We start from the raw sequence: 209,417 nt of genomic DNA, 5'->3' as shown, positions 1-209,417 counted from the left end.
GCCCCGGACCCGTACGTCTCCGTACGGGTCCGGGGCCGCCCCTTCAGCCGCTCAGCGCGGCGTCACGCGTCCTTCGAGAGGTTCGGGCCGGCTCCGCCGGTCGCCTGCTCGATCGGCGGGACGTCGGGCAGCGCCGACTTCTCCTCGCCGCGGAAGGTGAACTTCTTCTCCTCACCCTCGCCCTCGGTGTCCACGACCACGATGTGACCGGGGCGCAGCTCGCCGAAGAGGATCTTCTCGGAGAGCGAGTCCTCGATCTCGCGCTGGATCGTCCGGCGCAGCGGCCGGGCGCCCAGAACGGGGTCGTAACCCTTCTTGGCGAGCAGCTCCTTCGCGGACTGGGAGAGCTCGATGCCCATGTCCCGGTCGCGCAGGCGCTCGTCCACGCGGCCGATCATCAGGTCGACGATCTTGAGAATGTCCGCCTGGGTGAGCTGCGGGAAGACGATGACGTCATCCACACGGTTCAGGAACTCCGGGCGGAAGTGCTGCTTCAGCTCGTCGCTGACCTTCGCCTTCATCCGCTCGTAGTTGGACTTCGTGTCGCCCTGGGCGGCGAAGCCCAGGTTGAAGCCCTTCGAGATGTCCCGGGTCCCGAGGTTGGTCGTCATGATGATGACCGTGTTCTTGAAGTCCACGACCCGGCCCTGGGAGTCGGTCAGCCGACCGTCCTCCAGGATCTGGAGAAGGGAATTGAAGATATCGGGGTGAGCCTTCTCGACCTCGTCGAAGAGGACGACGGAGAACGGCTTGCGGCGCACCTTCTCGGTGAGCTGGCCGCCCTCTTCGTAGCCCACGTATCCGGGGGGAGAACCGAAGAGACGGGAAACCGTGTGCTTCTCGCTGAACTCCGACATGTCGAGGGAGATCATCGCGTCCTCGTCGCCGAAGAGGAATTCGGCGAGCGCCTTGGACAGCTCGGTCTTACCGACACCGGACGGGCCGGCGAAGATGAACGAGCCACCGGGTCGCTTCGGGTCCTTCAGACCGGCACGCGTACGGCGGATCGCCCGCGAGAGGCCGATGACCGCGTCGCGCTGGCCGATGACGCGCTTGTGGAGCTCGTCCTCCATGCGGAGCAGACGCGAGGACTCCTCCTCGGTCAGCTTGAAGACCGGGATGCCGGTGGCGGTCGCAAGGACCTCGGCGATCAGATCGCCGTCGACCTCGGCGACGACGTCCATGTCGCCGGCCTTCCACTCCTTCTCCCGCTTGGCCTTCGCCGCCAGCAGCTGCTTCTCCTTGTCGCGGAGAGAGGCCGCCTTCTCGAAGTCCTGGGAGTCGATCGCGGACTCCTTGTCACGGCGGACGCCGGCGATCTTCTCGTCGAACTCGCGGAGGTCCGGCGGCGCGGTCATCCGGCGGATGCGCATCCGGGAGCCGGCCTCGTCGATCAGGTCGATCGCCTTGTCCGGGAGGAAGCGGTCCGAGATGTACCGGTCGGCCAGGGTCGCGGCCTGGACGAGGGCCTCGTCCGTGATCGAGACACGGTGATGGGCCTCGTAACGGTCGCGCAGACCCTTGAGGATCTCGATCGTGTGCGGTAGCGACGGCTCGGCGACCTGGATGGGCTGGAAGCGGCGCTCGAGGGCGGCGTCCTTCTCCAGGTACTTGCGGTACTCGTCGAGCGTGGTGGCACCGATGGTCTGGAGCTCACCGCGGGCCAGCATCGGCTTGAGGATGCTGGCGGCGTCGATCGCGCCCTCGGCGGCACCCGCACCCACCAGGGTGTGGAGCTCGTCGATGAACAGGATGATGTCGCCGCGGGTGCGGATCTCCTTGAGGACCTTCTTCAGGCGCTCCTCGAAGTCACCGCGGTAGCGGGAGCCGGCGACCAGCGCGCCGAGGTCGAGGGTGTAGAGGTGCTTGTCCTTGAGGGTCTCGGGCACCTCGCCCTTGACGATGGCCTGCGCCAGGCCTTCGACGACGGCGGTCTTGCCGACGCCGGGCTCGCCGATGAGGACCGGGTTGTTCTTCGTGCGGCGGGACAGCACCTGCATGACCCGCTCGATCTCCTTCTCGCGCCCGATGACCGGGTCGAGCTTGGACTCACGAGCGGCCTGGGTGAGGTTCCGGCCGAACTGGTCGAGGACCAGGGACGTCGAGGGGGTGCCCTCGGCAGGACCGCCGGCGGCGGCGGCTTCCTTGCCCTGGTAGCCGGAGAGCAGCTGGATGACCTGCTGCCGCACCCGGTTGAGATCGGCGCCCAGCTTCACGAGGACCTGGGCGGCGACGCCCTCGCCCTCGCGGATCAGGCCGAGCAGGATGTGCTCGGTGCCGATGTAGTTGTGGCCGAGCTGGAGGGCCTCACGGAGCGACAGCTCCAGGACCTTCTTGGCACGCGGGGTGAAGGGGATGTGCCCGGACGGGGCCTGCTGCCCCTGCCCGATGATCTCCTCAACCTGCTGGCGGACCGCCTCGAGCGAAATCCCGAGGCTCTCCAGGGCCTTAGCGGCGACACCCTCACCCTCGTGGATAAGGCCCAGGAGGATGTGCTCGGTGCCGATGTAGTTGTGGTTGAGCATCCGGGCTTCTTCCTGAGCCAGGACGACAACCCGCCGCGCGCGGTCGGTGAACCTCTCGAACATCGTTAATCGCTCCTCAGAGCGGTCAGTCAGTTAGGGGTCGATCCCCTCCCTGTCCTTCCGCAGCTTAGTCCCGCAAGCGGGGACCGCTCATTCCAACTGCCGACATCCGTCCGGATCACCCCCTTGTCTGCGGGGAGACCTGCTGCAGAACAGCCGACAAATGCTCCAACCCGATGGTGCGAGACGATGTTCCCGCAGGCCAAGCAGTTACCCGCGCCTTGAGTACGCCGATGGCGAACGTGAGACGCGGAAGCCCGCGAGTCGCCCCTCCTCACTAGGAATGTCTTACCCGTAAGCACTGACACTCCATGCGGCACACCCCGGTTCCCTCAGCTACGGGCGAACACCCTTGCGCTCCCGAATGCACCCGTAGGCCCGCACAGACGTCCATCACGGACACGCTCCGCACCACCGGCGGGACTCCGGGTCACCACCGGGCGTAACCGACGGGACCTTCCGGGAGTTCCCCGGGCATGGCCTTCACCGTCCCGCTCCCCCGCTCGCCGCTCGACGACGACCTGGCGCGGTGGTACGAGAACACACTCGGCTGGGCGGCCGTGGACGGCCCGCCGGTCCAGTTGGTCACCGGGCTGCGCTTCGACGTCCTGGAGCTGCCCGCGGCGGCCGGCCGCGCGGTGCTGCGCCGACGGGGCGCCGCCACGGGGCCGGTGGCCCTCATGGGGCGGAGGATGCGGCTGCTCGTGGCAGCGGGGAGCGCCGAGGAGCTGCCGGGGCTGCTCGACTGGCTGGAGTGGGGCGGGATCTCACTGGATCTCGCCGTGCTGGGCGCGGGCGGCCGGATGACCGCCCCCATTCCCCCAGGACGGAGCGGTTCCGGCACGCCGGGCGCCGCGGTGTGGCTGCGCGCCCCCGAGCCGGGCCACGAAGTGGAGTCCTCGCTGCCGGCCCTGCGGGCCGCGGGGCGGGGCGATGCGGGCGCCCCCTGTCTCGTACGGCTCGTGGCCGCCGCCGCCGCGGAGTGCCACCGGGTGCGACTGCTGAGCACTCGCCCCTGTGCCGTCCCTACGGGGCGGCGTCCCAGCAGCTGACGCCTCAGCGGTTCGCGTCCTCGTAGGCCGCCTTGATCTCCGCAGGGACCCGGCCGCGGTCGTTCACGTTGTAGCCGTTCTCCTTGGCCCACGCGCGGATCTTCGCGGTGTCCGGGCTGCCACCGGTGGCGACCCGGCCCTTGCCTCGCGTACCGGTGGTGCGGCCACCGGTGCGCCGGCCACTCTTCGTGTACGGCTCGAGCAGGGCGCGGAGCTTGTCCGCGTTGGCGGTGGTGAGGTCGATCTCGTAGGTCTTGCCGTCCAGCGCGAACGTCACGGTCTCGTCCGCCTCGACACCGTCGAGGTCATCGACAAGAAGGACCTGAACCTTCTGTGCCACCGGATTTCCTTTCATCGAAAATGCAGTACGCGGAAAGGAAACCGCTTTTCCCGGAAAAACACAAACCCCTGGCAGAGGTTCAGAAGCCCGGGAACGCGGGAAACGTGCGCGATTCGGACATAGGGTTCCGTAAGCTCGTTACGATCACAGGTGCAGAAGCATCCGACTGTTACCCAAGGTGTTCGGCTTCACTCGTTCGAGACCGAGGAACTCGGCGACACCCTCGTCATAGGAACGCAGGAGCTCGCTGTACACATCTCCGTCGACGGGAGTCTCACCGATCTCGACGAAGCCGTGCTTCGCGAAGAAGTCGACTTCGAAGGTCAGGCAGAATACCCGGCGCACCCCGAGCCATCTGGCGGTGTGCAGCAACTTGTCGAGCACCTGATGCCCGACGCCCGCGCCCTTGAACTCCGGATCGACGGCGAGAGTACGCACTTCGGCGAGGTCTTCCCACATCACGTGGAGCGCCCCGCACCCGACGACCACCGCGTCCTCGTCGCGTTCGGCGACCCAGAACTCCTGGATGTCCTCGTAAAGGGTGACGGTCGCTTTGTCGAGCAGGATGCCGCGGCGGGCGAACGGATCGACGAGTCGGCGGACCGCGGGGACATCGCTGGTACGGGCCCGGCGTACGGTGACGCCTTTCTGGGGGGACGCGGATGCGGAGGACGACGACATGGGGGGACGTTATCGCCCCTGGCCCTCGCCCTCGTCGGCACCCTCGGCCGGGGCGGGCGGCGCGTCGGGGGTGTTGTGGCCGACGATGCGGATGGCGTCGGTGAGCGCCTCGCGCTGCTCGGACGACATCATGCCGAAGAAGGCGACAAGGGCGGCGGCGGGGTTGTCGCTCTGCGACCAGGCCTCGTTCATCAGCGCGGCAGAGTAGGCGGCGCGGGTGGAGACCGCGGTATATCGATAGGCGCGGCCGTCGACTTCCCTGCGCACCCAGCCCTTCTGATGGAGATTGTCCATTACGGTCATGACGGTGGTGTAGGCGATGGACCGTTCCTGCTGGAGATCCTCCAGGACTTCCCGGACGGTCACCGGCCGGTTCCATTGCCAGACGCGTGTCATGACGGCGTCTTCGAGCTCTCCCAATTGACGGGGCACATGGCCACCATAGTGCGCGAGAACGGGAGCGGCCGGTTATTGGCGGAGGAAACACACAAAAAGGACGTACGCCGCGAAAGCGGGCGTACGTCCTCGGTGGCGCGAGGGACCGGAGCGGGGGCTACGCGGCGTCGCCGCCCGACTGGCGGGGGGCGTCTGCGCGCGCGAGGGCGGCGTCCACGGCCGCGTCCTCCTTGGCCTTGTTCGGGCCGCCCTGGCTCTTGACGATCGTGACGACGAGAGCGATGAAGAACGCGGCCATCACGACGGGGGGCAGGAGCGCGGATACGTAGTCCATGGCGTCCAGAGTAGCTATCCGGCGACGCGCTCCTCGGGCGGGGGCGGGGGTACGGGACGTCGGCGCGGCGGGAACACCTCGGAGGGCTTGGGCACCGGGCGCTCGTCCGGGACCGGCGGCTTGGGCGTGGACGGTTTCTTCGGCTCGTCGGCGGCGCGGCCACCGGGCAGGGCGAGCAGCCGGGCGCGGGGCCGGGGCGGCGCCGGGGCGGGCGTGGGCGCGCCCGGGACGGTCGCCTGGATGACACGGGCGAGGCGGGCGCGCACGGAGCGCTCGGCGAGCATCTGGCAGCGCTCCAGGAGGCCGGCGGCCCGGGGATCGGCGCGCAGCGCGCGCAGGGCGGCGAGGTCGTCGGCCTCGGGGTCGTAACCGGCGGAGAGGGCCTCCTGGAGGAGCTCCAGATAGCCGGGGAGCGAACCGGGCAGGGCCTCGCGGTAGCGGGCCAGGTCGGCGAGGAGGAAGGCGCGCAGCCGGCCGGCCTCGCGGACGGCTTCGTCCACGGATTCGGCGAGGCGCAGGCAGTCCTGGACGTCCTCGTCCTGAAGGGGGGCAGGGTGGAGGGCGGTGGCGAGAGCACGTCGGAGCACACGCAGCTCGTCCGCGCTGAACGCCATGCCGCCGCGGGATCCGTATGGCGTGGGCATAGGGTGACGATACGCGCTAATCGGACAAATTTCGTTTACCGATCATCCCGGCGCGTTGCCCCGCGCCGAGTGGCGAAGGCGAGGCCAGGGGCGTGGCAGACCGGGGTTCCTCACGGCAGGAGCGGGGGCCCACGGAGGCCGGGATTCCTCACGGCAGGAGCGGGGGCCGCGCGGCAGGGGCGGGGCCGGGGGCCCCGCCGGTCACATCCGCGACACGTTGCGCTCGTACACCAGGCGCAGCCCGATCAGGGTCAGCCAGGGCTCGTGCTCGTCGATCTCCTTGGCGTCGCTGAGCACCATCGGCGCCAGGCCGCCGGTCGCGATCACCGTCACGTCCGACGGGTCGCCCTGCGGGCCGACGAGTTCGCGCTTCATCCGCGCCACGACGCCGTCGACCTGACCCGCGTACCCGTAGACGATGCCCGACTGCATCGCCTCGACCGTGTTCTTGCCGATCACGCTGCGCGGGCGGGCCAGCTCGATCTTGCGGAGCATCGCGCCCTTGACGCCCAGCGCCTCGACCGAGATCTCGATGCCCGGCGCGATGGCTCCGCCCGCGTACTCGCCGCGCGCGGTGATCGCGTCGTAGGTCGTCGCCGTGCCGAAGTCGACCACGATCGCCGGGCCGCCGTAGAGCTCGACCGCCGCGACCGCGTTGACGATGCGGTCCGCGCCGACCTCCTTGGGGTTGTCCGTGAGGATCGGGACGCCCGTCTTGACGCCCGGTTCGACCAGGACGGCGGGCACGTCGCCGTAGTACCGCCGGGTCACCTCGCGCAGCTCGTGCAGGACCGAGGGGACGGTCGCGCAGATCGCGATGCCCTCGATGCCGTCGCTCAGCTCGACGCCGAGGAGCGGGTGCATGCCCATCAGGCCCTGGAGCAGGACCGCCATCTCGTCGGCCGTGCGCCGCGGGTCCGTGGAGATGCGCCAGTGCTCGACGATCTCGTCACCGTCGAAGAGGCCGAGGACGGTGTGCGTGTTGCCGACGTCGATGGTGAGCAGCATCAGACGGCCGCCTCGGGGGCGTCGCGGAGGTCGAGGCCGATGTCCAGGATCGGGGACGAGTGCGTGAGCCCGCCCACCGCGAGGTAGTCCACGCCGGTCGCCGCGTAGGCCGCCGCGTTCGCCAGGGTGAGGCGCCCGGACGACTCCAGGACCGCGCGGCCCGCGACCAGGGCGACGGCCTCCTCGGTCTCCGCGGGGGTGAAGTTGTCGAGCAGGATCAGGTCGGCGCCCGCGTCCAGGACCTCGCGGACCTGGTGCAGGGTGTCGACCTCGACCTCGATCGGCACGTCGGGGAACATCTCGCGCACGGCCTTGAAGGCCTGCGCCACGCCACCGGCCGCGACCACGTGGTTGTCCTTGACGAGCGCGGCGTCCGACAGCGACATGCGGTGGTTGACGCCGCCGCCGCAGCGCACCGCGTACTTCTCCAGGGCGCGCAGGCCGGGTGTGGTCTTGCGGGTGTCCCGCACGCGGGCCTTGGTGCCCTCCAGGGCGTCCGCCCACGCGCGCGTTGCGGTGGCGATGCCGGAGAGGCGGCACAGGATGTTGAGCGCGCTGCGCTCGCCGGTGAGCAGGTCGCGGGTGCGGGTGGTGACCGAGAGCAGCTTCTGGCCGGCCTCGACGCGCTCGCCGTCCTCGACGTGCCGCTCGACCTCGAAGGTCTCGGTGCAGACGATGGACAGGACCGCCTCGGCGACCCGCAGGCCGGCCACGACGCCGGCCTCGCGCGCGGTGAAGTCGGCGGTGGCGATCGCGTCCTCGGGGACGGTCGCCACGGTCGTCACGTCCACGCCGCCGTCGAGGTCCTCCTCGATGGCCAGGTGGGCGATGTCCTCGACCTGGACGGGGTCGAGCCCGGCGTCGGCGAGCAGCTGGGCGAGGGCGGGGTCGAGGCCGCACTCGTACACCTCGTCGCCCTCGGCGCAGCCGCAGCCTTCACCGCAGCCGCCGGCGTTCTCGGCGGCCGTACCGGGCGCGCTGATCTGGATCAGGGGTACGTCCACGGGCTGCGGGCGTTCTTCTTCGGGCGTGCTCGGCGTGCTCACGGTTACGGCTCCCTGGGGGCGTCGGCGGCGGTGGGGGGAAAGTTTTGGCTGTCGGTGAGCCGGACGTCGAGGGTCCGCTCCGGGGTGAGGCGCACGACGAGATGGCGGCGCCAGGCCGTGTCGTCGCGCTCGGGGCGGTCCTCGCGCCAGTGGCAGCCGCGGGTCTCCTCACGGCGGGAGGCGGCGGCGACCAGGAAGCGCGCGACGGCGAGGAGGTTGGTGGTCTCCCAGGCCTCCGTGCCGGGCTCGGCGGACTTCTGGTCGGCGGTGCCGTCGGGGACGGCCCCGATGTGCAGGGCGTCGAGCGCCGCGCTCGCCTCGCGCAGGCTGGCCTCGGACCTGAGCACGCCGGCGCCGGTGGTCATGACCCGCTGGATACGGGTGCGGGCGGCGGGGTCGAGCAGCGGGACGACCACGGGGGCCGGGTGGGGAACGGGGACCGGCTGCGAGACACGGGTCGCGGGGCCGCCCGCCCCGGGGGCCACGTGCGGCGCGTGAGCCGCGTGCGCGGCGTGGGCCGCGATGTCGTCGGCGATGCGCTCGGCGAAGACCAGGCCCTCCAGCAGGGAGTTCGAGGCGAGCCGGTTGGCACCGTGGACGCCCGTGCAGGCCACCTCGCCGCAGGCGTAGAGGCCCGGGACGGTGGTCCGGCCGCGCAGGTCGGTGCGGACGCCGCCGGAGGCGTAGTGGGCCGCGGGGGCGACCGGGATCGGCTCCGTGACCGGGTCGATGCCGTGGGCCCGGCAGGCGGCCAGGATGGTGGGGAACCGGTGCTCCCACATCTCGGCGCCGAAGTGCCGGGCGTCGAGGTACACGTGCTCGGTGCCCCGCTCGCGCATCCGGCGCATGATCCCCTTGGCGACGATGTCGCGGGGGGCCAGCTCGGCCAGCTCGTGCTGCCCGAGCATGAAGCGGACCCCGTCTGCGTCGACGAGGTGGGCGCCCTCGCCCCGTACCGCTTCGGAGACCAGCGGCTGCTGGCCCTCGGAGTCGGCGCCGAGGAAGAGCACGGTGGGGTGGAACTGGACGAATTCGAGGTCGGAGACCTCGGCTCCGGCGCGCAGGGCGAGCGCGACGCCGTCTCCGGTGGAGACGGCCGGGTTGGTGGTGGCGGAGAAGACCTGGCCCATGCCGCCGGTGGCCAGGACCACGGCGGGGGCGTGGACGGCGCCGACGCCGTCGTGCTGGCCCTCTCCCATGACGTGCAGGGTGACGCCGGCGGTGCGGCCCTCGGCGTCCGTGAGCAGGTCGAGGACGAGCGCGTGCTCGATGGTGGCGACCGCCCGGTCCCGTATCGCCTCGACGAGCGCGCGGGAGATCTCGGCGCCGGTGGCGTCGCCGCCGGCGTGGGCGATCCGGCGGCGGTGGTGGCCGCCCTCGCGGGTCAGGGCGATCTCGCCCGCGTCCGTCTTGTCGAAGTCGGCGCCGGTGGCGATCAGCCGGCGGACGGCGTCGGGCCCCTCGGTCACCAGGAGGCGGACGGCCTCCTCGTCGCACAGGCCGGCGCCGGCCACGAGCGTGTCGTCCAGATGCTGCTCGGGGGTGTCGCCCTCGCCGAGCGCTGCGGCGATGCCGCCCTGGGCCCAGCGGGTGGAACCGTCGTCCAGGCGGGCCTTGGTGACGACGACCGTGCGCAGTCCCGCGGCCGTGCAGCGCAGGGCCGCGGTCAGGCCGGCGACGCCGGAGCCGACCACGACGACGTCGGCGTCGATGGCCCAGCCCGGCGCGGGCGCGTGCAGCCGTATTCCGGTCACTTGGTGGCTCCGAAGGTCAGCGGGATGTTGTCGATCAGCCGGGTGGTGCCGACGCGCGCGGCGACGGCGAGGATCGCCTCGCCGTCGTGGTCGTCGGCGACCTCGGTGAAGTCGGCCGGGTCGACCAGGGCCAGGTAGTCGAGGGCGAGCGGCGGCTCGGTCTTCGCCGCCTCGTCGAGCACGGCGCGGGCCGCGGCCCGTACGGCGTCGGCGCCGCCGCCCTCGCTCGCCTGGGCGACGGCGTGCGCGTCGGCCGCGGCCCGCGCCTCGCCGAGCCGGGAGAGCGCCTCGGCCCGGGACTCGGAGCCGGGCAGCGAGGCGGCACGCGCGCTCAGCGCCTGCTGGGCGGCAAGCCGGTCGGCCGCGGCGAACAGGGCGCCGGAGAGGGCCAGGGCGGTGCGGCGCTCGCCGCCGGAGAGGTAGCGGTTGCGGCTGGAGAGGGCCAGGCCGTCGGGCTCGCGGACGGTGGGGACGCCGACGATCTCGACCGGGAAGTTCAGGTCGCGGGCCATCCGGCGGATCAGTGCCAGCTGCTGCGCGTCCTTCTGACCGAAGAGGGCCAGGTCGGGGCGGGTGAGGTGGAGCAGCTTGGCGACGACGGTGAGCATGCCGTCGAAGTGCCCCGGCCGGGAGGCGCCTTCCAGGCGCTCACCCATGGGTCCGGCGGTGATCCGGACCTGCGGCTCTCCGCCGGGGTAGACCTCGTCGACGGCGGGGGCGAAGACGGTGTCTGCCCCGGCCGCCTCGGCGGTCTCCAGGTCGGCGTCGAGGGTGCGGGGGTAGCGGTCGAGGTCCTCGCCGGCGCCGAACTGGAGCGGGTTGACGAAGACGGTGACGACGACGAGGCCGTCGGGACCGACATGCTCGCGGGCCGTACGGACCAGCGTGGCGTGCCCCTCGTGGAGAGCGCCCATGGTCATGACGACGGCGGTACGGGAAGCGCGGGCGGGGAGGCCGGCGGGGCGGTTCTCGCTCGCCGGGCGGTTCTCGCCGCTCGTGGGGCGGTTCCCGGTCACAGCGTGGCGGGACGCCAGGGCGTGGAGTTCGTCCGCCGTTCGGACCAGGGTGAACGCCCGGGACGACGCGGGTGCCGGGGACGACACGGACGGCGTGGAGCTCATCGGGACTCCCCCTCGGCGAGCACGCCCAGCAGGTCCTGGGCCAGCTCGGGCTTGAGCAGGCCGTGCGCGAGCGCCCGGTCGGCGGTCGTGCGGGCCATCGCCAGATAGCCGGCGACGGTGCCGGGCGCGTGCTTGCGCAGCTCGGCGACGTGCGCGGCGACCGTACCGGCGTCACCACGTGCGACAGGGCCCGTGAGGGCAGCGTCCCCGGAGCGCAGGGCGTTGTCCAGGGCGGCGCCCAGGAGCGGGCCGAGCATCCGGTCGGGGGCGGCGACCCCGGCCGTACGGAGCAGTTCCATGGACTGGGCGACCAGAGTGACCAGGTGGTTCGCGCCGAGGGCGAGGGCCGCGTGGTACAACGGGCGGTTCTCCTCCTCGATCCACTCCGGTTCGCCGCCCATCTCGATGACCAGGGCCTCCGCGGCGAGCCGCAGCTCCACGGGCGCGGTGACCCCGAAGGAGCAGCCGGCCAGGCGCTGGACGTCGACGGAGGTGCCGGTGAAGGTCATGGCCGGGTGCAGGGCGAGCGGCAGCGCGCCGGCGCGGCGGGCGGGGTCCAGGACGTTCACGCCGTACCGCCCGGAGGTGTGCACGAGCAGCTGGCCCGGCCGCACGGCCCCGGTCTCGGCGAGCCCCTCCACCAGGCCCGGCAGGGCGTCGTCGGGGACCGTGAGCAGCACGAGGTCGGCCGCGGCGACGACCTGCCCGGGCGGCACGATCGGCACGTCGGGGAGGAGGGTCGCCGCCCGGCGTACGGAGGCGTCGGAGACCGCGGAGACGGCGATGGGGCGATGCCCCGCGAGCTGCAGTGCGGCGGCGAGCGCGGGGCCCACCCGGCCCGCTCCGACGACTCCGACGGTGAGCCGCGCGGGTCGGTCTTCCGCTCGGGGTTCTGCTGATGCGTTCACGCGGCAACGGCCTTCCGTTCCAGTCCGCGGGGGGTACCGGACGATTTCTGGTCATGCTACGCCAGCGTTTCGCGCGTCTCCGTGGCTGTCCACAGGGTGTGGGCGCCGGTGTGATGATCGGGCCATGGATGACGAGGCGGCCCGGCGGCACCGGGCGAGGGTGTGGGGCGGGGCGGAGCGGAAGCTGTGGCACGCGTCGATCGACGGGACGGTCGGGCAGCGCCTGCGGGAACTGGTTGCCTGGGCCGAGCGGGTGGGGGACGACGGAGGCCCGCTCGACGCGTACGGCGACGGCCCGGTGGAGGAGGTGGAGCGGCGGGTCGCCGACGCGCTCGGCCTGCCGGCCGCGGTGTTCTTCCCGACCGGGACGATGGCCCAGCAGGTGGCGCTGCGCTGCTGGGCGGGGCGGACCGGCAGCCCGGTGGTGGCGCTGCATCCGCTCGCCCACCCGGAGGTCCACGAGGGGGGCGCTCTGTCGGTGGTGAGCGGGTTGCGGACGGTCCGTCCGACGGACGAGCCGCGGCTGCCGACTGCCGAGGAGGTACGAGACCACCCCGAGCCGTTCGGGACGCTGATGCTGGAGTTGCCGCTGCGGGACGCGGGTTTCGTGCTGCCTTCCTGGGAGGCGCTCGTGGAGGTGGTGGAGGCGGCGCGCGAACGTGACGCGGTGGTGCACGTCGACGGCGCGCGACTGTGGGAGTGCGCCCCCCACTTCGGGCGCGACCTGCGGGAGATCGCGGCGCTCGCGGACAGTGTGTACGTGTCCTTCTACAAGTCCCTGGGCGGGCTCTCGGGGGCTGCGCTGGCCGGCCCGGCGGACGTGATGGAGGAGGCGCGGGTGTGGCGGCACCGGTACGGGGGGCTGGTCTTCCAGCAGTATCCGGCGGCGGTCTCGGCGCTCCGGGGCCTCACGCGCGAACTGCCCCGGCTGCCCTCGTACGTGGCGCACGCGCGCGTGGTCGCCGAAGGGCTCCGGGCGGGGTTCGAGGAGGCGGGCACGGCCTGGTTCCGGATCCACCCGGAGCCGCCGCACACGCACCAGTTCCAGGTCTGGCTCCCGTACGCCCCGGACGTCCTGACCGCGGCGTCGCTGGCCCTGACGGAGGAGACGGGCACGGTCCTCTTCCGCCGCTGGTCCGGCCCGGGCGCGGGCGGGCCGCCCGGCGTGGCGGTGACGGAGGTGACGGTGACCGAACCGGGGCTCTCCTGGACGGCGGACGACGTCCGGGCCGCGGTGAGGGCCTTCCTGGCCCGGCTGGACTGACACCGCCGGGACGCAGGTCAGCTGGGCCCCTGGCCGAGCCGGCGCGTGAGGGCCGCGAGGAGGCCGCCCCGCGCGGGGCGGCCCGCGAGAACGCGGCGGAAGCGCCGGTGGTCGCGGACCGCGCGGAGGGTCGCGACGTCGTGGGTGCCGGGCGGCGGCGGCGTCGGCTCACCGTGCTGCGCGGCACGGTAGGCGTCGAAGAGGTGCTGGTGCATCGCGTTCATGCCCTCACGATGCGCCGGAGGATGAGGCCGGTCGCGTCGTTTGACGCACCCCGTCAAACGGCGCGGCAGCACGGCCGACGCCCTCCTCGCGGGATCATCGCGGCTGATCGAGGGGCCTCGATCGACGGGGCGATCGACGGCTCGGCCGAGGAATCGGTTGACGGGCCGCGTCAAACGACGCGACACCACCCCCGCTCCCACCCGCACCATAGGGGGCGTGAGCGTGACCATCGACATCACCGGACTCCCGCACGAGCGGATCGTCTTCTGCCCCTCGCCGCTGGCCGAGCTCGGCGCCGCGCTCCACGCGCTCTCCGAGCCCGCCCATCACCCCGGCCTCCACGCGTGGGCCACGACGACCGCCGCCGCCCTCGAGCCCGAGCTCGCCGACCGGCTCCACGAGGCCGACTTCATGTGGCGGTCCACCCGCTCCGACATCCTGCTGCCCGCCCGGCCCCGCGAGACCCTCGCCGAGGAGCTGGACGACCTCGACCGGATGGACGACGAGCGGTACGTGGGCTCGGCCTTGGAGATCTCCTGCGCCAGCCACTACACCTACGGCGCGCCGTCCCCCCTCGTCGACGCCCGGATGCGGCGACGCGCCCTCGACCTGGCCGCCGCCCGAGGCCCCCGCCAGGCCGCCTTCGTGGAGCGGATGCTCGCCGATCCGACCGGCACGCGCGCGTGGGTCCGCCGCCTCCTGGAGGACTGCGACGAGGCGTTCTTCTCCGACACCTGGCGCCGCGTGCGGATCCAGCTCGCCGCCGACGCCCGCCACAAGACGGAGCTGCTGCGCCGCAAGGGTCTGGCCGATGCCGTCGTCGCCGCCTCGCCCGCCATGAGCCTGGAGGAGGACGAGCACGGGTCCCGGATCGTGGTCGACAAGCTGGTCCAGGGCCGCACCACCACCGCCCAGGGATCCGGGCTGACGTTCCTGCCGACCGCGTTCGGCCGGCCGCACCTGATCGCCCTGTACGCGCCCGGCTGGCAACCGGTGGTCCAGTACCCCGTCTCGGGGCGCGAGCTCGCCGGCACCGCCCCCGTGGAGACCGTCAAGCTCCGCCTGGAGGCCGTCGCCCACCCGATGCGGATGCGGATGTGCCGTAATCTCGCCCGCGCCTCCTACACCACGAGCGAGCTGGCCGACGCGTACGGCATCACGGCGCCCGAGGTCTCGCGGCACCTCGCCGTCCTGCGGAGGGCGGGGCTGCTCACCACCCGGCGCCGCGGCCGGTACGTCCTGCACCAGCTCGACGTCGCCGTCGTGGCCCGCCTCGGCAGCGACTTCCTGGAGAGCGTGCTCCGCTAGGTCGTGTCCGGAACGTAGCGCCGTCTGCCCGCAGGGCAGGGCCCGCGGCGTCCGGTGCGTGCGATCGCGAGGCGGAGGGCCGCCCTCGTACGGGGCGTACTCGGGTGATCCCGACAACGCGGCGAACGTGCGTGCCAGGCGCCGCGGGCCAGGCGGGACTTCACGGACCCGGCCCAGGCGGTCTCCGCACGGTCACCTCATGTCCGCACGGTTCCGCCGCTCAGAACGCGCCGCCGCCCGCCCGCACCAGGCCCGTCTCGTACGCCAGCACCACCACCTGCACCCGGTCGCGCAGCTCCAGCTTGGTCAGGATGCGGCCGACATGCGTCTTCACGGTGGCCTCGGACAGCACCAGCCGCGCCGCGATCTCGCCGTTCGACAGGCCCTGCGCGACGAGGAGCATCACCTCGCGCTCCCGGTCGGTGAGCCGGTCGAGCCCGCTGTGGGCGGCCCTGGGGTCCTTCCCCGAGGACGGCAGCATCGGCGAGAAGCGGTCGAGCAGCCGGCGCGTCGTGGACGGCGCCACGACCGCGTCCCCGCTGTGCACGGACCGGATCGCGCCGAGCAGCTCGCCCGGCGGGACGTCCTTCAGCATGAAGCCGCTCGCTCCCGCCTTCAGCCCCGAGAAGGCGTACTCGTCGAGGTCGAAGGTGGTCAGGATCAGCACCTTGGGGGCGTCGGGCTGCGAGCAGATCCGCCGGGTCGCCTCGACCCCGTCGAGCTTGGGCATCCGTACGTCCATCAGCACCACGTCCACGGCCGTGGACCGCAGCACTTCCAGCGCCTCCACGCCGTCGCCCGCCTCCGCCACGACCTCCATGTCCGGCTGGGCGGCGAGCACCATGCGGAAGCCGGTGCGCAGCAGCACCTGGTCGTCGACGAGCATCACGCGGATGGACATGTGGTTCCTTCGGATCGTCAGTGAGCGGGCTTCAGGGGGAGCAGGGCGCTGATGCGGAAGCCGCCCCCGGGACGCGGCCCCGCGTCCAGGGTGCCGCCGACCATGCCGACCCGCTCGCGCATGCCGATCAGGCCGTGTCCCCGGCCGTCGGCGCCCCCGTCCTCGTACATCTCCTGGGTGGCGCCCCGGCCGTCGTCCTCGACGAGCAGGCCGAGTCCGTCGTCGAAGTAGACCAGGCGGACGCTGGCGCCGACCTCGGGACCGCCGTGCTTGCGGGAGTTGGTGAGGGCTTCCTGGACGATCCGGTACGCGGTGAGCTCGACGCCGCTCGGCAGCGGCCTCGGCGTCCCCTCGACCCGGAAGTCGACGGTCAGACCGGCGTTCCTGACCTGCTCGACGAGGTCCTCGATCTGCTGGACGTCTGGCTGCGGGACGTACTCCCCCGCCTCCTGGTGCTCGCCGGTGCGCAGGATGCCGAGCAGTCGGCGCATCTCGGCGAGCGCCTGGCGGCCGGTGGTCGAGATGGTCTCCAGGGCCTGCTTGGCCGTCTCCGGCGAGGAGTCCAGGACGTAGGCGGCGCCGTCGGCCTGGACCACCATCACGGAGACGTTGTGGGCGACGACGTCGTGCAGTTCGCGGGCGATCCGGGCCCGCTCGGCGGCGACGGCGACCTTGGCCTGCGCCTCGCGTTCCTGCTCCAGGCGGGCGGCGCGCTCCTCCAGCTGGGCGAAGTAGGCGCGGCGGGTCCGCAGGGAGTCGCCGAGCACCCACGCGAGGGCGAACGGCACGGTCATGATCACCGTGAAGAAGACGTGCGCGAGCGCGGAGCCAGGCTCTTCGGCGGGCCATCGGAGCATGGAGAGGGTGGCGGCGCTCAGCCCGCCGACGAGCGCGAGCCGCGAGGCCCAGCGCGGCCCGTCGTGCACGGCGACGGTGTAGATGATCACCAGGATCGCGAAGTCCGCGAAGAACGGCATCAGTCCGAAGGCGAGCTGGGCCAGGCCCAGCGCGACCGCGAGCAGCAGCATCCGCTGGGGCGCGCGGCGGCGCAACGCGACGACGAGGGAGAACAGCGCGGCGACCACGCCGTACGCGACGGGGGGGGCGACCGGCGGGTAGGTCGTACCCACCCACAGCAGCGAGAACCCGAGGAGGACGACGGCCCAGAAGGTGTCGACGCCCGTCGGGTGTCTGCGGAGGAAGTCGTAGAGGCGCTGCACGTCACCAAGCGTAGGGAAGCCGGATAGGTGCAGGGGTCAACCGTGCGGCCGATCCTTCGCGGGAAGCCCGTACTCCGCAAGGTGGAGACTGGGGTCCGTGACGGATGAGACGTGTCAGTGGCGGGACTACGGCGGGTGGCAGCGGTGGCGCGAGGCCGCCGAGAGGGCGCTGTACGGACCGGGTGGTTTCTACCTGAGCCCCGAGGGCCCCGCCGGACACTTCCGGACCTCGGTGCACGCCTCTCCCCTGTTCGCGGCGGCCGTCGCGAAGCTGTTGACGGAGGTGGCGGACGGCCTCGGCACGGACGAGGTCGCGCTGGTCGACGTGGGTGCGGGGCGCGGCGAGCTGTTGACGGGCGTCCTGGCCGCCGTACCCGACGGGCTTTCCGTACGGCCGTACGGTGTGGAGCGCGCGGCCCGGCCGGAAGGGCTCGATCCGCGCGTGGTGTGGACGGACCGGGTGCCGCGCGGGGTGCGCGGGCTGCTCTTCGCGAACGAATGGCTGGACAACGTGCCGGTGGACGTCGCGCAGGTGGACGAGGCGGGGGCCGTCCGGTACGTCGAGGTCCAAACGGAGCACGGCTCGGAGGCGGGGTCGGAGTCCGGGACCCGGGCCGGGGTGGGCGCGGAGCGGCTCGGCGAGGTGGTCAGGGGCCCGGACGCGGAGTGGCTGGAGCGGTGGTGGCCGCTGGGGGAGCCCGGCGAGCGGGCGGAGATCGGCCGGGCCCGGGACGAGGCCTGGTCGGACGCGGTGGCGGCTCTGGAGGCCGGTCTCGCGGTGGCGGTGGACTACGGGCATGTACGGGGGTCCAGGCCGCCCTTCGGGACGTTGACCGGGTTCCGGTCGGGGCGCGAGGTGGAACCGGTGCCCGACGGTTCCTGCGACCTGACCGCGCATGTGGCGATGGACGCGGTCGCCTCGGTGGGAGGCCCCGGGAGCGAGCTGGTCACCCAGCGGGAGGCGCTGAGGCGGCTGGGGGTCAGCGGGGAGCGGCCGCCGCTGTCGCTGGCGTCGAGCGACCCGGCCGCCTATGTGCGGGCGCTCGCCTCGGCCGGTGAGGCGGCGGAGCTGACGGCCCGGGGCGGGCTCGGCGACTTCCTGTGGCTGACACGGCCGGTGGGCTAGGTGGTGTCCGGAACGTAGCGCCGTCTGCCCGCAGGGCAGGGCCCGCGGCGTCCGGTGCGTGCGATCGAGAAGGCGGAGGGTCGCCCTCGTACCGGGCGTACTCGGGTGATCCCGACAACGCGGCGAGCGTGCGTGCCAGGCGTCGCTGGCCAGGCGGGACGTTACGGACACGGCCCAGGGGTGTGTTCGCCGGTCCGCCGGGCAACGGACGGGCGGTCCGGCGGGCGAGGGATACTGTGCCCCATGACGGAGACGACGGTCGGAATCGGCGGGGCGGCGGAGAGCACCGACATGGTGCTGAACATCGGGCCGCAGCACCCCTCGACCCACGGTGTGCTCCGCCTCCGGCTGGTGCTGGACGGCGAGGTGATCCAGCACGCCGAGCCGGTCATCGGCTACATGCACCGCGGCGCCGAGAAGCTCTTCGAGGCACGCGACTACCGGCAGATCATCATGCTCGCCAACCGCCACGACTGGTTGTCGGCCTTCTCCAACGAGCTCGGTGTCGTCATGGCCGTCGAGCGGATGCTCGGCATGGAGGTCCCCGAGCGCGCCGTCTGGACCCGGACCCTGCTCGCCGAGCTGAACCGGGTGCTCAACCACCTCATGTTCCTCGGGTCGTACCCGCTCGAACTGGGCGGTATCACCCCGGTCTTCCACGCCTTCCGGGAACGCGAGGAGCTCCAGGCCGTGATGGAGGAGGTCTCCGGCGGCCGGATGCACTACATGTTCAACCGCGTCGGCGGCCTCAAGGAGGACCTGCCGGCGGGGTGGGTGGGCCGGGCGCGGGAGGCCGTCGCCGACGTGCGGTCGCGGATGGACGTGTACGACAAGCTCGTCCTCGGCAACGAGATCTTCCGGGGCCGTACCCGGGGCGTCGGCGTCCTGAGCCCCCGGGCGGTGCACGCGTACGGGGTGAGCGGGCCCATCGCCCGGGCCTCGGGCGTCGACTTCGACCTGCGCCGTGACGAGCCGTACCTGGCCTACGGGGAGCTGCGGGACACGCTGAGGGTCGTCACCCGCGAGGAGGGCGACTGCCTCGCCCGCTTCGAGTGCCTCCTGGAGCAGACTCACAACTCGCTGGAGCTGGCCGACGCCTGCCTCGACCGGCTGGGGGAGCTGCCGCCGGGGCCCATCAACCAGCGACTGCCGAAGGTGCTCAAGGCCCCGGAGGGGCACACCTACGCCTGGACCGAGAACCCGCTCGGCATCAACGGCTACTACCTGGTGTCCAAGGGCGAGAAGACGCCGTACCGCCTCAAGCTCCGCTCGGCGTCGTTCAACAACATCCAGGCCCTGACCGAGCTGCTGCCCGGCACGCTCGTCGCCGACATGGTGGCGATCCTGGGCTCGCTCTTCTTCGTCGTCGGCGACATCGACAAGTAGGCGCGGGGCGAGGGCTTCTCACCGGCGACGCTTCCGCGCCCGGTCTGCCTCGCCTCACGCGTGGCGCATCACGACGAAGTCCCTGGGGTCCTTCTCCGGACGCCGCCGCTCCACGACGTCCCAGCCCCAGCGCTCGTAGCGGTCGCGCAGCTCGGAGGTGTCGAGCGTCATCAGCAGCCGTGGCACGGGCGCCGTGGCCAGCAGAGCGTCGTGCAGGGTGCGACCGAGGCCGCGGCCCTGGTGGGCGGGGGCGACGACGAGTTCGGCGAGTTCGAAGGTCTCGTCCCCGCCGGAGAGGGCGCTGTCGAGCCAGCCGGCCGCCAGGCCGGCGAGCGCGCCGTCCGGGTCGAACGCGGCGACGCAGCTGAAGCCCGGCTGCCCGGCCGCCCGGACCAGCAGCCGCTCCACGGTCCGCAGCGCCCCGCGCGGCGGTTCGTGCCAGGGCGCACCGCAGAAGGCCTGCGCGCACAGGGCGATCAGCTCGTCCCTCAGCGCGGCCGTCTCACCGGCGGAGAGGACGACGCTTCTCGGCGTCACGAGCTGACCGCTCCGCGCAGCTCGGCCACGTCGAGCTGCTCCGTCTCGTCGTGCGCGGTCAGGTCGATGACCTGGCCGATCGCCCGCTGCTCGGGGGCGCGACCGGTGCCGACCGTCGCCAGGACCTCCTCGCCCACCACGTCCGCGAGGTCCACGCCCTGCACCGCCTCGATCGCGGCCGCCGCCTTCTGCGTACCGAAGAAGTCGAAGCCTCCCTCCGGGCGGGGCGCCGGGCGGCGAGCGGCGTACGGGACGATCGCCGACGCGGCCGGGACGGCCCTGATCGCGGGCACGACGGGCGCCTTGGAGAGGGCGGGTACCGCGGCGGTCGACGGACGAGCGTGCTGCTCGGCACCGGCGGCCGCCGCGTGCTTCCCCTGCGGCTCCTCCGTCTCCCGGGCGCGCTCGGCGAGATCGCGGCTGCGGGCGGCCTCGGCGGTGCGGCGCGCCTCCTGGGCCGCGGCGTTGCGCGCGAGGTCGCGCAGGGCGTCGGCCGCCCGGCGGTAGGCGTCGGGGGTGGGCGACGATCCGGCGGCGGGCAGTGCCCTGGTCGGCGAGGTCGTCTCCAGGGCGAGCTGTCGGCGGCCCTCCAGGGCGCTGGCCCGCTCGGTCTCGGCGGTGGCGTACCGGCGCAGCAGCTCGGCGTGCTCGCCGCGCAGCCCGGCGAGTTCGACCCGCTTGGCGCGCAGCTTCGCGTCGAGCTTGGCCCGCAGCTCCCGGGACTCCTCGAGGTCGGCCTCGAGCTCGGCTGTCCGCTCCTCGGTCTTCCACTGGTCCGCGGTCCGCGCGCGGGTCAGCTCGGCGACCTGCCGCCCGGCGCTCCGGTCCCAACTGCGCATGATGACGCCACCGGTGACGGCGGCCGCCGCGGCCGCGGCCACGAGCAGCCGCAGCACCACGGGATCGGCGAGCAGCCAGGCGCCCGCGGCACAGACGAGCGAAGCTCCGGCGACCGCCGAGGGCGGCAGAAGCTTGTGCAGGGGTGGGGAATGGCGGTGGCGTCCACGTGGCATGGCCTGAAATTTACCGTGCGTAGGCGCCCTATGGGGTGTCGGCCCGGCAATCTCTTGGCCACTTCTCGCCGACGGGGCCGAGACGCCGCCGGACCGAACCGACTCCCCTTACCCGGAGGCTACTTCTTGACCAGCCCCTTCGACTCCAGATAGGCCTTCGCGACGTCCGCCGGCTTCGCCCGCTCGGCGTCCACCTTGCGGTTCAGTTCGGCGAGATCGGCCGTCGTCAGCACCTTTGTGATCTTGTCGAGAGCGGCGGCGATCTCCGGTGCTCCGGCGTCCTTCGCATTGACGACCGGCAGCACATTGTCGGCGTTCTGCAGCTTCTTGTCGTCGTCGAGGAAGACGAGTCCGAAGCTCTCGACGGTCGCGTCCGTCGTGGTGGTCAGCACCAGCTGGTCCACGCCGTCCTTGACCGCCTGCTTGGACTGCGGCGTCCCGACGCCCTTGGGGTCGATCCCGGTCACGTCGATGCCGTAGGTCTCCTTCAGGCCCGGGGCGCAGAACGGCCGTATCTCGCATTCGTCCCCGGCCGCGATCTTCACCTTCAGCTTGGCGCGACCGAGATCGGAAAGCGTCTTCAGCTTGTTCTTCTCGGCGAATTCCTTCGACACCGCGAAGGCGTTCTGGTCGACGGCCTCGCCGACCGCGAGCACCTTCAGTCCGCGTGGCTCGGCGAGCTTCTTCAACGCCTCCACCGTGGCGGCGGCGTCACCGGAGGCGACCGGCTTCTCCTCGGGCGCCTTCGGACCGTTCACCTTGGCATTGAGGAATTCCGCGATGGTCGCCGCGTATTCCGGTACGACGTCGATCTCGCCCTTCTCCAGCGAGGGTTCGTACAACTCGCGGTTCTTCACCGTGGTGACGGTCGCGGAGTATCCGGCGTCGTTCAGCACCTGTGCGTAGAGCTCCGCGAGCACCTTGGACTCCGTGAACGCCGCCGCGCCCACGACCAACGAACCCTTCCCGGGACCCGACGTGCCGCCCGCCCTGCCCTCCTCCAGGCTGTCGCCGCCGCACGCGGCGAGGGACACGGTCAGCGCCGCCATGCCCAGTACCGCACCCGCGATACGCGAGATCCTGCTCACGAGATCACCCATCCCAGTCGTTCGGTCGATCGGTCGTTCCGTCGGTCGTTCAGCCGGTCGTTCAGCCGTTTCCCGCGCGCCGGCCGAGCAACCGGTCGGCCCCCACCAGCACGGCCTCCACCGTGAGGGCCAGCAGCGCGACGAGCAGCGCTCCCGCGACCACCTGCGGGGTGTTGTACGTGTTGAACCCGGCGGTGATGATCCGGCCGAGGCCGCCCTGCCCGACCATCGCGGCGATCGTCGCGGTGGCGACCACCTGGACGGCGGCCGAGCGCAGTCCGGTCATGACGAGCGGGCGGGCGAGCGGCAGCTCGACCCTCCGGAAGACCTGGCCGCCCGACATTCCCATCCCCCGCGCGGCCTCCACCACCGCCCGGTCCACCTCGCGCATCCCCACGTACGCGTTGGTGAGCAGCGGCGGCACCGCGAAGAGCACCAGCGCGATCACCGTCGGGACGTAGCCGGCGTTGCGCAGCGGCGACACCATGAACAGCGCCAGGACCGCGAAGACGGGGACCGCCCGTCCCGCGTTGGAGAGGTTGACGGCGGTCGCGCCGCCCTTGCCGAGATGTCCGAGCCACAGCCCCAGCGGCAGCGCGACGGCGCAGGCGAGGAGAAGCGCGGCCCCGCTCACGTAGACGTGCTCGGCGAGCCGGCTCCCGATCCCGCCGTCACCCTCCCAGTTGGCGCCGGTGGTCAGCCAGCTCCAGGCGTCCGTCACGATCCCCATGTCACCCGCCTCCCGGCCCGGTCCGTATGCGGGTCCACGGCGTGAGCAGCCGCTGCACACCGAGGAGAAGCAAGTCCGCGACGACCGCCAGGAGCACGCACAGCACCGAGGCGGCAAGCACCTGCGCCTTGAAGAAGGTCGGCAGCGCGTCCTCGATCAGGTTCCCGAGGCCGCCGCGTCCGATGATCGATCCGACCGTCGTCAGGGCGACGGTGGAGACCGTCGCCATCCGTATCCCGGCCATCAGGGCGGGCAGGGCCAAGGGGAGTTCGACCTCCCACAGCAGCCGGGCCGGGCCGTATCCCATCCCGCGCGCGGCCTCCCGCGCCTCGGCCGGCACCGCGTCCAGGCCGGCCAGGATGTTCCGCACCAGAATCGTGAGCGAGTACAGCACGAGGCCGGTGACCACCAGCGCCGCCGAGAGGCCGAAGAACGGCAGCAGCAGCGAGAACATGGCCAGCGACGGGATCGTGTAGAGCAGGGTCGTCAGCCCGAGCACCGGTCCTGCGAGCCTCGGCCGGGCCCGTACCAGCAGCGCCAGCGGGAAGGCGACGGCGAGCCCGATCAGCACCGAGACGACGGTGATCCCGACGTGCTGGACCGTCGCGTCGGTCAACTCCTCGCTACGGGTACGCAGATACTCACCACAGATCCAGTCGTTCGTCACCAGGCAGTTCGCCGCGCTCATGTGCCCTCCTCCCGGGGCGCCCGTACTTCCGAACGTATGTGTGGCGACCCTAACCCCCGCCACCGACAATCACCGAGGACCGCCACGATGCGGCAACACGCCTTTCACACGCGCCCCGTCGCCAGGAGCCAGAATGGGACCCATGATCCGGTTCGAGCATGTGACCAAGCGGTACGCGGACGGCACCACCGCCGTCGACGACCTCTCCTTCGAGGTCGCCGAGGGTGAACTGGTCACGCTCGTCGGCCCGTCCGGCTGCGGCAAGACGACCACGATGAAGATGGTGAACCGGCTCGTCGAACCGACCGAGGGCCGCGTGTTCCTCGACGGGGAGGACGTATCCACCGTCGACCCGGTCCGGTTGCGCCGCCGGATCGGCTACGTCATCCAGCAGGTCGGCCTCTTCCCGCACAGGACGGTCCTCGACAACACCGCGACCGTCCCCCACCTGCTCGGCGCCTCCCGCGCCGAGTCCCGCGCCCGCGCCGCCGAACTGCTCGACCTGGTGGGCCTCGACCCGAAGACGTACGGCGGCCGCTACCCCGAGCAGCTCTCCGGCGGACAGCGCCAGCGCGTCGGCGTGGCCCGCGCCCTGGCCGCGGACCCGCCCGTCCTGCTGATGGACGAGCCCTTCGGCGCCGTCGACCCGGTCGTCCGCGAGCATCTGCAGAACGAGTTCCTGCGCCTGCAGTCGCAGGTCCGCAAGACCGTCCTGCTCGTCACCCACGACCTGGAGGAGGCCGTCCGCCTCGGCGACCGCATCGCCGTCTACGGACAGGGCAGGATCGAGCAGTTCGACACGCCGGCCACCGTGCTCGGCGCCCCCGCCACCGCGTACGTCGCCGACTTCGTCGGCGCGGACCGCAGCCTCAAGCGGCTCTCCGTCACCCCGGTGGACCCCACCGCCCTGGAGGAGGTCCCCGTCCACCGTCCCGGTGCCCCCGCCGAGAGGTCCTGGTCGGTCGTCCTGGACGCCGACGGCCGCGTCGAGGGCTGGTTCTCGGCGGACGAACCCGGCCGCACCCGGCCCGCCCCGGAACCCGTCGCGCTCGGCGCCTCCCTCCGGGAGGCGCTGGCCGCGCTCATGCGGGGCGACGCCGGCTGGCTCCCCGTCATCGACCCCGCCGCAGGCGGCCGCTGCGTCGGCGTCCTCACCCCGGACGGCGTCCACCGGGCACTGCGCCGGGCGACCCCGGCCGGCGGGCCGGATGCCGGTTCCGGAGAGTCGCGCGCCATCTCCGGGAAGTCGGACGACGCCCCCGCCGAAACCCTCAGCCGGCGCTGAGCCGCCCGCTCATCCACACCAGGCCCGGCGGGATCTCCCGGTTCCAGGTGTTGAAGTTGTGACCGCCGCTGTCGAGGGTGATCGAGGAGACCCGCGCCGGGGCCTTCACCTTCTTGATGAAGTCGAGGGTCCCCTTGAGGTTCCCCTCGCCCTTCTTCGACGTCGTCACCAGGAAGGACGACGCGCCCTGCGGCGCGTGGTCCAGGCTCCACAGCAGGTCCGCCCGCTTGCGCGCGGCGCCGTCCCCGTGGAAGAGGTCACCGGTGGTCACGTCCTCCGCCGCCTTGTAGTACGCCGAGAAGCCCGCCCCCGCCGCGAACCGGTCCGGGTGGTGCAGGGCGATCTTCAGCGCGCAGTAACCCCCGGTCGAGTTCCCCATGAACCCCCAGTTCCGCGCCTTCGTCCCCACCCGGTACGTCTCCGAGACCGCCTTCGGCAGGTCCTCCGCGAAGAAGGTCTCCGTCTGCGGGCCGCCGGGGACGTTCACGCACTCGGTGTCCCGGGGCGGCGCCACCGTCGGGCGCAGCATCACCAGGATCATCGGCCGCATCTTCCCCGCCTTGGCCTGCAGGAAGGCCGTCTTGGGGTACTTCAGCCCCTTGAGCAGGTTCTCCGCCGTCCCCGGGTAGCCGGTCAGGACCACCGAGGCCGGGAAGGTGCTCTTCGCGTACTTCTCCTGGAAGTACTCCGGCGGCAGATAGACGTACGCCGGGGAGTCGATCTTCGACTTCTCGCCGGCGACGACGATCTTCTGGATCTGTCCGCCGACCGAGGGACGGCCGCCGCCGGGCACGTCCAGCGCCTGCGTACCGACGACCTTGATGTCCTTCGAACCCGCCGAGTGGTCCACGACCACCCCGAGGTCCTGCTCCTGGCCGAAGAGGTCGGCCCAGGAACCGTAGAAGAGGAACGAGTTGTTCGCCGCGAGCCCCACCGAGGCGAACAGCGCGAGCTGCGTCGCGAGCAGCAGCCCGATCCGGCCCACAATCGCCCGCCAGCCACCGCGGGCGAGCCGCGGCCAGAGCCAGATCGTGGCGGCGAACAGCACCACGGCCAGCGTGACGGCAAGGCCCAGGACATTGTTGCTGGTGAGACCCATGAGTCGTCCGAGCTTTCTTCCTTGAGAATTTCGTGTGAGCGAGTGAACCCGCTTCCCCGCGGAGCCGTCCTAGAGGGAGCAAAACCTCCGGCCCGGCCCGCCCCTGACCACCGCGTGGCCGCCGGACCACCAATCTCTCGCGGATCACGGGAAGTACGGGAAGCGATGTCTGTCACGGTAGATGGGGACAAATCACGATCGGTTCCGGATCGGGTACGCCGGATTCTGCGCGGTCCTCGCCCCGAGAAGGTCCCCTCCCTCGTCGGCACGGCCTGCACGCTCATCGGCCTGATCGACATCGCGGCGGGCGTCTTCCCCCGCTTCCGCGCCAGCCGCATGCACGCGGTCGCCGAAGTCCTGCCCGGAACGCTGGGCCCCCTCTCCGCCGCCCTCTCCCTCAGCGCCGGAGTCCTGCTGCTGCTCCTCGCCCACGGCCTCAAGCGCCACAAGCGCCGCGCCTGGCGTGCCGCCGTCATCCTGCTGCCGCTCGGCGCCGCCGCCCAGTTCGTCTGGCGCCACTCCGTCCTCGGCGCCCTGCTCTCCCTGGCCCTCCTCGCCCTGCTGCTGCGCCACCGCGGCGAGTTCGCCGCCCTGCCCGACCCCCGCAGCCGCTGGAAGGCGCTCGCCAACTTCGTCGTCATGGGCGCCGGATCCATCGCCCTCGGCCTCGTCGTCGTCAGCGCCCACCCCCGACGCGTCATCGGCAACCCCAGCCTCACCGACCGACTCGAGCACGTCCTCTACGGCCTCTTCGGCTTCGAAGGCCCCGTCGGCTACACCGGCAACGTCGACTGGACCGTGGGCTACTCCCTCGGCGCCCTCGGCATGCTCACCGCCCTCACCACCATCTACCTGGCCTTCCGCCCCGAACACCCGGCCGCCCGGCTCACCGAGGACGACGAGACCCGACTGCGCGCCCTGCTCGACAAGCACGGTGGCCGCGACTCCCTCGGCCACTTCGCACTCCGCCGCGACAAGGGCGTCGTCTTCTCCCCCAGCGGCAAGGCCGCCGTCTGCTACCGCGTCGTCTCCGGCGTCATGCTCGCCAGCGGCGACCCCATCGGCGACGTCGAGGCGTGGCCCGGCGCCATCGAACGCTTCATGGACGAGGCCAAGGCCCACTCCTGGACCCCCGCCGTCATGGGCTGCTCCGAGACCGGCGGCGAGGTCTGGACCCGCGAGACCGGCCTCGACGCCCTCGAACTCGGCGACGAGGCGGTGGTGGACGTCGCGGATTTCTCCCTCTCCGGGCGCGCGATGCGCAACGTGCGCCAGATGGTGAAGCGGATCGAACGCAACGGTTACACCACCAAGGTCCGGCGCGTCCGCGACCTCTCCGACGGTGAGCTCGAACGCGTCCGGCGGGCCGCCGCCGACTGGCGCGGCACCGACACCGAACGCGGCTTCTCGATGGCCCTGGGCCGGATCGGCGACCCCGGCGACGGGGAAGCGGTCATAGCGACCGCCCACAAGGACGATCCCGACTCGCCGTACGGCGACCTGAAGGCGATCATCCACTTCGTGCCCTGGGGCATGGACGGCATGTCCCTGGAACTGATGCGCCGCGACCGCTCCGCCGACCCCGGCATGAACGAGCTGCTCATCGTCGCCGCCCTCCAGGAGTCCCCCCGGCTCGGCATCGAGCGCGTCTCCCTCAACTTCGCCATGTTCCGCGCGGCCCTCGCCCGCGGCGAGAAGATCGGCGCCGGCCCCGTCCTGCGACTCTGGCGCGGACTGCTCGTCTTCCTCTCCCGCTGGTTCCAGATCGAGTCGCTCTACAAGTTCAACGCCAAGTTCCGGCCCCGCTGGGAACCCCGCTTCGTCGTCTACCGCAAGAGCCGCGACCTGCCCCGCATCGGCTTCGCCGCCATGCAGGCCGAGGGCTTCGTGAACCTCGAGCTGCCTCGCCCCTTCGCCCGCCGCCGCAGCACGGCTGCCGCCCGCGACTGCGCCCACATCGGCCGCACCGGTGACAACCACGAGGTCCGCGCCGCCTGACCGCGCAGCCTGACGCCCTCCGGGCCCGGCAGGATCGGCAAGCCACCCCCTAGGCTGGGCATATGAGTACGTTGAGCGGACGGGGCACGGCCTGGGGCCTGCCGGAGTGGGACCGCTGTGCGGTCATGGGCGTCGTCAACGTGACGCCGGACTCCTTCTCCGACGGCGGCCGCTGGTTCGACACCACGGCCGCGGTCAAGCACGGACTCGACCTGGTCGCCGAGGGCGCCGACCTCGTCGACGTCGGCGGCGAGTCGACCCGGCCCGGCGCCAGCCGCGTCGACGAGGCCGAGGAGCTGCGCCGGGTCGTCCCCGTCGTCCGCGGCCTCGCCGCCGAGGGCGTCACCGTCTCCGTCGACACCATGCGCGCCTCCGTCGCCCACGCGGCCGTGGCCGCGGGCGCCAGCCTGGTGAACGACGTCAGCGGCGGCCTCGCCGACCCCGAGATGGTCCCCGCCGTCGCCGCCGCCGAGGTCCCCTTCGTCGTCATGCACTGGCGTGGCTTCAGCCAGGACATGAACAGCCTCGCCGTCTACGACGACGTCGTCGGCGAGGTCGTCACCGAACTGCGCCGCCGTATGGAGGCCGTCGTCGAGGGCGGCGTCGCACCCGAGCGCATCGTCATCGACCCCGGCCTCGGCTTCGCCAAGCACGCCCCGCACGACCTGGCCCTCGTCGCCCACCTCGCCGACCTGCGCGAGCTCGGCAGGCCGCTGCTCGTGGCCGCCTCCCGCAAACGCTTCCTCGGCCACGTCCTGGCCCGCGAGGGCGCCGCCCCGCCGCCCGCCCGCGAACGCGACGCGGCCACCGCCGCCGTCTCCGCCATCGCCGCCCACGAAGGCGCCTGGGCCGTCCGCGTCCACGAGGTCAGAGCCACCGCCGACGCCGTACGGGTCGCCCGAGCCGTCGAGGGAGCCGCGTGACCCCCCAGACCGACACCGAGGCGGTCGAGGCCGCCAACACCGCCTTCTACGAGGCGATGGAGCGCGGCGACTTCGAGGAGGTCTCCGACCTCTGGCTCGACGACGGCGCGACCCCGATCTCCTGCGTCCACCCCGGCTGGCCGGTGCTCTCCGGCCGCGGCGAGGTCCTCCGGTCGTACGCCCTGATCATGGCGAACACCGAGTACATCCAGTTCTTCCTCACCGACGTGAAGGTCTCCCTCGCCGGCGACGTGGCCGTCGTCACCTGCACCGAGAACATCCTCAGCGGCGGGCCGGCCGAGGACGGGGCCGAGCTCGGCCCGCTCGTGGGCCAGCTGGTCGTCGCCACGAATGTGTTCCGGCGCACATCGGAGGGATGGCGGATCTGGTCCCACCACGGCTCCCCCGTCCTCACCGAATCGGAAGAGGAGGAGGACGAGGAGCCCGGCGCCTGACGGGATCCCTGGCCCTTTCGGGTGGCCCGGGGGGTTGGATCACGCGACCCGGGGTAGGGGCCACGCCCAGTGCCTGTGGCCTCGCCTCCCGCCCTCGTGGGCACGTGTTGTCGGTGCCCGCAGGTAGATTCGATGTGGGCAACGACGCCGACCGCACCCGGCTGCGTGCTCACAAGAACTACGACAGCAGGAGTGATTCGCGTGGATCGTGTCGCGCTGCGCGGCCTCAAGGCCCGAGGACACCACGGCGTCTTCCCCAAGGAGCGCGAGGAAGGCCAGACCTTCATCGTGGACCTCGTCCTCGGCCTGGACACCCGCCCCGCGGCCGCCGACGACGACCTGACGAAGACCGTGCACTACGGAGTCGTCGCCGAGGAAGTCGTCGACGTGGTCCAGGGCGAGCCCGTGGACCTGATCGAGACGCTCGCCGAGCGGATCGCCCAGCAGTGCCTCAAGCACGCCGGCGTCCAGGAGGTCGAGGTCGTCGTCCACAAGCCGGACGCGCCCATCACGGTCCCCTTCGACGACGTGACCATCACCATCACCCGGAGCCGAGTGTGAAAGCCACGCACAGCGACCCGACCGTGCAGCCCGTACCGGCCGCCGTCGTCGAGGCCGTCGACGCCGCCGACGTGACGCTCTCCAACCCCAGGTGGGCCGTCATCGCCCTCGGGGCCAACCTCGGCAACCGCCTGGAGACCCTCCAGGGCGCCGTCGACGCCCTGGAGGACACCCCCGGCCTCCGGGTCAAGGCCGTCTCCGGCGTGTACGAGACCGAGCCCTGGGGCGTCGAGGCCGGCTCGCAGCCCGCGTACCTCAACGCCGTCGCCCTCGTGAAGACCACCCTGCCGCCCTCCTCCCTGCTGGAGCGGGCGCACGCGGTCGAGGAGGCCTTCCACCGGGTCCGCGAGGAGCGCTGGGGGGCCAGGACCATCGACGTCGACATCGTGGCCTACGCCGATGTGGTCTCCGACGACCCCGTCCTCACGCTCCCCCACCCGCGCGCCCACCAGCGCGCCTTCGTGCTGGCGCCCTGGCACGACGTGGACCCCGAGGCCCAGCTGCCGGGCCGCGGCACGGTCGCGGACCTGCTCGCGGCGGTCGGCCGCGAGGGAGTCGTGCCACGCGCCGACCTGGAACTCCGTCTGCCCGAGTAGTCGTTAGTCTCGGAGACCCGACACGTACGACGAAGGACAGGACACCCGGTGAAACAACTGCGGCTCAAGGTGCTCGCCGGACTGTTCGTCGTCGCCGGGATCCTGTCCTGGGGCGCGGCCCGGCTGTGGGACGCGGTGGGCACCCTGCCGAGCGTCCCGCTGGCCGCGCCGGTCGTGCTGGCGGCGATCGCGGTCGTCCTGACGGCGACCGCCCTCTCGCTGCGATCCCGCCTCAAGGCCCAGCGCGAGCGCCGGCCGGGCGCGAAGGGCGTGGAGCCGCTGATGGCGGCCCGCGCGGTGGTCTTCGGTCAGGCCAGTGCCCTGGTCGCCGCCATGGTCGCCGGCATGTACGGCGGCGTCGGCGTCTTCCTGCTCGGCTCCCTGGACGTTCCGTCCCGCCGCGACCAGGCGATCTACGCCGGCTTCTCGGTCCTGGCCGGCATCGGCGTGATCGCGGCGGCCCTCTTCCTGGAGCGCGTCTGCAAACTCCCCGAGGACGAGGAGAACGGCAAGGGCACGGCCCCGGCGGCCTGAGGCTCAGCGGCAGAGCGCGTCGATGTCGTCGGAGAACGACGCGAACTCGGCCTGAGCCTCGGCGACGATCGCCTGTGCGGTCCGGCGCGGAGTGGTGGCGTACCGCGCCGCGAGCGTGCCCAGGGCAGGGTCGGGACGTGTCTCCCGCTCCACGTGCAGCGCGGCCTCCATGGGCCCGAAGCCGTCGGCCAGCACCCAGAGGAAGTCGGACAGGTTCCCAGCGACGACTCCGCGCTCCCCCTCGGACCCGAGGAACACCACGGGCTGCTCGACAAGCGCCCGCCCCGGCCTCACACACCAGACCGCGGCAAGCCCTCCGGTCCCGTCCTGCCCGAAGATCCGGTACGCCCCTCCATCGAGCTCGTGGTTCCCCGTCCAGTGCCGCAGCCAGTCGGAAGTCTCCCCGGCGGACTCGAAGGCGTCGTACGGCTCGAAATCGACGCCCTCACCCTCCGCGTACGCGAACTCCACACGGGCCACCTCGGCGAGCGCGGGCGGGAAGCGGCGGTCGTCTTCGGTCGTCTCGATCATGACCGCAGGCTAACCGGCCGCACTGACACCGGGGCCGGCGGTCCGAGACGCACAGCTGTGAGACCAGCCTCTGCCTAGCCGGTGTGAGCCGCGCCCTGCAATTTGCGGCAGCGCTTTCCGCGGGAGGCGACCCGGACCGCTCCTAACGCGCCAATATCAGGGACATGGCCTCGGCTCGTGTAGTCGCGTCACGAAGTTGACCACGCACCGCCGAGGTCGTCGTCTTCGCGCCGGGCTTACGGATGCCACGCAGCGACATGCACATGTGCTCGGCTTCGATCACGACGATCGCGCCCCGCGCCTCGAGGATCTCCATCAGGGAATCGGCGATCTGCGTCGTCAGCCGCTCCTGCACCTGCGGACGACGAGCGAAGACGTCGACAAGGCGGGCCAGCTTCGACAACCCCGTGATCTTGCCCGTTTCAGCCGGAATGTAACCAATGTGAGCTACGCCATGAAATGGCAACAAATGATGTTCACAGGTCGCAGTCAGTTCGATGTCCTTCACGAGGACCAGCTCGTCGTGGCCCAGGTCGAACGTCGTCGTCAGCACGTCCTCCGGCTTCTGCCGGAGGCCGGCGAACAGCTCCTTGTACGCCCGCGCCACCCGCGCCGGCGTCTCGCGCAGCCCCTCGCGGTCAGGGTCCTCTCCGACCGCGATGAGGAGCTCCCGTACGGCGTTCTCGGCGCGCTTCTCGTCGAATTCGCCGATCTCACCCTCGCCGTCCAGCGTCACCGGGTCGGTCATCTGTGCCTCGTTCCGTCTGACTGATGTGCGCGAAAAACGCCGCGCCCCCACAGGCTAGAACCTGTGGGGGCGCGGCATCCATTCCGGGTCAGACCTCCGGGGTCTCCTCCGGGGCCACCTCGATGCCGGTGGTCGGCGTCTTGGCGGTGTCCACCGTCGGGGTGGCCGTGCTGCCGTTCGCTCCGTTCGTCAGTGCCAGCTCCTTGGGGGAGAGCACCGGCGGGCGGGTCGAGGGCGTACGGCGCGAGGAGCCGGTCCAGGCCGGGCGGGCCGGGCGCTTGACGATCGGGGCGAAGATCTCGGCGATCTCCTCCTTGCCCAGCGTCTCCTTCTCCAGGAGCTGCAGGACGAGGTTGTCGAGGACGTCACGGTTCTCGACGAGGATCTCCCACGCCTCGTTGTGCGCGGTCTCGATGAGCTTCTTGACCTCTTCGTCGACCAGCGCGGCGACCTCTTCCGAGTAGTCGCGCTGGTGCGCCATCTCGCGGCCGAGGAACGGCTCGGTGTTGTCGCCACCGAACTTGATCGCCCCGAGCCGCTCGGTCATGCCGTACTGCGTGACCATCGCGCGAGCGGTGGCCGTGGCCTTCTCGATGTCGTTCGCCGCGCCCGTGGTCGGGTCGTGGAAGACGAGCTCCTCGGCCGCGCGCCCGCCCAGCATGTAAGCGAGCTGGTCGAGCATCTCGTTGCGCGTGGTCGAGTACTTGTCCTCGTCCGGGAGCACCATCGTGTAACCCAGGGCCCGGCCGCGGGACAGGATGGTGATCTTGTGGACCGGGTCGGAGTTCGGCGAGGCCGCCGCGACCAGGGCGTGTCCGCCCTCGTGGTACGCGGTGATCTTCTTCTCCTTGTCCGACATGATCCGGGTCCGCTTCTGCGGGCCCGCGACCACACGGTCGATCGCCTCGTCCAGCGAGTGGTTGTCGATCAGCTTCTTGTCGCTGCGGGCGGTCAGGAGCGCCGCCTCGTTCAGGACGTTGGAGAGATCGGCACCGGTGAAGCCGGGGGTGCGGCGAGCGACCGCGCCCAGGTCGACGTCCGGGGCGACCGGCTTGCCCTTCTGGTGGACCTTGAGGATCTCCAGACGGCCCTGCATGTCCGGGCGGTCGACGGCGATCTGCCGGTCGAACCGTCCCGGGCGCAGGAGCGCCGGGTCGAGGATGTCGGGCCGGTTCGTGGCGGCGATCAGGATGACGCCGCCCTTCACGTCGAAGCCGTCCATCTCGACGAGGAGCTGGTTGAGGGTCTGCTCGCGCTCGTCGTGGCCACCGCCGAGGCCGGCACCGCGGTGACGACCGACTGCGTCGATCTCGTCGACGAAGACGATCGCCGGGGCGTTCGCCTTGGCCTGCTCGAAGAGGTCGCGGACTCGGGAGGCACCGACACCGACGAACATCTCGACGAAGTCGGAACCGGAGATCGAGTAGAACGGCACGCCGGCTTCGCCCGCGACGGCACGCGCGAGGAGGGTCTTGCCGGTTCCGGGCGGGCCGTAGAGCAGCACGCCCTTGGGGATCTTGGCGCCGACGGCCTGGAACTTCGCCGGCTCCTGGAGGAACTCCTTGATCTCGTGGAGCTCCTCGACCGCCTCGTCGGACCCCGCCACGTCGGCGAAGGTCGTCTTCGGGGTGTCCTTGGTGATCAGCTTGGCCTTGGACTTCCCGAAGTTCATGACTCGGGAGCCGCCGCCCTGCATCTGGTTCATCAAGAACAGGAAGACGACGACGATGAGGACGAAGGGCAGCAGCGAGAGCAGCACCGACAGGAACGGGCTCTGCCGCTCCGGCGAGACGGTGTAGCCCTTGTCCAGGGCGCCGGAGGCGGCCTGGTCCTGGAGCGTGGTGGTCAGGTTGGCACCCTGGTCACCGATGTAGCTGGCCTGGATCTTGGTGCTGCCGCCGTACTTGTCCTTGTCGGCGCCCTTCTTGAGCTCGACCTTGATGACCTGCTCGTCGCCGGTCGTCAGCTTGACCTGGTCGGCCTGCTTGTCATTGATCGCCTGGACGACCCTGCTGGTGTCCACCGTCTTGTAGCCCTCGGACGAGCCGACGACCTGCATCAGCACGACCACGGCGAGGACGGCCAGCACGATCCACATGACCGGCCCACGGAAGTATCGCTTCACGTCCATCCATACGGAGCGAGAACGCTCCGTCCCTCCTGCCCGTAGGTAAATGCTGCTGTGAGAGCTGCTATGAGAAAAAGCTGTTCTTCGGACGGTACCCCAGCATTGTCACCCGCGGCCGCCTTCCCTTCCTCCAACGGCGGGAGGGCGGCGTGGGTTCCCCTGCCTCAGCCTCCGTACACGTGCGGCGCGAGCGTGCCGACGAACGGAAGGTTGCGGTACTTCTCGGCGTAGTCCAGGCCGTATCCGACGACGAACTCGTTCGGGATGTCGAAGCCGATCCACTTCACGTCGATCGCGACCTTGGCGGCGTCCGGCTTGCGGAGGAGGGTGCAGACCTCCAGGGAGGCCGGTTCGCGGGAGCCGAGGTTCGACAGCAGCCAGGACAGCGTGAGGCCGGAGTCGATGATGTCCTCGACGATCAGGACGTGCTTGCCCTTGATGTCGGTGTCCAGGTCCTTGAGGATCCGGACGACGCCGGAGGACTGGGTGCCGGCCCCGTAGGAGGAGACGGCCATCCAGTCCATGGTGACGGGGGTGGACAGCGCGCGCGCCAGGTCCGCCATCACCATCACGGCGCCCTTGAGGACTCCGACGATGAGCAGGTCCTTGCCCGCGTACTCCGCGTCGATCTTCGCGGCCAGCTCGGCCAGCTTCGCGTCGATCTCTTCCTTGGTGATGAGCACCGACTTGAGGTCGGTGCCCATGTCCTTCTCGTTCACCCGGGTCACTTTCGTTGCAGCGTGCTTCAGCCTTGCCGAATGACCAGTCTGCCACCCTGCCGTCGTGCCTCGACGCGGCCGGGCAGATTGATGGCTCCCTGGCCGCGCCAGCCGGTGATCAGCCGGTCGACCTCCTCGATGTGCCGGGCGAAGAGGGAGCCGGCGGGTGCGCCCTCGGCGATGACGGCGCGGCGCAGGACGCGGCGGCGGACGGCGGGGGGCAGTCCGAAGAGCTTGGCGCATTCAAGGCGGCCGGCCTCGTCCCGTACCAGCGCTTCCACATCGGCGGCCCAGGAGTCGAGGGCGTCGGCGTCGTCGCGGGACAGCTGGGCCGTCCGGGCGAGGGCTTCGACGACACCTTTGCCGAGCGCCTTCTCCAGGGCGGGGAGGCCTTCGTGGCGGAGGCGGGAGCGGGTGTAGGCGGGGTCCGCGTTGTGGGGGTCGTCCCAGACGGCCAGTTCCTGGGCGACGCAGGCCTTGCGGACGGTCTGCCGGTCGAGCTCCAGGAAGGGGCGGCGGTAGCGCCCGGAGGCGCCGGAGACGGCGGCCATGCCGGAGAGGGAGCGGATGCCGGAGCCGCGGGCGAGGCCGAGGAGGACGGTTTCCGCTTGGTCGTCGCGGGTGTGGCCGAGCAGGACGGCGGCGGCGCCGTGGCGTTCGGCGGCGGCGTCGAGGGCGGCGTAGCGGGCGTCGCGCGCGGCGGCCTCGGGCCCGCCCTCACGGCCGACGGTGACGGCGACGGCTTCGACGGGGTCGAGGCCGAGCGCGGCCATGCGGCCGGCGACCTCGGTGGCGCGCTGGTCGGAGCCGTCCTGGAGGCCGTGGTCGACGGTGACGCCGCCGGCGCGGACGGCGAGTTTGCGGGCTTCGAAGGCGAGCGCGGAGGCGAGCGCCATGGAGTCGGCGCCCCCGGAGCAGGCGACGAGCACGAGGGGGTGCGTGCGCTCGTCGTCGCGGGCCGGGTGGGTGGCCTTGTCGTCGGTCGTGTCGGTGGTGCGGATGGTGTGGTGCTCGGTGAGAACGTCGTGGAGTACGCGGCGGACCGCCAGGCGTATCGCCGCGACCGCAGGATGGGGACCCATGTCCGGTGCCCTTCGTGAAGGAGTGGGGTGCCTCGGTCGGAGTCTTAACGGTCGGAAGAGGGGGTTCGGTCACTCAGAGTGCGTCGATGGTGACAGAACCTGGCCGTTACCCGAGCATTGCACGCCCCACCCCTTGCCTAGGGTCCCTCGGATGGGTGATTGGAGGGGTGTTCTTCCGTCGTACGTCGCACCCGTCTCACGAGTCTGCCCTACGGTGCACCCTCGCCACCCAGTCCGCCGGTTCGGCGATCTCGGACTTGGTGGGGAGCGTGTTGGGCGACGTCCACACGCGGTTGAAACCGTCCATGCCGACCTGGTCGACGACGGCCCGTACGAAGCGCTCTCCGTCGCGGTACTGACGCAGCTTGGCGTCGAGGCCGAGGAGCTTGCGCAGGGCGAGGTCGAGGCGTGAGGCACCGCGCGCGCGGCGCTGCTGGAACTTCTCGCGGATCTCGGCGACCGAGGGCACGACCTGCGGTCCGACCCCGTCCATGACGTAGTCGGCGTGGCCTTCGAGGAGGGACATGACGGCGGTGAGGCGGCCGAGGATCTCGCGCTGCTCGGGGGTCTGCACGAGTTCGACGAAGGAGGGTGCGGGCTCGCCCTCCTCGCCCTCGGGGCGGCCGCCGGCCAGGGCCTGGGCGGCCTCGCGCAGCCGCTCGACGACGGTGGAGGGGTCGACGTCGGTGGCGCCGAGAAATGACTGGATCTCGCCCTGCAGATGGTCGCGGAGCCAGGGCACGGCGGTGAACTGGGTGCGGTGGGTCTCCTCGTGGAGGCAGACCCAGAGCCGGAAGTCGTGCGGGTCGACGGCGAGTTCGCGTTCGACGTGGACGATGTTGGGGGCGACGAGCAGGAGGCGTCCGCCGCCGGAGCCCGGGGCGGCGGGGTCACCGGCGGGGAATTCGCGGGTCGCGGGGGCGAAGGTCTCGTACTGGCCGAGGATGCGGGAGGCGAGGAAGGAGAGGAGCATGCCGAGCTCGACGCCGGTGACCTTGCCGCCGACCGCGCCCAGGACGGCGCCGCCGGGGGTGCCCGAGCGGCGCTCCTGCATCTTGTCGAGGAGCGGGGAGAGCAGTTCGCGGAAGCCGGCGACGTTGGCCCTGATCCAGCCCGCCCGGTCCACGACGAGGACGGGGGTGTCCGCCGGTTCGTGGCCTTCGGGGATCATCCGGGTGAAGGCCCTGACGTGCTCCTCGGACGCCTTGGCGTGCCGGCGCAGCTCCGCGACGACGTCGCGGGCCTCCTCGCGGCTCACCTCTGGGCCCGGCTTCACCAGTCGGGTCGCGGTCGCGACCGCGAGATTCCAGTCGACCATCTCGGCACCACCGATGCTCGTCATGCGTCAACCGTACGTTCTCGACGTCTGTTCGGTGAGGGTTCGGAGCTGTTCAGCGCCCGGCGCCCCCTAGGGGACGAGAGCGGCGGAGAGTCGGTCGAGGGCGGGCTGGGCGGTGTACGGGGAGGGGGTCCGACCGGCCAGGAAGGCGAAGGCGAGCAGTCGCCCCTCGGCGGTCACGACGGTTCCGGCGAGGGTGTTGACGCCTGTCAGGGTGCCGGTCTTCGCGCGGATCAGGCCTGCTCCGGGCGCGGTGGGTGCGGTGTCGAAGCGGCTCTTGAGGGTGCCGCTGAAGCCGCCGACGGGCAGGCCCGTCAGGACGGGCCGCAGGGTGGGGCGGGCGGGGTCGGCCGCTCGGGTGAGGAGGGCGGTGAGCAGGGCGGCGGAGACCCGGTCGGCGCGGGAGAGGCCGCTGCCGTCGGCGAACCGCGCCCCGGCGGTCGGCACTCCGAGGGCGTCCAGCTCCGCCCGGACGGCCCTGCCTGCGCCGTCGAAGCTCGCGGGCTGCTTGCGGGCGAGGGCGGTCTGCCGTGCGAGGGCCTCGGCGAGGTCGTTGTCGCTGTGGGTGAGGGTGCGCTCGACGAGGGCGGAGAGCGGCTCCGAGTACGAACGGGCCAGGGGGGCGGCCGTGGGCGTGGCCCGGGGGGCGCGGCCCGGGGCGGGGGCGCCCTGGACGGTGACGCCGGCCGCGCCGAGGAGGTCGGCGAAGGCGGTGGCGGTGGCGCGGGCCGGGTCGGCGGAGCGGGGGGCGGGCCCGCTGTCCGAATCGTCCAGCCGGCCTCCGTCGGTCATCAGGGCGACCACGGGCGCCAGGTTCTCGTTGGGGCCGATGGGGTGGTGCTGCGGGCCCTGGTAGAGGCTCGCGTCGTAGGCCAGGCGTACGGCCGTGACGCCCCTGCCCTTCAGGGCGCGGGCGGTGTCGCCGGCGAGCTTCTTCAGGCGGGCGGTGTCGAGAGTGGGGTCGCCGCCGCCGACCAGGGTGAGGGCGCGGCCGTCCGGGGAGGCCGCGACGGTGGTGGGGATGCGGTGGTCGGGGCCGAGGGCGGCGAGCGCGGCGACCGTGGTGGCGATCTTGACGGTGGAGGCCGGGGTCATGGGGGTCGTGGCGCCCTCGCCGTACAGCTGCTCGCCGGTGGTCGCGTCGACCACGGACGCGGTGCGCAGCGTGCCGAGGCCGGGGTCGGCGAGGAGCGGTACGAGGGTGGCGGCGAGGTCGCCCGGGCGGCTGGAGTCCGGGGCGGCGAGGGCGCGCAGGACGCCGGGGGCGCTCGGAGCCGGGGCGGGGCGCGGGGGGCCTGCGGCGGCCGGGCCGGGCGCGTGATGTGCGCCACCTGTGGGGGCCGCTGCGGCGGCCCGGGCCCGCTCGGCCTTACGCTGACCGTTGTCCCACGGGCCGGCGGCGGTCACCGCTCCGGCGGCCAGGGCCAGACCGAGTACGGCAGAGCACGTCGTGAGCTGCCAGGTCCGCGGCTCCGGCATTGCTGACCAGCCCCTTTCGCGATCACACACAGGCGTGAGGGACACTTAATCACTGCGCGTCGTCGCAGGCATTCACATGTGTTTGATTCAGGAGGAGCCACCCGTGGAGTTCGACGTCACCATCGAGATCCCGAAGGGGTCGCGGAACAAGTACGAGGTCGACCACGAGACCGGTCGCATCCGCCTGGACCGCCGCCTCTTCACCTCGACCAGCTACCCGGCCGACTACGGCTTCGTCGAGAACACCCTCGGCGAGGACGGCGACCCGCTGGACGCGCTGGTCATCCTGGACGAGCCGACGTTCCCCGGCTGCCTGATCAAGTGCCGGGCCATCGGCATGTTCCGCATGACGGACGAGGCCGGCGGCGACGACAAGCTCCTGTGCGTCCCCGCCTCGGACCCGCGTGTCGAGCACCTGCGCGACATCCACCACGTGTCGGAGTTCGACCGCCTGGAGATCCAGCACTTCTTCGAGGTCTACAAGGACCTGGAGCCGGGCAAGTCGGTCGAGGGCGCCAACTGGGTCGGCCGCGCCGAGGCCGAGGCCGAGATCGAGGCCTCCTACAAGCGCCTCGAGGCGCAGGGTGGCGCCCACTGAGCGGGGCGTTTCTGACGTACGTGACGGGCGGTGCACCCCTTGTGGGTGTGCCGCCCGTCTCGCTTGCCGTATGCGCATGTCCATACTGGGCAGGCGGGGCGAATGGGAGTGAGGACGAACACAGTGGTCGCGGAGCCGGAGGGCCCGGAGGACCGGAAGCCACAGTCGGACGAGGCACGCAGCGCCTTCACTCCGCCGCCTGGGGTGGAGCAGCCGGGGGTGCCGGAGGAGGAGCATCCGACCTCGGAGTTCGCCGTTCCCGAGGGGCTGGCGCCGGAGCTGCCGTCCGAGCCGGAGGGCTCGGCGTTCGCGCCGCCCTCCACGTACTCCGCGAAGCACGCGCCACCGGCCTTCACGCCCGCGCACGGCATTCCGCTGGTGCGGCTGTCGAAGGACGCCCCGTGGCAGGACCGGATGCGGACCATGCTGCGGCTGCCGGTCGGCGACCGGCCGGTGCCGGAGGCGCCGCGCAAGGAGGACGAGCCGGGCCCCGCCGTGGGGCGTGTGCTCGACCTGACGCTGCGTATCGGTGAGCTGCTGCTCGCGGGCGGCGAGGGCGCGGAGGACGTCGAGGCGGCGATGTTCGCGATCTGCCGTTCGTACGGTCTGGACCGGTGCGAGCCGACCGTGACCTTCACCCTGCTGTCGATCACTTATCAGCCGTCGCTCGTGGACGATCCGGTCACCGCGAACCGGACGGTACGGCGGCGGGGCACCGACTACACGCGGCTGGAGGCGGTCTACCAGCTGCTCGCCGACATCAACGACGAGGCGCACGAGGTCACGCCGGAGGAGGCGTACCGGCGGCTCGCGGAGATCCGGCGCAACCGGCACCCGTACCCCGGCTGGGTGCTGACGACGGCGGCGGGCGTGCTCGCGGGCGCGGCCTCCGTGCTGCTGGGCGGCGGGGCGACGGTCTTCTTCGTCGCGGCGCTCGGCGCGGTGCTCGGGGACCGGCTGGCGTGGCTGTGCGCGGGGCGCGGACTGCCGGAGTTCTACCAGTTCCTGGTGGCGGCGATGCCGCCGGCCGCGATGGGGGTGCTGCTGACCCTGCTGCACGCGGATCTACGGCCTTCGGCGGTGATCACGGGTGGCCTGTTCGCGCTGATCCCGGGGCGGGCGCTGGTGGCGGCCGTCCAGGACGGGCTGACCGGCTTCTACATCACGGCCTCGGCCCGGCTCCTGGAGGTCGGGTACTTCTTCGTGGCGATCGTGGTGGGCGTGCTGTCGGTGCTGTACGTGGCCGTGCAGTTCGACGCGCAGCTCAACCCGGACGGTGTGCTCAATCCGGTCGAGCGGCCGGTGGTGCAGATCCTGGCGTCCATGGTGCTGTGCGCGACCTTCGCGATCCTGCTGCAGCAGTCACGGGGCACGGTGCTGTTCGCGACGCTGAACGGCGGGGTGGCGTGGGTGATCTACGCGTCGATCGCGGTGACGGCCGACGGGTCGGCGGTCATGGCGACGGCTGTGGCGGCGGGACTCGTCGGCCTGTTCGGGCAGCTGATCGCCCGCTACCACCACACGTCGTCGCTGCCTTACGTGACCGCGGCGATCGGGCCGCTGCTGCCTGGTTCGGCGACCTACTTCGGCGTGCTCGCGATCGCCCAGAACAACCTGGACCAGGGCTTCGCCTCTCTGGCGAAGGCGGCGGCCCTGTCCTTGGCGATCGCGATCGGCGTGAACCTCGGGGGCGAGCTGGCCCGCCTCTTCATGCAGTCCCCCGGCGCGGCGGCGGCCCGCCGCGCGGCCAAGCGGACGCGTGGGTTCTAGGTCGGGTCCGGAAAGTGGCGCCGTCTGCCCGCAGGGCAGGCGGGACTTCACGGACACGGCCCAGCTCTGTGGCGAGCCCTTATCGCCGCGCGTGGCGGCCGCGCTCGGACGGCGGGGTGTCGGGGGTGTCCTCGTCGCGGGTGGCGGCCTTCTTGGACTGGGAGCGGGCGCGGAGGTACTCGATCACGATCGGGACCACGGAGATCAGCACGATCAGGATCAGGATCGCCTCGATGTGCTTGTGCACGAAGTCGATCTTGCCGAGCGAGGCGCCGAGCAGCGTCACGCCCGCGCCCCACAGGACGCCGCCGATGACGTTGAAGGTGATGAACGAGCGGTAGTTCATCCGGCTCACACCGGCGATGATCGGCGTGAACGTCCGCACGATCGGCACGAAACGGGCCAGGATCAGGGACTTCGGGCCGTGCTTCTCGAAGAACTCGTGCGCCTTCTCCACGTTCTCCTGCTTGAAGAGCTTGGAGTCGGGGCGCTTGAAGAGGGCCGGGCCGACCTTGCGGCCGAAAAGATAGCCGACCTGGTCGCCGATGATCGCCGCGAGCACGATCAGGGTGCAGACGAGCCAGAGCGGGGTGTCCAGCTTGCCGGTGGTGACCAGCAGACCGGTGGTGAAGAGAAGCGAGTCGCCGGGCAGGAAGAACCCGATGAGCAGGCCGGACTCGGCGAAGACGATGACGAGGACACCGATCAGACCGAAGGTCTGGATCAGATAGTCCGGGTCGAGCCAGCTCGGTCCGAGGGCAAGCGTATTCACGGGTTCCGGGCTCCTGCGGTCGGTGGGGGCGGGGGGACGGCTGCCTCAAAGTATCAACGCATTCCGGTGGTGCCGGGTTCCACGGGGTCCCCGCTGGGCCACCGGCGGCCCCTTCCGGGATGCGGCGGCGGGCCGCCGGTCCGAGGCTGGGGGCCAGGAGGTGGATGCGGATGGGCATCGAGGAGTACGGAGGCGGTCAGGGACCGCAGTCCGATGTGCTGGTCGTCACGACGAACGACATCCCCGGCTACGAGGTACGGCAGGTGATCGGCGAGGTCTTCGGGCTGACCGTCCGCTCCCGGCATCTGGGGAGCCAGATCGGCGCGGGCCTGAAGTCGATGATCGGCGGGGAGCTGAAGGGTCTGACGAAGACCCTGGTGGAGACCCGTAACCAGGCGATGGAACGGCTGGTGGAGCAGGCCCGGGCACGGGGAGCGAACGCGGTCCTGATGTTCCGCTTCGACGTGACGGAGGCGGCGGACGTGGGCACGGAGGTGTGCGCGTACGGCACGGCGGCCGTGATCGCGCCGAGGACCTGAGCCGCGGTGGCGGTCACCGACAGCCTCTCCGCCGAGATCCCCGGGACGCCCTTCAGGGTCCTGCTGCCCCAGGTCCTGCCCGCCCTCGTGGTCGGCGTGGCGGCGAGTCTGCTGTTCCTCGGGATCTCCGCGGCCGCGGAGAAGCTGCGGGACGTGGTGTGGGGAACCCTTCCGGACGCGCTCGGGATCGGCGGTTTCTCCGCCCTCTGGACGATCGTCATGCTGACCGCGAGCGGCGTCGCGGTCGGTCTCGTCGTCTGGAAGGTGCCCGGGCATGCCGGGCCCGACTCGGCCTCCACCGGGCTCGGTGGCGCCCCGATGGCCCCCGGGGTCGTCCCCGGCCTGCTGGTCGCGACCGCCCTGGCGCTGGCCGGCGGGGTGAGCCTCGGACCGGAGAACCCGATCATCGCGGCCAACATCGCGCTCGCGTACTGGCTCGGCCGCAGGGCCCAGCCGGCCGTGCCCGGCGCGATGTGGGTCTCGCTCGCCTCCGCCGCGACCATCGGCGCCCTCTTCGGCACCCCCGTGGCCGCGGCGCTGGTGATCTCCGAGGCCCTCGTGGGCCGGCCGGGCCACGGCTCGCTGTGGGACCGGCTCTTCGCCCCGCTGGTCGCCGCCGGGGCGGGGGCGATGACCACCACGCTCCTGGCCCACCCCAGCTTCGACATGTCGCTGCCCGCCCTGACCGACCCCGGGTGGGGCGACCTGTCGGCCGCGATGGTCGTCGCCACCGCCGCCGCTCTCTTCGGCCTCCTCTCCTGCTACGCCTTCCCGCATGCCCACCGCGCCTTCCGGCGGCTGCGGCACCCGATGCTGATGCTTCCCGTCGGCGGCCTGGTCCTCGGCCTGCTGGGCGCGCTCGGCGGGCATCTGACCCTCTTCAAGGGCCTGGAGGAGGTCAGGGAACTCACCTCGAACATCGGCGGCTGGTCCTCCGGCGAGCTGGCGAGGATGACCGTGGTCAAGCTCGCGGCCCTGCTGATCGCCGCCTCCTGCGGCTTCCGGGGCGGCCGGATCTTCCCCGCCGTGTTCGTCGGCGCCGCCTTCGGACTGCTCGTCCAGGCGCTCGTCCCGGAGATCCACCCGGCCGTCGCCGTCTCCGCCGGCGTGCTCGGTGTGCTGCTCGCGACCACCCGGCAGGGCTGGGTGAGTCTCTTCACGGCCGCCGTGATCGCCGCCACTCCCGCGATGCTCGCCCTCCTCTGCCTGGCCTCCCTGCCCGCCTGGCTGGTCGTCACCGGCCGCCCCCAGCTCGAACTGGACGACTCCGGCGCACCCCTGCGCTGACCACGCCGCCCCCATGCCCCCCAAGGAGCCTCCTCATGCCGCTGCACAAGGGTCCCGCCGAGCCCCAGCCCGACCGGCGCCTGGCCCTCAACCCCTTCTACGGCGAGGCCAACCCGGTCGGCGGCATGACGGACGCGCCGCCGCGCCACCGCCTCCCCGACGGGCCGCTGCCGCCCATGAGCGCTTATCAGCTCGTCCATGACGAGCTGATGCTCGACGGGAACTCCCGGCTCAACCTCGCCACCTTCGTCACCACGTGGATGGAACCCCAGGCCGGCGTCCTCATGGCCGAGTGCCGCGACAAGAACATGATCGACAAGGACGAGTACCCGCGCACCGCCGAACTGGAACGGCGTTGCGTGGCCATGCTGGCCCACCTCTGGAACGCCCCGGACCCTTCGGTCGCCGTCGGCTGCTCCACCACCGGCTCCAGCGAGGCCTGCATGCTCGCCGGCATGGCCCTCAAGCGCCGATGGGCCAAGAGGAACGCCGACCGCTATCCGGGCGGCGCCCGGCCCAATCTGGTGATGGGCGTCAACGTCCAGGTCTGCTGGGAGAAGTTCTGCAATTTCTGGGAGGTCGAACCCCGGCTCGTCCCCATGGAGGGCGACCGCTTCCACCTGGACCCGCGGGCGGCCGCCGAACTCTGCGACGAGAACACCATCGGCGTCGTCGCCGTACTCGGCTCGACCTTCGACGGCTCCTACGAACCCGTCGCCGAGATCTGTGCCGCCCTGGACGCCCTCCAGGAACGGACCGGCCTCGACGTCCCCGTCCACGTGGACGGCGCCTCCGGCGCGATGGTCGCCCCCTTCCTGGACGAGGAGCTGGTCTGGGACTTCCGGCTCCCCCGGGTCTCCTCGATCAACACCTCCGGTCACAAGTACGGTCTGGTCTACCCGGGAGTCGGCTGGGCGCTGTGGCGCTCGCCCGCCGAACTCCCCGAGGAGCTGGTCTTCCGGGTCAACTACCTGGGCGGCGACATGCCGACCTTCGCCCTCAACTTCTCCCGGCCCGGCGCTCAGGTCGTCGCGCAGTACTACACGTTCCTGCGGCTCGGCCGGGAGGGCTACCGGGCGGTCCAGCAGACCACCCGGGACGTCGCCCGGGCGCTGGCCGAACGGATCGAGGCCACGGGCGACTTCCGCCTCCTCACCCGGGGCGACCAACTGCCCGTCTTCGCCTTCACCACCGCCCCCGAGGTCACCGCCTTCGACGTCTTCGACGTCTCCCGGCGGCTGCGCGAGCACGGCTGGCTCGTGCCGGCCTACACCTTCCCGGCCAACCGGGAGGATCTCTCCGTGCTGCGCGTGGTCTGCCGCAACGGCTTCTCGGCCGACCTCGCCCAGCTGTTCGTGGAGGACCTGCACCGGCTGCTTCCCGAACTCCGCGGGCAGTCCCATCCTGTGAGCCACGACAAGCAGGCCGCGACCTCCTTCCACCACTGACCCGGCCGGGCGGCCGCATCCCCGCTCAGGAGTCGTCGTCCTCGCACGCCGGCCGGAACTCCGCCCAGCGCACCCGGTCGGCCGATCTCCGGTACGAGCAGCCCTCGGCGCGCCGGAGCAGGCCGAGCGGGGTGCGGCCCCGCCTCTGTCACACCGCTCGACGCCGACGGGTTCCCGCCTACACGCTCAGCCGCCTGAACTTCCGTACCGCGAGCGGGAAGAAGACCGCCAGCAGCACCAGCGGCCACACCACGGCCGCCACCACGTGCCCCGGCTCCCCGCCCGGATTGCCGAAGAGGTCCCGTACCGCCGTCGCGGTCGCCGACATCGGGTTCCACGCCACGACCGTGCCCAGCCACCCCGGCATGGACTCGGGAACGGCGAAGGCGTTGGAGAGGAAGCCGATGGGCCAGACCAGGATCTGCACGGCCTGCACCAGTTCCGCCCGGCCCGCGATCATCGCGAGGTGGATCCCGATCCACAGCATCGCGAAGCGCAGCAGGAGCAGCAGCCCCATGGCCCCGAGGAAGGCGACGAAGCCGCCGTGGGCCCGCCAGCCGATCACGTACCCGACGCCGGTCATCAGGAGCAGTCCGGTCGCGGACTGGATCATGTCGGCGACCGAGCGGCCCACGAGGACCGCGCCGTCGGCCATCGGCATCGAACGGAAGCGGTCGATCACGCCCTTGTCGAGGTCCTGGGTGACGGCCGTCATCGTCCCTTCGAGGCCGAAGACCATCGTCAGCGTGAGCATGCCGGGCACGAGGAAGTCGACGTACTCGCCCTCGATCCCCCGCCCGCCGCCGACGAGGTACCCGAACATCAGCAGCATCATGATCGGGAAGATCAGTCCGACGACCACCTGGACGGGTTGCCGTGCCCAGTGCGCCAGTTCGCGCCGGGTCATCGTCCAGCAGTCGCTCATCACGTACGCCGCGCTCATGCCGCCACCTCCGTCGCCTGCTCGCGTCCGCCCGTCAGGTGGAGGAAGACCTCGTCCAGTGTGGGCCGCCGCAGTGCGATGTCCTCCGCCTCGATCCCGGCCGCCTCCAGGGCCCGAACGGTCTCCGCGAGCGCGGCCATCCGGTCGGTCACCGGCGCGCTGACCCGCCGCCGGTCGCGGTCGACGCTCACCTCGCTCCCGGGCAGCAGCTTCGTCGCCTCGTCCAGGCGTCGCGCGTCGCGCAGCACGACGTCGATGCGGTCGCCGCCCACCCTCGCCTTCAGCTCGTCGGCGGTGCCGTCCGCGACGACCCGCCCGCGGTCGACGACCGAGATCCGGTCGGCGAGCTGGTCGGCCTCCTCCAGGTACTGCGTCGTCAGCAGCACGGTCGTCCCGCCGCCGACCAGGGAGCGCACCGACTCCCACACCTCGCCCCGGCCGCGCGGGTCGAGTCCGGTCGTGGGCTCGTCGAGGAAGAGCACGGCCGGCTCGGTGATCAGTGAGGCCGCCAGGTCGAGGCGGCGGCGCATTCCCCCGCTGTACCGCTTGACCGGCTTGCGTCCGGTGTCGGCGAGGCCGAACCGCTCCAGGAGCTCGTCCGCCCGCGCGCCGGCCCGCCGGGCGCCGAGGTGGTGGAGCCGCCCGAACATCTCCAGGTTCTGCCGGCCGCCGAGCTCCTCGTCGACGGCGGCGTGCTGCCCGAGCAGCCCGATCCTCCGCCGCACGTCCGCCGCGTGCGTACGGACGTCGAAGCCCGCGACCCGGACCAGACCCTCGTCATGCCGCAGCAGCGTCGCGAGGATCCGTACCGTCGTGGTCTTTCCGGCTCCGTTGGGCCCGAGCAGGCCGTGCACCGTACCGCCGCCCACGACGAGGCCGAGGCCGTCGAGGGCCTGCTTGTCTCCGTACCGTTTCCGCGCGCCTTCGACGACGATCGCGTCAGTCATCCGTCTCCTCCAGCCGAACGCCCCGGAGCCCCGAAGCCCGAGAGCCTAAGTAGTCAAACTTGACCACTCGATCGAAGGTATGCCCGCCGGATCGATTAGTCAAACTTGATTAGCCTCTATCCCCCTCGTGCGGCACGCCCGTCGCGAACGGGTTCTCCTCCCCCTCCGTCAGCACGCCCGCGAAGGGCTCCCCGCCCTCGCCCGCGAAGGAGTACGCCCCTGCCTCGATCCGTTCGATCAGTCCGAGCGTCCACTCCTTGCCGGCGTCCGCCGAGTGGACCCAGAGGTGCATGATCTCGCCGATGTGCCCGAGCTGCTGGGGACCGCCCTCGGGGGTGTAGTACTCCGTGACGGACGCCCGCCACTCGTCGAGCGCCCGCACCCGCCGCCGCAGCAGCTCCACGACCTCCGCCCGCGGGAGGTCGACGACGAAGCCGATCCCCGCCGACAGGACGTCCATCTTCTGGTCGTAGGTGGTCAGCGCCTCACGCAGCAGGGCGAAGTACTCCTCCCGCCCCAGGTCGGTGATCTCGTACTCGACGCGGGGCGGGCCGCCGGCCGTGCTCGGCGCGATCTCGTACGCGTGCAGCAGGCCCTGCTTCGCCATCTGCTTCAGCGCGTGGTAGATCGAGCCGGGCTTGGCGTTGGACCACTCGTGCGCGCCCCAGAACTCCAGGTCGTTGCGCACCTGATAGCCGTGGGCGCGGCCGTGCTGCTTGACCGCGCCCAGGACGAGGAGCCGGATCGCCGACATCCCCACCACCTCCCTAATCAATTTTGACTAGGGTACGGGGCGCCACGAGGATCAGCCCTGCTGCTCCTGGGCGATCAGCGCGAAGGAGGTCTGTCCGTCCAGGGACTCCCGGACGATGTCCGCGTGCCCGGCGTGCCGCCCCATCTCCTGGACGAGGTGGAGCAGCATCCACCGCACCGAGACCCGGCCGTCCTTCGGGAACCAGGGCGCGGGCGGCAGCGGGAAGGTGTCGTCCAGGCTCGGCACCTCGCGGACGAACTCCTCGGTCTCCTTCTGGACGCCCTCCCAGAAGGCCAGTACCTCCGGGATCGACTCGTCCCCCACCAGCCGGAAGGCCTCCTCCCAGGTCTCGCGCGTACGCCGCCGCTCGTTCGGCCGCTGCTGCGCCAGGCGCAGCCAGTTCAGCTCGACCTCCGCGACGTGCTTGACCAGACCGGACAGGCTGAGCTCACTCGCGCTGGGACGGCTCGCCGCCTGCTCCTCGGTCAGGCCGAGGAGCGCGCGCCGCAGCGCCGCGCGCTGGGCCTCGACGAAGTTGAGGAACGCGCCTCGCTCGTCGCCGGGGGCCTCCGCGGGAACGAGAGCAACCATGATGTCCGCCTTCCTGGGCTTCCGTGGAACGACTCGTGGACGCCGGGAGGGCTTGCGCTCCTCCCGACACCGACCAAGCTACGGACCCTTGCGGACAGTTGCTGTCCTCAACGCGAAACGGGGCGACCTAGAACGGGAAGCGGCTGCGGCCGTGCTGGATCGAGATCCACTTCTGGGTGGTGAAAGCGTCGATCATCGCGTCGCCGTTCAGTCGGCCGATGCCCGAGTGCTTCTCGCCGCCGAACGGCACGATCGGCTCGTCGTGCACCGTGCCGTCGTTGATGTGGATCATGCCGGTGTGGATGCGCTGGGCGATCCGTACACCGCGCTCGATGTCCCCGGTGTGCACGGCGCCGCTCAGTCCGTACGGCGTGTCATTGGCGATCCGGACCGCCTCCTCCTCGCCGTCGAAGGGCACGATCAGCGCCACCGGGCCGAAGATCTCCTGGCCCAGCACGGGCGCGTCGGGCGCGAGGCCGCTCAGCACCGATGGGGAGACGACGTTGCCGTCGGCCGAGCCGTGCAGCAGCGCCGTGGCGCCGGCCGCGACCGTCTGCTCGACCAGCGCCGAGACGGTCTCCGCCTGCTGCGAGTTGATGAGCGGACCGATGTGGGTGGCGGGGTCGGCCGGGTCGCCGACGCGCAGGGTCTTCACCTTCGCCACGAACTTCTCGGTGAACTCCGCCTCCAGCGTCCGGTCCACCAGGATGCGGTTGGCGGCCATGCAGACCTGGCCCTGGTGGACGAAGCGGCTGAAGACGGCCGCGTCCACCGCGTAGTCGACGTCGGCGTCGTCGAGGACGATCAGCGCGCTGTTGCCGCCGAGCTCGAGGACGGCGTGCTTGAAGTTCTGCGCGCAGACGGTGGCGACATGGCGGCCGACCTTGTCCGAGCCGGTGAAGGAGATCACCTTCGGGACCGGGTGGGTCAGCAGCGCGTCGCCGATCTCGGCGATGTCGGTGACGACGACGTTCAGCAGACCGGCCGGCAGACCGGCCTCCTCCAGGACCTTCGCGACCAGCGTGCCGCCGCAGATCGGGGTGTTCTGGTGCGGCTTGAGGACGACGGCGTTGCCCAGCGCGAGCGCGGGTGCGACCGACTTGATCGACAGGAGGAAGGGGAAGTTGAAGGGGGAGATGACTCCGACGACGCCGACCGGGAGGCGGTAGACGCGGTTCTCCTTGCCGTCGACCGGGGAGGGCAGGATCCGGCCCTCGGGGCGCAGCGCCAGCTGGATCGCCTCGCGGAGGAACTCCTTGGCGAGGTGCAGCTCGAAGGCCGCCTTCAGGCGCGTACCGCCCAGCTCGGCGACGATCGTGTCGGCGATCTCCTGCTCGCGGTCCTCGACGATCCGCAGCGCGCGCTCGAAGACGAGCCGGCGGGTGTACGGATTGGTCGCGGCCCACTCCGCCTGGGCGCGCTCGGCGGCGCGGTAGGCGCGGTCGACCTCGTCCGCGGTGGCGACGGTGATCGACGCGAGCTTCTCCCCGGTGTACGGGTTGAAGTCGATGATGTCCCACGAGCCGCTGCCGGGCTTCCACTCACCGTCTATGTACTGGTGGGCCAGGTCGGTGAAGTAGGACATGGACATGTGACGAGACCCCTAACCCGCCGTGGCGGACGTCGGTACCGGCGCGATCCGGCGCATCCGGCGCGAAGCGATGTCGAACTGATGTCACGTCATCGTACTGACGGGTCAGGTGAGTTGGAGGAGGCCCCGGAGAAGATCGCGACTTTCGGCCGGATCAGGGCTGTCCTTGCCCAGCCGCTCCATCACGCGCGCGTACTGGCCGACCTCCTCGCGCTTGTCGAGGTAGAGGGCGCTGGTCAGCTGCTCCAGGTAGACGACGTCGGAGAGGTCCGACTCCGGGAAGCTCAGCATGGTGAACGCGCCGCTCTCGCCCGCGTGTCCGCCGAAGGTGAAGGGCATGACCTGGAGCGTGACGTTCGGGTGCTCGGAGACCTCGATGAGGTGCCTCAACTGGCCTCGCATCACCGACCGGTCGCCGTAGGGCCGGCGCAGCGCGGCCTCGTCGAGCACGGCGTGGAACAGCGGCGCGTTCTCGGAGACGAGAACCTTCTGGCGCTCCAGGCGCAGCGCGACCCGGCGCTCGATCTCGGCGCGCGAGGCGTCGGGCATGCCCCGGCTGACGACGGCGTGTGCGTACGCCTCGGTCTGCAACAGGCCGTGCACGAACTGGACTTCGTACACGCGGATGAGGGAGGCGGCGCCCTCCAGACCGATGTACGTCTGGAACCAGCCGGGCAGCACGTCGCCGAAGCTGTGCCACCACCCGGCCACGTTGGCCTCGCGGGCGAGCCCGAGGAGGGAGCCGCGTTCCCGCTCGTCGCTGACGCCGTAGAGCGTGAGCAGGTCCTCGATGTCCCTGGCCTTGAAGCTCACCCTGCCCAACTCCATACGGCTGATCTTGGATTCGGACGCGCGGATCGAGTAGCCGGCCGCCTCGCGGGTGATGCCGCGCGATTCGCGCAACCGCCTCAGCTGCGAACCCAGCAGGATGCGTCGCACCACGCTCCCGCTCGCTCCGCTCGATTCGACTGCGGTCACGGCTCCAGCCTCTCCTTCGCGGGTCTCGGGCCCCCGGATTCTGCCACTAAACGCTTCAGCGCGTACACATCCGATTACGCAAAGAGGACAAGTTCCGGGCGACTTCGCGCGTACGGCGAAAGTGATCCGCAGAAGATATGCACAGAATCGGCGCGGGGAAGGACAGGTCCGGCGCGTGCACGTGCATCTGCCCTTGCATCCAGTGGGCGCATTCGGAACCATGGGCCCCGCGCAGCTGCGTACTCGTTCGTGTTGTCGCACCACAGTCGCGATTCCCGGGAGTGCCTCGCATGGGGACGAATGGATCGACCGTGCTCGAGCCGTTAAGGCAGGGGCTTCCACCGATCGATCCCGCGGCCGTCTCCACCTCCGCCTCCTGCGCCCTGCCGCCCCGTTACGAAGCGGTGCGCGGCGCACGGAAGTTCACGCAGTCGACGCTCGCGCAGTGGGATCTCACCGAGCGCTTCGACGACGTCGCCCTCGTCGTCACCGAGCTCGTCACCAACGCCCTGCGCCACGCGCTGCCGGCGGACGCGCCCCAGGCGCCCCGCGAGGAAGGCCAGAATCCTCCGGTCCGCCTGCACCTGATGCGCTGGACCGGCCGTCTGGTGTGCGCGGTGCGCGACCCGAGCCACAAGAGCCCGGAGACGCGCGAGGGGGAAGAGGACGGCGCCGCGGAAGGGGGCAGGGGACTCTTCCTCGTCGACTCCTTCAGCGACGGCTGGGGCTGGCACCCGCTGGCCGGGACGCTCCAGGGCAAGGTGGTGTGGGCGCTGTTCCGGCTGGGAGCCGAGTAGCGCCCGTGCGCACACGAAGCGGGAACGAAGAGGGCCCCGGCATCCGGGGTCCTCTTCACGTCCGTGCCACGTTCACGTCCCCGCCGGCCTCAGACCAGGTGGTCGAACTCCCCGTCCTTCACACCGAGCAGCAGCGCCTCTATCTCGGCGGGGGTGTAGACGAGGGCGGGCCCTTCCGGATGGCGGGAGTTGCGCACCGCCACGTCCCCGCCCGGCAGTTTGGCGAACTCCACGCAGGAGCCCTGGGAGTTGCTGTGCCTGCTCTTCTGCCAGACGACACCCCGAAGCTCCGTGGCCGCCATGCCGTTGTACGCGCGATGCGCATGATGCACTGGTAGCTCCCCGAGATGCTTGATGCAGGTGTCAACTTCCTCGGATCATAGCTGTGTTCACTGTACCCATGCATGAGCAGATGCACGTGCACCCGCGGTGGCGTAGCGACTACACGACTCAGCGTGCTGGCGGGTGGGTGGTGGTTCCGGCCGCGAGCCCGGCAAGATCCACAAGGCGCCCCCTAGCGGGCTACCGACGAGTACGGCAAGAGTGCCATCTCCCGGGCGTTCTTGACCGCCCGGGAGATCTGCCGCTGCTGCTGGGCACTGACCCTGGTCACCCTGCGACTGCGGATCTTGCCCCTGTCGGAGATGAACTTCCGCAGCAGATCGGTGTCCTTGTAGTCGATGTACGTGATGTCGTCCCGGTCCAGCGGGTTCGGACGGGGCTTGGCGGGCTTGCGGGGGGACGGGGACTTCTGGGACACGGGTCAGACCTCCAGGAGGGAGTCGAAGGCGGGCGGGAGCTGCTTCCAGGCGTCACGCCCGGCCGCGTACTCCGCGTCGGTGAGCAGGCAGGAGCCGAGGACCTCGGCCAGGCCCTCGCGGTCCAGACCGGGTGAGGTGAAGACGAGGTGCTGGCAGCGGTCGCCGTGCTCCGGGTCCCAGTCGAGAGCGGCGGCGGCCCGCCGGACCGGCGGGACCATCTCCCAGGCGGCGTCGGGCAGCGAGGCCAGCCACGGCCCGGCGCTCTCGACGCAGAGGGCGCCGCCCGCCGCGTCCCAGGCGAGCAGCGTGTCGGGCCTGTCCGCGAGCCAGAACCGCCCCCGGCTGCGGGCCGCGGCGCAGGTCAGGTCCTCCAGGGCCGCGTAGAGCCGCTCGGGGTGGAAGGGGCGGCGGTGGTGCCAGACGTAGGTGGCGACCCCGCTCGCGTCCGCCTCCTGGGGCAGCAGCGCGCAGGCCGGGTGCTGGGCGGCCGCGGCGGCCTCGACGTCGAAGCCGGCGAGCGCGGCGGCGGCCAGCTCCGTACCGCCCTCGACGGGGACCTGCCGCGCCGTGGGGTGGAGCTGGGCGAGGAGCGCGCGGTCCTCGTCGTCGGCGTCAGGGTTGTCGAGAACGGCCAGCACGGGCGCGTACTCCAGCTGGCGCGCCCAGGTGTCGGCCACGGTCCGCTGGTCGGTGGCGGCCGCCGCGAGCCCGCCGTCGGCGAGGTCGTCGCCGTTGCCGAGGTACGGCAGCACGAGGGCCGGGTCGACGGCGGTGATCACGGCGGTGAGCCGGAGCCCGGCCGCGGCGACGACCTCGGCCATCGCCTTGGGCTCCACCGAGTCCCAGAGCTCGACGACCGCGAGCCGGGTCAGTCCGGCATCGGCGAGCCGCTCCAGCTCGGGGACGAGGTCCTCGCGCAGGGCGCAGCAGGCGCAGTCGTTGACGAGCGGGGTCTCGTCGGTGGACAGCACGCCGGTCGCGTCGCGGACGGTCCGGGCGACCGTGCCGGTCGCCGGGGCCGTCGCGAGGTCGTGGTGGAGCGCGACGCTGCCGGGGACGGTGGCCAGGAGCCGGTCCACGGTGGCGCGGCGGGCGTCGGAGTGGAGTCCCCCGACGAGGGCGACGCAGAGACCGGTCGACATCAGCGTTCCTCGCGCCGTTCGGCCTGGCCGTCGCGGCGGCCGTAACGCCGCTCGAAGCGCTCCACCCGGCCGGCGGTGTCGAGCACGCGCGCGGTGCCGGTGTAGAACGGGTGACTCGCCGAGGAGATCTCGACATCGACGACGGGGTAGGTGTTGCCGTCCTCCCACTCCACCGTGCGGTCGCTGGTGAGCGTGGAGCGCGTGAGGAAGGCGAAGTCGGCGGCCTTGTCGCGGAAGACGACGGGGGCGTAGGGCGGATGGATGCCGCGCTGCATGACGGTCAGCGCTCCTCTCGGAAGTCGACGTGGCGGCCGGCGACCGGGTCGTACTTGCGCAGGGCGAGGCGGTCGGGGTCGTTCCGGCGGTTCTTGCGGGTGACGTAGGTGTAGCCGGTGCCGGCGGTGGACCTGAGTTTGATGATCGGGCGGAGTTCGTTGCGGGCCATGGTGTGTAGAGTAAATGAACATGGTTCTCATTACCAATAGTCGCCCGGAGAGGTAGGTCACCCTTGTCCGCCCACTGCCAGCTGACCGGCGCCCAGCCCGGATTCGGCAACCGCATCTCGCACTCCCACCGCCGTACATCACGGCGTTTCGACCCCAACATCCAGCGCAAGCGCTACTGGCTGCCGAGCGAGGGCCGGCACGTCCGGCTGACGCTGAGCGCCCGGGCGGTCAAGACCGTCGACACCATCGGGATCGAGGCCGCGGTGGCCCGGATCCGCGCGCGGGGGATCAGGGTCTGATGGCGAAGAAGAGCAAGATCGCGCGCAACGAGCGCCGGCGGACCGTCGTGGAGCGGTACGCCGAGCGACGGTCCGAGCTGAAGGAGATCATCCGTCGGCCGTCCACGCCGGAGGACGAACGCGAGGCGGCGGTCCGGGAGTTGCGCCGCCAGCCCCGGGACGCGAGCGCGACGCGGGTACGGAACCGGGACGCGGTGGACGGCAGGCCGCGCGGCCACCTGCGCAAGTTCGGCGTCTCCCGGGTCCGGCTGCGGGAACAGGCGCACGCGGGCTTCCTGCCGGGGGTGCGGAAGGCTTCCTGGTAACGGGGGCGGCGCCCCCGTCGGCCCCCGTCGGCCCCCGTCGGCGGCTGGCGGGGCCGTGGCCTGGGCCGGCCGGCGACGGCCGCCACCGGCTCGGCGCGCCGGACGAGCGGCGATGCGGCCGCGGCCGAGCCTGTCGCACGGCGACGCGTGGCCTCCCGTGCCACCCCTGGCGGGGGGCTGCCCGCCTGGGGCGGTCGGCATTCGTTCCGCCGGGGCGGAACGGGTGGACACAACGGGACGGTGCCCATGCCCGGCCCAGGCTCCCGGTCCGTACGGCCACCACGGGTGCGGCGCCGTCGTGGGTTGTGCCCGCCCTCCGCCGGACTCCGTCCGGGGGTACCCCCATCGCCCCGCGCAACGCCTGCCCACAACCGCCGGAGAGGGCTGGGACCGGCAAGGCCCCGCGTCAGGGGCGGTGCCGTACCGCCCGGTGGGGGGCGGACAGGCCCGCTCGGTCGGCGGCCGTCGTGCCGTGGGTCCAGCCCGCCTCGTCCCACATCGCCCGCACCCGTGCCGTGCTGGTCTGCGGGAACATCGCGTCCGCGTGCGATGTCACCGCCACCTCCCGCGACGCCAGCGCCGGCAGGAGCGTCGGCGTCTCCGAGGCCACCCGCCGGGAGGCCGTCGCCAGCCGGGCACCCAGGCGGTTCGCGTAGGCGAGCAGGAAGGACTGCCGGAAGGACTTCGTGCGCTTGCGGCCCCCCGCCCGCTGCTCCGCCTCGGCCCGGGTCATCGCCGCCGTGCCCTGCACCAGGAGCGAGGCGTGGAGCAGCTCCACCGCCTCCAGGTCCGCCTCGAAGCCGACGACCGTCGAGAAGCCGTACGCCTCGTTCCACACCGCCCGGCAGTGGTTCGCCGTCGCCACCGCGTCCAGCAGGATCGCCTTGGCCTGCTCGTACGGAGCGTCCACCCCGATCCGTACCGCTCCCGGCGTCGCCCCCGTCGGCGCTCCCGCCGCCAGCGCCGCCTCGTCGAGGCTGTGGCGGGCCATGAGCTCCTGTGCCTTGGCGGTCAGCGCCTCCGCCTCCTCCGGGTAGCCCGTCGCCTCCGCCTTGGCGAGCAGCGCGCGGATCCGGGTCAGCATCCGGGACTCGCCCACCGCCGGCGGGGGGATCAACGAGTCGCCCGGCACCGGACCGACCGGCTCCAGGGAGGGCAGCCTGACCAGCAGGCGGTACAGCTCCAGGACCGCCGTCGCGTACGAGAAGCGGTCCGCCTTCCAGGGGCGCGTGTCCAGCTCCGCGATCTGGGCCGCCCACCGCGCCGGCAGCCGCTCGTAGCGCGCCGTCTCCGAGGCGATCAGCGCGCCGAGGAGCCGCAGGTGCTCCTCCGCCAGGTCGCGGCGGGCCAGCCGTACGACGTCCGCCGGCTGCCATCCCCGCTCCCACGCCCGCCGGACGAACTCCGCGCCGCGCCGCGCCAGTTCCTCGTCCGTCGCCGGGTCGGCCGCGAGCAGGGACGCCGCCGTGTCCAGAGCTGTGTCGTCGTCCGTGTAGAGCGCCGTGAACGCCGTCTCGATCTTCTCGCCCGTCGTGCGCGTGCTCACGTCTGCTTCGCGTCCCATTCCTCGCGCGCCCGCCCGATCACCGCACGGTGGTCGAGCGACCAGTCGATCAGCTGCTTGATCAGGTGGGTCATGCTGTGTCCCGTCCCCGTCAGCTCGTACTCCACCTGCGGCGGCGTCGTCGGGTACACCGTCCGTGTCACCAGACCGTCCCGCTCCAGACGGCGCAGGGTGAAGGTCAGCATCCGCTGCGAGACGCCGGTGACCAGCCGCTGCAGCTCCCTGAAGCGGCGTGGCCCCGAGGCCAGTTCGACCACCACATGGACCGTCCACTTGTCGCCGAGCCGGTCCTGCACGTCCCGTACGCCGCACTCTTCCGCGCAGCTCACCACCGGGCCGGTGGTTACATCCGTGTGCCCCGCTGACATGAATGTGCCTCCTTACGCGACGACGACCGCCCTCACAGAATGATCCTCACCGAACACCAACGCGAAATCAGGGGGAAGCATGCTGCTCGTCACCGGTGTCTCCGGCGGTCTCGGCCGGCTCGTCGCGGAGCGCCTCGCCGGCCGGGACGACGTCGTCCTCGGCACCCGCGCCGGACTGCCCGGCACCCGCCTCGTCGACTTCGACGAGCCCGGCACCCTGCCGGAGGCCTTCGCCGGTGTCGACACGCTGCTGATGATCTCCGCCGGGTACGGCGAGGACGACACGGTCGTGGCCCGCCACGAGGCCGCCGTCTCCGCCGCCGAGGCGGCCGGGGTCGGCCACATCGTCTACACCAGCCTCTCCGGCGACGGCGACCACCTCACGTACTCCCTCCCCCACCGCTGGACCGAGCGGCGTCTCCAGCGCTCGACGGTCGACTGGACCGTGCTGCGCAACGGGCTCTACGCCGAGCTCCTCGTCTGGCTCGCCACACCCGACGCCGGGAACCGCATCACCGGCCCCCTCGGCGAGGGCCGGCTCGCCGCCGTGGCCCGCGAGGACCTCGCCGAGATCGCCGTCAACGTCGCCACCGACCCGGCGCCGCACGCCGGGCGCGTCTACGAGCTGGTGGGCGAACGCCCGCTCGGCGGCGCCGACCTGGCGCGCGCCCTCGACGCGGAGTACGTCCCCGGCACGCTGGCCGCGGCGCGGGCCACCCTCGCCGCCTCGGGGGCCGAGGCCTTCCAAGTCCCGATGCTGACCGGCACGTACTCGGCGATAGCGCACGGCTTCATGGACGGGACGGGCGTGAAGAACGACCTGCGGGAGCTGCTGGGCCGTGAACCGCTGGACGCGCTCGAGGTGTTCGCGGCGGCGGTACGTCAGGGGTAGGCGTACCGAAGGAGTAGGCCTGGCCCTACCTCCGGGACGCCTGCCAGGGGTCGTGATCGGCGGAGCCGGAAACGGTTCGCTTGAGCCATGACAAAGACGACGGCCAAGACGGCGGCGGTGGGGGTGGCGACAACGGCGTTCTCCGACACCGCCGTTCGGCTCACCGGCCTCCACCGCCACCACCGCGACGTCCGCGCCCTCGACGGCGTCGACCTGGACTTCCGCACCGGCACCTTCACCGCCGTGATGGGCCCCTCGGGCTCCGGCAAGTCCACGCTGCTGCAGTGCGCGGCGGGCCTCGACCGGCCCACCGCCGGGACGGTGGAGGTCGGCGGCGTCGCCCTGGAGAAGCTGAGCGAGCGGCGGCTCACGCTGCTGCGGCGGGACCGGATCGGCTTCGTCTTCCAGTCGTTCAATCTGCTGCCCTCCCTCACGGCGGCGCAGAACGTGGCGCTGCCGCTGCGGCTCGCCGGGCGCCGTCCGTCCCGTACCGAGGTGCGGGAGGCGCTGGGCCGGGTCGGACTCGCCGGACGGGAGAGGCACCGGCCCGGCGAGCTGTCCGGCGGCCAGCAGCAACGCGTCGCCATCGCCCGGGCCTTGATCACCCGGCCGGGCGTGCTCTTCGGGGACGAGCCGACCGGGGCCCTGGACTCCACCACCAGCCGTGAGGTGCTCACGATGCTGCGGGAGCTGGTGGACCGGGACGGCCAGACGATCGTCATGGTCACCCACGACCCGGTGGCCGCGGCGCGCGCCGACCGGGTGGTGTTCCTGGTCGACGGGCGGGTGGCCGGGGAGCTCGTCGCCCCGACCGTGGAGCGGGTGGCGGCCCGGACGGCGGCCCTGGAGACGATCGCGGCCGGCAGCCCGGACACCGAGTGCGAGCGGCACGCCGGGACGACGAGCGGTGCCGCGTGCTGACGGTCGTTCTCTCCGGGCTGCGGGCCCGCTGGGCCGCCTTCCTGGGCAGCTTTGTCGCCCTCGGTCTCGGGGTCGGGCTCCTCACCACCATGGGCCTCGGCCTCTCCGCCACCTTCGACGCCCCCGAGCGGACCCCTCAGCGGTTCGCCTCCGCGCCGGTGGTCGTGAAGGGGCGGGACGCGGTCACCGTCGACGTGCGGCGAGGGCCGCACACGGCCTCCGTCTCGCGGAAGCTCGACCGTCCACAGCCTGTGGACACCGAACTGCTGCGCGAGCTGAAAGCCCGCTGGGCCGTCACCGTCGCGGGGGGACCCGACGCCGTCGGAGTCCACGGCCCCGCCTCCGAGGTCCGTACCCTCGTCGGCGACCGCGCCCAGGTGCTCACCGGCGGTGAACGGCGGCTCGCCGACCCCGAGCCGGAGCGGGACGCCGAGGCGCTCGTCGCCCTGAACGCCCTCCTCGGCACCGCGGGAGGCGTCACGACCTTCGTCTCCGTCTTCGTCGTCGCCTCCACCTTCGCCTTCGCGGTCGCCCTGCGGCGACGCGAGTTCGGACTGCTGCGGACCGCCGGCGCCACCCCCGGCCAGGTGCGACGGATGCTGCTGGCCGAGGCCGCGGGGGTCGGCGTCCTCGCCTCGGCCGCCGGATGCGCGCTCGGCGCGTGGGGCGCGCCCTGGCTGGCCCAGGTGCTGGTCGACGGGGATCTCGCCCCCGGCTGGTTCAGGATCGGGGACGCGGTCTGGCCCTTTCACGCCGCCTTCTGGACGGGTGTGACCGTCGCCGTCGCCGGGGCGCTCGCCGCCTCCCGCCGGGCCGGGAAGGTCGGCCCGACGGCCGTGCTGCGCGAGGCGGACGTGGACACCGGCGCACTGCCGCTCGGTCGCGCGCTGCTGGGCGCGGGACTGCTGCTCGCGGGCGCCGGGCTGCTCCTCCGGACTTGTGCGACGGAGCCGTCGGAGCTGCTCAAGCGCAAGACGTACACCACCGTTCCGATGCTCCTGATCACCGGAGTCGCGCTGCTCGCCCCGCTCCTCGTCCGGCCCGTGGCCCGGGCCCTGCGGCTGCCGGGGACGACGGGCATGCTCGTACGGGAGAACAGCGCGGCCGCCGTGCGCCGTACCGCGGCCGTCGCCGCGCCCGTCCTCGTGACGGTCGCGCTGGCGGGCTCCCTGCTCGGTTCCGCGACGACGGTGACCAGCACGAAGGCGGCGGAGGCCCGCGGGCAGACGGCGGCCCGGTGGGTGGTGGACGGGGACGAGCTGACGCCGGTCCGGGTGCCGGGGGCGACCGTCTCGGCGACCGGGGCCACCTCCGTGTTCGTACGGGACGGGGCCGAGGCGCTCGTGAAGTACGGGGCCCGGGCCGTGTCCGACCCGGCGGCCTTCGCTGACCTCGCCCGGCTCCCGGTGGTGGCCGGGGACGTACGGGATCTCGACGACCGGTCGATCGTCGTCAACGAGGAGTGGCAGCGAGGGCGTGTCGGCGAGCGGGTCGAGGTGTGGCTCGCGGACGGCAGCGGGCCGGTCACACTGCGGGTCGTGGCGGTCCTGGCGCTCGGTACGGGCGACAACGGGCCGTACGTGACCCGGGCGAACGCGCCGGGATCGGTGGTGGACCGGATCGAGGCGTCCGGGGCGGAGGGGGTGAACGGAGCGTCCGGGGCCGCCCTGAGCACGGCCTTGGGCGGGGCCGGCGGAACCGTCCGTACGGTCGAGGAGTGGGCCGCCGCCACGCACCCCGCCACCAGCCCGCAGACCCGGCTCGGGCTGCTCCTGGTCCTCGGCATCGCCCTCGTCTACACCGTGATCGCGCTGGCCAACACCTTGCTGATGGCGACCTCGGTGCGGGGCGGAGAGCTGGCCTCGCTACGGCTGGCCGGCGCGACCCGGACGCAAGTCCTGCGGGTGGTGACCGGTGAGGCTGCCCTGGCCGTGACGATCGGTGCGCTGCTCGGACTCGCGGTGACCGCGGTGGTCCTGGCGAGCCTGGGAACGGGCCTCGCCGCCCTGTCGGCGCCGGTCGCCCTGTCCGTCCCCTGGGGCACGGTGGGGGCCGCGGCGGGGGCCTGCGCGGTGGTGGCGACGGCCGCGGCGGCGCTCCCCGCGTGGCGCCTGACGCGCTGAGCGGGGAAGGTGGATGAACGGGGCGGTGACCGGGGTCGGAGCCGGGTCACCGCCCCGGCCTTCCACCCGCACCGGCCCGGGCCTTCCAGCCGCACCTGCTCGGCACCAGCCCAGCCACCGGCTCCCGCCCCGCACCTGTACCCGGCCGGCACCAGCCCAGCCACCGGCTCCTGCCCCGCACCTGGACCTGGCCGGCACCAGCCCAGCAATCAGCACCTGCACAGGCACCAGCACCGCGTACGCCGGGACACCCCCGTCACTCCCGGCGCCGCCGTCCGCTCCGCCCGCGCCGCGCACCATCCCTACGGCAGCAGGACCAACTTGCCGCGCACGTGCCCCGATTCGCTGAGCTCCTGCGCGTGGGCCGCCTCCTTCAGAGGCAGCGCCTGCGCGAGCCGGACCGTCAGCCGGCCCTCCACCGCCAGGCGGGCCTGGTCCGTCAGCCAGGCGCGCACCTCGGCCGGTGCGGCGACGACGCCCGAGAAGACGATCCCGTGCTCCTCCGCGTCCGGCGCCGCGATCGTGACGATCCGCTCTTTCTCGCCGCCCATCAGCTCGATCGAGAGCGGCAGGGTGTCGTGCCCCGCCGCGTCGAGGACCGCGTCGACGCCGTCCGGGGCCGCCGCCCTGATCCGGTCCGCCAGGCCCTCCCCGTAGGCCACCGGGATCGCGCCCAGCTCCCGAAGGAACGCGTGGTTGCCCTCCGAGGCCGTGCCGATGACCGTGGCGCCCGCCGCGACCGCGAGCTGGACCGCCACCGAGCCGACGACGCCGGCCGCTCCGTGCAGGAGCAGGGTCTCGCCCTCCTTCAGGCCGAGCAGCTCCAGGACGCGCGCCGCCGTCTCGCCGGCCACCGGCAGGCTCGCGGCCTGCTCCCACGTCAGCCCGGGCGGCTTGGGGATGAACAGCTCCGCAAGGGCGTACTCGGCGTAGGCACCGGTCGTCGTCCAGCCGAACACCTCGTCACCGACGGCGACTCCGGTCACGCCCTCGCCCAGCGCGTCCACCGTCCCGGCGAACTCCAGGCCGGGCACGGCCGGGAACGTGGTCGGGTAGAAGGCCTCGACCCAGCCGTAACGGCGCTTGTGGTCCACGGGGTTGACGCCCACCGCCGCCACCTTCACCCGTACCGCGCCGGCGCCGGGCTCCGGTACCGCCACACCGGTCTCGTGGCGCAGCACGTCCGGGCCGCCGAACTCCTCGTACACGATCGCTTCCATCGCAACCTCCTCAGGTCGCCTTCAGCTTGCGATCTCCCGCGCCTCCGCCCCGCCCTCCCAACGGCCAGTCGCACCTGTCCGAAAGACCAGCCGCTCCCCGGGTCGCGCTCACTAGGCTGAGCGTCATGGACGCGACCACGCTGAACACCGCGTACGAGATCATCCGGCAGCCGCTCGGCGAGATCCTGCCCCGGGTCTCGGCCGCCCTCGCGCCCCTGATCCCGCACCGCGGCGCCGCCGAACTCTCCACGCACTGCGCCCACTCCCCCTTCAAGGCGGTCGGCGAGACGGACCTCCTCACCGCCGCCGAACTCACTCCGCTGCTCATGTCCGGTAGGGCGGGGGCACCTTGGCAGGGCACCGCCACGGCCGGTGGTGCCGCCCGCGAGGTCCTCGCCGTGACCAGCGACGCGACCGCGCGCCGGTCGGTCCTCGTGCTCCTGCGGGACGAAGGGGCCGCGCCCGTCGCCGAGCCCGGACTGGCCGTGGCGCAGGCCCTGTGGGACCTGGTGACCAGCCACTTCGACCGGTTCGCCGTGGAGGCGCTGCCCGGGGCGCTGGCCCGTTCGCGGGCGGCGGCCGACACCCGGGCGCGGGTGATCGCCGAGCTGACGACGGCGCACGCGGCGGCGCTCTCCGGCGTCCTCGGGGTGCTCCGCAGCCGGGCGTTGGACGACAGTTCGGCCCGGGTGACCGCAACCGACCTCGCCGTCAACGCGCTGATCGAGATGCGCGCGGAGGCGAAGCGGGACCGCTCGGTCGCCGAGGAACCGGCCCGTGAGGCCTTCGACCGGCTCGCGGACGGGCTGCGGACGATGCTGCGGCACAGTCCCGTACGGCTGGAGCTCGGCCCGCCGGACAGCGCGCGCTCGCTCGCGGCGGACGTGGCGCACGGCGCGCGGGCGATCGTCCGGGCGTTGCTGCTCGTGGTCCTGGAGCAGGACACGGTCAGCCGCGTCCACGTCGGCTGGCAGCTGACGGAGCACGAGCTGCGGGCGACGGTCCGGGACGACGGCGCGGGCGGCCTGGACGCCTGCCCGCTGGGCGCCGGCAGCATCACGGACCGGCTGGAGGTGCTGGGGGGCCGGCTGGAGATGGACGCGGTCCCCGGCTGGGGCACGACGCTCACGGCGGCGATCCCGCTGGCCACGGCGGACGCTCCGATCGCGGCGGCGGACCCGCTCACCGGGCTCGGCGGACGTGAGCTGGAGGTCCTGACCCACCTGGCGCTCGGCCACCGCAACCGGCAGATCGCCCAGGAGCTGCACATCAGCGAGTCGACGGTGAAGTTCCACGTCGCGAACATCCTGACGAAGCTGGGAGTGGCCTCCCGCGGTGAGGCGGCGGCCCTCTTCCACGCGGTGGCATGAAACGGCCGACCCGTCGCGACGGCGTGGACAGGCGGCCCGCCCCGGCGGGATGAACGGAGGACCCGCCGGGGTGGGAGGCCCCGCCGGGGTGGTGTGAAGGGGCGGCTGGGGGGTGTGAAGGGGCGGCGCACCTCGGTGCGTGCACGACAACCCGCCTCGATGTGGACGGACAGCCCACCTCGGTGCTTGAACGGACAACCCTCCTCGGTGGGGACGGACAGCCCACCTCGGTGCTTGAACGGACAACCCTCCTCGGTGGGGACGGACAGCCCACCTCGGTGGCGCGAAGGACGACTCGCCGCAGTGGCGTGAACGAGCCACCCGCTCGGTGGCGTGAACGGCGCCCCCGCCTGGGTCGCGTGCCGGGACGAGCCACCCGCTCGGTGGCGTGAACGGTCGTCCGCCTGGCCGGAGCCCGGACGACCGCCTCGGTGGCGGCGGGCGATCCGCTCGGTGGCGTCGCCGGGTGTTGTCGGTGGCGGGTGACAGACTCGCACCTGTGAGCGAGAGGTGGGCGCTGGCCGGTGAGGCGGAGGGGGACGGAGCGCTGCTCGTCCCGCTCGGCCGGGACGGGCTGCCCGCCGGGCCCGTCGTGCGCGAGCCGGATCTGGTCCAGTCCGTGCGCTCCCGGCCCGACGTCGCCCGCTGGGTGTGGCGGTCGACCGCCGAGGTCTACCCCCGCCTGCTCGCCGCCGGGGTGCGCGTCGATCGGTGCTACGACATCGAGGACGCCGAGCAACTCCTCCTCGGCCACGAGGGACGCCTCGGCGAGCCCCGGTCGGCGGCCGCCGCCCTCGCCCGGCTGCGGAACGCCCCCGTACCGCCCGATCCTCCGCAGCGGGCCGCCGAGCCCGGATCCCAGGACTCGCTCTTCGAGCCCGCGCCCGTCGCAGGCATCCCCTTCGAGGGGCTCCTGGAGGTGTACGCCGAGCAGCAGCGCCGCCACGACCGGGCGGAGCATCCGGGCAGGATGCGGCTGCTCACCGCCGCCGAGTCCGCGGGCATGCTCGTCGCCGCCGAGATGCACCGGGCCGGGCTCCCCTGGCGCGCCGACGTGCACCGCGCGATGCTGCACGAACTGCTCGGCGAGCGGTACGCGGGCGGTGGCGAGCCCCGCCGCCTCGCCGAGCTCGCCGACCAGGTCTCCGACGCCTTCGGCCGCCGCGTCCGCCCCGACCTGCCCGCCGATGTCGTCAAGGCCTTCGCCCAGGCAGGGATTCGCGTGAGGTCCACCCGCCGCTGGGAGTTGGCGGAACTCGACCACCCCGCCGTCGAGCCCCTGATCGCGTACAAGAAGCTGTACCGCATCTGGACCGCCCACGGCTGGTCCTGGCTCCAGGACTGGGTGCGGGACGGGCGGTTCCGCCCCGAGTACCTCCCCGGAGGCACCGTCAGTGGCCGCTGGACGACCAACGGCGGTGGTGCCCTGCAGATCCCCAAGATCATCCGCCAGGCGGTCGTCGCCGACGAGGGCTGGCGGCTCGTCGTCGCCGACGCCGACCAGATGGAGCCCCGGGTCCTGGCCGCGATCTCCCGCGACCCCGGCCTGATGGAGGTCGCCGGACACCCCGACGACCTCTACACCCGGCTGTCGGACCGCGCGTTCTCCGGTGACCGCGACCACGCCAAACTCGCCCTGCTCGGGGCGATCTACGGCCAGACCAGTGGCGACGGCCTGAAGAACCTCGCCGCGCTGCGCCGCCGCTTCCCCCTGGCCGTGGCGTACGTCGACGACGCGGCGAAGGCCGGCGAGGAGGGCCGGCTCGTACGGACCTGGCTCGGGCGCACCAGCCCGCGTGCGGCCGGCGCCGGGGACGACGAGGAGGCCGGCATCCCTCAGGAGGCCGCGGAGGCACCGTCCCAGGAGGGCGAGTTCACGCCGGGATACGCCTCCAGCAACGCCCGGGCGCGCGGCCGGTTCACCCGTAACTTCGTCGTCCAGGGCAGCGCCGCCGACTGGGCGCTGCTGATGCTCGCCGCACTGCGCCGCGCGACGGCGGGGATGCGGGCCGAGCTGGTCTTCTTCCAGCACGACGAGGTGATCGTGCACTGCCCGGCCGAGGAGTCGGAGGCGGTCACGGAGGCGATCCGCGCGGCCGGGGACGAGGCGGGGCGGATCACGTTCGGGCCGACACCGGTGCGTTTCCCGTTCACGACGGCGACGGTGGAGCGGTACTCGGACGCGAAGTAGCGCGTACCGACAGGGCGGTGGGCCGGTGCCCCCGCCGGGGTCCGGCCCACCGCCCGCCTGTGTGGTGCGACGCGGAACGCTACTTCGCCGCGAACTTCTCCCACTTGTCGCTGAGGGCGATCTCCTTGAGCTGCGCCGTCGTCAGCGCGGGCTCGGCGCGGGTCGCGTCCTCGTGCTGCGCGCCCGTGTTGAACGCGGAGACCACGACCCGGAAGCCGTCCTTGGTGAGAGTGTCGGCCGTCCACCAGACGACGCCCCCACCGCCCTTCTCGCCGGCGTGCTGCCTCACCTTGACGAGCCGTCCGTCCGACAGCGTGGTGGCGCCGCTGACGAACAGCTCCCCGGCCACATCGCCCATGCCGTTCTGCACGTTGATCTGGACGAGGCTCCTGCCCTCGCCGTCGTCGACGACCACGTAGGCGAACTGGCCGTCACCACCCTTGGAGACCACCGTCAGTCCCTTGGGGAGCAGCGAGCGCAGAGTCGCCTGGACGGCGGCGCCGTCCGGCTCGGCGGGCGGCGCCGTGTCACTGCCCGGCTTTGCCTGCACGGGCTTGTCGACGGCCAGCTGCTTGAACAGCGGACGCCAGCCCCCGGCCGTGACCAGCGTCTTCAACTGGGCCGGCGAGAAGGGCGGGTCGGTCCGGCTGACCGGGGCGCCCTTCTGGGCGGCCGCGTTGTACTCGCTCGCGTCGACCAGGAACCCGTCCCTGGTGAGCAGGACCGCCCGCCAGTTCTTGGTGTCCACGCGCCGGTCCGGGTACTCGTACCCCTGGAAGACCATCAGCCGGTCGCCGTTGGGCAGCTTCTCGCTGGTGCAGGCGTCGTGAGGGACGAAGGTCTTGTCCGGGCAGGTCACCTGCCCCTCGCCGGCCTCGCTGCTCTCGCCGGCCCGGTAAAGACCGACGGACACGGCCGCCGGGCCCTTGCCGTCGTCGTAGACGGCCGAGACGTGGTGCCCCTTGCCGTTCTCGTCGGTGATCGACCAGTTTCCGGCCGGGGTGTTGGTCTTGAGGACGGTCGCCATCTTCTTGACCGGGATCTGTGCCTCCCTCGGCCCCTCGACGCCCGGGGCGGCCTTGTCCGTGGCGGACTCGCCCGTGCCCTCGGTCGGTGCGGGGCCCGCCACCGAGGAGCCCTTCGTCCCCCCGCCCGAGCCGGATCCCAGCAGGTCACCGCCGTACACCCCGCCGACGCCGATCACCGCGAGGGCCAGCACGCTGCCGGTCACGGCGGCCGCGCGGCGGCGCGCCAGGCGGCGTCGGCCCCGGCTCATCCCGCCGGCCACCAGCTCGCGGCGGTCGTCCGCGGCGAAGCCCTCGCCGGTGCGGCGCAGGGCCTCGCCGAGCTCTCCTTCGAATCCTTCGTGTCCTTCGTGTCCCTCGTTCAGAGGCATGCCGAATCACCGTCTCCGGTCCATGGGTGAAAGTGCAGAGGTTCAGAAATGCCGAGGTCAGCGGGCGGCGAACTCGACGATGCTGCCGCCGAGCCGCTCCCGGAGCTTGCGCAGCGCGCGCGTGGAGCGGGTGCGTACCGCCGCGGAGCTCACGTGCAGCGCGTCGGCGGTCTCCTCGACGCTGCGGTCCTCCCAGTACCGCAGCACCACGACCGCCCGGTCCTTGGGTGCCAGCGCGGCCAGCGCGTCGAGCAGCGCGATCCGCAGCGCCGGGTCGTCCCCCCTCTCGGGGGCCCGGTCGGGCAGCTCAGTGAGCGGGCGCTCGGTCGCGGAGCGGCGCCGCTTGTGGCTGAGGAACGTGCGGACCAGCACGGTCTGGGCGTAGCCGGCCGGGTTGTCGACGCGCGACATGCGCCCCCACAGCGCGTACATCCGGCCCAGCGTCTCCTGTGTCAGGTCCTCGGCGAGGTGCGTGTCGCCGCTGGTCAGCAGGCAGGCCGAACGGAACAGGTGTCCCGTTCTTGCGGAGGCGAACTCCAGGAACTCGTCCGCGCGGGACTTTCTCATGCCCCTCCCTCCGTCGCGGTCACGTGGTGTCACGTGGTGTCGTCGCCATACACCTCCATGACGCGACGGGCACGGGGAAATGTTTCACACGAGGTTTGGCACGAGTTCGGTCCTCCGGAAATGCCTCTCCCCGGTGAGACGGGGTATTGCTGAGATATGAACGCATTTGTGATGAGTTCCGTAGAGGTCGTCACGGCGGCCAAGGTCTGGCAGTCCGGGCTGGCCCAGGTGCTGGGTGGCCTGGTCGTCGTCGCCGTGCTGATCGGCGCGTTCGTGCTCGGGATGAGGCTCATGGACAAGGAGAGCCCGACGCCCAAGCCCGAGGAGCAGCCGCACCGGCCGGAGACGGACCGTCCCCCCGGCGAGGCCTCCGAGTACCGCAGGCCCGCCGAGATGCCACAGACCGACGGCGAGCACCGGCTCATGCCGTACCAGCTCAAGGACTCGGGGACGTCCGGGACCGAGACCTCACCCGAACCGCCGAGCGAGGAGAAGCGCAAGTGGGGCGGCATCTCCAGCGGCGGCTTCGGCAGCGGCGGCCCGGGCCACGGCGACTGACCCGCCCAGCCCCTTCCCGGCGCTGGGACCGGCCCCCGCCGCGCGGGCCGGTCCTCGGCACGCCCCTCCTCCGTCTCCTCCGTCGCCCCTCGCCCGCCCCCTCGCCTTTGGTCCGCCTCGCCGTTTCCGGCCGGCGGTCAGGCCTCCCGTACGGGGGCGGCCGGCTCCGGCACGGGGATGCCGCTCCCCGGCGCTCGCGGCGCCTCCGCCGGCAGGTCGCGACGAGTGCGGACCGGGGAGAGGAACACCGGCAGGAAGGCGGTGGCGAGAAGGACCCCGCCCACCCACAGGGTGAGATGGAGGCCGGCGAGTTCACCGAGGAGGCCCGCGACCGCGGCGCCGATCGCGAGGGCCCCGGTGAGCAGGAACCGGAAGGTGGCGTTCATGCGGCCGAGCAGGGCGTCCGGGGTCATCCGCTGGCGCAGACTCACGCCGAGAACGTTGTCCATCCCGGTCTTGAACATGGCGAGCAGCCATCCGGCGCCCGCGATCCACAGCCAGGGGCCGTGGCCCACGAGCGGGACGAGCAGTCCGGCGGGGGCGAGCAGGAGACCGGCGAGGCCGAGGGTGCGGCCGTAACCGAGGCGGGAGGCGACCGCCCGGGCGCACCGGGAGCCCAGCAGCAGGCCGACGCCTCCGGCCGCCCAGTAGACGCCGAGGACGCCCGCCGAGAGTCCCAGCTCGCGGACGAAGAGCACCGGCATCAGGGTGTTGAGGATCTGCGAACCGAGGTTGGTGAGGGAGGCGGAGAGCGCGAGCGCCCGCAGCTCCTTGTTCCCGGACACGTGCCGTACACCCGCGGCGATCTGGGCCCGAAGCGGCTCGCGCCGCGGTGTGGCCGGGGCGGCGGGGACGGCGGCGGGCTCCTTCAGCCACAGGAGCCGTACGGCGGAGGCGAGATGGCTCACTGCCGTCCCCGCCACCGCCAACGGGGCGGTGAGCAGCTGGACCAGGCCACCGCCCGCGCCGCGCCCCGCGACGTTGGTGACGGCCATCAGGCTGACCACGGCCGCGTTGGCCTGCACGAGTCCGGCCCGGCCGACGAAGCGCGGCAGGATGCTCTGCCCCGTGACGTCGTAGAAGACCGTGGCGCATCCGCTGATGAGCACGACCGCGTAGAGCTGGCCGAGGGTGAGGGCGTCGCACCACCAGGCGACGGGCACGGAGGCGAAGAGCAGTCCGCGCGCCGCGTCCGCCGCGATCAGGACCCGGCGCTGGCGCATCCGGTCCACCCAGGCGCCGGCCGGAAGTCCGATGAGCAGGAAGGCGAGGGTCGAGAGGGTGGCGAGCGCGCCGACCTCGCCGGGGCTCGCGTCCAGTGCCTCGACCGCGATCAGCGGGACGGCGACGTAACCGACGTTGGTTCCGAGGTGGCTGAGAACGGCGGCGGAGAACAGCGTACGGAAGTCGGCAACGCGCCAGGGTGAGTCGAGTCGCATACCGGCGAACCTGCCGCACCCCGACGCGTCAGCACAAGCGAATAGATCTTCAAGGACGCTTTAGCAACACTACACAGAGGCGTCGTCGGCGGCCGGGGGCCGGACCGCCTCGCCGAGCACCAGGCCCTCCCGGTCCCGCACATGGGCAGGCGGCTCGATGCCCGGCGGAAGCACCGGGTCGGCGAGGGGCGCCCCGAAGGTGGTGACCACCGGCAGGACACCGGCCCACAGGCCCAGTTCCGCGTCCGGGCTGTCGCCGTCGTCCGGCGGTCCCCCGGCGATCTTCACCGAGGCCTCGGTGAGGTCGAGCGCGATCAGGGCGGTCGCCGCGAGTTCCTTGCGGCTGGGCTGCCGGGCGTACTCCCACTGGCCCGGCGCGCACTGCTCGGTGAGCGCCCGCAGACCCCGCAGCTTCTCCTCCGGGTCGGTGACCAGGCGCGGAACGCCGTAGATCATCGCGCAGCGGTAGTTGACGCCGTGCTCGAAGACCGACCGGGCGAGGACCAGCCCGTCGACGTGCGTCACCGTGACGCACACCGTCGTGTCGGGGGCCTGGACCAGGCTGCGGCTGGCCACCGAGCCGTGCAGGTAGATCCGGTCGCCCTCGGTCCCGTACGCGGTCGGCACCACCATGGGCGTCCCGTCGACGGTCACACCGAGGTGACACAGGAACCCGGCGGCCAGCACCGCTTCCAGGTCGGCGCGCCGGTGGCTTCCCTTGTGGCGCATCCGGCGCAACCGCGTCCGCTCGGTGGCCACCAGTTCCCGGTCCGGCGCGGATGTCCGGGGGGCTTCACCCTCGCCCGACGCGGTCGCCTGCTCGGCGGTGGTGCTCATCGTTACCTCTCCTCCGGTGCGGTGTTCGACGCCTCGTGTCCGAACCATCCTCCGCTGCCCCGCTGTTGAGGGTCACCCTGCCGACGCACGGGAGAAAAGCAAAAGCCCCAGGTCACGGCGAGTGAGTCCTGAGGCTTCTACAGAGCCGCCTTCGGGATTCGAACCCGAGACCTACGCATTACGAGTGCGTTGCTCTGGCCAACTGAGCTAAGGCGGCATGCCGTGCGGTCCCATGGTGGGTGCAGCAGCGACGCCAAGTCTACACAGTTTCCGGGGGTGCTCCTGACCACCCTCCAAGTGGCCCGCGCCACCCCTCAGGTGCAGCGCTTGCCGTCCTGAGGGACGGTGCCCTCGAGCAAATAGGTGTTGATCGCGGTGTCGACGCAGTCGCTGCCGCGGCCGTACGCCGTGTGCCCGTCGCCCTCGTAGGTGAGCAGGCTTCCGGAGGCCAGCTGCTCGGCCAGGGACTGCGCCCACTTGTAGGGGGTGGCCGGGTCGCGGGTGGTGCCGACGACGACGATCGGGGCGGCGCCCTCGGCGGTGATGCGGTGGGGGCGGCCGGTCGCGGGGGTCGGCCAGTAGGTGCAGTTCAGGGCCGCCCAGGCCAGGCCCGCGCCGAAGACCGGGGACGCCTCCTCGAACGAGGGCACCGCCCTCTCTGCGTCGACGGGGCCGGCGAATGAGGGCGGGGAGTCCAGGCAGTTCACCGCCGCGTTGGCGAACATCAGGTTCGCGTACGTGCCGTCCGGCTCCCGCTCGTAGTAGCTGTCGGCCAGGGCGAGCAGGCCCGATCCCTCGCCGCCCATCGCCCGCGTCAGCGCCTCCCGCAGCTGGGGCCAGGCTCCCTCGTCGTACATCGCGGCGATCACCCCGGTCGTGGCCAGGGACTCCCCCAGGTCGCGGCTGTCGCCGGTCGGCACCGGCTTGGCGTCGACGTCACGGAAGAAGGTCTTCATGTTGGCCGTGGCCGCGGCGACCGACTCCGTGCCGAGCGGGCAGTCGGTCTTCTTCACGCAGTCCGCCGCGAAGGCCCGGAAGGCGGTCTCGAAACCGGCCGTCTGGTCGCGGTTGAGGTCGGCCGCCTTCAGCGACGGGTCCATCGCCCCGTCCAGGACGAGCCGGCCGACCCGGCCGGGGAACAGCTCGGCATAGGTCGCACCGAGGAAGGTGCCGTACGACGCCCCCACGTAGTTCAGCTTCTCGTCGCCGAGCACCGCCCGCAGGATGTCCATGTCCCGGGCGGTCTCCACGGTGGACACGTGCGGCAGGATCTTCGCGGAGCGCTTCTCGCAGCCCGCCGCGAACTCCTTGAAGGAGGTGCTGAGCAGCTCCTTCTCGCGCGCGTCGTCCGGCGTCTGGTCGACCTGGGTGAACGCGTCCATCTGCGGGCCGGTCAGACACTCGACGGGCTCGCTGCGGGCCACTCCGCGGGGGTCGACGGCCACCATGTCGTAGCGGGCGCGGACGGGGGCCGGGTAACCGATGCCGGCGTACCCCTGGAGGTAGCCGACGGCGGAGCCGCCGGGACCGCCCGGGTTGACCAGGAGCGAGCCGACCCGCTTGCCCGGGCCCGTCGCCTTGATCCGGGAGACGGCGAGCCGGATCTCCTCGGCGTCCGGCCTGGCGTAGTCGAGCGGCGCGCGCAGGGTGGCGCACTCGAACTTGGGGACACCGCAGTCGCGCCAGGTGAGCTTCTGCCCGTAGAAACCGCGCAGGGCGGGGTCGGGCGTCGCGGCCGTCGCGACAGCGGACGTCGTCGCCGTCCTCGATCCGGAGGGTCCGGCGGCGCCGCTCCCGCCCGCGCAGCCGGAGAGGATCAGCCCGGCCACCGCGAGGGCCGTGGCAGACATACGGAGCAAGCGCCTGGAGTCCATTCCCGGAGCGTATCCGTACGAGTACGTTCGGTGTCCAGTCGGTACCCCTGCCTGTGGACATCCGCCTGGATCACGATCTGCGCACTGATCCACAAGCCCCCCTAGTCGCGGAGGGCCATCGTCATCGCCTCCACCGCCAGCAGCGGGGCGACGTTGCGGTCCAGTGCCTCGCGGCAGGCGAGCACCGCCTCGATCCGGCGCAGGGTCCGCTCCGGGGTGGTGTCCCGGGCGATCCGCTCCACCGCGTCCCGTACGTCCTCGTTGGCGAGCGCCGTCCGCGCCCGCAGCTGGAGGGTCAGCACATCGCGGTAGAAGCCGGTCAGGTCGGTGAGGGCGAGGTCCAGGCTGTCGCGCTGGGTACGCGTCTTGCGCCGCTTCTGCCGCTCCTCCAGGTCCTTCATCACCCCGGCCGTGCCGCGCGGCATCCGCCCGCCCTGGCCCCCGCCGAGGGCCGCCCGCATGTCCTCGGTCTCCTTGACGTCGACCTCGTCGGCGACCTGCTTGGCGTCCTCGCCCGCGGCGTCGATCAGCTCCTGGGCCGCCTTGAGGCAGCCGCCGACGTCGTCGACCCGCAGCGGCAGTTTGAGCACCACCGCCCGCCGGGCACGGGCCCGCTCGTCGGTGGCGAGCCGCCGGGCGCGGTCGATGTGACCCTGGGTGGCGCGGGCGGCCGCCGCGGCGACCTGGGGGTCGATGCCGTCCCGCCGTACGAGCACGTCGGCGACCGCCTCCACCGGGGGCGTACGCAGGGTCAGGTGGCGGCAGCGGGAGCGGATGGTCGGCAGCACGTCCTCCAGGGAGGGCGCGCAGAGCAGCCAGACCGTGCGCGGAGCGGGCTCCTCCACCGCCTTCAGCAGGACGTTCCCCGCGCCCTCGGTGAGCCGGTCGGCGTCCTCCATGACGATCACCTGCCAGCGACCGCCGGCGGGCGAGAGCTGGGCGCGCCGGACGAGCTCGCGGGTCTCCTTCACGCCGATGGAGAGCAGATCCGTCCGGATGACCTCGACATCGGCGTGCGTCCCGACGAGGGAGGTGTGGCAGCCGTCGCAGAACCCGCAGCCCGGCACTCCGCCCAGCGCCCGGTCCGGGCTGAGGCACTGCAGCGCGGCGGCGAAGGCGCGCGCGGCGGTCGCCCGGCCGGAGCCGGGGGGGCCGGTGAAGAGCCAGGCGTGGGTCATGCTGGACGCGTCGGGCTCGGGCCCTCCGGCCGCATGGGCGGTCACGAGCGCGTCGGCGTCCCGCGCGGCGGCGCCGAGCTGCTCCGCGACCCGCTCCTGTCCGACCAGGTCGTCCCATACGGCCATGTGCCCTCCTCAGGTACGCCCTCCATTGTGGAGCACCTGACCGACACCCCCGCCTGGCACCACCGCCGACCCGTCGAATACCGACCCGTCGACCGGGCCGACCGCCGCCACGGCCTAGCGGCGGCGCCGGCCGTCCTCGTCGTCATGCGGGCCGAGCAGTTCGTCCGCCAGGGTCGGGAGGTCGTCGAGCGGGGTCTCCTCCGCCCAGTCGGAGCGGCGTCGCGGGCGGCCCTGCTCGTCGAGCTGGGGCAGCTCCCGCGTCCGGTCGGCCGACCCGTCGGACTTTTCGTCGCGGAAGAAGCCCGGCGGCACCCGGTCGACCGGATCGGCGTTCCGTACGGGCGGCAGCACAGCCGTCTCGTCGGCGTCCCGCACCGGCGGCAGCACGGCGGTCTCGTCCGCGTCCCGCACCGGCCGCAGAACCGCCGTCTCCTCCTCGGGCCGGACGTCCTCCGGCTTCACGATCGGCGTGGGGACGGTGATCTCGCCCGGCGAGAACCGCGGGACCGTCTGCGTCACGTCGTCGGGCCGGAGCACCCGCTCCGCATCCTCCGCACCCGCATCCCTCGCGTCCCTCGCACCCGAATCGCCCGCGCCGCCCTTCGCCGTCCCGGGGCGGATGTCCTCCGGCTTCACGATCGGCGTCGAAACGGTGATCTCGTTCGCCGACACCGTCGCCGCCCGCGACACCTCCGCGGCACGCTCGGCCTCCGCCGCACGCGCGGCTTCCGCGGCCCTGGCCACCTCGGCGGCCCGCTCGGCCTCGGCCGCTCGCGCCTCTGCGGCGGCCTTCGCGGCGGCGGACTCCCGGGCGGCCTTCTCCGCCGCCTCGGCTGCGGCCTTCCGTGCCGCCTCCTCCGCGGCCTTCGCCGCAGCGGCCTCGGCCAGCCGGCGCGCCTCCTCGGCCCGCAGCAGCGCCTCCTCGGCCTTGCGCTGCTTCTCGCGGCGGCGCTCCTCCGCCTCCGCGCGCAGCCGGGCCTCTTCCTCGGCCTGCTTGCGCAGCCTTTCCTGCTCCTCGCGGCGGGCCTTCTCCTCGGCCTCGCGCCGCTTGCGCTCCTCCTCGGCGGCCAGCCGGGCCTCCTCGGCCCGCCGACGCGCCTCCTCCGCCTGCCGTTCGGCCTCGCGCTGCCGCGCCTCTTCCTCCTCGCGGCGCCTGCGCTCCTCCTCCTCGGCACGGAGCTTGGCGAGCTGCGCCTGGCGCTCACGCTCCAGGCGCTCCTCCTCCGCCTTGCGCGCGGCCTCCTCCTCGGCCCGTCGCCGCGCCTCCTCCTCGGCCTTCCGCCGCGCCTCCTCCTGGGCCTTCACCTCGGCCTCCGAGAGCGGAAGCATCCGGTCGAGCCGGTGGCGTACGACGGTGGTGACGGCCTCCGGCTCCTGGCCGGCGTCGACGACGAGGTAGCGGCCCGGGTCGCCGGCGGCCAGGGCGAGGAAGCCGGCCCGCACGCGCGCGTGGAACTCCGGCGGCTCCGACTCCAGCCGGTCCGGGGCCTCGGTGAACCGCTCCCGCGCGGTCTCCGGCGCGACGTCGAGCAGCACGGTCAGGTGCGGCACGAGCCCGCCCGTGGCCCAGCGGTTGATCCGGGCGATCTCGGTCGGGGAGAGGTCACGTCCGGCGCCCTGGTAGGCGACGGACGAGTCGATGTACCGGTCGGAGATGACCACCGCGCCCCGCTCCAGGGCGGGCTTGACCAGGCAGTCGACGTGCTCGGCGCGGTCGGCGGCGTACAGCAGCGCCTCGGCGCGGTTCGAGAGTCCGGCCGAGGAGACGTCCAGCAGGATCGAACGCAGCCGCTTGCCGATCGGTGTCGCGCCCGGCTCGCGGGTGACGACGACCTCGTGGCCCTTGGCGCGGATCCACTCCGCGAGCGCCTCCGCCTGCGTGGACTTGCCGGCGCCGTCACCGCCCTCCAGGGCGATGAAGAAGCCGGTCGCGGCCGGCGCCTGGACGGGATCGGCGCCACGCAGCGCGTCGCGCAGATCGCGGCGCAGCGGTACGCCGGCCCGGTCGTCGGTCTTGGCGAGGACGAGGGCGGCGACCGGCAGCAACAGCGCGCCGACGAGCATCAGAGTGAAGGCGGCGCCGCCGTGGGCGAAGACGAAGCTGCCGGAGGCGAGGCGGTGCGGCCCGATGGCGGCGGCGAGCAGCGGGGCGCCGAGCGCGCCGAGCGCCATGGCGACCCGGGCGACGGCCTGGAGGTGCTCGGTCACCCGGGGGCGCCGGGCCTCCTCGGTCTCCTGGTCGATGAGGATGTGGCCGGTGTTGGCGGCGACACCGCTCGCGTATCCGGCGAGCACGGCGAGGAACAGGACGGTCGCCGTGTCGGGCACCAGGCCCATCGCGAGCAGCGCGATGCCGGTGAGGGCGATCGCGAGGGCGAGGAGCCGGCGGCGGGAGAGCGCGGGGAGCACCGATCCGGCTGTACGGATGCCGACGCCGGTGGCGCCGCTGAGCAGGAGGATCAGCAGCGCGAAGGTGACGGGCCCGCCGCCGAGGTCGTGGGCGTGCAGGACGGCGACCGCCGCGGCGGCGGCGACGGCGGCGGCGACGGTGGCGCAGGCGAGGACGAGCAGCGGGACGACACCCGTACGGCCCTTCTCCGCCGACGGGCGGCGCAGGCCCTCCAGGGGCGAGCGCGGCCTCGGCGTCTGCCCGCCGGGCAGCTCGACGGCGTACAGGACGGCGAGGGACGCGGCGAACAGACCGGCGGCGACGTAGGCGCCGAGGGCGGCCTGGTGCAGCGAGAACCAGTCGACGCCGGTGCCGAGGAGGTTGCCGATCAGCGTGGCGACGAGCAGCACGGCGGCGGCGGCCGGGACCGCGAGGAATCCCGTCCGCAGGGACAGCCGGCGCAGGGCGTCCAGGTGGTCGGGCAGGGGCCGTACGGTGGCGCCCTCCAGCGGCGGGGCGGGCAGCAGCGCGGGGGCCGCGCCCTCCCGGGCGACGGTCCACAGCCGCTCGGCCGCGCCCGTGACGAAGACGGTGCCGAGCAGGAACCACAGGGCCTTGTCCGGGGTCCAGTCGATCCACAGCGGCGCGGCCACGAGGAGCGCGAGCCGCAGCCCGTCGGCTCCGATCATGGTCCAGCGCCGGTCGAGCGGTCCGCCGGGCGCGGTCAGCGCGGTGAGCGGACCGAGGAGGACTGCGCCGAAGAGCACGGAGGCCAGCAGGCGTGTGCCGACCACGGCGGCGACGGCGAGCGCCGCGCCCCGGTACCCGCCTCCGAGGGCTCCCTCGGACACGGCGGTCTGATACCCCAGCAGCACCAGGACGAGGAGGGCGAGAGCGTCCCCCGTCCCTCCGACGAACTGCGCGCTCCAGAGCCGTCGAAGAGGCTGGTGGCGCAGAAGCGCGCGGACGGCGCGCTCGCGGGAGTCTGCGACAAGGGCGGCATCGGACTCTGGCTGCTCTGCTCGCGTCATCCGTCCACCCTATCCGGACCCCTTCACTCCCTGTGGCCTCCACCCGAACAAACGTCGGGGGCGGAGGCAACCGCCTCCGCCCCGTCTGCCCCGGCTTCCAGGTGCTACGCCTCCGGCTTCGCCGCCACCGTCTTCTTCGCGGCCGTCGTCTTCTTGGCCGCGGTCGACTTGGCCGTCGTCTTCTTGGCGGCGGTCTTCTTCGCGGCGGTGGTCTTGGCCGCCGTCGTCTTCTTCGCGGCGGTCTTCTTCGCCGTGGCCTTCTTCGCGGGCGCCTTCTTGGCGGTCTTCTTCGCCGGCGTCTTCGCCCGCTTCTCCGCCAGCAGCTCGAACCCGCGCTCCGGCGTGATCGTCTCCACGCTGTCCCCGGTCCGCAGGGTCGCGTTGGTCTCGCCGTCGGTCACGTACGGGCCGAAGCGGCCGTCCTTCACGACCACCGGCTTCTCGCTGACCGGGTCGACGCCCAGCTCCTTCAGCGGCGGCTTGGCCGCCGCCCGCCCACGCTGCTTGGGCTGCGCGTAGATCGCGAGCGCCTCCTCCAGCGTGATCGTGAAGAGCTGCTCCTCGTCCGTCAGCGACCGCGAGTCCGTGCCCTTCTTCAGGTACGGGCCGTAGCGGCCGTTCTGCGCGGTGATCTCGACACCCTCCGCGTCGGTGCCCACCACGCGCGGCAGGGACATCAGCTTGAGCGCGTCCTCCAGGGTCACCGTGTCGAGCGACATCGACTTGAAGAGCGACGCCGTCCGCGGCTTCACCGCGTTCTTGCCGGTCTTCGGGGTGTCCTCGGGCAGGATCTCGGTGACGTACGGGCCGTACCGGCCGTCCTTGGCCACGATCTGGTTGCCGCTGACCGGGTCGACGCCCAGCTCGAAGTCGCCGCTGGGCTTGGCCAGCAGTTCCTCGGCGTACGCGACGGTCAGCTCGTCCGGGGCCAGGTCCTCGGGGACGTCGGCGCGCTGGTGCCCCTCCGCGTCCTTCTCACCGCGCTCGACGTACGGGCCGTAGCGGCCGACGCGCAGCATGATGCCGTCGCCGACCGGGAAGGAGGAGACCTCCCGGGCGTCGATCGCACCGAGGTCGGTCACCAGCTCCTTGAGCCCGCCGAGGTGGTCGCCGTCGCCGTTCCCGGCGTCGGCGGCCCCGCCGGACGCGCCCTCCTGGCCGCGCTCGCCGAAGTAGAAGCGCTTCAGCCACGGCACGGCCTGCGCCTCGCCGCGCGCGATGCGGTCGAGGTCGTCCTCCATCCTGGCGGTGAAGTCGTAGTCGACGAGCCGGCCGAAGTGCTTCTCCAGCAGGTTGACGACGGCGAAGGAGAGGAACGACGGCACGAGCGCCGTCCCCTTCTTGAAGACGTAGCCGCGGTCCAGGATCGTGCCGATGATCGACGCGTACGTCGACGGGCGGCCGATCTCGCGCTCTTCCAGCTCCTTGACGAGCGAGGCCTCGGTGTAGCGGGCCGGCGGCTTGGTCGCGTGGCCGTCGACGCTGATCTCCTCGGCGGAGAGCGCGTCGCCCTCGGCGACCTGCGGCAGCCGGCGCTCACGGTCGTCGAGCTCGGCGTTGGGGTCGTCGGCCCCCTCCACGTACGCCTTCATGAAGCCGTGGAAGGTGATCGTCTTGCCGGAGGCGCTGAACTCCACGTCCCGGCCGTCCGCCGCCGTGCCGGCGATCTTCACGGTGACCGAGTTGCCGGTCGCGTCCTTCATCTGGGAGGCGACGGTCCGCTTCCAGATCAGCTCGTAGAGCCGGAACTGGTCGCCGGTGAGGCCGGTCTCCGCCGGGGTGCGGAAACGATCACCCGAAGGGCGAATCGCCTCGTGCGCCTCCTGCGCGTTCTTGACCTTGCCGGCGTACACCCGCGGCTTCTCGGGCAGGTAGTCGGCGCCGTACAGCTGCGTCACCTGCGCCCGGGCCGCCGCGACGGCGGTGTCGGACAGGATCGTCGAGTCCGTACGCATGTACGTGATGAAGCCGTTCTCGTACAGCTTCTGGGCGACCTGCATGGTCGCCTTCGCGCCGAAGCCCAGCTTCCGGCTCGCCTCCTGCTGGAGGGTCGTGGTCCGGAAGGGGGCGTACGGGGAGCGGCGGTACGGCTTGGACTCGACGGAGCGGACGCCGTACGAGGTGTCGGCGAGCGAGGCGGCGAGCGCCCGCGCCTGCTCCTCGTCGAGGTGGAGCACGTTCTGGGTCTTCAGCTGTCCGTCGGATCCGAAGTCGCGGCCTTGCGCGACCCGGCTGCCGTCGACCGTCGCCAGGCGCGCGACCAGCGAGGACGGGTCGGAGGGGTCACCGGCCCGGCCGGTGGAGAAGGTGCCGGTCAGGTCCCAGTACTCGGCGGAGCGGAAGGCGATGCGCTCGCGCTCACGCTCGACGACGAGCCGGGTGGCGACGGACTGGACGCGGCCGGCGGAGAGGCCGCGCATGACCTTCTTCCACAGGACCGGCGAGACCTCGTAGCCGTAGAGACGGTCGAGGATGCGGCGGGTCTCCTGCGCGTCGACCATCCGCTGGTTCAGCTCGCGCGGGTTGGCGACGGCGGCCTGGATCGCGTCCTTGGTGATCTCGTGGAAGACCATCCGGTGGACCGGGACCTTGGGCTTCAGGACCTCGAGGAGGTGCCACGCGATGGCCTCGCCCTCGCGGTCCTCATCGGTGGCGAGGAAGAGCTCGTCCGACTCGGCCAGCTGCTCCTTGAGCTTCCTGACCTGCGCCTTCTTGTCGGCGTTGACGACATAGATGGGCTGGAAGTCGTGCTCGACGTCGACACCGAGACGGCGCACTTCGCCGGTGTACTTCTCGGGCACCTCGGCGGCGCCGCTGGGGAGGTCGCGGATGTGCCCGACGCTCGCCTCGACGACATAGCCGGGGCCGAGGTAGCCCTTGATCGTCTTCGCCTTGGCAGGCGACTCGACGATGACGAGTCGGCGGCCGCCCTGTGCGGTCTCGCTGGTCGGGGACAACTTCGCTCTTCTCTCCGGTCGACGCTCGGTGGCACGTACGGTGCTGGCACGTGCGGCAGCGGCACCTGCGGTGACGCTGCCGTCGCTGCGGAGTGTGACGGTACAACCCGCCCCCGTGTCAAACGGCGAAAGCCCGCAACGGCCACTCGAACGGTAACCCGAGTCCTGCCATTCCTGCCGCCCGGACCTCCGGCCGGGCGGGGCGAGGGGGTGCGCCGTGCTCCCGTCGGGGCGGCGCGGCGCTCTCGTCAGAGCCGTCCGAAGCACCAGACGCCGAGAAGAAGGAAGGCGGCACCGAAGGCCGTCGTCAGCGTGATCGCCGCCGCCGTGGCGACTCCGTGCGCGACGGGCTCACGATGCGCCACCCGCACCCCGGTCCACAGCAGCAGCGCGGCCCCGAACAGCGCGAACGCCGTCCCGGCGAAGATCGCGGGCCCGCTCTCCATGTCCGTACCCCGTTCATCCGTCGTGCGCAGGTCGCCCCTCCCGCAGAGGCTGGCACCTCCCGGCGTCGTGGGCGCGAATTCCGGGTGAACGGCGCGGGGGCTCCCGCCCGGGTTCACGAAGATGGCCGGTACTCACCTGCCACCCGCCCGGGTCGCATCCGTCACATCCGCCACACCGCATGTGTCTCATCACATCGAGGGGGGCCGCCCGGCGTCTGCCGCCCCGCTCGAAGAGGGCGAGCAACGCCACGGCGTGGGCCCCGTGCCCGGCGCCCACGGGCAGCTCGGCGCCGAGCAGTGCCCCGTCGAGGCCCCGGCCGGTCAGCCCGGGCGCCGCCTCGGGCGCGTGGGTCAGCGGCAGCGGCTCGCCGGCCGTCCGCATCCACTCCGGCAGCGTCTCGCGGGGCACGACGGGCCCGGTCATCAGCAGCAGCACCGGGCTCGCCACGTTCGACACCAGGAACACGTCACGGAAACGCAGCCCGAGCGCCGCCAGGGCAAGCCCGAAGGCCGGGCAGGCCCCGGTCGCCGCGAGCAGCCCGAGGGCGAGCCCGGGCAGCGAGCGCCCGCGGACACGGCCAGGTCGAACACCAGCGCGGCGGCGGTGAGGACGGAAGGCGAACACCCCGTTCAGGACGTACGGAAGGGCACGACCGGCCCCCAACGGAACCCGGCGGCGCGGCGGGAGGAGGACGGCGCCCAGCGTGCCGAACCGGCGCTCGGCGGCGATCGCCGTCGTGCCGCCGTACACGCAGGAGGCGGAGGTCGCGGGCACGGCATCGCCGACGAAATGGAACCGGTCGTCGACGACGCCGAGTTCCCGCCCGAGGGAGAAGAGGAAGAAGACCTGCCGCAACGGCCCGACCAGCGGTGTCCCGATGAGCATGGGCGGAGTCGTCCAGTTGGACAGGGCCCGGTGGGAGAGGGCTCCGCCGACCACGACGAGCCGGGCGACGCGCGGAAACGGAACCTCTGCGGTGACACCTCTGGTGACCTCTCCGATGACATCCCTGACGGCCTTTCAGGCGAGGGCGAGGGTGGGGCCGCTGCGCGCGCCCGCCGCTCGACGCGCCCCAGGACGTGAACGGCGCCGGCGCATACGCGCAGCCCAGCGCGGCGGCGCCGAGCAGCGGGCCGGCCACGGCACCGCCGGTGGCCGCCGCGCGAACCGCCCGCGCGCCCCCAGGTCCTTGGGCGGCGCCCAGGGGATCGGATGTGTCCATGCGGGCAGCCCACCGATCGGCACGAGCGGCCCGGACAGCAGCCGGACGGGCGTGTCGGCGGGGCGGCCGGCGCGTCGGCGTTACGCAGCAGGACGAAGGTGGCGGCGAGCAGCAGCCCCGTCGTGCCGAGCACGAGCCCGAGCCGGTCGGCGAGGCCGGTGGTGGTCAGCGGGCCGCCCAGCTCCGCAGGACGGTCGTGCAGCCGCGGCCGGGCATCGGTCCGAGCCGGTCCTCGGCGACGGGCTCGGCCGGCTCGCGCAGGGCAGTGGCGCCCGGCCTGGAAGGTGACCGCGAGGACTTCGGGGCCGTCCGTCGAGTCCAGCGGACAGCGCTCCGCGAAGACCAGCGGCACGAGCACCAGGCGCCGCTCCCCCGCCGCGTGCTCCGCCTCGTGGTGCTTGGTCCGTTCGCGTACCGGCCGCTGCCGGCGGCCCCGCGGCTCGAGTCCGCCGAACAGCGCTTCGATCCCCTCGGCGGCGACGGCCCTCGCCCGCGCCTGGGCTCCGTCCTCGACGAGGCGGCGCACGGCCGGCCAGTACGGCTCGATCCGCCCCTTCTCAGTAGGCCGCGTACGCGTCGGCGAGCGCCGCGCAGGTCGCCTGCGGGTCCTTCAGATACGGCTGGACGAAGGGCTGGTCGGCCATCCCCGGGTAGCAGACCGTCACCTGCTCGCGGACGCACTCCGCATCGATGGAGCGCGGCAGGTCGAGCTCCTCGTGGACGTCGGCCGTGCCGACGCGACGGGGCAGCAGGAAGGCGGGACCTCGTACGGCCCCTCGGCGACCAGCGCGCGCAGCGGTACGGTCCGGTCCGCTCGTCCTCCCGGAACACCTCGCGCGCCTGCCCGGCCCACTCCTGGTACGGCGGGGAGGGCGCCGGTGCGGCAGAGCGAGGTGGATCGAGCAGAAGGCGTCCCGCAGGGGGCTGAGCGCGATTCTGGTCCCGCCGGGCGAGGTCTCGTCCCGCTCGATCCGGATCAGCCCTCCCGGCCCTCGCCGGCCGGGAGCAGGAAGCCCTCCTCGACGAGGAGCCGGATCGCCTGCGGGGTGCGGTCCCGGAGCAGCACCGGGTCCTCCCCCGTCAACTGCCCGATCGCGTCGAGGATGCGCCCCGCGCTGAGCGACCCGTCGCACACGCCCGCGAACCCGGCGCCGACGTGGTCCACCTTGGTGGCGCGCCGCATGCCCCGGTTCTGCCGCAGCACCACGTGCTCGGGGTCCTCGGCGCCGGGCAGGCCGACCTGCTCCTGCACCACCTCGGGGGCGAGGATGAAGTGCTCGGCGAGCAGGGACGCGTCGTCGTGCGCCCGCAGATAGTCCTGGCGCTCGAAGTGCGCCCGCACGGTGTCGCCCAGCGGCTGCTCGACCGGGTGGGGCCACTCCTCGATCACGATCGACGGCTCGACCGCGCCGGAGACGACGGCCGGGTTCCTGCGCAGGGTGATCCAGCCGAAGCCGACGGCCTTGGTCCCGCGCGCCTCGAACTCGTCGAGCCACGCGCCGTACCGCTCGACGTACCGCTGCGGATCCTCCCGGTGGTCGCCGCTGTCGCGGAGCCACAACTCGGCGTACTGGGTGATGTCCTGGACCTCGCGCTGCACGATCCAGGCGTCGCAGCCGCGCGGCACCCAGGAGCGGAGCCGGTCCTGCCACTCCTCACCCTCGACGTGCTGCCAGTTGGCGAGGAACTGCGCGTACCCGCCGTCGTTGAGCCGCTCCCCGGCCTCCTGCACGAGCGTGCGGCACAGGTCGTCGCCGCCCATCCCGCCGTCGCGGTAGGTGAGCCGGGCTCCGGGGGAGATGACGAACGGCGGGTTGGAGACGATCAGGTCGTACGTGTCGCCGTCGACCGGCTCGAAGAGGGAACCCTGGAGCAGCTCGGCCTCGCGGGCCCCGGAGAGGGCGAGCGTGAGCCGGGTGAAGCCGAGCGCGCGGGGGTTCAGGTCCGTCGCGGTCACCAGTGTGGCGTGCTGGGCGGCGTGCAGCGCCTGGATCCCGGAGCCGGTGCCGAGGTCGAGCGCGGAGGACACCGGCGTACGGACGGTGATGCCGGCGAGGGTCGTGGACGCCCCGCCGACGCCGAGGACGACCCCTTCGTCCTTCTTGCCGATACCGCCGGCTCCGCCGACGGCGCAGCCGAGGTCGGAGACGATGAACCAGTCCTGGCCCTCGGGCCCGCCGTACGGCCGTACGTCGACGGTCGCCCGGATCTCGCCGTCCGACTCCTCGATCCAGCCGTCGGCCAGCGCCTCCTTCAGCGGCAGCGCGGCGCCGGCGCGCTCGGCGGGGACTGCCCCCTGGAGCAGAAAGAGCCGTACGAGCGTCTCCAGCGGGGAGTGGCCGCGGGTGGCGCGCAGGGCGGGCACGGTCTCGCTGCGGGCGAGGGCGGCGTAGGCGGGGGCGCCGAGGAGCTCGAGCAGGCCGTCGGCGGTGAAGTCGGCGGCGAGCAGGGCTTCGCGGAGGCGGGCGGCGTGTGCGGGCGCCGGAAGGGCGGCGGTCAGGCTGGTCGTACTCACCACTCCATTGTGACCGCCGCCACCGACATCGCCCCGAGCGCCCCGCCCGCACGGGTCTCCGCGTCCACTCGGCGAGACCCCGCGAAGGCCGCTCCTCGGCGCGGCCTCCGGCGGTACCTGGCGCTACTCGGCCTTCTTCTTGCTCGCGGAGGCCGAGGGCTTGCTGTCCGCGGGCTTCTCCGAGGGCTTGGACGACGGCGTCGAACCGCCCTTCGGCGAGGCCGGGCTCGGCGCGACCGAAGGCGTCGCCTTCTGGCAGCCCGGCTGCTTCGCCATCGCCTGGCCCAGCTCGCCGGACTGCAGCTTGGCCAGCGCGTCCTGGTCCATCTTCTCGATCTTCTTCAGGCCGTCGGCGACCCCCTGCAGACCGTCCGCGAACTTCTGCTGGTTGCCCGGGTCGAGCGCGTCGACCTGCTTCTTCAGCCCCTCGTACGCCACGGCCGTGGAGTTGAGCTCCCTGACCGCGTCCTGCTGGATCTTCTCGCCGTTGTCGACGGGCGGCGCTCCGGCTCCCTGGATGGCCTTCGCGAGCGCCCGGTCCGCGTCGGCGATGTCCTGGAACGCCTTCGAGTCGGCGGCCTGGATGTCGGCCGGCTTCCCGTCGGCAGCCGTCGAGATGATGAGCTGCTGGGCGTTGGCACGCTTCTGGATCTGTGGCTTCGCCTGGTCGCAGACCGTCTTGGCCCAGTCGTTCACCTTGTCGCCGTCGTCGCCGCACCCGGACAGCGCGAGCACGAGTACCGCGCCGCCGGACAGTGCGGCCGCAAGCTTCTTGTTCACCGGATCGGTCCCTTCCAAGGCTCTCGGCCCCGGAACATACACGCCGAGCGGGCGACATCCACCTTTCGTGCGACCGGTTCATCCCTGATTGCAGCCATTCGCACCAGGGAAAGACACCTCACGCTCCCCAGAACGCGCCCCGAGCGACGGGCGGGCGGCACGTCAACACGCGCCGCCCGCCCGCACTCTGAGCGGGGGTTACGAAGCCACCGGCGCGCCCGACGAGGTGCCGGACCGTTCGGCGGAGTCGTCTTCGTCACCCACGGCCACCGAACGGCGCTTGGAGACGTAGACCGCGCCGATGACGACCACGATCGCGAGGGCCGCGATCGCCGCCCGCAGCCCCGGGCTGGCGTCGTCGCCGAAGCTGAACTGCACCACGGCGGGCGCGATCAGCAGGGCGACCAGGTTCATCACCTTCAGCAGCGGGTTGATGGCCGGTCCGGCGGTGTCCTTGAACGGGTCGCCGACGGTGTCGCCGATGACCGTCGCGGCATGGGCGTCGCTGCCCTTGCCGCCGTAATGGCCGTCCTCGACGAGTTTCTTGGCGTTGTCCCACGCCCCACCGGAGTTGGCGAGGAAGACGGCCATCAACGCGCCCGTGCCGATGGCTCCGGCGAGGTACGCGCCGAGCGCCCCCACCCCGAGCGAGAAACCGACCGCGATCGGCGCCATCACGGCGAGCAGCCCGGGCGTGGCGAGTTCGCGCAGCGCGTCCTTGGTGCAGATGTCGACCACGCGCCCGTACTCGGGTTGCTCGGTGTAGTCCATGATCCCGGGGTGCTCGCGGAACTGCCGTCGCACCTCGTAGACCACCGCTCCCGCCGAGCGCGACACCGCGTTGATCGCGAGCCCCGAGAAGAGGAAGACGACCGCGGCGCCCAGGATCAGCCCGAAGAGGTTGTTGGGCTGGGAGATGTCCATCGAGAGGTTGGTCTCGGCGGCCCTGGCCCCCACCTCCGCGACCGCCGTGGCGATCGCGTCACGGTACGAGCCGAAGAGCGCCGCCGCGGCCAGGACGGCGGTGGCGATGGCGATGCCCTTGGTGATGGCCTTGGTGGTGTTGCCGACGGCGTCGAGGTCGGTGAGCACCTGGGCGCCCGCGCCCTGGACGTCACCGGACATCTCGGCGATCCCCTGGGCGTTGTCGGAGACGGGGCCGAAGGTGTCCATGGCGACGATCACGCCGACCGTGGTGAGCAGGCCGGTACCGGCCAGGGCGACCGCGAAGAGCGCCAGCATGATGGACGTGCCGCCGAGCAGGAACGCCCCGTAGACGCCGAGGCCGATCAGCAGGGCGGTGTAGACGGCGGACTCCAGGCCGATGGAGATGCCCGCGAGGACGACGGTGGCCGGGCCGGTGAGCGAGGACTTGCCGATGTCCCTGACCGGCCGCCGGGTGGTCTCGGTGAAGTAGCCGGTGAGCTGCTGGATCAGCGCGGCCAGGACGATGCCGATGGCCACGGCCACCAGGGCGAAGACACGCGGGTCGCCTCCGTGAGCCTGGATGCCGGGCTCGGTGACGCCCTTGAGGTCGGCGAAGGAGGACGGCAGGTAGGCGTAGACGGCGACGGCGACCAGGGCGAGCGAGATCACCGCGGAGATGAAGAAGCCACGGTTGATGGCGGTCATTCCGCTGCGGTCGGCGCGCCGCGGGGCGACCGCGAAGATACCGATCATCGCGGTGACCACGCCGATCGCCGGCACGATCAGGGGAAAGGCGAGGCCGACGTCGCCGAAGGCCGCCTTGCCCAGGATGAGCGCGGCGACGAGCGTGACGGCGTACGACTCGAAGAGGTCGGCGGCCATACCCGCGCAGTCGCCGACGTTGTCGCCCACGTTGTCGGCGATGGTGGCGGCGTTGCGCGGGTCGTCCTCGGGGATGCCCTGCTCGACCTTGCCGACGAGGTCGGCGCCGACGTCGGCGGCCTTGGTGAAGATGCCGCCGCCGACGCGCATGAACATGGCGATGAGCGCGGCGCCCAGGCCGAAGCCTTCGAGGACCTTGGGCGCGTCGGCGGCGTAGACGAGGACGACGCACGAGGCACCGAGCAGGCCGAGGCCCACGGTGAACATGCCGACCACGCCACCGGTACGGAAAGCGATCTTCATGGCCTTGTGCGAGACGGCCGTCAGATCCTTTTCCGGTTCACCCGGCCCCGGTGTCGCCTCCCGGGCCGCGGCGGCCACGCGCACATTCGCCCGAACGGCGAGTCGCATGCCGATGTATCCGGTGGCCGCCGAGAAAAGCGCACCCACCAGGAAGAACAGCGAACGCCCTGCGCGCTGCGACCAGTTGTCGGCCGGCAACAACATCAACAGGACGAACACGACGACGGCGAAGATCCCGAGAGTCCGCAACTGACGTGCCAGGTAGGCGTTCGCGCCCTCCTGCACGGCGGCGGCGATCTTCCTCATGGAATCCGTGCCCTGACCGGCGGCCAGTACCTGGCGCACCAGGAGCTGGGCGACGACCAGTGCCGCGAGCGCGATGGCTGCGACGACGATCACGATCACGCGGTTCTCTTCAGTGAGCACCGCGGCTGCAAGACCCGCCATTCGTCCTCCTTGACGTTGCGAGGTCAAGATGTGGACGGATTGTAAGGAGCGGATCCTGATCAAAACAGGGCGCCGCCATCGGAATTCTCTAATACCTCACATGTACCGCCGAAAGCAGTAATGAGGCAAAAGCATTGCCGCATGAATGCATGATCGGAAGAAATGAAAAAAGGCCCTGCTCGGCAGGGCCTCTCTCATGATCCGGTCGGTGGTGCGACGCGTGTCGGGTGCGTGCGTGTCGCGGGCGTGCGGGTCAGGGGAGTGCGACGGCCGGCGTCGTCGGCCAGGTCATGCGGATCACTCCGCCCTCCTCGCCCGCTCTCACCTCGACGTCGTCGACGAGCCCGCGGATCACCGCGAGGCCCATCTCGTCCTCTCCGTCGGCGTCGTCGAACTCCTCGGCCGGCGCCTCGTCGCGCGCCCCGGGGACACCGACGGCATCGGCCGCCGCCACCCCCGCGCCCGGCACCTCGTCGCCGACCTCGATGGAGAAGGACTTCTCCTCCTCGGTCAGCACGACCCGGACGGGGGTGAGGACCCCGTTGCTGCGATGCAGGCCGACCGCGCGGGAACACGCCTCGCCCACGGCGAGTCTGACCTCGTCGAGGACCGCCTCGTCGACCCCGGCCCGGCGCGCCACCGCGGCCGCCACCAGGCGGGCCGTGCGGACGTGCTCGGGCTGGGCGCTGAAACGGAGTTCAACGGTGGCCATGCGGTCCCCCTAGGAACGTATGGGTGGGCAGCTCGGAGAACCGGGCGTCACAGCCCGGCCCTCCTGACCCTTCTTCCGACGTCGGCGGTTTCCCGCGCGGCGGGCCGTCAGTCGGTGGCGTTGACGGCCTCGTCGACCGAGGTGTGGATGGGGAACACCTTGGTCAGACCGGTGATCCGGAAAATCTTGAGAATGCGCTCCTGGTTGCAGACCAGGCGCAACGAGCCCTCGTGCGCGCGCACGCGCTTCAGGCCACCCACCAGCACACCGAGGCCGGTCGAGTCGAGGAAGTCCACGCCCTCCATGTCGACAACCAGGTGGTAGCTGCCGTCGTTCACCAACTCGACCAACTGCTCGCGCAGCTTGGGCGCGGTATACACATCAATCTCGCCACCGACCTCGACGACCGTACGGTCGCCACTCGGGCCGGACACATTGCGAGTCGACAGGGACAGGTCCACGGATCCTCCAGCACCTTGCTATCGAGCGGTCGCCCCTCGGGTCTCCCCGGCGGAGTCGGGGGGACGGAACGCCAGCCGCGATGGCATTCAATCACTTACCAGCAGCCATGCACGACGCCTTGGGAGCATTGTCCGTCACGCCAGTGACACACTCGGTGCCGATGGCCAAGAATCACCGCCCCAGTCGAACAGCGGGAGACATGGGCAGCCGCCCCTCCCCCGCCATGGTTCTCGACCGGCTCTCGTCGGGCGAGAGCCGGGCCGCGCGCATCACTCATACGGAGCACTTGCCCGCCCGGGCGGGTCGGCATGCCGTCTGGCCGCATCGCATCCGGCCGGAAGTGATCGGCGCGATTCAGGCGGCCGGAATCGAGCACCCCTGGGCCCACCAGGCAGAGGCCGCCGAGCGCGCCCTGGACGGCGAATCCGTGGTGATCGCCACCGGCACCGCCTCGGGCAAGTCGCTGGCCTACCTCACACCGGTCCTCAGCACCCTCCTGGACGGCTCGGAGGCCGCGAACGGTCGGGGCGCCACCGCCCTGTATCTCGCGCCCACCAAGGCCCTGGCCGCCGACCAGCGCCGCGCCGTGCGCGAGCTGGCCGCCCCGCTCGGCAACCGGATCCGGCCCGCCGTCTACGACGGCGACACCCCGGTCGAGGAACGCGAATGGGTGCGCCAGTACGCCAACTACGTGCTGACCAACCCCGACATGCTGCACCGGGGCATACTCCCCTCCCACCCCAGGTGGTCCTCCTTCCTGCGCTCCCTGCGCTACGTCGTGATCGACGAGTGCCACACCTACCGGGGCGTCTTCGGCTCTCACGTCGCCCAGGTGCTGCGCCGCCTGCGCCGCGTCTGCGCCCGCTACGGCGCGGATCCGGTCTTCCTCCTCGCCTCCGCCACCTCGGCCGAGCCGGCCCTCGCCGCGGGCCGCCTGACCGGCCTGCCGGTCTCGGAGGTCTCCGACGACGCCTCCCCGCGCGGGGAGCTGGTCTTCGCCCTCTGGGAGCCGCCGCTGACCGAGCTCCAGGGCGAGCAGGGCGCCCCGGTGCGCCGCACGGCCACCGCGGAGACCGCCGACCTGCTGACCGACCTGACCGTCCAGGGCGTCCGCTCGGTCGCCTTCGTCCGCTCCCGACGCGGCGCCGAGCTGATCGCGGTCATCGCCCAGGAACGTCTTGCCCAGGTCGACCGCTCCCTGGCCCGCCGGGTCGCCGCCTACCGCGGGGGCTACCTCCCCGAGGAACGCCGGGCCCTGGAGCGCGCCCTGCACTCGGGCGAACTGCTCGGCCTGGCCGCCACGACCGCCCTGGAGCTGGGCGTGGACGTCTCGGGCCTCGACGCCGTCGTGATCGCCGGCTATCCCGGCACCCGGGCCTCCCTGTGGCAGCAGGCGGGCCGGGCCGGCCGCTCCGGCGAGGGCGCCCTCGCGATCCTGGTCGCCCGCGACGACCCGCTGGACACCTTCCTGGTCCATCACCCCGAGGCCCTTTTCCAGCAGCCGGTGGAATCGACCGTCCTGGACCCCGACAACCCCTACGTCCTCGCCCCCCATCTGTGCGCCGCCGCCGCGGAGCTCCCGCTGACCGAGAGCGACCTGGCCCTCTTCGGCCCGGCCGTCCCCGAGCTGCTGCCTCAGCTGGAGGCCGCCGGGCTGCTGCGCCGGCGCTCCTCCGGCTGGTACTGGACCCGGCGTGAGCGGGCCGCCGACCTGACCGACATCCGGGGCGGGGGCGGCAACCCGGTCCAGATCGTCGAGGCCGGTACGGGCCGCCTCCTCGGCACGGTCGACGAGGCCGCCTCCCACGCCGCCGTCCACGACGGCGCCGTCCACCTCCACCAGGGCCGCACCTACCTGGTGCGGAACCTGGACCTGAAGGACTCCGTGGCCCTGGTCGAGGAGGCCAGTCCTCCGTACTCCACCACCGCCCGTGACACCACCTCCATCTCCGTCCTCGAGACCGACACCGAGATCCCCTGGGGAGCCGGCCGCCTCTGCTACGGCTCCGTCGAGGTCACCAACCAGGTCGTCTCCTTCCTGCGCCGCCGTCTGATGACCGGCGAGGTGCTCGGCGAGACCAAGCTCGACCTGCCGCCCCGCACCCTGCGCACCCGGGCCGTGTGGTGGACGGTCACCGAGGACCAGCTGGACGCCGCCCGGATCAACCCGGAGATCCTCGGGGGTGCCCTGCACGCCGCCGAGCACGCCTCGATCGGCATGCTGCCGCTCTTCGCCACCTGCGACCGCTGGGACATCGGCGGCGTCTCCGTCCCGCTCCACCCCGACACCCTGCTGCCGACCGTCTTCGTCTACGACGGCCATCCGGGTGGCGCGGGCTTCGCCGAGCGGGCCTTCCACACGGCACGGGAGTGGCTTACCGCCACCCGCGAGGCCATCGCCGCCTGCGAGTGCGAGGCGGGCTGCCCGTCGTGCATCCAGTCCCCCAAGTGCGGCAACGGCAACGACCCGCTCCACAAGCGCGGTGCCGTACGCCTCCTCACGGAACTGCTGCGGGAGGCCCCCACAGGCCCTCAGGAGGCCCCGCAGGCCCCGCCCGGGCCCTGACGGCCGGTCTGTACGGCCCGAGGGCCACGGCCGCCGTCACGTCCGCCACATCGCCCCGCACGGAGCACCGCACCAGGGCGGCCCCCTGGGCGCCGGCCACCCGTGCCGCCGCCTCGCAGGCGCTGCGCTCATCCCCCAGGGCCCGGTCGGCGGCGGCCAGCGCGGCCAGGTCCGCGGCCCCACCCGCTCGGTGCCGGGCGGCCACGGCCTGCCCGAGGGCGAGCACCGCGCCGAAAACCACGCACAGCGCACAGGCCACGAACGCCGTCCACACCGTCGCCATCCCCTCGTCCCCGGCCCCCGGCCGTGGGACGCGCCACTTCCGCACGGACGGCCGCGGCGCGGGGCGGGTGCGGCCGGCCTTACGGCTGCTCCGGCCGGGGTTCCGTCCCGCCGGCGGGAGACACCCGCTCCCGCTCATGGTGGGTTCACCCCCACCGCGTCCTCGGCCAGAGCCGCCGCTCCGGCGCGGAGGGTGAGCCCCAGGCCCCCCGGCCCGGGGGCCGGAGCCTCCACCGTCACCCGCCACAGCTCCCCCGACCGGGTCACCGAGACCCTGGCCCCACCAGGGGCGGCCGCCCGTGCGGCGGCCTCAGCGGCGGTGACCGGCTCGGAGCGGGCCACCGCCCGTGCCCCGGCCCGGGCCGCGTCCACGCACTGGATCTGCGCCGCCGCGGCCGCGAGTGCCCAGACCAGGGCCATGGTGAACACCACCAGGGCCGGGAGGGCCATGGCCGCCTCCACGGTCACGGCGCCCCGGTCCTCAGAACGGCGCATCGAGCGCCTTTCCGATCACGGACTCCAGCGCGCCGGAGACCGACCCGCTCGTCACGATCTTGTAGAGCACGGCCGCGAAGGCCGCCGCCGCGATCGTTCCCATCGCGTACTCGGACGTGGTCATCCCCGCGTCCGACCTGGCCGCCCATCGGGCCCGCCACCACGTGCTCACGTACTTCATGCCAACCCCCTGAGGTGTTCTTCGTCTTGACGTCTTGATGTGCACTTCTGTCAGGCCCGCAGCAGTCCGGTGGCGAGCCCGATCACCACCGGGGCCACTCCGACCGCCAGGAAGGCGGGCAGGAAACACAGCCCCACGGGCGCGGTGATCAGCACCTGCGCCCGTTGCGCCCGGGCCGCCGCCCTCCGCGCCCGGTCCGCCCGCAGATCGGCCGCGTGTCTCGACACGGCCTCCGCGGCGGGCGCCCCGGAGGAGCCAGCCCTTTCCAGGCAGCGGGCCAGGCCCTCGGCGCCGGGTATCGCGCCGAACCTCCGCCACACCTCGGCCGGTTCGCCGCCGAGGCGCAGCTCCGCCGCCGTCCGCGAAAGGCGCTCACCGACCGGGCCTCCCAGCGAGCCGCCCACCGCTTCCGCGGCCTCTCCGGGCCCCGCTCCGGCCGACACGCAGGCCGCCAGCAGATCGGCGGCGAGAGGCAGTTGGCGAGCGGCCTCCCCGTCGTCCGGCACCGCAGAGCAGCGGCGCGCGCTCCACCGCCACACCCCCCAGGCCGCCGCGACCGCGACCAGGAGGCCGGCCGTTCCGCCCACCAGCACCCATCCAGTGAGCGCCGCGACGAACGGCAGGGCCCACCCGCGCGCCCACGGCAGCACCCTCACCGGACCTCGCCGCTCCCGCCCGAGGTCGGTTTCCAGCAATGCCGCGAGCCGCTTCCGTGTCCGTCGCTCGCGTCGCCGGTCGGCAACCGCCCAGGCCGCCCAGACGGCCCCGCCGGCCGGCCCGGCCACCATCCCCGCCCTGGGCCCGAACTCCTCCACCAGCGCCACAACAGCCCTCACACCCGCTCCCCTCCTCGGACGATCCGCGCCGCCCACCACAGACCGGCCGCCTCCAGAGCCGCGCCGACGGCCAGACAGCCCAGCCCGACCGGCGTGTGCAGCAGGACGTGCAGCGGTCGGGCTCCGAGCGCCGTACCGAGGGCGAGCCCCACCACCGGCAGGACGGCGAGGACCGTCACCGTCGCCCAGGCGCCGGCCAGTTGCGCTCTCATCCGCTCCCGCTGGTCCCGGTGCTCCCGAAGCGCGGCCTCCAGCCGGTCGAGCCCTGCGGCCAGCCCCGCGCCGCCGTCCACGGCGACCTGCCAGCAGGCCGCCAGACCGGCCAGTCCGTCGGCGCCGTCCCGCCGGGCGGCCCGCCGCAGTGCCTCCGCCACGTCTCCGCCGAAGCGCGCCGCCGCGAGCACCGCTGTCTCCTCGTGCGGGCTCAGCGCCCCGGTCGTGCCGACCGCGAAGACCAGCGCCTGCGCCGGTTGACGGCCGGCTCTCAGCTCCCCCGCGATCGCACCGCACAGGGCCATCGCCGCGTCGGCCCGCGCCTCCCGCTCCTTCCGGGCCGTCACCGCCCGCAGCTTCCGCCCCACCAGCGGCACCGCGACCAGCCCCGCCGCCAGCGGCAGCGGCGACTCCCCGAGAAGCGAGAGCACCACCGCCAAAGGCAGGCACAGCCATGCGCGCCGTCCCCGCGCCACGGCCCACCACCGCTCGCCGAGGCCCCGCCACGACGGCCCGGTACGCGCCGGAGTCCCCACGCCGGCGGGAAAGCCCACGCCCGCCAGCACCGCCCTCGCCCTGCGCAGCCCGCGTTCCCGCTCGGCCACCCGCCACAGCGCGGCCCCGGCACACAGAACCGCCGCGCCCTGCGCGAGCACCCACTGCTCCCTCACCACAACTCGCCCCCGATCAGCGCTTGCAGCCGCTCCCAGCCCCGCTCCCGCTCGAACCCGGCCGCTCCCCAGCGCAGCGCGGGCACGGTGACCACCAGCCCCTCCCGGTTCCTTTCGAGGACATGGATCTCGGCGATTCGCCGCCGCCCTGCCCGGTCCCGTACGAGATGCAGCACCGCCGACAGCCCGGCGCCCAACTGGCTGTGCAGCGCCGCCCGGTCGAGGCCCGCCGCCGTCCCGAGGGCTTCCAGGCGGGCCGGGACGTCCGCAGCGGTGTTGGCGTGGACGGTCCCGCAACCGCCTTCGTGTCCGGTGTTCAAGGCGGCCAGCAGATCGACGGCCTCCGCGCCCCGTACCTCACCGACCACCAGCCGGTCGGGGCGCATCCGCAGGGCCTGGCGGACCAGTCCCGGAGGGTCACCAGACCCGCGCCCTCCTGATTCGCGGGTCGCGCCTCCAGGCGCACCACATGGGCATGATCGGGCCGCAGCTCGGCCGAGTCCTCGGCCAGCACGATCCGCTCGCGCTCACCCACCAGACCGAGCAGGGTCGAGAGGAGCGTCGTCTTCCCCGACCCCGTGCCGCCGCTGATCAGGTACGAGACCCTGGCCTCGATCAGGGCGCGCAGGATTCGCTCCCCACCGGGCGGAACGGTGCCCGCATCGGTCAGCTCCGCCACGGAGAAGGCCCTCGGCCGCACCACCCGCAGCGACAGGCAGGTCGATCCGACCGCGACGGGCGGCAGCACGGCGTGCATCCGGGTCCCGTCCGGCAGTCGTGCGTCCACCCAGGGCCTGGCGTCGTCCAGGCGCCGTCCGGCGACCGCAGCGAGCCGCTGGGCGAGCCGTCGCACCGCGGGCGCGTCGGCGAAGGAGACGTCGGTGAGTTCGAGGCCGGAGCCGCGGTCGACCCAGACCCGGTCGGGGGCCGAGACGAGGACGTCGGTGACGGCCGGGTCGGCGAGCAGTGGCTCCAGCGGTCCCGTGCCGACCAGCTCGCACCGGAGGGCCTCGGCCGCACCGAGAACCTCCGCGTCACCGAGCAGCCTTCCTTGGGCCCTGAGCGCTGCCGCCACCCTCGCCGGCGTCGGTTCCGCGCCGCTCTCCGCGAGCCGCCGCCGCACGGCCTCCAGAAGGCCCTGACCACCGCTCGGCCCGCCCAGGGCCGGCACGGGGCTCATGAGGCCCCCTCGGGGGTCAGCGCCCGCTCCCAGAACTCCGTGCAGAACCGGCCCAGCGGCCCGCGTGCGTCGAAGCCCGGCGGGTCGCCGGCGTCCAGGGTGGCCAGGAGGCCGGGGTCGTGCGGCAGTTCACCGGCGAGGGGCAGGCGCAGGGCGTCCGCGACCCACTGTTCGTCCAGTCCTGGGGCGTACGGCCCGCGCACGACCACGCGCAGGTCGCGCAGCACCGTGCCGGCGAGCGCGGCGACGCGGTGGGCCGCCGCGACGGCCCTCAGCTCACCGGGAACGACGAGCAGTCCGAGGTCGAGCTGGACCAGGGCCTCGCTCACCGCCTCGTCGACCCGGCGCGGCAGGTCGACGACGACCAGTCCTCCCCGTCTGCGGGCCGCGGCGAGCACCGAGCGCATGGCGTCGGGCGCCACGAGGACGGAGTCGCCCCGGTCCCAGCTGAGCACCCGGAGGCCGCGCACGGACGGCAGGGACTCCTCCAGGGCGCCGCCGGCGACCCTCCCTTTGGAGGCGGCGAAGTCCGGCCACCTTCTGCCCTCGGCCCGCTCGCCGCCGAGCAGGACGTCGAGCCCGCCACCGAGCGGGTCGCCGTCCACCAGCAGCGCCCGCCGGCCGGTCCTGGCAGCGGCGAGCGCGAGAGCGCAGGCGAGGGTCGAGGCCCCCGCGCCGCCCCGGCCGCCGATGACGCCGACGGTCAGCGCCTGGCAGCCCACGCCCTCGGCGGCGTCGGCGATCCGGTCGACGAGCCAGCTCTCGGCGTCCGGGAGCCGCAGTACGCAGTCGGCGCCGATCTCGACGGCCCGCCGCCATACGTCCGGGTCGTCCTCGTCGCGGCCCACGAGCATCACCCCGTGCCGTCGGGCGGCCCCACGGCAGCGGCCCGCCGCGTCGTCGCCGACCAGGACGAGCGGGGCGTCGGCCCAGCTCGCGCGGTCGTCCGGCACCGTGTGGTGCACCTCGGGCTCGGCTCCCGCGGCGGCGCACAGCCGCAGCAGGTCGTCGAGGAGAGCGAGGTCCTCGGTCACGATCAGCGGCCCGGTCCGGCGCGTCTCGGCCGCCGACTGCCCGTCCGAGCCCACCGAGCCTCCGGGCAAGCGCCCGGACGAGCCGGCGGATCGCGAAGCCCTGGAAGGCCTCGGCATTCTGAAAGTCATGGTTCCGGCCACGGCACACGCCCCCTGTCCCCTTGTGATCCCGCACGTGCCCGTCGCACGGCCGAGATCGGTGATTCCTGCTGCCCGCGGAGTTCGCGGCGGGAATCACCGTGCCCCCGCCCCGGAAATCGCGTGGATCTTGCTCAAAAACTGTGGATAACTCACCGGTTGTGAATAACTTCGTGACCCATACCGGGGATGGCCGGAGAGCAGCGCTGCGATTACCGTGAGTGACGAATCGAGGGCATTGCGCCGTCGCGGCCGCAGGGCCGACAGAAGGGGGAGCAATGGGGATCCGGCAGACGAAAACGCGTCCGGACATGCGACGACCCCCGCCGGGGGGGAGAGCGGGGGTCGTCTCTCCGGCCGACTCGGGGGGGGAGGAGCCGGACCGGGTTAGCACGGTCGCGAACGATCCGTGACTTCCATGGTGTACCCGAGAGCCCTCTCAGGCAAACCCACACGCCCGAGCGTACGCCGAATGGCGGGCACCTATGCTCGGGCTCGTGGAAAACCACTCGTTGCCGCGCACAGCCGCCTTCTTTGACCTGGACAAGACGGTCATTGCGAAGTCCTCGACGCTGACCTTCAGCAAGTCCTTCTACCAAGGCGGGCTGATCAACCGCCGCGCCGTCCTGCGGACTGCCTACATCCAGTTCGTCTTCCTCGTGGGCGGCGCCGACCACGATCAGATGGAGCGGATGCGCGAATACCTTTCCGCGCTCTGCAAAGGCTGGAACGTCTCGCAGGTCAAGGAGCTCGTCGCCGAGACCCTGCACGAGTTGATCGACCCGATCATCTACGACGAGGCGGCCTCGCTCATCGAGGAGCACCACGCCGCGGGCCGCGATGTCGTGATCGTCTCGACCTCGGGCGCCGAGGTCGTGGAGCCGATCGGCGAGATGCTCGGCGCCGACCGGGTCGTCGCCACCCGGATGGTGGTCGGGGACGACGGCTGCTTCACCGGCGAGGTGGAGTACTACGCCTACGGGCCCACCAAGGCCGAGGCGATCCGGGAGCTCGCGGAGTCGGAGGGGTACGACCTCTCTCGCTGTTACGCCTACAGCGACTCGGCGACCGACGTACCGATGCTCGAGGCCGTCGGCCACCCCTACGCCGTCAACCCCGACCGGACCCTGCGCCGTGAGGCGACCGCCCGGGACTGGCCGATTCTGGCCTTCGAGAAGCCGGTCCGACTCAAGCAGCGACTGCCCGCCTTCAGGATGCCGCCGCGCCCCGCGCTCGTGGCGGCGGCCGCTGTGAGCGCGGCCGCGGCGACCGCCGGACTGGTCTGGTACGCCAACCGCCGGCGACACGCCGCTCTTGCCAATCGCTTTGCCCGGATTTGAGAAGAAAGTAAAGAAGTGGAGCCAGGGCTTTCCCTTCCGATCCGACAGGAGTAGAAAGGAATCAGGCCCGCGAGACCTAGGACATCCGAGAGGATCACCTGTTGAGCAAGAAGGCCCCACGGACCTCGCACTGAAGCCGAGCACCCACGCGACGTCGACCCGTCGATTACGGGCCAGCCGCACCAGGCGTAGGGCCAAGTTCCCCGCCTGATGGGCACATATCGAGGACGCTTGGTAACTCGGCAGACGTGCCAGCGGCGGTACCAGGACTGGTACCGCCGCAACCCTTTGTGCCGAACCTTCGCGCCGCCCGCCTACGCGGCGCCCCTCTGCAGCGCCTCGCAGACCGCCGTGGACTCCCGGACTCCCAGCTCCACAGCCCGGCCGCAGTGGGCGATCCAGGTGGCCATGCCCTCCGGGGTGCCCGACAGGTATCCCTCGAACGCCGCGACGTACGCCGCGCGCCCCTGCTCCGCGTGGCCGACCTCGGCCGGGCAGATCGACTTGGGGTCGAGCCCGCTGCCGACGAGCACGATCCGCTCGGCGGCCCGCGCGATCAGCCCGTTGTACGAGGTGAACGGGCGCAGCGCGAGCAGTTCGCCGTGCACCACGGCCGCCGTCACCAGCGCCGGGGCCGTGCCGCCCGCGATGATCAGGTCCGAGAGCCCGTCGAGCCGCCCAGAGACCTCCGCCGGGTCCGGCAGCGGCGCCCCGATCAGCGGCTCGTCGACGGTCTCGCCGGCCTGTCGCGGCCTGCCCACCGAGTCACCGAAGCCGGGGGCGTCGCCCACCGCGACGAGGTGCAGCCGGGCCAGAACACGCAGCGGCGACTGGCGCCAGATGGAGAGCAGCTGCCCGGCCTCGGCGCCGAGCCGTAGAGCGGCGCCGACCGTGCGCGCCTCGGGGTCGCCGCCGAAGTCGGTGCGCCGGCGGACCTCTTCGAGGGCCCAGTCGGCGCCGGACAGCGCGGCCGAGCCGCGCGCCCCGCGCAGGGCGGCCTCGGAGGTGATCTCGTTGCTGCGGCGCCGCATCACGCGGTGCCCGTAGACCCGGTCGACGGCCTTGCGTACGGAGTCCACCGATTCGGCGACGCCCGGCAGGGAGCCGAGGGCGGCCAGGGGGTCAGAGGCGTGCGTACTCATAAGTAGCGAGGCTACGCGCCCCGGGGCGCGGCCCCACGATGGAGTGGTCTTCTTCACGCACATTGACCACACACCGCGGTCGTGCCGCTACGCTAGGTGAACATGAAGATCGCTTTCGTAGGGAAGGGCGGCAGCGGGAAGACCACGCTGTCCTCGCTCTTCATCCGCCACCTCGCCGCCAATGAAGCCCATGTCGTCGCGGTGGACGCCGACATCAACCAGCACCTCGGCGCCGCGCTCGGCCTCGACGAGGCGGAGGCGGCGGCGCTGCCGGCGATGGGCGCGCATCTGCCGCTGATCAAGGATTACCTCCGCGGGAGCAATCCGAGGATCGCCTCCGCCGACGCCATGATCAAGACCACCCCTCCTGGGGAGGGATCACGCCTGTTGCGGGTGCGCGAGGACAACCCGGTGTACGAGGCCTGCGCGCGGACCGTGCGGCTCGACGACGGCGAGATCCGGCTGATGGCGACGGGGCCGTTCACCGAGTCGGATCTGGGGGTCGCCTGCTACCACTCCAAGGTCGGCGCGGTGGAGCTGTGCCTGAACCACCTGGTCGACGGCGAGGACGAGTACGTCGTCGTCGACATGACGGCGGGCTCGGACTCCTTCGCCTCCGGGATGTTCACCCGCTTCGACATGACCTTCCTGGTGGCCGAGCCGACCCGCAAGGGCGTCTCGGTCTACCGCCAGTACAAGGAGTACGCCCGGGACTTCGGAGTCGCGCTCAAGGTCGTCGGCAACAAGGTGCAGGGCCCGGAGGACGTGGACTTCCTGCGCGCCGAGGTGGGTGACGACCTGCTGGTGACGGTGGGCCATTCGGACTGGGTCCGGGCGATGGAGAAGGGCCGGCCGCCGCGCTTCGAGCTCCTGGAGGCGGACAACCGGATGAGCTTGCAGGCCCTGCAGAACGCGGCGGACGACTCGTACGCGCACCGGGACTGGGAGCGCTACACCCGCCAGATGGTCCATTTCCACCTGAAGAACGCCGAGAGCTGGGGCAACGCGAAGACGGGGGCCGACCTGGCGGCGCAGGTCGACCCCGGGTTCGTACTCGCCGAGGCGGTGGCCGTGCCCCAGCCCGGCTGAGAACGCCCGTACGGCCCGGGGCCGGCCCTGATGGTGGCGGTCGGCCCCGGGTGAGCGTCAGCTCTGCTCGGGCTGCTTGACGGCCGGCTTCGACGGGGTGGCCGGCTGGGGGGCCAGGAAGGTCGCCCAGCCGCCCTTCGGTGCCTCGCCGACCTTGAGGGTGCGCAACTTGGCCAGGACCGCGGGGTCCTGGGCGTCCAGCCAGTCCGCCAGCTGGCGGAAGGACACGCACTTCACGTCCTTCTGGACGCAGACCGTGGCGATGGTCTGCTCGATGGCGCGCATGTAGGTGCCGCCGTTCCAGGACTCGAAGTGGTTGCCGATGATGAGTGGCGCCCGGTTGCCGTGGTACGAGCGGTTGAAGGCCTGCACCAGGCCGTCGCGCATCTGGTTGCCCCAGAACTCGTGCATGGACGGGTCGCCCTGCGTCGTGCCGGACTGGTTGACCAGGAAGTTGTAGTCCATCGCGAGCGTCTGGAAGGCGCGCCCCGGGACCGGGACGAGCTGCATCGAGAGGTCCCACAGGCCCTGGTCCTTCTTGGGCCAGATGTGGTCGTTGACGCCGCTGGTGTCGTAGCGGAAGCCCATCTGGGCCGCCGCCCGGACGAAGTTCTTCCGGCCCTCGAGGCAGGGAGTGCGGGCCCCGATCAGCTCCTTGTCGTAGTCGAACGGGAGCGGCTGCTCGGCGGTCAGGCCGGCGTTCGTCTTCCAGTTCTTCACGAAGGACTTGGCCTGCAGGACCTCGCTCTTCCAGTCCTCGACCGACCAGTTGCCGACGCCGCTCTCCTTGCCGCAGAAGTGGCCGTTGAAGTGCGTGCCGACCTCGTTGCCCTCCTGCCAGGCTCCGCGCAGTTCGCGCACGGTGGCCCGGATGCCCTCGGTGTCGTTGAAGCCGATGTCCGAGCGGCCCGCCGCGTGCTGGGGAGGGTTGTAGAGCTTCCGCTTCTCCTCGGGCAGCAGATAGACCCCGCTGAGGAAGTACGTCATCTTCGCGTCGTACTTCTTGCCCACCTTGCGGAAGTGGGAGAAGAGCTTCTGGCTGTCCTCGCCCGCGCCGTCCCAGGAGAACACCACGAACTGCGGCGGCTTCTGACCGGGCTTCAGTCTCTCCCAGGTGGGCTGGTGGGGCTGGGCGCCGGTGAAGGCGGTCGAGCCGTCGCCGATCAGCCGCACCGCGTTCTGCGGAGCCGCGGCCTGCCCCTTCTTCGCCCCCGAGGCGCCCTTCGCCGGGGCGTCCTCGTCCGAGCCCGAGCAGCCGGCGAGGCCGGTGATCAGGGCGACGGCAAGAGCGCCGACGGCGAGTGTCCTCGTGCGGGCAGTGGTCCTTCTCCCGGCGGCTGTCATCCGCCCACCTCTCCTCGGTTCCGTGCGAGCGGCGCCAACGTCGCACTCGGCCGCCCGGGGAGATGAAACGACAAGCGGCACTACCCCCACTTATCACCCGAACCGGTGAAGCATTGCCCTGTTTGCCCCGAAAATAATGCCGCAGACTTTACTCTGCATTACGATCCATTTACCGAGCGTTGATACTCGTCTCAGTGACCTGCGAGGTCCACGCCGGTATCCCGCCGCTGCACGCCGTGACCCACGGCCGCGACCCCCACGTTCGTCCCGCACGAGCCGCGACCGCGCTGCCCCGGAGGAGACGGGAACCATGACCCTCTGCCCCACCGACCGCACGACCACCAGGCCCCGCTTCCAGCGCCCGCACAGCCCGCCCGGCGGCAGGGGACGCTTCGGTGTCGCGGGCGCCGACCTCTCCGCGTCCATCTCCGTCTTCCTGATCGCCCTGCCGCTCTCCCTCGGCATCGCACTCGCCACCGGAGCGCCACTCCAGGCCGGCCTGGTGGCCGCCGCCGTCGGCGGTATCGTCGCCGGCCGGATCGGCGGGGCTCCGCTCCAGGTCAGCGGGCCCGCCGCAGGCCTCACGGTGGTCACCGCCGAGCTGATCCAGCGGTACGGCTGGCGCACCACCTGCGCCATCACCGTCCTCGCCGGCCTCGCCCAACTGGGCCTGGCCGCCCTGCGGGTGGCCCGCTCCGCCCTCGCGGTCTCGCCCGCGATCGTGCACGGCATGGTCGCCGGCATCGGCGTCACCATCGCCCTCGCCCAACTCCACATCGTGCTCGGTGGCACACCGCAGAGCTCCGCCGTGGACAACGCCCTCGGGCTGCCCGCCCAACTGGCCGATCCGCATCGGACCGGCCTGGCCATCAGCGCGCTCACCGTCGCCGTCCTGCTGCTGTGGCCGAGACTCCCCGGCCGCGCGGGCCGTCTCCTGCGGAAAATTCCGGGCGCGCTCACCTCGGTGGCGGCGGCGACGGCCCTGGCGACGATCGCCGGACTCGCCGTCCCCCGGGTCGACCTGCCCTCCTGGAGCAGCCACGCCCTGCCCGGGCTGCCCGAGGGCCCGGTCCTCGGCATCGCGGCCGGGGTGCTCACGATCACGCTGGTGACCAGCGTGCAGTCGCTGCTCTCCGCCGTCGCCGTCGACAAGCTGGTGGCCGCCCGCCCCGACCGGGGCCACGGCGTCCCCCGCTCCCGGCTCGACCGCGAACTCGCGGGCCAGGGCGCGGCGAACGTCGTCTCCGGCGCACTGGGCGGGCTGCCGGTGGCCGGGGTGGCGGTCCGCAGTGTCGCCAACGTCTCGGCGGGCGCCATGACACGGAACTCCACGATGCTGCACGGCCTGTGGATCGTGCTCGCCGCGCTCTTCCTGGTCCCCGTCATCGACCTCATCCCGCTGCCCGCGCTCGCCGCGCTGGTCATGGTCGTCGGCATCCAGATGGTGAGCATCACCCACATCCGCAGCGTGACCCGGCACCGCGAAGTCCTGGTGTACGCGGCGACGCTGACCGGTGTGGTCCTCATCGGCATCCTGCAGGGCGTCGCCCTCGGCATCGTCGCGGCGACGGCCGTCGCCCTGCACCGCCTCGCCAAGACCCGGATCAGCCGCGAGGACGAGGACGGACGCCATCGGGTGAGCGTACGAGGACAGTTGACCTTCCTCGCCGTGCCCCGGCTGAGCCGGGCCCTCCACCAGCTGCCGCACGGCTCCCACGTCGTGGTCGAGCTGGACGGGTCCTTCATGGACCACGCCGCGTACGAGACGCTGCACGACTGGCACGCGGCTCACCTCCGGCACGGCGGGACGGTCGAGATGACCGGACCCTCGGGCGCCCGGATCGCCGAGCCCGCGCCCGAGGCACACGCCTGCTGCCGCCCCTGGACCCCCTGGCGCAACCACCACTGCGGGGAGCGGCCGGCGGACGAGGCACGGGGGTTGACCGGGCACCAGCTGGCGAGCGGCATCGAAAAGTTCCAGCGCAACACGGCCCCCCTGGTGCGCGACGAGCTCGCCCGGCTCGCCCGAGAGGGCCAGCGACCGTCGCAGCTCTTCCTCACCTGCGCCGATTCCCGCCTGGTCACCAGCATGATCACCTCCAGCGGTCCCGGCGACCTGTTCACCGTGCGGAACGTGGGGAACCTGGTTCCGCTGCCGGGTGAGGAGAGCGGGGACGATTCGGTCGCGGCGGCGATCGAATACGCCGTGGAGGTGCTGCAGGTCGAGTCGATCACCGTCTGCGGACACTCCGGCTGCGGGGCGATGCAGGCGCTGCTCAACAGCCGGCCCGACGCCCCGCAGACCCCGCTGCGGCGCTGGCTGCGTCATGGCCTGCCCAGCCTGGAGCGGATGGCGAGCCGCGAGTACGCCTGGGCGCGGATCTCCGGGCGGCTGCCGGCGGACCGGGTCGAGCAGCTCTGCCTGACCAATGTGGTCCAGCAGCTGGAGCATCTGCGGGCGTACGAAGCGGTGGCGCGGCGACTCGCCGAGGGCACGCTCACGCTTCACGGGATGTACTTCCACGTCGGCGAGGCGCAGGCGTATCTGCTGGCCGGGCCGGACGAGATGCACCGCTACGACGACGTCTTCGACCGTGTCCCGCCCTCCCTCGCCCGCGAGGAGGACCGCGTACCCACCCGCGAGGGGAACGATTTCGTGCCGTCCTGGGAGGAGGTCCGCGTACCGGCCCGGGAGGACGAGCACGTACCCGCCCGGGGCGAGGACTGCGTACCTGCCCATGACGTGGAGCACGAGCCGGGTCGCGTGCCGCCCCGGGAGGAAGCGCACGCGTCCTGAACCTTCCCGTGCGGACGTCCGTGAGAGTGTGTGGCCCCTTCTTCCCGCCGCCCCGGGAGGGAGGGGCCAACCCCACGCCCATCCGCTCACAGGTCTAAACCAATTTCCTGGAGACCCTTGTCACCCGGGCATCTGACTGATGAGCTATGACGCGGGACACATAGGCACATAGGACGCCCTGGGAAAGGGAGATGTCGTGAGCAACGAAAGCCTGGCCAACCTGCTTCGTGAGGAGCGTCGGTTCGCACCGCCGGCCGAGCTGGCCGCGCACGCCAACGTGACGGCGGAGGCGTACGAGCAGGCCGCGGCGGACAGGCTTGGCTTCTGGGCCGAGCAGGCGAGGCGGCTCACCTGGGCCACCGAGCCGACCGAGACCCTCGACTGGTCGAACCCGCCGTTCGCCAAGTGGTTCGCCGACGGCACGCTCAACGTGGCGTACAACTGCGTCGACCGGCACGTCGAGGCCGGCAACGGCGACCGGGTCGCCCTCCACTTCGAGGGCGAGCCGGGTGACAGCCGCGCCATCACCTACGCCGAACTGAAGGACGAGGTCTCCCGGGCCGCCCACGCCCTGACCGAGCTGGGCGTCACCAAGGGCGACCGGGTCGCGATCTACCTCCCGATGATCCCCGAGGCCGTCGTCTCGATGCTGGCCTGCGCCCGCATCGGCGCCGCGCACTCCGTGGTCTTCGGCGGTTTCTCCGCCGACGCCATCGCCACGCGCATCGAGGACGCCGACGCCAAGCTCGTCATCACGGCGGACGGCGGCTACCGCCGGGGCAAGCCCTCCGCGCTCAAGCCCGCCGTCGACGAGGCCCTCGGCCGGGTCGACCGCGTGCGCAACGTCCTCGTCGTCCGCCGCACCGGTCAGGACGTCGCCTGGACCGAGGGCCGGGACGTGTGGTGGCACGACATCGTCGCCCGCCAGTCCGCCGACCACACCCCCGAGGCGTTCGAGGCCGAACACCCGCTCTTCATCCTCTACACCTCCGGAACGACGGGTAAGCCGAAGGGCATCCTGCACACCTCCGGCGGCTACCTCACCCAGGCCGCGTACACCCACCACGCCGTCTTCGACCTCAAGCCGGAGACCGACGTCTACTGGTGCACCGCCGACATCGGCTGGGTGACCGGGCACTCGTACATCACGTACGGACCGCTGGCCAACGGCGCGACGCAGGTCATGTACGAGGGCACGCCGGACACCCCGCACCAGGGCCGGTTCTGGGAGATCGTCCAGAAGTACGGCGTCACGATCCTCTACACCGCGCCGACCGCGATCCGTACGTTCATGAAGTGGGGCGACGACATCCCCGCGAAGTTCGACCTGTCGAGCCTGCGCGTGCTCGGCTCGGTCGGCGAGCCGATCAACCCCGAGGCGTGGATCTGGTACCGCGAGCACATCGGCGCCGGCAAGACCCCGATCGTGGACACGTGGTGGCAGACGGAGACCGGCGCGATGATGATCTCGCCGCTGCCCGGCGTCACCGAGACGAAGCCGGGCTCGGCCCAGCGCCCGCTCCCCGGCATCTCCGCCACCGTCGTCGACGACGAGGCCCACGAAGTGCCGAACGGAGGCGGCGGCTACCTGGTCCTCACGGAGCCGTGGCCGTCAATGCTGCGCACCATCTGGGGCGACGACCAGCGGTTCCTCGACACCTACTGGTCCCGCTTCGAGGGCAAGTACTTCGCCGGCGACGGCGCGAAGAAGGACGAGGACGGCGACATCTGGCTGCTGGGCCGGGTCGACGACGTCATGCTCGTCTCCGGGCACAACATCTCCACCACGGAGGTCGAGTCGGCCCTCGTCTCGCACCCGTCCGTCGCCGAGGCGGCGGTGGTCGGCGCCGCCGACGAGACGACCGGTCAGGCGATCGTGGCCTTTGTCATCCTGCGCGGTACGGCCGGCGAGAGCGACGGGCTCGTCGCCGAGCTGCGCAACCACGTCGGCACGACGCTCGGACCGATCGCGAAGCCCAAGCGGATCCTGCCCGTCCAGGAGCTGCCGAAGACGCGCTCCGGGAAGATCATGCGGCGCCTGCTGCGGGACGTCGCGGAGAACCGGGAGCTGGGTGACGTGACGACGCTGACGGACTCCTCGGTGATGGCGCTCATCCAGACGCAGTTGCCGAGCGCTTCCAGCGAGGACTGACCAGGACCGGACCAGCCATGGAGAAGAGCGCCCGCCCCGGCCTCCCGGGGCGGGCGCACTCGCGTCCAGCGCGGCCGACGGCCGACGGCCGGCTTCCAGCGGTCGGCGCCCGGCGCCCGCGCCCAGCGGCGGATCACAACGGGACGAACCAGCCATCCCTCCCTAAAGTGAAACCCGCCGGACACAACCCTGGCTCGTTAGGTAAGGTAAAGAAAGCGTCGACGACGCGACAAGAAGACCTAGGTGCGCCGGGAAGTCTGGTCGGCATGAGCTTCGCCCTGCCCACCGACCGGAGGTCTCCCCCGTGCCCGCGCCAGCGCCCTCTCCCACCCCCAGCCGCCGCAAGTTCCTCGGCCTGCTGTCGCTGCCCGAGCGGCAGTACCTGGCCGACGCGCTGCGCACCGAGACCGTCGGTGGTGTGCTGCTCCTCCTCGCCACCGTCGCCGCGCTCGTCTGGGCGAACTCCCCCGTCGGCGACAGCTACGCGACGGTACGGGACTTCCACATAGGGCCCTCCGTCCTCGGCCTCAACCTCTCCATCCAGCACTGGGCCGCCGACGGGCTGCTCGCGATCTTCTTCTTCGTCGCCGGCATCGAGCTCAAGCGCGAACTCGTCGCGGGCGAGCTGCGCGATCCCAAGGCCGCCGCCCTGCCCGTGATCGCCGCCCTCTGCGGCATGGCCGTGCCCGCGCTGGTCTACACCCTGGTCAACGCCATCGGGGGCGGCTCGATGGACGGCTGGGCCGTCCCCACCGCCACCGACATCGCCTTCGCGCTCGCCGTCCTCGCCGTCATCGGCGCCTCGCTGCCGTCCGCGCTCCGCGCGTTCCTGCTCACCCTCGCCGTCGTCGACGACCTCTTCGCCATCCTGATCATCGCGGTCTTCTTCACCAGCGACCTGAACTTCCTCGTCCTCGGCGGCGCCCTCGTGGGCCTCGCCCTCTTCTGGCTGCTCCTGCGCAAGAAGGTCCGTGGCTGGTACGTCTACGTGCCGCTCGCCCTGGTCGTCTGGGGCCTGATGTACAACAGCGGCGTCCACGCCACCATCGCCGGTGTCGCCATGGGCCTGATGCTGGACTGCAGCAGGCGGGAGGGCCAGAAGCACTCCCCGGGCGAACACATCGAGCACCTGGTCCGCCCCCTGTCCGCCGGCGTCGCCGTCCCGCTGTTCGCGCTGTTCTCGGCCGGGGTCGCCGTCTCGGGGAAGTCGATCGGCGAGGTCTTCACCCAGCCCGTCACCCTCGGCGTCGTGCTCGGTCTCGTGGTCGGCAAGGCGGTCGGCATCTTCGGCGGCACCTGGCTCGCCGCCCGCTTCACCCGCGCGGAACTCAACGAGGACCTGACCTGGCCGGACGTCTTCGCCGTCTCCTCGCTCGCCGGCATCGGCTTCACCGTCTCCCTCCTCATCGGCGAACTGGCCTTCGAGGGCGACCAGGCCCTCACCGGCGAGGTCAAGGCGGCCGTCCTGTTCGGCTCCCTGATCGCGGCCGTGCTCGCGACCGTCCTGCTCAAGCTGCGGGTGCGGACGTACGAGGCGCTGGTCGCGGACGAGGAGCGCGACGAGGACATGGACGGCATCCCCGACGTGTACGAACGGGACAATCCGGAGTACCACCTGCGCATGGCCGCGATCTACGAGAAGAAGGCCGCCGAACACCGCGAGCGCGCACAACTGGCGGGGGCATCGCGCGATGACGCCGACAGTCCGGCATGATCTGAGGTCGGAACCGTAGAAGAGAAGAGGGAGCAGCTATGAGCGACCCGGTCAACGGAGCCGAGCGCAGCCTCGGACAGCTGGTCGCCTCGGCGACCGCCGAGATGTCCGCGCTGGTGCACGACGAGATCGCCCTGGCCAAGGCCGAGATCCGACAGGACGTCAAGCGCGGCGCGATGGGCGGCGCCGCCGGCGGCGCCGCGGCCGCGGTGTTGCTCTTCTCCCTGCCGATGCTGAGCTTCGCGCTCGCCTACGGCATCCAGGCCTGGAGCCACTGGCACATCTCCGTCTGCTTCCTGCTCTCCTTCGCGGCCAATGTGCTGCTGGCGGGGCTGCTCGGGCTCCTGGCCTACGCCAAGTTCAAGAAGGTCAAGAAGCCGGAGAAGTCCATCAACTCGGCCAAGCGGACCGCCGCGGTCCTGCAGAACGCCAAGCCGCACCCCCGCCCCGAACGGGCGGTCCTGCCGGGCACGGTCCAGGAGAAGGCCGCTGTTGTGGGACGCTCGTCTGCATGACCGTCCCTGAGAGCAGCACCGGCAGCGGCAACGGCAGTCCCGTACGGATCGACGGCCCGTGGACCCACCGCGACGTGGCCGCCAACGGCGCGCGCTTCCACATCGCCGAGATGGGCGACGGACCGCTCGTCCTGCTGCTGCACGGCTTCCCGCAGTTCTGGTGGACCTGGCGCCACCAGCTGCCCGCTCTCGCCGACGCGGGGTTCCGGGCCGTGGCGATGGACCTGCGCGGCGTGGGCGGCAGCGACCGTACGCCCCGGGGCTACGACCCCGCCAACCTGGCGCTCGACATCACCGGCGTCGTCCGTTCCCTCGGGGAGCCGGACGCGGCGCTTGTCGGACACGACCTGGGCGGCTATCTCGCCTGGACGGCCGCGGTCATGCGGCCCAAGCTGGTGCGCCGGCTCGCGGTCTCCTCGATGCCGCACCCGCGCCGCTGGCGCTCGGCCATGCTCTCCGACTTCTCGCAGTCGCGCGCCGGTTCGTACGTATGGGGCTTCCAGCGCCCCTGGCTGCCGGAGCGTCAGCTCGTCGCCGACGACGCCGCCCTGGTGGGCCGGCTGATCGAGGACTGGTCGGGGCCCGGGCTGCCGGACGAGGCGGCGATCGAGGTGTACCGGCGGGCGATGCGCATCCCGTCGACGGCGCACTGCTCCATCGAGCCGTACCGGTGGATGGTGCGGTCCATGGCGCGGCCCGACGGAATCCAGTTCAACCGGCGTATGAAGCGCCCGGTGCGGGTACCCACGCTGCATCTGCACGGCTCGATGGACCCGGCGATGCGGACGCGCAGCGCGGCGGGCTCCGGTGAGTACGTGGAGGCGCCGTACCGCTGGCGGCTCTTCGACGGCCTGGGGCACTTCCCCCACGAGGAGGATCCGGTGGCGTTCTCCACGGAGCTCATCAACTGGCTCAAGGACCCCGAACCCGACCGCTGAGCCCGGCGTGCGGAGCCACGGGAACCTCTGTTCTGCGAACGGCCATGTGCCCGCCGCATACTCCAATTGGCGGGCGCCGGGGCGGTTACCGACCTTGGGCCACGGGCAGACGTCGGTGTATGGGCTGGACGTACGACTACGGTGACACCGCACGCGATCGCCGCTCGGCCACGGTGCCGGGCGCCCACGAGAGGAGTGGCCCCGAGGACCACGGCCGCTCGCATTCCGCGCAGGAGATCGGGATCCCGCACATCCTGCGCCGCCGGGCCCGGTGGGTCTCGGCGCGGCTCCGGCACACGCGAGACTGACACCCCCGACCGACACCCAGCCCCGGGGCCGGCACGTGTCCGCGACCGCTCGTCGCGGACACGTGCCGGCCTCGGGTCGCCTACAGCGCACACCCCTCGCTGTCGACCTGCTGGTTCGCGGTGCGGCCCTGGACGATGTCGTCCCGGATCTCGTCGACGGTGAGGGCGTAACCGGTGTTGGCGTCGTCGAGCGAGCGGGCGAAGATCACGCCGTACACCTCGCCGTCCTCGGTGAGGAGCGGGCCGCCGGAGTTGCCCTGACGGACCGTCGCGTACAGCGAGTACACGTCCCTGCGCACCTCGCCCTGACGGTAGATGTCGGGTCCCTTGGCGTTGATACGGCCCCGGACGCGCGCCGAGCGGACGTCGTACGAGCCGTTCTCGGGGAAGCCCGCGACGATCGCGCCGTCGCCGCTGCGCGCGTCCTCCTCGGCGAACCGCAGGGGCTCGGCGTCCAGGTCCGGCACGTCCAGTACGGCGATGTCGCGCCGCCAGTCGTAGAGGACGACCTTCGCGTCGTACAGCTTGCCCTCGCCGCCGATCTGGACGGTCGGCTCGTCGACGCCTCCCACGACGTGGGCGTTGGTCATGACCCGGCGGTCGGCGAAGACGAACCCGGTGCCCTCCAGGACCTTCCCGCAGCTCGGCGCCGTGCCCACGACCTTGACGATGGAGGACTGGGCGCGGGCGGCGACCGGACTGCCGGCGAGCGCCGGGTCCGGGGGCCGGACCTCGGTGATGGGCTCGTTGCCGAAGGGGCTGAAGACCTGGGGGAAGCCGTTCTGGGCGAGGATCGAGGTGAAGTCGGCGAACCAGCTGGACACCTGAGCGGGCATCACCCGCTCCACACCGAGCAGCACCTTGGAGCTGCGGACCTCCTTGCCGAGGGTCGGCATCGTGGTGCCGGCGAGGGCGGAGCCGAGCAGCCAGGCGACCAGCAGCATCGCGACCACGTTGACCAGCGCGCCGCCGGTGGCGTCCAGGGCTCGCGCCGGTGACCAGGTGATGTGCCGGCGCAGCCGGTTCCCGAGGTGGGTGGTGAACGCCTGGCCGACCGAGGCACAGACGATCACCACGATCACGAAGACGACGGTCGCCGTGGTCGAGACCTGGGAGTGGTTCGTCAGCTGGCCCCAGACGACCGGGAGCAGCAGGACGGCGACGAGACCGCCGCCGAGGAATCCGATCACCGACAGGATGCCGACGACGAAACCCTGGCGGTAACCGATGATCGCGAACCACACGGCGGCGAGCAGCAACAGGATGTCCAGCACGTTCACCGTCAATAGCCTCGCAGATTCGTCTTCGGTCGCCCGGGGGTCAGCCTGTCATGCACGCCAGTCCAGCGGGACCTGCTTGGCCCGGTCCCACGGTCTCTCCCAGCCCGCGTAGTGCAGGATCCGGTCGATCACTCCGGCCGTGAAACCCCAGACCAGAGCGGATTCGACCAGGAATGCGGGGCCTTGGTGGCCACTCGGGTGGACGGTGGTCGCGCGGTTGGCGGGGTCCGTGAGATCCGCCACGGGGACGGTGAAGACCCGCGCGGTCTCGGCGGGGTCGACCACGCCGACGGGGGTGGGGGTGCGCCACCAGCCGAGGACCGGGGTGACGACGAAGCCGCTGACCGGGATGTAGAGCTGGGGCAGGACACCGAAGATCTGGACGCCCGAGGGGTCGAGACCGGTCTCCTCCTCGGCCTCCCGCAACGCGGCCCGCAGCAGGCCCCCGTCGGCCGGGGAGCCGTCCTCGGGGTCAAGGGCGCCTCCGGGGAAGGAGGGCTGTCCCGCGTGCGAGCGGAGGCTGCCGGAACGCTCCATGAGCAGTAGATCGGGACCGCGCTCGCCCTCGCCGAAGAGGATCAGGACGGCGGACTGACGGCCGGCGCCGCTCGCGGGCGGCAGGAAGCGGCTGAGCTGCTCGGGCGCGACGGTGCGGGCGGCCCGGTCGACGGGGGCGAGCCAGGCGGGCAGCCCTTCGCGGTCCAGCAGGCCGCCGGTCCCCACGCCGTAGACCTGCCGGTCCTCGGTCGTACCGGACGCTCCGGTCGTCTTCTCGGTCTCTTCTTCAGTGCGCGTCATAGGCACCCCGTGTTTCACAACGCGATCGGACGGCGGCTTCGTTCCCCCATGGCCTCATGGCCCGGGCCCGTGGCCTCATGCACCGGCACCCGGCGACACGCCGACGGCCGGGGGCGCCGGACGGCCGGGGTAGTCCGGGGGCGGGTTGAGGCGCTGGCCGGGATAGCCGCCCTTCTCGTACTTCAGGAGCTTCTTCGCCTTCTCGGGGTCCGTCTCGCCCTCGCCGTACGCCGGGCAGAGCGGGGCGATCGGGCACGCGCCGCAGGCGGGCCTGCGGGCGTGACAGATCCGGCGGCCGTGGAAGATCACCCGGTGCGAGAGCATCGTCCACTCGCTCTTCGGGAAGATCTCGGCGATCTCCGCCTCGATTTTGACCGGATCGTCCTGGTCCGTCCACTTCCAGCGGCGGGCGAGCCGCATGAAGTGGGTGTCGACCGTGATGCCCGGCACGCCGAAGGCGTTGCCCAGGACGACGAAGGCGGTCTTGCGTCCGACACCGGGGAGTTTCACCAGGTCGTCGAGGCGTCCGGGGACCTCTCCCCCGAAGTCGTCCCTCAGGGCCGCGGCGAGACCCATGATCGACTTGGTCTTGGCGCGGAAGAAACCGGTCGGCCGGATCAGCTCCTCGATCTCCTCCGGGTCCGCGGCGGCGAGGTCCTCGGGCGTCGGATACCTCGCGAAGAGCGCGGGGGTGGTCTGGTTGACCCGCAGGTCGGTGGTCTGGGCGGAGAGGACCGTGGCGACGAGCAGCTCGAAGGAATTCCGGAAGTCCAGTTCGGGATGGGCGTACGGATAGACCTCGGCCAGTTCCCGATTGATCTTCCGGGCCCGGCGGACCATCCCGAGCCGGGATTCCGCTTTCGCGGGCTTCGCAGCCTTGGCGGTCTTCGCCGACGGCGTGGCGGACGCCTTGGCGGAGCTTTTGGCGGCCCTCTCTGCGGGGGTTCCGGCCGCCTTCGCGGGGCTCGCGGGTGCCTTAGCGGGAGACACGGATGGGCGTTTTGCGGCATTCGTTCGCTTCGACGCACCCTGTTCGCCCACAGCGGAATTACCCTTGGCGGACACTCTCCCAGCCCCCTTGGCCTGCGCTCTCACCGGCGAGTTGGACACCCGGCCAGCCTAAGGGCCACCACCGACATCCGCCCCGGGCACGGCCGATCACGACCCAATCGGGCCCCTGGCGTACGGACGGGCGGTTCGGTACGTCAAACTTGTTGTGATTGATCGCACTGTTTTGTGCGTCCGGCATCATGGGATCAAGGTCCCCTGAGCAGGTCGACATAGGAGAGAACTCGTGGACGACGTTCTGCGGCGCGCCCCGCTCTTCGCGGCGCTCGATGACGAGCAGGCCGCGGAGCTGCGCGCCTCGATGAGTGAAGCGACGCTCGCCCGTGGCGACGCGCTGTTCCACGAGGGGGACCCCGGCGACCGCCTGTACGTGGTCACCGAGGGCAAGGTGAAGCTCCACCGCACCTCGCCCGACGGCCGGGAGAACATGCTGGCCGTCCTCGGCCCCGGCGAGCTCATCGGCGAGCTGTCCCTCTTCGACCCGGGCCCGCGCACCGCCACCGCGACCGCGCTGACCGAGGTCAAGCTCCTCGGCCTTGGCCACGGCGACCTCCAGCCCTGGCTGAACGCCCGCCCCGAGGTGGCCACCGCCCTGCTGCGCGCGGTCGCCCGCCGGCTGCGCAAGACCAACGACCAGATGTCCGACCTGGTCTTCTCCGACGTCCCGGGCCGTGTCGCCCGCGCGCTCCTCGACCTGTCGCGCCGCTTCGGCGTGCAGTCGGAGGAGGGCATCCACGTCGTCCACGACCTGACCCAGGAGGAGCTCGCCCAGCTGGTCGGCGCCTCCCGCGAGACGGTCAACAAGGCCCTGGCGGACTTCGCCCAGCGCGGCTGGCTGCGCCTGGAGGCCCGCGCCGTGATCCTGCTGGACGTGGAGCGCCTCGCGAAGCGCTCGCGCTAGCACGCAGGCCCCCAGCACGTACGGAGTACGTGAGAGGCCGCCCCGGTCCACGACCGGGGCGGCCTTTCCGTTCGTACGGACACGGCCTAGCGCTTCGTACCGTCCACGATCAGCGGGGTCCCGCTGCCGCCGCCGCAGGGCACCGCGTAGACCGGGTTCTTCCCCGCGGCCTCCTTGTACGCGTCGATGCACTGGTTCATCAGGACCTTGTCCGTCAGCGACTCGTTGAGGATCTTGTTGGCGCGGGCGATGCCCTCCGCCTCGATACGGCGCCGGTCGGCCTCCGCCTTGGCCGTACGGGAGGCCTCGGTGGCGCGCTCGGTCGCCTGCTGCTGCTGGATCTTGCGGTCGATCTGGTCCTGCAGGGCCGCCGAGGGCTTCACGTTGCGCAGGTTGACGGCGGTGACGTCGATCCCGCGCGGGGCCAGTCGCTCCTTGATGAGCGTGCCGATCTCGGCGTTGATCTTCTCGCGGTCCGTGGCGTAGCCCTGCTCGCTCGTGTAGCGCGCGAAGACGTTACGGACGATCTCCCGGCTGTCGGGGTAGACCAGACGCTGCTGGATGGCCTCCTCGCTGCCCGCGAGGCGGTACAGCTCGACGGCCTTGGCCGGCGTGACCGCCCACTTCACGGTCACCTCGACCTCCATCACACCGCCCTGCGAGGAGCGAACCTCCACCACGTCCTTGTCCGAGAGGTTGAGATCGACGGGCCGGGTGGAGAACGTCGTGACGTCGGTGAACGGCGACTTGATGTGCATGCCCGAGGTCATCGGCGAGCCGACCTTGCCGAAGGCGACCGGGACGCCGACCTCGTACGCGCTGACGACGTAGAGGGTCGAAGCGAGCATCGCGAAGACACCGGCGATGAGCGCGCCGAGGGCGCCGAGCCTCAGCCCGCGCGTGTCGTTGGCGCGGGCGACGAAGAACAGCACCACTGCCGCGATGAGCAGCAGGATGGATACGACGAACATGGGCAATCCCCCCGAGAACTACGGCCAGAAGTAAACGGAGCGTAAAGCACGGGCCTCGGGCCCCGGGGCCCCGGGGGGTGGGGTCGGATCAGGTTTCCGCCGGGGTCAGATCAGGTCGTGTCCCCGCAGGTACTCCAGCTGCGCCCGTACGGACAGCTCGGCGGCCGGCCACAGGGAGCGGTCCACGTCCGCGTACACATGGGCCACGACCTCCTGGGCGGTCGTGTAGCCGTTCTCCACGGCCGTCTCGACCTGCGCGAGGCGACTGGCACGGTGGGCCAGATAGAACTCCACGGCCCCCTGAGCGTCCTCCAGGACCGGCCCGTGGCCCGGCAGGACCGTGTGGACCCCGTCGTCGACCGTGAGCGAGCGCAGCCGGCGCAGGGAGTCCAGATAGTCGCCGAGCCGTCCGTCGGGGTGCGCGACCATCGTCGTGCCGCGCCCGAGGATCGTGTCTCCCGTCAGCACGGCCCCGTCGGCGGGCAGATGGAAGGAGAGCGAGTCGGAGGTGTGGCCGGGGGTCGCCACCACGCGGAGTTCCAGACCGCCGACCGTGACCACCTGACCGGCCGACAGTCCCTCGTCGCCGAGCCGCAGCGCCGGGTCCAGGGCGCGTACATGGGTCCCGGTCAGTTCGGCGAACCGGGCCGCGCCCTCGGCGTGGTCCGGGTGGCCGTGGGTCAGCAGCGTGAGCGCGACCCGCTTGCCGAGCTCGGCGGCGATGTCGACGACGTGCCGCAGATGGCCGTCGTCGAGCGGGCCGGGGTCGATGACGACGGCCAGGTCGGAGTCGGGCTCCGAGACGATCCAGGTGTTCGTGCCGTCGAGGGTCATCGCGGAGGGGTTGGGCGCGAGGACGTTGACGGCGCGGGCGGTCGCGGGTCCGGAGACCACGGTTCCCCGGGGCTGTCCGGGCAGTGCGGCGGCGTCACTCACGACGCGCCCCCGATCCCGGCGCCCGTACCCGTACCACTCCCGCTCCCGGCGCCCGTACCCGTACCACTCCCGCTCCCGGCGCCCGTACCCGAGCCGCCGCCGGTCTCGGCGGCTGCCCGGCCCGTCCCCGCTTCCCCGCCCGTCGGAATGTGCTTGGTGAACTCCTCGTGGCCCGGCCAGCTCAGGATCAGCTCGTCACCGTCCAGCCGCGCCTGCGCGAGTACGGGAGTGAGGTCCTGCTCCACCGACGCGGCCAGGGCCTCGGCCGCCGAGCCGAAGCGCTCGAGTCCGCGCAGGGTCGAGATCGTCGGCGGCATCATCGTCAGCTCACCGCGGTCGTAACCGGCCGCGGCCTCCGCAGGGCGGATCCAGACCGTGCGGTCCGCCTCCGTCGAGGCGTTACGGGTACGCTGCCCGGCCGGCAGCGCGGCCACGAAGAACCACGTGTCGTACCGCCGGGGCTCGAACTCCGGCGTGATCCAGCGCGCCCACGCGCCGAGCAGATCGGACCGCAGCGCCAGTCCGCGCCGGTCGAGGAAGTCCGCGAAGGACAGCTCGCGGGCGACCAGCGCCTCCCGGTCCTCCTCCCAGTCGTCTCCGGTCGTGTCGCCGACCACCGAGTCCGCCGTCTCGCCGGCGAGCAGCACGCCCGCCTCCTCGTACGTCTCGCGCACGGCCGCGCAGACGATCGCCTGGGCCTGCGCGTGGTCCGGCACGCCGAGCCGCTCGGCCCAGACCGCCAGGGAGGGCCCGGCCCAGCGCACGGGGTGCTCGTCCCGGGGGTCGACCCCGCCGCCGGGATAGGCGTACGCGCCGCCCGCGAAGGCCATGGAGGCGCGGCGCCGCAGCATGTGGACGCTCGGCCCCTCGGCCGCGTCCCGCAGCAGCAGGACGGTGGCGGCCCGCTTGGGCGTCGCGGGGACCAGCTCGCCCGCGGCGAGAGCGCGGATGCGGTCGGGCCATTCCGGGGGGTACCACTGTCCATTCGCCATGGCCGGATGGTATGCCGGGCGGTCGGGATGTTCGAGAGCCGGTTCCCCCCTGAGGGGGGAACCGGCTCCGCACGACTTTCCGAGGTACCGGTCAGTCCTGGACGAGCTCCACCTGGACCTCGACCTCGACCGGGGCGTCGAGCGGGAGCACCGCCACGCCCACCGCGCTGCGGGCGTGCACGCCCTTGTCGCCGAGGACGGCGCCGAGCAGCTCGCTGGCGCCGTTGATCACGGCCGGCTGGCCGGTGAAGTCGGCGGCCGAGGCGACGAAGCCGACGACCTTCACGACCCGCTTGATCCGGTCCAGGTCACCGGCGACCGACTTCACGGCCGCGAGGGCGTTCAGCGCGCAGGTGGCCGCGAGCTTCTTGGCCTCCTCCGCTGTCACCTCGCCGCCGACCTTGCCGGTCACCGGAAGCTTGCCGTCCACCATCGGGAGCTGGCCCGAGGTGTACACGTACACGCCCGACCGGACGGCCGGCTGGTAGGCGGCCAGCGGGGGCACGACCTCCGGCAGGGTCAGGCCGAGCTCGGCGAGCTTGGCCTCGACGGCGCTCACGCCTTCTCCCGCTTCAGGTAGGCCACGAGCTGCTCGGGGTTGTTCGGTCCGGGAACGACCTGGACGAGCTCCCACCCGTCCTCGCCCCAGGTGTCCAGAATCTGCTTCGTCGCGTGCACGAGAAGGGGCACGGTCGCGTATTCCCACTTGGTCATGGAGCCGACTGTATCCGCTGCCACGGACACCTCCTGCTTAGGGCGGCACGGCAGTGGTTAGGCTCGAAGACGTGAGCAGGCTCCAGGTGGTCAGCGGCAAGGGCGGTACCGGTAAGACGACGGTCGCCGCCGCCCTCGCGCTCGCCCTCGCGACGGAGGGCAGACGCACTCTCCTCGTGGAGGTCGAAGGCAGGCAGGGCATCGCACAGCTCTTCGAGACGGAGGCGCTTCCGTACGAGGAGCGCAAGATCGCCGTCGGCCCGGGCGGCGGCGAGGTGTTCGCGCTGGCCATCGACGCCGAGCGGGCGCTCCTCGACTACCTCCAGATGTTCTACAAACTGGGCAGCGCGGGCCGGGCCCTGAAGAAGCTCGGCGCGATCGACTTCGCGACGACGATCGCGCCCGGGGTACGGGACGTCCTGCTGACCGGCAAGGCGTGCGAGGCGGTCCGCCGACGCGAGAAGCACGGCGGCTACACCTACGACTACGTCGTCATGGACGCGCCGCCCACCGGCCGGATCACCCGCTTCCTCAACGTCAACGACGAGGTGGCGGGCCTTGCCCGGATCGGCCCGATACACAATCAGGCGCAGGCCGTGATGCGGGTGCTGAAGTCCCCCGAGACGGCGGTGCACCTGGTCACCCTCCTGGAGGAGATGCCGGTCCAGGAGACCGCGGACGGCATCGCCGAACTGCGGGACGCCGAACTGCCGGTGGGCAAGGTCATCGTGAACATGGTCCGTCCGCACGTCCTCGACGAGGCGGCGGTACGGGCCGCCTCCGGCGACCACCGGGACGCGGTCGCGAAGACCCTGGCCGTCGCCGGGATCACCGGGGGTACGAAGCTGGTCGAGCCGCTCCTCGAACAGGCCGTGGAGCACGCGCAGCGCGTGGAGCTGGAGCGCGAGCAGCGGGCGGTCCTGACCGGGCTCGACGTACCGGCGTACGAACTGCCCTTCCTGGGGGACGGGGCGGACATCGCGGGCCTGTACCGGCTGGCGAAGGAACTGCGGAAGCAAGGGGTGGACGCGTGACGGAGATGACGGCGCAGGACGTCCCGTTTCCGGTGAACGGCCTCGACTCCGTTCCCACGCTCGAACTCGACCCGCTCATCGACGACCCGGGAACCCGGATCATCGTCTGCTGCGGTGCCGGGGGCGTCGGCAAGACGACGACCGCGGCCGCCCTGGGGGTCCGCGCGGCCGAACGGGGCCGCAGGGTCGTCGTCCTGACGATCGACCCGGCGCGGCGGCTCGCGCAGTCGATGGGGATCGACTCGCTCGACAACGTTCCCCGGAAGGTGGACGGCATCAAGGGGGCGGGCGGCGGGGAACTGCACGCGATGATGCTGGACATGAAGCGGACCTTCGACGAGATCGTCGAGGCGCACACCGACCCCGAACGGGCCCGGGCGATCCTGGCGAACCCCTTCTACCAGTCGCTGTCGGCCGGTTTCGCCGGGACGCAGGAGTACATGGCGATGGAGAAGCTCGGGCAGCTGCGCGCCCGGGACGCCTGGGACCTGATCGTCGTCGACACTCCGCCGTCCCGCTCCGCGCTCGACTTCCTCGACGCGCCGAAGCGGCTGGGGTCCTTCCTGGACGGGAGGTTCATCAAGCTGCTGATGGCGCCGGCGAAGATGGGCGGCCGGGCGGGGATGAAGTTCCTCAACGTCGGCATGTCGATGATGACGGGGACCCTGGGGAAGCTGCTGGGCGGTCAGTTCCTGAAGGACGTACAGACCTTCGTGGCGGCCATGGACACGATGTTCGGCGGCTTCCGGACCCGGGCGGACGCGACGTACAAGCTGCTCCAGGCGCCGGGGACGGCGTTCCTCGTGGTCGCCACGCCGGAGCGGGACGCGCTGCGCGAGGCGGCGTACTTCGTGGAGCGGCTGGCCGCCGACGAGATGCCGCTGGCGGGTCTCGTCCTCAACCGCGTCCACGGCAGCGGCGCCGCCCGCCTGTCGGCCGAGCGGGCGCGGGCAGCGGCAGAAAATCTTGAGGAGGGGCGCATGGTGGATCAGGCGGCCGGGAAGACTGGTGAGCGTGGCTCCCGCGCCACATCCCCCGAGCCGTCAGACATCGCCACCGCCGCCGCACGTTCCTCGCACGACGACGAGGCTGCCCCCACAGCCGCGTACGACACAGCCGCGTACGGCCCCGCCGTACAGGACATCGAGCAAGTGCAGGACATCGAGCAACTGACCGCGGGTCTCCTGCGTCTGCATGCCGAGCGGATGCAGGTGCTCGCGCGCGAACAGCGCACGCGTGACCGCTTCACCGCGCTCCACCCGGAGGTGGCGGTCGCCGAAGTGGCCGCCCTGCCCGGCGACGTACACGATCTCGCAGGGCTGCGGGCCATCGGTGACCGGCTCACGGCCGGGCGCATGCCCTCGGCCTGAGCTGTTCCCGCTCCACCGGAGCTCCGGTGGAGCTCTGGCGAGCTCCGGTGGGTCTAGCCCACCGCCGCGTACGCCTCGTACGTCGCGTCGTCCTCGATCGCCACGGGCAGCAGGCCCGCTCCCCGCTCGTACTCCGTACGCGCGGTCTCGAGCAGTCGCCGCCACGAGGTGACGGTGGGCCGCCGGCGCAACAGGGCACGGCGCTCGCGCTCCGTCATACCGCCCCACACACCGAACTCCACGCGGTTGTCCAGGGCGTCGGCCAGACACTCGGTCCGCACCGGACATCCGGTGCACACCGCCTTCGCCCTGTTCTGTGCCGCTCCCTGCACGAAAAGTTCATCCGGATCGGTAGTGCGGCAGGCCGCCTGCGCACTCCAGTCAGCTACCCAGCCCATACCGGCGCCGTCCTCTCCCGAATCGAGGCTCCCCCACGGCGGTAGCGGCATATTCACCGCTGCCAGTTGGTGACGTTACGGAAGGTGGGCACAGCGCAACACCCCCTTCGGGCCCAATCTTGAATGGCCCGAACGGACTATGCGTACGCGGCAGATCACCCAGGGGAGTGACCGGAGGACATACGTGCCGAAACCGTCAGATCGCCACAACCCAACCTGTTATGACGGAGCCACTTGGGACGGCGAGTGACGCATGGGGCGGAATCGGGCAGGGCTTCCCACGCTTCGGGGTCATGGGTTCTCTTGCCGATGTCACGCCCGGGTCTTGATGCAGAACCACACTGCTGTGACAGTTGAGAGCAGCTTAGGCCAAGGCATATACGCGTGTCCGGCGATTCAGAACGTAGGCTGCCCCCATGGCAAAGAAGCGCTCGGGCGGTGGTCTGACCGGGACCCAGCAGGCCGCCAAGTTCCTCGGTGTCAGTGTGCTCTCCGGAGCCGTGCTGGCGGGCATCGCCCTGCCCGCGGCCGGAGCGCTCGGGTTGGCCGCCAAGGGCACGGTCGAGGGATTCGACGAGATCCCGTCCAACCTGAAGACACCGCCGCTGAGTCAGCGCACCACGATCCTCGACTCGGAGGGCGGCCACCTCGCCACCGTGTACTCGCGCGACCGGAAGGTCGTGCCGATCGAGAAGATCTCTCCGTACATGCAGAAGGCGATCGTCGCGATCGAGGACTCGCGGTTCTACGAGCACGGGGCGATCGACCTCAAGGGCGTACTGCGCGCGATCAACCGCAACGCCCAGTCGGGCGGCGTGGCCCAGGGCGCGTCCACCCTCACGCAGCAGTACGTGAAGAACGTCTTCGTCGAGGAGGCGGGTGACGACCCCGAGAAGGTCGCCCAGGCCACCCAGCAGACCATCGGCCGCAAGGTGCGCGAACTGAAGTACGCGATCCAGGTCGAGGAGGAGCTGGGGAAGAAGAAGATCCTGGAGAACTACCTCAACATCACCTTCTTCGGTCAGCAGGCGTACGGCATCGAGGCGGCGTCCCAGCGCTACTTCTCCAAGCCCGCCGCCGACCTGAAGGTGGAGGAGGCCGCCATGCTGGCCGGCCTCGTCCAGTCGCCGAGCCGCTACGACCCGGTCAACGACCTCCAGGAGGCCACCAAGCGGCGCAACGTCGTGCTGCAGCGGATGGCCGACGTGAAGGACATCAGCCAGGCCGAGGCGGACCGGGCGAAGGCGTCGCCGATCAGGCTCAAGGTGAAGAGCCCGAAGAACGGCTGCATCACCGCCGTCGACGGCGCCGGTTTCTTCTGCGACTACGTCCGCAAGACCATCCTCAACGACCCGGTCTTCGGCAAGACGGTCGAGGAGCGGCAGAAGCTGTGGAACCTGGGCGGACTGACCGTCAGGACCACGCTCGACCCCCGCGCGCAGGAGGCGGCCAACGAGGCCGCCGTCGCGAAGATCTACGAGGACGACAAGGTCGCCGCCTCGGTCGTCCAGGTCCAGCCGGGCAGCGGCAAGATCCTCTCGATGGGCCAGTCCCGTCCGTACGGCCTCGACCAGAAGCAGCACCAGACGACGCTCAACCTGGCCGTCGGCAGCAAGATGGGTGGCACCACCTACGGCTTCCAGGTCGGTTCGACGTTCAAGCCGATCACCGCCGCGGCCGCCCTGGAGAAGGGTCTGAGCCCCGCTCAGTCGTTCTCCACGCCGTGGAAGATCTCGCTGCCGATGGACTCGTACCGCACCTGTGCGGGCGGGCCGGCCGGCGGCGGCGACTGGGACCTCCAGAACGAGCTGGAGTCCGAGGCCGGCACCTGGGACATGACGAGCGCGCTCGGCAAGTCCATCAACACCTACTTCGCCCACCTGGAGCAGATGACCGGTCTGTGCGAGACGGTCGAGATGGCGAAGAAGATGGGGTACGAGAGGGAACTCGGCAAGAAGCTCAAGGAGCTTCCGTCGATCACCCTCGGCGGTCAGGAGGCGACCCCGCTCGACATGGCGGCCGTCTACGCCACCTTCGCCAACCGGGGCACGTACTGCACCCCGGTCGCCATCGAGTCCATCACCACCGCGGCCGGCGACAAGCTGAAGGTGCCGAAGAGCGAGTGCTCGCGCGCGATGAGCGAGCGGACCGCCGACACCATCAACCAGATGCTGAAGGGCGTCGTCGAGGACGGCACCGGTACGAAGGCGGGTCTGAGCGACCGCGACAACGCCGGTAAGACGGGTACGACCAACGACCGCAAGGACGCCTGGTTCGTCGGCTACACCCCGAACCTGTCCACGGCGGTGTGGGTGGGTGACGACGTCGGCGAGAAGACGTCGATGTACGACATCACCATCGGCGGCGAGGTCTACGACAAGGTCTGTGGTGGCTGCCTGCCGGGTCCGATCTGGCGGATCGCGATGACCGGGGCGCTGAACGCCTCCGAGACGCCGTCCTTCGCGCCCATCTCCGTGCCTCGCGGCGAGAAGCCGGAGGACAAGGAGAAGGACAAGAACAGGCCGGGCGACGACGGCAAGCCGGGCGACCGGAGGCCGGGCGGCGGGGACGTCTTCCCCGGGATCACCATCCCGCCGGACCTGATCGGCGGCGGGAACAACCGCGGCCAGGGCAACGGCGGCGGTGGCGGAAACCGGTAGTCGCGGTACGTACGCCTGAGGGCGCCCCCCGATCTCGGGGGGCGCCCTCAGGCACGTAGGCGGTGCGTACGGCTCGCGGCGGGTGGTCAGCCGGCGAGGAGCTTCTTCACGACGGCGGCGACACGCCCGCCCTCGGCCTGGCCGGCCACCTTCGGGTTCACGATCTTCATGACGGCGCCCATCGCGCGCGGCCCCTCGTGACCCGCGCCCGTGGCCTCGGCGACGGCCGCGGCGACGATCTGCTCCAGCTCCTCGTCACTGAGCTGCTTCGGCAGGTACGCGTCGAGGATGACGCCCTCCGCCTTCTCCCGCTCGGCGGACTCGGCGCGACCGCCCTGGGCGAAGGCGTCCGCGGCCTCGCGGCGCTTCTTCGCCTCCTTGGCGATCACCTTCTGCACCTCGTCGTCGGAGAGCTCGCGCTTGGTCTTGCCCGCGACCTCTTCCTTGGTGATCGCGGCGAGGGTGAGCCGCAGCGTCGAGGAGCGCAGCTCGTCGCGCTCCTTGATGGCGGCGTTGAGGTCGTCCTGAAGCTTGGCCTTGAGCGTGGTCATACAGCCCAGTGTGTCAGGTGGGGCGTTGTGCACGCCCGCGCATTAATCCCCGCCCTCCTCCCCGCCCCGGGCCCCCGCCGTCCTCCCCCTGGACGCCCGCGCATCGAAGGGCGCGGCTCCGTCTGCGACGATGGGGGAATGCGCGCACGGTACGGGATCCCCCTGAAGGTCACGGCAGGTCTTACCGCGACGGCGGCGGCCGGACTCGTCTACGCGGCGGGCTTCGAAGCCCGCTCGTTCCGTCTCCGCCGGGTGACGATCCCCGTACTGCCGCGCGGAATGCGCGACCTGCGGGTCCTTCAGGTCTCCGACATCCACATGGTGTGCGGTCAGCGCAAGAAGCGGGCGTGGCTGCAGTCGCTGGCAGGGCTGCGGCCGGACTTCGTCGTCAACACGGGCGACAACCTCTCCGACACGGACGCCGTCCCCGAGGTCCTGGACGCGCTCGGTCCGCTGATGGAGTTCCCGGGCGTCTACGTCTTCGGGTCCAACGACTACTACGGGCCGCGGCTGCGCAATCCCGCCCGCTATCTGATGGAGAAGGCGCAGGGCCGCCACGGTCTCAACGGCAACGCGCCGGTGGTGGGCGCGATCCACAACCCGTGGGAGGGCATGCGCGAGGCCTTCGACGCGGCCGGCTGGCAGAACCTGACCAACACGCGCGGCCGGCTGAAGCTGCCCGACCTGGAGCTCGCCTTCACCGGCCTGGACGACCCGCACATCAAGCGGGACCGCTACGAGCGGGTGGCCGGCGGCCCGGACCTGTCCGCGGACTTCTCGGTGGGCGTGGTCCACGCCCCGTACCTGCGGACCCTCGACGCGTTCACGGCAGACGGGTACGAGCTGATCCTGGCCGGCCACACGCACGGCGGTCAGCTGTGCATCCCCTTCTACGGCGCTCTGGTGACCAACTGCGACCTGGACACGGACCGGGTGAAGGGGCTGTCCACGCACACCGTCGAGGGCCGGACCTCGTTCCTCCACGTGTCGGCGGGCTGCGGCACGAACCGCTACACCCCGGTCCGCTTCGCCTGCCCGCCGGAGGCGACCCTGCTCACGCTGACCGCACGCGTCTGAGCGGTTCGTCTGCGCGGTCGGGCCGGCGATCGTCGGCGCGGACCGCGTCCGACCTGCGGTGCGGGCGGGCGGGAACCGGATTTCGTCTCCGGGCGTGGGTGGGCTAAAGTAATCGATGTCGCCGCGACGTGAACAACAGAGCAGTGACATCGGGGTGTAGCGCAGCTTGGCAGCGCGCTTCGTTCGGGACGAAGAGGTCGTGGGTTCAAATCCCGCCACCCCGACTTCGTAAGACCAGGTCAAGGGCCTGATCCGCACTGCGGATCAGGCCCTTCCTGCGTGTTCTCGCGATCGAACCCGAGGTCTGTCGCCGTGTTTCCTCCCTCCCTGTCCGTGCGGTCCGCGCTGTCCAGGACGCTCTCGCCGAAGGTGCTGCGGACGGAAGTGCTGGCCGGTCTGGTCGTCGCTCTCGCGCTGATCCCGGAGGCGATCTCCTTCTCGATCATCGCCGGGGTGGACCCGGCGATCGGGCTCTTCGCCTCCTTCACCATGGCCGTGGTGATCTCCGTCGTCGGCGGCCGACCGGCGATGATCTCCGCCGCGACCGGCGCCGTGGCCCTGGTGATCGCCCCGCTCAACCGGGAACACGGGCTGGGCCACCTGATCGCGGCGGTGATCCTGGCGGGCGTCTTCCAGATCGCGCTCGGACTGCTGGGCGTGGCGAAGCTGATGCGGTTCATTCCGCGCTCGGTGATGGTGGGCTTCGTCAACTCGCTCGCGATCCTGGTCTTCATGGCCCAGGTGCCCGAGATGTACGACGTGCCATGGGCCGTCTATCCGCTCATGGCGGCCGGCCTCGCGCTGATGGTGTTCTTCCCGAAGATCACGAAGGCGGTCCCGGCGCCGCTTGTGTCCATCGTCGCCCTCACCGTGATCACGGTCGCGGCGGGCATCGCCGTGCCGACCGTCGGCGACAAGGGCGAGCTGCCGTCCGCGCTGCCCGTGCCGGGGCTGCCGGACGTGCCCTTCACCCTGGACACGCTGACGCTCATCGCTCCGTACGCGCTGGCCATGGCTCTCGTGGGGCTGATGGAGTCGCTGATGACGGCGAAGCTGGTCGACGAGATCACCGACACGCGGTCCTCGAAGACCCGGGAGTCCATCGGCCAGGGCGTGGCGAACATCGTCACCGGCTTCTTCGGCGGCATGGGCGGCTGCGCGATGATCGGCCAGACGATGATCAACGTGAAGGTGTCCGGGGCTCGGACGCGGCTCTCCACCTTCCTGGCGGGAGCGTTCCTGCTGGTGCTGTGTCTCGCCCTGGGGCCGGTCGTCTCCGAGATCCCGATGGCCGCGCTCGTCGCCGTGATGGTCATGGTGTGCGTCGCGACCTTCGACTGGCACTCCGTGGCGCCGAAAACCCTCAAGCGGATGCCCGCCGGGGAGATCGTCGTGATGGTCGTGACCGTGGTCTGTGTGGTCGCCAGCCACAATCTCGCGGTGGGCGTGGTGGTCGGCTCCGTCACGGCGATGGTCGTCTTCGCCAGGCGCGTCGCCCATCTGGCGGACGTCGTCTCCGTCCTTGATCCGGGCGGGGGCCAGGTCGTGTACCGGGTGACCGGCGAGTTGTTCTTCGCCTCCTCCAACGACCTGGTGGGGCGGTTCGACTACGCCGGCGACCCCGACACGGTGGTGATCGACCTCTCCGCGGCCCACATCTGGGACGCGTCCTCCGTGGCCGCGCTGGACGCGATCGAGCACCGGTACGCGCAGCGGGGCAAGCGGGTCGAGATCACCGGCCTGAACACGGCCAGCGCCCGCCTCCACGGCAGCCTCAGCGGGGAGCTCTCCGCCGGTAAATGAGCGGCGGTGGTGGTCGTCAGCCGGTGATGTCGATCTTCTCGTGGGAGGCCGACGGCTCGACGGCGACGGGCGGCTTCCCGGACGTCAGGCCCTTCAGCAGCTGAGCCAGATCGACTCCGGTCGTGGCGCCGAGGAGTTCCATCCCCTGGGCGACGTTGTCGGTGACGGTACGGGAGAGCTTGCTCGCCCCGTCGGTGGAGATGACGGTCATCCGGTCGATGGCACTCAGCGGTTCGGCTGCCTTGGCGACGACCTCCGGCAGTGCCTCGACCATCATCTGGACCATCGCCGCGTCACCGTAGCGCTCGAAGGCCTCCGCCTTCTGCCGCATGGCCTCGGCCTCGGCCGAGCCCTTGGCCGCGATGGCGGCGGCCTCCGCGTCGCCTTCGAGGCGGACCGCTTCGGCGATGGCCGCGCGCCAGGCGCGCTCGGCCTCACCGCGCTTGGCACCTTCGACGGCCTCGGCCTCGGCGAGAGCCGAACGGCGCTGCTTCTCGCCCTCACCGGTCAGCCGGGCCCGCTCGGCCTCCGCCTCGGCCGCGGCGATCGCGGCCAGGCGCTCTGCCTCGGCCTGCTTGACCCGGGCGACGCGCAGGGCCTCAGCCTCCTGCTCCGCCTGGTACCGGCGGGCGTCGGCCGGCTTGCGGACCTGGGTGTCGAGCTGCCGGTCGGTCAGGGCTGCCTGGCGCTCGGCGACCTTCTCCTGCTCCGAGAGGATCTGCTGCTGGCGGTCGGCCTCGGCCAGCGGACCGGCGGCGTTGGCCTGGGCGGCCGCCGCGTCCGTCTCGGCCTTGATCTCGGCCTGGCGCACGTACAGGGTCCGCTGCGCGACGGCGATCTCCTCCTCGGCCTTGAGCCGTGCCTGCTCGGCGGCCTGGCGGGCGTTGTCCTGGTGCAGGGGTCCGAGAACACTCTCCACCAGGTCGGCCATGGCCTGCCGGTCCCGCGTCAGGACCGGGTAGACCAGCAGGTCCGCCGCGTACAGCACCGGCCCCTCCAGGCCCATCCGCTCAGCGAGGTCGAGGGCGTTGAGCGCCTCCTCGTACGAGTGGACGACTCCGCCGGCTCCATGGTGGGAGCGGCCTATCCCGACACGGCCGCCGTCGGTGGCCGCGTACGCCTGCTTCGCGAAGAACTCCAGAACGTCCGGCTGGTCGCCGGGGGCCACGCAGATCAACCGGCCGTCCTTGGTGGTCAGCAGGATCTTCCGGTTATCGAAGCGGGCGAGGACGGTCTGCTCGATGCCCCGGGCCACCGGGTAGCCGTCACCGTAGGGTTCGGGCCCCTCAGCGACCGCCACGGCATGAGCCTGCGCAAGTCGCAGCCCGAACCGCTCGGCCCGCTCCGCGAGCCGCCCCAGATCACTGCCCCCGTACAGCAGATCGTCGACGAACTCCCGCCGCGCGGCCTCCTCCTGCCGTACCGCCTGCTGCTGCGCCTGCTCGTACCCTTCGGCGAACGCGTCCACCGCCTGCTCGACGGCGGCAAGGAGAGGACCGAAGGCCCGCGCGGGCAGCAGGGGTTGGATCTCCCGCGCCACCGCCAATTGCTCGCGGATGAGCCCCCACAGCGTCAGTCCCGCCTCCGCGGCCCGTTTGCCCTGCGCTCTGCGGGACTCCAATTCGTCCCGGGTGAGCCGCCGGCCCGTGGCACAGGCGTCGAGCAGGATGTCGGCGTATCCCACCACGTGTTCCGCCGGTGCGCCCCCTCGGCCATGGCCCTCCTCCTGTGCGATCCCCTGCGTGTACGCGTCATCGACGCGGCGTCCAGGGTGACATGCGGCGGGAATCGGCGGCGGCGCGCGGTCGCCGGTGCGGGTCGGGCGGCCATCCGGCGACCGGGTGGGGATCAAGCCGCTCTACTCTGGAACGTCATCAGGTTGGCTGACCGTCGAAAGGCTGGGTCTCAGGTGCTGGTCGCGGACCGATATCGGCTCCACATGTGTGTCGGGCGTGGCGGCATGGGCGAGGTGTGGCAGGCCACCGACGAGGTTCTCGGGCGTTCCGTGGCCGTGAAGTTGATGCTGGGTCACGAGTCGGATCCGTCGGCCGCCGAGCGGTTCCGGCTGGAGGCGCAGACGGCGGCGCGGCTGAGCCATCCGCATGTCGTGGGAGTCTTCGACTTCGGCACGTGGGACGGAAAGCTGTACCTCGTCATGGAGTTGGTGGAGGGGAGCAGCCTCGCGGGGGACGCGGGGGCTCCCCAGGCGCTGTCGCCGGAGCGGGTCGCCGTGGTGGCCGCGCACGCCGCCGCGGGGCTGGCCGCCGCGCACCGGGAGGGCGTGGTGCACCGGGACATCAAGCCGGGCAATCTGCTGCTGGACGGCGACGGGACGGTGAAGCTGGCGGACTTCGGCATCGCCCGCTTCGTCGACGATCCCTCGGCCGCGCTCACCAGCACGGGGCAGATCGTCGGCACCGGCCTCTACCTCGCCCCGGAGCGGGCCCTGGGGCAGCCGGCGTCGCCGGCCTCCGACGTGTACTCGCTCGGCTGTGTGCTGTACCAACTCCTCACCGGGCGACCGCCGTTCCAGGGCGACACCGCGACTGCGCTGCTGTACCAGCACATCGACACGCCGCCGGCGCCGCCGCGTCAGCTCGGGGTGGGGCTGCCGGCCGCGTTCGAGGCGTATCTCCTGACCTTGCTGGCCAAGCAACCCGAACAGCGTCCTCCGGCGCAGGCGATAGCGGACTGGTTCGCCTCGGGGGCGTGGCGCGGACATCAGTCGCACGTGCCCACGTACCAGCAGCCCCAGCCCCAGCAATCACATCAGCAGCAGTCCCATCACCAGCAGTTCCATCAGCAGCAGTTCCATCAGCAACAGGCGCCGCACCAGCCGCAGGGGCGGCAGTCGCACCGCCAGCCGCAGGGGCGGCCCCAGGGACGGCCGCCCGCTCAGCCGCTCGCACACACTCCGACGCCGTCCCGCTCCCGGCCCGGGCAGCACACCGCACCGCAGCACAGACCCTCCGCGAGACCCTCGGCCCGGCCCCACAACCCCCGGCAGGCTCCGCGCGGCGAGGGCGGTCTCGCGGCCCTCTCCCGGCGCCGTCCGAGGAAGACGGCCGCCGTGGCCGGCGGGATCGCCTTCGTGGTCTTCCTGCTCATCGGCATGGCCTGGCTCGCGCCCGAGGAGGGCTCGGCGGAGACGCCCTCGACCCTCCCGACGGCGACCACCGGCTCCTAGGCCGTGTCCTCCCGGCCCGGCCTCCCTGACCCGAACGGGGTCCTCCGGGTGGCCCGCAGGCCCCCGGTCCGTTCCCCTGGGGACATGCGCCCCCTCGACCTGAACTCCCTCGACCTGCACCCTCTGCGGGCGGCGGCCGAAGCGGCGTCCACCGTCCCCGCCGAGGCCGTCTCCGACTCCGGCCCGTCCGCGATCGCCCTTGGTCTCGGCGCCGCCGCACTGGCGGGCGCCATCGGCACCGCCGTCGTACGCAACCGTCTGTCGAAGTCGGCCGGCGAATCTCCCCCGCGCGAACACCGGCCGGGATCGCCGTCGGACGATTCCCCGGGCTGACCAGGCTCGGCTCGGCTCGGCTCGGCTCGGCTCCGAGAGGTTATCCACAGGTTGCGGACGCGGCGGACGGTTCGTCGGCGGTTAGGAGCATCATGGGGCAATGAGTGAGAGCAACGAGATCATCGACGTCCCCGTCTGGGAGCAGCGGTTCCGGGCGCCCCGCGTGTCCCTGCCCGAGTGGGCCGAGGAGGCCCCCGACCGTTCCCTGTTCGTGTCCAACGCGACGGGCACGTACGAGCTGTACGCCTGGGACCGGGCGAGCGGCGGACAGCGGCAGGTCACCGACCGGCCGAATGGCACGACGGACGGCACACTCTCCCCCGACGGCCGGTGGATCTGGTGGTTCTCGGACAAGGACGGGGACGAGTTCGGGGTGTGGATGCGGCAGCCCTTCGACGGCGGGGCGGACGAGCCCGCGGTCCCCGGGCTCGCGCCCTCCTACCCGGCCGGACTCGCGATCGGCCGCGACGGCACGGTGGCCGTCGGCCGCTCCACGGACGAGGAGGGCTCCACGGTCCATCTCGTGCGGGACGGCGCGGCACCGGTGGAGATCTACCGGCACCGCGAGTCGGCCGGCGTCGGCGACCTCTCGCACGACTCCACGCTGATCGCCATCGAGCACACCGAGCACGGCGACGCCATGCACTCCGCCCTTCGGGTGCTGCGGGCCCAGGACTCCTCGGTGGTCGCCGAGCTGGACGACACCAAGGGCGGCACCGAGGAGCTCGGCCTGGCGGTGCTGGGCTTCGCTCCGGTGGACGGGGACACCCGGCTGCTCGTCGGGCACCAGCGGCGGGGCCGCTGGGAGCCGCTGCTGTGGGACGTGGCGACCGGCGAGGAGACCGATCTCCGCCTCGACCTGCCGGGCGACGTGTCGGCGGAGTGGTACGCGGACGGCACGGGCCTGCTCATCGTGCACAGCTTCGAGGCGCGCAGCGAGCTGTGGCGGTACGACATCGCGACCGGGGCGCTGGTCCGGGTGGAGACCCCGGCCGGTTCGGTGTCGGACGCCACGGCACGCCCGGACGGCAGCGTGGAGTACCTCTGGTCCTCGGCCGCGATGCCGCCGGTGGTGCGCTCCACGGGCGGCGGGGTCGTCCTCGACCCGCCGGGCGACAAGGCGCCCGGTTCGGTTCCGGTGGAGGACGTATGGGTGGAGGGGCCCGGCGGTCGCATCCACGCGCTCGTGCAGCGGCCGCAGAGCGGCGAGGGGCCCTTCCCGACCGTCTTCGAGGTGCACGGAGGCCCGGCCTGGCACGACAGCGACGCCTTCGCCTCGGGCCCGGCGGCCTGGCTCGACCACGGCTACGCGGTGGTCCGGGTCAATTACCGCGGCTCGACCGGCTACGGCCGGGAGTGGACGGACGCGCTGAAGCACCGGGTCGGCCTGATCGAGCTGGAGGACGTCGCCGCGGTCCGGGAGTGGGCGGTCGCCTCCGGTCTCGCCGACCCAGCGAAGCTGGTGCTCTCGGGCGGCTCCTGGGGCGGTTATCTGACGCTGCTGGGGCTCGGCACCCAGCCGGACGCCTGGTCGGTGGGGCTCGCCGCCGTCCCGGTGGCGGACTACGTGACGGCGTACGAGGACGAGATGGAGGCCCTGAAGGCGCTGGACCGCACGCTCTTCGGCGGTTCGCCCGAGGAGGTGCCGGACCGCTTCGAGGCCTCCTCGCCGCTGACGTACGTCGACAAGGTGACGGCCCCGGTGTACATCTCGGCGGGCGTCAACGACCCGCGCTGCCCGATCCGCCAGATCGACAACTACGTCGAGCGGCTGGCGGCGCGCGGCGCGGTCCACGAGGTCTACCGGTACGACGCGGGGCACGGCTCGCTGGTGGTGGAGGAACGGATCAAGCAGGTGCGCCTGGAGCTGGACTTCGCGGCCCGGCACCTGGGGACCCGGCCGGTCGGGGGGTGAGACGGACTGCGTACCGTGGAGGGGTGTACCGGTTCCTGAAAACGCCCCGCTGGTGGGGGATCAATGTCTTCGTCCTGCTGGCGATCCCTTTCTGCCTGTTCATGGGGACCTGGCAGATGGGCAAGTTCGAGGACCGCGTCGACTCCCACCAGGAGGCGGAGCGGGCCCCGGACCCGGGGACGATGAGGACGGAACCGCTGGAGCGGCTCCTGCCGGTGGACAAGGAGACCTCGGGCCGGCACGCGGAGGCGAGCGGCACGTACGGCAGGCAGTTCCTGGTGCCGGACCGTGAGCTGGACGGCCGTACCGGCAGCTATGTGCTGACAATGCTGAAGACGGACAGCGGCACCCTGCTGCCGGTGGTACGGGGCTGGTTGCCGGCCGGTGCGAAGGCACCGGCCCCGCCGTCCGGCGAGGTCACCGTGGTGGGCGCCCTGCAGGCCTCGGAGAACGCGGGCAGCAAGGGTGTCCACGCGGCGGGCGGGCTGCCCGAGGGGCAGCTCGGCATGATCAGCGCGAGCTCGCTGATCAACGTGGTGCCGGACAAGGTCTACGACGCCTGGGTCACCCTCACCGACTCCCCCGCCGGCCTGACGCCGGTTCCCGCGACCGCCGCGGCCGGGACGTCCCTGGACCTGAAGGCCTTCCAGAACCTCGGTTACACGGCGGAGTGGTTCGTCTTCGCGGGCTTCGTCGTCTTCATGTGGTTCCGGCTCCTGCGCCGCGAGGCCGAGGCGGAGCGGGACGCGGCCCTGGGCCTCTGAGACCCGGCCCTCCCGGTGCTCATCCCTCCGAGGGCTCGCCCCTCCGAGGCCTGAACCTCAGAGCCTGACCCTCTACGACGCGTCGAGCACTCCGGTGCGGTAGATCGTGCCGGCGCAGGCGTTCGGGATCGTCGTCGCGGCCTGGGGGCTGCCCGGCTCCGCGGTGTGGCTGACGGCGATGGAGCCGTCCGCCGGTGTGCCGTCCTCCGTGCCGAGCTGGGGTGCGGTGTTCTCGCCGGTGGAGTCCGTCCCGGACGATCCGCCGCCGCCCGCCGACGTGCCGCCCGTGCCGCCCGTCCCGTCGCCGTCCGGGCTCGTGGTCGGGTCCGGTGGGGTGCCTGTGGTCGGACACGTCTCCGTGGGGACCCAGGCGAACCGCACCTCGTAGGCGTTGTCCGGCTTGAGGATCAGCGTGGGCGATTCCTGGGAGGGGTCGGGCAGGCCGCTCGCCGGGTCTCCGGCCGCGTGCTCCACGACCGTGATCTTGGCCGGGTCCGCCGCTCCGAGCGCCTGGAAGCCGATGCTGCCGGCGCCGCTCACGACGCAGTCCTCGCCGGAGATGTTGGCGATGCGGAAGGTGCCGTAGACCTTCCCCTCCGCGTCGGGGCCGCCCGCCTGCGCGGAGCTGACGCCCAGCTGGCCGGCTTCGCAGACCGGCGAGGAGTCCGGCTGGGACTCGACCGGCTGCGTCGCGTCGGCGCCCGTGCCGCCGCTCTTGTCCGGGGCGGCGTCGGTGGGCCGGCCCGCGCCCGCGGCCTCGCCCTGGCTGGGGCTCACCGTGGCGGCCGACGGCGCCGCGGTCTTCGCGCCGCCCTCGACGCCGGTCTCGGCGCCGGTGCCCGTGCCGCCCTGCGCCTGCTGACCGTGGCCGGCGTTCACCGACTGGTCGGTGGCGATGCCGCCCGAGTTGGCCACGTGCACGAACGCCGGCACGGCCGTGCCGATCAGTACCGCCGCGGCGGCGATCCCGACGATGGCCTGCCGCTTGCGGGCGCGCCGCGCGGGCACCGCACGGCGCAGATGGTCGAGTGCGCCCTCGGAGGGCTGGAGGTCCGCCACCGCGCCGTGGAGCAGGCTCCGCAGCGCCGGCTCCTCGCCGGCGAAGAGCCCCTGCCCGTCCTCGTCCGCGAAGGGGCCGTCGCCGCCTGGGCGGTCCTCGGCCCTCGCCTTGTCCGGCCCGTCGTTCACAATCTCGTGTCCCATGTCGTCGCGTTCACCGTCGGGCAGCCCGCTCGTACCGCCGGGTCCCGTACCGCCGGAGCTCATGCCGTCGCCTCCATCGCGACGCGCAGCGCCGCGATGCCACGCGAGCCGTACGCCTTCACCGACCCCAGGGATATGCCCAGCGTCTCGGCGACCTGGGCCTCCGTCATGTCCGCGAAGTACCGCAGGACGAGCACCTCACGCTGCCGCCGCTGCAGCCCGCGCATCGCCTTGATGAGCGCGTCGCGCTCCAGCTGGTCGTACGCACCCTCCTCGGCACTCGCCATGTCCGGCATCGGCTTGGAGAGCAGCTTGAGTCCGAGGATGCGGCGGCGCAGCGCCGAGCGCGAGAGGTTGACCACCGTCTGGCGCAGATAGGCGAGCGTCTTCTCCGGGTCCCTGACCCGGTTACGGGCCGAGTGGACGCGGATGAACGCCTCCTGGACCACGTCCTCGCAGGAGGCCGTGTCGTCCAGGAGCAACGCGGCGAGTCCGAGCAGCGAGCGGTAGTGCGCCCGGTAGGTCTCGGTCAGATGGTCGACGGTGGTGCCCGCGGCCATGGTGTTGTCAGCGCTCTCGCGCGGCGACGGAATGCCGGTCACCCCGGCCGTCCTGACTCGGGTCGGCATGGGGGCGATCACCGGCATGCCGCCGGCCGGGCGCGGCCGCCTGAGCGGGCGCACTCCGCGGAGCGGGACCACCGCTGCGATGTCGAGTACCTCTGCCACGCCTGTTGGACACGCTTCCCCCCGTCAGGGTTGTACGCGTACGCCACCGTTTTTGACGGTGTGCAGTTCGCCCTCATGCGTACACGCTCTTCCCCAATGCCCCGGTTTCTCCGCACGTTGTGCGCCAACATCCCAGAGGCGCACGCAGAGACGCATCCCGCCCAACCACCGGTTGCGGCAAGCGGGAAGAGCATCCTCGAACATGGCATCGCCCCAGTTCAAGAGCCCTTTGTCGGTGAATTGATCACTGGGGCTTCACAGATCCTACAAAAGTGAACGGTCAGCCGATGCCGATTTCCGGACGGACCGCCTCGGCGATCTGCAGGGCGTTCAGAGCCGCACCCTTGCGCAGGTTGTCCGCGCAGACGAAGAACTCGAGCGCCCGCTCGTCGTCCATCGACCGACGCACCCGCCCCACCCAGGTGGGGTCCGTGCCCACGACGTCGGCGGGCGTCGGGAAACCTCCCGCGGCCGGATCGTCGTAGAGCACCACACCGGGCGAGGTCGCCAGGATCTCGTGCGCGCGCCCGACCGTGACCGGGCGCTCGAACCGCGCGTGGACGGAGACGGAGTGCGCGGTGACCACCGGTACGCGTACGCAGGTGGCGGCGACCGGCAGTCCGGGAAGATCGAGGATCTTCCGGGTCTCCTCGCGGATGCGCAGTTCCTCGGAGGACCAGCCGTCCTCGGTCGGAGTCCCCGACCAGGGCAGTACATTGAGCGCGACCGGCCCGGGAAAGGGCCCGGTGTCGTCGCCGACGGCCCGCCGCACGTCACCGGGACGGTGACCCAGCTCGGTGCCCGCGACCAGCGACAGCTGCTCCCGCAGAGCCGCGACACCCGCCTGCCCGGCGACGCTTGCGGCCTGCTGGGCGGTCACCACCAACTCGGCGACGCCGAACTCGGCGTGCAGGGCGCCCACGGCGACGATCAGCGCCAGGGTGGAGCAGCCGGGGCTCGCGACGATCCCGCGCGGCCGTACCCGTACCGCGTGGGGATTGATCTCGGGGACCACCAGCGGCACGTCCGGATCCGCCCGGAACGCCGCGGAGGTGTCCACGACGACCGCGCCCTTGGCGGCCGCGATCGGCGCCCATCGCGCCGCCACGTCCTCGGGCGCCAGGAGGAGAGTGACGTCGACGCCCTCCAGGACGTCCTCGTCCAGCGCGAGGACCTCGGTCTCCTCCCCGCGGACGGCCAGCTTGCGGCCCGCCGAGCGGGGGGAGGCGAGGAGTCGGATCTCCCCCCAGACGTCGGCGTGCTGCGACAGGAGCTGGAGCATCACCGCCCCGACGGCTCCGGTCGCTCCCACGACCGCGAGCGTCGGCTTGCGGTTCACCGTCGTCACGTCACGCGGCGCGGCGCGTCGGAGCCGAAAGCCCCGCCCCGCGACGCGTCAGCCCCGCCCCGCGGCGCGTCGAACGGTGAGACGTCGAGCGGCACGTCACCGGCCGGTGCCGCCGTAGACCACGGCCTCGTCCGAGTCGCTGTCCAGACCGAAGGCGGTGTGGACGGCCGTCACAGCCTCGTTCACGTCGTCCGCGCGGGTGACGACCGAGATGCGGATCTCGGAGGTCGAGATCAGCTCGATGTTCACCCCTGCGTCGGACAGCGCCTGGAAGAAGGAGGCGGTGACCCCAGGGTTCGTCTTCATACCGGCGCCGACCAGCGAGATCTTGCCGATCTGGTCGTCGTAGCGCAGCGATTCGAAGCCGATCGCGCCCTTCGCCCGCTCCAGGGCGTCGATGGCCTTGCGGCCCTCGGCCTTGGGCAGGGTGAAGGAGATGTCCGTCAGGCCGGTGGAGGCGGCGGACACGTTCTGCACGATCATGTCGATGTTGATCTCGGCGTCCGCGACGGCGCGGAAGATGGCCGCGGCCTCGCCCGGCTTGTCGGGCACGCCGACGACGGTGATCTTCGCCTCGGAGGTGTCGTGGGCGACACCGGAGATGATGGCCTGCTCCACCTTGCGTTCCCCTTGCGGCTCATTGCTGACCCACGTGCCCTGCAGCCCCGAGAAGGACGAGCGGACGTGGATCGGGATGTTGTAACGGCGTGCGTACTCGACGCACCGGTGCAGCAGCACCTTGGAGCCGGAGGCGGCGAGCTCCAGCATGTCCTCGAAGGAGATCCAGTCGATCTTCTTCGCCTTCTTCACCACACGCGGGTCGGCCGTGAACACGCCGTCGACGTCGGTGTAGATCTCGCAGACCTCGGCGTCGAGCGCGGCGGCCAGCGCCACGGCCGTGGTGTCGGAGCCGCCGCGGCCCAGCGTGGTGATGTCCTTCTTGTCCTGGGACACGCCCTGGAAGCCGGCCACGATCGCGATGTTGCCCTCGTCGAGGGCGGTCCGGATCCGGCCCGGCGTGACATCGATGATGCGCGCTTTGTTGTGAACCGAGTCGGTGATGACACCGGCCTGGCTGCCCGTGAACGACTGGGCCTCGTGGCCCAGGTTTTTGATCGCCATGGCCAGCAGGGCCATGGAGATCCGCTCTCCGGCGGTCAGCAGCATGTCGAACTCACGCCCGGCAGGAATCGGGGATACCTGCTCGGCGAGATCGATCAACTCGTCCGTCGTGTCGCCCATCGCGGAAACCACGACGACCACTTGGTGGCCGTTCTTCTTGGCATCCACGATCCGCTTGGCGACGCGCTTGATGCCTTCGGCATCGGCAACGGAGGAGCCTCCGTACTTCTGCACGACAAGGCCCACGTGCGCTCCTCGCTCGGTCTCTGCCGCAGTCATCACTGCGGTCGGCTCAGTTTAACGAGCAGCCCGGAATCGCCGACCGTATATCACATCCTGAGATGTCCCGCTCAGGTGGTGATCCCGCCCGTCGGCCCGGACTGCCCGTGGTCGACCCCCTGCCCAGAGGGGAACGAGGTACGCGGAGGTGTGGGAGGGGTCACAAGCCCCTGGTCACAGCGGGACCGCCCCAGACGAGTGGGCCGCACCGACCCGCCGCACTGACGGACCGCACCGACGGGCGCTACTTCTTCAGCGCGCCCCTCCGAGATCCCAGGCCCAGCGGTCCGGCGATCTCGCGGGCCATGACCCGGCCCGCCTCCTCCGCCAGCTCGTCCTCCGCCAGGTCCTCGTCGATGTCGAGGCCGTCCAGTTCCGCCAGCGGCTGGTCGAGGCGGACGTGGGAGACGAGCGACTGCAGGGCGCGCAGGGTCCCGGACGCGGTCGGTCCCCAGTTGGAGAAGTAGGAGAACTGCCACCACCACAGCGCCTCGGTCGTCCGGCCCGCCCGGTAGTGGGCCAAGCCGTGCCGCAGGTCCGTGATGATGTCGGCGAGGTTGTCGGAGATCCGGCAGGGCACCGGCGCCTTGCGCGGCTCGTACGGGTCGAAGACCTCGGAGAAGACGTCCACCGGCTCCAGAAGCACCGCGAACCGCATACGCAGCTCGTCCATGTCCACGTCGGGGCCCGTGTCGGGCTCGTACCGCTCCTCCGGGAGGATGTCCTCGTGCGCGCCCAGGCGGCCGCCCGCGAGCAGCAGCTGCGAGATCTCCAGGAGCAGGAACGGCACCGCGCTGTCGGGCTCGTCGCCCTTGGCGACTTCCGTGGTGGCGACGATGAAGGACTCGATCGAGTCGGCGATCTGGACCGCGAAGTCGTCCGGATCCTGCGTGATGGAGTGCAGCGTGGCGTCAGACATCGAGGGTGCCTCCCTTGTGCTCACGAGTGAGCGCACGAGCCGTTGTCGGCCCTGTCGTCATACATCTAGCAGGCGCCGCCCCTCAAAGGCACGGCCCAGCGTGACCTCGTCCGCGTATTCGAGATCACCGCCGACCGGAAGACCGCTCGCGAGACGCGTGACCTTCAGTCCCATGGGCTTGATCATCCGCGCCAGGTATGTCGCGGTGGCCTCGCCCTCCAGGTTCGGGTCGGTCGCCAGGATCAGTTCGGTGACCGTGCCGTCCGCGAGCCGGGTCAGCAGCTCGCGGATGCGCAGGTCGTCCGGACCGACACCCTCGATCGGGCTGATCGCGCCGCCGAGCACGTGGTAGCGCCCGCGGAACTCACGCGTCCGCTCGATCGCCACGACGTCCTTCGGCTCCTCGACCACACAGATGACCGACAGGTCCCGGCGCGGATCACGGCAGATGTTGCACTGCTCCTGCTGCGCCACATTGCCGCAGACCGCGCAGAACCTGACCTTCTCCTTGACCTCCAGGAGCGCGTGCGCCAGACGGCGCACGTCCGTCGGCTCGGCCTGGAGGATGTGGAAGGCGATCCGCTGCGCGCTCTTGGGACCGACGCCGGGCAGCCTGCCCAGTTCGTCGATGAGGTCCTGAACCACGCCTTCGTACAACGGAACGCCCTTCCGGGGAGTGCTTGATTCTTACGGTAGTGGCTGCCGGGGCGCCTTAGAAGCCCAGCCGGGGATCAGAAGCCCAGACCCGGCATTCCGCCCAGGCCCTGGGTCAGCGGGCCGAGCTTGGCCTGCTGCAGCTGCTGCGCGTTGTCGTTGGCCGCCTTGACCGCGGCCACCACCAGGTCGGCCAGCGTCTCGGTGTCCTCCGGGTCGACGGCCTTGGGGTCGATCACCAGGCCGCGCAGCTCGCCGGAGCCGGAGACCGTGGCCGTCACCAGGCCACCGCCCGCCTGACCCTCGACCTCGGTCGCGGCGAGCTCTTCCTGGGCGCGGGCGAGGTCCTGCTGCATCTTCTGGGCCTGCTGGAGGAGCTGCTGCATGTTGGGCTGGCCACCACCGGGGATCACGGTCACTCACTCCTGGTGTTCTCGCTGACGACTGTTCGGTACGCCGAGTGTTCGGTACGCCGAGCCTACGTGGTCCCTGACCGCGCTGCCGCACAACTCTTTCGAGTGAGAAACTGCGGGCGCCTCAACCTGATCAAGACGCTCTTGCGGGCGGAAATACCGGGATTCCGGGCCCACGGCCCACCATTCGGCGGTAGGAAGGGCAGGCACCACGTGCACCGCACGTCACAGAAGGACATGAGCGCCCGAGCTGAACAGAGGAGTGCCCCGGTGAGCCAGCAGCCGGAGATGCAGCCGCCGCAGCCGCCGGCGGGACAGCCCGGAGGCGCCGCCGCGAGCCGCGATCTGTCCGGGACGGCGTTCCCGCTCGGCGACTGGGGCGAGCCCGCGGAGCGTCTGGACGAGCTGTACCGCTGGGTCGAGTCCAACGCGCTGCGGACGGCGGAGTGGTACCTCTCCGACCGGGTCTGGAAGCGCCGGTGCGCGCGGGTGCTGCGGATCGGTACGGCGCTGGGCGTCATCGCGGGCGCGGCGCTGCCGCTGCTCGACCTGACGGGCGTCGCGGACGGAGCGGCCGGGTGGGGGTATCTGTCCCTGCTGCTGGGCGCGGCGTGCATCGGCTGCGACCGGTACTTCGGGCTGACGTCGGGGTGGATGAGGGACGTGGCGACGGCGCAGGCGGTGCAGCGCCGGCTGCAGGCGCTGCGGTTCGACTGGGCGTCGGAGAGCGTGCGTGAGGTCCTCGGGCCGACGGAGGGTACGGCGAGCGAGGCGGCGGAGCGGTGCCTGGGGGTGCTGCGCCGGTTCTCCGAGGACGTGACGGAGCTGGTGCGGGTGGAGACGGCGGACTGGATGGTGGAGTTCCGCTCCGGTCCGGCGCCGCTGGCGCTTCAGTCGGCGGGCGGGGGCGGAGGCCCCTCCCGCCCCGAGGGGGCACCGGCCACGGCCCGCTTCCCCCTCCCGCCGGGGACCCGCCCGAACATGCCGCGCCAGAGGCCGCCAGAGCCTCGCTGACGGCGGCGGAGGGCGCCGGAGCCTCGCTGACGGCGGCGAGGGGTCGGAGCCCCGCTGAGGGCGGCGAGGGGTCGGAGCCCCGCCGCCGCAGCCGACCTCGCGGGAAGACCGCCGGCCGCGCCGACCTCGCCGATAGGCCGCCCCGGAATTCCCGGGGCGGCCTATCGGGTCAGCGAGGGGGTCAGCTGAGGACGATCATCGAGCCCTGTCCGAGGCTCCGCGTCGCCGCCGCGTGCAGCCCGAGCCACACATGACGCTCTCGGGCGAACGGACTGTCGTCGTACGCGATAGGTCCCGCCGGTTCCTCGAGCGAGGTCGGCCGCTCCGGCGGCAGCGGCGCGCCCGGCGGGTTGGCCGGGTCGATGCCGATCGAGGGCGCGACGAACTCCAGCTCCCGCAGCAGCCCGTGCGAGGACCCGAGCGGGCCGCCGCCCTCGAGGAGTTCGTCGTTGAAGAGCGGGACCGGGAAGTCCACCGGGACGTACGCCCCGGCGTGGTCGTAGTGCCAGACGAGGTGGGACTGCTGAGCCGTCGCCTCGAACATTTCCAGGAGCTGTTCGTAGTCACCGCCGAGCTCGTCGACCGGTTCGACCGCGAGACCGCACATCCGCAGCAGATAGGCACGGCGCAGGAAGTGCAGGGCGTCGTAGTCGAATCCGGCGACGGGCGCCACGTCGCCGGAGAGCCCCGGCATGTAGGCGAAGACGGGGACGGTGGGCAGGCCGGACTCGGTGAGGGCCTTGTCGTAGGCGGCGATCTCTTCGGCGAAGGGATTGTCGGGGCTGTGGCACAGCACGTCGACGAGGGGGACCAGCCACAGGTCACAGGCCAAGGGAGGCTCGCTCTCCGTCAGTTGCAGGGACGGCCAGGGTAGTCGGCGCGGTCCGCTTCGCACACCCGCTGGTGACCTGCCCCTCGACGCCCCGCGTCAACCCGCCGCGCTGCCCGGTCGGGTTCACCGCCGGCTCACGTCGCGAGCCGCTCCAGCCGGTCCGCCCACTCCAGCGACTGCGTGTTGTACGCCCGCACGACCGCGACCGCCGCCTCCGCGTCGCCGAGCGTCAGCGCGTCGACGAGGTCGACGTGTCCGCTCCACAGCCAGCCCAGCACGTCACGGTCGGAACGCAGGTACGGCACGGAGAAGACCCACGCCTGGACGCGGAGCCGGTGCAGGAAGTCGGCGATGTAGTCGTTGGCGGAGACCAGCCGGGCCAGCTCGCGCCAGTAGCGGATGTCGTACCCGATGAGGATGTCCAGGTCCCCGGCACGGGCCGCCCGTACCGCCGCCTCGCCCCGGCGCCGTACCGAGAGCAGCGCGACTCCCCGCGTCACATCCGGCTCGGGGGCGGCGTCGGAGACAGGGGTGGAGGCCGGGGAAGGGGGCACATGGCGTCGGAAGATGCCGTCGACGACGAGCATGCGGGCCTCGACCATCCCGCGGTAGTCGTCGACCGAGAACTGGTGCACCCGGAATCCGCGGTGCTGGTCGGAGTCGAGCAGCCCCTGCGCCGAGAGGTCGACGAGGGCTTCGCGCACCGGCGTCGCGGACACGCCGTACTGCTCGGCGATCTGCTTGACGGTGAATTCCTCCCCCGGCTGCAAACGCCCGGCGAGGATCTCGTCACGCAGCGCGTCCGCGATCTGCCGCCGCAGGGTGTTGCGGGTGACAGCTCCGCTCGCGGGCATGATGGTCGGCCCCCTCCGTCCGGTTCCGGGACACCCTAGACCAGACGGAGGGAAACCCCCGCGTACGTATGTCTACGCGGTGTGCTCGTCGGCGACGCCCAGCGCCGCGTCGAGGGCGGCGAGGCCCTCCTTGACCTCGGCCTCGGAGACGTTGCAGGCGGGGACGGCGTGGGTGCGGTTCATGTTGATGAAGGGCCACAGGCCGTGCTTCTTGGCCGCCGCGCCGAAGGCCGCCATGGGGGTGTTGGCCTCACCGGCCGCGTTGTACGGCACGAGGGGCTCGCGCGTCTCCTTGTTCTTGACGAGGTCGAGCGCCCAGAACACGCCCAGGCCGCGCACCTCGCCGACCGAGGGGTGCCGCTCGGCCAGCTCGCGCAGGCCGGGGCCGAGGACGGTCTCGCCGATGTGGGCGGCGTGCTCGACGACCTTCTCGTCCTCCATGACCTGGATGGTGGCGACGGCGGCGGCGCAGGCCAGCGGGTGCCCGGAGTAGGTGAGCCCGCCGGGGTAGGGCCGCTTGTCGAAGGTGGCGGCGATCTCGGCGGAGATGGCGACGCCGCCGAGCGGTACGTAGCCCGAGTTCACGCCCTTGGCGAAGGTCAGCAGGTCGGGCACGACGTCGAAGTGCTCGGCGGCGAACCACTTGCCGGTCCGGCCGAAGCCGGCCATGACCTCGTCGAGGACGAAGACGATCCCGTACCTGTCGCAGATCTCGCGGACGCCGGCGAGGTAGCCGGGCGGCGGGGTCATGATCCCGGCCGTGCCGGGGACGGTCTCCAGGATGATCGCGGCGATGGTCGCCGGACCCTCGAAGGCGATCGTGTCCTCCAGGTGCGCGAGGGCGCGCTCACACTCCTGCTCCTCCGTCGTGGCGTAGAACGGCGAGCGGTAGAGGAACGGCGCCCAGAAGCGCACGACGCCCGCGGAGCCGGTGTCGGAGGCCCAGCGGCGGGGGTCGCCGGTCAGGTTGATCGCGGTGGAGGTGGCGCCGTGGTACGAGCGGAAGGCGGAGAGCACCTTGTGGCGGCCCGTGTGCAGACGGGCCATCCGGACGGCGTTCTCGACGGCCTCGGCGCCGCCGTTGGTGAAGAAGATCTTGTCCAGGTCGCCGGGAGTGCGCTCGGCGATGAGACGTGCGGCCTCAGAGCGTACGTCGATGGCGAAGGCGGGCGCGAAGGTGGTGAGCTTCGCGGCCTGCTCCTGGATGGCGGCGACGACCCTGGGGTGCTGGTAGCCGATGTTGGTGTAGACGAGGCCGCTGGTGAAGTCGAGGTAGCGGTTGCCGTCGTAGTCCCAGAAGTACGAACCCTCGGCGCCGGCGACGGCGAGCGGGTCGATCAGGCCCTGGGCGGACCAGGAGTGGAACACATGCGCACGGTCGGCGGCCTTCACGGCCGCGCCGGCCTGGGGGTCGGGTTCGACATGAGGGGTCATGTGGCCAGGGTAAGGATGTGCAGGTCGGAGCGGCCATGACCATCTTGTCCACCGAGACCGGGGCCGACGCGACACCTTGGGGGGACTCCGTGGGGGCGGGTGCGCTGCTGCCTCTTCGATTGACAGGAAGCTGTCGACATGACAGTCTTCTGTCATAGACGCACGGCACTGACAAGGCACGACAGGCACTGACAACGGCAGGAGCCCACCATGTCCCGCACCGTCCACCTCGCCGTCTACGACACCTTCGCCGACTGGGAGACCGGCCACGCAACGGCATGGCTGGCCAGGTCCGGGTTCACGGTGAAGACCGTGGGGCCGACCGCCGCCCCCGTCACCTCGATCGGCGGGATGCGCATCACCCCCGACCTGGCCCTGGCCGACCTGCGGCCGGAGGACAGCGAGCTGCTCATCCTGCCGGGCGCCGACCTCTGGGACACGACCGACGACCTCGCCCCCTTCGCGGCCGAGGCCCGCCGGTTCCTCGACGCCGGAACGCCCGTCGCCGCGATCTGCGGTGCCACCGCCGGCCTGGCCCGCGAGGGTCTGCTCGACGACCGCTCACACACGAGCGCCGTGTCCTTCTACCTGGCTGCCACCGGCTACAAGGGCGCCGACCACTACGTCGACACGGACGCGGTCACGGACACCGGCGACGGCGTGGGCGACCTGATCACGGCGGGCCCCACGGAACCGGTCGCCTTCGCCCGCGAGATCCTCGGCCGGATGGGCGCCTTCGAAGGCTCGAAGCTCGACGCCTGGTACCGCCTCTTCCACGACTCGGACCCGGCGGCGTTCGAGGAGCTCAACGCGGACGAGGAGCAGGGCGCGGACGAGGAGCCGACCGCGCCCGGAGCGTCGTGAGCCGCGAGGAGCAGGACGCCCTGTCCCGTACCGCCCTCGGCGTCTTCCGTCTCAACGGCCAGTTCCTCGCGGTCTCGGAGGAACTGGCCCGCCCGGCCGGCCTGACCGCCGCCTGGTGGCAGGTCCTCGGCGCCGTCCTGCACGAGCCGCTGCCCGTCGCCGGGATCGCCAGGGCGATGGGCATCACGCGCCAGAGTGTCCAGCGGATCGCGGACCTCCTGGTGACGCAGGGCCTCGCCGCGTACGAACCCAACCCCGCCCACCGCCGCGCCAAGCTCCTCACGCCCACCCCCGAGGGCCGCGCGGCGATCGGCCGCATCGACCCGGGCCACGCCGAGCTGGCGGCACGGCTGACGCGCGAACTGGGCGGCCGGGAGGCGTTCGAGGAGACGGCACGGATCCTCGAACGCCTGTCGGCGGCGATGGAGGCGATCAGTGCGAGCCAGGCGCCGCCTTCTCCTTCCCCTCCCCCGTCTCGGGCCGGTACAGCGCCCCCATCACGTACTCCATCGCCCGACTGAACTCCGGGTCCGCCCAGCGCCGTGCCATCTCCTCCTCGTCGACGTCCTCGATGTGGGTCTGGATCCACCACAGGTTCCCGAAGGGGTCGCGGACGCGCCCCACCTTGTCCCCGAAGGCGAGGTACGTGACCTCGGTGACGGAGGTGCCGCCGGCCTCGACGGCCCGCCGGTGGACGGCTTCGGCGTCCTCGACGTACAGCCGCACGAAGGCGGGCGTCGGGCCCCAGCCGGGCGGGCTGTCGAAGGCCATGAGCCGCCCGGTCCCGATCCGCAGCTCGGCATGCCCGATGGTGCCGTCCTCCATGACGACCCGCCCGAGGTCCTCGGCGCCGAAGGCGCGCTGCAAGTAGTCGATGAGCCCGGCGGTGTCGGGAGTGATGAGCCAGGGCGTGACGGTGGTGTAGCCGTCCGGAACGGCCTTGATCGCGTTCATGTCTCCGACGCTAGAGGGCGATCAGGCCGGTTTCTGTCCTCATTCGCTCGAGAATTCCGAGGAGTTCGGACGCGGCGTCTCTCAGGAGCGAGGGGACGCGACGGGACCCGCCCGAGCTGTTCCGGACGGGCCCCGCACACGACCTAGCAGTACAGGTTCGCGCCTGTCGGCACGCCCAGGATCTGCGTGAACTGCTGGTACTTGCTCACCCGGCTCTGGACCTGGGCCGGGTTCTTGCCGTCGCACTCCAGCGCGCCGTTGATCGAGCGGATCGTCTGGCCGAAGCCCGCGCCGTTGACCATGGCGTTGTGGCCGGTCATGGTGCCGGGCCCGTTCTGGGTGTTCCAGTACCAGAGGCCGGTCTTCCAGGCGACGGCCGCCTCGCGCTCGACGCGGTACGGGTTGTTGAGGAGGTCGATGCCGAGGGCGTCGCCCGCGGCCTTGTAATTGAAGTTCCAGGAGAGCTGGATGGGGCCGCGGCCGTAGTAGGCGGCCTGGCCGGCGGGGCAGCCGTAGGGCCGGCTCGTGTCGCAGTAGTGGGGGTAGTTGGCGGTGTTCTGCTCGACGATGTGGACCAGGCCGCCGGTCTCGTGGCTGACGTTGGCGAGGAAGGCCGCGGCCTCCTGCTTCTTCACGGTGTCGCCGCCGGTGTTCGCGAAGCCCGGGTAGGCGCCGAGGGCGGCGGTCAGACCGCTGTACGTGTAGAAGGAGTTCCGGCTCGGGAACATCTGGTTGAACTGGGCCTCGCTGACGACGAATCCGGACGGGCTCGGGTTCGGGTCCGTACCGCCGCCTCCGCAGGAGCCTTCGTCACGCCAGACGTCGGCGCTGCCGGGGCGCTCGTTCTGGGTCCACCACTTCGCGTACCAGTTGTGGCCGTTGTACGAGGCGGTCATGCCGCCGGTGTAGACGCTGGAGGAGTTCCATGCCGTCACACAGGCGGGTGCCGCGCCCGCCGACGTGGCGGGGAGGAGCACGGCGAGTCCGGCGGCCGTACAGAGGGCGGCCATGAGGGTGAGCAGGCGTCGCAGCATGCGCTCGTCCTTCCGTGGGGGAAGGCCCAGCCAAGCGGCTTTGGTCTGGACCTGTCAAGGTCTAGACCAACTTTCGTGACAGTCCACCCCTCTTTTCGCCTCCCCACCCCGTCAGTGGTCGAGCATGCGCCCCAACAGACTGGTGAGCAGCGCCCGTTCAGCCTTCGAGAGCGGCTCCATCAGCTCTTCCTGGATGTCGGCGAGCACGCGATCGAGACGCTCGAGGTGTTCGCGGCCGCGCGCGGTCATGGTGATGACGTTGCGGCGACGGTCCTCGGGGTCGGGCGTGCGCTCGACGTGGCCGCGTTCGGCGAGCTCGTTGATGACGGCGACGAGGTCGCTGCGGTAGATGCCGGTACGGCGGCTCAGGCCGGCCTGGCTGGTGGGGCCGTGCTCATCGAGGGCTGCGAGTACGGCGTAGTGCCATTTGCGCGCGTCCTGTTCGGCGAGGCCCTCGCTGACCAGACGGTCCGCCCGGGCGGCGGTCAGAGCGAGAAGGCGGCTGGGCAGGCCGCGCAGGCGGGCCGGCGCCTCCCGGTCCCCCATCTCCGAGACAGGGGCGGTCTCGTCGGCGGGCTCGGGCGCGGGGCGCCCACTCTCGGTGCTCATGCCGCGCAGATTACCCCTTGTGTTAGTGCGTCGAACGATATAGCTTCGTTAGTGTCATAAACGTTAGCGGGACAAACGTTGAAGGAGTGAGTGGTATGCCCATGACCCAGGTCCTCGACTCGGCGATGTACCACGAGGAATCCGGCGCGGCCGAGCCCGGTGCCGCCGTCCCTCTCGTCTTCCTGCACGGCAACCCCACCTCTTCCCACCTGTGGCGCGATGTCCTGCCGGCAGTCGGCGGGGGCCGGCGGCTCCTCGCACCCGACCTGATCGGGATGGGCCGCTCGGGCAAGCCCGACATCGCCTACAGGTACGAGGACCAGGCGCGGTATCTGGAGGCCTGGATCGAGGCGCTCGGACTCGACCACGTGGTGCTGGTCGGCATCGACTGGGGAGGTTCGCTCGCGTTCGACTGGGCCGCCCGGCACCCGGGACGGGTGCGGGGCGTGGCCTTCATGGAGACGATCCCGCGACCCATGACCTGGGAGGAGTTCCCCGCGAAGGCGCGGGACCGGTTCCGGGCGTTCAAGACCCCCGGGCTGGGCGAGGAGCTGGTCCTGGAGAAGAACGTCTTCATCGAGGACTCCTTCACCCTGACCGTCCTCACCGGCCTGAGCCCGGCGGACCTCGACGTCTATCGGGCGCCGTACCCCACTCCCGAGTCCCGGCGGCCGCTGCTGGAGTGGCCGCGCGCGATGCCCCTCGACGGCGAGCCGGCCGAGGCCGTCGCCCGGATCGAGGTGTACGGCGACTGGCTGGCGTCCAGCCCGGAGGTGCCCAAGCTGCTCCTGACCTTCGACGGCTCACCGACCCTGATGATCGACCCGCCCATGGCCGCCTGGTGCGCGGAGAACATATCCGCCCTGGCCACGGTCCACTGCGGCCTCGCGGGGCACCAGGCCCCTGAGGACCAGCCGGCCGCCATCGCCGCGGCGGTCACGGCCTGGGCGGACCGCCACGGCCTGGGCCGCTAGACGGCCCGGCGTCCGCCCGGGCACGGCGGCGGCGGTCCGCGGGCTGTCCGGCGAGCTGTCCACCGGCGGCGTGGCGGGCTGCTCCGGCCGACGGGCCGGCGGCCGGTCCGCGGGATCTCCGGCCGACGGGCCGGCGAGCTTCTCCGGCCGACGGGCCAGCGGGCCGGCGGGCCCTCCGCTGACTCAGATCAGCAGGACCAGGCGGCCCGGGCGGTGGCCGGCCTCCACCCTGCGGTGGGCCTCCGCCGCCTCCTCCAGCGGCATGACGTCCGCCACCCGTGTCATCAGCTTCCTGGCCGCCACCTGCTCCAGCATCTCCTTCAACCGCGCGCGGTCCGGCCTGCCCCGCACCGCCGAGACCGAGATGCCCCGCTCGGTGACGGGCATCCGCTCGTGCGAGGCGGAGACGAAGACGCCGTCGTCCTTCACGGTCGGCAGCAGCGGGCCGCCGATCAGTGCCGCGTCGAAGACGCCGTCCACCTGGTCCGGGACGGGCGCGAGCACGCTCGTGATCATGTCCGCCGGCGCGCCCCGGGGCACGGGCAGGACCCGTTCGGCGCCGAGCACACCGAGTTCGTACTCGTCACCCGGGAGGCCCAGGGCGACCACCCGATGGCCGTCCGCCACCGCGTGCTGCACCGCGAACCGTCCCACCACACCACTCGCGCCCGTGACGAGCACGGTCGAACCCGAAGGGAGCCCCAGTTGGTCGATCGCCTGTCGAGCCGTCAGGGAGGAGAGCGGCAGCGACGCCGCAGCGGTGAAGTCCACGTCGTCCGGGATCGGGGCGAGCCACTCCGGCTCGACCAGGACGGTCTCGGCATAGGTCCCCTGGCCGCCCGTCTCCGTCCAGGGGACGAACCCCGCCACGCGGGTGCCCGCCGGCAGCCCGGGCACCGGGTCGAGGAGGGTGCCCGCGAAGTCGGAGCCGAGGACGAACGGCGGAGCGAGGTTTCCGAGGACGGCGGCCCGCGCGCCGGAGCGGATCTTCAGGTCCTCCTGGTTCACGGAGGCCGCCTTCAGACGCACACGTACGCGGCCTGGGATCTCGCCGGGCTCGGGCTCGGGCCGGCGGACCATCCTCAGCACCTCAGGGCCGCCGTAGGCGGTCACTTCGACGACACGCATGGGGTTCCTCTCCGACGGGGCCCCCTCGTCGCCATTACACCCACGCTCCCCACCCCCGGCAACCGCTGTCCGGCCACCTGAACGAACGGAGAACTCCCGGTGTCGGCCCGCGACACCGCCCCCCGGCTCGCACAGGCGTCCGTACCGTCGCGGGCATGGAGTGGATAACCGCAGAGAACGTCATCGCCGTGGTCACCGCGCTCATCGGTGTCTTCGTGTCGGCCGGTGTCGTCGCCTACGAACGCTTCATGCAGCGGGGCAGGCGGCTCGGCTACCGCGTGCAGCTCAACACACCGCTCCGGGACGGGGCCGAGACCGTCGGCGACCTGACCGTGCGGGACGGCGAGGTCGGCAGCACCGGCGGTTCCACCCTCGTCCTCCTCCGCATCGAGAACGACGGGCTCCGCGACATCTACCACGGGGACTACGAGCGGTCCGACGACTTCGAGGGGCTGCGGGTCACCTTCGACGACAAGACCGTGCAGGCCGTCGTCGCCACCGTCCCCCGGGACTTCGGCCGGGTGAAGCGCAATCTGGAGGCGGATCCAGGGCTGCGCAAGGAGGGCAACGCCGTCCTGATGCCCAAGGTGTCACTGACCCGCAAGCAGTACTTCAAACTGCTCGTCCTGCTCTCCGGCCCCGTCGCCCCCGACGAGATCGAGCTCACCGGGACGCTCAAGGAAACCGACATCCACCGCAACCAGAGCAGGAGCGTCGACGACAGAACCCCCACCTTCAGCCCCGCGGCCCGCAACATCGTCCTCGCCCTCACCGCCTGCGTGGTCACCCTCGCCACGATCATCGTCCGCACCGAGACCCCACCGCCGATCGGCTGCGCCCGTGGCACCCTCACCGTCACCGGGTCGACCGCCTTCGCCCCGGTGGTGCGGGAGCTGGCCAAGAAGTACGAGAAGGACTGCGACGGCGCCACCGTGGTGGTCGACGCGCACGGCTCGACGGCCGGCATACGGGAACTCGCGGCGGTCGGGGCCACGAGCGGCAAGGGCTCCCCTGCGATGATCGCGCTCTCCGACGGACGCAAGCCCGGAGGTTTCCCGCAGCTGCGGGAGTCCATGGTCGCCGTCTCCCTCTTCGCCCTCGTCCTCAACGACGAGATACCGCTCACCAGCCTCACCCTCGACGAGGTCCGCCGCCTCTACCGCGGCGACATCACCAATTGGAAGCAGATCCCGGGAGGCCCCGACCGGCCGGTGCTGCTGGTCAGCAGGGACGCCAACTCCGGTACACGGGAGGTGTTCCAGCGCCGGGTCCTCGACCGCAACGAGCCGGCGAACTCCTCCCTGGACTGCGAGACCAAGGACGACCCGGCGGCGCCCGTGGTGCGCTGCGAGCTCGGCAGCACGGAGCAGGTGCTGTCGACGGTGGCCCGGCTGCCCGGGGCCATCGGCTACGCCGAACTGCGCGCCGGCAGCGGGCTGAAGGGCCTCCACCGGGTCGCCATCGACGGCCGCGTGCCGAGCGTGGACGAGATCGGCGAGTCGACGTACCCATACCGGGAGATCGAGTACGCGTACACCTGGGGGCAGCCCCCCGCCGACTCTCTGACCTCGAGTTTCCTCACCTACCTGAGCCGGGGCAGCGGCCAGGACGTCATCCGCACGCACGGGCACCTGCCGTGCGCGACGCCCAAGGGACTGCGGATCTGCGGTGAAGGCTGAGAACGGGCCGAGGACAAGGGTGAGAAGCGGCGGGGGCCGTCTGGCATCCTCTTTCGTCGTGGAGCCATTGAACGCGGAAGACCCGGTCAGCATCGGCCCGTTCCGCCTGCTCGGCCGGCTCGGCGTCGGCGGGATGGGCCGGGTGTTCCTGGCGCGTTCGTCGGGCGGCCGTACGGTCGCGGTGAAGGTCGTGCACACGGAACTGGCGGCGCAGGACGAGTTCCGACGCCGGTTCGCCCGTGAGGTCGCCGCCCTGGAGCGGGTCGGCGGCACGGGCACCGCCTCGGTGCTGGGTTCGGACACCGCGGCCGAGGCGCCCTGGGTGGCCATCGGCTACGTCCCGGGTCCTTCCCTGCGGTCCGTGGTGGGCGACGACTTCGGGCCGCTGCCCACCACGACCGTGCGGGCGCTCGCGGCCGGACTCGCCAAGGCGCTGACCCATGTGCACGCCGCCGGGCTCGTGCACCGCGACCTCAAACCCTCCAACGTCCTGCTCACCGTCGACGGCCCCCGGATCATCGACTTCGGCATCGCCCGCGCCGTCGACACGGTCACCGACGGCGGGCTGACCAGCACCGGCGCGGTGGTCGGTTCGCCGGGCTTCATGTCCCCGGAGCAGGTGCGGGGCGAGAAGCTGACGCCGGCCTCGGACATCTTCTGCCTCGGCTCGGTCCTCGTGTACGCGGCGACGGGCCGCTCCCCGTTCGGTACGGCGGACAGCGGCGTCCACGCCACGATGTTCCGCATCGCCCACGACGAGCCCGACCTGACGGGCCTCGCCCCCGAGCTCAGCGGCCTGGTGCGGGCCTGCCTCGCCAAGGACCCGGCCGGCCGGCCCTCGGCCGCCGAGCTCGTCGAGACGATCACGGTCCCTGACCCCTGGCTGCCGTCAGAGGTCCTGGTCCGCCTCGGCCGCCACGCGGCCCAGCTCCTGGAGGCGGAGGCGGAGGCCGCGGCGGAAGCGACCAGCACCGGCGCCGCGGCCGGTGACCCCACACCCGTACCCGTGCCGGCCCCGAAGCCGCACCGGCGGCGCCGTACCGGGCTGATCGCGGCGGCCGGCGCGCTCGTCGTGGCCGCGGCCGCCTCCCTGACGTACGTCTTCTGGCCGGACACCGCCACGGGCACCGACGGGCAGAAGAACCTGCCCCGCGGCCACACCGGCGACGTGTCGGCCCGCCCGGCGGGGATCGTCCCCGCCGCCTTCCTCGGGGCCTGGGAGGGCGTGCAGCGCGGTTCGTCCGACCACCCCCGGGAGACCGCCCGGATCGAGCTCAGCCAGGGCGCGGCGGGCGCGAAGGCCGCCGTCTACGTCCAGGTGAACGACGAACGGCTCTGCATGGGCCGCTCCCGCCTCGTCTCGGCCGACGAGGACAAGGTGGTCCTCGGCGAGTCCGACGTGACCACCAGCGTCCCCGCCGAGCGCTGCACGCCGGCCGCCCACCAGACGCTCCGCCTGCGCTCCCCCGACGTCCTGGAGTGGTCGTCAGGCGCCGCGAAGGCCACCTTCCGCAAGGCGCGAACGGGGACGGACATCGTCCCCGCGGCGCTCGTCGGCACCTGGAAGATGAAGAACGACCCGCTGATCTACGGCGAGAACGCCGACCGCTACACCGACGAGGTGACCATCACCCAGGGCCCCATCGGCGCCCCCGTCTTCCGCAGCGTGCAGGTCTACCCCCGCCAGGACGACGAGGGCAACCTCACCGGTGACGCGGTCAGCTGCACCTGGACGGCCCTGCTGGCCGGCTCCGGCACCCCCCTGGTCATCGGCCCCGGAACCCCCGACCAGGACTCCTCCGACCGTGACTGCCATCAGTCCGGCAACTCCAGCTACCTGACGATCGTCCGCTCAGAGGGCAAGGAGCGGCTGCTGGTCTTCCCCATGCTCGACGGGGAGCCGGGCGAGTACTACCGCCGCTGAGGGCCCCTCGGTGTGTCCGGCAAGTCTCCCCTGGTGCGCGACGCCCTCCGGGCGGACGCCGACGCTTTCCGGACCCTCTCAGGCGCCGAGCAGTTCGAGGAGGGCGCGGACGGAGTCGAGGACGGGCTGGCCGATCGCCCCGGCCGTCGCCGCGATGCCCGCCACGGCCATGAGGGCGCGATGCCGTTCGCGCGGGGGGACGTCGGCGGCGGGGGCGAGGGCCGGGAGGGCCTCGTCGATGGACTGGGCGGCGATCGGCGGCACCTGGGCCCGCAGTTCCTGAAGCTGCCGGAACAGCTCCGTGACGGCCGCGTCCAGGGTCGGCGAGGACGTCGTCCCGTAGTTGACGATGCCCTGGTTGCCCTGACCGCCGTACATGTTGACGGTGGGTCCGTAGTAGTGGTCGCCGCTCATGAGTTGCTCACCCCGGTGTTGCCGTTCCCGCCGTACATGTTGACGTTGTCGCCGAAGTAGTAGTTGCTCGGGTTGATCGCCAGTGTCTGCACGTGCACCGTGAACTCGCGCTCCGGGTTCTCGATCGCGTCCGCGAGGGAACGGACGAGTTCGTGCAGGTGAGCGGGGTTCTGGGCGGTGACGAGCGCGGTCGAGGGGCCGGAGGTCTCGACGGCGAGCACGAAGTGGGACTTGGCGACCAGGACGGAGATCATGTCCCCGACCGCGTAGACCAGGAACGCGACGGTGAAGAACCAGATCAGGTCCAGGTAGCCCTCGCCGTCGGAGTCGAAGCGCGACATCGCCGCGATCAGACTGAGACCGATCGCGGTGAGGAGCGTGAACGCGAACCGCTTCAAGCAGCGGACGACGGCGTCCTTGCGCCGCGGTTGCAGCGTGAAGGTGTAGACACGGGCGATGTTCCGCAGCGGGTAGCAGGCCCCTCCGACCCAGAGCAGCCGCTTGCTCACCCTCACGTCGACACCGCTCATGTACCCGGCCTCCGGAGCGGGCGGGGCCTGCGACGGCGGTGGCGACGCGGGCGGTGGCGGTGGCGGTGGCGGCGACAGTGGTGGTGGCGGTGTGCCTGTCTTCTCGTCCATGTCTCCCCCGGCATTGGCCCGTGTACACGATGAAGGGCCATTAAGCACCTGTCACACCGACACCACAAGCCACCTGACGGTCGCTCAACAGCGGCTTTCAGCCGCCGCCTTCGCGTAGTCGTGGACCAGGGCGCGAGTGTCCTCCGCGCGCCAGGCGAGGGCGAAACGGCTTGGTGGGACCCCGTGGACGGGCAGCGTGACGACCCCGCCCCGGGTCAGCAGCGGCGCGTTGCCTTCGGCCACCAGGCATATGCCGAGGCCGCCGACGAGGGCTTCGTACGTCTCGTCCGTACTGGCGATCTCGGCCCCCACCACCGGCGGCCGCCCGTCGCGGGCGTCGAGGGCCAGCCAGTCGTCACGCAGCTCGGGGGCGGCCGCCGGCAGGGCGAGGAACGGCTCGTCGAGCAGCTCGGCGAAGTCGACGCTCCCGCGGCCGGCCAGCGGGTGAGTCTCGGGCAGCGCGACCAGCCGGGGTTCGGTGGCGACCACCGCCCAGCGGTACCGCTCGGCTCCGGCCAACGGCAGCCAGACGAAGGCGACATCGCTCGTTCCGTCGGCGAGACCCGCCGTCGGGTCCTCCCAGCCGACCTGCCGCAGCTTCAGCAGGGCTTCGGGATGCGCCTCGGTGAAGCGTGAGCGGATGGCGGGCAGCAGCCCGCCCCGCCCCGGGCTCGTACTCATCCCCACGACGAGGGTGCTGCTCGCGGCCTCCCTGGCGCCGCGGACCGCCGCCCACGCCTCCTCGCCCGCGGCGATCACCGCGCGGGCGTGCGGCAGCAGCGCACCGCCCACCGCTGTCAGGCGTACGCCCTGCCGGTCACGGTCGAAGAGCACGGCCCCCAGCTGCCGCTCCAGGGCTCTGATCTGTTTGCTCAGGGCCGGCTGCGAGAGGAAGAGCCTCTCGGCCGCCCGGGTGAAGTGGAGCTCCTCGGCAACGGCGACGAAGTACCGCAGATCCCGTACGTGCACATCCATGCCCATGGGTTATCACGACGGATCTTGGACGAGCAACGCCCTTGCCCCGCAGTCTTGTTGAGGAAACGACGAGAACCGAGAAGACGGACGAGGGAGTCACGCACATGAGCAAGGTCTGGCTGATCACCGGCGCGAACAGCGGCTTCGGACGCGCCTTCGTCGAGGCCGCCGTCGGCGCGGGCGACGTCGTCGTCGCCACCGCCCGCCGGGTCGAGTCCCTGGACGACCTGGTCGCCGCCCACCCCGACCAGGTCGACGCGGTCGTGCTCGACGTCACCGACACGGCCGCGATCGACGCGGTGGTGCGCGATGTCGCCGAGCGGCACGGCCGTATCGATGTCCTGGTCAACAACGCGGGCCGGACCCACGTCGGCTCGGTCGAGGAGACCGGCGACGCCGAGCTGCGCTCCCTCTTCGACGTGCACGTCTTCGGGCCCGCGGCGCTGACCCGCGCTGTCCTGCCGCACATGCGGGCCCGTCGCTCGGGGGCGATCGTCCAGCTCAGCAGCGTGGGCGGGCAGATGTCGATGGCCGGCTTCGGCGCCTACAGCGCCACCAAGTTCGCCCTGGAGGGGATGTCGGAGGCGCTCGCCGTCGAGGTGCGGCCGCTGGGCATCGACGTCCTGATCGTGGAGCCGGGCGCCTTCCGTACGAACCTGTTCGGCAACCACAGCCTGAGCGAGGACGGGATCGCCGACTACGCGGACACGGTGGGCGCGACCCGCCGCTACGTGGAGACCGGCGGCGGCACGCAGGCCGGCGACCCGGCGAAGGCCGCGGCGGCGGTCGTCACGGCCCTCGACGCGGAGAACACCCCGCTGCGGCTGGCCCTCGGCGGCGATTCCATCGACACGATCCTCACCCACCTCGACCAGGTGCGGGCCGACCTCACCACCTGGGAGAAGGTCGGCCGGGACACCCAGCTGGACCAGTAGCCGACGCGGAGGGCCCGCACCCCGGGATGCGGGGAGCGGGCCCTGCGGCACGTGTGTCTCCAGGAATTCCCGCAGGAGTTCCTACAGGAACGAGTTGATCTCGATCGTCTCGGTGCGGCCGGGGCCGACGCCGATCGCGGAGATCGGGGCGCCCGACATCTCCTCCAGGGCCTTCACGTACGCCTGCGCGTTCTTCGGCAGGTCGGCGAAGGTCTTGGCCTTGGAGATGTCCTCGGTCCAGCCCGGCAGCATCTCGTAGATCGGCTTCGCGTGGTGGAAGTCGGTCTGCGAGTACGGCAGCTCCTCGACGCGCTTGCCGTCGATCTCGTACGCGACGCAGACCGGGATCTGCTCCCAGCCCGTCAGCACGTCGAGCTTGGTGAGGAAGAAGTCGGTCAGGCCGTTGACGCGGGTCGCGTAGCGGGCGATGACCGCGTCGAACCAGCCGCAGCGGCGGTCACGACCGGTGGTGACACCGCGTTCGCCACCGATGCGGCGCAGCGCCTCGCCGTCCTCGTCGAACAGCTCCGTGGGGAACGGGCCGGCACCGACACGGGTCGTGTAGGCCTTGAGGATGCCGATGACCCGGCTGATCTTCGTCGGGCCCACGCCGGCGCCGGTGCAGGCGCCGCCCGCGGTCGGGTTCGAGGAGGTGACGAAGGGGTACGTGCCGTGGTCGACGTCGAGCAGGGTGCCCTGGCCGCCCTCGAAGAGCACGACCTTGTCGTCGTCGAGCGCCTGGTTGAGGATCAGGGTGGTGTCGGCGACGTACGGCTTGATCTGCTCCGCGTACTGGAGCATCTCCTCGACGATCTGCGCGGCGTCGATGGCACGGCGGTTGTAGAGCTTCGCGAGGAGCTGGTTCTTCCCCTCGAGCGCCGCCTCGACCTTCTGGTTGAGGATCGACTCGTCGTACAGGTCCTGGACCCGGATGCCGACACGGTTGATCTTGTCCGCATAGGTCGGGCCGATGCCACGGCCGGTGGTACCGATCTTGCGCTTTCCGAGGAACCGTTCCGTCACCTTGTCGAGGGTGACGTTGTACGGCGTGATGAGATGCGCGTTGCCACTGATGAGGAGCTTGGACGTGTCGACGCCACGCTCGTTCAGCCCGCTCAGCTCGGAGAGCAGGACCGCCGGGTCGACGACGACACCGTTTCCGATCACCGGGGTGCACCCCGGGGAGAGGATTCCGGAAGGGAGAAGATGCAGCGCGTACTTCTGGTCGCCGACGACGACGGTGTGGCCGGCGTTGTTGCCGCCCTGGTAACGCACTACATAGTCAACGGATCCACCGAGGAGGTCGGTGGCCTTTCCCTTGCCCTCGTCACCCCACTGAGCACCGAGCAGCACAAGTGCGGGCACAGGCGTACACCCCTTCCGGGCGGGGCATGTCAAGGTCAGCGGGCGTCCGCCGCCTCACCGGTGTGCCCCGGAATAGACGAAGCCCCTGGCGCAATAGCGCAAGGGGCTCTTGCACAAAGATGCTACCCGAGGAAGGACCGAGGTGTCGGCTCACGACCAGCTGCTGGTGGTCATCGACCCGGTCGCCCGCCGAAGTGACGGCGAGTCCGTACGGATCGCGAAAGATGTCTTGTGTGCGGGAGCGGAAGCGAAGATCTGCCTCCCGGACAGTCCGGAAGAATTCTCCCGGGCCCTTGCGCGGCGCGGCTCCCGCCGCCTTGTCGTGCTCGGCGACGACCGTGCGCTGCTCCGTACGGTGACCGTGTTGCACCGGGAGCGTGAGCTCGCGCGGGGACCGCTCTCCCTCGTTCCGATCGGCGCCCCGGGATCCCTCCATGTGGCCCACGCCCTCGGCGTGCCGCAGAACGCGGTGACGGCCGCCCGGGCGGTCCTCGACGGAGTCGTACGCCGACTGGACCTGCTGGTCGACGACAGCGACGGGGTCGTCCTCGGCGATCTGCGCATCCCCGCGGCACCGGGCCCGACGACGGCCCTCACCGGGCCGTCCGTCTGGAGCACCTGCCGCTCCCTCGTCCGCACCCTGGTCCGCCCGGACCCGACCCACCTCGCGATCCGTACGCACCGGCTGCGGGTGGAGGCGGACGGCGTCCTGCTCAGCGATGTGAACGCACCCGTGGAGGGGGTGAGCGTCCGGTCCCTCGGCGGTGTGGCGGAAGTCACCGTCCATCCCCCGTTCGCGCCGCCTTTCCACACCGACGCCCGCACCCTCACGGTGTCGGGCCCGGACTTCCGCTACCGGGCCGACACGGTGGTGGCGGGGCCGGTCCGCAGAAGGACGTGGACGGTGCGGGCGGACGCGTGGGGGCTGACCCTGCCGGCGGATTGAGGGGCGTCCCGCCGAGGCCCTTGCCGGGCCGCCTGCTTGACCCTCTGCCCGGCTTTGTCGGCGCGCCGGCGGTCGAGCAGGCCCAGCATCTCCTGCTGGAGGACTCGCGGGTCTGGCCGTCCTGCTCCGGGGCGCCGTCCCGAGGCAGCCGTCGCCGCGTGGGGCGTGGCGGGGCTCGCCCCGGCCCTCGGCCGGGTCGGCCCGGCGCTCGACCTGCCGCGTTCGGTCCTGAATCTGTCGCCCTTCGGCCACCTGCCGAAGCTCCCCGGCAGGACATGGCGTGGACCCCGGCCCCGGTCCTGACGGCGCCGGCGGCGGCGCTTGTCGCGGCGGGCCTCCTGCGCCTGCGCCGCCGGGATGTGACGGCACCCTGACGGCAGCGGTGGTCACACCTCCACGAGCAGCTCGTGGAAGCCGCGGATCACGTACCCCGGCTTCCACCGCGGCTCCGCCGCCGGCCGCATCCCCGGCGCCTGTCGCAACAACTCGCCGAAGACGGCGGTCAGTTCGAGCCGGGCCAGCGGGGCGCCGAGGCAGTAGTGGATGCCCGCGCCGAAGGTGATGTGCGGGTTGTCCGCGCGGGTGAGGTCCAGGGCGTCCGCCGTCGGGCCGAAGCGGGCGGGGTCGCGGTTGGCTGAGCCGAAGAGGAGGGCCACCTCCGAGCCGCGGGGGATGACCTGGTCGCCGATCTCGATGTCGTCGAGGACCCAGCGCTCGAACATCTGCAGCGGGGTGTCGTACCGCAGAAGTTCTTCCACAGCTGTGGACAACTTTCCGGGTTCCGGACGGACGCCCTCCCGGAGCAGCGTCCACCAGCCGTTGACGGTGGTGTTCACCGTCGCCTCGTGCCCCGCGTTCAGCAGCAGGACGCACGTGGAGATCATCTCCTGCTCGGTGAGCTCCTCCACACCGATCAGTCCGGAGATCAGATCGCCCCCCGGGTCTTTCCGCCGCCGCTCGATCAGCTCCCGCAGATAGTCCGAGAACTCGATCGAGGCCCGCACCGCCCGCCGGGCCGTCTCCTCCGAGGGGTTCAGCTCGAACATTCCGCAGATGTCGGCCGACCAGGGCCGCAGCCGTCCCCGCTCCTCGTCCTCCTCCGGAATCCCCAGCATCTCGGCGATCACGGCGACCGGCAGCGGTTCGGCCACCTCCGCGAGCAGGTCCCCGCCGCCCCGGGCGACGAGACCGCCCACGAGCTCCCCGGCGAGCCGCTCCACCGTCGGCGCCAGGTTCTCCACCGTCCTCGGGGTGAACGCCTTCGACACCAGCCGCCGGATCCGCGTGTGGTCCGCGGCCTCCAGATCGAGCAGACCGTGGTCGTTGAGGGTGTGGAACGGCTCGTGCGCGGCGGGCGGTGCTTCGCGGCCGAACTCCTCGTGGGTGAAGCGGTGGGTGTACGTGCGGCCGAGGCGCCGGTCCCGCAGCAACGCGGAGACGTCCGCGTGGTGCGGGATCAGCCACTGCCGGGTCGGCGCGTACCAGTGGGCGCGGCCCGTCGCCCGCAGCTCGGCGTAGGCGGGGTACGGGTCGGCGACGAACTCCGGGGACCAGGGGGCGAAGGGAACGTCCATGCCCGGACGCTACCCGCGCCGGGGCGCCCACGGGAGGGGCACCGGCAGGAGTGCCGGGGGTCCGCCGGGCGGGTCAGGGACCGACCGAGACCCGCCGGCAGCCCCTACCCCCCGACCTGGACCAGCCGCGCCTCGTACGCGAAGACCGCCGCCTGCGTCCGGTCCCTGAGCCCCAGCTTCACCAGGATCCGGCTCACATGGGTCTTGATCGTCGACTCGGCCACCACCAGACGGTCCGCGATCTCCGCGTTCGACAGGCCCTGCGCGATCAGCACGAGCACCTCCGTCTCCCGCTCGGTCAACTCCCCGACCTGCGACAGCGAGGGCGCCCGCGGCGCCTGGGCCGCCTTGGCGAACTCGGTGATCAGCCGCTTGGTCACGGTCGGCGCCAGCAGCGCCTCGCCGGCCGCCACCACCCGTACCCCGTCCGCCAGCTGGCGCGCGGAGGCGTCCTTCAGGAGGAAGCCCGAGGCCCCGGCCCGCAGCGCCTGGTAGACGTACTCGTCGAGGTCGAAGGTCGTCAGGACCAGTACCTTCGCGTCGGCGTCCGCGGCCACGATCTCGCGGGTCGCGTCGATGCCGTTCAGTTCCGGCATCCGGATGTCCATCAGGACGACGTCCGGTCGGAGCGCCGCGACCTGCGCGACCGCCTCTCGTCCGTTGACCGCCTCGCCGACCACCTCGATGTCGGGCATGGCGCCGAGCAGGACCGAGAAGCCCTCGCGGACCATCATCTGGTCGTCGACGATCAGTACGCGGATCACTGCTCGGCCCCCTGACGCGCCACCGGGATGAACGCCGTCACCTCGTAGCCGCCGTCCTCGGCCGGCTCGGCCGTCATCTCGCCGCTCAGCATGGTCACCCGCTCCCGCATGCCGGTGATGCCGTGCCCGGCGCCCGGCGAGGCCTTCACCAGGCCGCGCGCCGGACCGTTGACGATCCGCAGGCCCAGGCCGCCGAGGACGTAACTGACCTCGACCTTCGCCCCGGCGCCCGGCGCGTGCCGCAGCACGTTGCTCAGCGCCTCCTGGACGATCCGGTACGCCGAGAGCTCGACGCCCTGCGGCAGCTCCCGCACCGCGCCGGTCACCGTCTTCTCGACGTCGAGGCCGGCCTCGCGGACGTTGGCGACGAGCCCGTCCAGGTCGGCGAGGGTGGGCTGCGGGGCGTCGGGGGCCTCGTAGTCCTCCGCCCGTACGACGCCGAGGACGCGCCGCAGCTCGGTGAGGGCCGCCACCGCGTTCTCGCGGATGGTGACGAACGCCTGCTCCAGCTCCGGCGGCGGGTTCTCCACCCGGTACGGCGCGGCCTCCGCCTGGATGGCGACCACCGACATGTGGTGGGCGACGACGTCGTGCAGCTCGCGGGCGATGGTGGTCCGCTCTTCGAGCAGGGTGCGGCGGGAACGCTCCTGCGCGGTGACGGTCTGCTGGGCGGTGACGGTCTTCTCGGCCTCGCGGCGGACCTGCCGGACAGTCACGACGAGCAGCACGAGAGCGGAGAAGAAGAGCAGCTGCGGCGCGTCCGTGCCGTGGCCGATCCCGAGGAAGAACTCGACGAAGATCGCGTAGGCGCCGGTCAGCAGCCACATCCAGCCGGCGGTGCGGGGCCGGGTCCGGGCGGCGACCACGGTCAGGACGACGAGGTGCGCGCCGAAGGAGTTCGGCGACCAGGGCCAGCCGTCGCCGAAGCTCCCCATGTACCCGATGAGGGGGGTGGTGGTGAGCGAGGCCCAGAAGGCGAGGACCGGGCGGACCAGGGTGAGCAGAACGATCACGGCAGGCGTGATCGCGTACACCGCCGACACCGGTCCTGCCTCGCCGTCGGCGACCGTCGCCCCGATCAGGAACACGAGGAACGCGCAGCCGGCGACCACCGCGTGCGGGGTCCAGACCGCGGAGGCCCGTATCCGCCCCGGCAGGCGCCGGGTCACCGGCCCGTCGACGGCCATCGGATGCAGCGGCCGGTAGGCGAAGGCGTCGTGGAAGAGGTCCTCGCGCAACCCGCCGAGCGCGCCCTGGGCCAGGCGGAACTCGGGGCTGCGGCTCGTTTCACGGGTGTCTGTCACATCAGCCAAGGTACGGGGGGCGGGCGGACGCGGTCGTCCCCATGAATATGGATCCTCCCGCGTCCGTCCCAAGTACTACGCGGGCCCCGCGGGGTCCGCTCCGGCCCCTCAGGCCGGCCCCACCGCTGTCCGGGGCCCTACGGACGGAAGGCGTCGGCGTGATCCGCCGCCCACTCGGCGAAGGTACGGGCCGGGTGTCCGGTGACCCGCTCCACGGTGTCGACGACCGTGCGGCCGACCTCGGGGGTGTTCCCGTACGCCTCCAGCAGGAAGCCGATCACGTGCTCGGGCAGCCCGGCCTGCCGCCACCGGGCGACGGCCTGCTCCTCGGTCAGCTCGACCAGCCGGATCTCCCGGCCGCGGGCGGCGCCGAGGGCCGCCACCTTGTCCCGGAGGGTGAGTACCTCGGGGCCCGTGACGACGTACGACCGTCCGCCGTGGCCCTCCTCGGTGAGCGCGACGGCGGCCACCGCGCCGATGTCACCCTCGTGGACCATGGCGCTGAGCCGGTCGGCGAACGGCTCGCGCACCTCGTCGTCGGCCCGGACGCCGGGCGCCCACTCCAGGACGTTGGACATGAACTCGACGGGCAGGACGACCGTCCAGTCGAGGTCCGCGGTCTCCTTGACCGCGCGCTCCACCGGGGTGTCCTCGCCCCCGTGCAGCACGGTCACCCGGCGCACGCCCGCCTTCCGGGCGAGCTCCAGGACGCGGGGGCCGGTCTCCAGCGGCGCGAACGCGGCGCCGCCGAAGGTGATGAGGTGCAGGCCGGTGACGTCCGTCAGCGCCTCGGTGAGCGAGTCGGGGTCGGTGAGATCGCCGACGGCGACCTCGACGGCGTCGGGGAGCACCGCCCGGGCCTTCGCCGCGTCCCGGGTGAGGGCGCGGACGGCGTGCCCGCGGGCGAGGAGTTCGGTGACGATCTGGCGTCCGACGGTGCCGGTGGCGCCGGAGACGAGGACCTTCTGGCCGCTGTGCGGGAGCGTGGTGTGGTTCATGCTCAGAAGGTAGGAGGGCTTGCGGTCAGCTTCCGTCCGCAAGCCTACGGACTCCCACGGTCAGAAGGCGAGTTGCGCGATCTCCTCCGCCACCACCGCGCAGGCGTCCGCCGCCGGATCGATCAGCGGGAAGTGGCCCACGTCCGGCAGGAGCGTGAGGCCGACCGTCTCGCCCGCCTTCGCCGCCGCCTCCACGTACGCGTCGGCGACGGCCTGCGGGACGACGACGTCGTCCCGGCCCTGGACGACGGCGGTCGCGATCCCGGTGGGCAGCAGCAGGGCGGGGTCGGCATGCCGGGCCCTTACGTCGAACTCCCCTTCACCACCGAGGAGTTCGGTGACCGCACCGCCGCACACCCCCAGCTCGACGGCCCGGCCGAAGTGGGCGATCGGAGCCAGCGCGACCACGCCGCGCAGCGCGGGCGCGGCGGGCAGCCGCCACGGCGCGTCGGGCGGCAGGACATGACGGGCGGCGGCCCACAGGGCGAGGTGACCGCCCGCGGAGTGGCCGGTGAGCACGATCCGGCGCGGGTCGGCCTGCGGCAGATGCTCGGCCAACAGCCGCGGTACGGCGTCCAGCGCCGCGGCCACGTCGTCGAAGGTCTCGGGCCACCGCCCGGCGACCGGGCCGGTCGCGCCCTGCCGGGGAAGCGAACCGCCGCGCCGGTACTCGACGTTGGCGACGGCGAACCCCCGGCGGGCGAGAAAGTCCACGAAAGGGGTCAGATGCCGACGGTCGTACGGTGCCCGCCACGCGCCGCCGTGCAGGGCGACGACGAGCGGGGCCCGCTGCCGGCCGTCTCGTGGGGCGTAGAAGTCGACGACCTGGTCGGGGTGTTCTCCGTACGCGGCGGACGCGTCCGGGGCGACGGCCGGGTGCGAGAAGGCCGATGCTTCTTCGGCGGCGTCGCGCGCGGCGGGGTCCGGCATGCTGTTCCAACCTCCTGGGGACGGGGCCGAATTGGCCTGACCTGCGGGGACCGTATCAGCACCGACGCCCCCACAGATCAAGCGATCATCCGACCGCGCGGCCTCAGCCGGCGGGAACCTCCGCCAGGACCTCCGCCAGCACACGCGCGGCGCGCTCCGTGTCGGCGAAGCCGACGTACAGCGGGGTGAAGCCGAACCGCAGCACGTCCGGGCGGCGCAGGTCACCCACCACTCCGCGCCGGATCGACTCGGCCATGACGGCGGGCGCCTCGGCGCAGCGCAGGGCTACCTGGCTGCCGCGCTCGGCGTGCGCGCCCGGCGTGAGGGACTCGACCCGGCCCGCCGGCACGTACTCCCGTACGCACTCCAGGAAGAAGTCCGTCAGCGCGAGGGACTTGGCCCGCACGTCCTCGACGTCCACCCCGTCCCACACGTCCAGCGCCGATTCGAGCGCCAGCATGGAGAGGATGTCCGGGGTGCCGACGCGGCCGCGGAGCGCGCCCGCCGCCGCCTCGTACCCGGGGGTCATCCCGAAGGGGTCACTGTGCGAGTTCCAGCCGGGCAGCGGGGAGTCGAAGGCCGCCTGGTGGCGCTCGGCGACGTACAGGTACGCGGGCGAACCGGGGCCGCCGTTCAGGTACTTGTAGGTGCAGCCGACCGCCAGGTCGACGCCGTGCGCGTCCAGACCGACCGGCAGCGCGCCCGCGCTGTGGCACAGGTCCCAGACGGCGAGCGCGCCCGCCTCGTGGAGGGCGGCCGTGATGCCGCGCAGGTCGTGCAGCCGTCCGGTGCGGTAGTCGACGTGGTTGACCAGCGCGGCGGCCGTGCGGGGCCCCGCGGCCGACGGCATGTCGGCGGGGGCGACCGGCACGATCCGGCGTCCGGTCATCCGGGCCGCGGACTGGGCGATGTACCCGTCCGTGGGAAAGGTCGTCGCGTCGACGAGGATCTCGTCCCGGTCGTCACCCGCCAGGCGGGCGGCGCCGACGACGGCCTTGAAGACGTTCACGCTGGTCGAGTCGGAGACCACGACCTGGCCCGGGGCGGCGCCGAGGATCGGGGCTATCCGGTCGCCGATCCGCTCGGGCGCGGTCCACCAGCCGCTCTCGTCCCAGGAGCGGATGCGCAGCTCGCCCCACTCACGGGTGAGGACGTCGGCCATCCGGGCGGGGACGTGCGCGGGCAGGGCCCCGAGCGAGTTCCCGTCGAGGTAGGTCACCTCGTCGAGAGCGAACTTCTCGCGCAGCTTGCCCAGTCCGTCCTCGCCGTCCAGGCGCAGCGCCTTCTCGCGCAAGGTCTCAGACATGGCTGCGCGCCGTCCACAGCTCGGGGAACACGTTCTTCTGCGCCCGCTTCTCCAGCCAGGCGACGCCCGCCGATCCGCCGGTGCCCGTCTTGGAGCCCATGGCCCGCCGGGTGGCGACCAGGTGGTCGTTGCGCCAGCGCCAGACCAGCTCGGCGACGTCGCTCAACGCCTCGCCCAGGCGGACGAGTTCGCCGTTCTGGTCGGGCTCCGCGTAGATCCCGGCCCAGATCTCCTCGATCTCGGGCGAGGGCTCGTACCGCTTCGCCAGGTCCCGGCCGAGCACGGCGGCCGGCACGGGCAGCCCGCGCCGGGCGAGGAACCGCAGCACCTCGTCGTACAGGCTCGGCTCCTGGAGCGCCTTCTCCAGCTCAGCGTGGACGCGGGGGGCGCCGCGGTGCGGCACCAGCATCGACGCGGACTTCTCGCCGAGCAGGAACTCCATCCGCCGGTACATCGCCGACTGGAAGCCGGAACCCTCGCCGAGGGCGCCGCGGTAGGCGTTGAACTGCGCGGGGGTGAGCTGGGCGAGCGGCCGCCAGGAGTGGTTCAGGGCCTCCAGCTCGCGCACGGAGCGCTTGAGCGCGTCCATCGCGACGGGGACGCGGTCCTCGCGCAGCGCGCGGCTCGCGGTCTCCCACTCGTGCACGATGACGGTGAACCACAGCTCCATGACCTGGGTGGTGACCAGGAAGACCATCTCGCCCGGATCGTCGGAGCGCAGGTGCTGGAGGTGGGTGAGAACGTCCGCCTGTACATAGTCCTCGTACGGCGTCGTGCCTGCGAAGTCGAGGTTCGGGTCATCGACCGAACCGGCTCCGGAGGCATCGGGGAAGGTGGACATTTCTGTCTCCTCGATACGTACTACCGGGTAGCGGTCCGCTCCTTCCGTGTGGCAGTGGAGCCCCGGTCCCCTCGGGCCGTGCTTCGTCGCACGGCCCAACCGCATCATGACACGATCGGACCGCTGATGTAGCTACCGTCTTCGTCATACGGATACGCGTTCGAACGACAACCGTTGAGCCCCTTGATCTGCTGCATCATCACGGGCGCGAGCCGGCCCGGGCCGGAGCAGCCCATGTGCTGCCGGATGCCGATCTCATGGCCCACCTCGTGGTTGATGATCAGGTGCCGGTACTCCGCGGGGGTTCCGGCGAAGGTCGGGGAGCCGAGCATCCACCGCTTGAGGTTCACCACGACGCCAGAGGTGGTCTCGCAGTTCAGCTCGCCGCGGGTGTTGAGGCCGTTGGCGAGGCAGAGCCTGTCGGCGGTGGCGGGGGTCGCGATACGGATGACGAAGTCGGCGTCCTCCGAGACGAGCTGGAAGCGGCCGCGGCCGTGGGCGGCCCAGCCCTGAGGGTGGGCCAGGATCTGCTGGATCTCCGCCGCGGCCTGGCGGGCGGAGAGGTCGATGCCGTCCTCGACCTGGACGCGGTAGCGGCGCAGGGAACCGCCGGTGCCGACGGCGTCGCCGGAGGCCTGGGCCGTGGTGAAGGTCCCGGCACCGGAGGCGGGGACGGTCGTCCGCTTCGGAGCGGGCGGCTTCGGCTTCGGTTTCGGCTGCGGGGGCTTCGGGGTCGGCTTCGGCGTCGTCGCCCTGGGACTGGGGGGCGCGGTGGTCGGATCGGCGGTGGGGGCGGCCGCCTGGGCGGAACCGGCGTCCCCGCCGCCGTTGAAGTGGGCGAGCGCGGCACCGCCGCCGAGGGAGAGCGCGACCAGTGCGAGCGTCGGGAGCACGAGACGGGCCACGGGACGCCGTCGGGACCGGCCCCTTCCGCGCCGACGGCTCCGCGGTCGGCCCCGTCCCGTGGGTGCGGCGGCACGCTTGCCCAAGACAGACTTCTCCCCTACGTCGGCCGGTGTGGGGGAAGAGGGTGGGGCCTCTGTGCCAGCGGCTTCGGTACTACGAACGGTCCGAAGGATCGTAACCGCAGCTTCGAACGCCCTCGAACGCCTGTCGAACTATGACCGGTTTCCACCCCCGGGCGGGGGAGGTGCCCCCGGAGGCGGAAACCGGTGCGTCAGGCGTGTGCCGGATTGTGCGGCGCGACCGGGCCGCGCCGTGCGTTACGACCGTGCGTCGCGAGCGGGCCGGGCCGTGGCTTCGGGCCGGACGTCAGCCCAGCGTCTCCGCGGCCGTCTCGGAGGAGTCGCGCAGGAACGTCGAGCAGCGCTCGTACTCGTCCTTCTCGCCGATCTCCCCCGCCGCCCGCGCCAGCGCGTGCAGCGCCCGCAGGAAGCCCCGGTTCGGCTCGTGCTCCCACGGCACCGGGCCGTGGCCCTTCCAGCCGCTGCGGCGCAGCGCGTCCAGGCCACGGTGGTAGCCGGTACGGGCGTAGGCGTACGACTCGATGACCCGGCCGCCTTCGTACGCCTCGTCGGCGAGCTGGGCCCAGGCCAGCGACGAGGTCGGGTACTTCGCGGCGACCTCCGCCGGCGGCGTGCCGTTCGCGAGCAGCTCGCGCGGCTCCGGATCGTCGGGCAGATGGGTGGGGGGCGGTCCCCCCAGAAGGTTCTCGTGGATGGCCATGGGGCCAGTCTGCCTCAGCGGCGTCTCACCGATCGCCCGGGTCGGACGGGTGGCTGCGATCGGGCTGGTCGGGCCGGTCGCCGGACCCCTCCCGCTCACCGGGGTCCAACGGGGGCGACGTCACCCCGCAGTGCACCCGGCACTCCGGGTGGCAGGCCGCCGCCGCGGCCGGCGTCCGGACCGTCGCCCAGGCGAGGACCGCCCCCGCCACCAGCAGGCCCGCGCACATCGGCATCGCCCGCCGGAACGTCTCGCCGAACTCGGCCGCCGACCGGTACGACTCCGGGCCCATCCCCGCCAGCAACGGCAGCGCCGCCACCGCGAGGAGCCCGGCCGCCCGGGCGGCCGCGTTGTTGATCCCGCTGGCCAGTCCGGCCCTGGCCACGTCCACCGACGACAGGACGGTCGCGGTCAGCGGCGCCACCAGAGCGGTCATCCCCAGACCCAGCACGAGCAGCGCCGGCAGCACATCCCGTACGTACGAGGCGTTCTCCCCCGCCCGCAGCATCAGCAGCATCCCCGCGGCGCACAGCAGCGGCCCCACGGTCAGCGGGATCCTCGGCCCGATCCGCTCCCCCAGCTCCCCTGCCCGCGCCGAGAGCAGCAGCATCAGCACCGTCGTCGGCAACAGCGCCGTCCCGGCGCCGAGCGCCGAATAGCCGGAGACCACCTGGAGCTGGAGGGCGGCGAGGAAGAAGAAGCCGCTGAACGCCGCGTACACGCAGAGGGTGACGAGGTTGACCGCCGTGAACAGCCGGGACGCGAAGATCGCAGGCGGCACCATCGCGCTCGCACGCCGGCGGCGCTCCACGGCGACGAACCATACGCCGGTCGCGATCCCCAGCCCTCCCGCCCACCACGCCTCACCGATCAGCGCGTAGGTGACGAGGCCGAGCCCCGCCGCACCGAGGACGGCCCCGAGGACGTCGAAGCGGCCGTGGGCGGCCTCGTCCCGCGACTCCGGGACGTGCCGCAGCGCCACCGGCAGGCAGAGCAGGGCCAGCGGCACGTTCAACCAGAACACCCAGCGCCAGCCGGGCCCGTCGACCAGCCAGCCGCCGACGAACGGCCCGATCGCCGCCCCGACCCCGCCGAACCCGGACCACAGCCCGACGGCTCTGGCCCGGTCGTCCGGATGGAAACTCGCCTGGATCAGCGCGAGCGACCCGGGAGTGAGCAACGCCCCGCCGATGCCCTGGAGGGCGCGGGCGGCGATGAGGACGCCGGCGTTCGGCGCGAGGCCGCACAGCAGCGACGCGACGGCGAACCAGACCACCCCGACCAGGAACACCCGCCGCCGCCCGTAGCGGTCCCCGAGCGCCCCGCCGAGCAGGATGAGACCGGCGAGCGTGAGCATGTAGGCGTTGACGGTCCACTGGAGGTCGGCCAGGTCGGCGCCGAGATCCTCGCCGATGTGGGGCAGGGCGACATTGACGACGGTGGAGTCCAGCAGCGCCATCCCGGAACCCAGGACGGTGGTGAACACGATCCACCGCCCCGTCGCCGAGGCGAGCCTGATGTCCATGCCTGCCATCGTCCCCGCGGACCGCTCCCGGCGCACACCCGCAGCGGCACCCGGAGGCAGGCGGGGGCTTGCGAGGCCGGCCGCCCGGGCGCATCAAGCCGGCGACCGCGTGGCGGAAGCGGGGTCGTACGCCGGGGGTGCGTCCCCGCGCGGAGGCGGCCAGGACGCACGAGGGGCCCGGCACCGAAGTGGTGCCGGGCCCCTCGCTCACATTCCGCTTACTTCAGCTTCGTGCCGGTCGAGCGCAGCGCGGCGCACGCCTCGGCCACGCGCGTGGCCATGCCCGCCTCGGCCAGCTTGCCCCAGGTGCGCGGGTCGTAGGTCGACTTCTTGCCGACCTCGCCGTCGACCTTCAGGACGCCGTCGTAGTTCTTGAACATGTGGTCGGCCACCGGACGCGTGAAGGCGTACTGGGTGTCGGTGTCCAGGTTCATCTTCACGACGCCGTTCTCCAGTGCGGTGGCGATCTCCTCGGCCGTGGAGCCGGAGCCGCCGTGGAAGACGAAGTCGAACGGGGAGGCCTTGCCGAACTTCTCGGCGACGCCGGCCTGCAGGTCCTTGAGCAGCTCGGGACGGAGCACGACGTTGCCCGGCTTGTAGACGCCGTGCACGTTGCCGAAGGAGGCGGCCAGCAGGTAGCGGCCCTTCTCGCCCAGACCCAGGGCCTCGGCCGTACGGATCGCGTCGTCGACGGTCGTGTAGAGCTCGTCGTTGATCTCGTGGGTGACGCCGTCCTCCTCGCCACCGGTCGGGGTGATCTCGACCTCAAGGATGATCTTGGCGGCGACGGCCTTGGCCAGCAGCTCCTGGCCGATGGCCAGGTTGTCGGCGAGGGTCTCGGCGGAGCCGTCCCACATGTGGGACTGGAACAGCGGGTTCTGACCGGCCTTGACGCGCTCGGCGGAGATGTCGAGCAGCGGGCGGACGTAGCCGTCCAGCTTGTCCTTCGGGCAGTGGTCGGTGTGCAGGGCGACCGTGATGTCGTACTTGGCGGCGACGATGTGCGCGAACTCGGCCAGGGCGACGGCGCCGGTGACCATGTCCTTGCTGTACTGGCCGCCCAGGAACTCGGCGCCCCCGGTCGAAATCTGGATGATGCCGTCGCTCTCGGCCTCCGCGAAGCCGCGCAGCGCAGCGTGCAGGGTCTGGGACGAGGTCACGTTGATGGCCGGGTAGGCGAACTTGCCTGCCTTCGCCCGGTCGAGCATCTCGTTGTAGACCTCGGGGGTTGCGATGGGCATTCGTCCGCTCCTTGTGATGTGCGGTGTGTGCGTGGCGTTGCTTGAACCCTGACCTGGGGCGACGTCATCGTCGGGGCCCATCTTTCCAGACTCTCCTCAGGACACCAGGAGGAAGGGGCGGAGCGTTTCACGTGAAACACTCCGCCCCTCGCCAAATCCGCAGGTCAGAGCCGGTCCTGGGGCGAGCCGGGAGCTAAGTCACGACTTCGCGTCGGTCGGCCTCCCGCACGGGCGGACGTCAGGCCAGGCCCAGCTCGTCCAGCGCGTACGCGTAGAGGTACGGCACGCCCGCCGTGGTGCTGATCTTCTCGCCCGCGCCCGTGGCCCGGTCCACGATCGTGGCGACAGCGACGACCTCGGCACCGGCCGCCCGCGCCGCCTCGACGGCGGTCAGCGGCGAACCGCCGGTGGTCGAGGTGTCCTCGACGATCAGGACGCGGCGGCCCTTGATGTCCGGGCCCTCGACCTGACGCTGCATGCCGTGCGCCTTGGCGGCCTTGCGGACGACGAAGGCGTCCAGGCGCCGGCCCTCGGCGGCGGAGGCGTGCAGCATGGCGGTCGCGACCGGGTCGGCGCCGAGCGTCAGACCGCCCACCGCGTCGAACTCCAGGTCGGCGGTGAGGTCGAGCATGACCCGGCCGACCAGGGGCGCGGCGGCGCCGTCCAGCGTGATCCGGCGCAGGTCGACGTAGTAGTCGGCCTCCAGACCCGAGGAGAGGGTCACCTTGCCGTGCACCACGGCCTTGTCCTTGATCTGCTGGAGCAGGTCAGCGCGTACGTCAGTCATGGACACGAGCTTAAAGCCGGGTGCTCAGAGCCTGCGCCACGCGAAGGTCGCCGAGATCTCCAGAGGGTCGATCGGCGTCACATAGCGCGGCGCGGTGTTGAGGCCGTTCGGCGGGCCGGACTGCGGCTCCACGCAGACGGCCTCCTCCTGCTCGTCGTAGATCACCACCCAGGGGGCGCGGCTGGTGACCTTCAGCTCCAGCTGCTCCGGCCAGGTGAGGGTGACGTCGACACCGTCGGGCATGCCGAAGCAGTCGTCCCACGGGCCGGGGGTGGGGCCGATCCGGCGACCGGTGGGGAGGTGGTCGGCGCCGCGCTCCTCCTGCCAGTCGGCGGTGAAGTCGAGGTGGACGTCCTTGCCGCCGTCGCCCAGGTTCCGCCGGAACCAGGGGTGCCAGCCGGCCTGCGCCGGGAAGGAGTCGGACGCGGCCTCGACACCCAGCTGGAGGGTGAGCGAGTCCTCGGTGAGGGCGAAGGTCTGCGTGACCCGGCCGGTGTACGGCCAGGGCGGCGCGAGGTCGTAGGTGAAGGCGGCCTCTCGCGCGTCGGCGCGGACGGTCCGCCACACGGTGTCGCGGCCGGTTCCGTGGATGGCGTGCGGAGGCGAGTTGAGCGGCAGCTGGTGGCCGGTCGCGCCGTTCTGGAAGCGGCCGTTCGCGATGCGCCCGCACCAGGGCACCATCGGGAAGCACCCGTACCGCTCGCCCTCGCGCAGCAGCTCGGTGGAGCCGATGCGCAGGCTCTCGATCCGGCAGCCGTTGTCGGGGTTGATGGTCAACTCGGCGTCGCCCGCCGTCAGTCGCGTCTGCTTGCTCACGCCCCCGACCCTAGACGGGATCAGCGTCGGCGGCGCAGGGCACGGCCGACGACGATCGCGGAGGCGAGCGCGAGCGCCGCGGCGGGTGCGATCCAGCGCAGTGTGTCGCCCGCACTGGAGGCGTCGGGTGCCGGCACGGGGGCGTACCGCCCGCGCGGCGGGGCGTGGTCGACCTCCTCGGCGCTCCGCCCGATCATGGTCCGCCGGGCGTGGGCGGCCTCGGCGGCGGGCGGCTCGGCGGGGTACTCCATGGGCGCGTCGTCGAGGTCGTCGCCCGGGAACGGGTCGAGCGGCGGGTCGAGGGACGGTGGCGGGACCGGCGTTTCGAAGACGGAGGGGCGGTGGGGTTCCTCGACGCCGTCGTCCACCCCGTCGCTGTCGCTGTCGGCCTCGTCGCCCTCGTCAGCCCCGTCCCCCTCGTCGGCCGCCTCCGCGTCGAGGTCGGCGCCGGGGGCGGTCTCCGTCTCGATGTCGACGTCCACCCTGGTCGCCGACCCGGTTTCCACGTCGCTTGCCGGGCCCTCCTCGGCGACGGCTGCCACCCCTTCCGCGAACTTCTCCAGCAGCCGCACGGCCGCCGACTCCCGCGCCTCCTCCGAGAGCTCGGTGAGGCGGCCCGTCGGCGTCAGGGCGCCGCTGAAGGCGAGGGTCGTACCGTCCGCCACCGGAGTGAGCGCGATCGCCACAGAGAACGAGACCGAGCCCTTGCCGCGCACCTCGGTGCCGTCGCCCTCGACGGCGAGGGCACCCTCGCGGTCGATCAGCCGCAGGGTGCCCCGATAGGTGATGGTGTGGCCGCCGACCCGGACCCTCAGACGGCCGGAGAGAGGGCCCGCCTCCGTGTCGGCGTCCTGCTGGAGGCCGGGGACGCAGCGCGCCACCCGCGCGGGGTCCGTGATCGTCTCGCGCAGGACCTCGGCCGGAACCGGAACGAACACCTCATGCTCCATGGAAGCCGAGCCTACTCAGCCCCGGCCCCTCCGTCGCCTGTTTGTACGCCTGAGGCCCTCTCCCCGCCCCGTCTGCCTCGTCATCCGCCGTACCGCGGGTGCACCAGCGTCGACGGCGGCGGTTCGGCTCCCAGCGCGTCCCGCGTGCGCTCCGCCGCCCGCGCCCCGCTCGTCAGGCCCTCCGCCGTGAGGGACCGCAGTCGCGGCGCGTCGGGGGCGAGGCCCAGCGCGGGCGGGTACGGGCCGCGGGCCGCCAGGACGTAACCCCAGTCCCCCGGCGCGGTGTCCGTACCGCCGGAGCGCCGGGCGCGCTCGGCCCGGTCGGGTCCGGCGGCGCGCGCGGCCTCGCCACCGCTCGCGCTGTAGGCCCGGGTCGAGAAGCCCGCCGCGCGCAGGGTGGCGTCCACGGTCCAGTAGGTGCGGGGCCGGGCCGAGGCCGAGCCGGCGTGGACGACGAGCCGTCCGCCGTCGGCGAGGACCCGGGCCGCCAGCCCGTAGAACTCCTCCGAGTACAGCTTGGTGCTGGCGGAGATGCCGGGGTCGGGGAGGTCCGAGACCACCACGTCGTACAACCCGTCCGCGCCCGCGCCCGCATCCGCGCCGGCGCCGCGCAGCCAGCGGAAGGCGTCCGCGAAGGCGACTTGGACCCGGGGGTCGCGGTACGCGTGGCCGTTGAGGGCCGCCAGTTCGGGGTTGGTCCGGGCGAGGCGTACGACCCCGGAATCGAGCTCGACGACGGTGACGGAGCGGACGCCGGCGTAGCGCAGCACCTCGCGCAGAGCGAGACCGTCCCCGCCTCCGATGATCAGCACCCGCTCGCGGGGCCCGTTCATCGCGGGGTGCACCAGCGATTCGTGGTAGCGGTGCTCGTCCTGTCCGCCCACGCGGAGCCGGCCGTCCACGAACAGGTCCGGCGGTCCACCGCGCTCGCCCGTGACCACCACTTCCTGGAGGTCGGTGTGGACGGCGACGCGCACACTGTCGCCGTACACCGCGCGTCGTGCCGCTCCCTCGAAGTCGTCGACGAGGACGGTGGCGGTGCCGAGGACGGCGAGCACGGTGAGGTTCGCGCCGATCAGGAGGACCCGGGACCTCGCCGTCAGGTCGTACCGGAACAGCCACAGCACCAGTGCGCCGCCCGCGACCGCGTTGACCGCGCCGGTCACCAGCGCGCCGGTGAGCTGGCCGAGCCAGGGCAGCAGCAGGAACGGGAAGGCGAGGCCGCCGACCAGCGCCCCGACGTAGTCCGCGGCGAACAGATCGGCGACCGTCCCGGCCGGATCGTCCTTCTCGTCCGCCTCCGACTCCCGTACGCCGGACTCCCGTACGCCGGACTTCCCGGCGCCGTACGTACGCGCGGATTCCGCCCGCTGGATCAGCGACATCAGCAGGGGGATCTCCGCCCCGATGAGCACCCCGATGGCGAGCGAGAACGCCACCAGGACGTACCGCGCCTCGCCGAGCCAGGCGAACGCCGCGTACAGCACCAGCGCGGAGCAGCCGCCGATCAGCGCGAGCCCGCCCTCGACCAGGCCGAAGCCGACGGCCGCGCGGCAGCGCAGCCGCTTGGCGAGCAACGAGCCCACGCCCATCGCGAAGACCATCACGGACAGGACGACGGAGGCCTGGGTGACCGAGTCGCCGATCAAGTACGACGCGAGGGCGACCAGTTCGAGCTCGTAGACCAGCCCGCACGCGGCGCACACGAACACCACGGCGAGGACCGGATACCGCACCGCGCGCGGCCGCACGGGAAGCCGCGCCACCCTCTTGGGCGGCACGGTCACGGGCGGGTCGATCATGTTCGTAACGCTACGTCACACTCCTGTCGCTGCTCGTCACCCACACGAGTGCACCTGGGGCTCAGAGCCGGCGCATCAGCGCGTAGCAGGCTTACGAACGCCGATCTGGGTCCTGGTGGCCACCAACTGCCCTTCCTGCGGGTACGCGTGCCAGGTGCGCCACCGCACCTGGCCCTCGTGGCGCTGCGCCACCATCGCCGTGAAGGCGTGCGGGGAGCCGGGGAAGGTCCCCGCGAGGCCGTTGGGATGGTCGGCGACGAGGGCGAGCAACTCCTGGGCGCGGCCCGCGAACGAGCCACGGGACAACGTTTCGACGCGGGCGGCGAATTCGTACTCCCACTCGCCGATGCGCTTGGAGACGCCCAGCGGCAGCGGCGTGCTGCTGCCGGGCATGCAGGCGACGGTCTCCGAACAGCTGCGCTCCTCTTCCTCCAGAAGCACCTGGTGCGAGGCACCGAGCAGCCTCAACTGCACTTTGGCGCCGTTCAGTTCGAGATCGAGTACGGCGAGAGCGGGCAGCGGCTCGCGGCCCAGCGCCCAGGCCAGGTCGGCCGCGCGCGTGTCGGTATAGGTGGTCTTCAGGGTCGTGAGCATGGGTCGGCTCCGCAAGCACGGTTTGGCGGGTGGGCCGGGGGCGCCCCGGAGAAAGGGTTCAACGGGAGTGGGGGATCGCCACTCGGGTCCACACACGGTCCGAGGGCTGTCTTTATCAACAGCGAGGGAATCATGGACGTTGAACGACTCGCAGCGCTTTTACCCAACTTGACGTGGTTTCCATCCCCTTCGGGGACCCCTCTGTTCACTTGTTCAATCAGAGTCGACGGGGCCTTTGACGCAGGGATGCCCGGCAGGCTTCCAACCGGCCGGGCACCTCGGTGAGCGCGGAGTCGACTGCCCCGTGTCAGTCGCCCCCGCCACCGCCTCCGCAGCCGCCTCCGCCCCCGCAGGACGAGCCGCCTCCGCAGCCGCCGCCCCCGCCCGACGAGCCGCCGCCGCTCTCCCACCGGCTGCGCCGGCGCCCCCGTGAGCCGCCACCGCGCGCGGCCGCGAAGACCAGGACGATGAGGAGGATCAGTCCTCCGATCACCAGTGCTTCCATCCGTGTCACCCCCGTGTGTCTGTGGTGGGAGGGGGATGCCCTGCACGGCCCCGCTCCCAACCGGACTTGAGGAACTCCAGAGCTTCGCCGCAGGATGGCGGGCATGACACGACCGCTGCTCAACCGCCGGCTCGCCCCGTTCGGGACGACGATCTTCGCCGAGATGTCGGCGCTGGCCGCCCGGACCGGCGCGATCAACCTCGGCCAGGGCTTCCCCGACACCGACGGCCCGGAGGAGATCCGGGAGGCGGCGGTCCGGGCGCTGCGCGACGGGCGCGGCAATCAGTACCCGCCGGGACCCGGTGTGCCGGAGCTGCGCACGGCCGTCGCCGAGCACCAGCTGAAGCGGTACGGTCTCGCCTTCGACCCCGACACCGAGGTCCTGGTCACCGCGGGCGCGACCGAGGCGATCGCCGCCTCCCTCCTCGCCCTGCTCGAACCGGGCGACGAGGTCATCGCCCTGGAGCCGTACTACGACTCGTACGCCGCCTGCATCGCCATGGCGGGCGGGACCCGCGTACCGGTCACCCTCCGTCCGCAGGAGGGCCCCGTCGGCGGAGCCGCCGAGGGCCGCTACGTCCTCGACCTGGACGAACTGCGGGCCGCCGTCACCGACCGCACCCGGCTCATCCTCCTCAACACCCCCCACAACCCCACCGGTACGGTCCTCAGCCGCGCCGAGCTGACCGCGATCGCGGAGCTGGCGGTCGAGCGGGACCTGCTCGTCGTCACGGACGAGGTATACGAACACCTCGTCTTCGACGAGGCGGCGCACATCCCGATCGCGAGCCTGCCGGGGATGCGGGAGCGCACGGTCACCATCGGCTCGGCCGGCAAGACCTACTCCTTCACCGGCTGGAAGGTCGGCTGGATCACCGCGACGCCCGGACTGACCGGCGCCGTCCGGTCCGCCAAGCAGTACCTGACGTACGTCTCCTCGGGCCCGTTCCAGTACGCCGTCGCCGAGGCGCTGCGGCTGCCCGACTCGTACTACGACGCGCTCCGCGCCGACCTGCGGGCCAAGCGCGACCTCCTCTGCGGCGGGCTCGCCCGGGCGGGTTTCGCGGTGTACCGGCCGGCCGGCACGTACTTCGTCACCACCGACATCCGCCCGCTCGGCGAGACCGACGGGTTCGCGTTCTGCCGCTCCCTGCCGGAGCGCGCCGGCGTGGTCGCCATCCCCAACGCGGTCTTCTACGACCACCGCGAGGAGGGCGCCCCCTTCGTGCGCTTCGCCTTCTGCAAGCGGACGAGTGTCCTGGAGGAGGCGGTGTCACGGCTGCGGGGGCTGTGACGAGGACGGGCGAGGTCACGAGGGGGAGCGGCGCGGCTTCGGGATGAGGGCGGGGGCGGTCTCCCGCACCACCGTGCGGGAGTGCACCGGACCTGGGCCTCCGCTGTCACGGCGCCACGCACGCGCCGCCCCCACCCCGGAATGTTCCACCCGGTTGGGCCCACCGCTCGCGCGCGCCCCCCGCGCGCCCCGGTGATAGTCGGGTAGACCGATTTGTCGGGCCGACCTGATTCCCGCGCACGGAGGTGCACCCTGTCCGCCGAGACTCTCGACCGGCCGACGTCCGCCGGTGCCCGGAGCGTCCCCCGCTGGCGGGCCTCGCTGCACCGGGCCGCTCCCGCGCTCGGGCTCTTCGCCGCCGCCCGGCTGACCGGGATGCTCGTGCTCGCGCTCTGGTCCTGGCACATCGGGCGCTCGCCGCGTGCGCTGCTCGCGAAGTCCTGGGACTCCGACTGGTACACCCGGATCGCCGCGCACGGCTACGGCCGCACGCTCCACTGGCCCGATGGCGTCGTCCAGTCCGATCTGGCCTTCTTCCCGCTCTACCCGGGCCTTGTCCGGGCCGTCACCACCGTCCTGCCGGTCACCGGCGGCACCGCCGGGCTGCTCCTGTCCTGGCTCGCGGCGGGCGCGGCGGCGTGGGGGATCTACCTGGTCGGGGAGCGTTTGTACGGGCGGCCCGCCGCGGTCCTCCTCGTGCTGCTCTGGGGCCTGCTGCCGCACTCGATCGTGCTGACCATGGCGTACACCGAGCCGCTGATGACCGCATTCGCCGCCTGGTCGCTGTACGCGCTCCTCACCGGCCGGTGGCTGTGGGCGGGCACCCTGGCCGCCCTGGCCGGGCTCTCGCGGCCCAACGGCATCGCCATCGCCGCGGCGGTCCTCGTGGCGGCGGCGTGCGAGCTGTGGCGCGACAGGAGTGCGCCGTGGCGGGTGTGGGCGGGTGCGGCGCTCGCGCCGGTCGGCTGGCTCTCGTACCTGCTGTGGGTCGGCGCCCGGCGCGGCGATCTCGTCGGCGGCTACTTCGCCGTCCAGGACGGCTGGACCTCGCGGTTCGACTTCGGGATCGGCGCGCTGCGCTTCGTACGGGAGATGCTCAGGGGGCCGACGCAGTTCGGCTTCGTGATGGCGCTGGTGATCACGGCGGCCGGCGTCCTGCTCTTCGCGCTGCTCGCGCTCGTGGAACGGCCCCCGCTGCCGGTCCTGGTCTACACGGGCGTGCTCGTCGTCATCACGGTCTTCGGCTCCGGCTTCTTCGAGTCCAAGCCGCGCTTCCTGCTGCCCGCGTTCCCCCTGCTGCTGCCGCTGGCCCTGGCATTGACGAGAGCCCGGCCGAGGGCTGCGATCGTGGTGATCGCGGCCCTGGCCGGGCTCTCGTTCAGCTACGGGGTGTACGCGCTGACGCTCGCGCGCATGGCCCTGTGACCGAGGGGTCCGTCTACTCGCCGGACTCGCCGGACTCCTTGTCCTCGGGGGACTGGAGGCCGAACTGCTCCACGAGCCACTTGTCGAACTCGATCGAGGCGCGGACCCAGCTGACCGTGGAGGACACGAAGTGCTCCAGGGCGACGCCGGTGCCGATCAGCATCTGCGCCTCGCCGATGAGGCGGAGGGTGGCCGAGCCGTCCTCCTCCTCGTGCAGGTGCGTGTAGACCTTGGGCCACAGGGTGCGGCGGTTCCAGTCGTCGATCGCGTCGAGGATCTTGACGCGGTCGTCGGCCGAGTGGGGGCGGTCGTAGAACGTCCGCACCGAGAAGACCCGCTGGTCCTCGTCGCCGCGGAACATGAAGTACGTCCGGAATTCCTCCCACGGCGCCGCGAGGTCACCCTCGTCGTCGACGACGTACTTCAGCTCCATCTGGTCCAGGAGCTGCTTGACCAGGTCCTGGTCGGGGACGACGGGGCCCGCCGGTCCTGCGGCCTGAGGCTGGGGCTGGCCCCCGAAATTCGGAATCGAGGACGGGTCGATGCTCACCGTGAATATCCCTTCGTACGGTTGCCGCCATCCTCTCCCATGCCGGGCGGTCCATGGCAAGCCCCGTCTGCCGCGATCCGCTGCGGGCTGACAAGATCTGATGCCTATGGGGGAGAATCCGAAACCGGTGAAGCCGCGCCTGCGCACCTGGATCTGGGTGTCGGTACTGGTGACGGTGGTCTGCGGCGGCCCGCTCGCCCTGTTGGTGTGGGGTGCGATCGCGTTCGGCCAGGCGGGCGATCCGAAGCCCGTGGACTGCGCACAGGCGATGAAGTGGGCCCAGGCGACCCTGCCGAAGAGCGCGCGGGAGCCCCGGTGCGCGACGGCGAGCTGGCTGGACACCTACGTCACGGCCGATTTCCGGATGCCGCGCGCCGAGGTCGCCGGCTGGCTCGCCGGGACCTACCCGGGCACGGAACCGGACAAGCAGGAGTTCTGCGAGGCCGACCTGTGTCTGAACGTGCAGTACGGCCAGGCGGTCGAGCCGCACGGCCCGGTCGGGGTCGACGTGAAGGTGACGTACGAGGGCGAGACCGCCCTCGTACGTCTCAGGGCCTTCAACACCTGACCCGGAACGTCGCGCCTACCGCGCCGGGCCCACGATCAGGCCGTCCTCGAACCGGTCCACCCGTACCGTGTCGCCGTCCACGACCTCGCCCGCGAGGATCTCCTTCGCGAGCCGGTCGCCGATCGCCGTCTGGATCAGGCGGCGCAGCGGCCGGGCACCGTAGGCCGGGTCGTTGCCCTCCTCGGCCAGCCACCGCAGCGCGTCCGGGGTGACGTCGAGGGTGAGCCGGCGTTCGGCCAGGCGCGCCGCGAGCCGGTCGATCTGGAGCCGCGCGATCCGGCCCAGCTGCTCCTCGCCGAGCGCCGAGAAGACCACCAGGTCGTCGAGCCGGTTGAGGAACTCCGGCTTGAAGGAGGCCCGTACGACGTCCATGACCTGCTGCTTCTTCTGCTCCTCCGAGGTCAGCGGGTCGACGAGGTACTGGCTGCCGAGGTTGGACGTCAGGATCAGGATGGTGTTGCGGAAGTCCACCGTCCGTCCCTGGCCGTCGGTCAGCCGGCCGTCGTCGAGGACCTGGAGCAGGATGTCGAAGACCTCCGGGTGAGCCTTCTCCACCTCGTCGAGCAGGACCACGCTGTACGGGCGGCGGCGGACCGCCTCCGTCAGCTGGCCGCCCTCCTCGTACCCGACGTAGCCGGGCGGGGCGCCGACCAGCCGGGCGACGGAGTGCTTCTCGCCGTACTCCGACATGTCGATACGGACCATGGCCCGCTCGTCGTCGAAGAGGAAGTCCGCGAGCGCCTTCGCCAGCTCGGTCTTGCCGACACCGGTGGGGCCGAGGAAGAGGAAGGAGCCGGTGGGACGGTCGGGGTCGGCGATGCCGGCCCGGGTCCGCCGCACGGCGTCGGAGACGGCCTGGACGGCCTCGGTCTGGCCGACCAGGCGCCGCCCGAGCTCCTCCTCCATGCGCAGCAGCTTCTGCGTCTCGCCCTCCAGGAGGCGGCCGGCCGGGATTCCCGTCCAGGAGCCCACCACGTCGGCGATGTCGTCGGGGCCGACCTCCTCCTTGACCATGGTGTCCCGCGCGACCTCCTGCTCGGCCTCGGAGGCCTCCGCCAGCTCCCGCTCCAGGGCCGGGATCTCGCCGTAGAGGAGCTTGGAGGCGGTGTCGAAGTCGCCGTCGCGCTGGGCGCGCTCGGCCCGGCCGCGCAGCTCGTCGAGGCGCTCCTTGAGCTCGCCGACGCGGTTGAGGGACTGCTTCTCCTTCTCCCAGCGGGCGGTCAGGCCGCGCAGCTCCTCCTCGCGGTCGGCGAGGTCGCGCCGCAGCTTCTCCAGCCGCTGCCTGCTCGCCGCGTCGGTCTCGTTCTTGAGCGCGAGCTCCTCCATGCGCAGCCGGTCGACGGACCGCTGCAGCTCGTCGATCTCGAGCGGCGAGGAGTCGATCTCCATCCGGAGGCGGGAGGCGGCCTCGTCGACGAGGTCGATGGCCTTGTCGGGGAGGAAGCGGGAGGTGATGTACCGGTCCGAGAGGGTGGCCGCGGCCACGAGCGCGGAGTCGGCGATCTGGACCTTGTGGTGGGCCTCGTACCGGCCCTTGAGTCCGCGCAGGATCGCGATGGTGTCCTCGACGGACGGCTCGGCGACGAGGACCTGCTGGAAGCGGCGCTCCAGGGCGGGGTCCTTCTCGATCCGCTCGCGGTACTCGTCGAGGGTGGTCGCGCCGACCATGCGCAGCTCGCCGCGGGCCAGCATGGGCTTGAGCATGTTGCCGGCGTCCATGGCGGAGTCGCCGCCGGCGCCCGCGCCGACGACGGTGTGCAGCTCGTCGATGAAGGTGATGATCTGCCCGTCGCTCGCCTTGATCTCGGACAGGACGGTCTTCAGGCGCTCCTCGAACTCGCCGCGGTACTTCGCGCCGGCGACCATCGCGCCGAGGTCGAGCGAGACGAGGCGCTTGTTCTTCAGCGACTCGGGCACGTCGCCCTTCACGATCCGCTGGGCGAGGCCCTCGACGACGGCGGTCTTGCCGACGCCGGGCTCTCCGATGAGGACCGGGTTGTTCTTGGTGCGGCGGGACAGCACCTGGACGACGCGCCGGATCTCCTGGTCGCGCCCGATGACGGGGTCCAGCTTTCCCTCGCGCGCGGCCGCCGTGAAGTCCGTACCGAACTTCTCCAGCGCCTTGTACTGACCCTCCGGGTCGGGTGTGGTCACCCGGCGCCCTCCCCTTGCCTTCTCGAACGCGTCCAGGAGCTTGGCGGCGCTCGCCCCCTGCCGGGCCAGCACCTCGCCCGCCGCTCCGCCCTTCGCCGCGATCCCGATGAGCAGGTGTTCGGTGGACAGATAGTCGTCCCCGAGCTGCTTGGCTCGCTCGTCGGCGTCGGCGACGACGGCGAGCAGCTCACGGTTGGGCTGCGGCGGCGCGACCGTGGAACCGGTCACGCTGGGCTGGGCGGCGAGCAGCCGCTCCGCACCGGACCGTACAGCGGCCTGGTCGGCCTCGGCGGCGGCGAGCAGGTCGATGATGTTCTCGTTGTCCTGTCCCGAGAGCAGCGCGAGCAGCAGATGCGCGGGCGTGAGGTCGGGATGGCCGTCGGACACGGCGCGGCTGGTGGCCGTGTTGAGGGCGTCCCGGCTCCTGTTGGTCAGTTCGGCGTCCACGTGCGGTGTCTCCTCCTGTCGTCGTCCTGCCCTTGGCTGACTCGTCCAACCCACACAAAGTTGAGTCTATTCCACTCAAGGATAAGGTCGCGGCATGGCGACTGACCCGAGGAACCCGGACGACGCGTATCTCAGCTTCTGGCGCGAGTACCACATGTGCACCCTGACGACCCCGCGCGCGGACGGTACGCCGCACGTGGTGGCGGTGGGGGTGACGTACGACCCGGAGAACGGCCTGGCGCGGGTCATCACCAACAAGCACAGCCACAAGGTCGCCAACGTACTGGCGGCGGGCCCGGAGGGGGCGCGGGTGGCCGTCTGCCAGGTGGACAAGGGCCGCTGGGCGACCCTGGAGGGCGTCGCGCGCATCCGCACGGAGGGTGAGGTCGTCGCGGACGCGGTGGAGCGTTACGCGGCCCGCTACGGCCGCACGCCGGCGCCGAACCCGGACCGGGTGGTCATCGAGATCGCGCTCACGCGGGCGATGGGCCGGGCGTAGCGGACGCACACCTTCGGGGAGCACAGCGGCGCCATCGCGTTTCAGGTCCGCGATGGCGCCGCTGTGTGGGGGAAGCACCTGAGCGATCTACAACGACGGGGGAACCGCTCAGGCACTGCGGGGGGTGGCGGTGGTGGTCTCGGACTCGACCAGCTGGTGGTCCCGCTGATCGAGATTGACGAAAATCATGCCGTACCGGATGGCACAGCGAACGGGCTGCGGAGCTCCTCGAGGCCGCCGCAGGCACCGGTAGGCGCGAACGTCCTCGTCCTGCTCACGAGCGACGACGATCGGTTCTCCGAAGAGGGTGACCATCAACGAATCACCACGGTGGGGGATGGCCGTGACGAGATCGATGAAATGCCACCCGGATCGATAGGCCGAGGCCATCTCTCGCCGGAAGACCCGGTCGTCCGGCGGCACGGTCATGCGCCCGCGCCCGCCGGGGCAGAGTCCCATGTCGGCTCACGCTCGCCGGTCGTGCCGGAGTCCCACGTGGGCTCGCCCACGGCCGTCGGAGCGAGGTCCCACGTGGGCTCACCCGCGACCGTCTTCACGAAGTCCCACGTCGGCTCGCCGGGAGCCGCGACAACGTTGTTCGCCGGCGGCGTGTCCCACGTCGGCTCGCCGTTGGCGGCGAGAGCGCCAAGAGCAGCCGCTGCAGCGAAAGCTATGGCGCCAAGTGCACGAACCATCCTGGTCATGGCCGATCTCCACCTCTTTTGATCATTACCTCCTCCCCCGCGAATAAGACGATGGCTCACTCCGAACCCTTCCACCAGCGGTGCCAGGCATCATGTTCCTGTAATTCAGGACCCTGAGGGGGGTGCAAATGGAGCCGGAACAGGGCGATACGGACGCCGGGCACGGTCCGGGCGAGCTGTGCGACGCCGGAAGGCGTCTGTACGCGACCGCGCTGCGGGCCGGCCGGATCTCCCGCGCGGAGGTGGAATCCGTCCCGTGCCTGATCGAACTGGCCCTGCTGCACCCGGATCCGGACGATTCCCAGTGGCTGCGGCCGATACCGCCGTCCATCGCGCTGAACAAGCTCATACACCCCATCGAGAGGGAGATCCAGCAGCGCCGGCAGCTCGCCATCTCCCTGGCGGACACGTTCGAGCCATTCATGACGATCAACGCCCCGGACCCCTCCGCGACCCAGGCGATCACCGTCCTCGAAGGCCTCAGCCTCATCAACGCCACCCTCGACCGCGTCATCAACGAGTGCACCGAGGAACTGCTCACCATCCAGCCGGGCAGCGGCCGCAAGCCCGAGGTGGTGCAGGCCGGACTGCGCCGCGTGGAGCCGCTGCTCGACCGGGGCATCCGGATGCGCACGCTCTACCAGCACACCGCCCGGCACCACTCCGCGACCATGGGGTACGTCGAGCGGATCGCCCCCTACGGACTGGAGGTGCGCACACTCGAGGAGATCATCGACCGGCTGATCATCGTCGACCGCAAGATCGCCTTCGTGCCGGCGCGCCGGGACCGGCGGGTCGCCCTCGAACTGCGGCACGAAGGGCTCGTCCAGTACCTCGTCGGCGTCTTCGACCAGTTCTGGCTCCACGGCGTGCCGTGGGAGGACGAGATCCCGTACAGCCCGTCCGTGGACGGGATCGGCGGGGTGCAGCGCTCGATCGCCAAACTCCTCGTCGAGGGCCACGTCGACGAGGCCATCGCCCGCCGCCTCGGCATGAACGTCCGCACCTGTCGCGCCCACATAGCCAAACTCGCCGCCGCGCTGGGCAGCGGCAGCCGGGCGCAGCTCGGCTACCTGATCGCCCAGTCGGGAATCCTGGACCAGGACGGCTGAGGACCCGGGGGCGCTGAGGATGTACGCACAGATCGACCTGGACGGGCCCGCCGGGACCCTGCGGGTGTCCGGGTACGGGATGCCCACCGTGGAGCTCGTACGGGCGACGGGGGCCACGGTGAACCGGCTCGTCCCCATCGGGACCCGCCGCCCCGCGCAGCTCACCCTCACCGTCGACGGCGCGCCCGCCCGCATCCGGCCCGCCCGGGGGCGGCTGCTGCGCCGTTCGTACCGGGTCGACGCGCGGGTCCAGGGGACCCGCTACCGCCTGATGCCCTACGCGTACGACAGGAGCCGGCTGACCCGTGACGGGCGCCGGATCGGCGCGCTGTCGTCCACCGGGAACGGCCGGGTCGACGCCGACTGGGCCGTCGGCGCCTCCCCCCGGGACATCGCCGTCGGCACCGCGCTGGCCGCCGCGTTCGGCACCGGCGCCGCACCCTGGTTCGAGACGGTCGGGGACATCGTGAGCGAACTGATCCCGTGATCCGAAGAGCGTGAAGGCCCCCTCCGGAGGGAGGGGGCCTTCACGCCGCTTCAGGTCACACGGCTTCAGGTCACTCGGGACGCTTGGGCCGCCAGACCACCAGGGCGCTCGCCTGCTGCACATCCTGGTACGGCACCAGGTCGCGCCGGTACGAGGCATGCACCTGCGCCTCCCGCTGCTGCATCGCCATGGCAGCGCCGTCCAGGGCCGCCGACAGCTCCGCGACCCTGGCCTGCAGCGCCGCGACCTGGTTCTCCAGCTCGATGATGCGCTTGATGCCGGCCAGGTTGATGCCCTCGTCCTGCGACAACTGCTGGACCGTGCGCAGCAGTTCGATGTCGCGGGCCGAGTAGCGCCGGCCCCGCCCGGCCGTGCGGTCGGGAGAGACCAGGCCGAGACGGTCGTACTGCCGGAGGGTCTGCGGGTGCAGGCCCGAGAGCTGGGCCGCCACCGAGATGACGTACACCGGGCTCTCGTCGGTCAGCTCGTAGGGGTTACGGCTACGTCCTGGTCGGTCCATCGCGTCAAGCTCCCTTCGCCGCCTGGAACAGCTCTGCCCTGGGGTCCTCGCCCGCCGTCGCCTCGCGGTAGGTCTCGAGCGCCTCGCGGGCCTTGTCGTCCAGCTCCGTGGGCACCGCGACCTCGACCGTCACCAGCAGGTCGCCGCGCGTGCCGTCCTTGCGGACGGCGCCCTTGCCGCGGGCGCGCATCGTCCGGCCGTTCGGGGTGCCGGCGGGAAGCTTCAGTGTCACCGGCGGACCGCCGAGGGTCGGCACCTTGACCTCGCCGCCGAGCGCCGCCTCGGCGAAGGTGACGGGCACGGTGACGGTCAGATTGTCGTCCCTGCGGCCGAAGACCGGGTGGGTGTCGACGTGGACGACGACGTACAGGTCGCCCGCCTGGCCGCCGCGCTCGCCCGGAGCGCCCTTGCCGCGCAGCCGGATCCGCTGGCTGTCGGAGACGCCCGCCGGGATACGGACCTGCATGGTGCGGGAGGACTTGGCCCGCCCGCTGCCCTTGCAGACCTCACAGGGGGTCTCGGCGATCAGGCCGCGGCCCTTGCAGTCCACGCACGGGTCGGTGAGCGAGAACGAACCGCTGCCGCCGCGCGAGACCTGGCCGGTGCCGACACAGGTCGGACACACCCGGGGCGTGCCGTTCTTGTCGCCGGTGCCCGAACACGCCTTGCAGGGCGCCTGCGAGGACATCCGCAGGGGAACGGTCGCGCCCTCGATGGCCTCGGTGAAGCTGAGCGTCACCTCGGACTCGATGTCCTGGCCGCGGCGCGGCTGCGTCCGCGTTCCCGGACCACCGCCCGCGCCCCGGTTGAACAGCCCGCCGAACACGTCGCCGAGGCCGCCGCCGAAGCCGCCCGCCCCGCCCGCGCCGCCGGGACCCTGGGCGCCCCCGAAGAGGTCGCCCAGGTCGAAGTTGAACGTGCCGCCCGCACCGCCCGGTCCGGCCCGGAAGCCGCCGTTGCCGAAGAGCGCGCGAGCGTCGTCGTACTCCTTGCGCTTCTTGGGGTCACCGAGGATGTCGTTCGCCTCGGAGATCTCCTTGAACCGCGCCTCGGCGCTCGCGTCGCCCTTGTTGGCGTCCGGGTGGTTCTCGCGGGCGAGCTTCCGGTACGCCTTCTTGATCTCGGCCTCGGTGGCGTCCTTGGGGACGCCGAGAACCTTGTAGTAGTCCTTCTCGACGAAGTCCTTCGTGCTCATCGACGTCCCTCCTCCCGGACGATCATTGCGTCACCCCTCCTCGGGGGCACCGCTCTCCTCGTCGGCCGACTTCTCTTCCTTCGCGGCCGGCGCCGCCCCGGGCTGGGGCTCGGCCACGGCCACGCGGGCGGGCCTGATGGTCCGCTCGCCGATGCGATACCCCGGCTGCAGAATCGCCACGCAGGTCGTCTCGGTGACGTCCGGCGCGTACGAGTGCATCAGGGCCTCGTGGATCGTCGGGTCGAAGGGCTCGCCCTCCTTGCCGAACTGCTGCAGTCCCATCTTGGCGACGACGGTCTCCAGCGATTCGGCCACCGACTTGAACCCGCCCACGAGTTCACCGTGCTCCCGGGCCCTGCCGACGTCGTCGAGCACCGGCAGGAGCTCGGTCAGGAGGGTCGCGACGGCGATCTCCTTGACCGTGACCCGGTCCCGCTCGACGCGGCGGCGGTAGTTCTGGTACTCGGCCTGGAGCCGCTGGAGGTCCGCGGTGCGCTCGGAGAGCGCGCTGCGGAGCTGGTCCAGCTGGGCCGTCAGACCGGCCGTCTGGCTTACGTCCCCGGCCGGGGCCGCCGGGCCCTCCTCCGTGGAGGGGGTCTCGGCGGCTTCGGCGGCGTCGTCAGGTTCGGCGCCGGAGGGGACGTCGGGCTTCTCCTCGAAGCCCGGGGTCTCCTCCGTCATCAGGCAGCGCCACCCTTCGCGTCGTTCGGCTTCTCGTCGTCGACGATCTCGGCGTCCACGACGTCGTCATCGGCCTTGGCCTCGGTGTGCGGGGCCTCGCCGCCGGCGGCCTGGGCCGCCTGAGCGTCGGCGTACATCGCCTGGCCGAGCTTCTGGGAGACGGCCGCGACCTTCTCGGTGGCGGTGCGGATCTCCGCGGTGTCGTCGCCCTTGAGCTTCTCCTTCAGCTCGGCGACGGCGGTCTCGACCTCGGTCTTGACCTCACCCGGGACCTTGTCCTCGTTGTCCTTGAGGAACTTCTCCGTCTGGTAGACGAGCTGCTCGCCCTGGTTGCGGGACTCGGCGGCCTCGCGGCGACGGTGGTCCTCGTCCGCGTACTGCTCGGCCTCCTGGCGCATCCGGTCGACCTCGTCCTTCGGCAGCGAGGAGCCGCCGGTGACGGTCATCTTCTGCTCCTTGCCCGTGCCGAGGTCCTTCGCGGTCACGTGCATGATGCCGTTGGCGTCGATGTCGAACGCGACCTCGATCTGCGGGACACCACGCGGGGCCGGCGGCAGACCGGTCAGCTCGAACATGCCGAGCTTCTTGTTGTACGCCGCGATCTCGCGCTCGCCCTGGTAGACCTGGATCTGGACCGACGGCTGGTTGTCCTCGGCCGTCGTGAAGATCTCCGAACGCTTCGTCGGGATCGTCGTGTTGCGCTCGATCAGCTTGGTCATGATGCCGCCCTTGGTCTCGATACCGAGGGACAGCGGGGTCACGTCGAGGAGCAGGACGTCCTTGACCTCACCCTTGAGGACACCGGCCTGCAGGGCGGCGCCGATGGCGACGACCTCGTCCGGGTTCACACCCTTGTTGGCCTCCTGGCCACCGGTCAGCTCCTTGACGAGCTCGGCGACGGCCGGCATACGGGTGGAGCCACCGACGAGAACGACGTGGTCGATCTCGGAGAGCTGGATGCCGGCGTCCTTGATGACGTTGTGGAACGGGGTCTTGCAGCGCTCGAGCAGGTCGGCGGTGAGCTGCTGGAACTGAGCCCGGGTGAGCTTCTCCTCCAGGTGCAGCGGGCCCTCGGCGGAGGCCGTGATGTACGGCAGGTTGATCGAGGTCTCCGTGGAGGACGACAGTTCGATCTTCGCCTTCTCCGCCGCCTCGCGCAGGCGCTGGAGGGCCATCTTGTCCTTGGCCAGGTCGACACCGTGGCCGTTCTGGAACTGCTTCACCAGGTAGTCGACGACGCGCTGGTCCCAGTCGTCACCACCGAGGTGGTTGTCACCGTTGGTGGCCTTCACCTCGACGACGCCGTCACCGATCTCCAGGAGGGACACGTCGAAGGTGCCGCCACCGAGGTCGAAGACGAGGATCGTCTGGTCGTCCTTGTCCAGGCCGTACGCCAGGGCGGCGGCGGTCGGCTCGTTGACGATGCGCAGGACGTTGAGGCCCGCGATCTCGCCGGCCTCCTTCGTCGCCTGACGCTCGGAGTCGTTGAAGTACGCCGGGACGGTGATGACCGCGTCGACGACCTTCTCGCCCAGGTACGCCTCGGCGTCGCGCTTCAGCTTCTGCAGGATGAAGGCGCTCATCTGCTGCGGGTTGAAGCTCTTGCCGTCGATGTCGATCTTCCAGTCGGTGCCCATGTGGCGCTTGACCGACCGGATGGTCCTGTCGACGTTGGTGACCGCCTGACGCTTGGCGACCTCGCCGACGAGCACCTCGCCGTTCTTCGCGAAAGCGACGACGGACGGCGTGGTCCTGGCGCCCTCGGCGTTGGTGATGACGGTGGGCTCGCCGCCTTCCAGAACGCTGACGACGGAGTTAGTCGTGCCCAGGTCGATGCCGACCGCACGTGCCATTTCGATTCCTCCAGCTGACCGACTTGAGTGGAACTCACTCAAGGATGCATGACGGGCAGCCGCGAGTCAACAGACATGAGCAGGGGTGACTCAACTCTTCGTCCTGGAGTTCACTCAAAGGAGGCCCTGGGGCGCGTCGCTCCCGGGCCCGGCGGGCCCCTCCGTGAGAGAGTCCGATACCTCCCGAATATCCCACGAAAGGGTGTGGGGCAGCATGACGGCCAAGCGCGCACTCGACCTCATCGGCGGACTGATCCTGCTGCTCGCCCTCTCCCCACTGTTCCCGGCCGTCACCCTGCTGATCGCACTGCGCCCGCAGGGCCTGGACGGCGTCCTGCGCCGCCGCGTCATGGCCGGCCGCGAGGGGCACCCCTTCCCGATACTGACCTTCCGCACACCCGGCCCGCTCGCCGCGCTGCCACTGCTGCTGCACGTCGTACGGGGTGAGATGTCGCTGGTGGGCCCGTGCCCCCTCGTACCGGACCACCGCGAGTGCGTGGGGGAGGCCCGCCGACGGCTGTCGGTACGCCCCGGCCTCACCGGCCTCTGGCAGATCAGCGGCCGTTCGGAGCTGCCGTGGGAGGAGCGCGAGCTGCTCGATCTCCACTATGTGGACCATCACTGGCTGGGGATGGATCTGGCCATCCTGGCGCGTACGCTTCCAGCAGTTCGCAGGCGTCGTGCGGCGGCGGGTGAGACCCGGCCGGCAAGGCTTGCCTGAGCGACACAGATCACCGCGGGCGCCGCTACAGCACGGAGCCGTGAAGCGGTAATCTCAGCACGGACTGAATAAGTTACCGCTTAGTAGTGCCACACTCGGCAGTGTCGGTACTCCGCCTCGCAGGCCCGCCCGAGGAGCCCCTCATGCAACTCGCCGCGATCATCGTGTCGATCGTCATCACGGTGGTGGCCGTCGCGCTGTTCGGCCGCGCCATCGCACAGATCTACCGCTTCGTGCGGCTCGGCCAGCCCGTACCCGCGGGCACGCGCACCGGCGACCCCACGCAGCGCACCATCACGCTGGTCAAGGAGTTCCTCGGCCACACCCGGATGAACCGCTGGGGCATCGTCGGCGTGGCGCACTGGTTCGTGGCGGTGGGCTTCTTCTCGCTGCTGCTCACGATCGTCAACGCCTTCGGCCAGCTCTTCCAGGCCGACTGGCTGATCCCGGTCATCGGTGACTGGCTGCCGTACGAGATCTTCACCGAGTTCCTCGGGCTGATGACCGTCCTCGGCATCCTGACCCTCATCGTGATCCGGCAGCTGAACCGGCCGGGCAAGGCGGACCGCAAGTCCCGCTTCGCCGGCTCCAAGACCGGCCAGGCGTACTTCGTCGAGGCCGTCATCCTGATCGTCGGCGTCTGCATCATGACGCTGCGCGCCCTGGAGGGCGCCCAGCACCACGTGACCAGCTGGGAGCCGGGCTTCTTCGCCTCGTACCCGCTGATCGCCGCCCTCGACGGGCTGAGCCTGAGCACGCTCCAGCACCTCACCTACTTCTTCGCGGCGCTCAAGATCGTCACGTCCTTCACCTGGATGATCACGGTCTCGCTCAACACCAACATGGGTGTCGCCTGGCACCGCTTCCTCGGCTTCCCGAACATCTGGTTCAAGCGGAACGCCGACGGCTCCACCGCGCTCGGCGCGCTCCAGCCGATGACGACCGCCGGCAAGGAGATCGACTGGGAGGACCCGGCCGAGGACGCCGTCTTCGGCGTCTCCCAGGTCGAGCAGTTCTCCTGGAAGGGCATCCTCGACTTCTCCACCTGCACCGAGTGCGGCCGCTGCCAGTCGCAGTGCCCCGCCTGGAACACGGGCAAGCCGCTCTCCCCCAAGCTCCTGATCATGTCGCTGCGCGACCACGCGCACGCCAAGGCCCCGTACCTGCTGGCCGGTGGCGGCAAGGACATGGAGGGCAACGAGAAGGCTTCGGCCGAGGCCCTGAAGGACGTGCCCGCCTCCGCGCTCGCCGAGGCCGAGCGCCCGCTGGTCGGCACGCTGGAGGAGAACGGCGTCATCGACCCGGACGTCCTGTGGTCCTGCACCACCTGCGGCGCCTGCGTCGAGCAGTGCCCGGTCGACATCGAGCACATCGACCACATCGTCGACATGCGCCGCTACCAGGTGATGATCGAGTCCGCCTTCCCGTCGGAGGCCGGCACGATGCTCAAGAACCTGGAGAAGAAGGGCAACCCCTGGGGTCTGGCCAAGAAGCAGCGCGTCGAGTGGACCAAGGAGGTCGACTTCGAGGTCCCGATCGTCGGCAAGGACGTCGAGGACCTCACCGAGGTCGACTACCTCTACTGGGTCGGTTGCGCCGGCGCCCTGGAGGACCGGGCCAAGAAGACCACCAAGGCCTTCGCCGAACTGCTGCACATGGCGGGCGTCAAGTTCGCGATCATGGGCGGCGAGGAGAAGTGCACCGGTGACTCGCCCCGCCGCCTGGGCAACGAGCCGCTGTTCCAGCAGCTGGGCGCCGAGAACGTCGCGATGCTGAACATGGCGTTCGGCGAGGACGACGAGGACGAGTCGACCAGGAAGCCGAAGTCGGCGAAGAAGATCGTCGCCACCTGCCCCCACTGCTTCAACACGATCGCGAACGAGTACCCGCAGCTGGGCGGCGAGTTCGAGGTCATCCACCACACCCAGCTGCTCCAGCACCTCATCGACGAGGGCAAGCTGATCCCGGTGACGCCGGTCGAGGGTCTGATCACGTACCACGACCCCTGCTACCTGGGCCGCCACAACAAGGTCTACACGCCCCCGCGCGAGATCATGTCGGCCGTCCCGGGCCTGCGTCAGCAGGAGATGCACCGCCACAAGGAGCGCGGCTTCTGCTGCGGCGCCGGCGGCGCGCGGATGTGGATGGAGGAGCGGATCGGCAAGCGCATCAACAACGAGCGCGTCGACGAGGCCCTGTCCCTCAACCCGGACATCGTCTCCACCGCCTGCCCGTTCTGCCTGGTCATGCTGACCGACTCGGTCAACGGCAAGAAGAACGAGGGCAAGGCCAAGGAGTCCGTGCAGGTCGTGGACGTGGCGCAGCTGCTGCTCGACTCGGTGAAGCAGCCGGTGGAGGAGCTGCCCGCGGAGCCGGCGGAGGAGCCGGAGCCCGCGCAGTAACACCCGTACGCAGAGGAAGGGCCGCCCCGCACGACCGCGGGGCGGCCCTTCCTCTTCTCCGTGGGCCGCGTCCGGGCCCCTGGCACCCCCTAGGGGATGTCACAGCTCAGTGGCAAGCTCGGCGGTGATTGAGCCCCTCACGGCGGGACGGGGTACGTTCGATGACGTGGCTGGATTCAGGAACGGACGCGGCCGGGACAACCGCCCCCCGCAACATCGACCGCAGCAGGCGCCGTACGGGTACAACGCGGCCCCGCCGCCCCACCCGCAGCAGCAGTGGCCCCCGCAGGCCCCGCAGGGCGGCGGCGGATACGGGGAGCCGGAGTACTTCGGGGACCCGCACGCGGCGCAGCAGCAACAGCACTACGCGGCGAACACTCCGGGGCACACGCAGATGTTCAGCGTGAACGACGACCCCTACGGCGACGCGGCGGCCTACCACGCCGCCCCCGCCGTCCCCACGGGCCCCCGGCTGCCCTGGAAGGCCCTCCTGAGCGGCATCGTGCTGCGCCCGGGGCCGACGTTCCTCCAGATGCGCGACCACGCCGTCTGGGGCCCCGCCCTGGTCGTCACCTTCCTCTACGGACTGCTCGCGATCTTCGGCTTCGACCAGGCGCGTGACGAGGCGATCAACGCGACCCTGTCGACGGCGATCCCGTACGTCCTGATGACGGGCGCCGGCTTCGTCGTCGGCGGCCTGATCCTGGGCGCCGTCACGCACACCCTGGCGCGCCAGCTGGGCGGCGACGGCTCCTGGCAGCCGACCGTGGGCCTGTCCATGCTGATCATGTCGATCACGGACGCGCCCCGCCTGATCTTCGCCATCTTCCTCGGCGGCGAGAACGCCCTGGTCCAGGTCCTCGGCTGGGTCACCTGGCTGGCGGCGGGCGTGCTGTTCACGGCCATGGTGAGCCGCTCCCACGACCTGCCGTGGCCGAAGGCGCTGGGCGCCTCGGCGATCCAGCTGATCGCGCTGCTGTCGATCATCAAGCTGGGCACGCTGTAGACCCGTACGTACGAGAGAGGCCCCCGCCGGACGACGGCGGGGGCCCTTCCCGTGCGCGCCCCGGGTACGTCCCACGACCGGAAGTACGGCGAGCTGGGTCACGTCATCAGCGCCCACGTGGGGCGCGGCGGAGGCCCGCCGGGACGCGCCGGGGCCGCTCGGAGCCGTCAGGCGTCGAGGATCTGCCCCTCGCGCTTCACCACGGGCGGCTCGACCGACCAGGGGAAGTTGATCCACTCGTCGGTCTTCTTCCACACGTACTCGCACTTCACGAGGGAGTGCGACTTCTCGTAGACGACGGCGGATCGGACCTCGGCGACGTGGTCGACGCAGAAGTCGTGGACCAGCTTGAGCGTCTTGCCGGTGTCGGCGACGTCGTCGGCGATCAGGACCTTCTTGTCGGAGAAGTCGATCGCGTTGGGCACGGGCGCCAGCATGACCGGCATCTCCAGCGTCGTACCGACGCCGGTGTAGAACTCCACGTTCACGAGGTGGATGTTCTTGCAGTCGAGCGCGTAGGCCAGACCGCCGGCGACGAAGACGCCGCCGCGGGCGATGGAGAGCACGATGTCGGGCTCGTAGCCGTCGTCGGCGATGGTCTGCGCGAGCTCGCGGATCGCGCGCCCGAAGCCCTCGTACGTCAGGTTCTCGCGTACTTCACTCATGACGACCGCCGCCTCACACCTGGGTCCGATGGAAGTTCAGGAACGAGCGGGAGGCCGTCGGCCCCCGCTGCCCCTGGTAGCGCGAGCCGTACCGCTCGCTGCCGTACGGGAACTCGGCGGGCGAGCTCAGCCGGAACATGCACAGCTGCCCGATCTTCATCCCCGGCCACAGCTTGATCGGCAACGTGGCGAGGTTCGACAGCTCCAGGGTCACGTGCCCGGAGAACCCGGGGTCGATGAACCCGGCGGTCGAGTGCGTGACGAGCCCGAGCCGGCCGAGGGAGCTCTTGCCCTCCAGGCGCGACGCGATGTCGTCGGGCAGCGTGATGACCTCGTACGTCGAGGCGAGCACGAACTCGCCCGGGTGGAGGATGAACGCCTCGTCGCCCTCCGGCTCGACCTCACGGGTCAGGTCGAGCTGCTCGACGGCGGGGTCGATGTGGGGGTAGCGGTGGTTCTCGAACACCCGGAAGAAGCGGTCAAGCCTCACGTCGATGCTCGAGGGCTGCACCATGGATTCGTCGTACGGGTCGATGCGCACCCGTCCGGCATCGATCTCGGCCCGGATGTCCTTGTCTGAGAGAAGCACGCCCCCACGATACGCAGAGGGCGCGGACCTCCCCCAATCGGGAAAGCTCCGCGCCCGGCTCCACCCTCAGCGCCCCTGCCGCTCAAGCTCCCCGGTCACGGGCACCGCCTGCCGCAGCCGCGCACACCGTGGACACCGGATGAGCCGCCCCGGCCCGATGCGCCCGGCCCCGAGCTGCTGCAGCGGGAACGACGCGGTACTGAACACGTGCCCTTCGGCACAGCGGACGACGGTGTGCTCCATCGAACCCATCAAGTCCCTTCCCCAACGAGCGTGACGAGACAGCCACATTAGGGGATCAACGGGACACCACTCCAGGCGGCACTCCGTCACAGGGAGGTACGCCACGACTTCACCATGCGGTACAGTGTCCTGGTCTGCGGTACGGATCACTCGACCGCTTACGCGGATGTAGTTTAATGGTAGAACATGAGCTTCCCAAGCTTATAGCGCGGGTTCGATTCCCGTCATCCGCTCTTGCATGAAGCCCCAGGTCAGCGACCTGGGGCTTCGTTGTTGTCCAGACCTGTTGGGGCGCATGCCATTCGCGTGCCATCAGGGATCTATTCAGGGTCGGCACGACGTAAGGAAGCAGCCCCGCCGACTTCGGGCTCCGAACCGATTGCCCTCGGCACCTGGCACGGTGTGGCATGGGGCATGGGGCATGGGGCATGGGGCATGAGCAGAATGGCGCAGGTCATCGTGCTGGCGCGATACGAGGACGAGGTGATGGAGCCGCTGACGCGACCGGACCAGGCCCGTAGTCGGCAAGGCTGCTTCATGCAGATCCCTTGGTTCGTCAGGGGCGGGCACATCGCCGGCCCGCCGTCTGACGTGGACCCCGGCTTCCTGGTCCGGACCGGCCTGGGCCGGGGAGAGGACCGGCACTCGCCCGAGCACGTGCAAGACCCGCGCTCGTCCTGGTGACCCGGCACCGGCCGGGCCCCTTCCGTCTTGAGCCGTCCGGCTCAGTCCCACCAGAGGGACCACATCGTCGAGCGGGCCATGCCGTCGCCGGTCTTGATCGCGTCCTGCACCGTGTCGCCGCAATAGGCAAGCAGCTCGGTAGTGGCCTGCGCGGCACCCCGTGGGTCCAGGGGCGGCCGGTCGACCACCAGCTCCAGGTAGGGGCCCGTGGCGAAGAACAGCTGTGCGCCCCACTGTTCCTGCCAGCGGCGCAGGAGAGCCGCGTCATCGAGGGGAGTCAGGCACCGGCCGCCGTGCCCGAACCAGTTCATGTTGTTGTACAGACGCGGGAGGAGTACGGGTACCTCGTAACCGCCCCGCGCGACCACGAAGTTGATCCATCGCATGCCGCTGTAGATGGCGCTGCCGTCAGTGGCCCACCGCGGCATTCCCAGCATCGCGCCCACCACCGCAGGACCGAGCAACGGTGCCAGGCGGTCGGGATCGTGGTCGTCCCGCCATCCCTCGAAGTCCTCGTCGTCGAAGGGAAGACCCGCGGTCGACCACCGGAAGCTGGAGACCACGACCGACGCGGCCCGGGCGTCGTGGTCCTGACGGACGGCCTCACCGACCGAACGCTCCCGCTCGGCCGCGTCGTGGCCGGCTTCGTCGTCGTAGGCGGCCTCCCCTTTCGGTGAGGCCGACGTGACATAGGGCCACCAGCCGGTCTGCCCGTGCCTGCGCCGCCCCGTCTCCCACACGTCCCGGGCCCGCTCCGAGGGCACGCGCACTCCGACGATGTCGACGCCCGTTTCCGTCACAGCCCGCGCGACCTCGGCCTCGGGCCACCACTCTCGCAGGAGAAGCAGGAGCTCATCGGCGGAAAGAGCGGGCGGGCGAAGGAACGACGTCATGAGCTCAGGACCCTAGAGGCCGTCGGCACAGACTGCGCCACCATTTTCCTCGGCGTGCGCGGACCGGGCGTCAGTCGAGGAGGACAGCCACAGATCCGCCGGCATCCCAGCGGCTGCGGAGGAACGTACCCCATCCGTGCCCATCAGGGCGGTGAACAGCGGTCGACACGGATGCCTCGAAGGCAGCCAGAGAAGCCGTTCCAACGGGTGTTTTCGCAGGTCAGTTGCCAGATGATCGAGACAGGTGGCGGTGATTCCCAAGCTTATGGCGCGGGTTCGATTACCGTCATCCGCTCCACGACAAAGCCCCAGGTCAGAGACCTGGGGCTTCTTTGTTGGCAGGCCAGTCTCGCCGTTCGTACACCTTTCACCCCCGCGAGACGGGGCACGCGGAGGGCATGGACACTGCGTTGTCTCGCCGGAGGTGTCGCATGAGCACTCTCACGTGCCCTTACGACGGCGTTACCGCTACTGCGGCCAGGTAGAAGCCCTGAGCCGGGTGTTACCTGTACCGGAATCAGGGGGCCGCCTCGCCCTCTTGCGGAATAATCAAGGCATGGCAGCCACGCCCAGCGTTCCCGAGCTCCGCCGCACCAGATTCGCCAGGCGGCTTCCCGCCACGCTCTCGGAGCTCGGCGGCCCCGCCCACGGCCACGTCGACCTTCCGCTGCACCTCGCGTGGTCCGGCCTGTCCCGGTTCGACCTGGACCAGCCCCGATTGCGGATGAGTTGCTATCGGATCGTGCTGGCCGAAGGGCAGCACGATGACCTGGTCCATTACCTGAACCGGGAACTGCTCGTCGCTATGTGGCCCGTCCTGCGGACACTGATCAGCCGGGACATCCGAGATGTCTGGGAGGACGCCTTCGACGAACTGACGCCCGACGCCCAGACTGCTGCGTCAATCTCACGGAACTGCACCGGCGGCTCCTCGCGGATGTCCTCGCCGTGGGCGATGTCTACCCGCTCGTGCTCACGGGTGGCTATGCCGTCCAGGCACATGGACTGGTCGACCGGCTCAGCAAGGACCTCGATGTCGCCACCGAGAACCCGGAACCGATGGAGAAGATCGCCGCCGCCGTGCGCGCCGGGCTGGAACAACGCGGCTGGCAGGTACGAGCGTTGGAAACCGACCCGCTGTCCGCGCGGCTGATCGTCACCGACACCTCCACCGGCGAGGAGTGCGAGGTCGATGTCCTCAAGGAAGCACTCTGGCGTCCGCCTGTGAAGACTCAGCACGGCTTGGTGCTTTCCCTGGAGGACGTGGTCGGCACGAAGGTTCGCGCACTGGCAGACCGGGGGCCTGGCGCGTGACCTGATCGACGTCCGAGCGGCAACGGATCACTGGAGTCACATCGAGCTCGAAGAGCTCGGCCGCCGCCACGCCCGTGACAGCTTCGACCTCTCCGACCTTCAGGCCCGGCTCGCCGGCGCGGACTGGATCGATGACACCGAATTCACGGCCTACGGACTCGACGACCAGCAGACCATCGAGCTGCGCCGGTGGGCTCAGGAGTGGGCCGATGACATCGCCGAGAGACTCCAGGAAGCGGAAAGCCCACCCGACGACTGATCACCGGGCATCGCACACGCGGAGCAAGCACCGCATCTCCGATGGAACTGGTCGTGCCCCAGCCGTGCCCTTCGAGGCGGTGAACAGCGGTCACCACAGGTATCGCCGAGCCGGCGAAAAGCGCCACGAAAGGACCCGTTTCCGCAGGTCAGACAGAGGGTGGCCAAGCTGGGCGTCGGTGATTCCCAATGCTCAGAGCGCGGGTTCGATTCCCGTCATCCGCTCTTCCACGAAGCCCCAGGTCGGAGACCTGGGGCTTCGTTCGTGTCCAAAGCCGGGCAGACCTGCTGCGACCGCCGCATGCCACGAGCTCCGAGGTGCCCCCTCATCGCGACCTCGACCCGGTGCCGCGAGGACAGTCGCCGCGTCCGCCACGGCCACGCCCTTCTCCAGCTCGGTCCGCAAGTGGCAGGCGGCCAACGGGCCGGGGAGGCCGTCATCGACGATCAGGTGGCCAGAGCGGCGGATGACGGCGGCGGCGCCGTCGAGGGGTGCGCGGCCATGCGGGCGAACGTGACGCCTCTTCACCGCCCGCCGAGGGCGGACGGGGCCGAGGAAGGCGGGACCGCCGGAACGTACGCTGTCCGAATCGCTCGGGGACGCGCCCCTGCCCGGCCGAGGCGCGCTGTCATGTCGCCTTCTCGGTCCGGCGCGGCTGCCGGGCCAGGGTGACCGCGCGCAGCACGTGCTCCACCGGCCCGTAGCGGTGCCGGGCCAGCCACCAGCGGCTGAAGACCGCTTGGGCGGCGAACAGCGCCAGGGCGGTGAGGACGGTACACGCGGGTGCGAGGCGGCCCACCAGCGCGGCGCCGAACCCCGTGAAGACGAAGGCCAGGACCAGGGACTGAGTGAGGTAGTTGGTCAGCGTCATGCGGCCCGCCGGAGCCAGGACCGCCGCCATCCGTCGGCCCCGCGGTCCGGTCAGCACCCGCAGCACCGTCGCGGCGTACGCGGCGGCCAGAAGCGGCGCGGTCATCACATTCACGGCCATCGCCACCAGCTGGTATGCCGTATCGGAGTGCCCCTGGGCAGCGTGCGCCCAGACCAAACCGCCGGCGATGCCGACGGGGAAACCGACCCACTGGAGGCGTCGCAGGAACGGCCCGTGGCCGGTGGGGTCGTTGAGTGTGCCGCGCTTGCCCGCCGCCAGGCCCAGCAGGAACGCGGCGAAGGCGGCCGGTGCCTGGAAGAAGGCCAGCATGAACACGACGTCGGGCAACTGCCGAAGGTGCGCGGCGATCACCGAGCCGGCGTCGCCGCGCAGTGCCTCGGTCGCCTGGCGGCCGTGTTCGGTGACGGTGGCGGTGTCGATCCCGCCGGTGCCTGCGACCGCCACGGCCAGCAGCAGGTAGCCGGCGGCGGTGAGGCAGAGCAGGACGACGGCGGTGCGCGCGGCGGTACGGGGCCTGATCCGGTGCAGGGCGAGCAGGACCAGCCCCAGCACCGCGTACGTGGTGAGGATGTCGCCGGGGAAGAGCAGGACGGCGTGGCAGAGGCCGAGGACGAACAGGCCCGCGCAGCGGCGCAGGAAGCGGGGCGGGAAGGCCGCGCCGTCACGGTCGGCGGAGGCCAGCTGGAGGGTGAAGCTGTAGCCGAAGAGGAAGGAGAACAGCAGGTAGAACTTGGCCTCGAAGAAGACCTCGGTGAGGAACCGGACCGTGCCGTCCAGGGCGGAGCCGAACGCGGGATCGGCGACACCGGTGCCCTGGTAGGCCGAGGCCATGTAGGTGATGTTGACGAGGAGGACGCCCAGCAGCGCGAAACCGCGCAGGGCATCCACGTCGCGTAAGCGGGACGAGGCCGTCGGCCCGGTGGCCGACCGGGCCGCGGGGCCCGTTGTGGCGTCGGCGCCGGCCCCTGCCGTGGCGCCCGCCGTGGGTCGAGTGGTCATCGCCTTGGTCCTTCGGTGTCGAGAGAGGACAGGAACTGCCGCTGGTCGGCCAGGAAGCCCTCGGCGAAAAGGGCTCGTGGCGCGCACAGCGCGGTCAGGGTCAGGCGCAGCGACGAACGCTCCACGTCGTGCCTCACCAGGCCGTGGGTGGCGTCGGGGTAGTGGGTGACGCGCAGTGACGGGGCGGGAAGCAGCCGGCGGTAGGCGGCCTCGGTGTCGGCGGTGTCCACGTTCACGTCGTGTCCGGCGAGCACCAGCAGGACGGGAACCCCGCGCAGGGCCGGCAGGTCGGCGCCGGCATCGGCGGTGTGGTTCTTGGAGACGAACCGCCAGCGGGCCGCGGTCATGCCCTGCGGGTCCCCGACGGCCCGCACGTACTCCTCGTACGTGGCACCCCGTCCGAGCAACCTCAGTCCGGTCTCGCGGTGGCGCAGGGCGGCGGCGACCTCCGCGTCGGAGGCGCCGTCGCGGCGCAGCTCGGCAATCAGGTTGTAGCGGCCCTGCCGGTGCCAGTTGACGGCGGGTGAGACGGCGATGGCGAACCGGATCCGACCGTCTTTGGCGGCGATCTTGGGGAGCACCCAGCCGGCCTGGCTGGCGCCCCACAAGCCGATCCGGCGGCCGTCGACGTCCGGCCGCTGCCGGGCCCAGGCGATCGCGTCGGCGGCCTCCTGCGCCCGGTCCTCCATGGTCTGGTCGAGCCAGTCACCCGGCGCTCCGCCCACGCCCGGCTTGTTCCAGGACAGCGAGGCGTACCCGGCCCGGGCGAATGCCTCCCACATCGGCCGGTAGAAGCCGTCGTGCGTTGCGTCCACCGGGCCGTCCCCGTGGGCGACGACCACCAGGGGGAAGGGTCCCTTCCCCCGCTTGGGCAGGGCCAGCACAGCGTGCAGGGTCCGGCCGCCGTACCGCACGGTCACCGCCTCTTCTCGCAGGTCATAGGTGTTCTGCCAGACCACCAGCCCGCCCAGGCCGGCTGCCACGACCGCCAGAGCCACCAGGGCCGCGAGCGCGACTCGCGCCGCCCGGCGGCGGCACGCCGAGGTCTTGCGTTGCGGTTTCGTCGCCACTCGTTCTCCAAAACGTTCGAATCAAAAACGCTCGTTTTCATTTCGACCGTACTATGTTCATACGTAGAATGCGAGGGAGAACGCACGGAGGAGCACACGGAGGAGTCATGGACGCAGCGACAGTCATCCGGCGTGGCGTGCCCCGGTGTGCCGAGGAGCGGGTCGCCGAGCTGTACTGGGAGGCCTTCGGCCGCAAGCTCGGGGCCGCCCTTGGCCCGGCCGAGCACGGCCGCGCCTTCATCGCCCGCCACATCCACCACGACCGCGCCGCCGTCGCGCTCGCCCCCGGCAGCGGCCACGTCGTGGGCGTAGCCGGCTATCACCTCGGCGGACGCGGCCTGATCGGCGGCGGGGCACACGACGTGCTCTCCAGTTACGGACTCTTCAACGGCCTGCCGCGGCTCGCCGTGCTGGCGCTCCTCGAACGCACCCCGGAGCCGGGGGAACTCGTCATGGACGGCATCGCCGTCGACCCCGCCCACCGCGGCGCGGGCATCGGCGGTCTGCTGCTGACGGAGATCGCTGCCGTAGCCGCCGAACACGGCAGCACCCGGGTCCGCCTGGACGTCATCGACGTCAACCCGCGCGCCCGCGCCCTGTACGAGCGGCACGGTTTCACCGCCGTACGCACCGAACGGACCCCGTACCTCCGGGCCCTGATGGGCTTCGGCGCCGTGACTACGATGCATCGCGCCGTCCCGGACCACCCGGGCGGCGGCGCACCCGGCGACACCTTGGAGCAGCAGCGATGACCAGCAGGCCCGCGAGCGCCCCCGCGGCGGAGCCCGCCACGCCCGAGATCAGCACCCGGACCCTGGTGTTCGCCCTCCTCCGCGAGGACGGCACCGTCGACGCCGGCGAGTTGTACGCCGTCGCCGGAACCCTCGGCATGACCGATCAGCAGGTCCGGCTCTGCCTCAAACGGCTCGTCGCCGAGGGCCGGTTCACCCAGGAGGGGCGAGGGCGCAAGGCCGTACTGCGCGCCACCGCCGACGCGACCGGCGCCGCCGCACCGGACGTGGAGTACGTCCGCCACGCCTACCGGCAGGACCAGGGGCTCGCCCCCTGGGACGGGACCTGGCACCTGTTCGCCTTCGCCATCCCCGAGACCTCGCGGCAGGCCCGCGACACCCTGCGCGACACCCTCCTCCGCCTCGGCGCGGCCCCCCTCCAAGGCGGGCTCTACGTCAGCGCCAACGACATCGGCGAGATCGTCGAAGCCCACGCCCGCCACCTGGGCGTCCTGCCCTCCCTCACCCGCCTCACCAGCCGCGACCTGCGGGTCGGGGACGAGGCCGCCCCGGCCCGGCTGGCCGCCCTTCTCTGGCCGCTCCACCAGATCGCGGACCGCCACGAGGCGCTCGCCGCCCTCGCCACGGCCCGCCTGGCCCGGCTGTCCGGCACGGACCGACCCACGGACACCGAGCGCCTGACGTACGCGATCGAGCTGGCGGCATCCTTCACCACCGCCATGGAACCCGACCCTCTGCTGCCCCCCGAACTGCTCCCCCAGCCCTGGCCCGGCAGCCGCGCCCGCACCCTGGCCGCACAGTGCTGGGAAGCCCTCGCCGCCGGGACCGGCCGGGATCCCGGCCGCCTGCGCCTGTTCCGCCTCTACGACGGCGCCATCCTCACCCCGACACCTCCCACCGCCCCTCCGCCCCCGCGTTCCTGAGGTGAGGACAGGAGCAGGCAGTCATGGTCGCGTCGCGGCGGGCACGGGCCATGCCGACTCGATGGCCGTGCCACAACGTGCCGGTAGCGGCGGTGGCGGCGCCCCCTTCGCCCCAGGAAGAGGAGCCCCCGGGCCCTTCCCCGCGTACCACTCGACACGCCCCGCAGCTCGGCCTGCTCCTCCGGACACCTCGGGCCGTAGGGGCCGGGAAGCCCGTCAGCCAGGATGAGGGTCCGCAAGAAGAGGAACCCCAGCCGACGAACGGCTGGGGTTCCTCGAGGCGGTGAATACCGGTCAGCAGGTGGAGCAGCCCGTGCCGTGGACCGCTCGTCTCCGCGCCGGCAGGCCGCCCCGAATCGCGATCACCGTGGATCGGGCAGGTCAGCGCTGCAGGGTGAGGACACCCGGCCGGTACGGCAGTCGGTCGTAGGGGCCGCCCGCGGTGGGGGACTTGCCCTGATAGAGGAACTGCAGGTTGCAGGGGTCGATGGTCATGGTCTGGTCGGGGTTGTTGCGGACCAGGTCACCGTGGCTGATGTCGTTGGTCCAGGTGGCACCGCTGTTGGCCTTGCCCGCGAAGGGGCTGCTCTCGCTGTCGGCCTGCGGGGTCCACGAACCGCTCAGGCTGGAGGCCGTGAACGAGCGGAAGTAGCGCCCGTTCGCCCCCTTCGCCTCGACGATCATGAGGTACTGCTGCCGGCCCTGGACCTTGTAGACCTGGGGGGCCTCGAACAGCTTGGCCTCCGTATCGCTCATGACCGTCGTGTACGACGAGCCGAAGTTGCCCGGGAAGTTCCCGATCGGCATGCTCGCACGGTAGATCTTGCCGTTGTCACCGGCGAAGAACAGGTACATGTTCTGGTCGTCGGCGATCAGGGTCTGGTCGATCGGGCCGGTTGGGGAGTCGGTGCGGGGAATGCTGCCGGTGAACAGCGGCTGCGGCGCGGACCAGCCGTTGGGGTCGGTGGGGTCGCTCGACGTGCGGTAGATGAAGGGCCACTGACCCCACTGGTACGCGAGGACCCAGATCTTCTTGGGCGCGAAGTAGAGCAGCGTGGGCGCGACCGCGGGCTGGTTCATCGCCTTCTGTCCGGCGGACGCCATGTCCGACCAGTTGGTGAAGGGGCTGAACGTCATCGAGCCGTACTTCGATCCGTTGAAGTTCGACCCGTAGACCAGGTGCTTGCCGTTGTGCACCACGTTGGTGAAGTCCTTCAGCGAGGCCCACCCGTTCGCAGGCTGCGCCAGGGCGCCCGTCGAATTCCACTTGTACGCCGACGGAAGCGCGCACGCGCCGCCGCCCGACCCGGAGGGGGCGGCCCACTTCTGGTTGCTGCCGGACCAGCAGGAGTGCAGCTGGATCTTGGTGCCGTCGGCGGTGGCCGCGCCGACGGCGTCGAGGCACAGCCCGGACTGGACACCGGCGATCGTGCCGTCGGTGTTGATGTTCCACTGCTGGTTGGTGCCGCCGTTGCAGTCCCAGATGACCACCGCGGTGCCGTTGGTGGTGCCCTTGCTCCTGGCGTCCAGGCACTTGTCGCCGTGGATCTTCAGCTGCTTGCCGGCGGTGTAGGTCCAGCGCTGGTTGGCCTGTCCGCTGCAGGTCCACAGCTGCGCCTGGGTGCCGTTGGCGGTGGTGGAGGCGGGGATGTCGACACAGCGGCCGGAGGCCACGCCCTTGATCTCCCCCGTACCAGCACCGGCACCGTCGGACGGCTTGCTCGGGGTGGTACCCGAGCCGGAGCTGAGGGCGTTCATGACGGCGGTGTACGCGGGCTTGGGGTTGCCGTTGTTGTCGAACAGCAGCGGGCTTTCACCGCTTCGCCAGGAGTCGCTGTCACGGACGCCCCACACCGTGATGCCGGTGCACCGGGCCACGGACAGGCAGGCTTTGACCGCGTCGGCGTAGTGGGTGGGCGATGCCTTGGCGATGTCCAGCTCGGTGATCTGGACGTCGACGCCCAGGGCGGCGAAGTTGGCCAGGGTGGTCTTGAAGCTCGCCGGCGGGCCCCCCGCTCCGAAGTGGCTCTGGAGCCCGACGCAGTCGATGGGCACGCCGCGGGACTTGAAGTCCTTGACCATTCTGTAGACGCCCTGGGTCTTGGCGTCCGACCAGTTCTCGATGTTGTAGTCGTTGTAACAGAGCTTGGCCGAGGAGTCGGCCGCACGGGCGGTGCGGAACGCTTCCTCGATGAAGCCGTTGCCCAGGACCTTCTGGAACACCGAGCTGCGGAGCTGGCCGCCGGGGCCGTCGGCGAATGCCTCGTTGACCACGTCCCACGCGTAGATCTTGCCCTTGAAATGGGTCATCGTGGTGGTGATGTGGCCGTTCATCACGCTGCGCAGCGTGTTCGCGTCGCCGATCGATCCGACCCAGGCCGGGAGCTGCGAGTGCCAGACCGTGGTGTGGCCGCGCACGCGCTGGCCGTTCTCCTTCGCGTGGCTGACGATCCGGTCGGCGGGGCCGAAGTTGAAATTGCCGCGGGACGGCTGGACGGCGTCCCACTTCATCTCGTTCTCCGGGGTGATCATGTTGAATTCCCGGTCCAGGATCGTGGCGTACGTCGAGTCGCCGAGCCTGCCGGCGGCCACAGCGGTGCCGAAGTACCTGCCCGACGGGGCCGCCTGCGTACCCAGGGCCGCGGCTCCGGCGGAGCTGGGGAGGAGCGTCACGACACCGGCCACCAGCGCCGCGGCCGCCAGTCCTGTCGTCAGTGTTCGGCGACGCCGGCTGAGCCGGTGCAGGCCCTTCATGATTCTCCTCGGAGGTCGCGGGTCACCCTGGGTTCCGTGATCGTGCGCGCATCGGCCGGTACGGCCTGATCCGCCGCGGCGTGGGTGCGGTGCAGGACGTGGAGCCGTTCCTGCGTACCGGTCGCCCGGGGGTCGTGGGTGTGTCGCGTCATGGGAAAGGCTTTCTTCAGGGGACAGGCCAACGGGGGGAAGTCGAGGAACCCGCCACGCCGACACGTCATGAGCGGCGGGAAGAGCACCCCCCGAAGTGGAGGCCGCCGAACTCACGGCCTCGTAACAGAAAAGTCGCCCCGTCCGGCCGATCGCTCAGTGATGCATCTCGCAGGCAAAAAGCGTTATGCCGAGCCCCGCGGTCTGGTCGTCCCCGTGGAAAGGGCGCGCCGCCCTGATCAAGGAGCGGTTCTCAAGCCCAGGCTCTGCGCATGATGAAGGAAGCCTGGCCGGCGAAGGCCCGAGTGCCGTCGGAGCCATCGAGCCAGACGCCACCGTCGCGGTGGCGGAGGACCGATCCGGGATAGTTGTGCGCGTGCAGGGTTACCGACCCGGCGACCGCCCCGGGGTTCGGACAGAAGGTGGCGTCTTCCCGGAACAGTTCGCTGCCGTCGTTGGTGCTCAGCCGTAACCGCAGGTCACGATGGCGCAGGTAGCGGCCGTCGGCGGCGCGGAAGGTGACGCACCCGGTGTCGGCCAGCCCCCGGATGACCGTGAAGGTGACCCGCTGCCGTGTCTGCGCGCCACTGGACGCGGAGACTCGGCCGAGCGTCGCGAAGTCGCCGGCATACGTGAGGTACAGGGCGGGCTCGTCCACGGACTCCAGCGACTGGGGGCCCAGCGGAACAGTGCCGACGACGGCGGACGGACTCACCGGGGACGGTTCGGCCGACGTGGTGGTGCGCGACGGGACCGGCGTGGGGTTGCCGACCGTGGGAGCGGCGACGACGCCGGGCACCCGATGCGCCGGTTCGGGCCAGGTCGCGTAGGTGGCGGTCCCGGCGATGAGCACCGCGCCGGTGGTGAGGCTCACCAGCGGATGAGCGGTCACCGCGTGGAGTTTGCCGATCAGCGCGCTGTGCAGACCGCCGCCCCCCGTCGCCGCCGCCGTGCCGACGGTGACGTGTGCCGTGGCCAGTCCGGCCGCGCTCGCGGCCGTCCCCGACAGCAACCCCTTGGCGGCCAGCGCGGCGACGAGTGCGGCCGGGACGGCCAGCGGCGCGAGGCTGAGGAGCAGCAGTTCGGCCGGAACCCGTTCTGTCGTCGTCGCCATGCAGAGCGGGCAGTCGCGGGTGTGCCGCGCGATCCGCTTGCGCCACACCGATGTACGGAGGCCGTCCCAGCCGGCGACGGTCTCGTCCAGCTGCGGACAGCGCGGGTCGGCTTCCAGCGCGGCGACGATCGTCCGGCTCAGTTCCAGCTGCTCGCGCATGCGTTGCAGGCGCACTCCGACGTGGGCGACGGTGAGCCCCGTCGCGGCGGCGATGTCGTCACGGCTCAGCAAGCCGGCGCTCTCCTGCCACCACAGCGACAGCAGCATCCGATGGTCCGGGTCGAGCCACCGGCCGGCTTCGACAACCCGACGGCGCTCGTCCGACACGTGCAGACGCAGGATCGTCGCGTCCACAGGTTCGGCGCCGGCATCCGGTATCTGGCGTGCCTCGTCGATGACCGTGGTCCGGTCGGCGAAGGCGCGTTGCCGGTGCCAGTGGTTATTGATCTGACGGAGCGTGATCGACACCAGCCAGGACCGGAAGCTCTCCGGGGCACGCAGGGCAGGCAGGTCGCGCACCACGCGCAGCAGGGTCTCCTGGACGACGTCGTCGACGTCGGCATGTCCGCTCAGCGCTCGCCCGACGATGTTGTAGAGCAACGGCAGGTACGCGGCGATCAGCTCCTCGCGCGCCCGATCGTCACCGGCCTGCGCCGCGGCGACCAGCCCAGCGTGGTCCGCATCCATGAGCCCCATTCCAACCTCCCTCAGGGGAGCGATCCGCCGAGTACGGCGCCGCACCTTAGCGTCGGCAAGGGTATGCGGCCAAAGCCCGTGCCTTGGATCCCTGGACCGGCCCGCCCGCGCCTAGTTGGACGGCCCGGTGTCCCGCGTGGGGGCTCGTCGGTGGTGTTCCACGGCCGAGTCCCACAGATCACCTGGGTGCGTTCGGGTAGCCGGCGGCCGACTCGCGGAGGGCTGTCAGCGCGGTTCGGCAGGCGACAGGCTCCGCCCCCACCGAGAGGGATCTCGGCCGGCCAGCCCTCCGAGGTCGACCTGCCCCGCCGGGCCGGACCGGGGCACGCTCTCGGCCCGGCCCCTGTAGAGGGCCTCTACCCGTCCGTCGGGACCGGCGTGGCCCTCAGCGTCTCCTGCATGATGCGCACGCCCTGATCGGCCATCTCGCCGATGGGGCCGGCAAGTTCGTCGGGCGTCACGTCGATCGTCCAGAGGAACCGGCTGCGCCCGTCGATGCCGGCGAGGACCTGCATCGAGGCGTGATGGTGCTTCGGCGCCATCGAGCCGCCGACCACCGCGTAGGCCACCCGGCGGGCCGTGTCGTCGATGTCGACGATCAGCTCGTGCACGACGACACCGTTCGCGAAGGTCACGATCCTGGTGTCCGTCTCCATGCGGGTGTCCGTGACGAAGCCCGGCACCAGACGTCGGTGCACGGCTCCGACCTCGCGACCGTCTGGACGCGGGCGAAGACAGCCTCGCCGGCCTCGCGGCCGACCTGGGCTTCTCCGACCAGGCCCATCTCTGCCGGACCATGCGCCAGTACCTCGGCCACACACCAACGGCACTGCGGCGGCTCCTCGCCCCGCGGTCGCCCTGAGGTCGTGTCCGTAAAGTCACGCCTGGCCCGGCGGGCAGACGGCGCTACTTTCCGGCCACGACCGTGGGCATCACCCGCGTGTGTCATACGGGCCGGCTGCTCAGCGGTCGCCGGCTCAGCGTCGGGCCAGTTGGCGTTCGCCGTTCGCCCCCGGCTGGTAGGCGAGGCCGTAGTGCCGGAAGACGGCTTCCTCGTCCTCGACGGGCAGGACGTCGTCGGTGCCGATCGAAGGGCACCGTTTCACCAGCGCCTTGTCGTGGGCGACCTGCACATAACCCGGCCCCACCATCGCCCCCTCCAGGGGTACGAACACCAGGCGACGACGGCCCGGCAGGCCGACGCGGACCGTGGCCATGGCCGGCTCATCGGTACGGGTGTCGACGTACACCGCCTCCAGCTCACCGATCGCGCGACCCCGCGGGTCCACCACGTTCTGGGTGCGCCACTCCCGTATGTCCGCCGTCCGGATCATTCCGACTCCTCAGGGCCTGTCGTCAGTGGGGGAAGCGCGGCGACGAGGATCTCGGCGGCATGCGTGACGTTCTCCGCGTGGACCGCACGGGCCATGGCCGTACGCGCGGCCTCCGGCGCCGTGTCCGGCGGCACCACCATCAGCGCGAAGTGGTCGTTCTCGCCGCGAGTGATCAGGACGGTGTCGTCGCCGACGGGGAACGAGTCGAGGTGCACGACCCGTTCGTCGACGACCAGACGGGTCGGTACGCCGTTCCAGGCGGAGGCGTCCAGACCGACCCGGGTGATGGGCCCGAGATGCTCGGTCAGGACGGCGACCAGCGGCGGAAGCTCCTGCTCCACGTCACGTGTGCGGGGCCACCACGCCCCGTCGAGGACACCCTGCCGGGATCGCGCCGTCTCCAGGCGCAGCAGAGCCGTACCGGGCCGCACCGCCTTGTGGATCGCGTCCGGCAGAAGCATCGGGCGGGTGTGGGGGACATCGGAGTCGGCCATGGTCGGGATCCGTCCACCGGGGAGCTGCCACGTCCGGCACCGGACGGGGGTCCGGCCGCCGCGACGGGGCGGCAATGCCGTCGCTTCACGGTAACCCCCACGCCCGTACGCCCGCTCGTCCTGGCATCGGCTTCCGGCGCGGCCGGGAGGATCGCGGGCAATGCCCCGCGCAAGAACGGGGTCGGCCGGACGTACAGTGGAGTTACCGGGAGTATTTCGCACATCGGCCCTCATGCGGGTGTCATTTCCGGGGATCACGAAGAACCGGGCTGCCGACAGGCGGCCCGGGGGCAGGTCCGCACCATGACCACCACCCTCGACAGGGCCGCGACCCGCGCCCTCGCTCCGGGACTTCCGGCGCGCTTGTCCCTCACCCGGAAGACCACTCTCGCCGGTCAGCTCGACGGCGCATGGTGGCCCTCTTCACGCGACCTCGCGGCCGAACTGCCGGCCCTGGTCGACGCGCTCGAGGGGCACTGGGGACGTATCACCCGCGTCGCGGTGAATCCCGACCGGTGGCCCGTCGTCCCCCGCAAGGTCACAGCCACCGGCCACACCGTCCACGTGGGCTGGTTCACCGAGCAGGACCCCGACAAGATCATCCTGCTCGCCTACACGACCGGCCGCTGGGACCTGCTGGTGATTCCGCCCGAAACCGAACCCGCCTCCGCTGCGCGGCTGATGACCGCCGCCGCGATCCCCGGGAGCGTGCTGAAGGCCACCGGGCTGCTGGCGGCGGACGATGTCGTACGCCGCGCCGCCGACGCGCACCGCCGGGAGGACGACTGGGAGACCGAGGGCGGCGCGGGTACGGCCCCCGTCGGGCACCCGACCGGTCAAAGGTCCGCCGGTCGCCCCCGCACCTCTGCCGGACGGTGAGAACCATGGAGACCCTGATCCTCATCGCGGCGATCATTGTCATGA

198 protein-coding genes, 3 tRNA genes and 3 pseudogenes are annotated in these 209,417 nt (G+C 71.7%); 72 read left to right on the top strand and 132 right to left on the bottom strand.

Annotated features, from left to right (window positions below; genetic code table 11):
- Positions 1-62: 62 nt before the first annotated feature.
- Entirely contained in the window at positions 63-2,588 is a 2,526-nt protein-coding gene (locus tag IE136_RS06265) for an ATP-dependent Clp protease ATP-binding subunit (RefSeq protein WP_189599732.1), read from the bottom strand.
- A 473-nt stretch (positions 2,589-3,061) separates the two neighbouring features.
- Here IE136_RS06265 and IE136_RS06260 point away from each other — a divergent pair, with 473 nt between their 5' ends.
- A complete protein-coding gene (locus IE136_RS06260; protein WP_158988252.1) occupies positions 3,062-3,637 on the top strand; it encodes an SCO3374 family protein in 576 nt (191 codons plus the stop codon).
- Positions 3,638-3,641: 4 nt separating this feature from the next.
- Here IE136_RS06260 and IE136_RS06255 read toward each other — a convergent pair whose 3' ends face one another.
- The 10 genes from IE136_RS06255 to IE136_RS06210 form a co-directional block, all read right to left on the bottom strand.
- Positions 3,642-3,977: a histone-like nucleoid-structuring protein Lsr2 gene (locus IE136_RS06255; RefSeq protein ID WP_158988253.1), complete on the bottom strand. Its 336-nt coding sequence runs from the start codon at positions 3,975-3,977 to the stop codon at positions 3,642-3,644.
- Positions 3,978-4,121: 144 nt separating this feature from the next.
- Complete coding sequence (locus tag IE136_RS06250; RefSeq protein WP_158988254.1) at positions 4,122-4,658, bottom strand: amino-acid N-acetyltransferase; 537 nt, start codon at positions 4,656-4,658, stop codon at positions 4,122-4,124.
- Positions 4,659-4,667: 9 nt separating this feature from the next.
- Positions 4,668-5,090 carry a BlaI/MecI/CopY family transcriptional regulator gene (locus IE136_RS06245; RefSeq protein WP_229818648.1) on the bottom strand — a complete coding sequence of 141 codons (423 nt, stop codon included), beginning with the start codon at positions 5,088-5,090 and terminating at the stop codon, positions 4,668-4,670.
- A 121-nt stretch (positions 5,091-5,211) separates the two neighbouring features.
- Positions 5,212-5,388, bottom strand: a complete 177-nt coding sequence (locus IE136_RS06240; protein WP_189599731.1) for a hypothetical protein — start codon at positions 5,386-5,388, stop codon at positions 5,212-5,214.
- A gap of 14 nt (positions 5,389-5,402) precedes the next feature.
- On the bottom strand, positions 5,403-6,002 hold the full coding sequence (locus IE136_RS06235; RefSeq protein ID WP_189599773.1) for a hypothetical protein: 600 nt from the start codon (positions 6,000-6,002) through the stop codon (positions 5,403-5,405).
- Between the two features lie 231 nt (positions 6,003-6,233).
- Positions 6,234-7,040: a type III pantothenate kinase gene (locus tag IE136_RS06230; protein WP_158988255.1), complete on the bottom strand. Its 807-nt coding sequence runs from the start codon at positions 7,038-7,040 to the stop codon at positions 6,234-6,236.
- Positions 7,040-8,086 (bottom strand): carboxylating nicotinate-nucleotide diphosphorylase, encoded by a 1,047-nt coding sequence (nadC, locus tag IE136_RS06225; RefSeq protein WP_189599730.1) that lies wholly within the window; start codon positions 8,084-8,086, stop codon positions 7,040-7,042. The genes IE136_RS06230 and nadC overlap by 1 nt, the downstream gene beginning before the upstream one ends.
- A 2-nt stretch (positions 8,087-8,088) precedes the next feature.
- Positions 8,089-9,840: an L-aspartate oxidase gene (locus IE136_RS06220; protein WP_189599729.1), complete on the bottom strand. Its 1,752-nt coding sequence runs from the start codon at positions 9,838-9,840 to the stop codon at positions 8,089-8,091.
- Positions 9,837-10,961: a pantoate--beta-alanine ligase gene (gene panC / locus IE136_RS06215; protein ID WP_189599728.1), complete on the bottom strand. Its 1,125-nt coding sequence runs from the start codon at positions 10,959-10,961 to the stop codon at positions 9,837-9,839. Before panC ends, IE136_RS06220 begins: the two co-directional genes overlap by 4 nt.
- Positions 10,958-11,869, bottom strand: a complete 912-nt coding sequence (locus IE136_RS06210; protein ID WP_158988259.1) for a Rossmann-like and DUF2520 domain-containing protein — start codon at positions 11,867-11,869, stop codon at positions 10,958-10,960. Before IE136_RS06210 ends, panC begins: the two co-directional genes overlap by 4 nt.
- Positions 11,870-11,993: 124 nt before the next feature.
- Here IE136_RS06210 and IE136_RS06205 point away from each other — a divergent pair, with 124 nt between their 5' ends.
- Positions 11,994-13,133 carry a threonine aldolase family protein gene (locus IE136_RS06205; protein WP_189599727.1) on the top strand — a complete coding sequence of 380 codons (1,140 nt, stop codon included), beginning with the start codon at positions 11,994-11,996 and terminating at the stop codon, positions 13,131-13,133.
- 17 nt (positions 13,134-13,150) lie between these two features.
- Here the strand turns inward: IE136_RS06205 and IE136_RS06200 are convergent, their stop codons facing one another.
- Positions 13,151-13,357: a hypothetical protein gene (locus IE136_RS06200; RefSeq protein WP_158988260.1), complete on the bottom strand. Its 207-nt coding sequence runs from the start codon at positions 13,355-13,357 to the stop codon at positions 13,151-13,153.
- 217 nt (positions 13,358-13,574) lie between these two features.
- On the opposite strand from IE136_RS06200, the gene IE136_RS06195 reads away from it, so the two are divergent.
- The gene (locus IE136_RS06195; protein ID WP_158988261.1) at positions 13,575-14,666 is read left to right on the top strand and encodes a DUF5937 family protein; all 1,092 of its coding nucleotides are present in this window, start codon (positions 13,575-13,577) and stop codon (positions 14,664-14,666) included.
- A gap of 220 nt (positions 14,667-14,886) precedes the next feature.
- Here the strand turns inward: IE136_RS06195 and IE136_RS06190 are convergent, their stop codons facing one another.
- A complete protein-coding gene (locus IE136_RS06190) occupies positions 14,887-15,567 on the bottom strand; it encodes a response regulator transcription factor (RefSeq protein ID WP_158988262.1) in 681 nt (226 codons plus the stop codon).
- Positions 15,568-15,584: 17 nt separating this feature from the next.
- Positions 15,585-16,787 (bottom strand): sensor histidine kinase, encoded by a 1,203-nt coding sequence (locus IE136_RS06185; RefSeq protein WP_189599726.1) that lies wholly within the window; start codon positions 16,785-16,787, stop codon positions 15,585-15,587.
- A gap of 97 nt (positions 16,788-16,884) precedes the next feature.
- Here IE136_RS06185 and IE136_RS06180 point away from each other — a divergent pair, with 97 nt between their 5' ends.
- Positions 16,885-17,913 carry an SAM-dependent methyltransferase gene (locus IE136_RS06180; RefSeq protein WP_189599725.1) on the top strand — a complete coding sequence of 343 codons (1,029 nt, stop codon included), beginning with the start codon at positions 16,885-16,887 and terminating at the stop codon, positions 17,911-17,913.
- A 243-nt stretch (positions 17,914-18,156) separates the two neighbouring features.
- Positions 18,157-19,299, top strand: coding sequence for an NADH-quinone oxidoreductase subunit D (locus IE136_RS06175; protein ID WP_189599724.1), 1,143 nt, complete (start codon positions 18,157-18,159; stop codon positions 19,297-19,299).
- Positions 19,300-19,353: 54 nt separating this feature from the next.
- Here IE136_RS06175 and IE136_RS06170 read toward each other — a convergent pair whose 3' ends face one another.
- The 5 genes from IE136_RS06170 to IE136_RS06150 all read right to left on the bottom strand — a co-directional run bounded on the left by IE136_RS06170 (position 19,354) and on the right by IE136_RS06150 (position 23,355).
- Positions 19,354-19,836, bottom strand: coding sequence for a GNAT family N-acetyltransferase (locus IE136_RS06170; protein WP_158988264.1), 483 nt, complete (start codon positions 19,834-19,836; stop codon positions 19,354-19,356).
- Positions 19,833-20,849: a hypothetical protein gene (locus IE136_RS06165; protein ID WP_189599723.1), complete on the bottom strand. Its 1,017-nt coding sequence runs from the start codon at positions 20,847-20,849 to the stop codon at positions 19,833-19,835. Before IE136_RS06165 ends, IE136_RS06170 begins: the two co-directional genes overlap by 4 nt.
- A gap of 119 nt (positions 20,850-20,968) precedes the next feature.
- The gene (locus IE136_RS06160; protein WP_189599722.1) at positions 20,969-21,949 is read right to left on the bottom strand and encodes an ABC transporter substrate-binding protein; all 981 of its coding nucleotides are present in this window, start codon (positions 21,947-21,949) and stop codon (positions 20,969-20,971) included.
- Between the two features lie 49 nt (positions 21,950-21,998).
- On the bottom strand, positions 21,999-22,667 hold the full coding sequence (locus IE136_RS06155; protein WP_158988266.1) for an ABC transporter permease: 669 nt from the start codon (positions 22,665-22,667) through the stop codon (positions 21,999-22,001).
- 1 nt (position 22,668) lies between these two features.
- Positions 22,669-23,355 carry an ABC transporter permease gene (locus IE136_RS06150; protein ID WP_158988267.1) on the bottom strand — a complete coding sequence of 229 codons (687 nt, stop codon included), beginning with the start codon at positions 23,353-23,355 and terminating at the stop codon, positions 22,669-22,671.
- Between the two features lie 142 nt (positions 23,356-23,497).
- Here IE136_RS06150 and IE136_RS06145 point away from each other — a divergent pair, with 142 nt between their 5' ends.
- Positions 23,498-24,640 (top strand): ABC transporter ATP-binding protein, encoded by a 1,143-nt coding sequence (locus IE136_RS06145; protein WP_189599721.1) that lies wholly within the window; start codon positions 23,498-23,500, stop codon positions 24,638-24,640.
- Here the strand turns inward: IE136_RS06145 and IE136_RS06140 are convergent.
- Positions 24,627-25,739, bottom strand: coding sequence for an alpha/beta hydrolase (locus IE136_RS06140; protein ID WP_158988269.1), 1,113 nt, complete (start codon positions 25,737-25,739; stop codon positions 24,627-24,629). The two genes, IE136_RS06145 and IE136_RS06140, sit on opposite strands and share 14 nt — an antisense overlap.
- A 165-nt stretch (positions 25,740-25,904) precedes the next feature.
- Here IE136_RS06140 and IE136_RS06135 point away from each other — a divergent pair, with 165 nt between their 5' ends.
- From IE136_RS06135 to IE136_RS06110, 6 genes are all read left to right on the top strand, one after another.
- Complete coding sequence (locus IE136_RS06135) at positions 25,905-27,737, top strand: phosphatidylglycerol lysyltransferase domain-containing protein (protein WP_189599720.1); 1,833 nt, start codon at positions 25,905-25,907, stop codon at positions 27,735-27,737.
- A gap of 62 nt (positions 27,738-27,799) precedes the next feature.
- Positions 27,800-28,660, top strand: coding sequence for a dihydropteroate synthase (gene folP / locus IE136_RS06130; RefSeq protein WP_158988271.1), 861 nt, complete (start codon positions 27,800-27,802; stop codon positions 28,658-28,660).
- Positions 28,657-29,115, top strand: a complete 459-nt coding sequence (locus IE136_RS06125) for a nuclear transport factor 2 family protein (RefSeq protein WP_189599719.1) — start codon at positions 28,657-28,659, stop codon at positions 29,113-29,115. Before folP ends, IE136_RS06125 begins: the two co-directional genes overlap by 4 nt.
- Positions 29,116-29,316: 201 nt before the next feature.
- Complete coding sequence (folB, locus tag IE136_RS06120; RefSeq protein WP_158988273.1) at positions 29,317-29,676, top strand: dihydroneopterin aldolase; 360 nt, start codon at positions 29,317-29,319, stop codon at positions 29,674-29,676.
- Positions 29,673-30,272, top strand: coding sequence for a 2-amino-4-hydroxy-6-hydroxymethyldihydropteridine diphosphokinase (gene folK / locus IE136_RS06115; RefSeq protein ID WP_158988274.1), 600 nt, complete (start codon positions 29,673-29,675; stop codon positions 30,270-30,272). Before folB ends, folK begins: the two co-directional genes overlap by 4 nt.
- Before the next feature lie 48 nt (positions 30,273-30,320).
- A complete protein-coding gene (locus IE136_RS06110; RefSeq protein WP_189599717.1) occupies positions 30,321-30,806 on the top strand; it encodes a DUF3180 domain-containing protein in 486 nt (161 codons plus the stop codon).
- A gap of 3 nt (positions 30,807-30,809) precedes the next feature.
- Here the strand turns inward: IE136_RS06110 and IE136_RS06105 are convergent, their stop codons facing one another.
- From IE136_RS06105 to dacB, 7 genes are all read right to left on the bottom strand, one after another.
- Positions 30,810-31,337 (bottom strand): SMI1/KNR4 family protein, encoded by a 528-nt coding sequence (locus IE136_RS06105; protein WP_158988276.1) that lies wholly within the window; start codon positions 31,335-31,337, stop codon positions 30,810-30,812.
- Between the two features lie 142 nt (positions 31,338-31,479).
- Positions 31,480-32,085, bottom strand: a complete 606-nt coding sequence (gene folE, locus IE136_RS06100; RefSeq protein ID WP_158988277.1) for a GTP cyclohydrolase I FolE — start codon at positions 32,083-32,085, stop codon at positions 31,480-31,482.
- Positions 32,086-32,173: 88 nt separating this feature from the next.
- Positions 32,174-34,216, bottom strand: coding sequence for an ATP-dependent zinc metalloprotease FtsH (gene ftsH, locus IE136_RS06095; protein ID WP_158988278.1), 2,043 nt, complete (start codon positions 34,214-34,216; stop codon positions 32,174-32,176).
- 161 nt (positions 34,217-34,377) lie between these two features.
- Positions 34,378-34,917 (bottom strand): hypoxanthine phosphoribosyltransferase, encoded by a 540-nt coding sequence (gene hpt, locus IE136_RS06090; RefSeq protein WP_132917781.1) that lies wholly within the window; start codon positions 34,915-34,917, stop codon positions 34,378-34,380.
- A gap of 41 nt (positions 34,918-34,958) precedes the next feature.
- Entirely contained in the window at positions 34,959-36,014 is a 1,056-nt protein-coding gene (gene tilS, locus IE136_RS06085) for a tRNA lysidine(34) synthetase TilS (RefSeq protein ID WP_158988279.1), read from the bottom strand.
- Between the two features lie 196 nt (positions 36,015-36,210).
- Complete coding sequence (locus tag IE136_RS06080; protein ID WP_189599716.1) at positions 36,211-37,356, bottom strand: Rv3626c family coenzyme F420 biosynthesis-associated protein; 1,146 nt, start codon at positions 37,354-37,356, stop codon at positions 36,211-36,213.
- Between the two features lie 66 nt (positions 37,357-37,422).
- Positions 37,423-38,832, bottom strand: a complete 1,410-nt coding sequence (gene dacB, locus IE136_RS06075; protein WP_158988281.1) for a D-alanyl-D-alanine carboxypeptidase/D-alanyl-D-alanine endopeptidase — start codon at positions 38,830-38,832, stop codon at positions 37,423-37,425.
- Between the two features lie 103 nt (positions 38,833-38,935).
- Between dacB and IE136_RS06070 the strand changes: the two genes are divergently transcribed.
- Entirely contained in the window at positions 38,936-39,430 is a 495-nt protein-coding gene (locus IE136_RS06070; RefSeq protein ID WP_019888410.1) for an inorganic diphosphatase, read from the top strand.
- Positions 39,431-39,553: 123 nt separating this feature from the next.
- Positions 39,554-41,200, top strand: coding sequence for a threonine/serine exporter family protein (locus IE136_RS06065; protein ID WP_189599771.1), 1,647 nt, complete (start codon positions 39,554-39,556; stop codon positions 41,198-41,200).
- A 79-nt stretch (positions 41,201-41,279) separates the two neighbouring features.
- Here IE136_RS06065 and IE136_RS06060 read toward each other — a convergent pair whose 3' ends face one another.
- Positions 41,280-41,972, bottom strand: coding sequence for a DedA family protein (locus IE136_RS06060; RefSeq protein ID WP_158988282.1), 693 nt, complete (start codon positions 41,970-41,972; stop codon positions 41,280-41,282).
- A 170-nt stretch (positions 41,973-42,142) separates the two neighbouring features.
- On the opposite strand from IE136_RS06060, the gene IE136_RS06055 reads away from it, so the two are divergent.
- From IE136_RS06055 to gad, 3 genes are read left to right on the top strand one after another with little or no spacing between them, the layout of a single operon-like run.
- Positions 42,143-42,511 carry a YbjQ family protein gene (locus IE136_RS06055; RefSeq protein ID WP_158988283.1) on the top strand — a complete coding sequence of 123 codons (369 nt, stop codon included), beginning with the start codon at positions 42,143-42,145 and terminating at the stop codon, positions 42,509-42,511.
- 6 nt (positions 42,512-42,517) lie between these two features.
- The gene (locus IE136_RS06050; RefSeq protein WP_189599715.1) at positions 42,518-43,798 is read left to right on the top strand and encodes an ion channel protein; all 1,281 of its coding nucleotides are present in this window, start codon (positions 42,518-42,520) and stop codon (positions 43,796-43,798) included.
- A gap of 35 nt (positions 43,799-43,833) precedes the next feature.
- The gene (gene gad / locus IE136_RS06045) at positions 43,834-45,246 is read left to right on the top strand and encodes a glutamate decarboxylase (protein ID WP_158988285.1); all 1,413 of its coding nucleotides are present in this window, start codon (positions 43,834-43,836) and stop codon (positions 45,244-45,246) included.
- A gap of 178 nt (positions 45,247-45,424) precedes the next feature.
- On the opposite strand, the gene IE136_RS06040 is transcribed toward gad, so the two are convergent.
- The 6 genes from IE136_RS06040 to IE136_RS06015 form a co-directional block, all read right to left on the bottom strand.
- On the bottom strand, positions 45,425-46,189 hold the full coding sequence (locus IE136_RS06040) for an ABC transporter permease (protein ID WP_189599714.1): 765 nt from the start codon (positions 46,187-46,189) through the stop codon (positions 45,425-45,427).
- On the bottom strand, positions 46,186-47,136 hold the full coding sequence (locus IE136_RS06035; protein ID WP_158988287.1) for an ATP-binding cassette domain-containing protein: 951 nt from the start codon (positions 47,134-47,136) through the stop codon (positions 46,186-46,188). Before IE136_RS06035 ends, IE136_RS06040 begins: the two co-directional genes overlap by 4 nt.
- Before the next feature lie 109 nt (positions 47,137-47,245).
- Complete coding sequence (locus IE136_RS06030; RefSeq protein WP_158988288.1) at positions 47,246-47,890, bottom strand: PadR family transcriptional regulator; 645 nt, start codon at positions 47,888-47,890, stop codon at positions 47,246-47,248.
- A gap of 51 nt (positions 47,891-47,941) precedes the next feature.
- Positions 47,942-48,481, bottom strand: coding sequence for a DinB family protein (locus tag IE136_RS06025; protein ID WP_189599713.1), 540 nt, complete (start codon positions 48,479-48,481; stop codon positions 47,942-47,944).
- Between the two features lie 127 nt (positions 48,482-48,608).
- Positions 48,609-50,066, bottom strand: a complete 1,458-nt coding sequence (locus IE136_RS06020; RefSeq protein ID WP_158994416.1) for an aldehyde dehydrogenase family protein — start codon at positions 50,064-50,066, stop codon at positions 48,609-48,611.
- A gap of 111 nt (positions 50,067-50,177) precedes the next feature.
- Entirely contained in the window at positions 50,178-51,011 is an 834-nt protein-coding gene (locus IE136_RS06015) for a Sco1979 family transcriptional regulator (RefSeq protein ID WP_158994418.1), read from the bottom strand.
- A gap of 329 nt (positions 51,012-51,340) precedes the next feature.
- On the opposite strand from IE136_RS06015, the gene IE136_RS06010 reads away from it, so the two are divergent.
- A complete protein-coding gene (locus IE136_RS06010; RefSeq protein WP_158988290.1) occupies positions 51,341-51,847 on the top strand; it encodes an ATP-binding protein in 507 nt (168 codons plus the stop codon).
- 89 nt (positions 51,848-51,936) lie between these two features.
- On the opposite strand, the gene IE136_RS06005 is transcribed toward IE136_RS06010, so the two are convergent.
- The 5 genes from IE136_RS06005 to rpmG all read right to left on the bottom strand — a co-directional run bounded on the left by IE136_RS06005 (position 51,937) and on the right by rpmG (position 54,195).
- Entirely contained in the window at positions 51,937-52,149 is a 213-nt protein-coding gene (locus IE136_RS06005) for a DUF397 domain-containing protein (RefSeq protein WP_041129870.1), read from the bottom strand.
- Between the two features lie 212 nt (positions 52,150-52,361).
- Positions 52,362-52,607: a 30S ribosomal protein S18 gene (gene rpsR / locus IE136_RS06000; protein ID WP_158988291.1), complete on the bottom strand. Its 246-nt coding sequence runs from the start codon at positions 52,605-52,607 to the stop codon at positions 52,362-52,364.
- 3 nt (positions 52,608-52,610) lie between these two features.
- On the bottom strand, positions 52,611-53,750 hold the full coding sequence (locus IE136_RS05995) for a CobW family GTP-binding protein (RefSeq protein WP_158988292.1): 1,140 nt from the start codon (positions 53,748-53,750) through the stop codon (positions 52,611-52,613).
- On the bottom strand, positions 53,750-54,025 hold the full coding sequence (locus IE136_RS05990) for a type B 50S ribosomal protein L31 (protein ID WP_158988293.1): 276 nt from the start codon (positions 54,023-54,025) through the stop codon (positions 53,750-53,752). Before IE136_RS05990 ends, IE136_RS05995 begins: the two co-directional genes overlap by 1 nt.
- A 5-nt stretch (positions 54,026-54,030) precedes the next feature.
- Positions 54,031-54,195, bottom strand: coding sequence for a 50S ribosomal protein L33 (gene rpmG / locus IE136_RS05985; RefSeq protein WP_158988294.1), 165 nt, complete (start codon positions 54,193-54,195; stop codon positions 54,031-54,033).
- A 63-nt stretch (positions 54,196-54,258) separates the two neighbouring features.
- Here rpmG and rpmB point away from each other — a divergent pair, with 63 nt between their 5' ends.
- Together rpmB and rpsN are read left to right on the top strand one after the other, a co-directional pair.
- A complete protein-coding gene (rpmB, locus tag IE136_RS05980; RefSeq protein ID WP_158988295.1) occupies positions 54,259-54,495 on the top strand; it encodes a 50S ribosomal protein L28 in 237 nt (78 codons plus the stop codon).
- Positions 54,495-54,800, top strand: a complete 306-nt coding sequence (gene rpsN / locus IE136_RS05975) for a 30S ribosomal protein S14 (protein WP_158988296.1) — start codon at positions 54,495-54,497, stop codon at positions 54,798-54,800. Before rpmB ends, rpsN begins: the two co-directional genes overlap by 1 nt.
- Positions 54,801-55,206: 406 nt before the next feature.
- Here rpsN and IE136_RS05970 read toward each other — a convergent pair whose 3' ends face one another.
- The gene (locus tag IE136_RS05970) at positions 55,207-56,364 is read right to left on the bottom strand and encodes a DUF2786 domain-containing protein (protein WP_189599712.1); all 1,158 of its coding nucleotides are present in this window, start codon (positions 56,362-56,364) and stop codon (positions 55,207-55,209) included.
- Positions 56,343-56,732, bottom strand: coding sequence for a winged helix-turn-helix transcriptional regulator (locus tag IE136_RS05965; RefSeq protein WP_158988297.1), 390 nt, complete (start codon positions 56,730-56,732; stop codon positions 56,343-56,345). Before IE136_RS05965 ends, IE136_RS05970 begins: the two co-directional genes overlap by 22 nt.
- A gap of 79 nt (positions 56,733-56,811) precedes the next feature.
- On the opposite strand from IE136_RS05965, the gene IE136_RS05960 reads away from it, so the two are divergent.
- From IE136_RS05960 to IE136_RS05950, 3 genes are all read left to right on the top strand, one after another.
- Positions 56,812-57,624, top strand: coding sequence for an NAD(P)H-binding protein (locus IE136_RS05960; RefSeq protein WP_158988298.1), 813 nt, complete (start codon positions 56,812-56,814; stop codon positions 57,622-57,624).
- Between the two features lie 87 nt (positions 57,625-57,711).
- On the top strand, positions 57,712-58,545 hold the full coding sequence (locus IE136_RS05955; protein ID WP_189599711.1) for an ABC transporter ATP-binding protein: 834 nt from the start codon (positions 57,712-57,714) through the stop codon (positions 58,543-58,545).
- Positions 58,539-60,668 (top strand): ABC transporter permease, encoded by a 2,130-nt coding sequence (locus IE136_RS05950; protein ID WP_189599710.1) that lies wholly within the window; start codon positions 58,539-58,541, stop codon positions 60,666-60,668. Before IE136_RS05955 ends, IE136_RS05950 begins: the two co-directional genes overlap by 7 nt.
- Before the next feature lie 302 nt (positions 60,669-60,970).
- Here the strand turns inward: IE136_RS05950 and IE136_RS05945 are convergent, their stop codons facing one another.
- The gene (locus tag IE136_RS05945) at positions 60,971-61,888 is read right to left on the bottom strand and encodes an NADP-dependent oxidoreductase (RefSeq protein ID WP_189599709.1); all 918 of its coding nucleotides are present in this window, start codon (positions 61,886-61,888) and stop codon (positions 60,971-60,973) included.
- Between the two features lie 125 nt (positions 61,889-62,013).
- Here IE136_RS05945 and IE136_RS36545 point away from each other — a divergent pair, with 125 nt between their 5' ends.
- Both IE136_RS36545 and IE136_RS05935 read left to right on the top strand, forming a co-directional pair.
- On the top strand, positions 62,014-63,258 hold the full coding sequence (locus tag IE136_RS36545) for a LuxR C-terminal-related transcriptional regulator (RefSeq protein ID WP_189599708.1): 1,245 nt from the start codon (positions 62,014-62,016) through the stop codon (positions 63,256-63,258).
- A gap of 499 nt (positions 63,259-63,757) precedes the next feature.
- Positions 63,758-65,449, top strand: a complete 1,692-nt coding sequence (locus tag IE136_RS05935; protein WP_158988302.1) for a bifunctional 3'-5' exonuclease/DNA polymerase — start codon at positions 63,758-63,760, stop codon at positions 65,447-65,449.
- 79 nt (positions 65,450-65,528) lie between these two features.
- On the opposite strand, the gene IE136_RS05930 is transcribed toward IE136_RS05935, so the two are convergent.
- On the bottom strand, positions 65,529-66,845 hold the full coding sequence (locus IE136_RS05930; RefSeq protein WP_158988303.1) for a hypothetical protein: 1,317 nt from the start codon (positions 66,843-66,845) through the stop codon (positions 65,529-65,531).
- 57 nt (positions 66,846-66,902) lie between these two features.
- Complete coding sequence (locus tag IE136_RS05925) at positions 66,903-67,412, bottom strand: SigE family RNA polymerase sigma factor (protein ID WP_189599707.1); 510 nt, start codon at positions 67,410-67,412, stop codon at positions 66,903-66,905.
- 156 nt (positions 67,413-67,568) lie between these two features.
- Here IE136_RS05925 and IE136_RS05920 point away from each other — a divergent pair, with 156 nt between their 5' ends.
- Complete coding sequence (locus IE136_RS05920; RefSeq protein WP_158988305.1) at positions 67,569-67,970, top strand: DUF6479 family protein; 402 nt, start codon at positions 67,569-67,571, stop codon at positions 67,968-67,970.
- Positions 67,971-68,107: 137 nt separating this feature from the next.
- Here IE136_RS05920 and IE136_RS05915 read toward each other — a convergent pair whose 3' ends face one another.
- The 14 genes from IE136_RS05915 to IE136_RS05845 form a co-directional block, all read right to left on the bottom strand.
- Positions 68,108-69,409: an MFS transporter gene (locus IE136_RS05915; protein WP_158988306.1), complete on the bottom strand. Its 1,302-nt coding sequence runs from the start codon at positions 69,407-69,409 to the stop codon at positions 68,108-68,110.
- 69 nt (positions 69,410-69,478) lie between these two features.
- On the bottom strand, positions 69,479-70,138 hold the full coding sequence (locus IE136_RS05910; RefSeq protein WP_229818665.1) for a pyridoxamine 5'-phosphate oxidase family protein: 660 nt from the start codon (positions 70,136-70,138) through the stop codon (positions 69,479-69,481).
- A 251-nt stretch (positions 70,139-70,389) separates the two neighbouring features.
- Positions 70,390-70,463, bottom strand: a tRNA-Thr gene (locus tag IE136_RS05905).
- A gap of 97 nt (positions 70,464-70,560) precedes the next feature.
- The gene (locus IE136_RS05900) at positions 70,561-72,120 is read right to left on the bottom strand and encodes an alpha/beta hydrolase (protein WP_189599705.1); all 1,560 of its coding nucleotides are present in this window, start codon (positions 72,118-72,120) and stop codon (positions 70,561-70,563) included.
- A gap of 101 nt (positions 72,121-72,221) precedes the next feature.
- Entirely contained in the window at positions 72,222-73,424 is a 1,203-nt protein-coding gene (locus IE136_RS05895; RefSeq protein ID WP_189599704.1) for a DNA polymerase III subunit delta', read from the bottom strand.
- Between the two features lie 114 nt (positions 73,425-73,538).
- A complete protein-coding gene (gene tmk / locus IE136_RS05890; RefSeq protein WP_189599703.1) occupies positions 73,539-76,844 on the bottom strand; it encodes a dTMP kinase in 3,306 nt (1,101 codons plus the stop codon).
- 104 nt (positions 76,845-76,948) lie between these two features.
- Positions 76,949-79,801 (bottom strand): type I DNA topoisomerase, encoded by a 2,853-nt coding sequence (topA, locus tag IE136_RS05885; protein WP_158988310.1) that lies wholly within the window; start codon positions 79,799-79,801, stop codon positions 76,949-76,951.
- Positions 79,802-80,049: 248 nt separating this feature from the next.
- Positions 80,050-80,247: a hypothetical protein gene (locus IE136_RS05880; RefSeq protein ID WP_189599702.1), complete on the bottom strand. Its 198-nt coding sequence runs from the start codon at positions 80,245-80,247 to the stop codon at positions 80,050-80,052.
- Between the two features lie 13 nt (positions 80,248-80,260).
- Entirely contained in the window at positions 80,261-81,133 is an 873-nt protein-coding gene (locus IE136_RS05875; RefSeq protein ID WP_189599701.1) for an ABC-2 transporter permease, read from the bottom strand.
- Positions 81,134-82,446: 1,313 nt separating this feature from the next.
- Positions 82,447-83,985: a DUF7059 domain-containing protein gene (locus tag IE136_RS05865; RefSeq protein ID WP_189599700.1), complete on the bottom strand. Its 1,539-nt coding sequence runs from the start codon at positions 83,983-83,985 to the stop codon at positions 82,447-82,449.
- Positions 83,986-84,108: 123 nt separating this feature from the next.
- Entirely contained in the window at positions 84,109-84,765 is a 657-nt protein-coding gene (locus IE136_RS05860) for a small secreted protein (protein WP_158988313.1), read from the bottom strand.
- A gap of 198 nt (positions 84,766-84,963) precedes the next feature.
- Positions 84,964-87,324: a sodium-translocating pyrophosphatase gene (locus IE136_RS05855; RefSeq protein WP_158988314.1), complete on the bottom strand. Its 2,361-nt coding sequence runs from the start codon at positions 87,322-87,324 to the stop codon at positions 84,964-84,966.
- A 253-nt stretch (positions 87,325-87,577) separates the two neighbouring features.
- Positions 87,578-88,036 carry an ATP-binding protein gene (locus tag IE136_RS05850; protein ID WP_158988315.1) on the bottom strand — a complete coding sequence of 153 codons (459 nt, stop codon included), beginning with the start codon at positions 88,034-88,036 and terminating at the stop codon, positions 87,578-87,580.
- 107 nt (positions 88,037-88,143) lie between these two features.
- Positions 88,144-88,497 carry an STAS domain-containing protein gene (locus IE136_RS05845; protein ID WP_158988316.1) on the bottom strand — a complete coding sequence of 118 codons (354 nt, stop codon included), beginning with the start codon at positions 88,495-88,497 and terminating at the stop codon, positions 88,144-88,146.
- A gap of 80 nt (positions 88,498-88,577) precedes the next feature.
- Between IE136_RS05845 and sftH the strand changes: the two genes are divergently transcribed.
- Positions 88,578-91,064: a DEAD/DEAH box helicase gene (gene sftH / locus IE136_RS05840; protein WP_158988317.1), complete on the top strand. Its 2,487-nt coding sequence runs from the start codon at positions 88,578-88,580 to the stop codon at positions 91,062-91,064.
- On the opposite strand, the gene IE136_RS05835 is transcribed toward sftH, so the two are convergent.
- The 7 genes and pseudogenes from IE136_RS05835 to ssd all read right to left on the bottom strand — a co-directional run bounded on the left by IE136_RS05835 (position 90,997) and on the right by ssd (position 96,073).
- A complete protein-coding gene (locus tag IE136_RS05835) occupies positions 90,997-91,347 on the bottom strand; it encodes an Rv3654c family TadE-like protein (RefSeq protein ID WP_189599699.1) in 351 nt (116 codons plus the stop codon). The two genes, sftH and IE136_RS05835, sit on opposite strands and share 68 nt — an antisense overlap.
- A 134-nt stretch (positions 91,348-91,481) precedes the next feature.
- Positions 91,482-91,841 (bottom strand): TadE family type IV pilus minor pilin, encoded by a 360-nt coding sequence (locus IE136_RS05830; RefSeq protein ID WP_158988319.1) that lies wholly within the window; start codon positions 91,839-91,841, stop codon positions 91,482-91,484.
- Positions 91,828-92,022, bottom strand: a complete 195-nt coding sequence (locus IE136_RS05825; RefSeq protein ID WP_158988320.1) for a DUF4244 domain-containing protein — start codon at positions 92,020-92,022, stop codon at positions 91,828-91,830. The genes IE136_RS05830 and IE136_RS05825 overlap by 14 nt, the downstream gene beginning before the upstream one ends.
- A gap of 50 nt (positions 92,023-92,072) precedes the next feature.
- A complete protein-coding gene (locus IE136_RS05820; protein ID WP_189599770.1) occupies positions 92,073-92,810 on the bottom strand; it encodes a type II secretion system F family protein in 738 nt (245 codons plus the stop codon).
- A gap of 44 nt (positions 92,811-92,854) precedes the next feature.
- On the bottom strand, positions 92,855-93,727 hold the full coding sequence (locus tag IE136_RS05815; protein WP_229818645.1) for a type II secretion system F family protein: 873 nt from the start codon (positions 93,725-93,727) through the stop codon (positions 92,855-92,857).
- An 11-nt stretch (positions 93,728-93,738) separates the two neighbouring features.
- Positions 93,739-94,922 (bottom strand): annotated as a pseudogene (locus tag IE136_RS05810) (TadA family conjugal transfer-associated ATPase).
- Positions 94,919-96,073 (bottom strand): septum site-determining protein Ssd, encoded by a 1,155-nt coding sequence (ssd, locus tag IE136_RS05805; RefSeq protein ID WP_158988322.1) that lies wholly within the window; start codon positions 96,071-96,073, stop codon positions 94,919-94,921. Before ssd ends, IE136_RS05810 begins: the two are co-directional and overlap by 4 nt.
- Before the next feature lie 506 nt (positions 96,074-96,579).
- Here ssd and IE136_RS05800 point away from each other — a divergent pair.
- Entirely contained in the window at positions 96,580-97,434 is an 855-nt protein-coding gene (locus tag IE136_RS05800; protein WP_158988323.1) for an HAD family hydrolase, read from the top strand.
- A gap of 314 nt (positions 97,435-97,748) precedes the next feature.
- Here the strand turns inward: IE136_RS05800 and IE136_RS05795 are convergent, their stop codons facing one another.
- On the bottom strand, positions 97,749-98,576 hold the full coding sequence (locus IE136_RS05795; protein ID WP_158988324.1) for a Fic family protein: 828 nt from the start codon (positions 98,574-98,576) through the stop codon (positions 97,749-97,751).
- A 102-nt stretch (positions 98,577-98,678) separates the two neighbouring features.
- Between IE136_RS05795 and IE136_RS05790 the strand changes: the two genes are divergently transcribed.
- Positions 98,679-99,665, top strand: a complete 987-nt coding sequence (locus IE136_RS05790; protein WP_158988325.1) for an ATP-binding protein — start codon at positions 98,679-98,681, stop codon at positions 99,663-99,665.
- 57 nt (positions 99,666-99,722) lie between these two features.
- Here IE136_RS05790 and IE136_RS05785 read toward each other — a convergent pair whose 3' ends face one another.
- Positions 99,723-101,009: a hypothetical protein gene (locus IE136_RS05785; RefSeq protein ID WP_189599698.1), complete on the bottom strand. Its 1,287-nt coding sequence runs from the start codon at positions 101,007-101,009 to the stop codon at positions 99,723-99,725.
- 310 nt (positions 101,010-101,319) lie between these two features.
- Here IE136_RS05785 and IE136_RS05780 point away from each other — a divergent pair, with 310 nt between their 5' ends.
- From IE136_RS05780 to IE136_RS35360, 6 genes are all read left to right on the top strand, one after another.
- The gene (locus IE136_RS05780; RefSeq protein WP_189599697.1) at positions 101,320-103,806 is read left to right on the top strand and encodes a bifunctional SulP family inorganic anion transporter/carbonic anhydrase; all 2,487 of its coding nucleotides are present in this window, start codon (positions 101,320-101,322) and stop codon (positions 103,804-103,806) included.
- A 196-nt stretch (positions 103,807-104,002) separates the two neighbouring features.
- Positions 104,003-105,958 (top strand): acetate--CoA ligase, encoded by a 1,956-nt coding sequence (gene acs, locus IE136_RS05775; protein WP_189599696.1) that lies wholly within the window; start codon positions 104,003-104,005, stop codon positions 105,956-105,958.
- A 304-nt stretch (positions 105,959-106,262) separates the two neighbouring features.
- A complete protein-coding gene (gene nhaA / locus IE136_RS05770; protein WP_189599695.1) occupies positions 106,263-107,672 on the top strand; it encodes a Na+/H+ antiporter NhaA in 1,410 nt (469 codons plus the stop codon).
- Positions 107,673-107,710: 38 nt separating this feature from the next.
- Entirely contained in the window at positions 107,711-108,187 is a 477-nt protein-coding gene (locus tag IE136_RS05765) for a phage holin family protein (protein WP_158988330.1), read from the top strand.
- Positions 108,184-109,125 carry an alpha/beta fold hydrolase gene (locus IE136_RS05760; protein ID WP_158988331.1) on the top strand — a complete coding sequence of 314 codons (942 nt, stop codon included), beginning with the start codon at positions 108,184-108,186 and terminating at the stop codon, positions 109,123-109,125. The genes IE136_RS05765 and IE136_RS05760 overlap by 4 nt, the downstream gene beginning before the upstream one ends.
- A gap of 119 nt (positions 109,126-109,244) precedes the next feature.
- Entirely contained in the window at positions 109,245-109,433 is a 189-nt protein-coding gene (locus IE136_RS35360; protein ID WP_158988332.1) for a hypothetical protein, read from the top strand.
- Between the two features lie 80 nt (positions 109,434-109,513).
- Here the strand turns inward: IE136_RS35360 and IE136_RS05755 are convergent, their stop codons facing one another.
- The 3 genes from IE136_RS05755 to nth form a co-directional block, all read right to left on the bottom strand.
- Positions 109,514-110,713, bottom strand: a complete 1,200-nt coding sequence (locus IE136_RS05755; protein WP_158988333.1) for a MarP family serine protease — start codon at positions 110,711-110,713, stop codon at positions 109,514-109,516.
- Positions 110,714-110,761: 48 nt separating this feature from the next.
- The gene (locus tag IE136_RS05750) at positions 110,762-111,511 is read right to left on the bottom strand and encodes an NUDIX hydrolase (RefSeq protein WP_308432383.1); all 750 of its coding nucleotides are present in this window, start codon (positions 111,509-111,511) and stop codon (positions 110,762-110,764) included.
- Positions 111,512-111,586: 75 nt separating this feature from the next.
- Positions 111,587-112,501: an endonuclease III gene (nth, locus tag IE136_RS05745; RefSeq protein ID WP_308432382.1), complete on the bottom strand. Its 915-nt coding sequence runs from the start codon at positions 112,499-112,501 to the stop codon at positions 111,587-111,589.
- Between the two features lie 304 nt (positions 112,502-112,805).
- Here nth and IE136_RS05740 point away from each other — a divergent pair, with 304 nt between their 5' ends.
- Positions 112,806-113,480 carry a Crp/Fnr family transcriptional regulator gene (locus IE136_RS05740; protein WP_015034542.1) on the top strand — a complete coding sequence of 225 codons (675 nt, stop codon included), beginning with the start codon at positions 112,806-112,808 and terminating at the stop codon, positions 113,478-113,480.
- Positions 113,481-113,566: 86 nt separating this feature from the next.
- On the opposite strand, the gene IE136_RS05735 is transcribed toward IE136_RS05740, so the two are convergent.
- The 5 genes from IE136_RS05735 to sp36 all read right to left on the bottom strand — a co-directional run bounded on the left by IE136_RS05735 (position 113,567) and on the right by sp36 (position 117,093).
- Complete coding sequence (locus IE136_RS05735) at positions 113,567-114,451, bottom strand: prohibitin family protein (RefSeq protein ID WP_158988335.1); 885 nt, start codon at positions 114,449-114,451, stop codon at positions 113,567-113,569.
- Positions 114,452-114,556: 105 nt separating this feature from the next.
- Positions 114,557-115,387: an MBL fold metallo-hydrolase gene (locus IE136_RS05730; RefSeq protein WP_158988336.1), complete on the bottom strand. Its 831-nt coding sequence runs from the start codon at positions 115,385-115,387 to the stop codon at positions 114,557-114,559.
- A complete protein-coding gene (locus tag IE136_RS05725; protein ID WP_189599693.1) occupies positions 115,384-116,379 on the bottom strand; it encodes an NUDIX hydrolase in 996 nt (331 codons plus the stop codon). The genes IE136_RS05730 and IE136_RS05725 overlap by 4 nt, the downstream gene beginning before the upstream one ends.
- 91 nt (positions 116,380-116,470) lie before the next feature.
- Complete coding sequence (locus tag IE136_RS05720) at positions 116,471-116,938, bottom strand: RidA family protein (protein ID WP_158988338.1); 468 nt, start codon at positions 116,936-116,938, stop codon at positions 116,471-116,473.
- Positions 116,935-117,093 (bottom strand): Sp36 family protein, encoded by a 159-nt coding sequence (gene sp36 / locus IE136_RS05715; protein WP_003967454.1) that lies wholly within the window; start codon positions 117,091-117,093, stop codon positions 116,935-116,937. Before sp36 ends, IE136_RS05720 begins: the two co-directional genes overlap by 4 nt.
- A gap of 71 nt (positions 117,094-117,164) precedes the next feature.
- On the opposite strand from sp36, the gene bagA reads away from it, so the two are divergent.
- Positions 117,165-118,127: an ATPase BagA gene (gene bagA / locus IE136_RS05710; protein WP_189599692.1), complete on the top strand. Its 963-nt coding sequence runs from the start codon at positions 117,165-117,167 to the stop codon at positions 118,125-118,127.
- Positions 118,128-118,132: 5 nt separating this feature from the next.
- The gene (gene bagB / locus IE136_RS05705) at positions 118,133-119,497 is read left to right on the top strand and encodes an ATPase BagB (RefSeq protein ID WP_189599767.1); all 1,365 of its coding nucleotides are present in this window, start codon (positions 118,133-118,135) and stop codon (positions 119,495-119,497) included.
- Positions 119,498-119,550: 53 nt separating this feature from the next.
- On the opposite strand, the gene IE136_RS05700 is transcribed toward bagB, so the two are convergent.
- Entirely contained in the window at positions 119,551-119,895 is a 345-nt protein-coding gene (locus tag IE136_RS05700) for a WhiB family transcriptional regulator (RefSeq protein ID WP_015034550.1), read from the bottom strand.
- A gap of 416 nt (positions 119,896-120,311) precedes the next feature.
- On the opposite strand from IE136_RS05700, the gene IE136_RS05695 reads away from it, so the two are divergent.
- The gene (locus IE136_RS05695; protein WP_158988341.1) at positions 120,312-122,555 is read left to right on the top strand and encodes a transglycosylase domain-containing protein; all 2,244 of its coding nucleotides are present in this window, start codon (positions 120,312-120,314) and stop codon (positions 122,553-122,555) included.
- 86 nt (positions 122,556-122,641) lie between these two features.
- Here the strand turns inward: IE136_RS05695 and IE136_RS05690 are convergent, their stop codons facing one another.
- Positions 122,642-123,106, bottom strand: coding sequence for a GatB/YqeY domain-containing protein (locus IE136_RS05690; RefSeq protein WP_158988342.1), 465 nt, complete (start codon positions 123,104-123,106; stop codon positions 122,642-122,644).
- Between the two features lie 138 nt (positions 123,107-123,244).
- On the opposite strand from IE136_RS05690, the gene IE136_RS05685 reads away from it, so the two are divergent.
- The 3 genes from IE136_RS05685 to IE136_RS05675 all read left to right on the top strand — a co-directional run bounded on the left by IE136_RS05685 (position 123,245) and on the right by IE136_RS05675 (position 125,986).
- Positions 123,245-124,183 (top strand): metallophosphoesterase, encoded by a 939-nt coding sequence (locus IE136_RS05685; protein ID WP_158988343.1) that lies wholly within the window; start codon positions 123,245-123,247, stop codon positions 124,181-124,183.
- A 150-nt stretch (positions 124,184-124,333) separates the two neighbouring features.
- Positions 124,334-124,407, top strand: a tRNA-Pro gene (locus tag IE136_RS05680).
- 88 nt (positions 124,408-124,495) lie between these two features.
- A complete protein-coding gene (locus IE136_RS05675; protein ID WP_189599691.1) occupies positions 124,496-125,986 on the top strand; it encodes a SulP family inorganic anion transporter in 1,491 nt (496 codons plus the stop codon).
- Positions 125,987-126,002: 16 nt separating this feature from the next.
- Here IE136_RS05675 and IE136_RS35355 read toward each other — a convergent pair whose 3' ends face one another.
- Positions 126,003-127,670: a flotillin domain-containing protein gene (locus IE136_RS35355; protein WP_229818644.1), complete on the bottom strand. Its 1,668-nt coding sequence runs from the start codon at positions 127,668-127,670 to the stop codon at positions 126,003-126,005.
- Between the two features lie 255 nt (positions 127,671-127,925).
- On the opposite strand from IE136_RS35355, the gene IE136_RS05660 reads away from it, so the two are divergent.
- The 4 genes from IE136_RS05660 to IE136_RS05645 all read left to right on the top strand — a co-directional run bounded on the left by IE136_RS05660 (position 127,926) and on the right by IE136_RS05645 (position 132,185).
- Complete coding sequence (locus tag IE136_RS05660) at positions 127,926-129,173, top strand: serine/threonine-protein kinase (RefSeq protein ID WP_158988345.1); 1,248 nt, start codon at positions 127,926-127,928, stop codon at positions 129,171-129,173.
- Between the two features lie 84 nt (positions 129,174-129,257).
- Positions 129,258-129,506, top strand: coding sequence for a hypothetical protein (locus tag IE136_RS05655; protein WP_158988346.1), 249 nt, complete (start codon positions 129,258-129,260; stop codon positions 129,504-129,506).
- Between the two features lie 100 nt (positions 129,507-129,606).
- Positions 129,607-131,421: a S9 family peptidase gene (locus tag IE136_RS05650; RefSeq protein WP_189599690.1), complete on the top strand. Its 1,815-nt coding sequence runs from the start codon at positions 129,607-129,609 to the stop codon at positions 131,419-131,421.
- Positions 131,422-131,444: 23 nt separating this feature from the next.
- Positions 131,445-132,185, top strand: a complete 741-nt coding sequence (locus IE136_RS05645) for an SURF1 family protein (protein WP_189599689.1) — start codon at positions 131,445-131,447, stop codon at positions 132,183-132,185.
- 72 nt (positions 132,186-132,257) lie between these two features.
- Here IE136_RS05645 and IE136_RS05640 read toward each other — a convergent pair whose 3' ends face one another.
- The 7 genes from IE136_RS05640 to IE136_RS05610 form a co-directional block, all read right to left on the bottom strand.
- The gene (locus IE136_RS05640; RefSeq protein ID WP_229818643.1) at positions 132,258-133,451 is read right to left on the bottom strand and encodes a hypothetical protein; all 1,194 of its coding nucleotides are present in this window, start codon (positions 133,449-133,451) and stop codon (positions 132,258-132,260) included.
- Complete coding sequence (locus tag IE136_RS05635; protein ID WP_158988349.1) at positions 133,448-134,116, bottom strand: SigE family RNA polymerase sigma factor; 669 nt, start codon at positions 134,114-134,116, stop codon at positions 133,448-133,450. The genes IE136_RS05640 and IE136_RS05635 overlap by 4 nt, the downstream gene beginning before the upstream one ends.
- Before the next feature lie 280 nt (positions 134,117-134,396).
- Positions 134,397-135,455, bottom strand: a complete 1,059-nt coding sequence (locus IE136_RS05630) for an aspartate-semialdehyde dehydrogenase (RefSeq protein ID WP_158994431.1) — start codon at positions 135,453-135,455, stop codon at positions 134,397-134,399.
- A 105-nt stretch (positions 135,456-135,560) separates the two neighbouring features.
- On the bottom strand, positions 135,561-136,832 hold the full coding sequence (locus IE136_RS05625) for an aspartate kinase (RefSeq protein ID WP_158988350.1): 1,272 nt from the start codon (positions 136,830-136,832) through the stop codon (positions 135,561-135,563).
- A 277-nt stretch (positions 136,833-137,109) separates the two neighbouring features.
- Entirely contained in the window at positions 137,110-137,784 is a 675-nt protein-coding gene (locus IE136_RS05620) for a DUF5063 domain-containing protein (RefSeq protein ID WP_189599688.1), read from the bottom strand.
- Between the two features lie 57 nt (positions 137,785-137,841).
- Positions 137,842-138,441, bottom strand: a complete 600-nt coding sequence (gene recR / locus IE136_RS05615; RefSeq protein WP_158988352.1) for a recombination mediator RecR — start codon at positions 138,439-138,441, stop codon at positions 137,842-137,844.
- A gap of 74 nt (positions 138,442-138,515) precedes the next feature.
- The gene (locus tag IE136_RS05610; RefSeq protein ID WP_189599765.1) at positions 138,516-138,851 is read right to left on the bottom strand and encodes a YbaB/EbfC family nucleoid-associated protein; all 336 of its coding nucleotides are present in this window, start codon (positions 138,849-138,851) and stop codon (positions 138,516-138,518) included.
- Between the two features lie 237 nt (positions 138,852-139,088).
- Here IE136_RS05610 and IE136_RS05605 point away from each other — a divergent pair, with 237 nt between their 5' ends.
- The gene (locus IE136_RS05605) at positions 139,089-139,865 is read left to right on the top strand and encodes an SLATT domain-containing protein (RefSeq protein ID WP_189599687.1); all 777 of its coding nucleotides are present in this window, start codon (positions 139,089-139,091) and stop codon (positions 139,863-139,865) included.
- 181 nt (positions 139,866-140,046) lie between these two features.
- On the opposite strand, the gene IE136_RS05600 is transcribed toward IE136_RS05605, so the two are convergent.
- The 3 genes from IE136_RS05600 to IE136_RS05590 all read right to left on the bottom strand — a co-directional run bounded on the left by IE136_RS05600 (position 140,047) and on the right by IE136_RS05590 (position 142,985).
- Entirely contained in the window at positions 140,047-140,697 is a 651-nt protein-coding gene (locus IE136_RS05600; RefSeq protein ID WP_158988354.1) for a putative DNA-mimic protein, read from the bottom strand.
- A 134-nt stretch (positions 140,698-140,831) separates the two neighbouring features.
- The gene (locus tag IE136_RS05595) at positions 140,832-141,551 is read right to left on the bottom strand and encodes a GntR family transcriptional regulator (RefSeq protein WP_189599686.1); all 720 of its coding nucleotides are present in this window, start codon (positions 141,549-141,551) and stop codon (positions 140,832-140,834) included.
- A 72-nt stretch (positions 141,552-141,623) separates the two neighbouring features.
- A complete protein-coding gene (locus IE136_RS05590) occupies positions 141,624-142,985 on the bottom strand; it encodes an aspartate aminotransferase family protein (RefSeq protein ID WP_189599685.1) in 1,362 nt (453 codons plus the stop codon).
- A 210-nt stretch (positions 142,986-143,195) separates the two neighbouring features.
- Here IE136_RS05590 and IE136_RS05585 point away from each other — a divergent pair, with 210 nt between their 5' ends.
- Together IE136_RS05585 and IE136_RS05580 are read left to right on the top strand one after the other, a co-directional pair.
- Complete coding sequence (locus IE136_RS05585) at positions 143,196-143,849, top strand: DJ-1/PfpI family protein (RefSeq protein WP_158988357.1); 654 nt, start codon at positions 143,196-143,198, stop codon at positions 143,847-143,849.
- Positions 143,846-144,370 (top strand): MarR family winged helix-turn-helix transcriptional regulator, encoded by a 525-nt coding sequence (locus IE136_RS05580; protein ID WP_158988358.1) that lies wholly within the window; start codon positions 143,846-143,848, stop codon positions 144,368-144,370. The genes IE136_RS05585 and IE136_RS05580 overlap by 4 nt, the downstream gene beginning before the upstream one ends.
- On the opposite strand, the gene IE136_RS05575 is transcribed toward IE136_RS05580, so the two are convergent.
- The 3 genes from IE136_RS05575 to IE136_RS05565 all read right to left on the bottom strand — a co-directional run bounded on the left by IE136_RS05575 (position 144,282) and on the right by IE136_RS05565 (position 146,446).
- Complete coding sequence (locus tag IE136_RS05575; protein ID WP_158988359.1) at positions 144,282-144,803, bottom strand: VOC family protein; 522 nt, start codon at positions 144,801-144,803, stop codon at positions 144,282-144,284. The two genes, IE136_RS05580 and IE136_RS05575, sit on opposite strands and share 89 nt — an antisense overlap.
- A 143-nt stretch (positions 144,804-144,946) precedes the next feature.
- The gene (locus tag IE136_RS05570) at positions 144,947-145,837 is read right to left on the bottom strand and encodes a glycoside hydrolase family 19 protein (protein ID WP_189599684.1); all 891 of its coding nucleotides are present in this window, start codon (positions 145,835-145,837) and stop codon (positions 144,947-144,949) included.
- A gap of 111 nt (positions 145,838-145,948) precedes the next feature.
- Entirely contained in the window at positions 145,949-146,446 is a 498-nt protein-coding gene (locus tag IE136_RS05565; RefSeq protein ID WP_373309006.1) for a MarR family winged helix-turn-helix transcriptional regulator, read from the bottom strand.
- A 95-nt stretch (positions 146,447-146,541) separates the two neighbouring features.
- Here IE136_RS05565 and IE136_RS05560 point away from each other — a divergent pair, with 95 nt between their 5' ends.
- Complete coding sequence (locus IE136_RS05560) at positions 146,542-147,420, top strand: haloalkane dehalogenase (RefSeq protein WP_189599683.1); 879 nt, start codon at positions 146,542-146,544, stop codon at positions 147,418-147,420.
- A gap of 183 nt (positions 147,421-147,603) precedes the next feature.
- On the opposite strand, the gene IE136_RS05555 is transcribed toward IE136_RS05560, so the two are convergent.
- The gene (locus IE136_RS05555) at positions 147,604-148,548 is read right to left on the bottom strand and encodes an NADP-dependent oxidoreductase (protein WP_189599682.1); all 945 of its coding nucleotides are present in this window, start codon (positions 148,546-148,548) and stop codon (positions 147,604-147,606) included.
- A 155-nt stretch (positions 148,549-148,703) separates the two neighbouring features.
- Between IE136_RS05555 and IE136_RS05550 the strand changes: the two genes are divergently transcribed.
- A complete protein-coding gene (locus IE136_RS05550; RefSeq protein WP_189599681.1) occupies positions 148,704-150,227 on the top strand; it encodes a substrate-binding domain-containing protein in 1,524 nt (507 codons plus the stop codon).
- Positions 150,228-150,285: 58 nt separating this feature from the next.
- Positions 150,286-152,151: a serine/threonine-protein kinase gene (locus IE136_RS05545; RefSeq protein WP_189599680.1), complete on the top strand. Its 1,866-nt coding sequence runs from the start codon at positions 150,286-150,288 to the stop codon at positions 152,149-152,151.
- Between the two features lie 78 nt (positions 152,152-152,229).
- On the opposite strand, the gene IE136_RS05540 is transcribed toward IE136_RS05545, so the two are convergent.
- The 3 genes from IE136_RS05540 to IE136_RS05530 form a co-directional block, all read right to left on the bottom strand.
- Entirely contained in the window at positions 152,230-152,565 is a 336-nt protein-coding gene (locus tag IE136_RS05540; RefSeq protein WP_158988365.1) for a DUF5955 family protein, read from the bottom strand.
- The gene (locus IE136_RS05535; RefSeq protein WP_158994438.1) at positions 152,562-153,095 is read right to left on the bottom strand and encodes a DUF6232 family protein; all 534 of its coding nucleotides are present in this window, start codon (positions 153,093-153,095) and stop codon (positions 152,562-152,564) included. Before IE136_RS05535 ends, IE136_RS05540 begins: the two co-directional genes overlap by 4 nt.
- A 195-nt stretch (positions 153,096-153,290) precedes the next feature.
- Complete coding sequence (locus IE136_RS05530) at positions 153,291-154,187, bottom strand: LysR family transcriptional regulator (protein ID WP_308432381.1); 897 nt, start codon at positions 154,185-154,187, stop codon at positions 153,291-153,293.
- A gap of 98 nt (positions 154,188-154,285) precedes the next feature.
- Here IE136_RS05530 and IE136_RS05525 point away from each other — a divergent pair, with 98 nt between their 5' ends.
- Complete coding sequence (locus tag IE136_RS05525) at positions 154,286-155,116, top strand: oxidoreductase (protein WP_158988367.1); 831 nt, start codon at positions 154,286-154,288, stop codon at positions 155,114-155,116.
- An 81-nt stretch (positions 155,117-155,197) separates the two neighbouring features.
- On the opposite strand, the gene IE136_RS05520 is transcribed toward IE136_RS05525, so the two are convergent.
- Positions 155,198-156,481: an adenylosuccinate synthase gene (locus IE136_RS05520; RefSeq protein ID WP_158988368.1), complete on the bottom strand. Its 1,284-nt coding sequence runs from the start codon at positions 156,479-156,481 to the stop codon at positions 155,198-155,200.
- A 142-nt stretch (positions 156,482-156,623) separates the two neighbouring features.
- On the opposite strand from IE136_RS05520, the gene IE136_RS05515 reads away from it, so the two are divergent.
- Positions 156,624-157,427, top strand: a complete 804-nt coding sequence (locus IE136_RS05515; protein ID WP_158988369.1) for a diacylglycerol kinase family protein — start codon at positions 156,624-156,626, stop codon at positions 157,425-157,427.
- Between the two features lie 165 nt (positions 157,428-157,592).
- Complete coding sequence (locus tag IE136_RS37020) at positions 157,593-157,730, top strand: efflux permease Rv1217c-related protein (RefSeq protein WP_506417203.1); 138 nt, start codon at positions 157,593-157,595, stop codon at positions 157,728-157,730.
- A gap of 83 nt (positions 157,731-157,813) precedes the next feature.
- Here the strand turns inward: IE136_RS37020 and IE136_RS05510 are convergent, their stop codons facing one another.
- The 17 genes from IE136_RS05510 to IE136_RS05430 all read right to left on the bottom strand — a co-directional run bounded on the left by IE136_RS05510 (position 157,814) and on the right by IE136_RS05430 (position 175,050).
- Entirely contained in the window at positions 157,814-159,001 is a 1,188-nt protein-coding gene (locus IE136_RS05510; RefSeq protein ID WP_158988370.1) for a cytochrome P450, read from the bottom strand.
- Between the two features lie 104 nt (positions 159,002-159,105).
- Positions 159,106-159,735: a response regulator gene (locus tag IE136_RS05505; RefSeq protein WP_229818662.1), complete on the bottom strand. Its 630-nt coding sequence runs from the start codon at positions 159,733-159,735 to the stop codon at positions 159,106-159,108.
- A 26-nt stretch (positions 159,736-159,761) separates the two neighbouring features.
- Entirely contained in the window at positions 159,762-161,078 is a 1,317-nt protein-coding gene (locus IE136_RS05500) for a sensor histidine kinase (RefSeq protein ID WP_189599677.1), read from the bottom strand.
- A gap of 128 nt (positions 161,079-161,206) precedes the next feature.
- Positions 161,207-162,067: an NmrA family NAD(P)-binding protein gene (locus IE136_RS05495; protein ID WP_158988373.1), complete on the bottom strand. Its 861-nt coding sequence runs from the start codon at positions 162,065-162,067 to the stop codon at positions 161,207-161,209.
- A 60-nt stretch (positions 162,068-162,127) separates the two neighbouring features.
- Positions 162,128-162,997 (bottom strand): alpha/beta hydrolase family protein, encoded by an 870-nt coding sequence (locus IE136_RS05490; RefSeq protein WP_158988374.1) that lies wholly within the window; start codon positions 162,995-162,997, stop codon positions 162,128-162,130.
- Between the two features lie 103 nt (positions 162,998-163,100).
- The gene (gene kynU / locus IE136_RS05485) at positions 163,101-164,303 is read right to left on the bottom strand and encodes a kynureninase (protein WP_158988375.1); all 1,203 of its coding nucleotides are present in this window, start codon (positions 164,301-164,303) and stop codon (positions 163,101-163,103) included.
- Positions 164,296-165,144 carry a tryptophan 2,3-dioxygenase gene (locus tag IE136_RS05480; RefSeq protein WP_189599676.1) on the bottom strand — a complete coding sequence of 283 codons (849 nt, stop codon included), beginning with the start codon at positions 165,142-165,144 and terminating at the stop codon, positions 164,296-164,298. The genes kynU and IE136_RS05480 overlap by 8 nt, the downstream gene beginning before the upstream one ends.
- 104 nt (positions 165,145-165,248) lie before the next feature.
- Entirely contained in the window at positions 165,249-166,133 is an 885-nt protein-coding gene (locus IE136_RS05475; protein ID WP_158988376.1) for a DUF3152 domain-containing protein, read from the bottom strand.
- A 283-nt stretch (positions 166,134-166,416) separates the two neighbouring features.
- Entirely contained in the window at positions 166,417-166,830 is a 414-nt protein-coding gene (locus IE136_RS05470; RefSeq protein ID WP_158988377.1) for a DUF3151 domain-containing protein, read from the bottom strand.
- Between the two features lie 25 nt (positions 166,831-166,855).
- Positions 166,856-168,355, bottom strand: a complete 1,500-nt coding sequence (locus IE136_RS05465) for an MFS transporter (RefSeq protein WP_189599675.1) — start codon at positions 168,353-168,355, stop codon at positions 166,856-166,858.
- A 218-nt stretch (positions 168,356-168,573) separates the two neighbouring features.
- Positions 168,574-169,596 carry a class II fructose-bisphosphate aldolase gene (fbaA, locus tag IE136_RS05460; RefSeq protein WP_158988379.1) on the bottom strand — a complete coding sequence of 341 codons (1,023 nt, stop codon included), beginning with the start codon at positions 169,594-169,596 and terminating at the stop codon, positions 168,574-168,576.
- A gap of 238 nt (positions 169,597-169,834) precedes the next feature.
- Entirely contained in the window at positions 169,835-170,383 is a 549-nt protein-coding gene (gene pyrE / locus IE136_RS05455; protein ID WP_158988380.1) for an orotate phosphoribosyltransferase, read from the bottom strand.
- Positions 170,384-170,407: 24 nt separating this feature from the next.
- Positions 170,408-171,199 (bottom strand): aldose epimerase family protein, encoded by a 792-nt coding sequence (locus IE136_RS05450; protein WP_158988381.1) that lies wholly within the window; start codon positions 171,197-171,199, stop codon positions 170,408-170,410.
- Between the two features lie 20 nt (positions 171,200-171,219).
- Positions 171,220-172,149 (bottom strand): SRPBCC family protein, encoded by a 930-nt coding sequence (locus tag IE136_RS05445; protein ID WP_158988382.1) that lies wholly within the window; start codon positions 172,147-172,149, stop codon positions 171,220-171,222.
- An 80-nt stretch (positions 172,150-172,229) separates the two neighbouring features.
- On the bottom strand, positions 172,230-173,951 hold the full coding sequence (locus IE136_RS05440; protein WP_189599674.1) for a polyamine aminopropyltransferase: 1,722 nt from the start codon (positions 173,949-173,951) through the stop codon (positions 172,230-172,232).
- 75 nt (positions 173,952-174,026) lie between these two features.
- Positions 174,027-174,545, bottom strand: a complete 519-nt coding sequence (locus tag IE136_RS05435; protein ID WP_189599673.1) for a DUF2617 family protein — start codon at positions 174,543-174,545, stop codon at positions 174,027-174,029.
- A gap of 307 nt (positions 174,546-174,852) precedes the next feature.
- Positions 174,853-175,050: a hypothetical protein gene (locus tag IE136_RS05430; protein ID WP_162467832.1), complete on the bottom strand. Its 198-nt coding sequence runs from the start codon at positions 175,048-175,050 to the stop codon at positions 174,853-174,855.
- Positions 175,051-175,144: 94 nt separating this feature from the next.
- Between IE136_RS05430 and IE136_RS05425 the strand changes: the two genes are divergently transcribed.
- Complete coding sequence (locus tag IE136_RS05425; RefSeq protein WP_158988386.1) at positions 175,145-176,344, top strand: pyridoxal phosphate-dependent aminotransferase; 1,200 nt, start codon at positions 175,145-175,147, stop codon at positions 176,342-176,344.
- A 252-nt stretch (positions 176,345-176,596) separates the two neighbouring features.
- Positions 176,597-177,769: a putative hexosyltransferase gene (locus tag IE136_RS05420; protein WP_373309015.1), complete on the top strand. Its 1,173-nt coding sequence runs from the start codon at positions 176,597-176,599 to the stop codon at positions 177,767-177,769.
- A gap of 13 nt (positions 177,770-177,782) precedes the next feature.
- On the opposite strand, the gene IE136_RS05415 is transcribed toward IE136_RS05420, so the two are convergent.
- Positions 177,783-178,319, bottom strand: a complete 537-nt coding sequence (locus IE136_RS05415; RefSeq protein WP_158988388.1) for a YbjN domain-containing protein — start codon at positions 178,317-178,319, stop codon at positions 177,783-177,785.
- Positions 178,320-178,425: 106 nt separating this feature from the next.
- On the opposite strand from IE136_RS05415, the gene IE136_RS05410 reads away from it, so the two are divergent.
- Positions 178,426-178,887 carry a hypothetical protein gene (locus IE136_RS05410; protein WP_189599672.1) on the top strand — a complete coding sequence of 154 codons (462 nt, stop codon included), beginning with the start codon at positions 178,426-178,428 and terminating at the stop codon, positions 178,885-178,887.
- Between the two features lie 15 nt (positions 178,888-178,902).
- Here IE136_RS05410 and clpB read toward each other — a convergent pair whose 3' ends face one another.
- Complete coding sequence (gene clpB / locus IE136_RS05405) at positions 178,903-181,488, bottom strand: ATP-dependent chaperone ClpB (RefSeq protein ID WP_189599671.1); 2,586 nt, start codon at positions 181,486-181,488, stop codon at positions 178,903-178,905.
- A 94-nt stretch (positions 181,489-181,582) separates the two neighbouring features.
- Between clpB and IE136_RS05400 the strand changes: the two genes are divergently transcribed.
- Positions 181,583-181,987 carry a pyridoxamine 5'-phosphate oxidase family protein gene (locus IE136_RS05400; RefSeq protein ID WP_158988391.1) on the top strand — a complete coding sequence of 135 codons (405 nt, stop codon included), beginning with the start codon at positions 181,583-181,585 and terminating at the stop codon, positions 181,985-181,987.
- Between the two features lie 108 nt (positions 181,988-182,095).
- Here IE136_RS05400 and IE136_RS05395 read toward each other — a convergent pair whose 3' ends face one another.
- The gene (locus IE136_RS05395) at positions 182,096-182,416 is read right to left on the bottom strand and encodes a Rieske (2Fe-2S) protein (protein WP_158988392.1); all 321 of its coding nucleotides are present in this window, start codon (positions 182,414-182,416) and stop codon (positions 182,096-182,098) included.
- Positions 182,417-182,819: 403 nt separating this feature from the next.
- On the opposite strand from IE136_RS05395, the gene IE136_RS05390 reads away from it, so the two are divergent.
- Both IE136_RS05390 and IE136_RS05385 read left to right on the top strand, forming a co-directional pair.
- Positions 182,820-183,803, top strand: coding sequence for a helix-turn-helix transcriptional regulator (locus tag IE136_RS05390; protein WP_189599670.1), 984 nt, complete (start codon positions 182,820-182,822; stop codon positions 183,801-183,803).
- Positions 183,804-183,822: 19 nt separating this feature from the next.
- On the top strand, positions 183,823-184,290 hold the full coding sequence (locus IE136_RS05385) for a hypothetical protein (protein WP_189599669.1): 468 nt from the start codon (positions 183,823-183,825) through the stop codon (positions 184,288-184,290).
- Between the two features lie 70 nt (positions 184,291-184,360).
- On the opposite strand, the gene IE136_RS05380 is transcribed toward IE136_RS05385, so the two are convergent.
- Genes IE136_RS05380 through dnaK form a run of 4 tightly spaced genes read right to left on the bottom strand, consistent with a single transcriptional unit; the run spans position 184,361 to position 188,539 of the window.
- Positions 184,361-184,810, bottom strand: coding sequence for a heat shock protein transcriptional repressor HspR (locus IE136_RS05380; protein ID WP_158988394.1), 450 nt, complete (start codon positions 184,808-184,810; stop codon positions 184,361-184,363).
- Between the two features lie 4 nt (positions 184,811-184,814).
- Positions 184,815-186,005, bottom strand: coding sequence for a molecular chaperone DnaJ (gene dnaJ / locus IE136_RS05375; protein ID WP_158988395.1), 1,191 nt, complete (start codon positions 186,003-186,005; stop codon positions 184,815-184,817).
- Positions 186,006-186,035: 30 nt separating this feature from the next.
- Entirely contained in the window at positions 186,036-186,686 is a 651-nt protein-coding gene (gene grpE / locus IE136_RS05370; protein WP_158988396.1) for a nucleotide exchange factor GrpE, read from the bottom strand.
- Positions 186,686-188,539 carry a molecular chaperone DnaK gene (dnaK, locus tag IE136_RS05365; protein ID WP_158988397.1) on the bottom strand — a complete coding sequence of 618 codons (1,854 nt, stop codon included), beginning with the start codon at positions 188,537-188,539 and terminating at the stop codon, positions 186,686-186,688. Before dnaK ends, grpE begins: the two co-directional genes overlap by 1 nt.
- A 214-nt stretch (positions 188,540-188,753) precedes the next feature.
- Between dnaK and IE136_RS05360 the strand changes: the two genes are divergently transcribed.
- From IE136_RS05360 to IE136_RS05350, 3 genes are all read left to right on the top strand, one after another.
- Positions 188,754-189,260 carry a sugar transferase gene (locus tag IE136_RS05360; RefSeq protein WP_189599668.1) on the top strand — a complete coding sequence of 169 codons (507 nt, stop codon included), beginning with the start codon at positions 188,754-188,756 and terminating at the stop codon, positions 189,258-189,260.
- 143 nt (positions 189,261-189,403) lie between these two features.
- The gene (locus IE136_RS05355) at positions 189,404-191,662 is read left to right on the top strand and encodes a (Fe-S)-binding protein (RefSeq protein ID WP_158988399.1); all 2,259 of its coding nucleotides are present in this window, start codon (positions 189,404-189,406) and stop codon (positions 191,660-191,662) included.
- 166 nt (positions 191,663-191,828) lie between these two features.
- Positions 191,829-192,668 carry a Yip1 family protein gene (locus tag IE136_RS05350; RefSeq protein WP_158988400.1) on the top strand — a complete coding sequence of 280 codons (840 nt, stop codon included), beginning with the start codon at positions 191,829-191,831 and terminating at the stop codon, positions 192,666-192,668.
- Positions 192,669-192,835: 167 nt separating this feature from the next.
- On the opposite strand, the gene IE136_RS05345 is transcribed toward IE136_RS05350, so the two are convergent.
- From IE136_RS05345 to IE136_RS35345, 3 genes are all read right to left on the bottom strand, one after another.
- Positions 192,836-193,333, bottom strand: coding sequence for a phosphoribosyltransferase (locus IE136_RS05345; RefSeq protein ID WP_158988401.1), 498 nt, complete (start codon positions 193,331-193,333; stop codon positions 192,836-192,838).
- Between the two features lie 13 nt (positions 193,334-193,346).
- A complete protein-coding gene (gene dcd / locus IE136_RS05340; protein WP_073811299.1) occupies positions 193,347-193,922 on the bottom strand; it encodes a dCTP deaminase in 576 nt (191 codons plus the stop codon).
- Positions 193,923-193,988: 66 nt separating this feature from the next.
- Positions 193,989-194,174, bottom strand: a complete 186-nt coding sequence (locus IE136_RS35345; protein ID WP_158988402.1) for a hypothetical protein — start codon at positions 194,172-194,174, stop codon at positions 193,989-193,991.
- Positions 194,175-194,327: 153 nt separating this feature from the next.
- On the opposite strand from IE136_RS35345, the gene IE136_RS05335 reads away from it, so the two are divergent.
- Positions 194,328-194,398, top strand: a tRNA-Gly gene (locus tag IE136_RS05335).
- A gap of 202 nt (positions 194,399-194,600) precedes the next feature.
- Positions 194,601-194,849 (top strand): hypothetical protein, encoded by a 249-nt coding sequence (locus IE136_RS05330; RefSeq protein WP_189599667.1) that lies wholly within the window; start codon positions 194,601-194,603, stop codon positions 194,847-194,849.
- 41 nt (positions 194,850-194,890) lie between these two features.
- Here the strand turns inward: IE136_RS05330 and IE136_RS05325 are convergent, their stop codons facing one another.
- Positions 194,891-195,742: a DUF4253 domain-containing protein gene (locus IE136_RS05325; RefSeq protein WP_158988403.1), complete on the bottom strand. Its 852-nt coding sequence runs from the start codon at positions 195,740-195,742 to the stop codon at positions 194,891-194,893.
- A gap of 556 nt (positions 195,743-196,298) precedes the next feature.
- On the opposite strand from IE136_RS05325, the pseudogene IE136_RS35340 reads away from it, so the two are divergent.
- Both IE136_RS35340 and IE136_RS05320 read left to right on the top strand, forming a co-directional pair.
- Positions 196,299-196,643, top strand: a pseudogene (locus IE136_RS35340) (transcriptional regulator); the annotation flags it as partial.
- A gap of 14 nt (positions 196,644-196,657) precedes the next feature.
- A pseudogene (locus tag IE136_RS05320) lies at positions 196,658-197,315 on the top strand (nucleotidyl transferase AbiEii/AbiGii toxin family protein).
- 628 nt (positions 197,316-197,943) lie between these two features.
- On the opposite strand, the gene IE136_RS05315 reads toward IE136_RS05320, so the two are convergent.
- Together IE136_RS05315 and IE136_RS05310 are read right to left on the bottom strand one after the other, a co-directional pair.
- Positions 197,944-199,206: a DUF418 domain-containing protein gene (locus IE136_RS05315; protein WP_189599665.1), complete on the bottom strand. Its 1,263-nt coding sequence runs from the start codon at positions 199,204-199,206 to the stop codon at positions 197,944-197,946.
- Positions 199,203-200,276 (bottom strand): alpha/beta hydrolase family protein, encoded by a 1,074-nt coding sequence (locus IE136_RS05310; RefSeq protein WP_189599663.1) that lies wholly within the window; start codon positions 200,274-200,276, stop codon positions 199,203-199,205. Before IE136_RS05310 ends, IE136_RS05315 begins: the two co-directional genes overlap by 4 nt.
- A 107-nt stretch (positions 200,277-200,383) precedes the next feature.
- Between IE136_RS05310 and IE136_RS05305 the strand changes: the two genes are divergently transcribed.
- Complete coding sequence (locus tag IE136_RS05305; protein ID WP_189599661.1) at positions 200,384-201,028, top strand: GNAT family N-acetyltransferase; 645 nt, start codon at positions 200,384-200,386, stop codon at positions 201,026-201,028.
- Positions 201,025-201,951 (top strand): PaaX family transcriptional regulator C-terminal domain-containing protein, encoded by a 927-nt coding sequence (locus IE136_RS05300; protein WP_189599659.1) that lies wholly within the window; start codon positions 201,025-201,027, stop codon positions 201,949-201,951. The genes IE136_RS05305 and IE136_RS05300 overlap by 4 nt, the downstream gene beginning before the upstream one ends.
- Before the next feature lie 381 nt (positions 201,952-202,332).
- Here IE136_RS05300 and IE136_RS05295 read toward each other — a convergent pair whose 3' ends face one another.
- The 4 genes from IE136_RS05295 to IE136_RS05280 all read right to left on the bottom strand — a co-directional run bounded on the left by IE136_RS05295 (position 202,333) and on the right by IE136_RS05280 (position 207,363).
- Positions 202,333-204,705 carry a non-reducing end alpha-L-arabinofuranosidase family hydrolase gene (locus IE136_RS05295; protein ID WP_189599657.1) on the bottom strand — a complete coding sequence of 791 codons (2,373 nt, stop codon included), beginning with the start codon at positions 204,703-204,705 and terminating at the stop codon, positions 202,333-202,335.
- The gene (locus IE136_RS05290) at positions 204,702-204,857 is read right to left on the bottom strand and encodes a hypothetical protein (RefSeq protein WP_158988411.1); all 156 of its coding nucleotides are present in this window, start codon (positions 204,855-204,857) and stop codon (positions 204,702-204,704) included. Before IE136_RS05290 ends, IE136_RS05295 begins: the two co-directional genes overlap by 4 nt.
- Before the next feature lie 251 nt (positions 204,858-205,108).
- Entirely contained in the window at positions 205,109-206,665 is a 1,557-nt protein-coding gene (locus IE136_RS05285; RefSeq protein ID WP_189599656.1) for a sigma-70 family RNA polymerase sigma factor, read from the bottom strand.
- A 356-nt stretch (positions 206,666-207,021) separates the two neighbouring features.
- The gene (locus IE136_RS05280; RefSeq protein WP_158988413.1) at positions 207,022-207,363 is read right to left on the bottom strand and encodes an SRPBCC family protein; all 342 of its coding nucleotides are present in this window, start codon (positions 207,361-207,363) and stop codon (positions 207,022-207,024) included.
- A gap of 20 nt (positions 207,364-207,383) precedes the next feature.
- On the opposite strand from IE136_RS05280, the gene IE136_RS05275 reads away from it, so the two are divergent.
- A complete protein-coding gene (locus IE136_RS05275; RefSeq protein ID WP_268247907.1) occupies positions 207,384-207,527 on the top strand; it encodes an AraC family transcriptional regulator in 144 nt (47 codons plus the stop codon).
- Between the two features lie 115 nt (positions 207,528-207,642).
- On the opposite strand, the gene IE136_RS05270 is transcribed toward IE136_RS05275, so the two are convergent.
- Both IE136_RS05270 and IE136_RS05265 read right to left on the bottom strand, forming a co-directional pair.
- Positions 207,643-207,999: a PRC-barrel domain-containing protein gene (locus tag IE136_RS05270; protein ID WP_158988414.1), complete on the bottom strand. Its 357-nt coding sequence runs from the start codon at positions 207,997-207,999 to the stop codon at positions 207,643-207,645.
- On the bottom strand, positions 207,996-208,493 hold the full coding sequence (locus IE136_RS05265; RefSeq protein ID WP_158988415.1) for a DUF5994 family protein: 498 nt from the start codon (positions 208,491-208,493) through the stop codon (positions 207,996-207,998). Before IE136_RS05265 ends, IE136_RS05270 begins: the two co-directional genes overlap by 4 nt.
- Positions 208,494-208,796: 303 nt before the next feature.
- On the opposite strand from IE136_RS05265, the gene IE136_RS05260 reads away from it, so the two are divergent.
- Positions 208,797-209,372: a DUF5994 family protein gene (locus tag IE136_RS05260; protein WP_189599654.1), complete on the top strand. Its 576-nt coding sequence runs from the start codon at positions 208,797-208,799 to the stop codon at positions 209,370-209,372.
- Positions 209,373-209,417: the final 45 nt, after the last annotated feature.

Source organism: Streptomyces lateritius (genome assembly GCF_014649715.1).
In the GTDB taxonomy this organism is placed as follows: Bacteria; Actinomycetota; Actinomycetes; order Streptomycetales; family Streptomycetaceae; genus Streptomyces; species Streptomyces lateritius.
Note: the sequence above shows the minus strand (reverse complement) of the source record. Positions and strands in the feature narration are given on the sequence as shown.

Coding starts and splice junctions, on each gene's coding strand:
- IE136_RS05930 (WP_158988303.1), bottom strand. CDS start 66,845: ATGCCTCTGAACGAGGGACACGAAGGACACGAAGGATTCGAAGGAGAG.
- IE136_RS05465 (WP_189599675.1), bottom strand. CDS start 168,355: ATGGACATCAGGCTCGCCTCGGCGACGGGGCGGTGGATCGTGTTCACC.
- IE136_RS05920 (WP_158988305.1), top strand. CDS start 67,569: ATGAACGCATTTGTGATGAGTTCCGTAGAGGTCGTCACGGCGGCCAAG.
- rpmG (WP_158988294.1), bottom strand. CDS start 54,195: ATGGCCCGCAACGAACTCCGCCCGATCATCAAACTCAGGTCCACCGCC.
- IE136_RS05760 (WP_158988331.1), top strand. CDS start 108,184: ATGACCGTCCCTGAGAGCAGCACCGGCAGCGGCAACGGCAGTCCCGTA.
- IE136_RS05345 (WP_158988401.1), bottom strand. CDS start 193,333: ATGAGTGAAGTACGCGAGAACCTGACGTACGAGGGCTTCGGGCGCGCG.
- IE136_RS06005 (WP_041129870.1), bottom strand. CDS start 52,149: ATGGCGGCCACGGAGCTTCGGGGTGTCGTCTGGCAGAAGAGCAGGCAC.
- ssd (WP_158988322.1), bottom strand. CDS start 96,073: ATGCCGAGGCCTTCCAGGGCTTCGCGATCCGCCGGCTCGTCCGGGCGC.
- IE136_RS05530 (WP_308432381.1), bottom strand. CDS start 154,187: ATGGGCATGGATGTGCACGTACGGGATCTGCGGTACTTCGTCGCCGTT.
- IE136_RS06105 (WP_158988276.1), bottom strand. CDS start 31,337: ATGATCGAGACGACCGAAGACGACCGCCGCTTCCCGCCCGCGCTCGCC.
- IE136_RS05540 (WP_158988365.1), bottom strand. CDS start 152,565: ATGAGCGGCGACCACTACTACGGACCCACCGTCAACATGTACGGCGGT.
- IE136_RS05550 (WP_189599681.1), top strand. CDS start 148,704: ATGGAGTGGATAACCGCAGAGAACGTCATCGCCGTGGTCACCGCGCTC.
- IE136_RS06080 (WP_189599716.1), bottom strand. CDS start 37,356: ATGACGAGCATCGGTGGTGCCGAGATGGTCGACTGGAATCTCGCGGTC.
- IE136_RS06200 (WP_158988260.1), bottom strand. CDS start 13,357: ATGAACGCGATGCACCAGCACCTCTTCGACGCCTACCGTGCCGCGCAG.
- IE136_RS05765 (WP_158988330.1), top strand. CDS start 107,711: ATGAGCGACCCGGTCAACGGAGCCGAGCGCAGCCTCGGACAGCTGGTC.
- IE136_RS06175 (WP_189599724.1), top strand. CDS start 18,157: ATGACGGAGACGACGGTCGGAATCGGCGGGGCGGCGGAGAGCACCGAC.
- sp36 (WP_003967454.1), bottom strand. CDS start 117,093: ATGACCAAGTGGGAATACGCGACCGTGCCCCTTCTCGTGCACGCGACG.
- IE136_RS05965 (WP_158988297.1), bottom strand. CDS start 56,732: ATGTCAGCGGGGCACACGGATGTAACCACCGGCCCGGTGGTGAGCTGC.
- folE (WP_158988277.1), bottom strand. CDS start 32,085: ATGACCGACCCGGTGACGCTGGACGGCGAGGGTGAGATCGGCGAATTC.
- IE136_RS05700 (WP_015034550.1), bottom strand. CDS start 119,895: ATGGGCTGGGTAGCTGACTGGAGTGCGCAGGCGGCCTGCCGCACTACC.
- IE136_RS05575 (WP_158988359.1), bottom strand. CDS start 144,803: ATGAACGCGATCAAGGCCGTTCCGGACGGCTACACCACCGTCACGCCC.
- IE136_RS06140 (WP_158988269.1), bottom strand. CDS start 25,739: ATGGGTCTCACCAGCAACAATGTCCTGGGCCTTGCCGTCACGCTGGCC.
- IE136_RS06205 (WP_189599727.1), top strand. CDS start 11,994: ATGGATGACGAGGCGGCCCGGCGGCACCGGGCGAGGGTGTGGGGCGGG.
- IE136_RS05785 (WP_189599698.1), bottom strand. CDS start 101,009: ATGACAGCCGCCGGGAGAAGGACCACTGCCCGCACGAGGACACTCGCC.
- IE136_RS05555 (WP_189599682.1), bottom strand. CDS start 148,548: ATGCGTGTCGTCGAAGTGACCGCCTACGGCGGCCCTGAGGTGCTGAGG.
- kynU (WP_158988375.1), bottom strand. CDS start 164,303: ATGTCTGAGACCTTGCGCGAGAAGGCGCTGCGCCTGGACGGCGAGGAC.
- IE136_RS05880 (WP_189599702.1), bottom strand. CDS start 80,247: ATGGAGAGCGGGCCCGCGATCTTCGCCGGGACGGCGTTCGCGCTGTTC.
- IE136_RS05270 (WP_158988414.1), bottom strand. CDS start 207,999: ATGATCCGGACGGCGGACATACGGGAGTGGCGCACCCAGAACGTGGTG.
- IE136_RS05830 (WP_158988319.1), bottom strand. CDS start 91,841: ATGCGCCGTTCTGAGGACCGGGGCGCCGTGACCGTGGAGGCGGCCATG.
- IE136_RS06040 (WP_189599714.1), bottom strand. CDS start 46,189: ATGAGCGCGGCGTACGTGATGAGCGACTGCTGGACGATGACCCGGCGC.
- IE136_RS05565 (WP_373309006.1), bottom strand. CDS start 146,446: ATGAGCACCGAGAGTGGGCGCCCCGCGCCCGAGCCCGCCGACGAGACC.
- IE136_RS05875 (WP_189599701.1), bottom strand. CDS start 81,133: ATGCTCATCGGGACACCGCTGGTCGGGCCGTTGCGGCAGGTCTTCTTC.
- IE136_RS05410 (WP_189599672.1), top strand. CDS start 178,426: ATGGGGGAGAATCCGAAACCGGTGAAGCCGCGCCTGCGCACCTGGATC.
- IE136_RS05260 (WP_189599654.1), top strand. CDS start 208,797: ATGACCACCACCCTCGACAGGGCCGCGACCCGCGCCCTCGCTCCGGGA.
- IE136_RS06025 (WP_189599713.1), bottom strand. CDS start 48,481: ATGGTTGCTCTCGTTCCCGCGGAGGCCCCCGGCGACGAGCGAGGCGCG.
- IE136_RS06260 (WP_158988252.1), top strand. CDS start 3,062: ATGGCCTTCACCGTCCCGCTCCCCCGCTCGCCGCTCGACGACGACCTG.
- IE136_RS05385 (WP_189599669.1), top strand. CDS start 183,823: ATGTACGCACAGATCGACCTGGACGGGCCCGCCGGGACCCTGCGGGTG.
- hpt (WP_132917781.1), bottom strand. CDS start 34,917: ATGGGCACCGACCTCAAGTCGGTGCTCATCACCAAGGAAGAGATCGAC.
- IE136_RS05790 (WP_158988325.1), top strand. CDS start 98,679: ATGAAGATCGCTTTCGTAGGGAAGGGCGGCAGCGGGAAGACCACGCTG.
- IE136_RS05895 (WP_189599704.1), bottom strand. CDS start 73,424: ATGGCCGTATGGGACGACCTGGTCGGACAGGAGCGGGTCGCGGAGCAG.
- tilS (WP_158988279.1), bottom strand. CDS start 36,014: ATGGGTCCCCATCCTGCGGTCGCGGCGATACGCCTGGCGGTCCGCCGC.
- IE136_RS05910 (WP_229818665.1), bottom strand. CDS start 70,138: ATGCGCCACAAGGGAAGCCACCGGCGCGCCGACCTGGAAGCGGTGCTG.
- IE136_RS05360 (WP_189599668.1), top strand. CDS start 188,754: ATGACGGCCAAGCGCGCACTCGACCTCATCGGCGGACTGATCCTGCTG.
- IE136_RS06010 (WP_158988290.1), top strand. CDS start 51,341: ATGGGGACGAATGGATCGACCGTGCTCGAGCCGTTAAGGCAGGGGCTT.
- IE136_RS05585 (WP_158988357.1), top strand. CDS start 143,196: ATGTCCCGCACCGTCCACCTCGCCGTCTACGACACCTTCGCCGACTGG.
- IE136_RS05695 (WP_158988341.1), top strand. CDS start 120,312: ATGGCAAAGAAGCGCTCGGGCGGTGGTCTGACCGGGACCCAGCAGGCC.
- IE136_RS06055 (WP_158988283.1), top strand. CDS start 42,143: ATGGGCATCGAGGAGTACGGAGGCGGTCAGGGACCGCAGTCCGATGTG.
- IE136_RS05265 (WP_158988415.1), bottom strand. CDS start 208,493: ATGGCCGACTCCGATGTCCCCCACACCCGCCCGATGCTTCTGCCGGAC.
- IE136_RS05495 (WP_158988373.1), bottom strand. CDS start 162,067: ATGAACCACACCACGCTCCCGCACAGCGGCCAGAAGGTCCTCGTCTCC.
- IE136_RS05355 (WP_158988399.1), top strand. CDS start 189,404: ATGCAACTCGCCGCGATCATCGTGTCGATCGTCATCACGGTGGTGGCC.
- dnaK (WP_158988397.1), bottom strand. CDS start 188,539: ATGGCACGTGCGGTCGGCATCGACCTGGGCACGACTAACTCCGTCGTC.
- IE136_RS05995 (WP_158988292.1), bottom strand. CDS start 53,750: ATGTCGACCGGTCTCTGCGTCGCCCTCGTCGGGGGACTCCACTCCGAC.
- IE136_RS06020 (WP_158994416.1), bottom strand. CDS start 50,066: ATGTCCTACTTCACCGACCTGGCCCACCAGTACATAGACGGTGAGTGG.
- IE136_RS06155 (WP_158988266.1), bottom strand. CDS start 22,667: ATGGGGATCGTGACGGACGCCTGGAGCTGGCTGACCACCGGCGCCAAC.
- pyrE (WP_158988380.1), bottom strand. CDS start 170,383: ATGACTGACGTACGCGCTGACCTGCTCCAGCAGATCAAGGACAAGGCC.
- IE136_RS06135 (WP_189599720.1), top strand. CDS start 25,905: ATGTCTGTCACGGTAGATGGGGACAAATCACGATCGGTTCCGGATCGG.
- IE136_RS05435 (WP_189599673.1), bottom strand. CDS start 174,545: ATGCTCACGACCCTGAAGACCACCTATACCGACACGCGCGCGGCCGAC.
- IE136_RS05685 (WP_158988343.1), top strand. CDS start 123,245: ATGCGCGCACGGTACGGGATCCCCCTGAAGGTCACGGCAGGTCTTACC.
- tmk (WP_189599703.1), bottom strand. CDS start 76,844: ATGACGCGAGCAGAGCAGCCAGAGTCCGATGCCGCCCTTGTCGCAGAC.
- panC (WP_189599728.1), bottom strand. CDS start 10,961: ATGAGCTCCACGCCGTCCGTGTCGTCCCCGGCACCCGCGTCGTCCCGG.
- ftsH (WP_158988278.1), bottom strand. CDS start 34,216: ATGGACGTGAAGCGATACTTCCGTGGGCCGGTCATGTGGATCGTGCTG.
- IE136_RS05430 (WP_162467832.1), bottom strand. CDS start 175,050: ATGGAAGCACTGGTGATCGGAGGACTGATCCTCCTCATCGTCCTGGTC.
- IE136_RS06160 (WP_189599722.1), bottom strand. CDS start 21,949: ATGGGTGATCTCGTGAGCAGGATCTCGCGTATCGCGGGTGCGGTACTG.
- IE136_RS05660 (WP_158988345.1), top strand. CDS start 127,926: ATGTGTGTCGGGCGTGGCGGCATGGGCGAGGTGTGGCAGGCCACCGAC.
- IE136_RS05330 (WP_189599667.1), top strand. CDS start 194,601: ATGAGCAGAATGGCGCAGGTCATCGTGCTGGCGCGATACGAGGACGAG.
- IE136_RS06230 (WP_158988255.1), bottom strand. CDS start 7,040: ATGCTGCTCACCATCGACGTCGGCAACACGCACACCGTCCTCGGCCTC.
- IE136_RS05305 (WP_189599661.1), top strand. CDS start 200,384: ATGGACGCAGCGACAGTCATCCGGCGTGGCGTGCCCCGGTGTGCCGAG.
- IE136_RS05300 (WP_189599659.1), top strand. CDS start 201,025: ATGACCAGCAGGCCCGCGAGCGCCCCCGCGGCGGAGCCCGCCACGCCC.
- folP (WP_158988271.1), top strand. CDS start 27,800: ATGAGTACGTTGAGCGGACGGGGCACGGCCTGGGGCCTGCCGGAGTGG.
- IE136_RS05570 (WP_189599684.1), bottom strand. CDS start 145,837: ATGCTGCGACGCCTGCTCACCCTCATGGCCGCCCTCTGTACGGCCGCC.
- IE136_RS05850 (WP_158988315.1), bottom strand. CDS start 88,036: ATGGCCACCGTTGAACTCCGTTTCAGCGCCCAGCCCGAGCACGTCCGC.
- IE136_RS36545 (WP_189599708.1), top strand. CDS start 62,014: ATGGACGCGACCACGCTGAACACCGCGTACGAGATCATCCGGCAGCCG.
- IE136_RS05400 (WP_158988391.1), top strand. CDS start 181,583: ATGGCGACTGACCCGAGGAACCCGGACGACGCGTATCTCAGCTTCTGG.
- IE136_RS05725 (WP_189599693.1), bottom strand. CDS start 116,379: ATGGCGAATGGACAGTGGTACCCCCCGGAATGGCCCGACCGCATCCGC.
- IE136_RS06150 (WP_158988267.1), bottom strand. CDS start 23,355: ATGAGCGCGGCGAACTGCCTGGTGACGAACGACTGGATCTGTGGTGAG.
- IE136_RS05380 (WP_158988394.1), bottom strand. CDS start 184,810: ATGGACCGACCAGGACGTAGCCGTAACCCCTACGAGCTGACCGACGAG.
- IE136_RS05800 (WP_158988323.1), top strand. CDS start 96,580: ATGCTCGGGCTCGTGGAAAACCACTCGTTGCCGCGCACAGCCGCCTTC.
- IE136_RS05650 (WP_189599690.1), top strand. CDS start 129,607: ATGAGTGAGAGCAACGAGATCATCGACGTCCCCGTCTGGGAGCAGCGG.
- IE136_RS05480 (WP_189599676.1), bottom strand. CDS start 165,144: ATGTCCACCTTCCCCGATGCCTCCGGAGCCGGTTCGGTCGATGACCCG.
- IE136_RS05990 (WP_158988293.1), bottom strand. CDS start 54,025: ATGCAGCGCGGCATCCATCCGCCCTACGCCCCCGTCGTCTTCCGCGAC.
- IE136_RS05970 (WP_189599712.1), bottom strand. CDS start 56,364: ATGGGACGCGAAGCAGACGTGAGCACGCGCACGACGGGCGAGAAGATC.
- IE136_RS05425 (WP_158988386.1), top strand. CDS start 175,145: ATGGCGGGCATGACACGACCGCTGCTCAACCGCCGGCTCGCCCCGTTC.
- IE136_RS06035 (WP_158988287.1), bottom strand. CDS start 47,136: ATGACTGACGCGATCGTCGTCGAAGGCGCGCGGAAACGGTACGGAGAC.
- IE136_RS05795 (WP_158988324.1), bottom strand. CDS start 98,576: ATGAGTACGCACGCCTCTGACCCCCTGGCCGCCCTCGGCTCCCTGCCG.
- IE136_RS05295 (WP_189599657.1), bottom strand. CDS start 204,705: ATGAAGGGCCTGCACCGGCTCAGCCGGCGTCGCCGAACACTGACGACA.
- IE136_RS05285 (WP_189599656.1), bottom strand. CDS start 206,665: ATGGGGCTCATGGATGCGGACCACGCTGGGCTGGTCGCCGCGGCGCAG.
- IE136_RS05960 (WP_158988298.1), top strand. CDS start 56,812: ATGCTGCTCGTCACCGGTGTCTCCGGCGGTCTCGGCCGGCTCGTCGCG.
- dacB (WP_158988281.1), bottom strand. CDS start 38,832: ATGCCGGAGCCGCGGACCTGGCAGCTCACGACGTGCTCTGCCGTACTC.
- IE136_RS06265 (WP_189599732.1), bottom strand. CDS start 2,588: ATGTTCGAGAGGTTCACCGACCGCGCGCGGCGGGTTGTCGTCCTGGCT.
- IE136_RS05855 (WP_158988314.1), bottom strand. CDS start 87,324: ATGGCGGGTCTTGCAGCCGCGGTGCTCACTGAAGAGAACCGCGTGATC.
- IE136_RS05655 (WP_158988346.1), top strand. CDS start 129,258: ATGCGCCCCCTCGACCTGAACTCCCTCGACCTGCACCCTCTGCGGGCG.
- IE136_RS05390 (WP_189599670.1), top strand. CDS start 182,820: ATGGAGCCGGAACAGGGCGATACGGACGCCGGGCACGGTCCGGGCGAG.
- IE136_RS05445 (WP_158988382.1), bottom strand. CDS start 172,149: ATGGAGCATGAGGTGTTCGTTCCGGTTCCGGCCGAGGTCCTGCGCGAG.
- IE136_RS05440 (WP_189599674.1), bottom strand. CDS start 173,951: ATGATCGACCCGCCCGTGACCGTGCCGCCCAAGAGGGTGGCGCGGCTT.
- IE136_RS05510 (WP_158988370.1), bottom strand. CDS start 159,001: ATGGACGTTCCCTTCGCCCCCTGGTCCCCGGAGTTCGTCGCCGACCCG.
- IE136_RS05470 (WP_158988377.1), bottom strand. CDS start 166,830: ATGGCCATCCACGAGAACCTTCTGGGGGGACCGCCCCCCACCCATCTG.
- IE136_RS05735 (WP_158988335.1), bottom strand. CDS start 114,451: ATGTTCGTCGTATCCATCCTGCTGCTCATCGCGGCAGTGGTGCTGTTC.
- IE136_RS35360 (WP_158988332.1), top strand. CDS start 109,245: ATGGGCTGGACGTACGACTACGGTGACACCGCACGCGATCGCCGCTCG.
- IE136_RS05825 (WP_158988320.1), bottom strand. CDS start 92,022: ATGAAGTACGTGAGCACGTGGTGGCGGGCCCGATGGGCGGCCAGGTCG.
- IE136_RS05590 (WP_189599685.1), bottom strand. CDS start 142,985: ATGACCCCTCATGTCGAACCCGACCCCCAGGCCGGCGCGGCCGTGAAG.
- dnaJ (WP_158988395.1), bottom strand. CDS start 186,005: ATGAGCACGAAGGACTTCGTCGAGAAGGACTACTACAAGGTTCTCGGC.
- IE136_RS05900 (WP_189599705.1), bottom strand. CDS start 72,120: ATGGACTCCAGGCGCTTGCTCCGTATGTCTGCCACGGCCCTCGCGGTG.
- IE136_RS05620 (WP_189599688.1), bottom strand. CDS start 137,784: ATGTCTGACGCCACGCTGCACTCCATCACGCAGGATCCGGACGACTTC.
- IE136_RS06235 (WP_189599773.1), bottom strand. CDS start 6,002: ATGGCGTTCAGCGCGGACGAGCTGCGTGTGCTCCGACGTGCTCTCGCC.
- IE136_RS05505 (WP_229818662.1), bottom strand. CDS start 159,735: ATGATGGTCCGCGAGGGCTTCTCGGTCCTGCTCGGCGCCATGCCCGAC.
- IE136_RS06165 (WP_189599723.1), bottom strand. CDS start 20,849: ATGCCACGTGGACGCCACCGCCATTCCCCACCCCTGCACAAGCTTCTG.
- IE136_RS06240 (WP_189599731.1), bottom strand. CDS start 5,388: ATGGACTACGTATCCGCGCTCCTGCCCCCCGTCGTGATGGCCGCGTTC.
- IE136_RS05820 (WP_189599770.1), bottom strand. CDS start 92,810: ATGGTGGCCGGGCCGGCCGGCGGGGCCGTCTGGGCGGCCTGGGCGGTT.
- IE136_RS05560 (WP_189599683.1), top strand. CDS start 146,542: ATGCCCATGACCCAGGTCCTCGACTCGGCGATGTACCACGAGGAATCC.
- IE136_RS05490 (WP_158988374.1), bottom strand. CDS start 162,997: ATGCCGGACCCCGCCGCGCGCGACGCCGCCGAAGAAGCATCGGCCTTC.
- IE136_RS06190 (WP_158988262.1), bottom strand. CDS start 15,567: ATGTCCATCCGCGTGATGCTCGTCGACGACCAGGTGCTGCTGCGCACC.
- sftH (WP_158988317.1), top strand. CDS start 88,578: ATGGCATTCAATCACTTACCAGCAGCCATGCACGACGCCTTGGGAGCA.
- IE136_RS05640 (WP_229818643.1), bottom strand. CDS start 133,451: ATGAGCTCCGGCGGTACGGGACCCGGCGGTACGAGCGGGCTGCCCGAC.
- IE136_RS05605 (WP_189599687.1), top strand. CDS start 139,089: ATGAGCGCCCGAGCTGAACAGAGGAGTGCCCCGGTGAGCCAGCAGCCG.
- IE136_RS05290 (WP_158988411.1), bottom strand. CDS start 204,857: ATGACGCGACACACCCACGACCCCCGGGCGACCGGTACGCAGGAACGG.
- IE136_RS05925 (WP_189599707.1), bottom strand. CDS start 67,412: ATGAGAAAGTCCCGCGCGGACGAGTTCCTGGAGTTCGCCTCCGCAAGA.
- rpsN (WP_158988296.1), top strand. CDS start 54,495: ATGGCGAAGAAGAGCAAGATCGCGCGCAACGAGCGCCGGCGGACCGTC.
- grpE (WP_158988396.1), bottom strand. CDS start 186,686: ATGACGGAGGAGACCCCGGGCTTCGAGGAGAAGCCCGACGTCCCCTCC.
- IE136_RS05690 (WP_158988342.1), bottom strand. CDS start 123,106: ATGACCACGCTCAAGGCCAAGCTTCAGGACGACCTCAACGCCGCCATC.
- gad (WP_158988285.1), top strand. CDS start 43,834: ATGCCGCTGCACAAGGGTCCCGCCGAGCCCCAGCCCGACCGGCGCCTG.
- IE136_RS05595 (WP_189599686.1), bottom strand. CDS start 141,551: ATGCCCGCGAGCGGAGCTGTCACCCGCAACACCCTGCGGCGGCAGATC.
- IE136_RS05945 (WP_189599709.1), bottom strand. CDS start 61,888: ATGGAAGCGATCGTGTACGAGGAGTTCGGCGGCCCGGACGTGCTGCGC.
- IE136_RS35345 (WP_158988402.1), bottom strand. CDS start 194,174: ATGGGTTCGATGGAGCACACCGTCGTCCGCTGTGCCGAAGGGCACGTG.
- IE136_RS05535 (WP_158994438.1), bottom strand. CDS start 153,095: ATGAGCGGTGTCGACGTGAGGGTGAGCAAGCGGCTGCTCTGGGTCGGA.
- IE136_RS06250 (WP_158988254.1), bottom strand. CDS start 4,658: ATGTCGTCGTCCTCCGCATCCGCGTCCCCCCAGAAAGGCGTCACCGTA.
- IE136_RS05750 (WP_308432383.1), bottom strand. CDS start 111,511: ATGACGCGCACTGAAGAAGAGACCGAGAAGACGACCGGAGCGTCCGGT.
- IE136_RS06030 (WP_158988288.1), bottom strand. CDS start 47,890: ATGTCGGCGATCCGGCTCCTCGTCCTGGGCGCGGTCAAGCAGCACGGC.
- IE136_RS05525 (WP_158988367.1), top strand. CDS start 154,286: ATGAGCAAGGTCTGGCTGATCACCGGCGCGAACAGCGGCTTCGGACGC.
- IE136_RS05835 (WP_189599699.1), bottom strand. CDS start 91,347: ATGGCGACGGTGTGGACGGCGTTCGTGGCCTGTGCGCTGTGCGTGGTT.
- IE136_RS05325 (WP_158988403.1), bottom strand. CDS start 195,742: ATGACGTCGTTCCTTCGCCCGCCCGCTCTTTCCGCCGATGAGCTCCTG.
- bagB (WP_189599767.1), top strand. CDS start 118,133: ATGACGGCGCAGGACGTCCCGTTTCCGGTGAACGGCCTCGACTCCGTT.
- IE136_RS05315 (WP_189599665.1), bottom strand. CDS start 199,206: ATGACCACTCGACCCACGGCGGGCGCCACGGCAGGGGCCGGCGCCGAC.
- IE136_RS05395 (WP_158988392.1), bottom strand. CDS start 182,416: ATGACCGTGCCGCCGGACGACCGGGTCTTCCGGCGAGAGATGGCCTCG.
- IE136_RS05915 (WP_158988306.1), bottom strand. CDS start 69,409: ATGCGACTCGACTCACCCTGGCGCGTTGCCGACTTCCGTACGCTGTTC.
- IE136_RS05955 (WP_189599711.1), top strand. CDS start 57,712: ATGACAAAGACGACGGCCAAGACGGCGGCGGTGGGGGTGGCGACAACG.
- IE136_RS06145 (WP_189599721.1), top strand. CDS start 23,498: ATGATCCGGTTCGAGCATGTGACCAAGCGGTACGCGGACGGCACCACC.
- fbaA (WP_158988379.1), bottom strand. CDS start 169,596: ATGCCCATCGCAACCCCCGAGGTCTACAACGAGATGCTCGACCGGGCG.
- IE136_RS05780 (WP_189599697.1), top strand. CDS start 101,320: ATGACCCTCTGCCCCACCGACCGCACGACCACCAGGCCCCGCTTCCAG.